General features: G+C 43.6%; 211 protein-coding genes and 7 pseudogenes (1 of these 218 cut by a window edge). 115 read left to right on the plus strand and 103 right to left on the minus strand.

Features of this window, described 5'->3' with window-relative positions; translation table 11 throughout:
• Positions 1-609: 609 nt before the first annotated feature.
• Complete coding sequence (locus F6K53_RS06510) at positions 610-1,665, plus strand: sulfotransferase (protein ID WP_293067605.1); 1,056 nt, start codon at positions 610-612, stop codon at positions 1,663-1,665.
• 161 nt (positions 1,666-1,826) lie between these two features.
• Here F6K53_RS06510 and F6K53_RS06515 read toward each other — a convergent pair whose 3' ends face one another.
• Positions 1,827-3,392, minus strand: coding sequence for an NAD(P)H-quinone oxidoreductase subunit N (locus F6K53_RS06515; RefSeq protein WP_293036863.1), 1,566 nt, complete (start codon positions 3,390-3,392; stop codon positions 1,827-1,829).
• Between the two features lie 689 nt (positions 3,393-4,081).
• Here F6K53_RS06515 and topA point away from each other — a divergent pair.
• Together topA and F6K53_RS06525 are read left to right on the plus strand one after the other, a co-directional pair.
• The gene (gene topA / locus F6K53_RS06520) at positions 4,082-6,760 is read left to right on the plus strand and encodes a type I DNA topoisomerase (protein WP_293080179.1); all 2,679 of its coding nucleotides are present in this window, start codon (positions 4,082-4,084) and stop codon (positions 6,758-6,760) included.
• 92 nt (positions 6,761-6,852) lie between these two features.
• Positions 6,853-8,343 carry a tetratricopeptide repeat protein gene (locus F6K53_RS06525; protein WP_293080182.1) on the plus strand — a complete coding sequence of 497 codons (1,491 nt, stop codon included), beginning with the start codon at positions 6,853-6,855 and terminating at the stop codon, positions 8,341-8,343.
• A gap of 66 nt (positions 8,344-8,409) precedes the next feature.
• Here F6K53_RS06525 and F6K53_RS06530 read toward each other — a convergent pair whose 3' ends face one another.
• The 3 genes from F6K53_RS06530 to F6K53_RS06540 all read right to left on the minus strand — a co-directional run bounded on the left by F6K53_RS06530 (position 8,410) and on the right by F6K53_RS06540 (position 9,686).
• On the minus strand, positions 8,410-8,535 hold the full coding sequence (locus tag F6K53_RS06530; RefSeq protein ID WP_293080185.1) for a hypothetical protein: 126 nt from the start codon (positions 8,533-8,535) through the stop codon (positions 8,410-8,412).
• A 48-nt stretch (positions 8,536-8,583) separates the two neighbouring features.
• Positions 8,584-9,027 (minus strand): DoxX family protein, encoded by a 444-nt coding sequence (locus F6K53_RS06535; RefSeq protein WP_293022242.1) that lies wholly within the window; start codon positions 9,025-9,027, stop codon positions 8,584-8,586.
• Between the two features lie 122 nt (positions 9,028-9,149).
• A complete protein-coding gene (locus tag F6K53_RS06540) occupies positions 9,150-9,686 on the minus strand; it encodes a hypothetical protein (RefSeq protein WP_293022244.1) in 537 nt (178 codons plus the stop codon).
• Positions 9,687-9,886: 200 nt separating this feature from the next.
• Here F6K53_RS06540 and F6K53_RS06545 point away from each other — a divergent pair, with 200 nt between their 5' ends.
• From F6K53_RS06545 to F6K53_RS06620, 16 genes are all read left to right on the plus strand, one after another.
• The gene (locus F6K53_RS06545; protein WP_293022246.1) at positions 9,887-10,843 is read left to right on the plus strand and encodes a YihY/virulence factor BrkB family protein; all 957 of its coding nucleotides are present in this window, start codon (positions 9,887-9,889) and stop codon (positions 10,841-10,843) included.
• 292 nt (positions 10,844-11,135) lie between these two features.
• A complete protein-coding gene (locus F6K53_RS06550; protein WP_293067587.1) occupies positions 11,136-11,612 on the plus strand; it encodes a DUF4112 domain-containing protein in 477 nt (158 codons plus the stop codon).
• Positions 11,613-11,658: 46 nt separating this feature from the next.
• The gene (locus tag F6K53_RS06555; protein ID WP_293067584.1) at positions 11,659-11,988 is read left to right on the plus strand and encodes a CU044_2847 family protein; all 330 of its coding nucleotides are present in this window, start codon (positions 11,659-11,661) and stop codon (positions 11,986-11,988) included.
• A 25-nt stretch (positions 11,989-12,013) separates the two neighbouring features.
• Positions 12,014-12,877 carry a trypsin-like peptidase domain-containing protein gene (locus tag F6K53_RS06560; RefSeq protein WP_293067581.1) on the plus strand — a complete coding sequence of 288 codons (864 nt, stop codon included), beginning with the start codon at positions 12,014-12,016 and terminating at the stop codon, positions 12,875-12,877.
• Positions 12,878-12,892: 15 nt separating this feature from the next.
• Complete coding sequence (locus F6K53_RS06565; protein ID WP_293067578.1) at positions 12,893-13,894, plus strand: hypothetical protein; 1,002 nt, start codon at positions 12,893-12,895, stop codon at positions 13,892-13,894.
• A gap of 3 nt (positions 13,895-13,897) precedes the next feature.
• On the plus strand, positions 13,898-14,863 hold the full coding sequence (locus F6K53_RS06570; protein WP_293022251.1) for a MoxR family ATPase: 966 nt from the start codon (positions 13,898-13,900) through the stop codon (positions 14,861-14,863).
• Between the two features lie 595 nt (positions 14,864-15,458).
• Positions 15,459-16,511, plus strand: coding sequence for a VWA containing CoxE family protein (locus F6K53_RS06575; RefSeq protein ID WP_293080188.1), 1,053 nt, complete (start codon positions 15,459-15,461; stop codon positions 16,509-16,511).
• A 5-nt stretch (positions 16,512-16,516) separates the two neighbouring features.
• On the plus strand, positions 16,517-18,199 hold the full coding sequence (locus F6K53_RS06580) for a formylglycine-generating enzyme family protein (RefSeq protein WP_293067572.1): 1,683 nt from the start codon (positions 16,517-16,519) through the stop codon (positions 18,197-18,199).
• Positions 18,200-18,281: 82 nt separating this feature from the next.
• Complete coding sequence (locus F6K53_RS06585) at positions 18,282-18,440, plus strand: hypothetical protein (RefSeq protein WP_198953946.1); 159 nt, start codon at positions 18,282-18,284, stop codon at positions 18,438-18,440.
• A 3-nt stretch (positions 18,441-18,443) separates the two neighbouring features.
• On the plus strand, positions 18,444-19,055 hold the full coding sequence (locus tag F6K53_RS06590) for a transposase (protein ID WP_229415184.1): 612 nt from the start codon (positions 18,444-18,446) through the stop codon (positions 19,053-19,055).
• 67 nt (positions 19,056-19,122) lie between these two features.
• Positions 19,123-19,698 carry a hypothetical protein gene (locus F6K53_RS06595; RefSeq protein ID WP_293080191.1) on the plus strand — a complete coding sequence of 192 codons (576 nt, stop codon included), beginning with the start codon at positions 19,123-19,125 and terminating at the stop codon, positions 19,696-19,698.
• 55 nt (positions 19,699-19,753) lie between these two features.
• Positions 19,754-19,933: a hypothetical protein gene (locus F6K53_RS06600; protein WP_293080194.1), complete on the plus strand. Its 180-nt coding sequence runs from the start codon at positions 19,754-19,756 to the stop codon at positions 19,931-19,933.
• Positions 19,917-20,804, plus strand: a complete 888-nt coding sequence (locus tag F6K53_RS06605) for a formylglycine-generating enzyme family protein (protein ID WP_293067562.1) — start codon at positions 19,917-19,919, stop codon at positions 20,802-20,804. Before F6K53_RS06600 ends, F6K53_RS06605 begins: the two co-directional genes overlap by 17 nt.
• 324 nt (positions 20,805-21,128) lie before the next feature.
• Complete coding sequence (locus tag F6K53_RS06610) at positions 21,129-22,235, plus strand: exostosin (RefSeq protein ID WP_293067559.1); 1,107 nt, start codon at positions 21,129-21,131, stop codon at positions 22,233-22,235.
• 369 nt (positions 22,236-22,604) lie between these two features.
• A complete protein-coding gene (locus tag F6K53_RS06615; RefSeq protein ID WP_293040798.1) occupies positions 22,605-22,778 on the plus strand; it encodes a helix-turn-helix transcriptional regulator in 174 nt (57 codons plus the stop codon).
• 65 nt (positions 22,779-22,843) lie between these two features.
• Complete coding sequence (locus F6K53_RS06620) at positions 22,844-23,044, plus strand: hypothetical protein (RefSeq protein ID WP_293061586.1); 201 nt, start codon at positions 22,844-22,846, stop codon at positions 23,042-23,044.
• Here F6K53_RS06620 and F6K53_RS06625 read toward each other — a convergent pair.
• The 4 genes from F6K53_RS06625 to F6K53_RS06640 all read right to left on the minus strand — a co-directional run bounded on the left by F6K53_RS06625 (position 23,006) and on the right by F6K53_RS06640 (position 27,366).
• Positions 23,006-23,419 carry a DUF433 domain-containing protein gene (locus F6K53_RS06625; protein WP_293080197.1) on the minus strand — a complete coding sequence of 138 codons (414 nt, stop codon included), beginning with the start codon at positions 23,417-23,419 and terminating at the stop codon, positions 23,006-23,008. The genes F6K53_RS06620 and F6K53_RS06625 overlap by 39 nt on opposite strands.
• A 268-nt stretch (positions 23,420-23,687) precedes the next feature.
• A complete protein-coding gene (locus F6K53_RS06630; RefSeq protein WP_293067553.1) occupies positions 23,688-25,505 on the minus strand; it encodes a DUF262 domain-containing protein in 1,818 nt (605 codons plus the stop codon).
• 173 nt (positions 25,506-25,678) lie between these two features.
• Positions 25,679-25,909, minus strand: coding sequence for an addiction module protein (locus tag F6K53_RS06635; protein ID WP_293067550.1), 231 nt, complete (start codon positions 25,907-25,909; stop codon positions 25,679-25,681).
• Between the two features lie 212 nt (positions 25,910-26,121).
• Positions 26,122-27,366: an ATP-binding protein gene (locus F6K53_RS06640; RefSeq protein ID WP_293067548.1), complete on the minus strand. Its 1,245-nt coding sequence runs from the start codon at positions 27,364-27,366 to the stop codon at positions 26,122-26,124.
• 202 nt (positions 27,367-27,568) lie between these two features.
• Between F6K53_RS06640 and F6K53_RS06645 the strand changes: the two genes are divergently transcribed.
• From F6K53_RS06645 to F6K53_RS06685, 9 genes are all read left to right on the plus strand, one after another.
• On the plus strand, positions 27,569-27,904 hold the full coding sequence (locus tag F6K53_RS06645; RefSeq protein WP_293067545.1) for a cation:proton antiporter subunit C: 336 nt from the start codon (positions 27,569-27,571) through the stop codon (positions 27,902-27,904).
• Positions 27,901-29,337 (plus strand): cation:proton antiporter, encoded by a 1,437-nt coding sequence (locus F6K53_RS06650; protein ID WP_293067543.1) that lies wholly within the window; start codon positions 27,901-27,903, stop codon positions 29,335-29,337. Before F6K53_RS06645 ends, F6K53_RS06650 begins: the two co-directional genes overlap by 4 nt.
• The gene (locus F6K53_RS06655; RefSeq protein WP_075900856.1) at positions 29,334-29,723 is read left to right on the plus strand and encodes a Na+/H+ antiporter subunit E; all 390 of its coding nucleotides are present in this window, start codon (positions 29,334-29,336) and stop codon (positions 29,721-29,723) included. Before F6K53_RS06650 ends, F6K53_RS06655 begins: the two co-directional genes overlap by 4 nt.
• Positions 29,720-29,971 (plus strand): hypothetical protein, encoded by a 252-nt coding sequence (locus F6K53_RS06660; RefSeq protein WP_293022291.1) that lies wholly within the window; start codon positions 29,720-29,722, stop codon positions 29,969-29,971. The genes F6K53_RS06655 and F6K53_RS06660 overlap by 4 nt, the downstream gene beginning before the upstream one ends.
• Positions 29,968-30,246 (plus strand): monovalent cation/H(+) antiporter subunit G, encoded by a 279-nt coding sequence (locus F6K53_RS06665; RefSeq protein ID WP_293022292.1) that lies wholly within the window; start codon positions 29,968-29,970, stop codon positions 30,244-30,246. Before F6K53_RS06660 ends, F6K53_RS06665 begins: the two co-directional genes overlap by 4 nt.
• On the plus strand, positions 30,239-30,910 hold the full coding sequence (locus F6K53_RS06670) for a DUF4040 domain-containing protein (protein WP_293067538.1): 672 nt from the start codon (positions 30,239-30,241) through the stop codon (positions 30,908-30,910). Before F6K53_RS06665 ends, F6K53_RS06670 begins: the two co-directional genes overlap by 8 nt.
• Positions 30,911-31,573: a Na(+)/H(+) antiporter subunit B gene (locus F6K53_RS06675; RefSeq protein WP_293040820.1), complete on the plus strand. Its 663-nt coding sequence runs from the start codon at positions 30,911-30,913 to the stop codon at positions 31,571-31,573.
• 955 nt (positions 31,574-32,528) lie between these two features.
• Entirely contained in the window at positions 32,529-33,893 is a 1,365-nt protein-coding gene (locus tag F6K53_RS06680; RefSeq protein ID WP_293067536.1) for a mucoidy inhibitor MuiA family protein, read from the plus strand.
• Positions 33,894-34,030: 137 nt separating this feature from the next.
• Positions 34,031-34,657, plus strand: a complete 627-nt coding sequence (locus F6K53_RS06685; RefSeq protein WP_293067533.1) for a DUF29 domain-containing protein — start codon at positions 34,031-34,033, stop codon at positions 34,655-34,657.
• 249 nt (positions 34,658-34,906) lie between these two features.
• Here the strand turns inward: F6K53_RS06685 and F6K53_RS06690 are convergent, their stop codons facing one another.
• Positions 34,907-35,050 carry a hypothetical protein gene (locus F6K53_RS06690; RefSeq protein ID WP_293067530.1) on the minus strand — a complete coding sequence of 48 codons (144 nt, stop codon included), beginning with the start codon at positions 35,048-35,050 and terminating at the stop codon, positions 34,907-34,909.
• On the opposite strand from F6K53_RS06690, the gene F6K53_RS06695 reads away from it, so the two are divergent.
• From F6K53_RS06695 to F6K53_RS06715, 5 genes are all read left to right on the plus strand, one after another.
• Positions 35,049-35,180, plus strand: a complete 132-nt coding sequence (locus tag F6K53_RS06695) for a hypothetical protein (RefSeq protein ID WP_293067528.1) — start codon at positions 35,049-35,051, stop codon at positions 35,178-35,180. The genes F6K53_RS06690 and F6K53_RS06695 overlap by 2 nt on opposite strands.
• A 283-nt stretch (positions 35,181-35,463) precedes the next feature.
• Positions 35,464-36,846, plus strand: a complete 1,383-nt coding sequence (locus tag F6K53_RS06700) for an ATP-binding protein (RefSeq protein WP_293022305.1) — start codon at positions 35,464-35,466, stop codon at positions 36,844-36,846.
• Between the two features lie 174 nt (positions 36,847-37,020).
• Positions 37,021-37,221 carry a hypothetical protein gene (locus F6K53_RS06705; RefSeq protein ID WP_293067525.1) on the plus strand — a complete coding sequence of 67 codons (201 nt, stop codon included), beginning with the start codon at positions 37,021-37,023 and terminating at the stop codon, positions 37,219-37,221.
• Between the two features lie 34 nt (positions 37,222-37,255).
• Positions 37,256-42,100: a sugar-binding protein gene (locus F6K53_RS06710; protein WP_293067522.1), complete on the plus strand. Its 4,845-nt coding sequence runs from the start codon at positions 37,256-37,258 to the stop codon at positions 42,098-42,100.
• Positions 42,084-42,218 carry a hypothetical protein gene (locus tag F6K53_RS06715; RefSeq protein WP_293022311.1) on the plus strand — a complete coding sequence of 45 codons (135 nt, stop codon included), beginning with the start codon at positions 42,084-42,086 and terminating at the stop codon, positions 42,216-42,218. Before F6K53_RS06710 ends, F6K53_RS06715 begins: the two co-directional genes overlap by 17 nt.
• Positions 42,219-42,257: 39 nt before the next feature.
• Here F6K53_RS06715 and F6K53_RS06720 read toward each other — a convergent pair whose 3' ends face one another.
• The 3 genes from F6K53_RS06720 to F6K53_RS06730 all read right to left on the minus strand — a co-directional run bounded on the left by F6K53_RS06720 (position 42,258) and on the right by F6K53_RS06730 (position 43,353).
• The gene (locus F6K53_RS06720; protein WP_293067519.1) at positions 42,258-42,509 is read right to left on the minus strand and encodes a hypothetical protein; all 252 of its coding nucleotides are present in this window, start codon (positions 42,507-42,509) and stop codon (positions 42,258-42,260) included.
• A gap of 231 nt (positions 42,510-42,740) precedes the next feature.
• The gene (locus F6K53_RS06725; RefSeq protein WP_293067516.1) at positions 42,741-42,878 is read right to left on the minus strand and encodes a hypothetical protein; all 138 of its coding nucleotides are present in this window, start codon (positions 42,876-42,878) and stop codon (positions 42,741-42,743) included.
• A gap of 64 nt (positions 42,879-42,942) precedes the next feature.
• Positions 42,943-43,353 (minus strand): hypothetical protein, encoded by a 411-nt coding sequence (locus F6K53_RS06730; RefSeq protein WP_364302369.1) that lies wholly within the window; start codon positions 43,351-43,353, stop codon positions 42,943-42,945.
• 678 nt (positions 43,354-44,031) lie between these two features.
• On the opposite strand from F6K53_RS06730, the gene F6K53_RS06735 reads away from it, so the two are divergent.
• Positions 44,032-44,751, plus strand: coding sequence for a hypothetical protein (locus tag F6K53_RS06735; protein ID WP_293080200.1), 720 nt, complete (start codon positions 44,032-44,034; stop codon positions 44,749-44,751).
• Between the two features lie 254 nt (positions 44,752-45,005).
• Positions 45,006-45,191 carry a hypothetical protein gene (locus F6K53_RS06740; RefSeq protein WP_293067513.1) on the plus strand — a complete coding sequence of 62 codons (186 nt, stop codon included), beginning with the start codon at positions 45,006-45,008 and terminating at the stop codon, positions 45,189-45,191.
• A 61-nt stretch (positions 45,192-45,252) separates the two neighbouring features.
• Here F6K53_RS06740 and F6K53_RS06745 read toward each other — a convergent pair.
• A pseudogene (locus F6K53_RS06745) lies at positions 45,253-46,396 on the minus strand (IS630 family transposase).
• Positions 46,397-46,543: 147 nt separating this feature from the next.
• On the opposite strand from F6K53_RS06745, the gene F6K53_RS06750 reads away from it, so the two are divergent.
• From F6K53_RS06750 to F6K53_RS06770, 5 genes and pseudogenes are all read left to right on the plus strand, one after another.
• Positions 46,544-47,428 (plus strand): hypothetical protein, encoded by an 885-nt coding sequence (locus F6K53_RS06750; RefSeq protein WP_293024372.1) that lies wholly within the window; start codon positions 46,544-46,546, stop codon positions 47,426-47,428.
• Positions 47,429-47,549: 121 nt separating this feature from the next.
• The gene (locus F6K53_RS06755) at positions 47,550-47,699 is read left to right on the plus strand and encodes a hypothetical protein (protein WP_293024374.1); all 150 of its coding nucleotides are present in this window, start codon (positions 47,550-47,552) and stop codon (positions 47,697-47,699) included.
• Positions 47,669-47,890 carry a hypothetical protein gene (locus F6K53_RS06760; RefSeq protein ID WP_293080203.1) on the plus strand — a complete coding sequence of 74 codons (222 nt, stop codon included), beginning with the start codon at positions 47,669-47,671 and terminating at the stop codon, positions 47,888-47,890. Before F6K53_RS06755 ends, F6K53_RS06760 begins: the two co-directional genes overlap by 31 nt.
• Positions 47,891-48,778: a hypothetical protein gene (locus F6K53_RS06765; protein WP_293024378.1), complete on the plus strand. Its 888-nt coding sequence runs from the start codon at positions 47,891-47,893 to the stop codon at positions 48,776-48,778.
• A gap of 317 nt (positions 48,779-49,095) precedes the next feature.
• Positions 49,096-49,374, plus strand: a pseudogene (locus F6K53_RS06770) (Uma2 family endonuclease); the annotation flags it as partial.
• Between the two features lie 345 nt (positions 49,375-49,719).
• On the opposite strand, the gene F6K53_RS06775 reads toward F6K53_RS06770, so the two are convergent.
• Complete coding sequence (locus F6K53_RS06775; RefSeq protein WP_293024380.1) at positions 49,720-50,772, minus strand: M42 family peptidase; 1,053 nt, start codon at positions 50,770-50,772, stop codon at positions 49,720-49,722.
• On the opposite strand from F6K53_RS06775, the gene F6K53_RS06780 reads away from it, so the two are divergent.
• Entirely contained in the window at positions 50,752-50,919 is a 168-nt protein-coding gene (locus F6K53_RS06780) for a hypothetical protein (protein WP_293024381.1), read from the plus strand. The genes F6K53_RS06775 and F6K53_RS06780 overlap by 21 nt on opposite strands.
• A 305-nt stretch (positions 50,920-51,224) precedes the next feature.
• On the opposite strand, the gene F6K53_RS06785 is transcribed toward F6K53_RS06780, so the two are convergent.
• Together F6K53_RS06785 and F6K53_RS06790 are read right to left on the minus strand one after the other, a co-directional pair.
• The gene (locus F6K53_RS06785; protein ID WP_293024382.1) at positions 51,225-52,325 is read right to left on the minus strand and encodes an SGNH/GDSL hydrolase family protein; all 1,101 of its coding nucleotides are present in this window, start codon (positions 52,323-52,325) and stop codon (positions 51,225-51,227) included.
• A gap of 425 nt (positions 52,326-52,750) precedes the next feature.
• Positions 52,751-54,250 carry an S-layer homology domain-containing protein gene (locus F6K53_RS06790; protein ID WP_293067506.1) on the minus strand — a complete coding sequence of 500 codons (1,500 nt, stop codon included), beginning with the start codon at positions 54,248-54,250 and terminating at the stop codon, positions 52,751-52,753.
• Between the two features lie 168 nt (positions 54,251-54,418).
• Between F6K53_RS06790 and lepB the strand changes: the two genes are divergently transcribed.
• Positions 54,419-55,051, plus strand: coding sequence for a signal peptidase I (lepB, locus tag F6K53_RS06795; protein WP_293024385.1), 633 nt, complete (start codon positions 54,419-54,421; stop codon positions 55,049-55,051).
• Between the two features lie 326 nt (positions 55,052-55,377).
• On the opposite strand, the gene F6K53_RS06800 is transcribed toward lepB, so the two are convergent.
• Entirely contained in the window at positions 55,378-58,089 is a 2,712-nt protein-coding gene (locus F6K53_RS06800) for a DUF3536 domain-containing protein (protein ID WP_293080205.1), read from the minus strand.
• Between the two features lie 715 nt (positions 58,090-58,804).
• On the opposite strand from F6K53_RS06800, the gene cax reads away from it, so the two are divergent.
• The gene (cax, locus tag F6K53_RS06805) at positions 58,805-59,923 is read left to right on the plus strand and encodes a calcium/proton exchanger (RefSeq protein ID WP_293024387.1); all 1,119 of its coding nucleotides are present in this window, start codon (positions 58,805-58,807) and stop codon (positions 59,921-59,923) included.
• A 295-nt stretch (positions 59,924-60,218) separates the two neighbouring features.
• Entirely contained in the window at positions 60,219-61,412 is a 1,194-nt protein-coding gene (locus F6K53_RS06810; RefSeq protein ID WP_293067499.1) for a serine/threonine-protein kinase, read from the plus strand.
• Positions 61,413-61,526: 114 nt separating this feature from the next.
• Here the strand turns inward: F6K53_RS06810 and F6K53_RS06815 are convergent, their stop codons facing one another.
• Positions 61,527-63,731, minus strand: coding sequence for a recombinase family protein (locus F6K53_RS06815; RefSeq protein WP_293067496.1), 2,205 nt, complete (start codon positions 63,729-63,731; stop codon positions 61,527-61,529).
• A 117-nt stretch (positions 63,732-63,848) separates the two neighbouring features.
• Between F6K53_RS06815 and F6K53_RS06820 the strand changes: the two genes are divergently transcribed.
• Positions 63,849-65,240, plus strand: coding sequence for a proton extrusion protein PcxA (locus tag F6K53_RS06820; RefSeq protein WP_293080208.1), 1,392 nt, complete (start codon positions 63,849-63,851; stop codon positions 65,238-65,240).
• A 104-nt stretch (positions 65,241-65,344) separates the two neighbouring features.
• On the opposite strand, the gene F6K53_RS06825 is transcribed toward F6K53_RS06820, so the two are convergent.
• The 3 genes from F6K53_RS06825 to F6K53_RS06835 all read right to left on the minus strand — a co-directional run bounded on the left by F6K53_RS06825 (position 65,345) and on the right by F6K53_RS06835 (position 68,278).
• Positions 65,345-65,902, minus strand: a complete 558-nt coding sequence (locus F6K53_RS06825; protein WP_293080211.1) for an ElyC/SanA/YdcF family protein — start codon at positions 65,900-65,902, stop codon at positions 65,345-65,347.
• A gap of 894 nt (positions 65,903-66,796) precedes the next feature.
• On the minus strand, positions 66,797-67,450 hold the full coding sequence (locus F6K53_RS06830; protein ID WP_293024395.1) for a DUF2301 domain-containing membrane protein: 654 nt from the start codon (positions 67,448-67,450) through the stop codon (positions 66,797-66,799).
• A gap of 36 nt (positions 67,451-67,486) precedes the next feature.
• Positions 67,487-68,278, minus strand: a complete 792-nt coding sequence (locus F6K53_RS06835; RefSeq protein WP_293067488.1) for an SAM-dependent chlorinase/fluorinase — start codon at positions 68,276-68,278, stop codon at positions 67,487-67,489.
• A gap of 284 nt (positions 68,279-68,562) precedes the next feature.
• On the opposite strand from F6K53_RS06835, the gene F6K53_RS06840 reads away from it, so the two are divergent.
• Positions 68,563-69,207 carry a DUF1361 domain-containing protein gene (locus F6K53_RS06840; RefSeq protein WP_364302353.1) on the plus strand — a complete coding sequence of 215 codons (645 nt, stop codon included), beginning with the start codon at positions 68,563-68,565 and terminating at the stop codon, positions 69,205-69,207.
• 143 nt (positions 69,208-69,350) lie between these two features.
• On the opposite strand, the gene F6K53_RS06845 is transcribed toward F6K53_RS06840, so the two are convergent.
• The 3 genes from F6K53_RS06845 to gmd form a co-directional block, all read right to left on the minus strand.
• Positions 69,351-71,534 carry a polysaccharide biosynthesis tyrosine autokinase gene (locus tag F6K53_RS06845; RefSeq protein ID WP_293067485.1) on the minus strand — a complete coding sequence of 728 codons (2,184 nt, stop codon included), beginning with the start codon at positions 71,532-71,534 and terminating at the stop codon, positions 69,351-69,353.
• Between the two features lie 492 nt (positions 71,535-72,026).
• Positions 72,027-72,971, minus strand: a complete 945-nt coding sequence (locus F6K53_RS06850) for a GDP-L-fucose synthase (RefSeq protein ID WP_293024400.1) — start codon at positions 72,969-72,971, stop codon at positions 72,027-72,029.
• Between the two features lie 177 nt (positions 72,972-73,148).
• Entirely contained in the window at positions 73,149-74,228 is a 1,080-nt protein-coding gene (gene gmd / locus F6K53_RS06855) for a GDP-mannose 4,6-dehydratase (protein WP_293067481.1), read from the minus strand.
• Between the two features lie 794 nt (positions 74,229-75,022).
• Here gmd and F6K53_RS06860 point away from each other — a divergent pair.
• Both F6K53_RS06860 and hpsE read left to right on the plus strand, forming a co-directional pair.
• On the plus strand, positions 75,023-75,256 hold the full coding sequence (locus F6K53_RS06860) for a hypothetical protein (RefSeq protein WP_293024404.1): 234 nt from the start codon (positions 75,023-75,025) through the stop codon (positions 75,254-75,256).
• A 314-nt stretch (positions 75,257-75,570) separates the two neighbouring features.
• The gene (gene hpsE / locus F6K53_RS06865; RefSeq protein WP_293080213.1) at positions 75,571-76,533 is read left to right on the plus strand and encodes a hormogonium polysaccharide biosynthesis glycosyltransferase HpsE; all 963 of its coding nucleotides are present in this window, start codon (positions 75,571-75,573) and stop codon (positions 76,531-76,533) included.
• Between the two features lie 244 nt (positions 76,534-76,777).
• Here hpsE and F6K53_RS06870 read toward each other — a convergent pair whose 3' ends face one another.
• Positions 76,778-77,125, minus strand: a complete 348-nt coding sequence (locus F6K53_RS06870; protein WP_229415186.1) for a hypothetical protein — start codon at positions 77,123-77,125, stop codon at positions 76,778-76,780.
• A gap of 210 nt (positions 77,126-77,335) precedes the next feature.
• Here F6K53_RS06870 and F6K53_RS06875 point away from each other — a divergent pair, with 210 nt between their 5' ends.
• The gene (locus F6K53_RS06875) at positions 77,336-78,694 is read left to right on the plus strand and encodes a DUF3370 domain-containing protein (RefSeq protein ID WP_293024410.1); all 1,359 of its coding nucleotides are present in this window, start codon (positions 77,336-77,338) and stop codon (positions 78,692-78,694) included.
• 245 nt (positions 78,695-78,939) lie between these two features.
• The gene (locus tag F6K53_RS06880; RefSeq protein ID WP_293024412.1) at positions 78,940-79,338 is read left to right on the plus strand and encodes a response regulator transcription factor; all 399 of its coding nucleotides are present in this window, start codon (positions 78,940-78,942) and stop codon (positions 79,336-79,338) included.
• Between the two features lie 137 nt (positions 79,339-79,475).
• Here F6K53_RS06880 and F6K53_RS06885 read toward each other — a convergent pair whose 3' ends face one another.
• The gene (locus tag F6K53_RS06885) at positions 79,476-79,697 is read right to left on the minus strand and encodes a hypothetical protein (protein WP_293072193.1); all 222 of its coding nucleotides are present in this window, start codon (positions 79,695-79,697) and stop codon (positions 79,476-79,478) included.
• 259 nt (positions 79,698-79,956) lie between these two features.
• Between F6K53_RS06885 and F6K53_RS06890 the strand changes: the two genes are divergently transcribed.
• The gene (locus F6K53_RS06890; protein WP_293024414.1) at positions 79,957-80,520 is read left to right on the plus strand and encodes a DUF2854 domain-containing protein; all 564 of its coding nucleotides are present in this window, start codon (positions 79,957-79,959) and stop codon (positions 80,518-80,520) included.
• Between the two features lie 147 nt (positions 80,521-80,667).
• Here the strand turns inward: F6K53_RS06890 and F6K53_RS06895 are convergent, their stop codons facing one another.
• Entirely contained in the window at positions 80,668-80,919 is a 252-nt protein-coding gene (locus F6K53_RS06895) for a chlororespiratory reduction protein 7 (RefSeq protein WP_044495296.1), read from the minus strand.
• 124 nt (positions 80,920-81,043) lie between these two features.
• On the opposite strand from F6K53_RS06895, the gene F6K53_RS06900 reads away from it, so the two are divergent.
• On the plus strand, positions 81,044-82,483 hold the full coding sequence (locus F6K53_RS06900) for a YdiU family protein (RefSeq protein ID WP_366511332.1): 1,440 nt from the start codon (positions 81,044-81,046) through the stop codon (positions 82,481-82,483).
• Positions 82,484-82,533: 50 nt separating this feature from the next.
• Here F6K53_RS06900 and F6K53_RS06905 read toward each other — a convergent pair whose 3' ends face one another.
• Positions 82,534-83,082 carry a Fis family transcriptional regulator gene (locus F6K53_RS06905; protein ID WP_293080216.1) on the minus strand — a complete coding sequence of 183 codons (549 nt, stop codon included), beginning with the start codon at positions 83,080-83,082 and terminating at the stop codon, positions 82,534-82,536.
• Positions 83,083-83,288: 206 nt separating this feature from the next.
• Positions 83,289-83,942 carry a sigma-70 family RNA polymerase sigma factor gene (locus F6K53_RS06910; protein ID WP_071107622.1) on the minus strand — a complete coding sequence of 218 codons (654 nt, stop codon included), beginning with the start codon at positions 83,940-83,942 and terminating at the stop codon, positions 83,289-83,291.
• 185 nt (positions 83,943-84,127) lie between these two features.
• On the opposite strand from F6K53_RS06910, the gene F6K53_RS06915 reads away from it, so the two are divergent.
• The gene (locus tag F6K53_RS06915; protein ID WP_293043862.1) at positions 84,128-84,853 is read left to right on the plus strand and encodes a L,D-transpeptidase; all 726 of its coding nucleotides are present in this window, start codon (positions 84,128-84,130) and stop codon (positions 84,851-84,853) included.
• 62 nt (positions 84,854-84,915) lie between these two features.
• On the opposite strand, the gene F6K53_RS06920 is transcribed toward F6K53_RS06915, so the two are convergent.
• Complete coding sequence (locus F6K53_RS06920; protein WP_293043864.1) at positions 84,916-85,473, minus strand: late competence development ComFB family protein; 558 nt, start codon at positions 85,471-85,473, stop codon at positions 84,916-84,918.
• Positions 85,474-86,615: 1,142 nt separating this feature from the next.
• Entirely contained in the window at positions 86,616-87,560 is a 945-nt protein-coding gene (locus tag F6K53_RS06925) for a M23 family metallopeptidase (RefSeq protein WP_293072432.1), read from the minus strand.
• A gap of 406 nt (positions 87,561-87,966) precedes the next feature.
• Here F6K53_RS06925 and F6K53_RS06930 point away from each other — a divergent pair, with 406 nt between their 5' ends.
• On the plus strand, positions 87,967-88,833 hold the full coding sequence (locus F6K53_RS06930) for a hypothetical protein (RefSeq protein ID WP_293080219.1): 867 nt from the start codon (positions 87,967-87,969) through the stop codon (positions 88,831-88,833).
• A 97-nt stretch (positions 88,834-88,930) separates the two neighbouring features.
• On the opposite strand, the gene F6K53_RS06935 is transcribed toward F6K53_RS06930, so the two are convergent.
• Positions 88,931-89,152 carry an RNA-binding protein hfq gene (locus F6K53_RS06935; protein ID WP_293019611.1) on the minus strand — a complete coding sequence of 74 codons (222 nt, stop codon included), beginning with the start codon at positions 89,150-89,152 and terminating at the stop codon, positions 88,931-88,933.
• Positions 89,153-89,359: 207 nt separating this feature from the next.
• Between F6K53_RS06935 and dapF the strand changes: the two are divergent.
• Positions 89,360-89,629: pseudogene (dapF, locus tag F6K53_RS06940) on the plus strand (diaminopimelate epimerase); the annotation flags it as partial.
• On the opposite strand, the gene dndD reads toward dapF, so the two are convergent.
• The 4 genes from dndD to dndC all read right to left on the minus strand — a co-directional run bounded on the left by dndD (position 89,618) and on the right by dndC (position 93,358).
• On the minus strand, positions 89,618-90,997 hold the full coding sequence (dndD, locus tag F6K53_RS06945; RefSeq protein WP_293080221.1) for a DNA sulfur modification protein DndD: 1,380 nt from the start codon (positions 90,995-90,997) through the stop codon (positions 89,618-89,620). The pseudogene dapF and the gene dndD sit on opposite strands and share 12 nt — an antisense overlap.
• The gene (locus tag F6K53_RS06950) at positions 90,984-91,124 is read right to left on the minus strand and encodes a hypothetical protein (RefSeq protein ID WP_293066090.1); all 141 of its coding nucleotides are present in this window, start codon (positions 91,122-91,124) and stop codon (positions 90,984-90,986) included. Before F6K53_RS06950 ends, dndD begins: the two co-directional genes overlap by 14 nt.
• A 74-nt stretch (positions 91,125-91,198) precedes the next feature.
• Positions 91,199-91,786 carry a DUF924 family protein gene (locus F6K53_RS06955; protein WP_293066093.1) on the minus strand — a complete coding sequence of 196 codons (588 nt, stop codon included), beginning with the start codon at positions 91,784-91,786 and terminating at the stop codon, positions 91,199-91,201.
• A 21-nt stretch (positions 91,787-91,807) separates the two neighbouring features.
• Positions 91,808-93,358 (minus strand): DNA phosphorothioation system sulfurtransferase DndC, encoded by a 1,551-nt coding sequence (dndC, locus tag F6K53_RS06960; protein WP_293066096.1) that lies wholly within the window; start codon positions 93,356-93,358, stop codon positions 91,808-91,810.
• A gap of 277 nt (positions 93,359-93,635) precedes the next feature.
• Here dndC and F6K53_RS06965 point away from each other — a divergent pair, with 277 nt between their 5' ends.
• Together F6K53_RS06965 and F6K53_RS06970 are read left to right on the plus strand one after the other, a co-directional pair.
• Entirely contained in the window at positions 93,636-93,809 is a 174-nt protein-coding gene (locus F6K53_RS06965; protein ID WP_293066099.1) for a hypothetical protein, read from the plus strand.
• Between the two features lie 106 nt (positions 93,810-93,915).
• Complete coding sequence (locus F6K53_RS06970; protein ID WP_293066102.1) at positions 93,916-95,517, plus strand: DGQHR domain-containing protein; 1,602 nt, start codon at positions 93,916-93,918, stop codon at positions 95,515-95,517.
• Positions 95,518-95,572: 55 nt separating this feature from the next.
• Here F6K53_RS06970 and F6K53_RS06975 read toward each other — a convergent pair whose 3' ends face one another.
• On the minus strand, positions 95,573-96,052 hold the full coding sequence (locus tag F6K53_RS06975; RefSeq protein WP_293023306.1) for a DNA phosphorothioation-associated protein 4: 480 nt from the start codon (positions 96,050-96,052) through the stop codon (positions 95,573-95,575).
• Positions 96,053-96,493: 441 nt separating this feature from the next.
• Here F6K53_RS06975 and F6K53_RS06980 point away from each other — a divergent pair, with 441 nt between their 5' ends.
• From F6K53_RS06980 to F6K53_RS45715, 4 genes are all read left to right on the plus strand, one after another.
• Positions 96,494-97,885, plus strand: coding sequence for a DUF2252 family protein (locus F6K53_RS06980; protein ID WP_293066107.1), 1,392 nt, complete (start codon positions 96,494-96,496; stop codon positions 97,883-97,885).
• A gap of 171 nt (positions 97,886-98,056) precedes the next feature.
• Positions 98,057-98,374, plus strand: coding sequence for a hypothetical protein (locus F6K53_RS06985; protein ID WP_075900184.1), 318 nt, complete (start codon positions 98,057-98,059; stop codon positions 98,372-98,374).
• 122 nt (positions 98,375-98,496) lie between these two features.
• Positions 98,497-99,342 (plus strand): YdcF family protein, encoded by an 846-nt coding sequence (locus F6K53_RS06990; protein ID WP_293066110.1) that lies wholly within the window; start codon positions 98,497-98,499, stop codon positions 99,340-99,342.
• Between the two features lie 151 nt (positions 99,343-99,493).
• Positions 99,494-99,967 (plus strand): hypothetical protein, encoded by a 474-nt coding sequence (locus F6K53_RS45715; protein ID WP_366511328.1) that lies wholly within the window; start codon positions 99,494-99,496, stop codon positions 99,965-99,967.
• Between the two features lie 177 nt (positions 99,968-100,144).
• Here F6K53_RS45715 and F6K53_RS07000 read toward each other — a convergent pair whose 3' ends face one another.
• A complete protein-coding gene (locus tag F6K53_RS07000) occupies positions 100,145-100,372 on the minus strand; it encodes a ferredoxin-thioredoxin reductase variable chain (protein WP_293023313.1) in 228 nt (75 codons plus the stop codon).
• 179 nt (positions 100,373-100,551) lie between these two features.
• The gene (locus F6K53_RS07005; protein ID WP_293080224.1) at positions 100,552-102,546 is read right to left on the minus strand and encodes a protein phosphatase 2C domain-containing protein; all 1,995 of its coding nucleotides are present in this window, start codon (positions 102,544-102,546) and stop codon (positions 100,552-100,554) included.
• A 229-nt stretch (positions 102,547-102,775) separates the two neighbouring features.
• Between F6K53_RS07005 and F6K53_RS07010 the strand changes: the two genes are divergently transcribed.
• The gene (locus F6K53_RS07010) at positions 102,776-103,207 is read left to right on the plus strand and encodes an NfeD family protein (protein WP_293023318.1); all 432 of its coding nucleotides are present in this window, start codon (positions 102,776-102,778) and stop codon (positions 103,205-103,207) included.
• A gap of 318 nt (positions 103,208-103,525) precedes the next feature.
• The gene (locus tag F6K53_RS07015) at positions 103,526-104,518 is read left to right on the plus strand and encodes an SPFH domain-containing protein (protein WP_293023320.1); all 993 of its coding nucleotides are present in this window, start codon (positions 103,526-103,528) and stop codon (positions 104,516-104,518) included.
• Positions 104,519-104,707: 189 nt separating this feature from the next.
• Here F6K53_RS07015 and F6K53_RS07020 read toward each other — a convergent pair whose 3' ends face one another.
• Together F6K53_RS07020 and F6K53_RS07025 are read right to left on the minus strand one after the other, a co-directional pair.
• A complete protein-coding gene (locus F6K53_RS07020; protein WP_293023322.1) occupies positions 104,708-104,920 on the minus strand; it encodes a hypothetical protein in 213 nt (70 codons plus the stop codon).
• Between the two features lie 251 nt (positions 104,921-105,171).
• Positions 105,172-105,579 (minus strand): transcriptional repressor, encoded by a 408-nt coding sequence (locus F6K53_RS07025; protein ID WP_293023325.1) that lies wholly within the window; start codon positions 105,577-105,579, stop codon positions 105,172-105,174.
• A 302-nt stretch (positions 105,580-105,881) separates the two neighbouring features.
• Here F6K53_RS07025 and purS point away from each other — a divergent pair, with 302 nt between their 5' ends.
• The 7 genes from purS (at position 105,882) to arsC (ending at position 110,440) form a co-directional block, all read left to right on the plus strand.
• Complete coding sequence (gene purS / locus F6K53_RS07030) at positions 105,882-106,163, plus strand: phosphoribosylformylglycinamidine synthase subunit PurS (RefSeq protein WP_293023328.1); 282 nt, start codon at positions 105,882-105,884, stop codon at positions 106,161-106,163.
• Complete coding sequence (purQ, locus tag F6K53_RS07035) at positions 106,160-106,855, plus strand: phosphoribosylformylglycinamidine synthase subunit PurQ (RefSeq protein WP_293023330.1); 696 nt, start codon at positions 106,160-106,162, stop codon at positions 106,853-106,855. Before purS ends, purQ begins: the two co-directional genes overlap by 4 nt.
• A 303-nt stretch (positions 106,856-107,158) precedes the next feature.
• A complete protein-coding gene (locus F6K53_RS07040) occupies positions 107,159-107,461 on the plus strand; it encodes an MSMEG_0570 family nitrogen starvation response protein (RefSeq protein ID WP_293023332.1) in 303 nt (100 codons plus the stop codon).
• Positions 107,462-107,475: 14 nt separating this feature from the next.
• Complete coding sequence (locus tag F6K53_RS07045) at positions 107,476-107,613, plus strand: hypothetical protein (RefSeq protein ID WP_293023334.1); 138 nt, start codon at positions 107,476-107,478, stop codon at positions 107,611-107,613.
• 175 nt (positions 107,614-107,788) lie between these two features.
• Positions 107,789-109,045 (plus strand): RNA-guided endonuclease IscB, encoded by a 1,257-nt coding sequence (gene iscB, locus F6K53_RS07050; RefSeq protein WP_293023337.1) that lies wholly within the window; start codon positions 107,789-107,791, stop codon positions 109,043-109,045.
• A gap of 85 nt (positions 109,046-109,130) precedes the next feature.
• A complete protein-coding gene (locus tag F6K53_RS07055) occupies positions 109,131-109,847 on the plus strand; it encodes an MIP/aquaporin family protein (RefSeq protein ID WP_293023339.1) in 717 nt (238 codons plus the stop codon).
• 197 nt (positions 109,848-110,044) lie between these two features.
• On the plus strand, positions 110,045-110,440 hold the full coding sequence (gene arsC / locus F6K53_RS07060; protein WP_293023341.1) for an arsenate reductase, glutathione/glutaredoxin type: 396 nt from the start codon (positions 110,045-110,047) through the stop codon (positions 110,438-110,440).
• Between the two features lie 44 nt (positions 110,441-110,484).
• On the opposite strand, the gene coaBC is transcribed toward arsC, so the two are convergent.
• The 4 genes from coaBC to F6K53_RS07080 all read right to left on the minus strand — a co-directional run bounded on the left by coaBC (position 110,485) and on the right by F6K53_RS07080 (position 120,130).
• Complete coding sequence (gene coaBC, locus F6K53_RS07065) at positions 110,485-111,729, minus strand: bifunctional phosphopantothenoylcysteine decarboxylase/phosphopantothenate--cysteine ligase CoaBC (RefSeq protein WP_293023343.1); 1,245 nt, start codon at positions 111,727-111,729, stop codon at positions 110,485-110,487.
• Positions 111,726-111,938 carry a DUF2555 domain-containing protein gene (locus tag F6K53_RS07070; RefSeq protein ID WP_075900150.1) on the minus strand — a complete coding sequence of 71 codons (213 nt, stop codon included), beginning with the start codon at positions 111,936-111,938 and terminating at the stop codon, positions 111,726-111,728. Before F6K53_RS07070 ends, coaBC begins: the two co-directional genes overlap by 4 nt.
• 861 nt (positions 111,939-112,799) lie before the next feature.
• Positions 112,800-114,095 (minus strand): carboxyl-terminal processing protease CtpC, encoded by a 1,296-nt coding sequence (ctpC, locus tag F6K53_RS07075; RefSeq protein WP_293023347.1) that lies wholly within the window; start codon positions 114,093-114,095, stop codon positions 112,800-112,802.
• A gap of 476 nt (positions 114,096-114,571) precedes the next feature.
• Complete coding sequence (locus tag F6K53_RS07080; protein ID WP_293080228.1) at positions 114,572-120,130, minus strand: Bax inhibitor-1 family protein; 5,559 nt, start codon at positions 120,128-120,130, stop codon at positions 114,572-114,574.
• Positions 120,131-121,090: 960 nt separating this feature from the next.
• On the opposite strand from F6K53_RS07080, the gene F6K53_RS07085 reads away from it, so the two are divergent.
• On the plus strand, positions 121,091-121,873 hold the full coding sequence (locus tag F6K53_RS07085; protein WP_293024862.1) for an RNA polymerase sigma factor SigF: 783 nt from the start codon (positions 121,091-121,093) through the stop codon (positions 121,871-121,873).
• A 55-nt stretch (positions 121,874-121,928) separates the two neighbouring features.
• Here F6K53_RS07085 and F6K53_RS07090 read toward each other — a convergent pair whose 3' ends face one another.
• Entirely contained in the window at positions 121,929-123,404 is a 1,476-nt protein-coding gene (locus F6K53_RS07090; protein WP_293024861.1) for a CIA30 family protein, read from the minus strand.
• Between the two features lie 209 nt (positions 123,405-123,613).
• On the opposite strand from F6K53_RS07090, the gene F6K53_RS07095 reads away from it, so the two are divergent.
• Positions 123,614-124,762, plus strand: coding sequence for a Fic family protein (locus F6K53_RS07095; protein ID WP_293024859.1), 1,149 nt, complete (start codon positions 123,614-123,616; stop codon positions 124,760-124,762).
• A gap of 162 nt (positions 124,763-124,924) precedes the next feature.
• Here F6K53_RS07095 and F6K53_RS07100 read toward each other — a convergent pair whose 3' ends face one another.
• From F6K53_RS07100 to F6K53_RS07110, 3 genes are all read right to left on the minus strand, one after another.
• On the minus strand, positions 124,925-125,752 hold the full coding sequence (locus tag F6K53_RS07100) for a hypothetical protein (RefSeq protein WP_293071323.1): 828 nt from the start codon (positions 125,750-125,752) through the stop codon (positions 124,925-124,927).
• Positions 125,737-126,579 carry a hypothetical protein gene (locus tag F6K53_RS07105; protein ID WP_293071324.1) on the minus strand — a complete coding sequence of 281 codons (843 nt, stop codon included), beginning with the start codon at positions 126,577-126,579 and terminating at the stop codon, positions 125,737-125,739. The genes F6K53_RS07100 and F6K53_RS07105 overlap by 16 nt, the downstream gene beginning before the upstream one ends.
• A 203-nt stretch (positions 126,580-126,782) precedes the next feature.
• Positions 126,783-126,944 carry a hypothetical protein gene (locus F6K53_RS07110; RefSeq protein WP_293024853.1) on the minus strand — a complete coding sequence of 54 codons (162 nt, stop codon included), beginning with the start codon at positions 126,942-126,944 and terminating at the stop codon, positions 126,783-126,785.
• Positions 126,945-127,131: 187 nt separating this feature from the next.
• Here F6K53_RS07110 and F6K53_RS07115 point away from each other — a divergent pair, with 187 nt between their 5' ends.
• Positions 127,132-127,644, plus strand: a complete 513-nt coding sequence (locus F6K53_RS07115) for a hypothetical protein (protein WP_293024851.1) — start codon at positions 127,132-127,134, stop codon at positions 127,642-127,644.
• Positions 127,645-127,877: 233 nt separating this feature from the next.
• Here F6K53_RS07115 and F6K53_RS07120 read toward each other — a convergent pair whose 3' ends face one another.
• The gene (locus tag F6K53_RS07120) at positions 127,878-128,726 is read right to left on the minus strand and encodes a class I SAM-dependent methyltransferase (protein WP_293072046.1); all 849 of its coding nucleotides are present in this window, start codon (positions 128,724-128,726) and stop codon (positions 127,878-127,880) included.
• A gap of 52 nt (positions 128,727-128,778) precedes the next feature.
• Entirely contained in the window at positions 128,779-128,976 is a 198-nt protein-coding gene (locus tag F6K53_RS07125; RefSeq protein ID WP_075905805.1) for a hypothetical protein, read from the minus strand.
• Between the two features lie 158 nt (positions 128,977-129,134).
• Between F6K53_RS07125 and F6K53_RS07130 the strand changes: the two genes are divergently transcribed.
• Complete coding sequence (locus tag F6K53_RS07130) at positions 129,135-129,314, plus strand: hypothetical protein (RefSeq protein ID WP_293072045.1); 180 nt, start codon at positions 129,135-129,137, stop codon at positions 129,312-129,314.
• A 39-nt stretch (positions 129,315-129,353) separates the two neighbouring features.
• Here F6K53_RS07130 and F6K53_RS07135 read toward each other — a convergent pair.
• The 3 genes and pseudogenes from F6K53_RS07135 to F6K53_RS07145 all read right to left on the minus strand — a co-directional run.
• A pseudogene (locus F6K53_RS07135) lies at positions 129,354-129,530 on the minus strand (Uma2 family endonuclease); the annotation flags it as partial.
• A gap of 93 nt (positions 129,531-129,623) precedes the next feature.
• A complete protein-coding gene (locus tag F6K53_RS07140) occupies positions 129,624-130,040 on the minus strand; it encodes a helix-turn-helix domain-containing protein (RefSeq protein ID WP_293024842.1) in 417 nt (138 codons plus the stop codon).
• Positions 130,041-130,592: 552 nt separating this feature from the next.
• Positions 130,593-130,850 (minus strand): hypothetical protein, encoded by a 258-nt coding sequence (locus F6K53_RS07145; RefSeq protein WP_293048106.1) that lies wholly within the window; start codon positions 130,848-130,850, stop codon positions 130,593-130,595.
• 696 nt (positions 130,851-131,546) lie between these two features.
• On the opposite strand from F6K53_RS07145, the gene F6K53_RS07150 reads away from it, so the two are divergent.
• Together F6K53_RS07150 and recQ are read left to right on the plus strand one after the other, a co-directional pair.
• Complete coding sequence (locus F6K53_RS07150; protein WP_293072044.1) at positions 131,547-134,918, plus strand: sister chromatid cohesion protein PDS5; 3,372 nt, start codon at positions 131,547-131,549, stop codon at positions 134,916-134,918.
• 81 nt (positions 134,919-134,999) lie between these two features.
• Positions 135,000-137,129 (plus strand): DNA helicase RecQ, encoded by a 2,130-nt coding sequence (gene recQ / locus F6K53_RS07155; RefSeq protein WP_293072043.1) that lies wholly within the window; start codon positions 135,000-135,002, stop codon positions 137,127-137,129.
• A gap of 251 nt (positions 137,130-137,380) precedes the next feature.
• Here recQ and F6K53_RS07160 read toward each other — a convergent pair whose 3' ends face one another.
• Positions 137,381-137,578: a helix-turn-helix transcriptional regulator gene (locus tag F6K53_RS07160; RefSeq protein WP_070391622.1), complete on the minus strand. Its 198-nt coding sequence runs from the start codon at positions 137,576-137,578 to the stop codon at positions 137,381-137,383.
• A gap of 411 nt (positions 137,579-137,989) precedes the next feature.
• On the opposite strand from F6K53_RS07160, the gene F6K53_RS07165 reads away from it, so the two are divergent.
• Positions 137,990-138,487: a DUF29 domain-containing protein gene (locus F6K53_RS07165; protein ID WP_293027363.1), complete on the plus strand. Its 498-nt coding sequence runs from the start codon at positions 137,990-137,992 to the stop codon at positions 138,485-138,487.
• 123 nt (positions 138,488-138,610) lie between these two features.
• Here F6K53_RS07165 and F6K53_RS07170 read toward each other — a convergent pair whose 3' ends face one another.
• Together F6K53_RS07170 and F6K53_RS07175 are read right to left on the minus strand one after the other, a co-directional pair.
• The gene (locus F6K53_RS07170) at positions 138,611-139,318 is read right to left on the minus strand and encodes a hypothetical protein (protein WP_293080232.1); all 708 of its coding nucleotides are present in this window, start codon (positions 139,316-139,318) and stop codon (positions 138,611-138,613) included.
• Positions 139,319-139,630: 312 nt separating this feature from the next.
• Positions 139,631-141,913, minus strand: a complete 2,283-nt coding sequence (locus F6K53_RS07175) for a CHASE2 domain-containing protein (protein WP_293072041.1) — start codon at positions 141,911-141,913, stop codon at positions 139,631-139,633.
• A 173-nt stretch (positions 141,914-142,086) separates the two neighbouring features.
• Between F6K53_RS07175 and F6K53_RS07180 the strand changes: the two genes are divergently transcribed.
• Both F6K53_RS07180 and F6K53_RS07185 read left to right on the plus strand, forming a co-directional pair.
• On the plus strand, positions 142,087-142,212 hold the full coding sequence (locus tag F6K53_RS07180; protein ID WP_293027354.1) for a hypothetical protein: 126 nt from the start codon (positions 142,087-142,089) through the stop codon (positions 142,210-142,212).
• The gene (locus tag F6K53_RS07185) at positions 142,190-142,369 is read left to right on the plus strand and encodes a hypothetical protein (protein WP_293027351.1); all 180 of its coding nucleotides are present in this window, start codon (positions 142,190-142,192) and stop codon (positions 142,367-142,369) included. The genes F6K53_RS07180 and F6K53_RS07185 overlap by 23 nt, the downstream gene beginning before the upstream one ends.
• A 12-nt stretch (positions 142,370-142,381) precedes the next feature.
• On the opposite strand, the gene F6K53_RS07190 is transcribed toward F6K53_RS07185, so the two are convergent.
• Together F6K53_RS07190 and F6K53_RS07195 are read right to left on the minus strand one after the other, a co-directional pair.
• Positions 142,382-143,296, minus strand: a complete 915-nt coding sequence (locus F6K53_RS07190) for a DUF1822 family protein (RefSeq protein WP_293027348.1) — start codon at positions 143,294-143,296, stop codon at positions 142,382-142,384.
• Entirely contained in the window at positions 143,293-143,997 is a 705-nt protein-coding gene (locus F6K53_RS07195) for a sigma-70 family RNA polymerase sigma factor (protein ID WP_293072040.1), read from the minus strand. Before F6K53_RS07195 ends, F6K53_RS07190 begins: the two co-directional genes overlap by 4 nt.
• Before the next feature lie 468 nt (positions 143,998-144,465).
• Here F6K53_RS07195 and F6K53_RS07200 point away from each other — a divergent pair, with 468 nt between their 5' ends.
• Entirely contained in the window at positions 144,466-145,062 is a 597-nt protein-coding gene (locus F6K53_RS07200) for a helix-turn-helix transcriptional regulator (RefSeq protein ID WP_293072039.1), read from the plus strand.
• Positions 145,063-145,659: 597 nt separating this feature from the next.
• Here F6K53_RS07200 and F6K53_RS07205 read toward each other — a convergent pair.
• The 5 genes and pseudogenes from F6K53_RS07205 to F6K53_RS07225 form a co-directional block, all read right to left on the minus strand.
• Positions 145,660-145,872 (minus strand): helix-turn-helix transcriptional regulator, encoded by a 213-nt coding sequence (locus tag F6K53_RS07205; RefSeq protein WP_293027339.1) that lies wholly within the window; start codon positions 145,870-145,872, stop codon positions 145,660-145,662.
• Between the two features lie 541 nt (positions 145,873-146,413).
• Positions 146,414-146,743, minus strand: a pseudogene (locus tag F6K53_RS07210) (IS4 family transposase); the annotation flags it as partial.
• Between the two features lie 67 nt (positions 146,744-146,810).
• Positions 146,811-147,050, minus strand: a complete 240-nt coding sequence (locus F6K53_RS07215; protein ID WP_293027336.1) for a hypothetical protein — start codon at positions 147,048-147,050, stop codon at positions 146,811-146,813.
• Positions 147,051-147,310: 260 nt separating this feature from the next.
• On the minus strand, positions 147,311-148,675 hold the full coding sequence (locus F6K53_RS07220) for a calcium-binding protein (RefSeq protein ID WP_293080234.1): 1,365 nt from the start codon (positions 148,673-148,675) through the stop codon (positions 147,311-147,313).
• 317 nt (positions 148,676-148,992) lie between these two features.
• Positions 148,993-149,136 carry a hypothetical protein gene (locus F6K53_RS07225; protein WP_293080237.1) on the minus strand — a complete coding sequence of 48 codons (144 nt, stop codon included), beginning with the start codon at positions 149,134-149,136 and terminating at the stop codon, positions 148,993-148,995.
• 364 nt (positions 149,137-149,500) lie between these two features.
• Between F6K53_RS07225 and F6K53_RS07230 the strand changes: the two genes are divergently transcribed.
• The gene (locus tag F6K53_RS07230) at positions 149,501-150,865 is read left to right on the plus strand and encodes an ATP-binding protein (protein WP_293080239.1); all 1,365 of its coding nucleotides are present in this window, start codon (positions 149,501-149,503) and stop codon (positions 150,863-150,865) included.
• Between the two features lie 434 nt (positions 150,866-151,299).
• Here the strand turns inward: F6K53_RS07230 and F6K53_RS07235 are convergent, their stop codons facing one another.
• From F6K53_RS07235 to F6K53_RS07250, 4 genes are all read right to left on the minus strand, one after another.
• Positions 151,300-151,977 (minus strand): ester cyclase, encoded by a 678-nt coding sequence (locus F6K53_RS07235; RefSeq protein ID WP_293080242.1) that lies wholly within the window; start codon positions 151,975-151,977, stop codon positions 151,300-151,302.
• 491 nt (positions 151,978-152,468) lie between these two features.
• Complete coding sequence (locus F6K53_RS07240; RefSeq protein ID WP_293080245.1) at positions 152,469-155,282, minus strand: TIGR02921 family PEP-CTERM protein; 2,814 nt, start codon at positions 155,280-155,282, stop codon at positions 152,469-152,471.
• Positions 155,283-155,308: 26 nt separating this feature from the next.
• Entirely contained in the window at positions 155,309-157,309 is a 2,001-nt protein-coding gene (gene xrtO, locus F6K53_RS07245; protein WP_293080247.1) for an exosortase O, read from the minus strand.
• Between the two features lie 87 nt (positions 157,310-157,396).
• Positions 157,397-157,573, minus strand: a complete 177-nt coding sequence (locus F6K53_RS07250) for a hypothetical protein (protein WP_293030166.1) — start codon at positions 157,571-157,573, stop codon at positions 157,397-157,399.
• A 332-nt stretch (positions 157,574-157,905) separates the two neighbouring features.
• Between F6K53_RS07250 and F6K53_RS07255 the strand changes: the two genes are divergently transcribed.
• The 4 genes from F6K53_RS07255 (at position 157,906) to F6K53_RS07270 (ending at position 159,900) form a co-directional block, all read left to right on the plus strand.
• Positions 157,906-158,706: a DUF3598 family protein gene (locus F6K53_RS07255; protein WP_293030163.1), complete on the plus strand. Its 801-nt coding sequence runs from the start codon at positions 157,906-157,908 to the stop codon at positions 158,704-158,706.
• Between the two features lie 44 nt (positions 158,707-158,750).
• Positions 158,751-158,903 carry a hypothetical protein gene (locus tag F6K53_RS07260; RefSeq protein ID WP_293071380.1) on the plus strand — a complete coding sequence of 51 codons (153 nt, stop codon included), beginning with the start codon at positions 158,751-158,753 and terminating at the stop codon, positions 158,901-158,903.
• A gap of 104 nt (positions 158,904-159,007) precedes the next feature.
• Complete coding sequence (locus F6K53_RS07265) at positions 159,008-159,271, plus strand: hypothetical protein (protein ID WP_293080250.1); 264 nt, start codon at positions 159,008-159,010, stop codon at positions 159,269-159,271.
• Complete coding sequence (locus F6K53_RS07270) at positions 159,172-159,900, plus strand: DUF3598 family protein (protein ID WP_293080252.1); 729 nt, start codon at positions 159,172-159,174, stop codon at positions 159,898-159,900. Before F6K53_RS07265 ends, F6K53_RS07270 begins: the two co-directional genes overlap by 100 nt.
• 245 nt (positions 159,901-160,145) lie before the next feature.
• On the opposite strand, the gene F6K53_RS07275 is transcribed toward F6K53_RS07270, so the two are convergent.
• The 3 genes from F6K53_RS07275 to F6K53_RS07285 all read right to left on the minus strand — a co-directional run bounded on the left by F6K53_RS07275 (position 160,146) and on the right by F6K53_RS07285 (position 163,787).
• Positions 160,146-161,030: a hypothetical protein gene (locus F6K53_RS07275; protein ID WP_293080255.1), complete on the minus strand. Its 885-nt coding sequence runs from the start codon at positions 161,028-161,030 to the stop codon at positions 160,146-160,148.
• 134 nt (positions 161,031-161,164) lie between these two features.
• Complete coding sequence (locus F6K53_RS07280) at positions 161,165-161,428, minus strand: hypothetical protein (protein ID WP_293029509.1); 264 nt, start codon at positions 161,426-161,428, stop codon at positions 161,165-161,167.
• Positions 161,429-161,738: 310 nt separating this feature from the next.
• Positions 161,739-163,787 (minus strand): AarF/ABC1/UbiB kinase family protein, encoded by a 2,049-nt coding sequence (locus F6K53_RS07285; RefSeq protein WP_293080256.1) that lies wholly within the window; start codon positions 163,785-163,787, stop codon positions 161,739-161,741.
• Between the two features lie 297 nt (positions 163,788-164,084).
• Here F6K53_RS07285 and recN point away from each other — a divergent pair, with 297 nt between their 5' ends.
• The 3 genes from recN to F6K53_RS07300 all read left to right on the plus strand — a co-directional run bounded on the left by recN (position 164,085) and on the right by F6K53_RS07300 (position 169,406).
• Positions 164,085-165,908, plus strand: coding sequence for a DNA repair protein RecN (gene recN / locus F6K53_RS07290; RefSeq protein ID WP_293029518.1), 1,824 nt, complete (start codon positions 164,085-164,087; stop codon positions 165,906-165,908).
• 474 nt (positions 165,909-166,382) lie between these two features.
• Positions 166,383-168,968: an adenylate/guanylate cyclase domain-containing protein gene (locus F6K53_RS07295; RefSeq protein ID WP_293080259.1), complete on the plus strand. Its 2,586-nt coding sequence runs from the start codon at positions 166,383-166,385 to the stop codon at positions 168,966-168,968.
• Positions 168,969-169,265: 297 nt separating this feature from the next.
• Positions 169,266-169,406 (plus strand): hypothetical protein, encoded by a 141-nt coding sequence (locus F6K53_RS07300; RefSeq protein WP_293019843.1) that lies wholly within the window; start codon positions 169,266-169,268, stop codon positions 169,404-169,406.
• Here the strand turns inward: F6K53_RS07300 and F6K53_RS07305 are convergent.
• A complete protein-coding gene (locus F6K53_RS07305) occupies positions 169,372-169,836 on the minus strand; it encodes a hypothetical protein (RefSeq protein ID WP_293019845.1) in 465 nt (154 codons plus the stop codon). The genes F6K53_RS07300 and F6K53_RS07305 overlap by 35 nt on opposite strands.
• Positions 169,837-170,237: 401 nt before the next feature.
• On the opposite strand from F6K53_RS07305, the gene F6K53_RS07310 reads away from it, so the two are divergent.
• Positions 170,238-170,519, plus strand: a complete 282-nt coding sequence (locus F6K53_RS07310) for a helix-turn-helix transcriptional regulator (RefSeq protein ID WP_293019847.1) — start codon at positions 170,238-170,240, stop codon at positions 170,517-170,519.
• 314 nt (positions 170,520-170,833) lie between these two features.
• Here F6K53_RS07310 and hisB read toward each other — a convergent pair whose 3' ends face one another.
• Both hisB and fabI read right to left on the minus strand, forming a co-directional pair.
• Positions 170,834-171,496, minus strand: coding sequence for an imidazoleglycerol-phosphate dehydratase HisB (gene hisB / locus F6K53_RS07315; RefSeq protein ID WP_293080263.1), 663 nt, complete (start codon positions 171,494-171,496; stop codon positions 170,834-170,836).
• Between the two features lie 300 nt (positions 171,497-171,796).
• Positions 171,797-172,573, minus strand: coding sequence for an enoyl-ACP reductase FabI (gene fabI, locus F6K53_RS07320; protein WP_071103035.1), 777 nt, complete (start codon positions 172,571-172,573; stop codon positions 171,797-171,799).
• 517 nt (positions 172,574-173,090) lie between these two features.
• Between fabI and F6K53_RS07325 the strand changes: the two genes are divergently transcribed.
• From F6K53_RS07325 to ntcA, 3 genes are all read left to right on the plus strand, one after another.
• Positions 173,091-173,297 carry a hypothetical protein gene (locus F6K53_RS07325; RefSeq protein ID WP_293080266.1) on the plus strand — a complete coding sequence of 69 codons (207 nt, stop codon included), beginning with the start codon at positions 173,091-173,093 and terminating at the stop codon, positions 173,295-173,297.
• A 553-nt stretch (positions 173,298-173,850) separates the two neighbouring features.
• Complete coding sequence (locus F6K53_RS07330; RefSeq protein ID WP_293080269.1) at positions 173,851-174,000, plus strand: hypothetical protein; 150 nt, start codon at positions 173,851-173,853, stop codon at positions 173,998-174,000.
• A 112-nt stretch (positions 174,001-174,112) separates the two neighbouring features.
• On the plus strand, positions 174,113-174,790 hold the full coding sequence (gene ntcA / locus F6K53_RS07335; RefSeq protein WP_293019853.1) for a global nitrogen regulator NtcA: 678 nt from the start codon (positions 174,113-174,115) through the stop codon (positions 174,788-174,790).
• A 3-nt stretch (positions 174,791-174,793) separates the two neighbouring features.
• On the opposite strand, the gene F6K53_RS07340 is transcribed toward ntcA, so the two are convergent.
• The 5 genes from F6K53_RS07340 to F6K53_RS07360 form a co-directional block, all read right to left on the minus strand.
• Positions 174,794-175,840, minus strand: a complete 1,047-nt coding sequence (locus F6K53_RS07340; protein WP_293019855.1) for a GGDEF domain-containing protein — start codon at positions 175,838-175,840, stop codon at positions 174,794-174,796.
• A gap of 1,285 nt (positions 175,841-177,125) precedes the next feature.
• A complete protein-coding gene (locus F6K53_RS07345; protein WP_293024932.1) occupies positions 177,126-177,260 on the minus strand; it encodes a hypothetical protein in 135 nt (44 codons plus the stop codon).
• A gap of 27 nt (positions 177,261-177,287) precedes the next feature.
• Entirely contained in the window at positions 177,288-177,485 is a 198-nt protein-coding gene (locus tag F6K53_RS07350; protein WP_293024934.1) for a heavy-metal-associated domain-containing protein, read from the minus strand.
• 824 nt (positions 177,486-178,309) lie between these two features.
• Positions 178,310-178,489, minus strand: coding sequence for a hypothetical protein (locus F6K53_RS07355; protein WP_293024936.1), 180 nt, complete (start codon positions 178,487-178,489; stop codon positions 178,310-178,312).
• 214 nt (positions 178,490-178,703) lie between these two features.
• Entirely contained in the window at positions 178,704-178,883 is a 180-nt protein-coding gene (locus F6K53_RS07360) for a hypothetical protein (RefSeq protein WP_293024938.1), read from the minus strand.
• Positions 178,884-179,075: 192 nt separating this feature from the next.
• Between F6K53_RS07360 and alaS the strand changes: the two genes are divergently transcribed.
• Positions 179,076-181,706: an alanine--tRNA ligase gene (alaS, locus tag F6K53_RS07365; RefSeq protein ID WP_293080273.1), complete on the plus strand. Its 2,631-nt coding sequence runs from the start codon at positions 179,076-179,078 to the stop codon at positions 181,704-181,706.
• 100 nt (positions 181,707-181,806) lie between these two features.
• Here alaS and F6K53_RS07370 read toward each other — a convergent pair whose 3' ends face one another.
• Together F6K53_RS07370 and F6K53_RS07375 are read right to left on the minus strand one after the other, a co-directional pair.
• A complete protein-coding gene (locus F6K53_RS07370; RefSeq protein ID WP_293080276.1) occupies positions 181,807-181,956 on the minus strand; it encodes a hypothetical protein in 150 nt (49 codons plus the stop codon).
• A 27-nt stretch (positions 181,957-181,983) separates the two neighbouring features.
• A complete protein-coding gene (locus tag F6K53_RS07375; protein ID WP_293080279.1) occupies positions 181,984-182,112 on the minus strand; it encodes a hypothetical protein in 129 nt (42 codons plus the stop codon).
• 372 nt (positions 182,113-182,484) lie between these two features.
• Here F6K53_RS07375 and F6K53_RS07380 point away from each other — a divergent pair, with 372 nt between their 5' ends.
• Both F6K53_RS07380 and F6K53_RS07385 read left to right on the plus strand, forming a co-directional pair.
• On the plus strand, positions 182,485-184,866 hold the full coding sequence (locus F6K53_RS07380; RefSeq protein ID WP_293080281.1) for an ABC transporter substrate-binding protein: 2,382 nt from the start codon (positions 182,485-182,487) through the stop codon (positions 184,864-184,866).
• Between the two features lie 21 nt (positions 184,867-184,887).
• The gene (locus F6K53_RS07385; protein WP_293080284.1) at positions 184,888-186,237 is read left to right on the plus strand and encodes a GTPase; all 1,350 of its coding nucleotides are present in this window, start codon (positions 184,888-184,890) and stop codon (positions 186,235-186,237) included.
• Positions 186,238-186,279: 42 nt separating this feature from the next.
• Here F6K53_RS07385 and F6K53_RS07390 read toward each other — a convergent pair whose 3' ends face one another.
• The 6 genes from F6K53_RS07390 to F6K53_RS07415 all read right to left on the minus strand — a co-directional run bounded on the left by F6K53_RS07390 (position 186,280) and on the right by F6K53_RS07415 (position 190,372).
• The gene (locus F6K53_RS07390) at positions 186,280-186,474 is read right to left on the minus strand and encodes a DUF433 domain-containing protein (protein WP_293080287.1); all 195 of its coding nucleotides are present in this window, start codon (positions 186,472-186,474) and stop codon (positions 186,280-186,282) included.
• A 90-nt stretch (positions 186,475-186,564) separates the two neighbouring features.
• On the minus strand, positions 186,565-187,596 hold the full coding sequence (locus F6K53_RS07395; RefSeq protein WP_293071638.1) for a restriction endonuclease: 1,032 nt from the start codon (positions 187,594-187,596) through the stop codon (positions 186,565-186,567).
• Positions 187,559-187,711 carry a hypothetical protein gene (locus F6K53_RS07400; RefSeq protein WP_293071639.1) on the minus strand — a complete coding sequence of 51 codons (153 nt, stop codon included), beginning with the start codon at positions 187,709-187,711 and terminating at the stop codon, positions 187,559-187,561. The genes F6K53_RS07395 and F6K53_RS07400 overlap by 38 nt, the downstream gene beginning before the upstream one ends.
• 29 nt (positions 187,712-187,740) lie before the next feature.
• Positions 187,741-189,027: a DNA cytosine methyltransferase gene (locus tag F6K53_RS07405; protein ID WP_293080290.1), complete on the minus strand. Its 1,287-nt coding sequence runs from the start codon at positions 189,025-189,027 to the stop codon at positions 187,741-187,743.
• 4 nt (positions 189,028-189,031) lie between these two features.
• Positions 189,032-189,181, minus strand: coding sequence for a hypothetical protein (locus F6K53_RS07410; RefSeq protein ID WP_293080292.1), 150 nt, complete (start codon positions 189,179-189,181; stop codon positions 189,032-189,034).
• A 162-nt stretch (positions 189,182-189,343) separates the two neighbouring features.
• Positions 189,344-190,372, minus strand: a complete 1,029-nt coding sequence (locus F6K53_RS07415) for an alpha/beta fold hydrolase (RefSeq protein ID WP_293080295.1) — start codon at positions 190,370-190,372, stop codon at positions 189,344-189,346.
• Between the two features lie 48 nt (positions 190,373-190,420).
• On the opposite strand from F6K53_RS07415, the gene F6K53_RS07420 reads away from it, so the two are divergent.
• Entirely contained in the window at positions 190,421-190,636 is a 216-nt protein-coding gene (locus F6K53_RS07420) for a hypothetical protein (RefSeq protein WP_293024948.1), read from the plus strand.
• A complete protein-coding gene (locus F6K53_RS07425; protein ID WP_293024950.1) occupies positions 190,633-191,025 on the plus strand; it encodes a hypothetical protein in 393 nt (130 codons plus the stop codon). Before F6K53_RS07420 ends, F6K53_RS07425 begins: the two co-directional genes overlap by 4 nt.
• Before the next feature lie 175 nt (positions 191,026-191,200).
• Here the strand turns inward: F6K53_RS07425 and F6K53_RS07430 are convergent.
• Together F6K53_RS07430 and F6K53_RS07435 are read right to left on the minus strand one after the other, a co-directional pair.
• Positions 191,201-191,365: pseudogene (locus F6K53_RS07430) on the minus strand (S-(hydroxymethyl)glutathione dehydrogenase); the annotation flags it as partial.
• A 33-nt stretch (positions 191,366-191,398) separates the two neighbouring features.
• Positions 191,399-191,599, minus strand: a complete 201-nt coding sequence (locus tag F6K53_RS07435; protein WP_293080298.1) for a hypothetical protein — start codon at positions 191,597-191,599, stop codon at positions 191,399-191,401.
• A gap of 115 nt (positions 191,600-191,714) precedes the next feature.
• On the opposite strand from F6K53_RS07435, the gene map reads away from it, so the two are divergent.
• From map to F6K53_RS07450, 3 genes are all read left to right on the plus strand, one after another.
• On the plus strand, positions 191,715-192,503 hold the full coding sequence (map, locus tag F6K53_RS07440) for a type I methionyl aminopeptidase (RefSeq protein WP_293024954.1): 789 nt from the start codon (positions 191,715-191,717) through the stop codon (positions 192,501-192,503).
• Positions 192,504-192,706: 203 nt separating this feature from the next.
• The gene (locus F6K53_RS07445) at positions 192,707-194,911 is read left to right on the plus strand and encodes an S-layer homology domain-containing protein (protein WP_293080302.1); all 2,205 of its coding nucleotides are present in this window, start codon (positions 192,707-192,709) and stop codon (positions 194,909-194,911) included.
• Positions 194,912-195,206: 295 nt separating this feature from the next.
• Complete coding sequence (locus tag F6K53_RS07450) at positions 195,207-195,335, plus strand: hypothetical protein (protein WP_293024958.1); 129 nt, start codon at positions 195,207-195,209, stop codon at positions 195,333-195,335.
• A 45-nt stretch (positions 195,336-195,380) separates the two neighbouring features.
• On the opposite strand, the gene F6K53_RS07455 is transcribed toward F6K53_RS07450, so the two are convergent.
• Both F6K53_RS07455 and F6K53_RS07460 read right to left on the minus strand, forming a co-directional pair.
• Positions 195,381-196,004: a type I restriction enzyme HsdR N-terminal domain-containing protein gene (locus F6K53_RS07455; RefSeq protein ID WP_293024960.1), complete on the minus strand. Its 624-nt coding sequence runs from the start codon at positions 196,002-196,004 to the stop codon at positions 195,381-195,383.
• Between the two features lie 86 nt (positions 196,005-196,090).
• Positions 196,091-196,285 carry a hypothetical protein gene (locus tag F6K53_RS07460; protein ID WP_293024962.1) on the minus strand — a complete coding sequence of 65 codons (195 nt, stop codon included), beginning with the start codon at positions 196,283-196,285 and terminating at the stop codon, positions 196,091-196,093.
• A gap of 64 nt (positions 196,286-196,349) precedes the next feature.
• On the opposite strand from F6K53_RS07460, the gene F6K53_RS07465 reads away from it, so the two are divergent.
• Positions 196,350-196,796, plus strand: coding sequence for a hypothetical protein (locus F6K53_RS07465; protein ID WP_366511330.1), 447 nt, complete (start codon positions 196,350-196,352; stop codon positions 196,794-196,796).
• A gap of 234 nt (positions 196,797-197,030) precedes the next feature.
• On the plus strand, positions 197,031-198,449 hold the full coding sequence (locus F6K53_RS07470) for an LCP family protein (protein WP_293080305.1): 1,419 nt from the start codon (positions 197,031-197,033) through the stop codon (positions 198,447-198,449).
• 38 nt (positions 198,450-198,487) lie between these two features.
• Here F6K53_RS07470 and F6K53_RS07475 read toward each other — a convergent pair whose 3' ends face one another.
• Complete coding sequence (locus F6K53_RS07475; RefSeq protein WP_293024966.1) at positions 198,488-199,168, minus strand: N-acetylmannosamine-6-phosphate 2-epimerase; 681 nt, start codon at positions 199,166-199,168, stop codon at positions 198,488-198,490.
• A gap of 1,272 nt (positions 199,169-200,440) precedes the next feature.
• Here F6K53_RS07475 and F6K53_RS07480 point away from each other — a divergent pair.
• The gene (locus F6K53_RS07480; protein ID WP_293067999.1) at positions 200,441-202,264 is read left to right on the plus strand and encodes a peroxidase family protein; all 1,824 of its coding nucleotides are present in this window, start codon (positions 200,441-200,443) and stop codon (positions 202,262-202,264) included.
• A gap of 2,510 nt (positions 202,265-204,774) precedes the next feature.
• On the plus strand, positions 204,775-206,622 hold the full coding sequence (locus F6K53_RS07485) for a peroxidase family protein (protein ID WP_293068003.1): 1,848 nt from the start codon (positions 204,775-204,777) through the stop codon (positions 206,620-206,622).
• Here F6K53_RS07485 and F6K53_RS07490 read toward each other — a convergent pair.
• The gene (locus F6K53_RS07490; protein ID WP_293068006.1) at positions 206,585-208,951 is read right to left on the minus strand and encodes an ATP-binding protein; all 2,367 of its coding nucleotides are present in this window, start codon (positions 208,949-208,951) and stop codon (positions 206,585-206,587) included. The two genes, F6K53_RS07485 and F6K53_RS07490, sit on opposite strands and share 38 nt — an antisense overlap.
• A 442-nt stretch (positions 208,952-209,393) precedes the next feature.
• Between F6K53_RS07490 and F6K53_RS07495 the strand changes: the two genes are divergently transcribed.
• Complete coding sequence (locus F6K53_RS07495; protein ID WP_293068009.1) at positions 209,394-209,654, plus strand: hypothetical protein; 261 nt, start codon at positions 209,394-209,396, stop codon at positions 209,652-209,654.
• 459 nt (positions 209,655-210,113) lie between these two features.
• Here the strand turns inward: F6K53_RS07495 and F6K53_RS07500 are convergent, their stop codons facing one another.
• A complete protein-coding gene (locus tag F6K53_RS07500; RefSeq protein ID WP_293026661.1) occupies positions 210,114-210,302 on the minus strand; it encodes a hypothetical protein in 189 nt (62 codons plus the stop codon).
• A gap of 477 nt (positions 210,303-210,779) precedes the next feature.
• On the opposite strand from F6K53_RS07500, the gene F6K53_RS07505 reads away from it, so the two are divergent.
• From F6K53_RS07505 to F6K53_RS07515, 3 genes are all read left to right on the plus strand, one after another.
• Entirely contained in the window at positions 210,780-211,223 is a 444-nt protein-coding gene (locus tag F6K53_RS07505) for an Hsp20/alpha crystallin family protein (protein WP_293068012.1), read from the plus strand.
• Between the two features lie 157 nt (positions 211,224-211,380).
• Positions 211,381-211,596, plus strand: a complete 216-nt coding sequence (locus F6K53_RS07510) for a hypothetical protein (protein ID WP_293026655.1) — start codon at positions 211,381-211,383, stop codon at positions 211,594-211,596.
• A 98-nt stretch (positions 211,597-211,694) separates the two neighbouring features.
• Positions 211,695-212,246 carry an outer membrane beta-barrel protein gene (locus F6K53_RS07515; protein ID WP_293068015.1) on the plus strand — a complete coding sequence of 184 codons (552 nt, stop codon included), beginning with the start codon at positions 211,695-211,697 and terminating at the stop codon, positions 212,244-212,246.
• 45 nt (positions 212,247-212,291) lie between these two features.
• Here F6K53_RS07515 and F6K53_RS07520 read toward each other — a convergent pair.
• Together F6K53_RS07520 and F6K53_RS07525 are read right to left on the minus strand one after the other, a co-directional pair.
• A pseudogene (locus F6K53_RS07520) lies at positions 212,292-212,834 on the minus strand (aldo/keto reductase); the annotation flags it as partial.
• Between the two features lie 240 nt (positions 212,835-213,074).
• Positions 213,075-213,644 carry an aldo/keto reductase gene (locus tag F6K53_RS07525; RefSeq protein WP_364302583.1) on the minus strand — a complete coding sequence of 190 codons (570 nt, stop codon included), beginning with the start codon at positions 213,642-213,644 and terminating at the stop codon, positions 213,075-213,077.
• 274 nt (positions 213,645-213,918) lie between these two features.
• Here F6K53_RS07525 and F6K53_RS07530 point away from each other — a divergent pair, with 274 nt between their 5' ends.
• Both F6K53_RS07530 and F6K53_RS07535 read left to right on the plus strand, forming a co-directional pair.
• Entirely contained in the window at positions 213,919-214,707 is a 789-nt protein-coding gene (locus F6K53_RS07530) for a hypothetical protein (RefSeq protein WP_293026647.1), read from the plus strand.
• 91 nt (positions 214,708-214,798) lie between these two features.
• On the plus strand, positions 214,799-215,194 hold the full coding sequence (locus tag F6K53_RS07535; protein WP_293026645.1) for a nuclear transport factor 2 family protein: 396 nt from the start codon (positions 214,799-214,801) through the stop codon (positions 215,192-215,194).
• A 112-nt stretch (positions 215,195-215,306) separates the two neighbouring features.
• On the opposite strand, the gene F6K53_RS07540 is transcribed toward F6K53_RS07535, so the two are convergent.
• Entirely contained in the window at positions 215,307-215,882 is a 576-nt protein-coding gene (locus F6K53_RS07540) for an EF-hand domain-containing protein (protein WP_293068020.1), read from the minus strand.
• Positions 215,883-217,187: 1,305 nt separating this feature from the next.
• Here F6K53_RS07540 and F6K53_RS07545 point away from each other — a divergent pair.
• From F6K53_RS07545 to F6K53_RS07555, 3 genes are all read left to right on the plus strand, one after another.
• Positions 217,188-218,492, plus strand: a complete 1,305-nt coding sequence (locus F6K53_RS07545; RefSeq protein WP_293026637.1) for a glutamate-5-semialdehyde dehydrogenase — start codon at positions 217,188-217,190, stop codon at positions 218,490-218,492.
• A gap of 2,735 nt (positions 218,493-221,227) precedes the next feature.
• Complete coding sequence (locus F6K53_RS07550; protein WP_293026635.1) at positions 221,228-221,503, plus strand: hypothetical protein; 276 nt, start codon at positions 221,228-221,230, stop codon at positions 221,501-221,503.
• A gap of 318 nt (positions 221,504-221,821) precedes the next feature.
• Positions 221,822-222,085, plus strand: coding sequence for a hypothetical protein (locus F6K53_RS07555; RefSeq protein WP_293026633.1), 264 nt, complete (start codon positions 221,822-221,824; stop codon positions 222,083-222,085).
• Here the strand turns inward: F6K53_RS07555 and F6K53_RS07560 are convergent.
• Both F6K53_RS07560 and F6K53_RS07565 read right to left on the minus strand, forming a co-directional pair.
• Complete coding sequence (locus F6K53_RS07560; protein WP_293026631.1) at positions 222,074-222,277, minus strand: hypothetical protein; 204 nt, start codon at positions 222,275-222,277, stop codon at positions 222,074-222,076. The two genes, F6K53_RS07555 and F6K53_RS07560, sit on opposite strands and share 12 nt — an antisense overlap.
• Before the next feature lie 273 nt (positions 222,278-222,550).
• Positions 222,551-222,754, minus strand: a complete 204-nt coding sequence (locus F6K53_RS07565) for a hypothetical protein (protein ID WP_293068025.1) — start codon at positions 222,752-222,754, stop codon at positions 222,551-222,553.
• A gap of 407 nt (positions 222,755-223,161) precedes the next feature.
• Here F6K53_RS07565 and F6K53_RS07570 point away from each other — a divergent pair, with 407 nt between their 5' ends.
• Together F6K53_RS07570 and F6K53_RS07575 are read left to right on the plus strand one after the other, a co-directional pair.
• A complete protein-coding gene (locus tag F6K53_RS07570; RefSeq protein WP_293026627.1) occupies positions 223,162-224,706 on the plus strand; it encodes a glycoside hydrolase family 9 protein in 1,545 nt (514 codons plus the stop codon).
• Positions 224,707-224,811: 105 nt separating this feature from the next.
• Positions 224,812-224,982, plus strand: coding sequence for a hypothetical protein (locus F6K53_RS07575; RefSeq protein ID WP_293026625.1), 171 nt, complete (start codon positions 224,812-224,814; stop codon positions 224,980-224,982).
• An 82-nt stretch (positions 224,983-225,064) separates the two neighbouring features.
• Here the strand turns inward: F6K53_RS07575 and F6K53_RS07580 are convergent, their stop codons facing one another.
• The 4 genes from F6K53_RS07580 to F6K53_RS07595 all read right to left on the minus strand — a co-directional run.
• Positions 225,065-227,101 carry a serine/threonine-protein kinase gene (locus F6K53_RS07580; protein WP_293026623.1) on the minus strand — a complete coding sequence of 679 codons (2,037 nt, stop codon included), beginning with the start codon at positions 227,099-227,101 and terminating at the stop codon, positions 225,065-225,067.
• 401 nt (positions 227,102-227,502) lie between these two features.
• The gene (iscB, locus tag F6K53_RS07585; protein WP_293026621.1) at positions 227,503-228,777 is read right to left on the minus strand and encodes an RNA-guided endonuclease IscB; all 1,275 of its coding nucleotides are present in this window, start codon (positions 228,775-228,777) and stop codon (positions 227,503-227,505) included.
• 239 nt (positions 228,778-229,016) lie between these two features.
• A complete protein-coding gene (locus F6K53_RS07590; protein WP_293068032.1) occupies positions 229,017-229,571 on the minus strand; it encodes a Rab family GTPase in 555 nt (184 codons plus the stop codon).
• Positions 229,572-229,858: 287 nt separating this feature from the next.
• A protein-coding gene (locus F6K53_RS07595) for an OmpA family protein (RefSeq protein WP_293024234.1) crosses the window boundary here: on the minus strand, positions 229,859-230,686 show its 3' end. 1,584 nt of this gene lie beyond the right edge of the window; the window shows 828 of its 2,412 coding nt (coding positions 1,585-2,412); its start codon lies off the right edge, out of view; the stop codon is at positions 229,859-229,861.

A 230,686-nucleotide genomic window follows, 5' to 3' on the forward strand; every position in this document is an offset into this window, starting at 1 on the left:
AGCGATTCGGGCAAAGCCCGACGCTACGCGAACACCAACGAATCCTAGTCCGAGTGCGGGCATAAGCTGAGCTTTTAAAGATCCCGTTCTTGTAGGCTTTCGAGAACTTCTGTCAGGCAGTCAGGATTCAACGACACAGAGAAACCCTAAAGGTTTGGCAAATAAACTAAAAATCCTGCAGTCCTGGTGCATGCTGTATCCTAAATCTACTGCTGTAATCCCTTTTTGGCTCACAGTTATAGCGCTACGCGCAAGTTAGAAGTCAGAAGTCAGAAGTCAGAAGTAAGCTAGGACTAGGTTTCGGAGTTTACAAATGTCCTAATCTTAATGGGTAGTGCTATACTAGACTAGGGCTATCTATTGGAGTGGGAATTAGATAGTCAAAAGCTGATAGTGAGTTCCGTTGCTACTTATCAGTATTGGGTGTTCATTAATTGAAAATAAAAATTTAAAATTGGCAATTAACAGTTTTAAATTAACTCAAGCTAATTAAGCATAGTATAAGTAATCAACTGAACTCCATAGGACAGATCAGCTAAGCAAGCTGAGACAAGTCAAGGTGCTATATTGATCAAGTTTAAAAATAAACTCTACCTTCATCGACACACTATGGAATCTTTGTCTCAACAAAATCAGCCACTTTTTATTTTTGGGATGGAACGTTCTGGAACAACGCTTTTGCGGTTAATGCTGACCGCTCATCCTGATTTTTGTATTCCTCCTGAAAGTCTGTTTTTTGTTAATCTGGAGCCAAAATACGGTTCATCCCAAGACTTAAGCCATCAAATCGATAACTTCTTGACAGATATCTACGCTGATCGAAGGTTTCGGGAGTGGAACATTGACCGACAGCAGTTGCGAGAAAATTTGACAGCTCAGAAACCACTGAATTATTCAACAGCAGTCGCCACAGTTTATCAAACCTATCTACAGCAGTTTGATGGTCAAGCAGGTTGTTGGGGAGATAAAAATCCTGAGAATATCTATCATATTCAGACCATTCTCAAGTATTTCCATAATTCCAAATTAATTCTAATTATCCGAGATCTCAGAGCAATCTATGCTTCCCTAAAACGAAAGGAGCTTAAATTTGCCAAGACTTGGAAAGAAAGCTGTATCGCCAATGTGGTAGCGACAACCCAACAATGGCAACATTTATTCCAGGTTATTAAACACTATCAAAATGACCAGCGGCTCTATATCCTCTTCTACGAAGACTTAGTGATCAATCCAGAAGAAGAACTCCAGGGAATTTGTGATTGGCTAGGGGTATCCTTTAGCGAATCCATGCTGGAGTTTAATCAAAAAAATGCTCAAAAAAACTTGGTAGCGACCGGTGAGTTAGGATGGCACGTCAAGACCTTTCAACCCGTTAGTAGCGATCGCATTCAGGCTTGGAAACAGGAACTTAGGGATTCAGAACTATCAGTCTTGGAGATTCTGAATTATAAAACCATGCTCAATCTAGGCTATGAATGTATTCCTAAAACGTGGCAATTTGACAGGTTACTCAAGTTCTACGCAGATTATTCTCAGTACATCTATTGGAAACTGTCTAAAGCTAATCTTCAACCAGTGATAGGGAAAATCCGTGAAGCTTTAGTAACTCTCAAGACATTGCAATTATCCATGACCAGAAATCTCTCCCAAAACTCGATCCAATGAGTAAAAGGGATGCAGCAAGGGAACAGGGGGTTTCTGGCACTAGTGTTTTAAATCAAGATAAAGCCTGACTTTCAAGTCAGGCTAACTCAGTCAATCTAAAATATTTTGTTAGCGCCCTATCCTACAGGAAGGGGCGCTTCGGGTCTATGGCTCTGAGCACTTCAATTATCAGCACTCATGAATGAAACCTGATCCCCTTGAGGCAGCTGAGTAGTAATCACCGCCTGTTGCAGTATGGGGGTTTTAACAACAGAATCATTGGCCAAAGAAAACAGCGGATTGGACAAAATCCCTGCCAGAGAGGTCGCAATTAACGACATCACTAAACCGACCTGTAACGGACGCATACCGGGTAAACTCCAGCGAATTTCGGGATAATTCTTCACCACATCCGACATTTCTTGAGGTTCCTTCACCACCATCATCTTGACCACACGGATGTAGTAGTAAATCGAAACCACACTAGTTAGCAAACCTATTAACACTAAAGTATACAATCCTGCTTGCCAACCAGCCCAGAATAAATAGATTTTACCAAAGAATCCAGCAAAGGGTGGAATCCCACCTAAAGACAGCAAACAAACACTTAAAACCAAAGTCAGCAGTGGGTCTTTGTGATAAAGACCAGCATACTCACTAATTTGGTCAGTACCAGTGCGTAGGGTAAACAGAATGACACAAGCGAAAGCCCCTAAGTTCATAAACAAGTACACCAGCATGTAGAAAATCATGCTAGCGTAACCGGCTTGGGTCCCAGCAATTAGACCAATCATCACAAACCCAGCCTGAGCAATAGAGGAATAGGCTAGCATCCGTTTCATGCTGGATTGAGTGAGGGCAACCACGTTACCCAAAATCATACTTAGGATAGTCAAAGCAGTGAACACAAAATGCCACTGATCGCTTAACAATGGGAAAGCAGTGATCAGTAGACGAATTGCTAGAGCAAAGCCAGCGGCTTTAGAACCAACTGAGAGAAACGCTACCACTGGGGTGGGAGAACCCTCGTAAACATCAGGAGTCCATTGGTGGAAAGGAACTGCTGAGATTTTAAAAGCAATACCAGCGATCGCAAACACCAAGGCAATCAGAAGACCTAGGGATTGACCGGATTCTAGGTCAGCAACTCCAACAGCGATCGCACTCAACTGTATTTCTCCCCCAGATAACCCATATAATAGGGAGACACCATACAAAAACACGGCTGAACTGGCTGCTCCAATCAGCAAATATTTCAACGCGGCCTCATTGGAACGGGGGTCACGCTTCATGTAACCCGTCATCAGGTAGGAGGAAATACTGAGGGTTTCAAGGGATATAAAAATCGTGACCAGCTCCGTCGCCCCGGACAGGAACATCCCTCCTAAAGTAGCCGTGAGCAAAATGCCAATAAATTCTGCCAAGGATGTACCCGACTGCTGCACATAACGAATTGACATCAAAATCGTTGACACAGTCGATAGGGCAATGATGCCACGAAATGCCACACTCAGGGTGTCACCATTAAATTCCCCAAAGAAGGCGATGGGATTTGCAGCATCCCATTGGAAGTACAGGGCAACTATGGCAGCAAGTAGACCCCCAATGGCTACATAGGAAATAGTTTGAGCAGACTTTTTCCCAGCAATCAGGTCAATGATTAACACTAGCAAGAGGGTAATAACTACAATTCCCTCTGGCAAAATTACCCCAGCATTCAACTGGGCGGCAAGATTGGCAAAATCCATAGGCTTTAATGATATGATCTATGGTTATTTCAGTATCCAGATTAACTTTCTTATCATATCGGTGATTGTAGCTAGTTGAGCAAAGGGCTTGTATGGCTTGGAGATTGGACAAAGGAGAATTCAGTATTTATGCCGTTTCACTGCCCTCTGTGCCACGGTAAGGTGAGACTAGCTATGTCGTACACCGGATCAATGTTACCGTTGAAGGCAACGAACGAATTGTTTACAAATCTTTGAGCAGCAGTTATAGGAATTGGGATCGGGGTGTACTTAGGGTGTTAACGGTGCTCTATTGGTTAGCCATCACTACATGAGCTGTTCGTGGTTTACCTCTAGATAAAGATTATTTCTGGCACAATCCGAAAAAGTAGGGTCTACTGCTGAAGCGCATATTAAGTAGCCCTTAAATCCCCGTACCTATGGTCGAGTTGCCTCACTCCCTTTCCCACACAGTTGCCCCTTGTTCGTGTTAGCCTGCGACACAAGTAGCGTACTGTAGAAATTAATAGGCAAGCTTATACTGCCATCAGGGGGTTCTACGTTAATGCTGGAAAACTATGCTGGAACACGATGCTGGAAAACCATACCCACACTCAGTAGGGGGGAAGTATACTGGCTTACTCCCTCGACCTTTGACAAATAGTATTTAAATTAGACTATTCAACACCGCCGCTATTGTTGAAACTCCGATGACAACCCTTGTAATTGTCGAATCTCCTACTAAAGCTCGCACCATTCGGAACTACTTACCTTCTGGTTACCAGGTCGAAGCCTCCATGGGTCACGTCCGTGATTTACCTCAATCAGCTAGTGAAATCCCCGAAAAATACAAGGGGGAAAAGTGGGCTAAGTTTGGGGTGAATGTGGACGCTGACTTTGAACCGCTTTACCTGGTCCCTAAAGACAAGAAACAGGTTGTCCAGCAGCTAAAAGCAGCTCTCAAAGATTCTGATGAACTGATTTTGGCTACGGATGAAGACCGAGAAGGGGAAAGTATTAGTTGGCATTTGTTACAAATCTTAAAGCCCAAAGTGCCAACTAAGCGGATGGTATTTCACGAAATCACTAAGGATGCTATTCAAAATGCCCTACAAAACTGCCGTGAGATTGATGATCAGGTGGTAAGAGCTCAGGAAACAAGGCGGATTCTTGACCGACTCGTGGGCTACACCCTCTCACCCCTGCTGTGGAAAAAAGTGGCTTGGGGCTTATCAGCTGGTCGGGTACAGTCTGTAGCAGTACGGGTGTTGGTAACTCGAGAACGGCGACGCCGTGCCTTCCGCAAGGGCACGTATTGGGATTTGAAAGGGATTCTAGAAGCAGGAAGTGCCTTTGACACTAAGCTAGTAACCCTGGATCAGGTTAAAATTGCTACCGGTAGTGATTTCGATGCCAATACAGGTGACATTATCCAAGGTAGGCAGGTCAAATTGTTGAGTGAAGTGGAGGCTAAAGCACTCAAAGACAACCTGTACGATAAAGTCTGGACGGTTACTAATTTACAAGAACGACCTGTTACTAGGAAACCCTCACCCCCCTTTACTACCTCCACCCTGCAACAGGAGGCCAACCGGAAACTGGGACTATCGGCTCGTGATACGATGCGGACTGCCCAGAGTCTGTATGAAAAGGGTTTCATTACCTATATGCGTACAGACTCAGTACATTTGTCTGAACAAGCGATCACAGCAGCCCGTAGCTGCGTTGAACAAAAATACGGGGCAGAGTACCTTAGCCCCAAGCCGAGAAAGTATACCACTAAGAGCAAAGGAGCTCAAGAAGCTCACGAAGCCATTCGTCCAGCAGGGAGTACATTCAAAACTTCTCAAGAAACGGGATTAAGCGATCGCGAATTTAAAGTCTATGACCTGATTTGGAAGCGTACCGTTGCTTGTCAAATGGCGGATGCTCGACAAACTCAAATTGTGGTTGATTTGCAAGTGGAAAATGCCGGATTTCGGGCTACCGGTAAGCGCATTGACTTCCCAGGTTATCTCAGGGCTTATGTGGAAGGGTCTGATGACCCCAACGCTGCTCTAGAAAACCAGGAAGTGATTCTGCCAGCTTTGAAAGTCGGAGATCATCCTAACTGTAGAGAACTAGAAGCTATCGGTCACGAAACCCAACCCCCAGCCCGTTACACGGAAGCGACTTTGGTCAAAACCTTGGAACAAGAGGGGATTGGTCGTCCCAGTACCTACGCGAGTATTATTGGTACTATCATTGACCGAGGCTATGCTCAGAAACTGAAAAATGCCCTTGCTCCCACCTTTACGGCGTTTGCGGTTACTAATTTGCTCGAACAAAACTTTCCCGACTTGGTGGACACGAGCTTCACGGCCAAAATGGAGCGTACCTTAGATGACATTGCCAATGGAGCAGCCCAATGGCTTCCTTACCTGCAGAAGTTTTATTTGGGGGAAAAGGGTCTGGACAACCAAGTCAAAGAACGGATTAATGAGATTGACCCGATTGTTGCCCGTACTGTTGAACTCGAAGACCTCGATGCTAGAGTCCGCATCGGGAAATTTGGTCCCTATGTCGAAGTGGACAATGGCAATGGTGTATTTACTGCTTCGATTCCCCAAGACCTCACCCCAGCTGAACTAAACATTGAGCAGGTTCAGGTACTGATTCAGCAGAAAATGGAGGGGCCAGAGAAATTGGGAATACACCCGGAAACTGGTGAACCAATTTATATCCTGAATGGCAATTATGGTCCCTATCTACAGCTAGGTGACGTAACAGAGGATAAGAAGAAAAAACCCAAACGTGTCTCCTTGCCTAAGGGGGTAAAGAAGGAAGATGTACACCTAGAAATGGCAGTCGGTCTCCTAGCACTCCCCCGCCTTCTCGGTCCTCATCCGGAAACAGGCAAACCGGTTAAAACCGCAATCGGACGCTTTGGTCCTTATGTTGTCCATGACCAAGGGAAGGAGGGCAAAGATTACCGCTCCCTCAAAGCTGAGGATAACGTCTTGACAATTACCCTAGACCGTGCATTAGAGCTCCTGGCACAACCTAAGAGGACAAAGGGCGGTTCTCGCAGCAAGACTAAAAAACCCTTACGGGAACTAGGGGTTCATCCTAAAGATGGCGAGCCAGTCAATATCTATCAGGGTCCCTATGGCATATATGTGAACCATGGCAAAGTTAATGCCTCTCTGCCAGAGGGAACATCCATGGAGGAGTTAACCTTAGAAACTGCCTTGGAAGTCATAGCAGCTAAGGCGTCATCGGGTAAATCTGGTCGCAAGTCCAGTAAATCCACTACTTCCACCAAAAAGAAAACCACTGGGAAATCCACCAAGAAGACTACTAAGAAAACAAAAGATGATGACCAACAGGGTAAGTCAGAGAGTGAATAAGTAATTTTACTTGCTGACAAACTGATTAAACTCGGGATATATATAATAAGGTGTGAAAACACAATTGTCAAGTGGAAACTAGGAAGTTTGAATTGAAGCAAAAACTCTTATCCTTTATTCATGTTCCTTCATCCTTCCTGCTGACCACTGCCTCTTTACTCATTTCTCTGACATTCCCCCTTTCGCCTATTCTTGCTCAAGACGAAACTAGCCTTGACCAAACTAGTCTTGACCAAACTAGTCTTGACCAAACTAGTCTTGACCAAGTCACTCCACCCCAGCAGCTCTATGTTAAAGGTCGCCAACAGTTAAGTACAGGTCAATTACAAGAGGCTTTAGAGAGCTTCCAGAAGTACCTAGAACTTAAACGAAACATTGGCGATCGCTATCAAGAAGGAGTAGCGCTATATTTTATTGGGTGGGTTCATGATGAACTTGGTCAATATCAGTTAGCACGGTCGTTCTTTGAGCAATCGTTAGCAATTGATCGAGAATTAGGCGATCGCACCGGGGAAGGGAGTACTCTTAATAATTTGGGGTTAACGTATTCCAACCTAGGGGACGATCAAAAGTCCCTAGAATTCTATCAACGAGCCTTAGCCATCTACCGAGAAGTGAGCAATCGTGGCTACGAAGGCAGGACTCTCCATAATTTGGGGAATATATACTATAAGCTGGGTCAGGACCACCAGTCCCTGGATTACTACCAGCAAGCTCTCGATATCTATCGAGAAATACTGGATAAATCGGAAAACAATTCTTTAGTGTCACAGGCAGACCAAGGAACACTGCTTAATAGCCTAGGGTTAGTTTACCACCGTCTAGGCAACCACGAACAGGAACAGTTGTCCTATCAGGAAGCCTTGACTATTGCCCAGGAAGTAAGCGATCGCATTTCAGAGGGAATGCTTCTGAATAATTTAGGTATCGCTTACCATCGCCTAGGAAAGTACGAACAAGCATTCTTAACCTACCAACAAGCCCTAGTGATTCATCGGGAAGTGGGTTCAAAAGCTGGGGAAGCATTTACCTTGAGGACTATTGGTGCTGTACTGGCGGCACAAAACCAGCCAGAACTAGCGATTATTTTTCATAAGCAAGCAGTCAATGTATATCAGTCCCTGGGGCAAGATGTCACTAAACTGTCTCAGGAGAAACTGTCTCAGGAGCAAAAGCAGTCCTATAAACTCAACTTGGATAATGCCTATCTAAGTTTATCTGAGTTGCTGCAGCAACAAAAACGGGTGCAGTCGGCGCAACTGGTGCTAAATTTATTCCCAGTGCCAGAACAAAAAGACGATTTGTCTAATCAGGACAAGACTCAAACTAGGGTTCACGAAAAAATACCATACTTACCTGAGGAGGAGCAAATCAAAGCAGGCTATGAGGATATTTTACAGCAGCAGCTTTCCCTGAGGAAACAACTCAATCAACTGATTACTATTCCGATAGCAGAAAGAACTCCTGTTCAGCAAGACCGTATTCTTGAGTTTAGGCAAAAGGAGCAGCAGCTGACCCAGGAATTTCTGCAATTCCTCAACAGTTCTGAGGTTAAAAAGCTAGTGACACAGTTGAGGAAATAGAGTGTGGGGAGAGGGGGTAGTGTGGAGAGAGAGGGGAGAGCACAAGAGTGTGGGGAGAGGGAAGAATTAGTTTGGGATTAATTTGGTATCTTTAAATACTTTTTTTCTCATTGTTTTGATGTAAAAGCTCATCTTACTTGCCATCTCCCCATCTCCCCATCTCCCCATCTCCCCATCTCCCCATCTCCCCACACCTCCCACACCTCCGACACTTCCCTATCTTTCCAGACTCCCGACTCCCTAAAACCGAGATCGACGTAAGATTCTCCGCCAGCCATTCTTTAATGACAAGGGGAACTGGATTCGATCCCAGACACTGCGGTTATCAAAGCTAACTGGTCCTGAACCAAAGGTTGCTACCATCAATAATCCACCGATTAGTCCTAGATTTTTCAGAAATTGAATTTCTTGCATTTGATTAGAGAAATCTGTGTGAAAAATCAAGGTGGTGGGAATTAAAAATCCAATTAGCGCTAATGCTCCCCAACGAGCTTTATAGCCTAGTAATACGGATAATCCACCCCCCAACAGTATAATGATGGTGGGAATAATCAGTATACCGGGAACCCCTTTGGATTCCATCAATTGTTGAGTATATGTTGGGTTAAATAGTTTATCGATACCAGATTTAATAAAAATAGCACAAAGGCATATCCGCCCTAGGAGTGGTATGTATTTTTTCATGATTTTCAGGTTTTTTTATCAGCGCTATAACGCTATATTATAGGAAATGGAAAAGCTGAAGCTAAGCTATCAGCTATCAGCTATCAGCTATCAGCTATCAGCTATCAGCTATCAGCATATGCTTACCAACTATCTTCATTGTCGAAGCTGGGGAGATCGGGAGATGGGGAAGACTCGCTCACGGTAACCTCCTCTACCTGGGACGGTTTACTCTTTCTTTCCTTAGCCAGTTGCTCAACAGTATCACTAATCACAACCGTTAAGTTTTCCCGGGTTTGAGCATGGTTGGCTTGCTCAGTCTTTAAGGCATCAATTAAGCGATCGCGTTCTGCCATGACCGACTTAAGGGTTGCCCTTAATTCCTCAACCGTTTGCAGTTGTTCCAGATTCTGCTCAATACTCGATACCTTCTCCAGTTGATCTGATTTGAGTTGAAATCCGTCTTGTTGTAATTTTTGCAGTTGAGCCTTGAGAGTTTCGATTTGCTCTTGAGCGAGTTGGCTTTCTATACGCCTTTGCTGAGCTTCAGTATTATATAACTGACGCCAATGAGCTGCACTTTTATCCGCAGCCTGGCACTCTTTAATGCTATCGGCCAGCTGCTGCTTCAGTTCCTTGATTTGGGCTAACCATTCGGTAAGCGACCCATTGTTGCTCATCAACAACTACTCCATCGGCTATGGCACTGATCAAATAAAATATAATCAAATTTAATCACGGTTGAGGGGGTGTGGTTAACGGTCAACTGTCAATAAAATAGTAAAGTGTGTCGATTGAACTACTGAACACTAGTAATGGGCAAACTATAGGTAAAATTGGCAAATTAATTCATAGCAAGCCCCTGTAGAAATCAGAACCTATGCTATCTAAGCGTTTTTTTCTTTTCTTCCGTTTCTTTGGTTACCTGAATCTGGTAACCCTCAGGGAGACTTTCACCCGTGCGATGGAACGTCGCTTAATGGGTCTATCTGCTGAAATGGCATATAACGCCATGTTAGCTCTGTTTCCAGCAATTTTGGCAATTCTGACAGCGATTGGCTTGTTTGAATATTCCTTACAATTAACCTGGTACCACCACCCTCCCGAGCTGAGTGAAGTGGCACAGAATGAAGCTCTGAGAATGATGAAGGAAGTGGGTCCGGCTCAGGCACTGGAGCCGATTGAGAAATTTACCGAGCAGATTCACCTCAGCACCAATAGCAGTCTATTTTCCCTGAGTTTTATCATAGCCATTTGGGTATCTTCTGGGGCACTGAGTGCAGCGATGAATGCCCTTGATCACATCCACAACATTCCCCGAGAGCAACAACGACCCTTTTGGAAAGCTAAGTTGATTTCTCTGGGCTTAACCATTGGTAGTATCATACTGCTGGTGATTGCCTCTTTTTTGGTATTTATCAGTCACTGGGTGCTAAAAACAGTCGTTGATACGAGTGGATATTCAATCTTGTTGACACTATGGAGTATGTTGACCTGGCCCGTAGCCTTGAGTATGGTGGCGGCATCCTTTGCCTTTATCTATCGCTACGGACCAAGCCGTTGGCAGATCGGAACACCGATATTGCCAGGAGCAGTTTTAGCAGCCATTTCCTGGGCAGTGGCTTCAGGGTTGTTTCGGCACTACGTTGGTGCCAATTTCACCAATTACAACAAAGTCTATGGTACTGTAACAGCTGTGATTATCTTACAGGTTTGGCTTTACATGACTTCTCTGGTACTGTTATTAGGGGACCAGTTGAATGTGATAGTAGGAGAAGCAATACAAGCATCCCATCGGAGACCTAGACCAAGAAAATTAGCCAAGGCAAAAAAATAATCATATGAGCTGAAACACTTTTGAGAATTAAGAATTGAGAATTGAGAATGAAGAATTGAGAATGAAGAATGAAGAATGAAGAATGAAGAATTAAGAATGAAGAATTAAGAATTAAGAATTGAGAATTAAGAATTAAGAATTAAGAATTAAGAATTAAGAATTTACCATTCTGCCTTATCCGTTCAACATTCAACATTCAACATTCAACCTTCAACATTCAACCTTCAACCTTCAACATTCAACCAAACAACCTTCAACATTCAACCAAACAACCTTCAACCTATTAAACCCCATGAGGAATGATCGCAAAACATCGACCTTAAGGCGTGTACGTCGGGTAAGCTACCTACTGGATAATGCTATTCCTATCCCTGGAACACGTTATCGGATTGGTTTAGATCCCATCATCGGTCTGTTACCAGGGGGTGGTGATTTTGTGGGAACTATCATTTCATCATACATTGTGGTAGAAGCAGCACGACTGGGAGTGTCTCGATCTACTTTGGTGGAGATGGTGCTAAATATCCTTCTTGAAACAGTTACTGGGTCTGTACCGGTCTTAGGGGATCTGGTGGATGCAGCGTGGAAGGCAAATGTAAAAAATGTTGAGCTGTTAGAGAAAGAATTAAATGTATCATCATCAGCACCACAAAAATCCGATTGGTTGTTTCTGATCTTACTGTTGTCAGGGTTGGCTGTAGTTTTGGTAGTTGCTGTGGGGATTAGTCTTGCGATCGCAGCCTGGGTGATCAGGACAATTACTAGCTGATCAACAATGTCTGGGGTTGCTGAATGGAAGTAAAAAGACACAAACTATGGCAGAAAAACAATTAGCGCAATTTTCCCTAGCGGATGGAACTACATTTTTGGTAGAAGTGGAAAAACCAGAAAGCCGTGGTATTGAGCGAGTCAGCCTGGGAGGAAAACAAGTCCTCAAGGCACGGCAGACCTTTGAAGAAGCTCTAGATCAAATCAAACCGGTTGCTTCTGCGGTGATCACCAAATTGCGCGACCTCAACCAACCCGCCGATGAAGTGGAAGTAAAATTTGGTTTGAAATTAACGGCGGATGCGGGAGCTGTGTTTGCCTCTGTGGGTGGCGAAGTGAGCTATGAAATTACCTTAAAATGGAGTAATAAGAATTAGGCCAAGTAGAGGATAAATTAAATCAATGGATATTAATGGCCATAAGACATCAATTATTCGGCTCTTTAATAAATACCAAGAACTAGTTGGTATGGGCTTTTTGGTATCGGAACACTATGCCTTAACCTGTGCTCATGTCGTAGCAGAGGCATTGTTAATTGATAGCACGACACAGAGCCGCCCTGAGGGAGAAATAAAGGTTAATTTTCCTTTACTTAATTCCAAAGATAAATTTCCGGCGAGGGTTGTTTGCTGGCATCCTGTATCCCCTTTAGAAGATTCCGAAGAAGCGATAGAAGATATTGCTGTTTTGAAGCTTGATAACCTTCCTGCTTCTGCTCACCCGACTCGCCTGCTGTTATCGGAAAATCTTGCAACTAATCCATTTACAGTATTTGGCTGTCCAGCAGGAGTTCCTAATGGGGGTTGGGCAAATGGGGTATTGTCAGAACAAAATGCTAAACAATGGATTCAACTGGAAGATACTAAGGTAAGTGGATACGCGATTGAACCAGGATTTAGTGGTTCTCCGGTTTGGGATGAAAAATTACAGGGAGTGGTGGGGATGGTAGTTGCCGCAGACCGCAAGCGAGAAACGGCAAAAGTTGCGTTTATGATTCCGACACAAATTTTATTCAAAGCTTGGTCACAGTTGGAGTCAATTGTGATCCGAACTCAGGAAATAGAAAAGCCAGTTAAGCCAGGTTTGTTACCTGCTAAGAAAAAGTTTCTCGAACAACGAAAGAGAGAGTTGGAAGAAAACGTCGAAGCGGTCAGAAAGCAAATGGGGTTTACGTCAGATTTAGATAAATCTCGAAATTTGGAACAAAAAATAACTTTCTATTTTGAAAAAATAGAAGAAATTGACAGAGAGCTTGGGGGTTTTTAGATAAAAATTTCAAAAATGACAACTAGCACAGAAATCGAAAATCTACAAAAAATTTGTAATCTATGGAATCAACGCATTGAAGATGTCATAAAAGAGATGAGTTTCACTTCAGAGCTGGATCAGCTGGAAAATTTAGATAGAAAGTTTCAGTACTACTCTGAACAACTCAAAAAGTTCGAGAATAAACTCAATTTATTAAAAACTAAGAGCGATTCCTCCGCTAGTCCTAATCCACAACATACTATTTCTAATAAAATATCTAAAATTAACTTCCATAACCAAAAAAAAATCGTCAATTATATTCTAGACAATTGTTTAGGTGAACAAGGAGGCTTGGCTTTATTTTTACTTGACAATACCTCCTTGATGCGAGGAGATTTATGTGTTGCAGAAATTCAATACTATCTTAGTAGCAAAAGTTATGGTAAACTTAAGTATTGTCCTATAGACCCCTTCTTAAGACCTGATATTTCCGATGAGCGAAGTTTGCTAAATGCGATCGCGGATTATTTTAAGCCAATTGAACCTCATCCCAATGATCAACAATACATCCATAAAATTATTGAGAAGATCGGTGACAGTGTACAGGGAGGAAGCATTGTTTTTTTTTATTTTACCAATTGGGATTCTCTTACCGAAAATGACGATAGACTTTTATCTTGGTTTATTGAGTATTTTTGGAAGTCTTTGAAGCAAAAACATCAAGATATTTCCCAGGATTACTCTTGGGTTAAGTTTTTGTTGTTTTGTTCTATAAGTTCAATCATCCCTGAATCTTATCAAAAGCTGAGTTATTGTTGTAATTACAACGATTTTGATAGTTTAAAAATAATCAAATTGCCTTTGAGTAAATGGAAAGAAAGTGATATTGATCATTGGCTTCAACAAGTCTATGGATTATCTAAACCAAAAAGCAAAAAAATAGCCAGAACAATTTATAAATCATCTAATCGTGGTATTCCTAGTACAGTTTGCTCAAAATTAGAACAATATTTAGCTAAATTAGTAAAGGAATAGTTAATGAATCCTCCTAAATACATCTTCCAGGGCAATCCAAAACATCGACCTAAACAATGTCATCCAGATTCTCCCACAGAATTAGAACCCTATATTGCAGACAGCGAATTAATTGAAGCCGTAAATTTGGCAATTTTCCTCCAAAGACCCCTGTTAATTGAAGGAGAAGCGGGATGTGGTAAAACCAGATTAGCAGTAGCAGTGGCTTATGAATTAGGGTTGCCCTTTTATCGCTGGGATATTCGCTCAACCACGAAAGTCCAAGAGGGATTATATGAATACGATGCGATTTTGCGCTTGCATGATGTCCAAACCCAAAACTTAACCCCGTCTATTAATCCGAAAACTGGACAACCGAGAAATCCTCAAGAACCAAAAGATTACCGTGAACTAGGTCCCCTGGGAAAAGCCTTTAAATCCCACGACTATCCGGCAGTGTTGCTAATTGATGAAATTGACAAGGCTGATGTAGATTTCCCCAATGATTTACTGTCGATATTGGATAAACCTTGGAAATTTTTTATTCGGGAAACAGGAGAAACGATAGAGGCTAATCAAGAGCAATTGCCAATTATCATTATTACCAGTAATAAAGAAAAAGGCAGTCTCCCCTCTCCCTTCTTACGCCGCTGTTTATATCACTATGTGCGTTTCCCTAGTCAACCGGAAGAGTTAGAGAAAATTGTCAAGGTTCACTATCAACAGAAACAGAAACCAGAGACCATGGCAATGCCCAAATCTGATTTAGTGACGACTGCGATCGCTAAATTTTTAAAGATACGAGAGGATAAAAGTCTTTTTAAACCTCCGGGGACCAGTGAGTTTCTGGATTGGCTGGCTGCCTTACATCACTTTAAATCGGAACCCTATGCTGTGACTAAACTCCAGCAAGACAATACAATTCCCTATCGAGATTTAGTCTTTAAATTGCGGCAAGATTGGCAAAATCCCAATTATGCAGGTTCATGATACCAATTTCCTTTAATGAGGCTACAGATCAGATCCCCCCTAGCCCCCCTTGAAAAAGGGGGGAACTGGAGTTAAAGTCCCTCTTTTTAAAAGGGTAAACTGAAGTTAAAGTCCCCCTTGTTAAGGAGAACTGGAGTTAAAGTCCCCCTTGTTAAGGAGAACTGGAGTTAAAATCCCCCTTGAAAAAGGGGGGAACTGGACTTAAAGTCCCTCTTGTTAAGGAGAACTGGAGTTAAAATCCCCCTTGTTAAGGAGAACTGGAGTTAAAATCCCCCTTGTTAAGGAGAACTGGACTTAAAGTCCCCCTTGTTAAGGAGAACTGGAGTTAAAATCCCCCTTTAAAAAGGGGGGAACTCGACTTAAAGTCCCTCTTGTTAAGGAGAACTGGAGTTAAAATCTCCCTTTAAAAAGGGGGAAAATCGACTTAAAGTCCCCCTTTAAAAAGGGTAAAACTCGACTTAAAGTCCCCCTTTAAAAAGGGGGGAACTCGAATTAAAGTCCCCCTTTAAAAAGGGGGGAACTCGACTTAAAGTCCCCCTTGTTAAGGGGGATTTAGGGGGATCTTCTACGTGTTACACTGTCTTATGAAATTGGTATGACTAACGTTAATCCCCACCCTCTGTTAACTCGCCTGTTTTACCGGTTGCGCCGGGATGGGTTTGCTTTGGGAATTAATGAATATTTAGCTGCCTTACAAGCTATGGAGGGCGGCTGGGGAGTGCAGGATGCTAATGCTCTCAAAAAACTGCTGCGATCGCTTTGGTGTCATTCCCTAGCCCAACAAGACCATTTAGACGTCATTTTTCGTTCCATTAGCGCAGAAGAAAGCCAAGAGAAGGCAAAACCAAGGGAAATTCCCTCAGAATCCCCCGAATCATCGTCCTCCCCTAAGAATCCTCCTCCTGTTTCCCCTGGGGAACAAGTTCCATCGATGGTAGACTCTCCGACTCCAGTTCCTGAATTATCCTTACTGCCGGTCAAATCATCAATCAATTTATTAGAACACACAGAAGACTGGGATTTCCAAGCTTATTATCCCATTTCTCGCAGGTATATGGTTTATAGCTGGCGTTATTTGCGGCGGATGGTGGCAGATGGTAGAGAAGATGTTCTGGATGTGGAAGGGACAATTGCCAAGGTCTGCCAACAGGGATTTTTTTTAAAGCCGAAATACAGCCGACGGGAGCAAAATCACGCTGATTTGCTCTTGTTGCTAGATCAGGAAGGCTCCATGACTCCCTTTCACCGCTTTACGCGAGATTTAGTCGAAACCGCCCAAGACGAAAGTAATATCCATCGGGTGCGAGTGGGCTATTTCCACAACGTTCCCGCAGAGTATGTTTATAAAGACCCTTATCTAACCGAAAAGGTAAAGTTTGAGTGGATTTTGGCAGAGTCTGATGGGGATACCAGTGTTTTAATTGTCAGCGATGGGGGAGCAGCTCGTGGCGATCGCCGTTCCGAAAGATTTTCAGCAACGGCTGAAGTTTTGTGGCACATTAGACAGCATACCAAGTTAATTGCCTGGTTGAATCCCGTTCCCTCTGAACGCTGGCAGGGAAGCACTGCCCAATTTATCGCTCATTTAGTACCAATGTACCCTCTGGATCCTCATGGGTTAAATCAAGCGATCGCACAGATTCGTTAAGATCTATGACAACTTCCTCATCTGACCAATTAACCGAAGAAATAGCCAAGCAACAAGTTGAACGGTTTGTGGCCAGGTTTGAACCCAACTATCGCTATCTAGCTTGTCATTGCGCTTTGCCCTTGGTCTTGACTCCGGAATTGGTCAACTATATCCGAGTGCAATTTTTACTCAACGAGGAAGTGCCTTGGATAGCAGAAGCGGATTTACTGTTGTCGGAGTTGTGCCGTCCAGTTGGTTATGAATTATATGCCATGACTCCGGCAGTACGGTCTCATTTATTGGCACAATTTGAAACAGAAGAATTTCAGCACAAATTTGGTACAAATCGCCTCAAATCCGTTGCCCAATTGCTGATGGACTACGTGACTTATTTAATGGGAACCCATCCCCCTAGCCGACAGGGAGAATTCCAGGCACAACAATGGGCAGCCATGGTGTATTTAGATCAACATCGCACTCAAGCAGAAGAAGAGATTGCTAAAGCCCTACAAGGATTGGTTAACCGAGGAAAAAATGGACAGGCAGAATTAGCCCGATTACAGCGTTTAATTCAAGAATTTAGACCCCAGTTGAGTCAATATGACTCCTTAATGAAATTTGCTGAATCCCTGGGAATCTGGCTCAACGGTAAAATTCCCCCTGATGCTAGTCAATCCTATGGTGTTCATGGGGTAAACCTTAGCCTTAATCAAGTCACTCAGCTTGAAGGTTTTCCACCCATGCAAACCTTTGAATGTGAGGTGGTAATCATTGGGCTGGGAGCAGAAACAGAGATATTCCCAGAGATTGAGCTAGAACCTTTTGAGTTTGAAGTGGCAACTATTGAGTTGAAACCAACACCCTGGTGGTTCACAACAAAAATAGAACCAATCATCAAGAGTCATCAGCAACAAGCTGATGGTTTTACCGAAGACTTAGGTAATGGAGTTGACCTAGAGATGGTAGCCATTCCTGAAGGGAGCTTTATAATGGGTTCCCCAGAAACCGAAGAGGGGCATAGAGACAGTGAAAGTCCCCAGCATCAAGTCGCGGTTAAATCCTTCTTTATGGGTAAATACCCAGTGACCCAAGCCCAATGGCAAGCCGTGGCCGCCCTAACCCAAGTCAACAGAGAACTTAAACCCAATCCATCCTATTTTAAAGGGGATGACCGACCTGTAGAGAGAGTCTCCTGGGATGATGCGGTGGAATTTTGTGAGCGGCTGTCTGAGTATACCAAACGCCCTTATCGCTTGCCCAGTGAAGCCCAGTGGGAGTATGCCTGTAGAGCCGGAACAACGACTCCGTTTCATTTTGGTGAGACAATTACAACCGACCTAGCTAACTATGATGGCAACTATACTTATGGCTCTGGTTCCAAAGGCAAATATGTTCAGGAAACAACCCCAGCGGGTAGTTTTGGGGTAGCCAATGACTTTGGACTCTACGATATGCATGGGAATGTGTGGGAGTGGTGTGCAGACCATTGGCACTCAAACTATAAAGGTGCGCCGACAGATGGCAGTGCCTGGGAAGATGAGTCTATAAATAATAACGATAATGATAATATATCCCGGCTGTTGCGGGGCGGTTCTTGGCGCAGCGACCCTGGATTCTGCCGTTCTGGGTCTCGCCCCTTCTATGATCCGGTCCTCAGGCGCAGCGGCAGCAAGTTTGGTTTTCGTGTGGTGTGTGGGTGTGCGTAGAACCACTGGCAAGATGCCAGTTCCACTTGTAGAATCACTGGCAAGATGCCAGTTCCACAATTAATCATATATCACTGGCAAGATGCCAGTTCGACAATGGATATGTGAAGAGAACTTAACCAAACCCAACCGAGCTTATGAAGCACCAATCAGCGGGAACAGGCTTCGAGGCTGTCTTAAGGCAACATTAATGATTATAACTAGCAAGATGCTGGCAGTAACATACTCTGTAGAAATGTAACTAATGACTACCCCCAACCCTCTATCCTCTGGGGCAAAGGCTTCCAGGCTGTCTCAACCGAATATTAATGATTATGACTGGCAAGATTATCGTTCAATGAATTATACCAGTTATACCAGTTTCAGAAAGTCTCCAAATATTAAAATTAGCAAAAGAAATCTTCCTCACTGGGAATTAGCAGGAGCAATTTACTTTGTGACTTTTAGTACTTGGCAAAAGCTAGAGTTGACCCCAGAAGCCAGACAGGTAGTTCTAGATTCCTGTTTATTCTTCAATAACCAAAGGTACAAAACCTATGCTGTTGTAATTATGCCAGATCATGTGCATTGGTTAATGCAGCCTTTACCAAAATCAGATCAGAAATATTGGACCTTAGGTAGTATTATCCACAGCATTAAAAGCTATAGTTCTAAACAAGTTGCTAAAGTAATGAATCATATCGGTATTGTTTGGCAAGACGAGCGATATGATCGCATTATGCGAGATGAAAGAGAATTTTTAGAGACATGGAACTATATCAGAGAAAATCCTGTAAAAGCTAATTTATCTGAGATTGCTGAAAGATATCCTTTCTTCTGGCAAATGGATAGTGTAGAGAAGTCTTCTGTAAAATAATCTATGGTGGAACAGGCTTCCAGCCTGTGTCAAGAACTGTGTGTGTGGTGGAACAGGCTTCCAGCCTGTGTCAAGAACTGTGTGTGTGGTGGAACAGGCTTCCAGCCTGTGTCAAGAACTGTGTGTGTGGTGGAACAGGCTTCCAGCCTGTGTCAAGAACTGTGTGTGTGGTGGAACAGGCTTCCAGCCTGTATCAAGAACTGTGTGTGTGGTGGAACAGGCTTCCAGCCTGTGTCAAGAACTGTGTGTGTGGTGGAACAGGCTTCCAGCCTGTGTCAAGAACTGTGTGTGTGGAACAGGCTTCCAGCCTGTATCAAGAACTGTGTGTGTGGAACAGGCTTCCAGCCTGTATCAAGAACTGTGTGTGTGGAACAGGCTTCCAGCCTGTGTCAATTGGTGGAACAGGCTTCCAGCCTGTGTCAATTGGTGGAACAGGCTTCCAGCCTGTGTCAAGAACTGTGTGGTGGAACAGGCTTCCAGCCTGTATCAATCTCCATCAAACAATAATCTTAGTCACTGGCAAGATGTAATCATCTTGGTCACTGGCAAGATGCCAGTTCCACAATTAATCATATATCACTGGCAAGATGCCAGTTCCACAATTAATCATATATCACTGGCAAGATGCCAGTTCCACAATTAATCATATATCACTGGCAAGATGCCAGTTCCACAATTAATCATATATCACTGGCAAGATGCCAGTTCCACAATTAATCATATATCACTGGCAAGATGCCAGTTCTACACAAGATGCCAGTTCTACACAAGATGCCAGTTCTACACAAGATGCCAGTTCTACACAAGATGCCAGTTCTACACAAGATGCCAGTTCTACATCAGTTAAACAAAACAATAGTGATGGCACAAACAAGTAAAGAACAACAGCAATCAAAACTTAATATAAAACGCCATCGGCGACAAATTCAGTACTTTGCTGAAGACTTGGGAAATGGTATCACCTTGGACATGGTTGCCATCCCCGGTGGTACTTTCCTCATGGGTTCCCCAGAAACAGAAGAGGGGCATACAGATAGTGAAAGTCCCCAGCATCAAGTCACCGTTAAATCCTTCTTTATAGGCAAATACCCAGTGACCCAAGCCCAATGGCAAGCGGTCGCTGCCCTAACCCAAGTCAACAGAGAACTTGAACCCGATCCATCCCATTTTAAAGGGGAAGACCGACCTGTTGAGGGAGTCTCTTGGGATGATGCGGTGGAGTTTTGTGAGCGGCTGTCCCAGTATACGAAACGCCCTTATTGCTTGCCCAGTGAAGCCGAGTGGGAGTATGCCTGTAGAGCCGGAACAAGTACTCCGTTTCATTTTGGCGAGACGATTACTACAGAGTTTGCTAATTACAATGGAACAGATGATCAAGAGGGTCGTTGGAAAGGATCTTATGGTAATGGGCCATTAGGGATTTATCGTAGAAAAACCACCCCAGTAGGAAGTTTTGGACTAGGCAATGACTTTGGACTCTACGATATGCATGGGAATGTTTGGGAGTGGTGTGCAGACCATTGGCATGATAACTATGAAGATGCACCGACAGATGGCACTGCCTGGCAAGATGAACCGGATAGTAATAATGAAAATGATAATAAACATCGGCTGTGGCGGGGTGGTTCCTGCTACACCTTGCCTAAAAACTGCCGTTCTGGGTCTCGCGGCGTCTTTAATCCGGGCTTGAGGCACCTCGTCGGCAATATTGGTTTTCGTGTGGTGTGTGCCCAGGAGTGGACTCAGTAACCCTATGCCCTTTTCCCTCTGTAGAACAGGCTTCCAGCCTGTGATAGGCAGGCAAATTTTTTGGTATGGCAGTTGAAGTAACGGTTAAGACATATTTCTGCTGCGAAGCTCCGTATTCCCTAAGAACTTTCAAGACTAAATAATTTGGCAAAAAGGCATGGATATAGCCTAAAAGTGTGATTTAATGACGTCTAAAGTGTTAGAGGGGTTTTTTAGCTATTAGGTGAGCTTGACCTTGGCGAATTAAATTCACCACGGGTCGCACCTGAGGTACACAGGATTTTTTCCCTGTTCCCTATTCCCTGTTCCCTAGAGCCTAAAATTATGACGTTGAAAATTTTCTGTGACCAGAACTATCTCCCAGAGGGCATGACCTATGAGGCAATTCTATATCCCTTTTGGGGCAAACCTCCAGAAAATCCTGAGGATCCCATTAGTAGTTGTTTTGACCACTATGTAGAGATTGGAAAGTCTCTATTTAAGATGTCGTCTCTGGAGGAAGCAGATATTGCTATTGTACCAGTTAATTGGGCACTATGGAATTCTGAATTGGAAGATAAAGCCAGACAATTAGCAGAAAACGTTAAATTAGCAGGCAAGCCCTTAATCAGCTTTTTTGGTGGGGCTTCTTCCCATCTTAACTTACCGATTGAAAGTGATTTTGTATTCCGTCACTCCCTCTATCGCTCCCTGAGAAAAAACACCGATTTTACCCTACCTCACTGGAGCGAAGACTTTGTTGAAAACTATCTTGACAACAAAATCAATATCCGCCAAAAACGCTTAAAACCTGTAGTTGGTTTCTGTGGATATGCCGTCAAACCAAATACCAAAACCAATTTAAACGTTTTCTGCTCTAGAGTCAAAAAGAATGTCTTGAACTCGAAAACTAGTATCCCTCCCTATAATTGGGGACATGTGTTAAGACGTCGAGCCCTAGATATCTTAGGCAAAGACCCTAACATAATCACAAACTTTTTGATTAGAGAAAGCCCAGTTTTCTTAAATCAACCGGATTTCAAGTTGAAGCAAAAGCATCGGCTGGAATTTGTGTATAACTTAATAGACAGTGACTATATCTTCTGTTGCCGTGGCTCAGGAAACAATTCCTTTCGTTTCTATGAAGCATTGTGCTGTGGCAGAATTCCAGTTCTTGTAGATACCGATTGTGTGCTTCCCTACGACTTTGACATTGATTGGAAGAAATACTGTGTTTGGATAAAGGAGAATGAACTTCATTTAATTGGCGATAAAATTGCTGAGTTTCACGACAATCTATCATCCCGGGAATTTGTAGATTTACAGTATGAGTGTCGCCGGATTTGGAAAGAACGAGTATCTCCAGAAGGGTTCTTTAGTAATTTCCACCGTCATCTGCCTATAGCAAAGGGAACAGGGAATAGGAAACAGGCAACAGTAGGGTGCATCTGATATAGCGCTACGCGCAAGTCAGAAGTTAGAAGTCAGAAGTCAGAAGTCAAAAGTAAGCTAGGACTATGTTTCGGAGTTTAGGAGCGATGCAGCGCGGTCTTGGGGGTTTCCCCGGAGACAAAACCTTAGATAGTGGAGCCTTTATAGTTAGCAGGTTATGCAGAAAAGGGTTAAATATTTTTTAATAAGGCGACCCTATCTTACGGTAAATTCAAACCACTCGCGCTTTGCATCAAGACAATGTCAAACATCTAAATGCGTAGTGCTATTTTTGTAAAAAAGAAGGGAAGTGTGGGGCGGGGGCGCGGGAATTTTATTATAATTTTTGCCTAATTTCATAAAAGAGAAACTACTAGGTAAGTTTGCACCATGAAAGTCACAACTAAACTAGCACAATTAAGAGCTAATTACGGAAATATCAGTTACGAAGAAATTTCTGAATCTACGGGAATCGATCGGCAACAATTAAGGGAACTAGAAAATGGAGAAGCGAATGCGATGAAGCGTTCGCAAAGCGTGGCCTACGGCCTCAGCTTCCGCTAAGAGCGAACGCTTTCACTACCCTCGCTCAACTCTGTGCTTTCTTTCACTGTAGTCCCAACGATTTATTGATAGTAGACTGGGAGGGGGAAGAAATAGCCCCACCTACTGCTGAAGAAATAGAGAAAGCTTCACAGATAATCAAACAGGCATTTGCCCGTGCTGAGGCGATGCCACCCCGTTCTCCGGAGGAAATTTGGGATAGTTTTGAAGGGACTATCGAGGGAATTTCATCGAGAAAATTGACGCTTGATTTTCCAGGCTTTTAATTTAGCGCGAACCGCTTCTTGTCCAGGTAAGGGAGGTTTTTTAGCAATCTGCTCAAAACGCTCCCGATTTTTTTCTTCCCAATAGTCTCGAATCTCTTGAGCTATCTTCAAAACGGTTTGATACTCCGCTTCTACTTCCCTACGGTGATTATCAATATAGGATAAGGCTGCATCAAGTTGCTCATCAGTTATAGAGAGCCAGTTTCCTATTAATTTGGGTGTCCATCCGGCCTCAAGATGGCCGATGATATCATAAATTGTAATGCGCGTACCTGCTATTGTCAGTCCCCGTTCTGTACGAATAATGGCGGCTTCGCAATTTTGGTGATCGGATACTGGAGTCATGCTCACTTCAGGTGTAGGTTTTGCTTTCATTGTATCTGACAAATAATGTTTAAACCTTGCTGAATCAAGATATGAATATGAGTGGGGTGGGCATCCTGCCCGCCCGGAAAATGAAACGGGCAAGATGCCCGTTCCACAGCAAGATGCCTATTCCAGAAAACTATTAAAATTATCCTGCATTTATGCAACACCCAATTAATTTTTTCCTTACTGAAGAAGGGAAGCGCAATCACAGACTGAACCTATGATAGAAATAGTATCTGTAATTTATAATGTTTAATTGAGATTGCAAGTACTCTCAAGCTTTGTGGAATCGTCTAAATAAATCTGGGAATTCTGTAGGCATAACCTCTTCAACGTTTGACCCAATTCGCTGATAGTATTTGTCGCCATATATAACAGGGTCTCTGCTTGCGCTTAGGCTGAATATGATTACGTCTTTCTCGTAATAACGCACTAGTTTAATATTTCTACCAATATTATTTTGTAAAGACTCTTCAATAGGTTGAGATTTAACTTTTTGTACTAACCATTTGAAAAAGTTATCAAGATTGTCTTTCAGCCTTTCAGCTTCATGACCTATGCCAGTAATTTTGAAGTTTTTATAGTTTCTACTTTCAATACCATATAGTTCCTCAATTCTTCTGGCATCCCTATCAGTATCGGCTACACCAACACACACATAACCAGTTGCCTTAGGTAAGGAATTAGCCATTGCAGTGAGGGTTTTTATAATCTTTTTAAAATTATCGTGATCAAATTCTCCTTTTCCATCTAACTTTGTAAAGCCTTGCTTAAAATCATACAAAGTCTGCTCAGTTTTAGATTGTGTGAGTAATGTCTCAAACTCGATAAGCCAATTATCAGTAGCAGGATCAATCTTTTCTCTCTTCCTGAAAGCATCTCTAATGATGCCTTGCACTGCTCTTATGTTATGAGTCTTGTTAATCGCACTCCACGTACCACCTCTAGTTATATCGATATGTTTTCCGATATTCTTTAGCTTTTTTGCTAGTTTTGCATAGTCGGCAACTTCCATCTTATCAATAAACATTAATTCATACAAACTTAGAAAAATAGTTTGAAAGTATCGAGGAGAGGTTTGAGGACTTGGATCTAATATAAGTTCATTAAATTTTAGACCACATTCATCTAATATTTTGCGAATTTGATCGTAGACTTTAAGAAATTGTTCTTTGATACGTTCAGGATTTTTTTTCTGAATTGTAGTTTCTATATCATCCTTTCTATAACTTGGCTTTAATCCATAATATTGATCTAAAACTTCAGAGCTGCTTTTTGAAACATCTTTATCTTTATCTTTAAATAAGGCTATATATGCAATAAGATCAGCTACTATCTCTTCATCTTTCGATTCTCTAACCATTTCTTTGTTAATAATATTGTTTCTTACCCAAAAAATATCGTCAACTTTTATTCCGTAATCTAAGTTTTTATTTGTAATACTTATATATTTCATGTCATTGAGAAGCAAGATATCTGAAGCAGATGTATCACTTCTTATTTCACTAGATAAAGTTCTCACTAAATCAGGAAAATAAGCAGTTGCTCCAGCAGCTCTTAGCTCCTGTCTAGAAAGATATCTTCCGTTTGAGTTAATTCTTCTAAATATTTCATCAACTTTTTCTTCATCATCAAATGAGTAAACAGAGATAGGCAGTATATAGCTAGCAATTATTTCACAAAAACTCCTCTCTAGAATAGGTTCCTTCTGGTTTAATAAACCTTTGTCGAGACGAGATTTAGACTCCACCATTGTTGCCAGGTCAAAGTACTTGTCATCAATATCGAACTCGCCTTCGATGAAAGAAGTAATCGCATTTAGCCTTTGCATGCCATCTATAATTTCAAAGACAGCAGATTGTTCTCTTTCAGTCTCGGCCAGCAAAATGATAGGTACTGGAAAGCCTTTGAGAATCGAATCTATAAACGCTCTTTTTTCCTCGATTGTCCAAACAAGCTTTCTCTGATATCTTCTATTTACATAGAAAATCTTGTTTATGTAAAAGTTGTAAACTCTTTGAATACTTTCACTTCTTATAGAAAGTTCTCTTTGAACAGAAGAAGCAGGAATATTAATTGGCGAATTAGACATAGCCTAAAGTCCTACCTTGAAACTTGATTAAGTATATATGGCACGTGGCACAGGAAATACCCAACTCTAGGTTAGCTAGGGTTGATGATCGAAAGGACTACTGTTGTTATTTAGCTTTCAGCACCCTTGAACTCTGTTATAGCACTACCAGGCTGCTGGGTGAAAGACATATTTCATGGCTCCAGAAGTCGCCTCACTCTAGCTAACCCTTCCTCTCCAGGAATAGGCTGAAGCATACCACTTCGGATTTCATCTCGACGCTTCTTAGCTTCACCTACCCAAAGTGTTTGCAGTTTCTCGTCTACATCAAACTCAAGACTTTCAACCAGCTTCTCTGCCAACAATGCTCTCCATGCACTGGGCAAAGATAAAGCTTCTTTGATTACTTGCTCAACAGAGACCATAATTTATATCAACTCCGGTTGAATACTGATCATAAAAGTGTGGGGAGATCGGGAGATGGGGAGATTTTTATTAAGGGGAATTATCCTGACATGATATTACTAGAGCATAGATAATACCCAGAGTGTAGCAAAAAAGTAGTAAATATAACACAGAATAAAAATGCTATTGGCCGTAGGCCACGCTACTTGAGGTGCGTCTACTGAATTTGAGATCAACTTAAACGCTGGCAAAGCCATAAAGCAAACAAAGGTAAAGCCAGTCGGTAGCCTTGCTCAGAGCCATAAATTAAACCTTTGTGCTGCAACCCAGCGATCGCTCCTTGGAGAGAACCCCCTCTTGATAGGTAATGCTTCTGAATATAATCTCGACTTTGTGGCTTGTCGGTAGGGTCTAGAGCCAGGGATTCTAAAAGATGGGCTTGATTAGCTGGAAGCAGCATCAGTAATGACTCGAAGACCATGGATAAGTCCGCTAGCAGTTCTTGGATGGCCTGCTGAACATGGCCATCACGAATTAGCCCATCAGACACTCGTACGGACTTGAGGCGTCGCACCAGTGCCGAAGCATCACCGAAGTGCCCTTGCACCGCATTGACAAAGATTTCCAGTGCTTGCGATCGCGGATCGAAGGTCAGCCGTTGGGTATGCAAAACTTCAGTTACCCAAGCCGCAACGACATCATCAGCTAAAGGAGCCAGCTGCACAATTTCCAAATTATTCCTCGGTTCATGGGGATAAATGCTGGTTTCTGCGATTGTTGCCACCAACACATAACTTACCTGAGTCTGACCCTCGATCTGTTTCCGCAAACATTTTTCCCACACCCCATGACGATCCCAAGAGCGAATGTGGGGGAAGCTTTCCAAAATCAACACTACCCGTTCCCCCTCAGATTCAGCTAACTTTTGCAGGAGATCGAGTAATACTTCAAATGCTTTCCGTTGCAGCTCTTTGCTCTGGATCCGAACTGGTTTAAGTTCCTCTGTGCCACTGCCTTCATCTTTCAGGACAAATAATTCCGCTGCCTTACCTTCAATCCAATCTGTCATTACAGCTTGAATCGTCGCCATTGGAAAGGTCTGGTTTATGCTCTCCCACAGCAGTTGCACAAAGCGCTGACCATCGGTAACCCGAATGCAGTCAACCTCCAGGATTTTAACTCCAACTTCCCGTGCCGCCCGCCTTACCAAAGTGCGCCGTCCGCTTCCGGGCACTCCCACAATCAGCAGATTGCCATCACGGGCTAAAACATGAGTGATGCGCTGGAATTGTGCTTGCCGCCCAACCAATTGAAATGGTACTGATAAATCCAAAAGATTCACGGCTAATGCATCCCGATCCCAAGTGTAGACATCCTTCGGCGGCACACCTTCAGTAGTTGGCAAGCCCCCAACTGTATCGCTGGCATCCTCAGGGCTGAGGTTAACCATTGATTTGCCATCAGTCGATTCTGTCATTTGCTATTGCCCGTGTTTTTCCCAATCCCAAGCTCAAAGCAAAACCTTGGTGTGGGATGAGTCTATGGTGTACCTTGGAACTTATCAATAGTGTCAATCGTTCCTAGCACTATTAAAACGTGCTATATATTTTATAGCACTGTTCGACAGTATCATTGTATAAAGATAATTACCACCAACCCTTACCCAATAGGCAATTCCCGTGTTAGAAGCATTCATATTTGCCACAATATTGTGCGGATTTTTCGGCATCATCCTTAAAAAGAACCTGGTTATGAAAATCATCTCTATGGATATCATGAGCACGGGGGTGATTGCCTATTACGTGTTGGTTGCATCCCGAGATGGTTTATTCACACCTATTCTTTCAAAGGTCGAAAATAGGGCTTACGCAGATCCAGTTCCCCAGGCAGTGATCTTAACAGCGATTGTGATCGGCTTTTCGATTCAAGCCTTAATGCTAGTAGGTGTTATGAAACTGGCACGGGACAATCCCACCCTGGAAAGCAACCAGATCGAGAAGAATAATACGCCATGAGTACCATTACCATTGCCTGGATTGCCCTACCGCTATTTGTGGGATTCAGCATTTATCTCCTCCCCAAACTTGACCGATACCTAGCCCTAGGGGTTGCCATTCTTTCGGTTGAATATGGGACACAGCTATTTCTCACAAAATCGCCATTAACCCTACAGCTGCTGGATAGTTTCGGTGTCACATTACTAGTTGATCAATTAAGCGCCTTTTTTATCTTGACCAATGGGCTAGTAACCGCAGCAGTAATCCTTTACTGTTGGCAAAGTGGTAAAACAGCTTTTTTTTATACCCAGACCATTATCTTACATGGCAGTGTCAATGCCGTATTTATCTGTGCAGATTTCATCAGTTTATACGTAGCATTAGAGGTCATCAGTATTGCTGCGTTTCTGTTGATTGCCTATCCCCGAACCGACCGATCAATTTGGGTAGCCTTGCGCTATCTTTTTGTCAGCAATACAGCCATGCTGTTTTATCTAGTTGGCGCGGTTCTAGTCTATCAGGCACATCATTCCTTTGCTTTTGAAGGGTTGCGCGGAGCACCTCCAGAAGCCCTTGCCCTGATCTTTGTGGCACTGTTAGTCAAGGGGGGAATATTTGTATCAGGATTGTGGTTACCCTTGACCCACTCCGAATCTGAGAGCCCAGTGTCGGCATTGCTATCGGGAGCTGTGGTCAAAACGGGAGTCTTTCCACTGTTGCGTTGTGCTCTAATTGTCGAGGAACTTGCTCCCATCGTCATGATATTTGGAGTGGGGACAGCACTTCTGGGAGTAGGCTATGCCGTCTTTGAAAAGGATACCAAGCGTATGCTGGCGTTTCATACCATTTCCCAGTTAGGCTTTATCCTTGCCGCACCTGAAGTCGGTGGCTTTTATGCCCTGACTCACGGCCTGGTGAAAGGGGCGCTTTTTTTAATCGCCGGTGTTTTGCCCAGCCGTAACCTCAAGGAATTGCAACATCAACCGATTAATACCCAAATCTGGATTGCTCTGGCTATCGCTAGCTTCTCAATTTCCGGCTTTCCCTTGTTGTCAGGCTTTGGGGCAAAGGTGTTGACCATGAAGAATCTAGTGCCCTGGCAAGTTATCGGTATGAATATTGCTGCCCTAGGAACAGCCATATCCTTTGCAAAATTCATCTTTCTGCCCCATGGGGATACCAGCCAAGGGAAGGTAAAGCTCGATTTTTGGTTAGCGATGATACTGTTGCTCGGTGGACTGATTGCTGCCAATGGTGTGTACTACCAGGCATACAACTTTGCCAATATTACTAAACCCCTGGTAACTATTGCCCTGGGATGGTTGGCATATTTTTTGATTTTCAAACGATCTGTAATCAAGCTGCCCCGTGTGCTTGAGGAATTTGATCATCTAATTGGGGTGATGAGTCTGATGTTAGTATTACTATTCTGGATGGTGTTTCAACCATGATTGGGCATCTAAATCTAATTTTACGACTGGTTATCTGGTTTTTGCTGACTGCTAATCTAAGTCTGCCAAATATCATCATTGGGATTGCGATCGCATTTTTATTACCAGGACGCCCCAAAACCCCAGAAGCCTTAAAGGATTGGCTGCGGGTGCTTGGTGAAGTGATAGTAGCGATTCCCCAGGCATATATTGAGGCATTTGAAATCATGCTTCGTCCCCATAAGCACGAAGATGTGATCATGGAAGGAGTCAAACCCCAACGGACCCCTGGGCTGATATTCCTAGATATATTCCTGATCACCTTTACACCAAAAACCATTGTGTTGAAATACCACCAAGATGGCAGGTACGAAGTACACCGGGTTAGACGGAGGAAACAACGATGACGCTGATCCTGATTGCCATGATTCTGGCTCTGCTCATCCCCATTTATGAGGCTTGGCAAGATGATGATATTTGGCAAAAAATGTTGGCATTTGCGAGTATTGCCACCAAGACATCCATCATGATCCTGATGGTATCTGTCTTGCGCGATGATTGGATGATTGGTGTTGTCGGAGTCATCATCCTGAGTGTGGGGAATGCTGGATTAATGTTACTGGCACACGTAATTAAACGAATGAGTGATGTATGATTAATGCACTGAGTTACACTTGCATAGGTGTCGGAATCGTCTTCTGGTTTTGGGGAACCATTCCCCTGATCGGTCACCGATCAGTATTATTCAAGCTGCATAGTCTTTCAGTGGCAGATACCCTCGGCTCGATGAGTATCATCGTCGGGCTGCTGCTGAAGATACCCAGTGAATGGCCGCTGCTGATTCTCGCCATTATCTCCTTGGCGATCTGGAATACAGTGCTGGGATATGTGTTGGCTTACTGTTCCAGTAGTGGGGGTGATAATGACTGATAACTATATCTATGTCATAACCGCTCTGCTGCCTTTGTCCGCGTGCATGCTGGTATTTCAGGTCAATCCATACCATGCTCTGGTGATCCGAGGCATACTGGGAGCGGTGGCGGCTTTGGTCTATGCAATGTTTGGGGCAGCCGATGTGGCTTTGACCGAAGCATTGGTGGGTACAATGCTAGCCATTACCCTCTATGCGGTTGCGGTGCGTTCATCCTTAACCATGCGTCTTGGAGTAATCCCAGACAGGCCAGTGGAGGCAGATGGAGAGTCTTTAGCAGACAGCAAGACCAAACCGGATTTTGGGGAACTGATGGATGACTTACGCACAATCCTGAGCAAACACTATATGCGCCTTGAGCTGGTAACCTACACAGATAGGCAGAGCTTGCACCGGGCGCTGTTGGCAAAAGAAGTCCATGGGACCTGTACCGAAGATGAGAGATGGCTCTTTGAGCAAGACCAGAGGGGATTAGCTCCAGGATCTACCCAGAAGGCATCACCACAGGATGATCAAGACCAGGTAGCGCAAGAGTATGAAACCCTACCTTATCACACCCAGACCAGGGTTCAACGCCTCTATGAAATCATGCAAAGTGAACTTTCATTATCGGCGACAAGCCTAACTTATGTAAATATACCAGAGGCAGGGAAAGATCATTAAATGAAATGGATTTACATTGCAGCAGGGATAGCGCTGTACGTCAAATTTATGGTTTTGCCGAATCCGGCGGCAGACTTATCAGATCTCTCTATCGTCGAATCCGTTGTCCAAGATACTGGGGTGCCCAATGCCGTTTCGGGTATCATTTTCCGGAATCGGCTTTATGACACCATCTTTGAAGTGGTGGTATTTACCATCGCGATCATGGGAGCTAAATTTCTACTGGCCGATGAAAAGCCCTTCTGCACGATCTATCAATTTACCGATAAACCATCCATTGTTCTAGCGCGTCTGGGAGCGACGATTGCTGCGTTGGTAGGTATCGAGCTGGCGATTCGGGGGCATCTGAGTCCAGGAGGTGGCTTTGCGGCTGGGGTGGCGGGGGGAACCGCAATCGGTCTGGTTGCCATTACCTCATCATTCCAGTGGATGCAGGCAGTCTACAAGCGCTGGCAAGCTGCTAGGTGGGAAAAGGTTTCAGTTCTGATTTTTATTGTACTGGCAGTTATAACGTTGACGGGAGTAGAATTACCCCACGGGGAGTTGCAGACACTTGTCAGCGCTGCCATCATCCCCATACTCAATATCCTGGTTGCAGTAAAAGTTGCTTTGGGTTCGTGGGCAGTTATTTTGGTTTTTATTCATCATCGGGGATTGCTGTGATCGATTATTTCTCCCTACACCCGTTCGGGCGTTGCTGAATCTTCTTTTGAATATAAGTAGAGTGGGCATCCTGCCCGCGCGAAAATATAGCAGAAGTCAGAAGTCAGAAGTCAGAAGTCAGAAGTCAAACTCTTGCGCTTACTTAGGTTTGAGACTTTTGTCATGTCCGCGCCTGCCCTGGCGACTGCTATATATTGAAACTGGCAAGATGCCAGTTCCACGCCTGATGCCCATTCTACAAAACTCTTACAATCATTCCATTATTAAGCAACCCCCCCCGTTCCCCCACACCCAGTAAGGCTAAGAATTCTGCTTGTCACCCCCTTAGGATCACTACTATAGTACATATGATCATGGTTAAAACTCCAATAGCTGAACCGCGAGAAGCCCCGCACTTTACCTTCATTGGGTAAGTGTCCTATGGGAAGCGCGGGGCAAGGGTCGGAACGTCGAAATGCCAATGTGATATATTAAGAATGGTAGGGAAAACAAATTAAGAGCTAATCGCCACCTACCAACTGAACCTTGAAAACCTGGAATATAAGGTTCCATTCAGAAAAAAACTTGATAGTTTGAGTTATCTGTGGATGGGTAAAATTCCAGCAGTACAAAGGAAATAGAACTTTTTTGTATTGTTCCGGCGCGGAGGGGCATCCCGGAGACGAAACCTTAGAATAGGGTTTGAAGTTACCGTAAGGAGAGGGTCGCCTTAATCAAACAGTTTTAACCCTTTACCCATAACCGACTAACCATAAAGGCGACCCTCTCCTAAGGTTTCGTCTCTGGCCTTAATCATAAAGTTTTAACCCTTTACGCATAACCGACTAACCATAAAGGCTGCCCTATTCTTGCGGTAACTTCTGACCGTGTCGTTAATAAAGCTTATCGAGTATCCAAAGCAGTAGCCGGAGTTGGTAAGAAGCCCGCGCTGTCCCGTTAGGGCAGCGTCGGGAATATGTCACAAAAACAAAAACGCCACCTCCAAGACCAGCTGGCGTCAAAGGAGCTAGCACAGAATTTTGTCAAGGCTTTGAGTGATAAAGCTGTCCAACACTTTTCCCGCAGTCTTGCCCAACAACAGATTGGCGTGCAGGAAACAGGTGAATTTCTGAACTTTCTGGAGCAGCGTTACCATGCAGATGCGAGCGCGATCGCTCAACAACAAGAACAACAGCAAGAGTTAGAAAAGCAATTAAATGCTCTTAAAGCTAAGCTACAACAGTTGAAAACTCCCCGTCCCCAGGAGAGTTTGAGCATTATTGTCACCTTAGCAGCAGAGGGGGCGGTGGATTTTGACCTAGAAGTATCCTATGTAGTGAATCGTGCCAGTTGGATACCACTTTACGACTTGCGCACCAACAGCAGTAGCGATCGCATAAATCTGAGCTACCTTGCACAAGTCAAACAAAGCACTGGGGAAGATTGGTCCAACGTTAGCCTTACTCTTTCCACTGCTAAGCCTGGACTGGGAACCCTACCCCCTAAGCTGGAACCATGGTACATTCAGGCACTAGACCAACAACCTATCCGAGCTTTGCGAAGGCTAAAGAGTAGGGCAATGTCTAACTCAATGTCAGAATTATCTCCAGATCAAGACTATGAGGATGAGTCGGAAGCATTGAAAACTCGTAGTGCTCCCCAAGCCATGTTAGCAACAGCAAAAGTTGCTGCCCAAACAGTGGTAGCAGTAGTATCGACAGAAGGAGGTGTGGTTACCTTTGAGTTAGATGGTAACAGCAATATTCCCAGTGATGGTTCCCCTCACAAAGTGACTATTTTTAGTGATGAATATCCTAGCAATCCTGAGTATCTTGCCATTCCTCGGCTAGTTAGTTTCGCCTACCTACAAACTGTTGTTACCAATCCGACTACTGGTGCAACCTTGTTACCAGGCAAAGCGAATATCTTTCGTGATCAAACCTTTGTTGGTACAACTAAGTTGGAGAATATTTCACCAGGACAAGAATTCAGGCTGAACTTAGGCATAGATGAGGGAGTGAAAATTGAGCGGGATTTAGTGGAGCGTCAAGTTGATAAGAAATTAATTGGCAATCAGCGCCGCACGACTTATGCCTATCGACTGGTAATTACTAATTTGCAAAGTGTGCAAAAGACTTTGGTAGTAAAAGAACAGTTGCCAGTGAGCCGTGATGAGAGAATCAAAGTGCGGCTGACTCAGACTAATCCCAAAATACAGACTGGTGAGATGGGATTGCTAGAATGGAAAATTGATTTATCACCCCAGGATAAGCAAGAGCTATATTATCAGTTTATCATTGAGCATTCCCCTGAGTTGAAAGTGATTGGTTTGGATATTTAGGGCTCTACGGTACTTGTTATGCTAAATAAACAGTTTGGAAGAGGGAACAGGGAACAGCGGATCTGGGAACAGGGAACAGTGGGAAGAGGCTGTCTTCAGAATTTTTGTTAGTTGAACATCCTCATTTTCCTGTCTTGATGATTTTTAACGACAATAATGGTAAATTTTCTTATACTCCACACCCCACACCCCACACCCCACACCCCACACCTGAGGTCTTTGTTAAAAACCTACCCTTATCAGCTACTCCCTACTCCCTACTCCCTACTCCCTACTCCCTACTCCCTACTCCCTACTCCCTATTCCCTTTGCTGATGAAATCTCAGATACGTGACTTAAAACAACTTTATGAAACTGAGTACGATCAGTGGTTAACTGAAACAGTTAAGCTACTGAAAAATCGTCAATTAGAAGAATTAGATTATGACAACTTAATCGAGGAATTAGAAGCCTTGGGACGCAGCGAACGAAATGCTGTTAAAAGTTTACTATTACAGATAATTATTCATCTACTGTTGTACCAATTTTGGGAAGCAGAGAGGGGGAGAAATGCTAATCACTGGGCGGGGGAAATTATTACCTTTCGAGTTCAACTAGAGGATAAACTTACCACTAATTTACGAAATTACTTAGCTGATGAATTACCCAAAATATACCAAAACGCTTTATTGATTGTCCAGAATAAAACTCAGCTTAAGTCTCTACCTGAACAATGTCCTTATTCCTTTGAGCAATTACTGGATAAGGATTGGTTTCCCAAGTGATATAGCATTTTTATTTGAGATGTAAACATAAAATTGATAAAAGAAGGGAACAGGGAACAGCTGATCTGGGAACAGGGAAGATTGTTAAGATATCCGAGGAGTTTTTGGTGTTTTGATAAAGCGATGCAGAGGTGCGACCCGTGGCGAATTTAATTACGGGTCAAGCGCACCTAAGCGGTCTTGGGGGTTCCCCCCACTCGCGCTTTGCATCAAGACACAGGATTGGTTTTCATGAGCTATTTAGAAATGCTATAGCAGTTTCCAATCTTGTTCCTCAACGACGGAAGTGACCAAATCCCCCAAAGTTCTACCTTTACCCGCAATCGACGCAGGGGGAGTCGGGCGCAATACTTTTGGTTCAGTATCGGAAAGATCGCGTTTTCTATCTATCATGAGGTACACAAGATTTTTTCTGTGTTCCCAGATCCGCTGTTCCCTGCTCCGCTGTTCCCTGCTCCGAAGTCCCTATTCCCTGTTCCCTAAAACCAAGGTACCCCATCGGGTACTGCTAAAGTCTGACTGAGGAGGCAGACTAGGAGTAGTAATTTTGAAGGGAGTATACCATTAGTGAGATTTCAGGCAACTTTCTGCGCAGCTACTGCATCATATACCATCAGGATTAGGAATAATGTTACGTTTTGTTGCAGTGAAGGGAAAATGTCAATTTCATAATGTGTAGCTATTAAGTCGATAAATTATATAGAGGCTGTATATCCTATAGAGCCTCAAGTTGTCAGCTATGTCGATCTGGCAGATATCGGGGTGCAATCTGAGAACAGTCAATTCGTCTACCGGGGGGAATTTTAATGACAGTCAATTTCGGCAGATTTTTTCGGGTCTGTAATCCTAGTAAAACCCTGAATCTGGGCAAGGCTGAAGACCAACAATATTACATTGATTTTTCCAAGGTGCGGGGCAGCAATATTATTCGAGAACTCAGACGCACCATTACCTTCTCAGAAGACGAACCCACCTGTCAGTTGTTTACGGGACACATGGGCTGTGGCAAGTCTACCGAGTTATCGCGATTGAAAAGGAAATTAGAAGAACAGGGATTTCATGTCGTTTATTTTGAGTCCTCTAATGACTTGGACCTGGCCGATGTAGAGATCAGTGATATTTTGCTGACCATTGCTCGTCAGGTGATTCAAAGTCTGGAGGAAGCTAAAATTAGACTCCAACCCACCCGCTTCCAAGGGTTAGTGCAAGGGGCGGCTAAGTTGTTAAACTCCGAGGTGACCGGGTTGAAATTCAAAGTTCCTGAGTTTCAGGCCGGTGGTGTAGGGGTTAACATACCTGATGAGATTGGCATCAGCTCAGAAGAGGGCGAGTATTCCCTAGCCTTTGGGATTGGAGAAATTACTACGAAAGCTAAGAATTCTAAGGACATTCGCTCCCTATTGCGACAACATCTAGAGCCACGGGTCAACAATATTTTAGAAGCAATTAATACAGAACTGATTGAACCAGCTCAACAGCAGCTGCAACAGCAGGGTAAAGCTGGACTAGTGGTGATTGTGGATAATCTTGACCGGATCCATAATAAACCTAAGTCAGGGCAACGGAATCAGCCAGAATATTTGTTTGTAGACCAGGGGGAGTATCTTAATCAACTCAAATGCCATGTGGTCTACACCATTCCCTTGATTTTGGCATTTTCCAATGACCAAGAAAACCTCAGGAATCGCTTTGGTTCTGAGTACCTACTGTTACCGATGGTACAGGTAAAAGAACCAGATGGTAGTCCCAGTGATGCCGGAATTGCTTTGCTGCGACAGATGATCTTAGCCAGAGCATTCCCAGATGTGGAGCTAGAGCAACGGCTCAGTTTAATTACAAAAGTGTTTGATAGCCCACAGACATTGGATCGGCTATGTCTAGTCAGTGGGGGTCATGTCAGGAACTTGCTGGTGCTGCTCCGTAACTGCCTCAGCAAAGATGAGCTGCCTTTATCTCGTAACTTGGTAGAAAGGGTGATTAGTCAGCGTCGCAATGAATTGAGCAGGGCAATTACACCGGATGAGTGGAAATTGCTCAGACATGTGGCTGAACACAAAACTGTCAGGGGTGAGGAGGAATACCAAATCCTGTTGAAGAGTTTGTTTGTGTTTGAGTATTGTAATGGTCAGGGATGCTGGTATGATATCAATCCGGTGTTAGCTGATGCCAAGGAGTTGAATGGAAACTAGACTTCTTGCAGAAGTAGGGAACAGGGAACAGCGGATCTGGGAACAGGGAACAGCGGATCTGGGAACAGAGAGTAGGGAACAGGGAGTAGGGAACAAGGAACAAAAATTCTCACAATTCCTACACGGATTGCTATATCAGCGATCAGCGAATGCGCTACGCGCACGCTACTTGAGGTGCTATCAGCCACTCCCTGTCCGGTTAAAGGGCGTGAATCAATTCATAAAAATTATCATGCTCATGAGGTACACATAGTTTTTTACCAATCCCTCCCTTACCCGCGCCCAGTTTACTCCCTAATCCCTGCTCCCTGCTCCCTGCTCCCTGCTCCCTGCTCCCTACTCCCTGCTCCCTACTCCCTGCTCCCTACTCCCTAAAATTTACCTCACCCAATTAAAAACCGCTATTATAATGCTAGAGACAACCGCAAATCACAACCAAGATTCCTTGAGAGAACTAATCCGACTGATTACTTTTTCTCAGGGAGAATTTTCTTTGATTTTGGCGGTTGGTAACTATGGGGTATTGAGGAGACAAATTATTGAGCAGTTGCAGGAGCAATGTTCTATTCCGATCAGGGAGCTGGTCTTAAAGCAATCGGTTAAAACTCTCTATACCACTATTGTGGAAGAGCTAGGTCCGGAACAGCCAGAGGCGTTGATGGTATCTGGGATAGACTCAGTAAGTTGCATTGAGGAAGTGCTGACAGCAACCAACCAGATCCGGGAAGAGTTTCGGAACTTTCGGTTTCCACTGGTGTTGTGGGTGACGGATAAGTTGCTGCAAATGCTAATTCGCTCAGTGCCAGATTTCCACAGTTGGTCAAGCTGTGTTGATTTTGTGATTAGCAGCGGTCAATTAATTCAGTTTATTGAGCAAACCACTGATCAGGTGTTTGCCAAGGTGGTAGCCTCCCGTGAAACTGAGTTTGTGCACAGTTGTACTCTGAATTTAAACAAAGACTCTGGATCCTATGTGGAATTACACTCAGCACGACAGGAGCTGGAAAAGCGGGGAGTGGCCTTAGCCCCAGAGTTAGAAGCCAGTTTGGAATTTGTGCTTGGTCGAGTGGCTGATAATTGTCAAGAAGAGTCTCGACAGCATTATGAGCGCAGTTTAGCTCTGTGGAAACAAACCGATAACCTGGAACGCCGTGGACATGTACTATTCTGTTTAGGCTTGTGGTGGGCTGGTTATGCACAGTGGCATCAAGCTGAGAAGGAGCAAGCTTGTGAACAAGCAAAAGTTTATTTTCAGGAATCGGTTGAGGTTCTTGAGCAGGCTAATCGCCCAGACTTAGCTGCCAAATTTATTAATTTTTGGGGAGAGGCACTTCAGCGACAGTCAGATTGGGAGCAGTTAGAGAAAGTGGCCAACAAAGCCTTGGCGCTCCATCAAACCTATTCTGATCCGTTCAGAATGGCACGAGGTTATGGCTTTTTGGCTGAAGTAGCCCTAGCAAAATCAGCCTTTAAGAAAGCACAAAAGTCTTCCAAAAAAGCGCTTTTTCTGCAATCAACGGCATCAGCTAAGATAGTCAATCCCTCACCAGAACAACAAGCTTTATTAGACTGGGAAAAGTCTTTTGTCAAGGGTTGGTATTTATTTTCCTTGGGGCGAGCACTGCTTGGGACTATGCGATCGCAAAAACATGTTCCTCAATTACAAGCAGCACTTTATAACTTGGAAACCGCTAGAGCAGAAACCAAACCCCACTATGATCCAGAACTTTATATTGGTATCCTGAGGGAATTACACCAGGCCTATTGCCAACAAGGGGACTATCTCACTGCCTTTGAGATTAAACAAGACCAACAGGGGATTGAGAGCCGGTTTGGGTTTCGGGCATTCATTGGTGCTGGTCGATTGCAGCCCAAGCAGCAGGTAACTAACCCAGTTTTAGCAACAGTTGAGTGTTCAGAAAGGATAGCGCCAGAAATTGCCGCTTCTGGCAGGGAACGCCATGTTAATCGCCTGATTGAGCGCATGGAACAGGTGGGCTCTAGACTAACTGTGATTCATGGACAGTCCGGGGCGGGGAAAAGTTCGATGATTGAGGCGGGATTAATACCAGCATTAGAACGCAAAACCATTAATACCCGTCGGGTATTACCGGTTTTGCAGCGAGTTTATAGTAATTGGATTCAAGAATTAGGCAAATCCTTAACAAACACGCTGGAGAAGAGAGTACATTTACCATCTGTGCCTGCTAAGCTTGATTCAACCGCCCTCATTCTTGAGCAGTTGCGCAAAAATGCTAGGCAAAATTTGCTTACTGTTTTAATTTTTGACCAGTTTGAAGAGTTTTTAGCAGTTTGCTCAGACCCCAAGCAGAGGCGAGGTTTTTATTATTTTTTGCGAGACTGTCTGAATATTCCTTTTGTGAAGGTAATCTTGTCTGTGCGCGAGGATTATTTACATTGCCTGTTGGAATTTAATAAGTTCAAAATCGATTTAGAGGTTATTAATAATAATATTTTAGATAAGAGGATTCTGTTTCACTTGGGGAATCTTACCCCAGCAGATGCCAAATTATATCTTCAACGGTTAACGGAGCAAGCTCAGTTTCCCTTAGAGCAAGCACTGATTGATAAATTAGTGGAGGATTTAGGGAAAGAATTAGGAGAGATTATACCAATTGAGTTGCAAGTGGTAGGGGCGCAACTGGAACGAAACAAAATTACCACCCTACAACAGTATCAACACCTAGGGCATAACCCAAAAGCTGAATTAGTCAACCAATACTTAGAAGAAGTAGTGGAAGCCTGTGGTGCTGATAACAAACGGGCGGCTGAATTAGTGTTGTACTTGCTAACGGATGAAAACAACACCCGCCCTCTCAAAACTCGTCATGATTTAGAAAAAGAATTAAAAGCCTTGGCCGCTGATGTAGACACAGAGCTAGAACGATTAGATGTAGTGTTGGAAATTTTTGTGAAATCTGGCTTAGTGCTGCTGTTGCCAGAGATTTATAGCGATCGCTATCAATTAGTCCATGATTATCTGGTAGATTTCATTCGACAACGACAAGGGGCTGACATGAGAGCAGAACTTGAAAAAGAGCGAGAGACACGACAACGGCTTCGGAAACGGTTGGTGATGGGGTTAGGGGGATTTAGCGTAGCCATGACTATACTAGCGGTGATTGCAATCGGGCTGTGGCAATCGGCAAAATTCCACGAAAGAGAGGCGATCCTTACTAAACTCAACGCTAAATATAAGCTTTCTTTTCTTGTAGATGAAAATCAGCTTGATGCCCTTTTAAGCATCATCAAGGCAGGGAAACGATTAAACTCTAAAATAGCAAAATCAGACCTTGAAAAAGAGACTGTATCTAACCTCTGGCAAGCAGTCAACTTAATCCAAGAACACCATCGTTTAGAGGGACATCAAGGTAATGTCTTGAGTGTCAGTGTCAGTCCTGATAATCAGCTAATTGCCTCAGCTAGCTCTGATCAAACCATCAAACTGTGGAGTCGTGATGGCAAATTGATTAAAGACTTAAAAGGACATCAGGAGACAGTGTGGTGCGTTAGTTTTAGCCCTGATAATCAAATCATTGCCTCTGCCAGTAAAGACAAAACCATTAAACTCTGGCATCGCGATGGCACCTTAATTAACACCTTAACAGGACATGGTAAGGGGGTGAAGTGGGTAAGTTTTAGCCCGGATGGTCAGACCATTGCGTCAGCCAGTAGTGATAAAACTATTAAACTCTGGAACCGTGATGGGACTTTGATCAAAACCTTGACAGGACATAAGGATGCTGTGTTGAGTGTTAGTTTTAGCAATGACGGAGAGTTAATTGCTTCCGCCAGTAAGGACAAAACGGTCAAACTCTGGAGTAGTGATGGTACATTCATCAAAACTCTAGAAGGGCATGACAAGGCTGTTTGGAGTGTAATTTTTAGCCCGGATAGTCAGACCATTGCTTCAGCTAGTGATGATCGGACCGTTAAACTTTGGAACCGTGATGGAACCTTAGCGAAAACCTTGCCAGGATATGATCATCCTATCAACAGCGTCAGCTTTAGTCCGGATGGTAAGTGGATTGCTTCAGGGAGTAGTGACGGAAAAATCCAACTCTGGACTGGTAAGGGTACACTAATTTCAACCCTTCCTGGTCATAAAGATATTGTCAATCAGGTTAGTTTCACTCCTGACAGTAAGATGCTAGCCTCAGCTAGTGTTGATTTCACTGTCAAACTTTGGAGTCTTGACCAAACCTGGCCTAAGGTTTTCCAACCTACCACCTATACAGTCTATGGTTATGGTGCTAGTTTTAGCCCGGATGGTGAGATAATTGCCTCTGGTAGTCGAGATGATAACACGGTCAAACTCTGGAACCCGGAGAAGCAGATTCGGGAACTCACCCTCCAGGGACATCAGGATTTTGTGAATGGGGTTGATTTCAGCCCCGATGGTCAGTTAATTGCCACCGCCAGTAATGACAGGACGGTCAAACTCTGGAATGGCCAGGGGAAACTGCTACATACTCTAGAGGGGCATAGCGCTCCAGTTTATAGCGTTAGTTTCAGTCCTGATAGCCAAATTATTGCCTCTGCTAGTGAGGATAGCACAGTAAAACTCTGGAGCAGGGAAGGGAAATTGCTACGTACTTTAGCGGGACATACAGATGCCATTAATCGGGTCACTTTCAGTCCCAATGGTCAGTTAATTGCCTCTGCTAGTAATGACAATACGGTGAAACTCTGGAACCAGAACGGAACTCTAATTACTACCCTGACTGGGGATAGGAAGTTGTCCTCCCTTAGTTTCAGCCCCGATGGTAAGCGGATTGTGGCAGGTGCGGCCCGTGGTTCTATAGTAATCTGGAGTCGTAAAGACATCTCCTGGCAGCAATTCGCATCTAAAAAAGGAGTAGGGCATACAAAAACTGTTTATGATGTTAGTTTCCACCCCAATCGAGACATTATTGCTTCTGCTAGTGCGGATGGAACAGTTAAACTATGGAACCCCAATGGACTTTTAATCGGAACGTTAAGCGAGGGTTCTGAACCTGTGGAGTCTGTGAATTTCAGTCCAGACGGTGAAACCCTAGTCTCGATTAACGCAGCGAATCGGGTGAGTATTTGGAATTTAGATTACAGTCAATATTTAGATTACAGTCAATCAAACGATGTGAATTACTTACTGAAGCGTGGTTGTGATCAGCTTGGTAATTATCTTAAAAATAATCTGAACGTCAAGAAAGAAGACAGAACACTCTGTGAGGGAATTGAGGAGCAAGAGTAAATTAGCTGGAATATATAGCAGTTCTCACAGTCATGAGATACAAAAGATTTTTTCCCGACTCCCGACTCCCGACTCCCGACTCCCATTAACCCACAACTTGTGTAACTCACCCAATTAAGAACTGCTATATATGATCAATCTCTAGCTGAAGCGGACTCTACTGAAGTCCCGATTGTGGAATGTCGTAGCGTGGCGGTCTAGGATCTGGATCTTGGGGCTCTCTTGCGCCAGCAGCGGTATCAAATATAGTGTATTTAAGGAATGAAACATCCTCCAATAGACTATTCTCACTAGAGTCAGGTTCGGTGGTTAAGTTCCAGGAAGCTGTCTCCATAGCCAAAACCTGAGTAGCAGTGATTGTAGATATTGCTGTCATCCCTAGTAGGGAAAGAATTTTATAACATTTCATAACTGGACTCCGTGGGTTCTCTGCTAATTCCAACTCTACTCATATATACATTTATCCCAGATTGATGGCTCAGATCAGGAAAGTCTCTGAGTGTAGAATATTGTAGCTTTAGCGGTTTAGACGAATCTGCCGAGGGAAAGTTCCCCATGAAGAATGTAGAATTAAGAATTAAGAAGGAAGAATTAAGAATTAAGAAGGAAGAATTGAGAATTAAGAATTAAGAATTGAGAATTAAGAATTAAGAAGGAAGAATTGAGAAGTCTGGCTGCTGGCTGCTGGCTGCTGGCTTTTGGCTTCTGGCTTTTGGCTTCTGGCTTCTGGCTTCTGGCTTCTGGCTTCTGGCTTCTGGCTTCTACCTCCTACATTCATTCTACATTATCCATTGTTAATTATCCATTGTTAATTCTACATTCTTAATTCTACATTCTTAATTCTAATAACCTTTAACCTTAGAGCAAAGCTGATTCAGTAACTCCTTTGGAATGACCTCAAAATTTTCTAACAGGAAATCCATTAAGGCCAGATGATACAAGGAATCGGAAGAGGGAGTTTTATAGCGAGGACCTTGGGCCAGCCAGCTGTTGACAGCGTAACTTGAGCGGCAGCAGATGTTACCGATGTCTTCTTGCTTCACTTGCCATTTTTGGTAAAACTCCTGGGGGGTCATGGATAGTCGGCAGTAGCTGTATAGGTAGATCAAGATTTCTTCTCGCTCGGTTATGGGACGAGGATAAGCATGTTCCCATGTGGATTGGCTCCTGGCAATTTGGGCAAGGCGGTTTAGGGCTCGCTGACAGTGAATCAGATGATTGAGATGATCATTAGATCGTTTATCTGGCATCATGGAATTACCTCACACATAGCTTGTGACTGAGGACATAAGCCGCGCTTCTTAGTTGACGTGGAAAGCGCGGCTTTTTGTCCATAAATATTATCGAAATATCGGACATTTTTATTATTACTAATATCTCGGTAAATGTCAAGGGGTATTTTTTAAATTTTAAACATTTTTTTACAAAGTTAAAAAAATGAGTAGTTTGGGGGTTTATCTAGAGATAAAATCAATTTGGTAATGTAATTTTACATTAGGTATCAGGGAGCATGGAGTAGGGAGTAGGGAGCAGGGAGCAGGTAAAATAAATATGTCCTAAGCTTTGCTTATACTGCTATATAGTAAACTTTTGAATGCATGACTTTTTCATAAAAACTTGTGTTTAAAACCCAGATATAAACGCGCTTATATGTGTCAACTGCATTGTCAACTGCATTGTCAACAAGCACAATTCACTCCAAGATTCCGGAATCCTGTTTTTTGTGGCTGTAGTATAAATCAAGCAGGATTTACCCGATTCAAGGAGCATTGCTGATTCGGGAAAGCTGAAGCTGCGCGAACGGTATAATATTAGACCAGTGGATGGAAATTATCCTTAGATCATAAATGGAGTAAATTCGGTTTTACCGAACCTACCTTATTTTTACTGCTGTTGTTTATAGTCAACCTTTTCTATGGAGCAAATATGTAATGAACAAGCTTAATACGATGAAATTTATACTTGCATTATTCACACTTATTGGGTTATTTACTACTCCCATAAATGCTCTGGAGCGTCGCCCGATTGAATCAATACCTACCGAAGAATTGGCCAAAGAGACAATGGGGATGAAAAGAAATGGTGATTCTCTCAACATAGCATGGTATTTATTACCGGAAGTCTATGGCTTACCTTCACAACCAGTAGTGCTAATTGCAGTTGTCAAAGGGAAGATTAGTCCTTTTGGTGTTCCTACATTTTCCTCTGAGATTGAAACCCAGAAAGTCCTAAAAGTTACCTATACTAATTCTAAGGGCATACCTAGAGAATTAGTGCCAGTCCCGAAAACGGCTGATATTAGTTATTTGGTAACGGTATTAAAACCATTATTATCGAAATTTGTGGGGCCATTTGGCGAAGGAATGTGGTTTTTTACCTATAAAAACGTTGATATCTTTGGGAATCAGATTGTGTCCCCTTATGAAACTGGAGAATTAAAAATTGATATGGATATTCCAGACGAACCGTCAAATTATGAAGCTGGAGAATTAAAAATTGACCTTGGTATTCCAGAAGAACCGTCAAATATTGCTTTGATAAACTTTCCCCTGAATTCCCTCTTTGTTCCAAGACTATGTCCTGGCGGTAAACCTGCCCATGTATCGTGGAAATATTGCCCATGGGATGGTACACTACTCCCAGAAGATTGATCCCGCCTCCCCGCCCCACACTTCCCGGGTGCATCTCAATGCATGCTGTTTGACGAGGTGGGTGGAATGGGCATCTTGCCCGTTACAATTGGACGGACTGTCCCAATACTGGCTACCGCGAAAATCAGGGCGAGTCCGTCCCGATGCTGCTGGCGAAATATAAGTTAACATCAGCCGTGGTGAGTATGCCGTTAATCGCGTTATACAACTAATGACATTTTCAGGGCTGATAACGGAATACCTTGTCAATAAGCATGTTTTGTCAAGTAACGCCTTTTGCTTCCGTTGCCTCAACCCAACCTACCCCATGTACTCAAGTCAGTCAACCAGGGCTATTTGCCTGTGCCACCTATTACCTATTACCTATTACCTATTACCTATTACCCATTACCTATTACAAGCGTGTTAAGAAATGTTTCGCCAGCCGCATCCGTCCCTAACGCACCCTACTGGAGTGACCACTCTTAAAAAGTGCATTATACAGAAAAATCTTGATCAGTCTCAAAAACAGCGGTTTTGGTGTTTGAGTTTGACTCGTGCATCTTCTGTGGTAAATTGCCACACTACTTTGGCACAGGCATTGTTCCGCTCCTGCTGCCAAGCCTCTATCTCATGCATGAAGTTCTTCGGCTGTAGCCAGGCGACGGTCAAGACATTGTTTGGACAGAACACACAACTCTGTTTCCGCCACATTGAGCCAACTGCCATTACGTGGGGTGTGAATCATCTCTAACCGCCGTGCTAAACGGTGAGCTTCGGGGGCGGGAAAAGTTTTGTACAAAGAGGTGATGGTGTGGGTGTTGAGATTATCTGAGAGTAAGCGAATTTTGGGGGCATCTGGATAGTCAACATCCAATAGATGCTTAATTTCATCGGCCCAGTCTTCACAGGTGCGATGGTCTCGACAACTCACCCGTCGCCAACCTCGATTGGGGTCAAAGAACATAAACAGGGCTTGGACTCCTTCGCGGGTGTAGTGATAGTCTTCCTTCACATCAAGCCCCGGCTGCATCGTATGGGGGTTCATATAGATGCCCATGCAGTTCTTTACTCGCTTCATCCATACAAATTAACGGCATCTCTGGATTGGCTGGACGGGTGTACTCGTCTAGAACCACTTCCATCTCGGCGACGAATCTGGGCAAGTCCCGCTCCCGGATGCAGAATCTCTCGGTTTTCCAAGGGCGCAATTGGTTTTTTTGAGTGTTTTTCTCACGGTTTCTCTGCCGATTTGCGTGACAATTCTGCGTTTTTTCAGTTCATTGGTTAACAAGCGAATGCTCCAGTTCCCTCTTCCTGCTGGTGGTTGTGAGCAGCACAGAGCAATAATTTGAGCTTCGGTCTCTCCATCCACGATTGGGTCTACCGGGGGCTTTCTTCTCGCTTTTCTTTCCAATGCTGGCGCTTCCCCTTTCTCTAGAAATCGCTGGCGGATTCGACCCACTGTGTTGCGATGCAGATTCAGAGCTTGAGCGATTTCGTTATCTGTCCATGTTCTCGTTGCCAGCTCTCCTTCATCGGACATCAACAAGATTTGTGCATGAAGGATTTTTTTGGCTGGTGCGTGTCCATTCCGGCTAATTGCTTCGAGTCTTTGCCTTTGCTCTGTACTCAGTGCAATCTTGTCCCGTCTTCCTCTACCCATGGTTCTCACCGCTCCCTGGCTTTATTACACTATTTTAACATGGTCACTCCACTACAGAACTTTTACAAAGATGAGCTGCACCCGATGGGGAGTGGTGGCGCGATCGCGTTTTTAATGGTGTTATCGAACTTATGGAGATAGTCAAGTATGCAATTTTTAAAGCCTAAGTCTAGCAGAAAAGATACAAATCAACTTATCTTTGACATTGCCGAGTATAACAGAGATAGGGACAGAAATGAAATCTATCGTAGATTAAGCTCTTTGAATTTGTATTCACCAGTTGTGAGTAGCAAGGTTGAGATGAAACCTGGTGAGAAGTACACTATTACTGAGGGCATGAACCTAGAGCTTCCTTCCGTAACTATTCAATCGCTTCAGTTAGTCCTGTTTTTTATCAATAAGAATGATAGGAGGCTTGGGGATCGTTTCATCATGGTGAGTGTTGCTGAAGCCTTCGACATGATTGAGAAAACCAATGACTTCCAAGGTCTTTTATTTTACAATGACCAAGAATCCTATTTTGGAATTTTGCGCCAATACTTTAATCGGATCAGAAGGGATTTTTTTCCGAAAGAGCCGGAAAAGTTCATGGTTCCTCCAGGTCATAAAATTGTAATGGTTGTTCCTGTAAAGCAGGCAACCATTCAGGCGTTGGAATCAGGCATTTACATTGTAGATTTTGGACAGTACTGCAATAGTGTTCAAGTTTTCGCGGAAATTGACAAACTTAATGAGTCCTCAAAACCTGTAAGTATTATTTGGATTATTCAATATGATTTCATTGCCTATTTGGAATCTACTGGAGGTATTGCCAGTTTTCTAGTAAATCTCAGTAAACTGATCAGTTATAACCCTCATTCCAGAACTATTGTTATTCCAAAAAACGCAATTTTTAAAGCATCTTTTCGGGATTCGCTTATTCAGTTAGGAGCGCACATATTTTCATCAGGATATAATGATAGTTGTTTCGTGGAAGTACATAAGCCTGATGGCTCAATTACAGTTGGGATGGGCGGAAAACCATTCAGTTAAATGAAAACCTATGGGTTTAGTCAGAGATAGGAAAGTTAAGTCAATTGTTATGGTCTTAAGTCGAATATGGATGGGGTGAGGCGGGGTGAGGAATGGAATGGAATTCTCCTAGGTCGCCGCTATGGGATTGACCGTTCGCGAAGCGTTGGGCTTTGCCCGAAAGGTCACGCTACGCGATCGCATTTCCCTAGGTTTAAATTCTCAATTGATTATAAATAGTCAGTTTACCGACCTGGGACTATGGCCTGTTGTCAAACTCGTTGTATCCTAAACAATAAGCGATGGCAGGGTGCATTAATGAATCGAGTCAACTTAAGTAATCAGCAATGGGAGAGGTTACCAGAACACTATCGAAAGTGGGTGCATCGTGGCAACATGGTTTTATCGGTGGCAAAAAGCCGGGATAGCGATCGCTCCAGCGTAACGCACCGAACCTGTAAAGACACCCACAGCAAAGGATAGATGACTGAATTCCAGATTCGCTTAGCTAAAATTTCAGATGTAGAACCTATCTTGGCTTTCTGCCAATATACGTGGGAAAATCAAAAAGATTACATGCACTTAGTATTGGAGAAACGGATTAACAATCCTGAAAATAAAGTTTTTGTAGTTACTCTTGATGATATCCCTGTGGCGATGCAGCAAGTCGTTATTTTGTCAAAACAGGAAGCTTGGCGAAGTTCTTTGAGAGTAGATCGTCGCTATCGACGGCGAGGTTTATCTAAATTATTAGATTCCCATACAAATAAGTATTTATCTAAAATAAATGTTCCTATATTACGTTACTGTGTCTTGTCTGAGAATGAACTAATGTTGAAAATTATCTCTCGCCGAGGAGATAAAAAACTAGATAGTTATAGTGTTTATAAAGCTGATGCTGATACTGTTACTTCATATACCAACCAATTAATTCAATTAGATCTGAAACATTTTGATGATATTTGGTCTTTAATGATTAGAAAAAAAATATTATATAAAAAAAAAAGTTTTTACACACAATTAATTCCTAAATGTCAAACTATTACTCCTGAGTTAGTAAAAGACTGTCTGCTTGGGGGAAAAGTTTTCGGATTAATACAAAATGAAAGATTACGAGGTATAGCTATTCAAAGTTACTCGGAACTTTCAGAGGAAGAGTTTTATATTGGTTATCTTCATGGAGAGCCAGAAATCTTGACAGTGCTTCTGTGTGAATTATGCAAATTAGCCTATTCTTTAGGTAAGTCAGTGGTTAGAGGTATTTTTCCGTTGAATGATATTTTCGGCGATGCTCTTTCCCAAGCTGCTTTTCAAAGAATAGATCAAGCTGAAGCAGGGATATATCGCTCTTCTTTAAAAATTAAGAATTAAGAATTAAGAATTAAGAATTAAGAATTAAGAATTAAGAATTAAGAATGCATCAGGGCTGTTTCATTCTAAATTGCCATATTTTATGCATTGACGAGGATAGGTCGTTTCAACATTCGATAATTCAGGTATGCGATGACTGAAAGCCTGTAAAATCCTTACCTATATCCAGAATAAAATAACCCTAGTGAATGCATAATTAAGAATTAATAATGTAGAAGGTAGAAGACAAAAGGTAGAATTAAATTATAAATTATAATTTATAAATTATTAATTAGTAGGATAGAATAGGGTTATCAGCTCTGGTAACAGTTTTTCCTATGGTTCAGCAGCTTCAGCCCACCACCGATGACATCTTCTATCCCGAAAGTGACGGCAAACCCTTGGCGGACAATACCCTTCAATTTGAACTAATTACCACCATTAAGTATGGCCTGGAAGCCCTATTCAAAGATGACCCTAATGTGTTCGTTGCCGGGGATTTGTTGTGGTATCCAGAACAAGGACAACCCAAAATCAACCAAGCCCCGGATGTGATGGTGGTTGTGGGTAGACCGAAAGGGCATCGGCGTTCCTACAAAACCTGGGTTGAAGATAACACTAAGAATGAAGAATGAAGAATGAAGAATGGTGAATGAAGAATGGTGAATGAAGAATGGTGAATGAAGAATGAAGAATGAAGAATGAAGAATGGTGAATGAAGAATGAAGAATGGTGAATGAAGAATGAAGAATGAAGAATGAAGAATGAAGAATGAAGAATGAAGAATGAAGAATGAAGAATGAAGAATGAAGAATGAAGAATGAAGAATGAAGAATGAAGAATGAAGAATGAAGAATGGTGAATGGTGAATGGTGAATGGTTAATGGTTAATGGTTAATGGTGAATGGTGAAGGCAGAATGGTGAATTCAATTCTCAATTCTTAATTCTCAATTCTTAATTCTTAATTCTTAATTCTTAATGAACTATAAGTCTCAAGAATCTCGATACAATTTGCGATCGCACCCAAATGAGCAATTTCATAACCATGGGTATTTTGAGTAGGAAAACTCAAGCAAGCAGCACGAGCAACATGACCAAACTTCATGGCGATCGAAGCATCAGAGCCAAAACCATCAATAACCGCCAACTGAATCGGTACCTCACAACTTTCTGCCGCTTGTTGCAATTCCCGATTTAACCCTTCATCGTACATGCCATAATTATCTTGAGAGAGCAACACTGGTGCTGGTCCATCTTCGATGGGATACTCCGCAGACAACGGACAAATTTCCAGAGCAATCAACGCATCTAGAGATTGATTTTGGGTAAAATACAAAGCCCCAATTGCCCCGACTTCCTCCTTTGCTGATGCCACCAAATAGGTATCAACTGCTGGAGTTTTCAACCGTTGGGCTAAGCTTAGCAAAATCGCCACGGATGCCTTATTATCCAGGGTATAGCTAGCAATATAATCCTTAAGGCGCACAGGTCTCTTACGATGTTTACCAACCACCATACGAGTGCCTGGACGCACCCCAGCCTCTGCCAATTCTGTAGCACTACATTTAGTTTCAATCCAGGCATCTTGCCAACGTAGAGGAGCATCATCCTGCAACGCTTTTTGGGGAGATTCATGGGAAACATGACGTGAGCCAAAGGAGAGAATACCGCTAATGGTATAGTTATCCCCCAACAGCTCCACCACACCCTCACCATAAACCCAAGGAAAAGAACCCCCCAACCGGCGCACTTCCACCCGTCCTGCGTCACCAATCCGTTTAACAATCGCACCAATTTCATCTTTATGAGCAGTAATCGCAATGGGACTGGCACCAGCATCCTTACCAGGGATTTTAGCAATTACATTTCCCGCCCGATCCTGCCAAGTTTCCACCCCTAAAGCTTGAAACCGATGCAGTAACAATTGGTCAATTTCCCCTTCCGCACCACTAGGGGAATGGTGCATAACTAACTCTTCTATGGTTTTGAACAGTTGGTTGTAATTGTTAGTCATTGTTGGGAAGAGGGAGTAGGGAGTAGGGAGTCGGGAGTAGGGAGTCGGGAGTCGGGAGTAGGGAGTCGGAACCCACCCCTAACCCCTCCCAGGAGGGGAACGGGAGTCGGGAATCGGGAGTCGGGAATAGTAGGAAAGAAAACCTAGGATTTTTTGATGTTATGATAACTCAGAATTGGGTTTCATGATCTAATTGAAAACGGTATCTAGAGGGAGCTTCGGAACAGGTAATAGTAGGAAAAAACTCCTAGTATTTTTTGATGATAGTGGTAAAGATGTAGTGATTTAGGCGTTGGTCTGGTCAAGGTTTCGGGAGCTAAAGTCAGGAATTGTATAGCACTACCAGGATTTTTACCGATTCCCGACTCCCGACTCCCGATTCCCGATTCCCAATTCCCGATTCCCGATTCCCGATTCCCGATTCCCGATTCGCGCATTCTAAATTCTAAATTCTAAATTCCCGATCCCCTCTTCCCTATTCTCTTAGAACCTATTCCTAAAGCCCCCAAAGCAAATAGACCTAAAGCCATTGCTGGTTCAGGAACATTAGTTGGGTGTGGATGGTTATTAGCTGGGTGTGGATGGTTATTATCTGGGTGTGGATCGTTCAATGCTGATAGGGCTAAATCCGCAATGATTCGATAAACACCAGTGGTTGGATGTTGTAAATCCCAGAATAAAAACTCTTCGGGATTCTCACATACAAATTGTGCTGGTATATTCAGACAAGGAGTAGTGACATTGGTGAAACCAAATTCCTTCGGCTGAGCCAGAATTTCCTTAAATATAGAATTAACATCAACCGGGATGATATTGACATCTGAGTCGGCAGTCTGACTGAATTGATCCAGTAGTTCAGACAAACCAGAATTATGGTCTTCTATCAAGGTGTTGAGGGCATCGGTAGTACCAGGAACACGTCCATCAACTCCCAGAGCAATGGGCGTATTGCCCAAATCTGGCAAGTTAACGACCATAATAGTCTTAGCCCCAACATCAGTCAGGTCTTGGAGTGCATCTGACAAATTTGCCAAGGTGGTGTCAGTTTCTGTAAATGGTTCAAAAGTGCCTTGGTTGGGTAGATAATCATTAGCACCAGCCCACACTATATACAGAGCATCTGGGTCAGCAGACTGACCGGCTTGTATTAGGGGAACAGTAAAGGCATCAATCTGCGGTTGCAATCCTGGTAAAACTTCCAATCCAGAGAAGGGAACAGGGGCAGTTTGTACAGTGCCTGTAGTAGAACCACCAAAAGCGAAGTTAATGCCTTCAGTAGGGATAGCACCTGAGCCAAGAGTGGTAAACAGAGTAGGGTTTAATTCCAAATCCCCTGCAAGATAATCCACCCAGTTGGGACCATTGGAAAAACGTCCCTCAAAATAGGGTGGACTGGGGGGAATTCGCTCTACGGTGGCATTAAACAGATTGCCTTGATCAGAGAGGCTGTCTCCAAAGATATACATCTTGCTAAACAACTCGACAGCATTTGCCCTCAGGGGCAACATTAAAGAGAAAAAGACTAATCCTGTAGCGGCAATTTGTGTCTTCATGATGTTATTTAACTTAATTGCAGATAATTATCTCAGCTCATGTCCGATTTAATACTTATCCTTCTTGGTTGATAGTAAATTGAACCTTGAAAATTAACTAACCATAAGCAATTAGCAATTCAAAATTCAAAATTCAAAATTCAAAATTCAAAATTCACAGGCATCAGATCAACCATTTTAGACGTGATTAACCGGACTTGATATAGCAGTCGCCAGGGCAGGCGCGGACATGACAAAAGTCTCAAACCTAAGTAAGCGCAAGAGTTTGACTTCTGACTTCTGACTTCTGACTTCTGACTTGTGCTATATCATGTCTGCCATTGACACACTTGACCAATCACCACTAATTACTAACCCATGACAATAGCTATTCGTAATTGTGCTTAAGCACAATTAAAAGCTGTTTTCAGCTGTTTTGTATGCACCTAATTCGATGGTTTAGCTTTTGGTGCCCCTGATGGCTGACTGGTTTGAGGTTTAAGAAACAGTGCTTCTTTTGCAGATTGCCCTTCACCCTGAGAACCGAAATACCAAAGCGCTGCTCCTGCTTCAGCACGGGTGACTGGTTTTTTAGGCTGAAACAATATTGTATAACCAAAGACTCGGCGAATATTTGCCAAATCGCCATTTCGGAAATCAGCTAAGACGGCTCGCAATGCTTTCGGGTCAATTTCGGCGGTATCTTTGAAGCCCCAAGTTTCTTTCACTGCTTCAATAGAGGCTTTGGGCAAGGCTTTACGAGTATCGAGAGGCACTTTCCACACCATCAGATTTTCCCTAGTCAATGGTGCATCTGGACGAAACAATACTGCCGTAGAATCGCCACTGAGGGGACTAGGAATTAATCCAGCATCAGCTAATCCCTGAATATAGGGAAAATCAGGATCCGTACGAGGCACATCCTGAAATGCAGGTTGAGTAGTTTTGGATGCTAAACGGATTTGCAATCCTGGACGATTGGCATAGATCCGATTATTCGCATCCATCAGCCAACGGGCATACTGACGGCGGCTTATGGTTTGATTGGGGGCAAACTGAGTACCTTGACTATCAGCATTGGTCTTTGGATTAGCTGTGCCTGGGGTTAAGACTCCCAATTTTGCCAAATCTGCCACATACTTACGCAAATCTCGGGGGACTTTATCCAAGTCAGTAAATTTCTCAGGTTCTCCTGACCTGACCTGAGCTGGCTTACTCGCAACCTCAGAGGGTTGTGTTGGTTTCTGGGGTTGTGTTGGTTTCTGAGGTTGTGTTGGTTTCTGAGGTTGTGTTGGTTTTTGAGCTTGTGTTGGTTTCTGGGATGGTTGTGGTTTCTCAGCTTGTGTTGGTTTCTCAGCTTTGGTATCCTTACCATCCCGGACGTACTGAATATCAAATGTGGTCACACTGCTGTTGGTAGCAACCGCTGGGGGCTTTGATGAGGAGGCAGCGCTCGATTTGCCAGTAGTGGCACGAGAAGGAATCGAAAGGGTAACATCCAAGTCATTACGACGGACGATGAATGTGCCACCATCTTGCTCTTCTGGCTGGTCGAGGACTTCCCAGCCTCCCGACTCAAAGGTCTTTTGGTAAAAGTTCTGAATTAAATTAATTGGGTCAGGGGATGACCAAATCGTCAGCTTACCTGGAGCAGCAGCATCTTTGAGGGGTTCCACTTGTTCCAAGGTTGCTTGTTGATAACGGGGAATCTCAGTGGGGAAGTCTTCTGGCAACGGTACTGACTTCTGTTTCTGGGGAGTACTTTGAGGCTTGTTCGGAGATGGCCGACCCAAGTTTTTGGGTGGGTTATCTTTCAGTGTGGGGTCTGCTCCCAAAGACCGCTGCAAAGCGTCACCTAGGTTAGTGTTGGCGCAGGCACTCAACACACCCAGAAGACAAACCGCTAAACTCGCACGTAGGACAGAGTGTGGAAACAGCACGGGCATTGTCCAACAACAGTACTCACTTCCTAAACTAACGCAAATTCACAAAAGGGCAATCAAGCGTGTTATCCTGGCTGAGTTGCCAAACTAGTAAAGATGTTTAGGGCTAGGGGGGCGGTCATACCCATAAATCTGCCTTACCGTCAATTTAAATGTCAATTTAAATCTTGTATGGATGCACAGAAAAAGAAATTAGCAGCACCGAGTGAATCTTCTGAATCTGTTCAGGAGCAGCAAGCAGATGCTCAGGGTCAACAACAGGCCAAGGGTGGCACGCCATTCTGGAAGCAAGTACAGGAAAATTTCCAAATTATTGCGATCGCACTAGCCTTAGCTCTATTGATTCGAGTATTTGTCGCAGAACCTCGCTACATTCCCTCGGATTCCATGTACCCGACTTTGGGAATAGGCGATCGCTTAGTGGTGGAAAAAATCTCTTACCGTTTCCATACCCCTAGAGTCGGTGACATTATAGTGTTTGAACTACCGCCACAATTACAAATTTTGGGTTACTCAAAAGACCAAGCTTTCATCAAGCGGGTGATTGGCACATCCGGTGATACGGTTCAAGTCAAAGATGGCAAAGTTTATCGCAACGGTACTCCTATAGACGAGGACTACATTGCCCAACCTCCCCATTATCAGATGGGACTGGTGCAGGTGCCAGAAGATCAGCTATTTGTCATGGGAGACAACCGCAACAATAGCAACGATTCCCATGTTTGGGGTTTTCTAGGTAAAGACAAAGTCATTGGTCGTGCCTGTTTCCGTTTTTGGCCACTTAGTGAACTTGGTTCGATCTGAACTATAGCAGTTTTCAATGAGGTTAGTAAACAGCTATAGAAAATGTCGCAGAGTCTACCAAAAACTCTTATTATTTGTTAAAATTAAATTAGGGTAACACCGACCGGGATTATTATGTAACTTAAATTAAAGCCGAAAACCAAGGGTTTAATAGTTGCGCTGTAATCCCGGTGTTATAACTTTTTTGAGATTTTTATGGTCAGTGGTCAGTGGTCAGTGGTCAGTGGTCAGTGGTCAGTGGTCAGCTTATTTTATTCAAAAGCTGATAGCTGATAGCTGATAGCTGATAGCTGATAGCTGATAGCTGATAGCTGATAGCTGAATGCTTACAGGTTGGTGACCCAACCACTGAGATCCACTGCTAAGGTTTGACCCAACTTGAGTAGGGGGCTTGGGGAAAGTGAAGCACTGAGGGCAGTGCTACAGGTACACATTTTACATAGCCAGGGATAGCTGCCATTGCTATCACTATCTTTGTTTTGACTATCTTTCTTTAAATCTTGGCTTTGGATCAGCTGAGGCAAAATTTGGTTATGGAAGTACTGCAAGTAAAGTTCTTGGCAACGATCTAAGGATAAGCTTAGATTGAGCTGATTCCCAACATCAATCATTTTGTCTAGCCGTTGAATATCGACTTCCACTTCCTCTGGGTTGCTATCGTAAAGAATTTGCCAGAGCGTACGCAAAATTAACTTTTCTAAGGTTTGCTTGACTTCTAGGGTATTCAACTGACAGTGGAGATGATTCGCTGCTGTTGCGATCGCTTCTAACTCTGCCAACCTACTCCATACCACCTGCTGATCACTGCTATCACTATCTAATGCCCTAATCACAGTAATACACTGATTGGATATAGCAATTTCTGCTGCTACTTGCAATTCCTTGGGAATAGATAACCCATCTCTCTGGAAAGCCATCAAGGCTCTATAGTTATCCCGATAAACCTGGGTATAGAGCTGATCCAAACGGGTCAAGGTTTCCTGGCTCAACAGCTGCATAATCCGGTGTCGCTCTTCAGGAAACAGATGCTGCAAATTAAAATTTTGCTGCCCAAACAGCTGATTCATTACCAAAATTGTGTGGGCTGCACTGGCTTGCTCGAGGGCATTAAATAATCTTTCCAACCGCTGGCGGTAGGCTCGACATTCAGCAAGGGGTTGAATACAGCAGTGGAAGTCCCAACCACCTAGGTATAGCAAGGCAAACACAAAATCACCACTTTCCCTAGTTATCTCAGAAACCAATTGTAACTGTCCCACAGCTAGGGTTAATGCCCCGATTCGTTTTAGCTGGTAATATTGCTGATGGGCATAGTAACAGTAGATTTTGTCTTCTTGGGAATAGTTTTTAAATAGGGAACTAATGGCATAGTCTGCTACTACTTGCTTGCAGCTAACCTGGGCTGACACCACTAGTTGCCGATAAATCTGGTCACCAGTTTTAAAGCATTCCACATTACTGGGTGCTAGAGCAAGGCGTTGGATAAATTCTTCTTCCAGTTGGACTTTAGCAACATTAGCAGCTAACTCCATAGCACGGGCAGCATAGCGTAAAATCTGAACCCCTTCTAGACGGGAGATTTCCTCAAAAAACCAACCACAACTGGTATACATCAGCAGAGCATGACGCTGCATTTCCAGCAGTCGTAAGCCATCCACGTGTTCGGCGGTCGTCAGTGGGTGAGTACTATGACGCTCCAGAAAACTGTCCACATTGGCTGGGGAACGGTTCCGAATCACTTCGATATACTCATCCCGCGCTAGCCAAGGGTCATGGAAGAATTGGCTACCAGTCTCTTGATATACCTCAATCAATTGATCCCGTAACCAATCCAGGGCATTCCGCAGGGGACGACGCCACATTTGGTGCCACTTCCCGTCACCACCACAGCCACAATCATCTTGCCAACGGTCAACCCCATGGGAGCAACTCCAGGCTGTTACTGGCTTCAGTACCACCTCCCAGGTGGGTGGATTAAAGCTAAGGTAGTGGGCAAAGTTGGTTACTGTCCAGTTGCGCTGGGGAAACTCATGGGTAAAAGCGTAGGCAATACACTTCTCAGTGCCTGTTTTGTGATGGCCAAAGGTTTCCCCATCCGTTGCCACAGCAATCAACTGGGCGCTGCGATGATCCCCACGTACTGCTTGACCCAAACGCTTGGCGAAGTGTTCAGTACTGGTGAGTAAATCATTGAAGCCCATATCTCTGGAGATTGGGCCGTCATAGAAAAAGATATCAATAAATTTGCCATTTTTGAGGAAGCAACGGTAAGGGCGAGTAGGGTCAATCTGAGCACCTCCCACTTCCTGCCATGGAGAATTACTATTGTGTTCACTGGTGAGTTCATTGGGAATTGGGCGGCAACGTTGAGCTTGGGAAGGGGCTAGGATAGTAAACCGAATATCTTCTGCTACCAATGCTTCCAAGGTGGGATAGTCTACTGCGGTTTCCGCCAGCCACATCCCTTCGGGTTCACGACCAAAGCGGGAACGGAAGTCCGCTTTTCCCCAACGGATTTGGGTGTATTTGTCCCGTTCATTGGCTAAGGGAAGGATGATGTGGTTGTACACTTGAGCGATCGCATTTCCGTGACCATTTAAGCGTACGCAACTCTTCTTGTCCGCTTCCAGAATCCGCTGATACACTTCGAGATCGTAATCTTCCAGCCATGACATTAAGGTTGGACCAATATTGAAGCTCAAATAGTCATAGTTGTTGACAATATCTATCACTTCCCCTTGGTCATTTAATACCCTAGCAAAGGCATTGGGGCGGTAGCACTCATAGTAAATCCGTTCGTTCCAGTCATGAAACGGAGCAGCAGTAGGCTGACGCTCAATAGTATCTAGATCAGGGTTTTCCCGAGGCGGTTGGTAGAAATGACCGTGGATAGTAATATAGACACCTGTGGCCGTATCTAGGGAGTCATTGTTGAGCGTCGAGTAGTGTTTGATCTTGGCAGTGGACTTAGCAGTGGACTTTATTTCCTCAGCTTGTAACACTAGCAGTTCAGCTACTGAAGTCATGGGAATATGCATTCAAAAAACAGCAACACAGCTCACCCAACCCGATAACTTCATGTTTGGGACTCGGAGCGCGAATACCCTTGAGCAAACTTATACTGGTTTGGCAGTAACGAACAAAAGTAGCGGATAGTTGGGACAGCGGATAGTTGGGACAAACGTTAAATGCTTAACACAATGATTAATTCAACCGCAAGGTTTAATTCAAGTAACTCCAATCAGTTTATGCAAATTGCGGTAATCTTATCAATCTTCACCAGATCATAGCAAATTTCTATGGTTAAAAAATATATCCTAAGACTGATGCGCTTGAGGAATGGTTGAGTATCCAAAAGCAATATTGCAGCACAACAGTTACAGAGTAAGGTACTTGACTATCTAATTTGGCTATCTAAGTTCAGGACTTACGCACAGACACCATGGGTAGGGTGGGCAAGGTTTTGCCCACCCTACAGGTAGCTTGACTATCTAATTGGCCTATCTAAGTTGATTAGCTAACACCAGTCTAAATTTAATCTGTTCATGTTATGAAACAAACCGTCAAACCATCCCCCCACCTCCCTATCTCCCCATCAGTCTCAACCCAAAAATTAACTGCGTGACAGCTTAGGGGCGTGACAGCTTAGGGAGACGGGGGGATGGGAAGAGGGATTGACCAAGTCCCTTTCGATACTGCCCTAGTCCCCGAGAGTAACTAGAATAGTAATTCTTTTGAGGTAAAGAAACCTAAATGCTCACCAAAAACCAAATTTTGTCAATTTTGCTACTGTTTATTCCCATTTCAGTAGCCGCTGAATTTCTAGAGTGGAACTCGGCAGTTATCTTCATTACCTCTTGCTTAGCAATTATTCCTTTAGCAGCATGGATGGGAACAGCCACAGAAGAAATTGCTGTGGTGCTCGGTCCAAACCTAGGAGGGTTATTAAATGCCACCTTTGGCAACGCTACAGAATTAATCATTGCCCTAATTGCCCTGAATGCTGGGTTAGTAGAAGTGGTTAAAGCCACCATCACTGGCTCCATCATCGGTAACCTACTCCTAGTGATGGGATTTGCGATGCTGCTGGGTGGATTGCGTTACAAAGAACAGGAGTTTCAGCCCATTGTGGCGCGGGTGAATGCCTCTTCAATGAACCTAGCGGTGATTGCCATGTTGCTACCGACAGCAATGGATACCACATCCATTGGTATTCCTCAATCTACATTACAACAGCTTTCGGTGGCAGTTGCCCTGGTTTTAATTCTGGTTTATGGGCTAACTCTATTATTTTCCATGAAAACCCACACCTATCTGTTTGATGTGGGAATGGCAGAAATGGAGTCAGAAGAAACAGGGGAGGGTGAAATTGCCAGTTCCGAATCTCAACATCTGCCTAATATCTGGTTGTGGGTAGGAGTCTTGGTAGTGGTTACCCTGCTGGTGGCACTAGAGTCAGAACTTTTGGTGGATAGCTTGGAATCTGCCACATCACAGTTAGGACTAACAGCGCTGTTTACCGGAGTAATTTTACTGCCCGTAATTGGTAATGCAGCAGAACACGCCACTGCGGTAACTGTGGCGATGAAGAATAAGATGGATCTCTCAGTTTCCGTAGCCGTGGGGTCTAGTCTGCAAATTGCCCTATTTGTTGCCCCAGTGTTAGTGCTGGCTGGGTGGTTTATGGGTCAGCCCATGGATTTGGATTTTAATCCCTTTGAATTGGTAGCAGTAGCCGTAGCTGTTTTGATTACTAATTCGATTAGTTCTGATGGTAAGTCAAACTGGCTCGAAGGGGTTTTGCTATTGGCAGCTTATGTGGTATTAGGACTAGCGTTTTACTTCCATCCAGTGGTTGAGGGATTGGGTTGATTTAACACCTAGTGTGTAGAGTCTGACAGATGAAGGTGATGATGAACAAAGAATTTCAAGTCAATAAACTGTCAACATCCCTGTCATCCCAAAAAAATCTGGCTATATTAGAGCTAGAGGGGTCAAATGTCAATGATAAATCGGTTTGATTCGTAAGACAAATTGATTGGTAAGAAAAATCATCATCTAATCCACCCCTTTAGCCTTTGCCCTTTGCCCTGTATCCACCCATCTAGCTTGAGATTAACCGAGCACGCTGATGGGATGGATGAGCCACTGAGGACATTAAGCCGAGATGCTGGAAGCCGAACAGATATTACATGAGCGCTATCAACTGAAGCAACAACTGGGACATAATGCTGGACGACAAACTTGGCTAGCTGAAGACATAAGAGTGTCACCTCCAGAATTGGTAGTTGTTAAACTGCTGGCATTTGGTGGTGACGTTAATTGGGACGATTTAAAACTCTTTGAGCGAGAAGCACAGGTGCTTAAACAGCTCAATCATCCCCGGATTCCCAAGTATCTTGATTATTTTAACATTGATGACCGAGTACTCTGGTTTTGCTTGGTACACAACTATATTCCTGGCTCCTCCCTCAAGGAAAAACTAAATCAAGGTAAACGATTTACAGAAGGGGAAGTGCGCCAAATAGCTGTGGATGTGCTGAAAATTCTTGAATTTCTCCATCAGCTGAATCCAGCCGTACTACACCGAGATATTAAGCCTAGCAATCTAATTTTAGGAGATGATGGGCAGATTTATGTCATCGATTTCGGGTCAGTACAGGATCGGGCTTCCCAAGAGGGCGCGACATTTACGGTAGTGGGAACCTATGGTTACGCGCCCATGGAACAGTTTGGTGGTAGGGCAGTACCAGCCTCGGATTTGTATGGCTTAGGAGCGACGTTGATTCATTTGCTCACCGGGACTGCACCTGCTGACTTGCCCCAGCGGAATTTGCGCATTTGCTTTAAAGACCAAGTCAACCTCAGTGCTAACCTGATTAGCTGGATTCAGAAGCTGACCGAACCGGCTCCAGAGCAACGCTTCAAAAGTGCGTCTGAAGCAATTCTAGCCCTAGAATTGGGCATGACACTAAATACTCGCAAAAGCAACAAACTGAGCAGACCCACCCGAGCCACCTTTGTGAATAATTCAGGTCAAGGGGGTTTAGGTGATCCTCGAATACCGATACCAGATGAAATCAAAGGCTGGAACTGGGGAGCTTTTTTGATACCTTGGTTTTGGCCTATGACAAATAATGTTTGGATTGGACTGATAGCATGGGTGCCTCAATTGGGTTGGTTAATGGCGATCGCGCTCGGTGCCAAGGGCAATGAATGGGCTTGGAAAAGTCGTCGCTGGCGGAGTATTGAACACTTCAAAGCTCACCAAAGAGGCTGGGCAATCGTGGGGATTCTCTTTGGCGCACCACTGAGCGTGATGTTGTGGATACTTGTCTTGGGCTTGGTCTCTGGTTTTTAATACGAAAAGGATCTAGCTTGCTGCTTCACCCTGGGCAAACTTCAACTCAAACATGCCAATACTTCTAACAGAAATATCCCAGGAACTTCCAGTAGAATTGTCAAGAAACAGTATTTACGCAGTATTTATCAAAGATAATAACGGACCATTCTGCTCTGTGCCACTAACCGCTAATTCGCTATGACACAAGTAAACCCGCTCTGTAACTCTACCGAATAAATCTCGCAAAATTCGCTCTAATCGCTGTTGATCAGCTTGGACTTTATCTTCCTCTGTCCAAGGACGTCCAGACCATTCCTTTAGAAATAGATGAGCTCCGAAAAGGGTAGCTGCACCACCACTGAGCCAGAGGGAAGAACCGGCATCTAACCAAAAGTGCCAACGGTGGCAGCGGCGAGCGGCACGGTATTGGAAAATAGTAGCGAGGGTGACGGCATTGGTAGCTGTGGGTAGGCGGCGGACGGGATAGGGATTAGCAGTAACGGTGCCACGACGTAGCATCAGAATGAATTGGGCGATAATTTGGGTGGAACGCTGACGGTTAGACGGTTGTTGCTTGGTTTGGCTGGAATCATCCACCTTCAACTCTTTCCCCAGGCGTCCATTCACTTCCCAGTAGTGTTGAGCGGTTTCCATCAGTTCCCGCAGTGCTGCTAGCTGTTCATAGGCGAGATTAGAACCATGCCACAAAAATTTCTGAATGGCGCGGTCGAAAACTACCAGGCACGAAGGAATCAAACCCTGTTGTTGTTGCTCCCGCTGTAGTTCTAACCATTGGAAAATCTCTGAGTAGGCAGTTGTTGCCTGATGCCCTAACCTATCCCAACGAGGAAACGACTCCACTGGTAATAGGCGAGGTTGCTCAGGATCAGGAGCATAACAGTGATCCGCTAATAAACCAGCACGGACAGGGTCAATTAGGGTTGCCGGTTGCAGATTTGAACTCTCAACCTTCAACCTTTCAACATTCAACCTTTCAACCTTCAACCTTTCACCCTTCAACTCCTGCACTTGTGGTTGGCTACTGAGTACTACCAGCATTTGTGCGATCGCATCTCGATTCACTAACCGTCCCAAGCCAGGATACACTAGCGCTAGTAGGGTTAGTAATCCCTGAACCATCGGTGAGCTAATTAATGGGCGCTGGTCATTGAGGGGTTCGACAGCAATGCCTTGGTTAGTCAGGATTTCCGTTAAGGTGTAGCGTGCGATCGCATCTAGACCTGGAGCAATGATTGCTATTTCACCAGGCTGCACTTGCCCAGACTTGACCGCTTGACTAATCACCCCAGCCGTTTGCTGCAACAGTTGAGCGCGGGAGGTGGTTTGAATCGATTGGATAGACTCAGGTATATCATCAATAAACATGGAATTAGTAATTAATTCCACTACTGTGTTTGCCAATTCAACCGGCATTGCATCGATCGATAAATCCGGTAAGATTTCCACCAAGCAACGGGATGCCAAATCCGCTAGATAATTGGGGTCAGCATTAAGGCCCAAGCGTACCTGTCCATTAGGATTAAAGCTAAAAGCTCCCACAGCCCCTTGATTGAGTAGAGTCTCAAATAAATCCCGAGCGATCGCAGGATAGTCATCCACATCATCCGCCAGCACTGCCTGATACCGCTGCTGCAAATACTGCTGATAAGTGGGGTCTGCCAACAAATACCGCCAATACAGTTCAGCAATAATCCCGTAGGTTAATAATCCCCTCTCTAGACACCAGCTTCGCCACTCTAGCAACAGCTTTCCCACCGTTGACCAAAGTTCCGGGTTTCCTTCCTCCTCTGGAATCCCGACCGTTAACATGTGGGGAATGTCTTCAACAGGTATCCCACTCACTGCTGCTAATTGTAACAAGTCCAGGAGCCGACGAACTCTAGTGTAATCATTCCCCCCTGGCAGTTGTAGTAGATCATTATCCAGGTCAGTACGCCAGTGCTGGGTGGCTAAGTCCTGCTCAGTCTCAGGACGCAATCGCAACGGAAACTGTGCCTTGATATCCAATCGCCCAATTAACAAGGGCCAAAATAGCATTACCTCATCTTGGAAAAAACCTAAAGGTGTCTTGGAAAGTACTGGATACCGTCCCCGGATCACCTCTGTGAGCCGATCCGCCAGCTCACGCCGATTATCGTCATTAGCCGCAAACACTAAAATTCCTGGGGCTTTTGAGGGAGTTCTTTGATATCTTGAACTCGAATTTGGGTTTGACCAATCCAGTCCTCCTTCAACCCATTGGTAAAACTGACTCACAAGGCGAGTTGTTTTGCCAGTGCGAGTTGAGCCAATGATCCACAGTGAATTTTGAGCCACAAAATTTTTCTTTAGGTAATTTGCTATTATAGCACAACTAGGATGTAAGAGTTCTAGGAATAATTAGGTGTAAGAATGCACCCCTTAGATGTTGAGAGTATGATCCTAGAGAATTGAATGAATCTTCAAACTATCTTACGCACAGCTAGACAATGGTTCTTCAATACACCAGAGAGAGCCTTGGATCAGGCATACAAAGCGGCACTAAAAATTAAAGCGATTGAAGATGAATATTTTGGAGGTAAAAAAATCTCCGCCGATACCAGTCAATATAGTAACAGCGTTATTGCCTATTTTGAGGCAGAAATTAATAAATATATCAAGACTATCAACGTTAGACTAGCAGAATTTAAAACCAGTCGTTCTGTTATAATAAATTCTGAATTAACTGGATCTAATCCTCTCGAAACTAGTCAACAACAAGCTAGGGAAAATTCTCGGTTATCTGAGTCAATCGACCTCAGCGATCAGCAGTCAATACTTATTGAAAAATTAAATTTTATTGATGAAATTATCAACAAGTATGCGGCCCCAAAACCGGAAAAATCCACCGCAGCATTGATTCCCATAGACCAAAAGCCAGATAATCAGATTACTAACTCCAGTCCAAGACAGGTTATCAACCAAAATTCCAATCTTCGAGAAGCCCCTTATTCGGAATCAGACAACAATTCATCGGTCAATAATCAAGGAGCTAACTCCAAGAAAGTAACGGATAAAACCGGTGTATTACCTAGGTCAATTGTAGGGACGGTCAAAAGAATTCAGCAGGAACTCGATCCACGAGCTGAAGATAAAGTTGTCAAAACCTTTCGTCGGTCTCAACGTAAAACCGTAATCTCTATTAAGTTTATCCTAATTTTAACTATTGTTCCTATTTTAACCCATCAAATTTCTAAAACGTTTCTAGTTAGTCCCATAGTTGAGCACTTTAGAAGTAACCATGAATCAGCTATTTTTTTAAATTATGAGATGGAAGAAGAAGCTCTGATAGAGTTAAAAAAATTTGAAGAAGAACTCCACTTTAAAAGCTTACTGGGGTTTACTCCTAAACTATCTGAGGAGGAGATGGAAGAAGAGATTAAGCATAAAGCTAACGAACTGGCAGAAGACTATTATAATCAAGGATCTAATGCCATTAAAAATATTTTTGCTGACATTATAGCTCTAGTTGCTTTTGCCTTAGTTATCATGAACAGCAAGCGAGATGTAATTATTTTAAAATCTTTTATGGATGATATTATCTATGGACTGAGTGATAGTGCCAAAGCCTTTATCATTATTTTGTTTACCGATATGTTTGTAGGATTCCACTCTCCCCACGGTTGGGAAGTAATCCTAGAAGCCGTATCCCGACATTTAGGAATACCAGAAAGTCGAGAGTTTATATTTTTGTTCATTGCCACATTTCCAGTTATCTTGGATTCGGTTATCAAATATTGGATTTTCCGCTATCTGAATCGGATATCTCCTTCAGCAGTAGCTACCTATCGCACGATGAATGAATAATAATATACCAGTCGAAGTAAAGGTTAAGACATGTTTCTGTTCCCTACTCCCTACTCCCTACTCCCTCACCCAATTAATAATTGCTATAGCAGTTTTGGCAATATTCAAACTTTCAAACTTACAACTTGAGCATAGAGATAAGCGATTGTTTCAGACATGATTGACCGCACTCCTTGACTAGAAACCCACCACTGTTTTGGTTCATAGTCAAGGGAATTAGCAGCTATTGCTCCAACTTTAATCTCAGGACCAAGAACTTGCTTAAATAGCATCCAACTTCTGCGAGTATGAACATCAAACGAATAAAGATTAATCGATTTTATTGATTCATCAGACGTTAATAGCCACTCCCGTAACGCCTGAACCGATGCTAAGGTACGATTGACAGTAACATCTGGTGCTGGAACAGCAACTAATTTATCTGGCTCAAAACCCAGTGCGATAAACGTTGCCGCAGTCAATTCAGCATAGCTTTTATACTCTGACAGATAATATCCTTTACGCAGAGGAAGGCCAGTGGTGATTATTTTTTGATAATTACCCCGATCAAATTCTTCCATGGCACCTTTTAAGGCATAGTCCGGTAGCCATCCTTCTACTACTAATGCATCAGCGTTAATGGGAGAAGTAATCGATAAAAATGGGTGGATATGAGTTAACATAAAGAGACTACAGGTAATAATCAAAAAAGTATTCACAAACCATCCTTGAACCGTTAAACCCCACTGTTTTCGCCTACATACTAAACGCATGATTGGGACTTTTAATGAAAAATTATCTCGTCAATAGTCACTAGTCATTAGTAACCACAAATAAATGATATTGTGGTCACTAATGTACGGTATAGTCTACGGTAGAGAAAACCGTGGTCACCTAATCACTGATGACTAATAATCACTGATGACTAATAAGGTCTATAGCGCTTTTTAAGCTAGTAAGGTACAATTTTTTGGGTTTATAGGGAGCAGGGACTGAGGCCGTGGGCCACGCGGGGCGCGTTCGGAGCAGGGAGCAGTAAAGTCAGAAGAAAGAAAAGGTAAAAAATCCGGTGTACCTCATTAGGCTAAAAACCGCTATAGAGCATCTCACTTTTCTAGTACTTACCAATCAAAGTCCCATCTGTCCGGATTATTTTAAAAAGGATGATCGTCAGTCCCCTTGCTTCCTTCGTTTATAGTCTTGTTTTTTGGTAATTCGTAAAATCACTAGCAGCTTATTAATTTCCTACACGTTTGTAAGCATTCAGCCGTCAGCTGTCAGCTATCATGCTTAAAATAAACCTCGTTCCCGTAGCGTGCCCATCGCGCAAACAGGAGATTTAATAGTTCGAGATTAATGAAAATTGGAGTAAGCATTCAGCAGTCAGCGGTCAGTGGTCAGCTTATTTGATGCAAAAGCACCGATTAGTAGCCTGAGCACAGACCTTTGGCTGATAACTGATAACTGATAGCTTATAGCTGATAACTGATAGCTGATAACTGATAGCTGATAACTGATAGCTAATAGCTGATAACTGATAGCTGATAGCTGATAGCTGATAGCTGATAGCTTATAGCTTACACACGCTTCTTTTTGAGATACTCAAAAACCGACTTATCACCAATATCATCTGGAATCGGTTGCAATACTTTACGCAGGGCAAACACCATAAACAAAACCGCCCAGAGTCCTAGCAGAATCATCTCCCAATCTGTAGACCAAAATCCAACTATATGTCCCAGTAACAGCATGGGTACTAGGGGAGTTAGGAATTTAGTTTCCAAGCGATTAAAGCAAAATGCTTCCTTGAAATAAATTCCGGTTAACGCTGCAAAGGTAAAACCAATTCCGAATAGAGAAATAGGATGGTTATAAATGTATAGAGCAAGGGGCTCATTGCTGGAAAATGCCAGTGCAATTGAGGCAATGCAACCGATGCCCCAAAAGATTTGTAGTAGGCGGTGCAGGGGAGCTAGATAAATATGAATGGTGACTAAGCTAACCCCTAGGGCAAGGCAGAATAAGCCATAAAGAGGAGTCAGGACATTTAAAATACTTGGGCTAGCTCCTCGCAATAGAATTAAATTACTGGCGATCGCAAAGCTCAAGGCTGCTACCACTAAGCCAGCGCGGTAGATAACTACGCCAATGCGATCGCTTTCGGTAATGGTAAATTCGCCAAACTGACCTTGGTAAACTACCGGTTCAGATGGTTGTAGTGATGTGGTCATAATATCCTGGAAAGGAACTCGGTACTAATTATTATTCTAATTTTTAATGCTTAATTCCACTTTATCTCCCCAATCCAGCTGTAATTGAGACTTAGCACTCCCACCGTTAACAGCGATTTCCACCCAACCATGACTACCAATTAGGGCAACGAACTCTCCAAGTTGGCAATTGCTATAGGTTTGAGTATGGGGGATAATGCGATCGCTTATCTTAACAGACCAAGTTTTGCCATCAACCTCAGCCCCTGGGATATTAGTGATTAAATTGCCAAAATGGTCAACATATTGGATAGAACCAATAATCCCATCATCGGTTAGTGTTTTTGTTAGTATATCTAGCGTTACCAAAGTGTTTGGCTCAATTACCTCTCCCAAGCTTTCGATTGGTAAGCCACTAGCCAAGTGAGCTCCAACACTAGCAAAGATATCTCGACCATGAAACGTAGTGCTAGGATTTATAGTGCGCCAGTAGGCTGAGTTGGTTAGCTCAACTGCTGCCATGACTGGGTATTGCTCCAAAATTCCACTGAATAGCCCATTATCTGGACCGACCAAGAAACCCTGTGAAAGTTGGATAGCGATCGCTCTTCGGTGACTGCCGACTCCTGGATCAACCACCGCCACATGAACTGTCCCCGCTGGAAAGTAGGGATAAGCATTGATCAAATTAAACCGAGCAGCGGCTAGGTTTTGAGGGGGGATGTGGTGAGTCAGGTCTACTATAGTCAAAGTTGGGTTAACTTGGGCAATGACACCCTTCATCACACCCACATAAACATCTTGTAAGCCAAAATCACTCAGCAGAGTAATAATCCGATTCTGAGGCATGGTTATCTCAAATCCAGTTGACTGATGATCATATCCCTTCTCGGGTAATCGGTAATGGGTAATGAGCCAGAATTGTTATGAGCTTCAAAGGCTTCCAACTTTAAACCTTAAACTTTCAACTTTCAACTTTCAACTTTCAACCGTCAACTTAAGGCTTAAGTATGAAGTATGACCTATGAAAGCTCAAGCTCAAAACTCAAAGCTGAACGGATGAGTTAGGATAAGGATTAAATTCAATACCACTTAACAAGGCTAATCTACCCTAGAGCAAAGGTTCACTAATCATGTCTATGGACACATTACTGACAGAGGTATGGAAAGCTTGGCATAGCCACAATGGCTGGATGGCTTGGAATTTGTTTCTAGCATCAATACCATTAGCTCTAAGTTTTTGGCTATTCCGGAGTAAATCTGGCTTACACTCCGGATTATGGTGGATAGGTTTAGCAGTTTTTATCCTATTTTTGCCCAATGCGCCCTATCTGCTCACCGATGTGATTCATCTAATTCAAGCCATTCGCAGGAATTACTCAGTATGGACAATTACTCTAGTTGTTATTCCCCAACATCTGCTAGTTATCCTAACCGGTTTTGAAGCTTACGTTCTATCTGTGATTAACCTAGGTGAGTATTTGCAGCAGCGAAGGTTAGGAAAGTTGATATTTTTAGCTGAGTTAATTACTCATGCTCTGTGCGCCTTTGGTATTTATTTAGGACGATTCCAACGGTTCAACAGCTGGGACTTAGTTGCTCAACCCAGTAGCTTAGCCAAGAGTATGATTCATGATTTAACCTCTAAAGGTCCACTACTAGTAATGGCCGTAACATTCGTGGTGCTGACAGTATTTTACTGGATGATGAAGCAAATAACCTTAGGAATTATGATCAGAATGCGCCACCAAAGTTCTGGCAGCGCAGCTTCTGGATAATAGATTCACAGCGTGCAAGGTTTTACGGCTGATTACATTCAGCCTTTTCCTGACTGATACCAAATCCGGTTCATATAGGTTACTTAACTAAATCATCAAATCAAGTCTAGGCAAGGACTTTGATTGTTTTGAATATAGTCTTATTAAACCGGATTTGGAATGACATCTGGCGTAGTATAGTTTTCCCTGTTGCGGTAGATATAGCCGTCAGGTTCGTTCTTGAAGATGACACCATTGGTAACTAACCCCAGAACATTTTGACCTGAGCTGTTGAGAATTTCCATAGCAGCATTAGCCCTGGCAGAATCTGTTTTTTCAGGTCGGGCTACCAGTAAAATGCCATCAGCCATTTTGCCCAAAATTGGGGCATCAGCCATACCAGCTAATGCTGGAGTATCTATGATAACGCAGTCATACTCTCGTGAGAACTTCTGCATCAGTAAAGCCATCTTCTGAGAGTCCAAAATAGCCACAGGATTTGGAGGAATTACCCCAGCCATCAGAACATCAAGACCAGTCATTACTTCCCGTTTAGCCTGATGAAATTGAGCCTCACCCACCAGAATATCACTTAAACCCAAGGAGTTAGTTAGTTCCCACAGATGATGTTGAGATGGATAACGCAGATCAGCATCGATTAGTAACACCCGGCGTCCTACTTGAGCCATAGCCGCAGCTAAATTAGCACAGACATGGGACTTGCCTTCCTTAGGAACAGAACTGGTTACTACAATCGATTGCAGTGGTCGATCAGAACTGATAAATTTCAGATTCGCTTGCAGAATTTGATAGGCTTCACCGACGACAGAGCGGGGCAAATCTCTTGGAAAAATGGGGAAAACATTCTGTTGAGACGATCCAGCAAAATAGCTGGTACTGACCAGCTTGCCGTAATCTGGAATCACCCCTAACAAGGTATATCTAAACAACTCTTTTAATTCTTTGAGAGTATGAACCGATTTGTCTAAGAGGTCGATCAAGAAAGCCGTAGCGATCGCAACTAAGATACCAGCAAAAGCTCCCCCTGCCAGGATCAGGTTGATGGGGATTTGAATCGGCTCTTCAGGAACGATCGCCTCTGAAATCACAAGGGCATTACCGACATTTTGATTTTCCGCAACTCTAGTTTCTTGTAGCTTGCTTAACAAAATTTGGTAAGTTGCTTGTGCAGCAGCTACCCGTCGCTCCAGTTCCCGCTGATTCTGCTCTAATTTCGGTAGGACTCTAGACCGCTCTTTGTAAGACGACTGAGTATTCCTCAGAACAGCTAGTTGGCTAGTCAGCCCTAAACGCTGTACCTCGGACTGAACCAGTTCTGCAGTCAGTTGTTGCTGGATTGGTCCAAACTCTAACAAACTCTTAACCGGTGGCGCTGATTGTTGGCTACCAATGACTTGTGCTATTCGCTCTTTTAGTAATTTTAATAGTGCAGCTTCCTGAAAAGCCAACTGAGCCACTGTTGGGTATTCATCGTTGAAGCGGGTGCGCTCCACTGCTAACTGAGCTTGTATCTCTTGGAGTTGTTTCAGTGCATCCTGCACCCCAGTAGATTGCCTTAAAGACGTAGCTGCCACAGCTTGCTGTGTATCCAGACCGATCTTATTGCGCAAGCCCTTAGACTCAGCATTTATCTGTGCTAACTGAGCCTGAAGTTGAGAAATTTCGTCCTCTAATTTGGCAATCGACTCGACTGCAATGTTAGCTTCTTGTTGCAGGTCTAGTACTTTATTAGCTTCTTTGAATTTACGTAAATCCGCTTCTGATTGGCTGACAGTAGCTTCAACTTTTGGGAGTTGTTTCTCAATAAAGTCACGAGCAGCGACAGCTTCCGCTCGGTTAGTTTGGAGATCATTCTCTATGTAAACCTTAATCAGTGTGTTAACGATCCTTTCTGCCCAAGTAGGATCAAAGGATTCATAGGAAATAGTTAAGATGTCTGTCCCCGGAATTGGTTTGACACTGAGTTCTTTTAAAATGAACTCAGGAGAGATAAATTCACCGTTTTTATCCCTGAGGTTGAGAGTTTTGATGGTTTTTTCTATAATTGGTCTGGAAATAATAATTTCTACTTCCGTAGATAAAGGGTCCCTCTTGCGAGCCACATTATCAATAGTGCCAGTTGAATTATCAACCCCGGTCAAAGAAGAATTATCTGTCTTTAACAACAGTTGAGCTGCTGCTAAATAAACAGTTTTTTGAGAGAATGCATACCATGCTGCAAGACCAAAAAAACCAGCAAAGGCTAGGGTTGCTGGCAAAAAACGCCGTTTGAAAACTAGCCAGTATTTATGAAAATCTATTTCTTCTGAATAATCTATAGCTTCCATAATAATTGCTCAGGAAAAAATTTTAATAGTCACCGACAAAAAATTAGTAGATTACTCACCCTTTTTTCACCGTTAGAAGCTAGGTATTTTTTTTATAAATCTATCTATAGTTAGATGCTCTATAAATTAAAATAAATTATAATATTGATTGATTATACTTGATTAAGTTATTGTTATTAACAATCATCAAAAAAATACTATCATGTATATTTAGTTTTAGTGTTAATTTACCAAGTTTTTTTCGGTAAGGGGTAATGGGTTGGGAGTAATCACAATTCATCGTTGCCCTTTACTAATTACTAAACCTTACACTCTTAATGCTTCCAGACAGGATATAAATTGTATTTTGATTACTATTCTACTAAAGTCTGTCTGGCTTTAGCCTTCGAGGGCGAAGCATTTGTATACAAACTGGAACTGTTAGAGCTACTGTTTAAGCTACATATCCAGGTACAAATACTTCGCCCCTACCGACAATGGGTTTGGGTAGATTTAGCTAGCGTGTTGTCGATACCAGTCGATAGTATTCTTCAACCCCTGCTTAAACTCCATCTCAGCAGTGAAGTTAAACTCCTGCTTGGCTCGTTCAATATCCAGACAACGGCGAGGCTGACCATTGGGTTGATCAGTTTCCCAGACAATTTCTCCCTTAAATTCCATCAATTCGCAAATCAACTCAACTAAATCGCGAATTGAGATTTCATAGCCTGTACCCAAATTAACTGGCTCTGGCTGATTGTAATCCGTGGTAGCCATCACAATACCCCGTGCTGCATCGGTTGAGTAGAGAAACTCACGGGTAGGACTGCCATCACCCCACGCAGGCAATGTCATTTCTCCCTTTTGTTGGGCTTCATAGACTTTACGGATTAGAGCAGGGATTACGTGGGAACTGCTGGGGTCGAAATTATCTTCCGGACCATACAAGTTCACCGGTAACAGATAGATGCCATTGAATCCGTACTGTTGCCGATAGGCTTGTAGCTGGACTAAAAGAGCTTTCTTAGCAACCCCATAAGGGGCATTGGTTTCTTCGGGATAACCATCCCACAGGTTATCCTCTTTAAAGGGTACTGGTGTGAATTTGGGATAGGCACAGATGGTACCAACACAGACAAATTTTTCCACACCAGCTTCATAGGCGGCATGAATTAGCTGAGTACCCATCATTAAATTGTCATAGAATAGCTCAGCTGGCTTTTCTCGATTAAGACCAATGCCACCAACGTGAGCAGCAAGATGAATGATGATATCCTGCTGATCCACAGCTCTTTGACAGTTCTCTAAAGAACGCAGGTCATAATCAAGCGATCGCGGAATAGTAATCTTCTGTGCATCCGCTCCAGCTTTACACAACTGATCTACTACCTGACGTCCTAGAAATCCAGCTCCACCAGTAACTAGAATCCTCTTATTACTAAGATCTAAACTTTCCATTTATTTGTCATCCTTGCCTAGCTTTTGGAGAACTATCACCGTCTGGTGCATCGCAATGCAAGCAGGAATATACTAAGTCATTATTCAACACAAATCCTATCGATCCGGATTTGTGGTTGCTGATGTATTCGCTTGCACCAACGATGCTACCTTCACAGTCAGTCATAGACTAACGGATTAGTCAACCATTGTAGCTACACCTTGACGGATATAGGCTTGATCATTCAACGGTTTAGTACTCTTGCCGTTAGCGCTCGACAGACCCAAAGCTTGTAAATCCGCTTCTACCATTAAGGCTACCAACTCCTCAAAGGTTACAGATGGCTCCCAACCTAGTGCCTTTTTTGCCTTGGTGGGGTCACCAATCAGTATATCTACCTCAGCAGGGCGCAAATAACGCTCGTCAAACTCCACATAATTATTCCAATCCAGATTTACATATTTGAAGGCAATCTCTAAAAACTCCTTAACTGAGTGGGTTTCACCAGTAGCTACCACATAATCATCTGGTTTGTCTTGCTGGAGCATCAGCCACATGGCCTTGACATAGTCCTTCGCGTAACCCCAGTCTCGCTTAGAATCAAGATTACCCAGGTAGAGTTTTTTCTGCTGACCTCCGACAATTCGGGCAATTGCTCGGGTAATCTTGCGGGTGACAAAGGTTTCCCCTCGACGGGGTGATTCGTGGTTAAACAGTATACCATTGCAGGCAAACATGCCGTAGGATTCACGATAGTTTATAGTTTGCCAGTGAGCATACACCTTAGCACAGGCATAGGGAGAGCGGGGATAAAATGGAGTGGTTTCCTTTTGGGGTATGTCCTGTACCTTGCCAAACATCTCAGAAGAACCAGCTTGATAGAAACGCACGTCGATACCGGTGCGCTGACGATAGTCCCGAATCGCTTCCAAAAGTCGGAGAGTACCCATTCCCACCGAGTCAACGGTATATTCTGGGGAGTCAAAACTGACCCGAACATGGGATTGAGCCCCTAAGTTATAAATTTCCGATGGCTTAACCGCCTCTAAGATCCGGCGTAGGGTCACACCATCAGTCAAATCACCGTAGTGTAAGAAGAACCGTGCGTTTTGATTGTGGGGGTCTACATAGATATGGTCAATGCGATCTGTGTTGAAGGTGGAGGTCCTTCGGATAATACCGTGAACCTCATAGCCCTTTTCTAGCAACAACTCACTCAAGTAGGAACCGTCTTGACCTGTAATTCCAGTGATTAGCGCTCTCTTTGGTTCCGTCATTTTTTACTTTTCCTGTAACGTAATGTGGGCAATTTTGGTAGATATTGCTTCCCCAGAAAATCTCCCATGCAAACTGGGAAGTTTGCATAGGAGTTAATCATCACCAGCTTAACTCAAAAAATCATTTGTGGCTGTAGTGAATTTACCGTAAATAAACTCTCATCAAAAATTTCACATATTCTCCACAGAAAGTTTAAAATTATATATTCATAGAATTATTGAAATACTAAAATAGTGTTGACATGAATAAATTGTTGGGTTAAAAATTTGCTATTGTGTTTTTGATTTTAAACGATCAGGATATTTTTGTTTTTTTTAAGTTAAATTATGTTTTTTTTCCATGATAAGTAGTCGGACAAAAGTTTTTGGTGCTGTATAAAGTTTTGTAAATAGATCCAAAACCTTTTGGGGTAAAGGTTACACTGATTTTACAGTTTTTGAAACACTACCGTTTATTTATGTCCGACTACTTATAGAGCATATTAGTTTAATAAACGCTTCGCAAATAAGGCAGTATTATTGCCTATATTTCAGTAAAAAATATACCATATATGATGGTATATTGAAGGTTTAAAATTGACAAAAATATCTTTTTTTTGCAGGTGATAAGTTCTAAGTTATTATGATTATGTTCAGGTTAATCATAAAGATATATAAGCTCGTAATGAAATAAAATATGGTGTATAGTTTTTTAAACAAAATTAATAATTGATCAAAAATATACCGTTATAGCCTAGATTAAATTCACAAAATACTTAACGTTATTTTTTAAAAAAAAAATTTATTTTAGATAATTGCCAATCATAGATGTCAATAAATTATCTGAACACCACTTTATACGTCATGCAGTTTTACCAGGAATAACGGGACTTTTGCAAGTGTCCGGTCGTTCCGATATTACGTCTTGTCTTGATGCAGTCGCTCATGGCGCATGGGTCTGTGTGCGGAACCTGCGTCCGCACCGCTGTTTGCCCCGTGGAAACCCCCTGTTCCCTTGCTGCATCGCTTTGAAGAAGTGGTACATCTAGATACTTTGTACATGTAAAATTGGTCATTATGGCTAGATTTGAAGATTTTAGTAAAAACTGCCATAGTACTTTTCCAAAAAAAAAGGCGCTGACTAGTAACATCAGTTCGATATAACTAACTTTGTCCAGGAGTCAGGAGTGGGTAAAGGGTAGCATGGGCGCGCCTAGTGGATAAGCACCGTTTAAAGTATCGGTTAAATTTCCTAAAACAATAACAATTTCTATCCTCAGAGAGAGATAATTTTGTTCAACACTTGGGAATATTCACAATAATAATTAGTTAGGGTTATTTTTCTACACTGGAAAAAAAAACTATGGTTATGGAGTTAACTGTTGCCATCCCAACATACAATGGTCAGAAGCGTTTACCAGAAGTCTTAGACCGACTGCGAGACTGTTGCCAGCAAGACCAACTGAACTGGGAAGTTATTGTTATTGACAACAACAGCACTGACGGGACTGCTAAGCTTGTTGAGGCTTATCAAGCCAATTGGCCAACGCAATATCCCTTGAGGTATTGTTTTGAACCGAAACAAGGGGCAGCTTATGCCAGATGCCGTGCCATTCAGGAAGCCAGAGGTGAACTAGTGGGCTTCCTAGACGATGACACGATTCCATCAATGTCTTGGATAGCTGCTGCTTACGCCTTTGGCAAATCTCACCCTACTTCTGGTGCTTATGGTAGTCAAATCCATGGTGTTTTTGAAGTCACTCCTCCAGCAAATTTTGATAAACTTGCGCCCTTTTTAGCAATCACTGAACGTGGCTGTGAGCCATTACTTTATGAACCTCACAAAAAATTACTACCGCCTTCAGCTGGGTTGGTTGTGCGAAAACAAGCTTGGTTAGAGAGTATGCCCTCTCGGCCTATTTTGACTGGGCGTACTAAGAGCAGTATGTTAACTGGGGAAGATTTAGAGATGTTGTCTCGTATCCAAGCTAAGGGCTGGGAAATCTGGTACAATCCTGCTATGGAAATTGAGCACAAAATCCCTAGCTGGCGTCTGAGACGTGAGTATTTAATTCCATTTTTCCGTGGGATTGGTTTAAGTCGTCATGTCACCCGGATGTTGAGTGTAAAACCTTGGCTAAGACCGTTGGCAACTCTGGCTTACATGACCAACGATTTGCGCAAAATTACCTTTCACTGGCTCAAACATGGTGGTGCTATCCAGTCTGATTTAATTGCAGCTTGCCAAATGGAGTTGTTTCTTAGTAGTCTATGGAGTCCTTTTTACCTCCTTAAACATGGGTATTTTGCTGACTATGATAACTAGTTAAAATAACTAGTTATTTTAACTTCAAAATGCTTAACAGGGGGAAGGAACTGGAAGAGGGAATTCATAAATTGCTCATAAATTGCTCATAAATTGTGATATCATACCGCAAATAGGCAATACCTAAAAATGCGATTATGGCCCGGTCGCTGCTACGCGATTGGCCGTAGGCCACGCTACGCGAACGCGAACGGAACATCGCGTTTTGCTGCTGACGTGGGATTTTCTTGAAATACTCACTGGTTTAAGCCGATTGTCTACTTATGACTAGCTCTGATAACTGATTTGAGTAGCGAGGGTGGAGCAACCCGAGTACCTCCTGTTTTTTGTAAGTGAGAGTCAAAGCATCCATAATCCCTTCCAGCCATCCTTCCCGATTTCTAAACAGCCAACGCTGTAGTTCTTTTAGGGGCATTCCAGCAACCGCCTCAGTGGGCAAAGCAGTTAGAATTTCCAGAGGGACAATAAAACCAAGAGACACTTCCCCATAGGTAACCATAGCTAATTCAGTTCCTGACTGCCAGCGTGTGCGATCAGAACGTGCCTTGGTGGAAAGTTGGGCAAGGGAAACTTGGTGGTAAAGAAAAGTCATAGTTATAGATTCAATATATTCCCATGCCATACTGGAAAATTCCAGCTGACATCACTAAAACTCAGAATTCCCAGTTAGCCAACACCTGTGACTAAAAACCTGTAACTAACAGAGTTTCTGAACTTAGCAGATGGCACCCTGATCCAAATCTTGGCCTCTTCGCGTCTTTGTGGTTTAACCAAGTTTGGTTTAATTAAAACCCCATTATCCATGCTGCCATTTTTACTAAATTTCACCCTGGCTCAAACGACCCCAGCACCAACACCTCAAGTAGAAATCGTGCAACTCCAAGAAATACGCCCTCTAGCAGGACAACTAGATAATGTACCCGTATTCAACAGCAACAGTCCCGAACTAGTACAGACTGAAGGAATTTTACTGTCCACATTTCCCCCTTCTGACAAAGCCAATCCAGGGGCTCACTTAAACTTTCCATTTCAGGGGCGCTTTGATATCTTTGCCCACCATGTTGCCAAAGCACCCACCCTAGATGATTTGCGCACCCTCTATCTAGGGATTATCCTCCACAATCCGGGCAAAGAAGCAGTAACAGTAGATATTATTGAGGCAGCTAGTTACCTGAGTCAGCCTGATGCACCATTTATCGAATTACCCTCCCAAGTAGATAATTCTTCCGGTAGAGTTTATGCTGGGCCTGGTAGCCGAGTGATGAGTGATATCCTCCGTGGAGGTAGGCAAGACGGATTTCCTGCCCAATTGGTGATTCAGGCTCAGCAAAGCCGCATGTTGCTGAATCTGCCAATTCCAGTGCGAACCTTGACACCACCGATTAATGGTCGCTCAACGTTGATGCGGTTATACAGTGATGGAAAGGTATACGCCGCCAGTCTTGCCAAGTATGCACCTTTAGATACTGATGGGAATGAACGCTCTCCTACTATAGCTCAATGGCAGGATTTATTAGAGCAAGGGGAGTTAGCTGGACCACGCGATCGCGCCCCGACTGATCCGATTGCTACTACTGGTTCAATTATCTACGGTCGAGTGGCAGGAGTAGCCCGAGGCTCTAGATGGCAAGCTCAGTTAGTGGATAATCCTACTGCTCAATCTCTAACTATTCCGCAACCGGGAAAAGCCTTTTCCTACGGACTGAGTACCCTCCATCACGGCAGGTTAGGTACTGGTCAAATTCAGAGTGCGCCGATGTTAGTCCGTTATCCAGATACCGCCTATTTTGCCCATGGTAACTATGGGGTGCAATACAGCCTGACCTTGCCACTGATTAATCCCACCCGGGATACTCAAACGGTCACTCTGGCTCTTGAGACACCGATTAAACAGGATCAAATCCAGGGAGGATTAAGGTTTTTAAAGGCACCAGCTAAGCAAATATTTTTCCGAGGGACAGTGCAATTGAGCTATAAGGATGATCAAGGTTTACCTCGGACGCGCTATGTGCATTTGGTACAACGGCGTGGTGAGCAGGGGGATACCCTAGTGAGGTTGCAGATGCCACCCCTTGAGCAACGGCTGGTGCAAGTCGATTTTCTCTATCCACCAGACTCGACACCCCCCCAAGTTTTAACGGTTCGGACACATCATCAATAGACCTCTTGCATAAGTCTCAACCCAAATGTAAAAAACCTAGCCCTGTGAGGATGGCAAGGTGGGGAGTATGTCACATCAGGTTATATGTATCAATGTAAATTGATATTGTAGTCAATGTAATAAATTCATGAAATGATCAGTTGATTATCTCGAAAGGTAGATAAAATGTTACAATCTAACTTATTAGACTGAAAAAGTCAAACAATGATCAGCGTCTTCCTATGTTGTCCTGTGAGCATCCTGCCTTGCGAGTTCTAGTAGTTGACGACCATGAATTAACTCGATATAGCCTTCAGTTAGCATTTTCGGCTCAGGAGAATATTGAGATAGTTGCTCTTGCTAGTAACGGGAAAGAAGCCATTGATATGGTAGAGTGCCATCGCCCGGATGTTATAGTACTTGATCTACAAATGCCTATGATGGATGGTCTAAGTGCAGCCACCCGGATCAAAAGTCTAGAGCCAGACACTAAAATTATTGCCTACTCTTCAGTAGAAGACCCCCAAATTGAGGTAATGAGCCAAACCGCTCCCGTTGATATCTTCTGTAGGAAAGATGTTGCCACTTCAGATCTAATTAATTTAGTTAGGAAAATGGGGAGTGATAAAGTTAACCGTCTACAACCACTAGCTAAAATCAGCTGAGAAACGAAAACTAGAATAAGGCGCTGCTAAACTAAGGAATTATGCAATTATAGTCGGCTAATTTCCCCATTACCTCATTACCCTCAATTATTCCATTAATCAGCAACGCCAATTTTTTGAGGCATCAGTTAGCCTTTCTATTCGGGGAAAGTACGCTTAAATTCATCGATTAGGTCATCGAGTTCTTCTAGAGCCTGATTAACATCAATTCTGAGGGTACCCAAATCGGGTTGCTCCAGAAGCCGTAGCAAGGATTCCCGTTTACTGGTGATTAAGGTAATTCGCTCCTTAATTTTTTCCAACTCCATTTTTGGCTGTCTCTTATCTACAACTTTATGATAACGATCAGATTTTATCATAAAAAGGGGGAATAAGGTATTTAAGAGAAAGACTTGGTGCAATTATTAATTCGTTCTTACTTGCCTGGAGTCGGGAATATCGGTCAAGCCAGTAATCAGAGTATTGGGTTGATGTAATGATGGGAAGATGGGGGATAGGGCAGATAGGAGTGGATAAAATTCACCCAAAACCATATATTGGTAATTTTGTCAACTTCTATGACTTGACCACCACTCTATGATAATAAAACTGGAGTTATTTCTGTTACATAGCTAAATAATGTTACCCCGAACTTCCCTAGGAACTGTAGGTCTAGTCATTGGTGGATTACTGACCGTAATCGGCTTTGTTGCCTACGCTACCGATAATGCCACCCTGAATCTAGTGGGATTCTTTTATGGAATTCCGATTCTACTAGGAGGTCTTGCCCTCAAAGCTGCCGAGTTAAAGCCTGTGGAATTAAGCCAACCAACAATTCCTGAAGTCCTGACGCTGCGAGAGCAAAGCGCCACCCCAATCCAAAACCAGATTCGCAAAGACGTAATGCGATATCGCTATGGTCAAGAAGCCCATCTAGATAGTTCCTTGGAAAGCCTTGGTTTATCTCCTACTGATGAAGAAAGACCTGTGTTGATGGGGTTACGAGAAACTTCGGTGGATGGTGCTTATGCCTTAATTCTCGAATTTGATTCCCCACTAATTCCTTTTGAGACTTGGCTCAAAAAGCAGGAAAAACTGGAAAACTTCTTTGGACCTGGTATTAGAGTAGATTTAACCGAACTTGAAGAAGACCAGGTGGATGTAGCACTAGTGGCAATACCCGAAGAAAGCACCAGCGTGTAAAGACCTTACCTTTAAAGCTCTCCGCTGTTACCTAGACGGGGATTCTCCGTTGAAACAGTCTGTCATATACCGCCCTGTGACGCTGAGCGCCGAGTTGTTGCCTAGACATCGGCGCTCAGCGTTGCTGTTCTGTTGTCGGTATAGTTTTTACAAGCGCACTACATACCATTGTAAATACTCTCCAGGTCCTACATCTAATTCACAGCTGGTCTCCATCAAATACTGTCCTTGCTCCTCCAAAGAAGTCAAATGCTGCAAATCCCTTGGCAAATCATCCTGACGATTTGCCAAGATTGCCATTAACTTTGACTTTAACTCCATTGGAGTCAGAATCACCTCTGGCTGATTAGTTTCTAGAACTACATACCCATCTTCCTGGAACATTATAGAATTAGGCATATCTTAGATCAAATCCACTTTCTTCCTTCGTTTATAATCTTAGGATGTTTGTGATTTTTTGGGTCTTTGTGGTAACTAAAAAACTATTCATTTGCAAACCTATTCCCGTGCCAGCTACAAAACCCTGATCGATATGTTTCTATCTCTCAACTACGAGCCAGCCTTAGAATCCCTCGGATATGACTATTTTGACGAAGTAGCAGCAGCAGAATTTCCTAGGCATATCCTGCGGTTTCGTAACGACCAATTGTTACCCCGTATTGGATTAAATCCCCAAGACACTAACGACCAAGACTTTATCCAAGCTTTCGGTAAATTTCAGGGAGTTCGACCCTTTTTAGCCCTGCGCTACCATGGCTATCAATTTGGTGAATATAACCCTAGACTAGGGGATGGCAGAGGTTTTCTCTATGGTCAAGTAAGAGGTATTGATGGGGAACTTTACGACTTCGGTACCAAAGGCTCTGGCACCACACCCTACTCCCGAACTGCTGATGGTAGACTGACCCTCAAAGGAGGGGTGCGGGAAGTACTTGCAGCTGAAGCGTTGCACCATCTTGGAGTTTTAACCTCCCGCTGTCTGAGCCTGATTGAAACTGGAGAGCAACTGTGGCGAGGTGATGAACCTTCTCCAACTCGCTCATCAGTTATAGTACGTTTTAGCCGTTCCCATATCCGGTTTGGTACCTTTGAGCGACTGCATTACTTTAAGCGTCCGGATTTAATCAAGAAGCTATTAGACCATGTGATTGAGCAGTACTACCCAAGCATAATCCCCCTAAAGGAGGATAAGAAACAGGAGCAGTATGCTCAGTTTTACGCTGAGTTGGTGGAACGAGTGGCTCGATTGGCAGCCCAGTGGATGGCAGCGGGTTTTTGTCACGCTGTCTTAAATACCGACAATATGTCGATTACTGGCGAAAGTTTTGATTATGGACCATTCGCCTTTATCCCCACCTATGACCCTAAGTTTACCGCTGCTTACTTTGACTATTACAGGCGCTACAGTTATGGCAATCAACCTGGAATTTGTCAGTTAAATTTAGAAATGCTTCAGCAACCGTTAGGGATGGTAATCCCAACATCGGAGATGGAAGCAGGTTTAGCCGAGTTTGGGAAACATTATTACCGCAATTATCGGCACTTGATGCTGAATAAACTGGGATTTGAACAGTTGCCAGAGTCGGAAGAGTCAGAGTTATTGAGGTTAACGATTCAGTTCCTGCAAGATACTCAGGTTGGTTATCACGCTTTCTTTGCTGAATTAGCCCAACAGTTTGATAAGAGTTGGCGAGATGATGTTACTCAGATAATGAGCCGAGAATCTTTTTGGGAGTCAGATGCTCAGTATTCCTCCCTAGCAGATTGGCGCAATTTATACCACCACCTTTTACAAAATTTATCAGTTGATCAGCTTAAGGATATGTCAACACTTTTGCGAGATAAGAATCCGCACACTGCTTTACTCAGACCTGTAATTGAGGCAGTTTGGGAGCCAATTACTCAAAAAGATAATTGGGAGCCGTTTTATGAGTTGATCAGCAAACTACAAGCTAAACAATGAAACAGTGATTAGTTCCAAGCCGAGGCAAGAACCATTTATCTGAATTTAATTTAATTCAAATTAAGATTGTTGACATTTCCATTAACTTCTGGTGTTAACCCTGACGGTCTAGGAGATGACACTGGAGCTAATGGTATCTCTAGCAGCGGTCGATTCAGAGCAATCCTGAGGGGTTCTGCTTTTGGCAATGGAGTTGGGTTAGTGGCCATCTGTGGCACTGGTGAGGGTCCATTAGGCACAATCATCGAAACCGCACCGACAAACATGGCAGCAAGGGCAGCACCACCCCAAACAAATTTTCGGCGATTCCGGCGGCGGTCAATTTTTGAGAAAACTTGCTGTGCCAGTTCTTGAGCTGGTTGCTCTGTTTGTGGGACGGGCATGGTTCGGAATGCCTGACGTAGCATCAGCAGTCGATTGTATAATCGTTTGGCCTCTGGGTCAGTTGCCAATAGCTGCTGCACATCAGAGCGCTGTGCTGATGTTACTTCCCCATCAACGTAGGCACTGATTAATTGAAAGCGATTGCGTTTGAGGGAATCCATATCTTTGGCAGATTCCTGCCCATAAGTGTTATCAGGGTTAAATTTAGAGGTCATTTTCTCATCACCAACGAGTCATCGTAAACTCCCCACACTAGATATCCCATATTTTTTATATTAAGGGAATAACCAATACAGGAAATCCGGCGCTTTAGATAAAGATTTGAACAAGCTTGTCTTCTCAAATTATGGGATTTAGATAAAGATCTGATTAAGCAAGCCTTGTAAAGATTTGATATATTATTAAGTAACTATACTGATGTTTAGGAATCTAGATAAGCTTGCAGGTGAGATTGCAATCTCGCTCTTGCTCTAGCAATTCTAGACTTAACGGTTCCGAGAGAAGCGCCAGTAATTTCGGCAATTTCTTCATAAGCCATACCTTCGATTTCCCTAAGGATGATGGTAGTACGAAACACTTCTGGCAACTCTGATATTGCCTTGTGCAGTTGCTCATAAAACTCTCTGGTCGTCATATCTTCTTCTGGACCAGGCTCTGCTGAAGCAATTTCCCAATCCATATCGCCATCATCCATATGACGTGGTGCATCCAGAGACAGGGGGTGGGCTACCCGCTTGCGTTTGCGGAGCTCATCATAGAACAGATTGGTGGCAATACGGCTTAACCAACCTTTGAACTTGACTGGTTCATTAAGTCGTTTAATATTACGGTAAACCCTAATCCACACCTCTTGGGCTAAATCGGAGCGATCTTGCCAGTCTGGTGCCAAGTGATACAAAATCTTATCCACGTGGGACTGATACCGACGTAGTAGCTCAGCAAAGGCTGTGCGGTCAGGACTCATCCCTTCCTGACAGCGTAAAACCAAATCATAGTTAGAGAGTTTCTCAGGTTGCACCGGCAGTTGAGGAAGTGTTACCTCTGTTGACCAGGATAGAGAAATTGGTTGACTCATGATTGGAATAGCTTCTAAAACTTTCTTCCTCTCATTGACTCCCAACTTCTGCGATTGGTTCCCGCTCATCGAGCACTAGTCTATCTTACATTTTCACGCTTGTAGTGGACTGAGCCAGCAAACAGCCAATTAACTATTAAATTAACTAGTCATTTCCAATTAATTAACTATTAAATAAATTAATTATGGCCATAAGCAACTCAATTAACACTAGCTTAATGATATTTTGCTTTGGGTCAGCAGGATTGTTAATCTCAGCTACACTACCACAGCTTAAGCTGAAGCAACTTACACCTGAGATTAGCCAGGTCTTGCCAGCAACCTCTCGGTTGACCATAGCACGACTCGATACAGATAAGACGCTGACAAAAACCTCTTCAGTATACCCAGAACTGGAACCGTTGTCATCCGAAAAAACAGCCTCAGATCTGATCAAACCTCAGGTAACGCTAAAGAGACTGAAATCAAAAATTCCCAAGGTTTTACCAGCCACCTCTTATTTTACTGATGCAATTGCTGCTATTACTTACCAGGTAGTTGTGGATTTGAGTGATACTACGGTCTACTTGTACTGGGGAGAACAATTGCTCCAGAGCCACCCAATTGCTATTGGTAAACCCGGTTGGGATACACCCACTGGCAGTTTCAAAATTATTCGCAAACAACCCAACCCTATTTGGAAAGAACCGATTACTGGTGAACTCATACCTCCTGGACCTGATAATCCTTTAGGAGAAAGGTGGATTGGTTTTTGGTCTGACGGGCACCATCAAATCGGGCTTCATGGCACTGATGAAGAAGAGCTAATCGGCACAGCGGTTTCCCACGGCTGCTTACGGATGCTCAACCAGGATATTAAACAGTTGTATGAGCAGGTAAGTCTAGGAACACCAGTCATTGTGAGAGATTAAACATCTCAACCGAAAAATTGCCATTGAAAAGGGATTTTTAACCATCACCTGTTAACACTGACTCAACGTAATCCATTTGAGCCCTGAGGCTTTGGCTCAAAGTGTGGTGCAAACTCCTCTAACATATTACTAATCTGTTCCATCAGATCGCTGTTTTTTTTGCCGATTGCTTGGCGATCACCGCCAAAATCAGGTCGCTCTAGATATTTGGCTATGGCATCCTTGACTTGATGGTTAATTAAATCCATTAGGTCTTGCTTTGCTCTTTTACGCTGGTATTGAGCACCTTTTTCGGTAGTGGCATAGAGAGGGGGCAGTCTATTGAGGGCATAGGCAGCAATATCTCCTAGCTCCAGAAAGTGATCGCTCTTGTCTTCTATCTTGGTAAATTGATCAATTGCTTCGCTTAATACCAACTCTTCCATGACATTGATAAACTGCTTGCGAGCAGCTGTAACCACCTCACCACATAGAAGCGCCCCCATCAGTCTGTCTAATGCCATATATTCTTCAATGGAGAGTTCCGAAGCTGTGTCACAAAGGCGACCGACCTCACTCTCCATCAGGGGAGTTAAGTAGCCATCTTTCAACGCTTTTTCTACAATTTGCTCAATTCTCATGAGTAGATTTAATAGCTATTGATTTAATGGTCAAAATAATTAATAGTATAATCTAGGAATTTAGCTTCGTCTTTATCTGATTAAGCTGATCCCGATGGGTGAATCTGGGGGATTTCGTGAAGCGGAGTCAGTGGTTAGTGGGATTTCCTAGTAAAATCAAAAAAAGAGTAGGAGTAAGTTAGCCATAGGGCTTTAGCCTATGACTAGCTACAAACACGAGGAATTTATGGAGTAGTGGTCAATAACCACTAAATCCTAAGGGAAGGACAAGTTAACAGCTAACCAATAGGGAAAGGGCAAGAGTAAAGAAAATTTTTCCCTCTTGCCGGTTACGTTTACCGATACTTTTTAGCTACCAAAATCTACTTTGCCGATTTTAGCCCACTAATGCAAGCTGCTTAAGCAGCCAGGGGGTATCTCCCAAGGCCAAGATAGGTTTTGTTCCGCTCTTGGCGCAATTATCTGTGTTTAATAGAAAACGCAACCACTATCATGGTTTGCTTTGGTTTTCGGCTTCAATTCAAGGAACCAGAATGTTTTCAATGACACTATAAAACTAATCATTGTCTAACCTATTTTTGTAGATACTGCAAGATATTTGGAGAAAATCGTCAACAGTGGCTAGCCCTTTACCCTTGATGTTTAGATTTATCTATGATAGCAAATGTGCTGGCTTAGTTATAGTATAGGTGATCCAGGTGACATACTCCCGACGCTGACAAGCGCGGTACAGCGTGGGCTTCTTACCAACACCATCCAACGATATCGGCTTTCGCCGACGCTGCGCGAACGGTTACACGGGTTACTTTATTAACGACACGGTCAGAAGTTACCGTAAGGATAGGGTCGCCTTTATGGTTGGTAGGCTTAGGGTAAAAAGGTTAAATCTTATTGATTAAGGCGACCCTATCTATCGGTTTCGTCTCCGGGATGCCCCTCCGCGCCGGAACAATACAACTCGTTCTATGTTTAGCTAGTAGGTGGCGGTTAGCTCTTAATTTGTTTCCCCTACTGTCCCTAGTATAGCCCATTGGCATTTCGACGTTCCGACCCTTGCCCCGCGCTTCCCATACGACACTTACCCAATGAAGGTAAAGTGCGGGGCTTCTCGCGGTTTAGCTAAGTGATGGGCTAGGGTCAGGTCAATTGATACCTTCCCATCTCCAGGGTACTGGGTCAACCGACTTACCGTGAACATAGAGACCCCAATGTAGATGAGGACCAGTGGAAGCACCTGTAGAACCAATGGTACCAATGACCTGGCCAGCTTGAACAAAATCCCCCTCTTTAACTTTAATTTCGCTCAAGTGCAGCATGATACTGAGTACCCCTTGACCATGGTTAATCCCTACGGTGTTCCCATGAACCCGGAAACCTTCAGACTCTCGTCCCACTAGTGCTATCCTTCCTGCTGCTGGTGCTACTACTGGTGAACCGAAGCGACCGGCATAGTCAACACCACGATGGTAGTAGTTTTTAGCATAGACACCGTTGTAGTAGCGACGAACACCGAAAACACTGGAGACACGAGCATTGTTGGGTCTATAGAATTTACCATTCCAGAATTTTTCTGGGGTCAATAATTTTTTAAACTGGGCAACCCGATTTAATTCAAATTGGGTTGCTGGGGCAGAGGCTTTGCCAGACAGCCAGATGCGTTGGACAGGGAAAGACCGATTCTGAAGTGGTACAGCTATGTTGTTGACTTTACCATCACCAGCCACTCGTAAAACCAATTTTCCTGGTTTATCTAATGGGGTAGTGGGTACTAAAGCGCGATAACGATTTGTCCCTGCTGCAAAAGTAGGATAGGTCTTTTGACCCATAGAAACGGTTGGTGGTGAACCAACTGTTTCCGTTTGAATTACCACTGACAAAGTATCGCCTAACTGGGGATTGTCTGGTTGAACTTGTACCTGTAAAGCTTGCACTGGTTGGCACAGGGCTACAAAACCCGATGCCAGGGCTATTGCTGTCGTTGTAATCAGGCGTTTGGCAAGGTGCTTTGCACTCAGAAGTGGGGTGGGACTAGAAGGAGAATAGTGCTCTAGCCCTGATAGTGAGCCATGAGAGGATAGTGATTTCACTGACTTATACAAAGCGCGACTATAGATTTTTATTCTTTAGCTACTGGGGCATAGACTATCATTTAGCCCAGTGTGTTTCCAATTCCATCTAGTTTGCAGATGAACGGGACCAAAGAAGATTGAGTCAGGTGCCATCATAAAAGGACATCTAACTAAGGTGGATAGTCTATCACACTAACGGTTAGGCTAACTCGGTGGATGGATTCTCTATATCAATCAATCCCAAACTATGAAATAGTTTTTTTTAAGGGTAACTCACGATTGCCAAACTAAGTCGAGGTTTAAATTAATGGACAGTTGGATCATCAAGCTCCATGACTTCATTGGTGAAATCCCCTTCCTGGTGATTTCTTTAATTACAGCCGTAACATTTTGCTTTTGGTTAATTCCCTACACCACTGACTTGATGGTCAGCTGTGCAGCGGGTCTTGCTGGTGACTATTTAGGGCGCGAGCAACGCACCTTGGTGATTAACTCAAGTACCAACAATCCTGAGTTACTTTTAATGCTTGTCTCACTGGGATTAGGTAGGCTAGGAGGGATAGCTACCCCACTAGGCTCAAATTTTGCAAACATTTATCTTATGTTTTTTGTTGCTCCATTCTTTGTTTTATTTAAGTGGTTTTTTAAGAGGGATTTCAATAAGATATTAAATCTCATGACTCTAATCAATCGTGAAAAAAAGTTGGTAATTTGGCATTCAATTATGTCCTTAAGTATGTTTGGATTTGCCAGTATAGCCTATTGGTGCCTAACCGGAGGCTTTCAGTTTAATTATTTATCAGAAGACATCCCATTAAGAACATGGCACTGGTTATTAATCGGAGTGTTGATCTGTATAATTGGGATTGGGATATTTGTGTATTTTGAAAATAACTTGAAAAAGAAGCGCCCAGGATTATTTGAAGATATCACTGAGGAAGATTTTGAGTCAAACTGGTGGAAGTTTTTTTTAGGGACTATATCCCTGACGGTATTATGTTATGTTTTAAATGCCTTATTCTTGGCCTATACTGAACTATATAGTTCAGTATTAAGTCAGTGGTTGGGCTCAGCAGTTTTTGTGGGATTACATTATTTTATCGGTAGTCTGATATCTTCTTTACCAGAAGCGAATGTGGCAATAAAAAACTATGAACGTCTAACTTCACCGGATCTAAATACAGCCCTAGCATCAGCAAGTCAATCAAATATGACTAATCTTGCCCTGGGATGCTTGGGCTGTATTATCGCAACTATCTTGTTACTGACTGGACTAAGCTATAAGTTGTAAATCAAAAATGAAGAATTCAGAATGAAGAATTCAGAATGCAGAATTCAGAATGCAGAATGCATTCAAAGAACAGTCTTGAGCCTTGAGCCTTAAAGCTTTAGCCTTGAGCTGCTTGTGGCTTTAGATAAGCGATCGCATGATGAGGGATCATGATGGTCTGCTGATCTTGAGTGATCAGACACAGGCAGTTTTGATCTTGCCAGCACAACTTCCCCCTGAAGGAATCCCCGGTAAGAAGTTTTAGCTCTAGGAGTTGTTGGTCTTTGATATAGCCTTGAATTTGACTAATACTGGGCAAGCCGGTATCGAATTGGGCCATAATCACAAAAAATCGTGGAATGCGTGGGAACCCTACCAATCATAACCAATCATACTTGGCCAGGAGGGTTTTTGGCGTTTTGGGCAGCATAATCAGAAAAAGTATTTTAATCAGTCGGTAGCTAAATCGAGGAAAATTCGCGAAACTTAAACAAAAGGCTGCAAAAGAATTACCATAGCACCAGAGCCGATTAATAGGGAGTTTACTATGGAGTTTACAAAGTACCATGGACTTGGGAATGACTTTATTCTGATTGATAATCGGGATGACCTGGAACCCAGAATAACCTCAGAGCAAGCACTGCAGCTATGCGATCGCAATTTTGGAATCGGTGCAGATGGTGTTATTTTTGCCCTGCCAGGACAAGACGGTACTGACTATACGATGCGGATTTTCAACTCTGATGGTTCTGAACCAGAGATGTGTGGTAATGGGATTCGCTGTTTAGGAAAGTTTCTGGCTGATTTAGAGGGGGATAATCACAAAACCCACTATCGCTGCTTGAGCTTGAGCCAATTCCGTTTGTGCCTGTTTTAGTGCATCTTCGAGTTCTTGATAGGATTCCGGAGGAGCAGCTGTTGCTAGTTGTCGTTTAGTAGCATTAATATCTGCTTCCAGATTTTTGCGCTTAGCTAATTGCTCTTCAGCTAATTGCTTTTGAGTTGGTTGGTAGTAAGTCAGGAGATTAGTTAGGGAATGAAACATTTCTTCCTCAGCTCCTAACCAAGGGTCTTTAACCTCCCCAGCCTCTTGCTCTATTTGTTGATTTTCTTTTCCCAAGAACGCTTTAATTTTATCAAATTTTTTAGCAGGCAACTTGAGGGCAGTCAATAAATCTACCAGACGTTGATCACGCTGTTGTAAAATATCTCTAGCTAGTTTAGCCTGTGATGCCCGCGATTCTTTTTCTGCTTGAGCTTGAGCTTGGGTGAGTAGGGGTTCAATTAACGATAGAGGCAAAATACCAGCTGCTAATTCCCTCATCTGTTCACGAATTTGTTCAACTTTAGTATTGTAGTAATTTAGCTGACTCTCTAGTTGGTTCCGTTGGGCTGCTATTTTACCACCATCACAGACAAATTTATCAAAAGCTTGTTGCTGTTTTTCCCTGGTTTGTTCTAGCTGTTCTTGAATACTACATAACTCTTGTTTAGCTAGCTCATAGTCTGATTGTTGAGAGGAAAGCTTTTTTTCGATATCTTCCAAATTAGCAAGTTGCTGTTGATTCGCCATAGATTTGCGTTTGCGCGTCACTAAAATATCAAGGTCAATGGCTAAGCGGTCAGCAAGTTCTAGACCAAGTAATGATCGAATCGCTTCCACAACAACCGGGGGTGGTGTTTCCACTTCTGCTAGTTCTTTAACCTGTTCCCCATCAAAAAGAAATAGGTTTGATATTCCTAAGGGCAACAGATTTTCAATGTACTCGTCCCAGGTATTGGTTAGGGCAGAATCCAGCCAGTCTCCCTCTAAAATACCTAAGTTATCCTTACCATCTTTCGGTTTTTTTGTCCAAGTGCGTACAATCCGATACTCCATCGGCTGGTCGTTCTCAATATGTTCAAAAACTAATTCCACTCGGGTGTTGTCAATAGGTAAGGCATTGCGATTGACTGACTGAGTTAGAAAGTCGCTATAACTCAAATTGCCACGGGTGGAACATTGAGCGCGGTGTCCATATAAAGCCAGACGAATCGCATCCATCATAGTGGTTTTGCCGCCACCATTCATACCACCGACTAGAATAATAGGTCGAGAGTTATCATCTCTTTTTGGACAGAGATTGATTACCTGACGCCCGAGATAGGGGCCAAAGTTTTCTAGGACAAGTTCAAGGAAAATCACAGGATTTATCAAGTATGAATTTTCTAGGGAACAGGGAACAGGGAACAGGGAATCGGGAATCGGGAATCGGGAATCGGGAATCGGGAATCGGGAACAGGGAAAAGAGAAAAAAGTATGTGTACCTCATAACTATGATAAACGCTATAGTTGGTGTTAATCGTTTACCGTTAAATCTCAACGATTAAGTCTAAATAATTAACGCTAAAAAGATGAACCGGGCAGCTTTATAAATTCCTCCTCTTCTGGAGTATTAACCCGACCAAGGATTTTATTGCGATGGGGAAAGCGACCAAAACGTTCAATCACTTCTAGATGACGATAGGCATAATTAATGGTACTGGCACTATCGGGATCATCTTTAAGAGTCGAGAATAATTCAACACAGTAGCGCTGATGTTCGATATTTTCGCTATGCTCAAATGGTAAGTAGATAAACCAGCGCTGGACTGGTAAGAGTTCTTTGTCAAAGCCTCGATCAACAGCATACTGGGCAGTAGACAAGGCTTTGGAATCAGTAGCAAAAGCTTGGGGTTGACCCCGAAACATATTGCGAGGAAACTGATCGAATAGGATAATTAGCGCTAGGCAGCTATAGGGTGATGTTTGCCAATTATCTAACTCCCCAGTCACGGCTTGTTGATAGATGTCGAGGAAACGCGATCGCATTTCTTGGTCAAAATCTGGGTTCTTAGTAAACCAGACTTTGCGGGATTTGCCATATTCGGGTTCGTCCGGCTTACCAAACCAGAAATTTAATATCTCATTAAATCTATCCAAAGCCTGTATCATAAGTTACTCCAGTTTTAAGGATTACGAATTTTGGACTGGAAATTTTAAATTTGCCCAAGCCAGCTGCTTGACAGTGTCAACATCCCCTTCATCAGCAGCTGTTTTTAAATCTCGTTTCAAGTGAGCATTAGCGATCGCATCTTCTTTAGACCGAGAACTAGTATCAAAGCACCGCTCCAAAGCCTCATAGATACCAATACGACGAGACCTAGTCACATACTGGCGTTCTGTGTCTAGCAGTTTTGCCATTAGTTCGAGATGCATAGCATCATTGTCACAGATTTCTTCTAAGACCTGCCACTCATCAACACCAAGCAGATGGTTTTCAGCGCCAGGACGGATGTCTTTGAAAGGTTCACCAGTAACTTCCTCATAGATGCGGGGCAAACTGTCGTCAAATTCGTGTTTTTCTTCTAGCCAGATGCGACGAATCTCACTAAGTTCCTCTTGACTAATCAAGGTGATGTCCCCCATATTGTCTGGACAATTCTGACGAATTTCAGTTTCAACAGTAAGCAATCGCCTCAGCCAATACTCCCGTGCTTCTTTGGTATAAGGACCAGGAATTGGCTCAACAGAGATTTGTCCATCTAAATTCCGTTCATACAGTTGGACATTACCATTGCTACGTCTAAAATCTCGTCGCTCACGGTTTTCTCCAGGCTCCAACTCCTTTCGCAAATCCAGTAGAGGTTCCAGCCATTCCTTCTCTTCGTCATTATCAATCATCGCTGTCAGGGATTTATCCTGACTCACCAGTGTACAAACCCAGCAACCAAAACGAGAGCTACCACAACTAGGAGTAGAGGTATCCACAACTAATGGACATTCGTTATCAGCACTAGCCCCTCGATACATAGCAAATAGATCTTTATTGCTGTATTCCCAAGGGTTTTCCCATTGCATGAGATAGAGCCAAACCTCATCATTTTGCCAATCTTCAATGGGGCTATAAACCAACGAGTTGGGTAAATTCATATTAGGAGTTAGACGATCACGTACTCGTTTAGCTTCCATTTTTTTCATCCGTCTTGCCCGTTGTTGGCTTTCAGCTTTGCGAGTGCCTAAAACAACAATAGCCTCTCCACTAGATCGGATAACATTCCGAATAAAACGGTTAGAGGGTTTAATTTTCAAACGTTCAGTACACCAGCGAAATTTCCCCCGTGGGGCTGGGTAACCTTTGCCAATTAAACTTACCCAGTAGGTTTCTTTAACCTCCGGTTGTAAGAGATGGGGTTCAAAGGGCAATCCTTGAGCTTCAGCTGCCAACTTAATCTGTTTTAGGGAATTGCGAACCCAAGCTGAAACAATCGGATTCTCTACTAAGGTGTCTGTAGTGATGACATAGATAGTCTTAGTTCGCTGTTCTGGTGGCAGAGCTGCGATCGCATTCCATACCAGCTGTAGAGTGGCGGTGCTATCCTTGCCACCACTATACCCTATAACCCAGGGAATTGCGTCTAAGCAGTACAACTGTTGAATTTCGGTGGTCAGAGCAGTAATCTCTTCCACCAGCTCAGCCACAGTGCGATTTTTTGGCTTATTTTCTGAGAGTTTTACCTGATTCATCAGTCTTCACGGCAGTGGGGAAACCCCCTCTGGGAAAGAGCGGGGTGCTTACTCTCTGCTAAGACAAGGCTTGGCAGATTGGTCCTTTTTTCGAGCTTATCCCAAGTTTTGAATAAAATTTCTTGACAGTGGATCTAACGTTTTTCTTCCTAAATTGGTATGATTAATAGTTTTACTCTATCGAACCTCGAGTATAGGGAAATCAGCTAATTTGATTGTTAAAAACTTGTGCTAGTCTTAAAAATATTTATCGTAAGCATATGCGCTACGCGCACGCGTGCGCGTTCAGCGGTCAGCGGTCAGCCGTCAGCTAAAGGCTCATGCTACGGGAACAGCTTATTTTATTCAAAAGCACCGATTGCGCTACGGGCATGCTGCGCGAACAGTAGCGTGGCACAGGCTTTGGCTTTTGGCCACGCTGTGCGAACGACGCTGTGAGGTAGCGCATTAGCTGAATGCTGAATGCTGAATGCTGAATGCTGAATGCTGAATGCTGAATGCTGAATGCTTACTATTTATCGATAGCTTCTACAACGCAGCATTATGGGTTTAAAACTATGGTGATCAAAACTGAAAATCATCCCAATGACCTCGCCAAGCAAATACTTGAACAAGAAAGCCGAGATCGACAAGCGCTGGCGTTATTGCTCGATAGACATCTGGCTAGAAACGATCAAATCTTGGTGCAGAAAACTCACATGGGCACTACAGAGGCATTTATTGGCTCAGTCACTCTGGAATGGTTAGCGATTCGCGTCCGCTACGCCTCCCAACTACCGCTATTTCAACAAAAGTTTGATCAACAAACGAACAATATCGTCAGGGATGCCGATACCATCGAAGCGCTTCAGCAGCGTCCCCTTGATTGGTCACGTCAAGCTGCTCTGGCTCAATATCTAGCAGCCCGCAAAACTCACAAGTTTCCCCCAGTCTTGGTAGTGCTTAGCTCTGGGTGGGTAGATAATGCCCAAGCTGCTCAGTGGGATAAGAATCAACGCGCTCGGCAGTCCGCAGCTGAGTTCACCAGTTTAGATAAAGATCGCACAGTCGGACTGCTTGATGTTTCAGACCATGTTTCAATTTTTGCCTTAGATGGTCAACATCGACTGATGGGAATCCAGGCTCTGATGGAATTGATTAAAATTGGTACGCTCCAGAAATATAGCAAAGGGAAAAAGCCAATCGGCTCCCTGATTACAGTGGATGACTTGATTGAGGAGTATCACATCTCGCCAGGTTATCTCCAAAGTCTAGCGACAGAAAAAATTGGTATTGAGTTTATTCCTGCTGTCGTTCAGGGAGAAACCCGTGAAGAAGCACGGCGACGCATCCGATCGATTTTTGCTCACGTTAACCTGATGGCAGTAAGGTTGAGCAAAGGACAACTAGCGTTGCTCAATGAAGACGATGGCTTCTCAATCGTTGCTAGAAAAATTGCCATGACTCATCCTCTACTGAGGGAGATGGAAAATCGTAATCCTCGGGTTAATTGGGATAGCGCTACGGTTTCTGCTAAGTCAACCGTCTTGACTACCCTACAAGCTCTCAAACATATATCTGAGCTCTATTTGGGCTACCAATTCTGTCACTGGAAACCCTGTGAGAAAGGTCTAATTCCCATGCGTCCTGAAGATGAAGAGCTAGAGATGGGAACTAAAACATTGACAGAGCTTTTCGACTATCTCGCTAGTTTACCCAGCTATCAAAAGCTCGACCATGGAAAAGAAACACCCCAGCTGCGTCGGTTTAACCATGAAAGGGGTGGAGGAGAAGGAAACATGCTATTCCGTCCAGTAGGACAAATCGCCCTCGTTCAAGCTTTGGGTATCCTAGTATGTAACAAGGATTTCTCCCTCAAAAGCATCTTCGAGAAACTTCAAAAATACGATGGTTCGGGTGGCTTTAGTCAGATCGATCACCCACAATCCCCTTGGTACGGGATTTTGTATGACCCAAATCGAAAGCGAGTGCTAGTTTCTGGACGAGAGTTAGCCTCCAAAGTGATGTTATATCTTTTGGGTGGTGTTACAGAGCGTATGGAACGTGCTCAACTGCGCATCGCTGTGGCTAATGCCAGGAGTGTTGGCAAAGATCAAGGGATCAGCTTTGAGGGCAAATTTGTGAAACTGAAGGAGGTAGGATTACCACCTCAGCTGTAACAGAAGTAGTGACAGCGCCTACACTTCCCTATCGCGTAAGTGTAGGCGCTAGCTCTCACAAAAATCGACTCAAATCAAACTCTTGTTGCTCATTTTCTTTATATTCTTTCTTCTTATACCTATCATTATTTAAAATTAACAAAAGTCGCTCGGAATAGTCTACTGCACCTCGCAACTCATTGCGCAAAATATCAAGCCCTCCATTGGCATACTCCTCAAAAATATAGATGCGTTTGTCCTCAGACTCTTTATCGATAGAAGAAAGAATTTTAGTATCTTTAATCTCAGCGATCGCAATTAATTTAATTACTACCTCATATCCCCTTGAGACAAAAATTTCCAGTCCAATCGGACCAGGCTCTCGTTTAGAAATTACCTTCAGGGGCGATCGCTTTTTACGCTTTACTCCTAAAGCAGCTGCAAACACCATCACATCAGCATAAGTCTGAAACGGTCCGGTTTTTCCATCGGAAGCGGTTAGGTCTTTCACCAAAGCCGCCTTATCTTTAGCAACCCTGATTCTGTTTCCAGCCATTGTCTTGGTGTCTAGTTTTAATAAATCTTATGCACAAGGCTAAGCGCAAAAACCGTAAAGTGCGGTAATCTATTTATTATACCATCAATAAAAAGAGTAAAGGAATAGCGTAAGCTATCAGCTATCAGCTATCAGCTATCAGCTATCAGCTATTAGCTATCAGCTATCAGCTAATGCCTCCCAGCGTCGAAGTCTGTGCCACGAGTCAATGGACTTTTCCCCAGACTTTCAATTTTCATTAATCTAGAACTATTAAATTATCTCGTTCTAGGTTGATTTTAAGCTGTTTGCGTAGCGTGAGCTTTGAGCTGACGGCTGACGGCTGACGGCTGACGGCTGACGGAATAGCCTCTTAGAGATCTATTGCTTGATGTTTCATAGATTAACGTAATTTTGAGTTTATTGAGTTGAATGATGAAGACTTGTAAGCAACTAGTTTATGTGAGTGCGTTTGCAATCCTACTTTTACTGACTAACCTATCCTGTGCCTCCCCCGACCGACCGGACCCCCAAATGAAAACCAGCGATCGCGCAACGGTAGTCGTGAAAACGATTCAGGAGGCAAACAGTGACATTTCTAAGCAAGATCGAGAAACTAAATATTGCAAAATGGCTTGTTCTGAATTTGTCTTCTACCGTGGCACTAACCAATTATTTTGGAAAGATTTTGCTGGCGATAATCGCCTCAAGGATTTTGGAAATGCCAAAACCAAGATTTGGTTATCCGGAGATATGCATGCCGAGAACTTTGGGGCATATGATAATAATCGAGGGGAAATCGTTTACCCACTCGATGACTTTGATGATGGGATTATTGCTGATTACCAATATGATGTCTGGCGCATGGGAGCTAGTTTAGCATTGGTCGGTCGTCAGAATGGTTTGTCTGCTGAGGAACAAAACAAGGGGATTGATGCCTTTAGTGAGTCCTATCTTGATACTATGGCTTCCTATCGCGGTAATGATCGTGAACTGGAGACTTACTTCACTAAAGACAATACTTATGGGAAGTTGGATGACTTCCTAGAAGGAGTGGAAGCTAGCGAAAGCCGCCAAAAAATCTTGAAAAAATGGACAGAACTGGACGGAAATCAGCGTCGCTTCGATTTATCCAAGGTTAAGTTAGGCAAAGCTACTGCTTCCGAGCGACAGGATATTCAGAATGCGATCGCAGATTATAAGAAAACGTTGACAAAAAAATTTAAATATGATAAAGATTACTTCCGAGTCAAAGATATTGCGCAACGTTTACTGGCTGGCACTGGTTCCTTAGGAGTGCCCCGGTATTATCTCCTAATTGAAGGCGAGACGTCTTCCCAGAAGGATGACCGGATCTTGGACATTAAATTCCAATCTTCCCCTACTGCCTATGATTACTTGAGTCAGGAGGAACGGGAAAAGTATGATAAAAATTTTAACAATGAGGGTCAACGTCACGCTTTAGCCTATCGAGCCTTAACCAAGTACACCGATAATCACCTGGGCTGGATGAAACTAGGGGATGGGTATTACTCAGTGCGAGAGCGATCGCCATTTAAGGAAACCTTTGATATCACTGAGCTAACCAAAGAGAAACGCTTTGTTAAGCTAGCTGAACAATGGGGTCAAGTGTTGGCAACAGCTCACGCACGAGCTGACAAAGATTTTGATGCCACCTTAGTGCCTTATTCCATAGACAAACAGGTGGATAAGTTGACTGACGGTCGCCACAAGGAGTTTCGGCAATTGGTAAGGGAATTGGCTTTGACTTATGCTGATCAAGTTAAGAAGGACTATGGTTACTTTGTGGACAAGCTGAAACCCAATAGCTGCTCTAGCGGCAGTTGTGACTAATCCTTTTAGTTTAATTGGCTTTGGTAGAATGTAATCCGTTGATATGGCAGAGGGGAAAGCTTCATTAACAGGATAAGCGGTAAAGGGAGGGTCGCGATCTAGTCCCTATAATCTATAACCTCTAACCTCTAACTTAGAAACAAAACAGCTACATACCTTATATTTAATCAGATGAACGGTAAGAAAGACGGTTTTTTAAGCGGGCTTCAAATTTTGGTGTTTTTTATCTTAGCCCTTGCCTTGCTGGGATACGACATCCAATTCAGCTTACTATTTGGTGGCATCGGCGCTTTAGCCGGTGGTTTGATAGTTGACTGGTGGCACCACCCAGACAAACCCAGGGACTTACAACCCCAGCAAGCAGAGTATCCCGAGGAAGGTACTTCTGACTTAACTGGCATCCGTTTAGCTGTACAGGAACGAAAAGTTAGAGAAAAGAGGCGCTCACAAGGGTTACTCAATCCTATTAGTAGATTTTTTAGACGTTAAGCAAGAGGAATTAGTTATTGCTATTGGTCAAAGGTAAATACCGAGATATTTAAGATAGATTAGTGGCAACTGCCACACCACTCTATGGAATAGATGTGGTTTGATCGTCACTAAAATCTAAAATGTTTATATTTATCTCAAAGCTATTGCCACTCTTTCTGTACCCCTTGGGCCTGGCTTGTGTGCTACTGGTAGTAGCTTTGGTAATGTCCTGGCGCAACCCTCGCTGGGTACCGATACCCGTGGCTTTGGCATTAATTGTGTTGTTGGTCTCAAGTAATACTTGGGTGACTAACAGCTTAATACGCTCCCTGGAGTGGCAATATCTTCCTACTTCAGAATTACCTGAGGCTGATGTGATCGTGATCTTGGGGGGAGCGACCAAACCGCCTTTTCCACCACGACCTACTCCAGAAGTGGATGAAGCAGGCGATCGCGTTCTCTATGGTGCTCAGCTATACCGTGAAGGGAAAGCTCCCTGGGTGATTCCTGCTGGTGGTCGGATTGTTTGGGGTTCCAGTAGTAATAACTCTAGCCAACGACTTTCTTCCCAAAGTGCTCAATCCTCACAACGGTTGGCCCCTGAATCAGAAGACATGGCACAGATTCTAGAAGACCTGGGTGTTCCAAGAGCCGCTATCATTCAAGAGTCTAGGTCTTTAAACACTCACCAAAATGCGGTCAATGTGCGGAAAATTTTGGATCAGCGGGATTTGCGCAAGGTATTATTAGTAACTTCGGCCATCCATATGCCTCGTTCTGTCCTGGTGTTCCGGCGTCAGGGTATTGATGTGATCCCAGCACCAACAGATTTTCTAGTGTCTCAATATGAACTGGATGAACCTAACAGTAGTAGTCAAGCTGCTTTGCTACATTCTCTGCCAAATGCTGATCAATTGTCTAGGATTACCCGTGCTATCAAGGAATACATTGGTATAGTCGCTTATCGCATTCGTGGTTGGGTATGACAAGATTATTATTGTTGCTGAAATATTAGGCTCTTCCGTACTTGTTATGCTAAATAAACACTTTGGCGAAGGGACTTCGGAGCAGGGAGCAGGGAGCAGGGGAAAGAGGCAGTATTTAGAAAATTTTGTTAATTAAATAGCCTCATAACCCTTGTACAGTAAGCTTTATGAGTTTTTTGAATTTAAATTTAGCATAGCAGGTAATGAAGAACCAAATATTATCCTTGATAATAGCTTTTATCATAGCTATGAGGTACACAGGATTTTTTCCCTCTTTCCTCTTCCCTTTTCCCTAATTTCTACTCCCTGTTCCCTGTTCCCTGTTCCCTGTTCCCTGCTCCCTAAAACCCATGAATTTGTACCTCATGAGTTTGAAAATAGCTATATTTTCCTAGTTACTATGCCAGAAGAATTCCAACGGATTGTCCCAGCACCACCACCAGCAGCCGATATGTTTGCCACTTACCAGCTAGCTTATGAGTTTAGCCAAGAAGTAGAGCATCGGCAAGAATTTGAAGACTATTGTCAGTGGTATTATTTGACAGCACAAAGCCATCGAGAGGAATTAGAAAAAATGCGTGGTGATATCAACCTTTTTGGTTGGTTCAGTCGCGGCAAGTCGTAGATTAGAATAAACGGATAGCTTATTATCTTAAAATATGGTTGAAAAAATTAAATTTAACACGGATAGTAATAGATATCAATAGATACAGTAATTATCTAACTTTTTCCTATCCGTGCCAACCTGTTTAAAAATCCCTATGATGGTTATTATGATTGCTATAGCTAATAATATAGCCGCCTAGGGGATAATTTCTAATTCATCTTCACGGAAGTGAACTTTTTTAAATTTTTTGTCAAACTTGACTTGTATTGGTAAATTGGCGCTCACGGGCCTACCTTGCCACTCAGAAATTATTCCGGTAACTTCCCCTTCGAGACCTTTAATATCAAAAGGTTTATTCTTGTGTTCGGGATGGGTATATACCACAACTGATTCTTTGACTCGGACGCGATCGCCAACTTTCATATAAGTAACTCTAACTATTATACGGACATCCCTTACCTAAGCTAGGGTTGGCTCAGGCAACCTAATTATTGTCTCACAGAGTGGGTTGTTTACATCTAGCTATCTGATGCCGATGATTCTTGCTTAAAATTATAATAGTGAATTATAATATTAAATTTATTCACGCGCTGGTTTCACCCTTAGTTATCTGGGAGCTCCTGCTCGGTAGGTGAAGACTCTGGTAGATTGGGATCCGGTGATGGTAAAAAGCGATCGCGCATTTTCTGGAAGCCCTCAGGAGCTAGTATCCATTGGGTAGTCAGTAAAATAGCACCAGCCCCAACAAGTATACCGACTACCCCCAGCAGCCCAAACACGGCTCTAATCCAATCCCGGTATGAGCGGGTGGTTTCGGGTTTATTGTCATTGGTTGTGGTTATTTCCGCTGGTACTGATGAAGTCAGAGCGGTTTGCTGCTCCAGATTAACCACCTGTAGTTCTTTTGAGCTAGACATGTCTCCCAAATTTAGCACTGTCGGATATTGGGGAGAGACAGCACAGTATGTTAGCACCACCGAAATGTCATCTTGACCATTATGTTGAAACGCCAGGTCAATTAAAGACTCAGCTGCCGATTCGACGGAAATTCGGTGGCTATTGACTTTTTGCGGTAAATCTCGACCAAATTTTTCAATCAAGTTGTTGTTGCTCAAGCCATCGGAACACAGCAGCAGCAAACCATCTTCTTCCACAATAAAGCGTCGCACAGTGGGACGAAGTAATTCAGCCTCCTTTGTCCCTAAGGCTTGAGTGAGTGCTTGTGCATCAGATCGCTGCAACGCTTGTCGATAAAGACTACGCCCAAGCTTCACCTCCCGAGTAGCCACATCATCATCTACAGTTAGCTGCTGGCAATAGTCGGGAGTAAGCCAGTAAGCACGACTATCTCCTACACTAGCGATATAGATTTCGTGACCATTGGTTTTCCCTTCTGGTGTATTCACCATTTGGGGAAGTTGTAGCGCTAAAGTTAAGGTAGTAGCCATGCGACGCCGGGATTCTCGTTCTTGTTGATCGTTGCGAGAAGAAATCATGTTATTAGCAACCCGGATAATTGCTGATAGATTCTCGGTTACGAGTTCTGGTGTCATCAGCTCCGGATCTTCGTTCAACTCAGCCAGTAATGCCCGAACCTGTAATTTAATCGACTGTAGTGCTAACTGGCTAGCAATTTCCCCCCCTTCGTGACCACCAATACCATCACAAATAATCGACAGGTGAGGAATCAAGGGGTCTTGGGGTTGCTCTGGGTCCTTAATCAAGTCAGCCTTAGTGGGATAGCAACTGTCTTCATTGTGGCTGTGACTTGAACCAGTTGCGGTGATACCAGCAATTTTTAACCGTAACGGCTGCTGAGCAGCTTGCTCAAGTAATAGGTGGTTAAGTTGGGATGCGATCGCACTTAAGGAGGGGTGTTCAGTTTGCAGGTGTTGGGCAATAGCTTGTAGCGGATCCGCTACAGACACTGAGGCTTTGCGACACCAAGCTTCCCAGCACTCTCCTAGCTGTTTAAGACTAGCATCCACAGAGGGTTCACTCACAGAAGTCGGTTCGGCAGGAGAGTCTCGGGAAACCAATGTATCAAATCCCCTATCCTCTAGACCATTAGACGGTACAACTGGTGATATACTCGTATCAGCCATGGTATCTTGATATAATTCCCGTAGTCGCAGCCGCCACCCTTCAACTCGCAAATTATTTGGTACTAACAGGCTAGAAGCCACACCCAATTCTGATAAGGGTATCCATAATTCCCAAATTTGCCAAAGCCAATAGACTTGACGCACTGCGGTAGCAGAAGTCCACATCGACTCCATTGAGGGATATAAGTTGCCATTGGCATCGATCGGGGCATTTTCTAGCAAAATGACCACATCTTGACCGGGTGTAGACAGGAAATTCCGTTGCTGTGGCAACTGGCATATCCCATAAACCTCTGGCACATGGAGGCAGTGGGGATACAAGCGTAGGTAAGGAAGAATATGGCCGTTGAGTTGTTCAGGAAAATCCGGTGGCAGTTCTGGCTGCATATCCTGCCAAATTTGCGGGGCAACTACCTGGTAGCGGTCTGCGACTTGTTCTCCAACTGGTAGCTCTACGGCAGCAGAACCCACTGCCCAAAGATAACGATCCACGGCTAATACCTATGAAGTTAATTTACGGCTATACGGTCAAATTCTAGACGGCTGAGATAAATTAGAAGAGGGGTTGTTTGAGCTTTTCAACATTTTCTATCAAAGTTGTCTAGTAAATTAAAGAAAATTAAAATAACTCAGCAACCTATATCTTTGTCTGACGTCAGACAAAATAAAGTAGAGTTACCTGCAACTACTCACCCCATACCCCGTATATTATGATGAGCCGATGGTAAGTTCCTCGATGCTTTGGCTAATTGCCGGGTCAATGCTGTGCTTAGTCGAGCTGTTTGTGCCAACAGCGTTTGTTGCTTTCATGATGGGCATCAGTGCTTTGGTGGTAGGATTTGTGATCTCGATTTTGCCCATACCTTATACCCTACAAGTGGGGTTATGGTTGCTGCTTTCCACTGCCTCAGTCTTTTTATCCCGTCGCCTGATGCCCCCTGCCAGAGTGGGCAAAAATTTGGATGCGATGGAAGCTCAAACCTTGACAGAAATTCTGCCAGGGCAAACTGGGCGGGTACTCTATGAAGGCAACTCATGGCGTGCCCGTTGTGAAGACTATGCAGATGCGATCGCATCCAACCAAAAGGTCTACGTAGTGCGCAGGGAAGGCACTACCCTGATTGTTGTGCCTCATCACCTATTGCATGACTGAAGCTGATCGACCATGGGTGCTCTACCAGGTTCAGGGGATAGTGATGGGTTAATGGGGTGATGGAGTAATAGAGTCAACGTTAGATCTATTAGTCCCCCTAGTTACTAGTTGTTGGGAGTCTCCCTGCTCACCGGGTCCAGTATTTTTTGACAAAAGATACGTGGAACAGTCAGGTTGGACAGAGGGTCATAAAGTCAGCTTCAAGCACTTGAGAATCAGACTAAATCAGTCTAAATTAAGTTTTCTGCCCTTCCCCACCCATCCGCTCCCCCTCTAACAACAAATTTGTAAAACACTACCCGAAAGGGAGGAAAGAGCGTGTCACAGTGGTTTTTGCTTGTCTTTTTAGCTTTGGGCGGTTCAGGTCTTCTCGGTTCCGTCAAGATTATTAATCAAGGAAACCAAGCCTTAGTGGAACGATTGGGAAAATATAGTGGCAAAAAACTCGAACCTGGGCTCAACTTTGTCATTCCCGTGATTGAGCAAGTGGTTTACCAGCAAACCATTCGGGAAAAAGTCCTTGATGTGCCACCTCAGCCTTGTATCACCTCCGACAATGTTTCCATTACCGTTGACGCTGTGGTTTACTGGCGGATCATGGATATGGAGAAAGCTTACTATAAGGTTGAAGACCTGCGCTCCGCCATGCAGAACTTGGTGCTAACCCAGATTCGAGCCGAAATGGGGAAACTGGAACTGGATCAAACCTTTACCGCTCGCTCTCAAATCAATGAAACCCTACTGCGGGAATTAGACATTTCCACTGATCCTTGGGGGGTTAAAGTCACGCGGGTGGAACTGCGGGACATTGTGCCGTCTCAGGCAGTGCAGGACTCAATGGAGTTGCAGATGTCAGCAGAACGCCGCAAACGGGCGGCAATTTTGACCTCTGAAGGGGAACGAGAATCTGCGGTTAACACTGCCAGAGGTAAGGCCGAGGCACTAGAGTTAGATGCTGGAGCCCGTAAAAAAGCTGCGATTATGGACGCTGAAGCTCAACAACAGGCAATAGTTCTCAAAGCTCAGGCAGAACGACAGCAGCAGGTTCTCAAGGCACAAGCCACTGCTGAGGCTCTGAAAATTGTGGCTAAGACTCTTGATAATGACCCCAATGCTCGTGATGCTCTCCAGTTTTTACTGGCTCAGAATTATATCGATATGGGTATGCAAGTTGGCACTAGCGAGAGTAGTAAAGTTATGTTTATGGATCCTCGCAGCATTCCGGCAACCATTGAAGGGATGCGTTCGATTGTCGGTGATGGCGACAAGGTTAACCCTAATTCCCTAGGTATGAATGTGAATCAAAGGTGAAGTTCAGCTTCAATTAGCCATACCTAGACGGGTATCACCGTTTAGGTGGGGCTTATGTCTTAAACTAAAAAATCTTCCCATCAAGCAAACCCAGAGCTGTTAAGACAGCCAAGGGATATAGGAATCTATTGAAAGCGGTTTTAGCCAAAGCAGTTTGAACCCGTTGGCAGTAGGATAACCAAAGGATACCTATATCCCTTGAGAAAGTTGCTTGGAACAGAACATCTCACGAGATTCTTGCTTAACATTACCATTCATCACAGCTAGCTGCAGTTTCATGAAGGCATTTAAGTCTTCCAGTGGATATTTTCTAGTTAGAAGCTGCCGTAGCTTATCTTCTTCTGTTACACTCAAATAGCCAGTTTTGAGCGCTTTTTGTACAACTTCCCTGATATTAGCCATAACACAAGCACCTATTAAAATTAGTTAGCACTTTGGAGGCTGAAAGCCGTGCAAAAGCCAATTGAGACTATCCCTCTAAAGTGCTTATCACCATTTTTTAACCTTTTTATGATGTAGACGACACTTAAGTTCTGTGCAATTTTCCATTGTACATTGTACTCGGATCGTGTCTTTGGCTAGCTAAGCCGCTAAGCCAGCATCACCAAGCTTCTGTTAGCACGGCTGTATTAGGTGATTGTGGTATTATATCATTATGGCTCTTGAGATTCTGTAGCCTTAGTTACAGAACACTGTTCACATAATCCGAAAAACTCCAAGGTATGGTAAAAAATCGTGAATTGATAAGAATCTTGCAACTTCTTCTGTAATTGAGGTATGGGACATTCTTCCATGGGAATAGACATGTCACAATTGAGACAAGTGAGGTGATGTTGATCATTTTGTACACCACTGTAGAGGGATTCTCCACTACCAAGAGTCCGGACTTGCACCATTCCTTCTAGTTTTAAAGCATCCAAAGCGCGGTAAACTGTAGCTAAACCCATAGATTGCTTACGTTTGCGCAGCTCTACATAAAGATCTTGGGCCGACATAGCCCGATTCAAGCTTGTGAGCAGTTTCAGAATTCGCTCTTGGGAGCGGGTGCGTTGGCCTTTCATTAATCTTTCTTTAATATCCTATTTTTTTGATGTTAATCGTGCTTGTTGGTTCAAACTGTAAAGAAGGATGAATGATCAACGGATCATCAGCAATAGTGAGCGCGGCTGTGCCCAAATCCCAGGATTAGGCTAGGGCTGGTTACACGCTGTGGCAGCTAAAAAAAATACTAGCTGAAAAAATACTAGCTCAAAAAATATTGCTCAGTAACCTATCAGTAACCTAATTGATAGAATTTTTTAATCCTTGATCGTTCATCCTTGATATTATATCCATTATCATTATATATTGAAAGGGGAGAGTTGTGATTAACAAATATCAGGCTTATATTTATGTTACACTTAGAAACTCGGTATTGGATCCAGCCGGTGTAGCTGTTGAGTCAGGACTGAAGCAGCTAGGCTACGAGAGTGTAGAACAGGTGCGTATTGGTAAATATATCGAACTTAGCCTGAGTGCTGCTAATGAAGATATGGCGCAAGAGCAATTGAATCAGATCTGTGACCAGCTGTTAGCCAACCCAGTTATTGAAAATTATCGCTTTGAATTGGTTGAGATGTCAGCACAACTAGGAGTGGAAGCATGAAATTTGGGGTGGTGGTCTTTCCTGGGTCAAACTGCGATCGCGATTTGGCCTATGTTACAACTAGCTTACTCCAATGTCCAACCAGGATGGTTTGGCATCAAGAAACCGATATTTCTGACTTAGATGTGGTGGTACTCCCTGGGGGCTTTAGCTATGGGGATTACCTGCGCTGTGGCGCAATTGCCCGGTTTTCTCCAGTCATGCCAATGGTGGTAGACCATGCTAAACAGGGTAAATTTGTCCTAGGCATTTGTAATGGTTTCCAGATGCTGACGGAAATGGGGCTGTTACCAGGGGCATTAGTCAGAAATCGGGACTTACATTTTATTTGCGATCGCGTTCCAGTTAAAGTAGAGCGCACTGATTTACATTGGACTACAGCTTATCACCCAGGAGAAATTATAAGTCTACCTATTGCCCATGGTGAAGGGCGCTACTACGCTGATGCTGAAACTCTCAAAGCTCTCGAAGATAATGGTCAGGTATTGTTTCGTTACGCTACTGTTTCAGGAGAGATAGAGACAACAGGTAATCCCAATGGTTCCCTGAATAACATTGCCGGAATTTGTGATACCACTGGCAAAATTTTGGGTATGATGCCCCATCCAGAACGAGCAGCTGATCCGATGTTAGGCAATATCGATGGGATGAGATTGTTTCAGAGTTTGTTAAAGACTTTTGAAGATTGCTAGTGTTATCGATACCACTAATTACCGATAATCGCGACCGCTACATGGGTTCCCTAAACCTTATCTGTCTGCAATAGATTGCAATTATACGGGATCTGGTTGACTGATAAATATTGCCATAAACTGAAGTTTATACTTTTTGTAAATCTGATTAAAATTAGTGGCTGTTAATGCTCGAAAGAGTATTTTAAAAAGTATAAAGAAGCAGAGGTTAGTCGTTGAGTGGACAGCGAGTGTTTGTTAAAATTTATCGTTATAATTAGTAAAATAAAAAAATATAAATATAAAATCGAATAAGATAAAAAAATGCCTGAAACTAACTTTCAAATTGAATGGCCTGATGGTAATCAAGAACTTTGCTATTCCCCTTCTCTAGTGGTCAAGAAATATTTTAATGCTGAGCAAGACTATTCCCTTTCGGAATTTGTGGCACTATCTCGGACTGCGCTTCAGGATGGTAGTGATCGCGTCAAAGCTCAATTTGGTTTCTCTTGTAGCAAAGCACTAGGACAACTGAAGATAATAGAAGACAAAGCGAAAAAGTATAGTAATCTATCTGAACCAAAAGTGCGATTACTTAAATTTATCGATGTCCAACCCACAGAATAATTCAATAAAAATTGATGCAAGCCACTTCTCCTCCAGACTCCACTACTATCCTCGCTGGCTTCCATGCTCTTTCCGATCCCCTGCGCCTGGCAGTGATTGAGCTACTCTTCGTTAAAGCCTGGCAATTCCCGGTAAACTCTGGGATTGCCTAGCGAAGATGCAGACTAAGGATTAGTTTCCTACGTTGGTCTGGTCAGGATACCCGAGGGTGACCTCCAGCTCCCGGCTCTATCGCTAACTATTAAGAAAAGGCAAAATGTGTGGTTAGCATGACAAGCCATTCCAACATTGTCGAGGAACACATTACCGAATTGAGTTGCACTAATCATGCAGAATTACGTATTCGTTATTGACACAAACAAGCAACCATTAAACCCTATTCCACCAAAGAAAGCTCGCCGGTTATTAAACAAAGGTAAGGCTGCCGTTTTTAGGATGTACCCGTTCACAATCATCTTAAAGACTGCGATCAATAATCCAACCATCTCACCTTGTCAAATAAAGATTGACCCTGGTAGTAAGGTAACTGGATTTGCCCTAGTCCAAAACAACCAAGTTATTTGGGGAATGGAATTAGAGCACAGAGGAGGATTAATTAAGAAAAAACTAGAGTCTAGAAGCGCTGTAAGGCGTAGGAGACGTAACCGCAACACCCGCTACAGGAAACCCAGATTCCTTAACCGTAAGCGTCCAGAGGGATGGCTTCCACCTAGTCTAGAACACAGGATTTTGACTATTCAGACTTGGGTAAAACGATTGATTAAATTCTGCCCAGTCAATGAGATTTGGGTCGAAAGGGTTAAGTTTGACACCCAAAAAATGCAAAATCCTGAAATCAGTGGCATTCAGTACCAGCAAGGAGAGTTAGCCGGATATGAGGTTAGAGAGTACTTACTTGAAAAATGGGGAAGAGAATGCACTTACTGTGGTAAGCAATCCGTTCCATTGCAAATCGAACACATTCACCCAAGGTCACTTGGTGGAAGCGATCGCGTAAGTAATCTTTGTTTGGCTTGTAAAAAGTGTAATCAACGCAAAGGTAACAAGCCTATAGAAGACTTCTTAAAAAAGAAGCCAAGTCTACTGCAAAAAATCAAATCTAAAGCTAAGCAGCCATTAAAAGATGCAACAGCAGTAAATGCAACTCGGAACAAGTTAGTTAAGGTACTTCAATTAATCAAGGTTGTGGTCACCGGAACGGGAGCGCAAACCAAATACAACCGGACTAGATTAGAACTACCTAAGCAGCACTGGATTGATGCCGCTTGTGTTGGGGATATTGAGACCTTAGTGTTGAGAACCTCTCAGCCGCTGTTAGTCACTTGCAAGGGACCCGGAGGGAGACAGAAAGCAGCACTTAACAAATACGGTTACCCCATCAGACACAATCCATTAAAACCAATCAAAGGCTGGGTTACTGGGGACATAGCCCAGCATCCTCTACTAGGAATAGGCAAAGTCACCCCTAGAAGCAAAGGAAGCTTTGGATTTACCCCGTTAGGAACCAAGGGCTACAAAAGTTGCAAACCTCAAGATATATCGGCAATATACCGAAAAGATGGATACACTTATAGCTTTTGCTAGTATCTGCCGAGATTTACCAGGGAATAGTTGTCCTGGAAGTTCCTGTTAAATCCTCCTGCTGTGGCTAAATTTAGATCACCATTAAATGAGAATCCGCAAACTGATACCCAAACAAACTCTCTGGTCCTTAATATCCCATTGCTGGCGAGAGGCAGTAACTGAGGGCATGGCTACATTTATCCTAGTCTTTGTTGGCACTGGTGCTGTCATGGTGAATCACATCACTAGGGGAGCCTTAACTCATCTGGGCGTCAGTTTTGTTTTTGGAGCAGTGGTCGCTGCTTTAATCTATGCCACAGGACATATTAGCGATGCCCATATTAACCCAGCTGTGACTCTTGCTTTTTGGGCTAGTGGCTTTTTTCCCGCTCGCAAGGTGTTACCTTATATCCTGGCTCAATGCATTGGTGCGATCGCTGCTTCAACATTACTGTTGCTGACACTGGGGTATGTTGCTGAGCTCGGGGCAACTCTGCCTCTACAAGGGAACTGGTTTCAATCCTTAGTGCTGGAAGTAGTACTCACCTTTATCTTAATGTTTGTGATCTTAGGCTCTGGTCTCGACCGCCGTGCTCCCATTGGCTTTGCTGGTTTGGCTATTGGCTTAACCGTAGCATTAGAAGCAGCTTGCTTCGGACCAATTACCGGTGCCAGCATGAATCCAGCCCGTTCATTAGGGCCAGCCTTAGTAGCTGGGATTTGGCAACATCAATGGATTTATTGGGTTGCCCCAATTGTAGGAGCGCAATTAGCCGTGATTGCTTATCGGCAACTTTCCCATGGATTTCGGGATATTCAGTAAAAGCATAGCTAAGCTAAAACGCATTTAAAATGGGTTTTAGCAAGGCAATAGGCAATAGGCAATAGGCAATAGGCAATAGGCAATAGGCAAAAGAGGAGTGGATTCTATTTTTTTTAGTTAATTTCAATAATATACAGTTTAAATGTATAAAATTTAAGCTAAAAACTAACAAATAACAACTAACAAAAAAAATAACTATGAAACAAATCATGTTTGTTTGTAAAAGAAATTCCTGCCGCTCTCAAATGGCAGAGGGGTTTGCTAGAACCTTAGGACAAGGAAAGATTTCTGTTACTAGTTCTGGACTAGAAGCAAGTCGAGTTCATCCTACGGCAATTCAAGTCATGGATGAAATTAATATAGATATTACTGACCAGACCTCTAATCCTTTAAACGATTTCAAGGCTGAAGACTATGATGCTGTATTTTCCTTGTGCGGCTGTGGTGTTAATTTACCAGAAGCCTGGGTATTACGAGATGTGTTTGAAGATTGGCAGCTCGATGATCCTGATGGGCAACCACTAGAGACGTTTCGCCGTGTCCGAGATGAAATTAAAGAACGAGTAGCTAAGTTAGTGGAAACCTTGAGCTAATTAGTTGGTTTACGGTTAATTTCAAGGACTTATAAACAGCCTATTTATCTAGTAATTATTTGATACTTTACATTACTATTACCTTCCGGAGGATTTTGGATAAAATCAAATAAATGGTGAGCTAACTCTAATTTAGTGCAGCGATTAATCTGTTGATGGCGTCCTCTGTTATCAATCAAAATTGCTTGGTTGGTATCACTGCCAAAACCAGCATTTGGTTTGTCAACTGGGTTAGCTACGATGGCATCCAATCGTTTCTTGTTTAATTTTTGTAACGCAGGCTTGATAATATCTCCAGTTTGTGCAGCAAATCCAACTAAGTACTGATTGGGCTGTTTCAGTCGTCCCAATTCAGCTAGGATATCTGGCACTGGTTTTAAAGGTAGAGCAGCAGGAAGTCCATGCTTCGGTATCTTCATCTCCTGGTAGATTCCAGGGGTTATATCTGCTACTGCTGCTGCCATCACAATCAAATCAGCATTGGCAAAATCTGCTAGCATCGCCCGATGCATCTCAGTAGCACTCACTACTGGAATTGTCCGGATACCCATCGGTGCTTCCCAAGTAGCTGGTCCATGAACTAGGGTGACAATTGCTCCCCTATTTCTGGCAGCTTGGGCTAGGGCTAGTCCCATCTTGCCTGTGGCAGGATTCCCGATAAAGCGTACTGGATCTATATATTCCCGAGTGCCACCAGTACTGATTAAGACTTGTTTACCGGTTAAGTCTCGTTTGCCACCAGTGTACAGCAGGGATTGGATAGAGGCGATTATCTCCTCTGGTTCTGCCATCCGTCCTGCACCAATGCGATCGCATGCTAACCGTCCTGCTGTTGGACCAACACTATGATACCTGGGGTCACTTAACAGCTGTTGCCAATTTCGTTGCACTGACTGCTGCTTCCACATATCTGTATTCATCGCTGGTGCCAACAAAATAGGGCAACTAGACGCTAGAACCGTATTGGTTAGTAAGTTATCGGCTAAACCATAAGCCAACTTACCTAGGGTATTAGCCGTCAGAGGAGCAATCACCAATACTTCTGCCCATTCCCCTAATTCAATATGCACCGGGCGTTCGTGCTTTGCTTGCCAGAATACGTTGTCCGTATAAGCTGGATAGCGAGAGAGGGTACTAAGAGTCAAAGGAGTGATAAATTTTTCAGCTCCCTGGGTTAGAATTACCCTTACTTCAGCAACCCCCTTAAATAGGGTAGAAACAACCTCACAAACTTTATAGGCAGCGATGCCCCCACATACACCAATTAAAACTTTTCTACCCTTATTCACGCCTCGTCGTAAGCTTCCATGTCCAGTAAGTAGATATAGGGTTCTGCTAACTCTGGACGCTGAAAGGCCAGTGCCCGCAGCAGATGCCAATCTTTGAGTCCTTCAAATGCGCCAGAGTAATCATCCAGCTCTAGACGTGCAGCCAACTTGGCAACGTCCTCTGCACTGAGAGCTGAAAGGTCACGTTGGGAAATGGTCGTAGTTGCCATTGCTCACGCCTCTCTTACTTAGCTTTTTTGTTAACAGTTGTACGTCTTCGACAACTTTACTTCTATTATCCCTATTTAGTGACACGACTGAGTATATATCATACCAGCTTTAGCGTGAAGTATTCGTAAATTTTTTATCAGTTTTTAGGGGTCATTTGTATGGAGGCTTACTATAGAAATATCACTTATTCATAAACGAACTATTATTAGTTGGTTATATTTATTCAGTTTAAAAGCCCTGGCTCTGATTAGGTGGCACAGATTTTTGGCAATAGCGATCGCTCTTCCCAAGTGCTCCGCAGTCTCCAGCAGTTGTATTCAACTCGACTAGTGCTGATCGTTGGTTCATTAGAGATTTAGCATGCTACGTCTCTACTTTTTCGTCACTAAGGAAATTTAAAGGAGATTTATCTGACGGGTAACCGGGCTAGGATCCTCATGATTTGGTAATTATTCTGACTTGTGGTACAAAAAAAACGGTCTCAATTATCAAAAAGACCGCTTAATCCAAAAAATGCTGACTCAATGTATAGTAAGTCCGGAATAGCAAAATTTTTATCGGGATAAACTACTTGGAAAGCCCGATCACTTACCAAGTCTATCACTACTACATGGACTTAGAACATCATACTTTGCTTGAAAGGGAAAGGGGAAGGTTAACCTCATATCAGTAAGATATCTTAACTTAATTACATTTTAACTTATAACCATATTGCGTTTGGCAATTACCAATTACTCGTTACCAATTACTCGTTACCAATTAACAATTATCAATTAGAAATAGTTGGGAGAATTGCTAACATAAAATCTCCCATCTCTTGCCACATTCGACCCACTCTCAATCAGTGAAAGGTTTAAGGCTTAACGAGCTTTACCTTCTGCCCTTGAGCCTTGTTTGGCAGCAATTTCCTGCATCAAAATCTGAAACGCTTTGGCATACTGAGCATCTTCCAAGGTGCCAACTTTTTCACGATTTTTCTGCAAGTCTTTACGCTGTTCATCCGAAAGCTCAAACACAATATCTGGTTCAATTCCGGACTTATTGATATCGCGACCACTAGGGGTAAGGTACTTAGCAATGGTTACTGCCAGACCTGAGCCATCTCCAAGCCCTCGCACGGATTGGACTAAGCCCTTACCAAAAGTCTTAGTTCCTACCAAGATGGCACGTTGATTGTCTTGTAAAGCACCCGAAAGAATTTCGCTAGCACTGGCTGAACCACCATCCACCAGTACCACTAATGGTTTATCGGTCAGAGAGCGATTAATTGCTTTCTGGTATTCGGCTTTGCCGATGCGGTTAACTGTTGAGACAATCGTACCGGAATCAAACCACATCCTAGCAATTTCAATGCTGGCATAAAGTAGCCCACCAGGGTTAGAGCGGAGATCTAAAACATAGCCACTCACCTTCTGATCTTCTAACTTTCGGATTGCTTCGCCCATCTCCTTGGCCGCGTTAGCACTAAATTGAGAAAGGCGAATGTAGCCGATGCCATAACCATCTGAAGTTTCCCGATAGCTATACTTTACAGGGTGGATTTCAATCCTAGCTCGTGTGATCGGATAGTCCACTACCTTTTGGCCTCGCTGAATGGTCAAAGTCACGGAAGTTCCTGGCTTGCCTCGAATCAGTTGAACTGCATCGTTGACATCCATACCTTCGGTACTCTTGCCATCAATTTTGATAATGATATCCTTTGCCAGGATTCCCGCTTTAAAAGCTGGGGTATCCTCAATTGGGGAAATCACCATCAACTTTTTTGTTTCCTCATCCAGGGCAATCTGAATACCTACACCAGTTAATTCCCCAGATGTATCAATCTGCATATTCTTGAACTCTTCTGGATCCATAAACCGGGTGTAAGGATCGTCCAAGGGCTCTAGCATTTCCCGGATTGCCTTGTAGGCTTGTTCCTTGCTGCTGTAAGAGCGATTCAGATAATCTTGGCGAACTTCTTCCCAATCAACCTGGTTGAAGGTAGCATCTACATACCTGCGGTTAATAATTTGCCAAACTTCATCAACTAGCTCCTTAGGACTCTCGCGAAAGAAAGCCTGACTTTGAGATAGATGAAGACCAGCTCCTGTAACTGCTACAGTTGTTAGGACTACTGCTGTCGCACCAAGAACCAGGCCACGTTTTGTAATTACCATAATCCTTTCGCTTAAGGTCGGGAAACTAATGCAAAGGAGCTAAGCTAAATCTAACGAACGGGGATGTCAGACAGCTCCTATGCAAATCAATCTGAGACTGACACCCCCTTGTTCAATTTTGGGTAGTATAACCCTGGTAATATACCCCTATGGCTATAGCCTTTTAGGGGTCATCTATGTTGTTGATTAGGGTCGTGAGGATATTATTTATCCATACTAACCTCATTAGCTAATCACGCCATCATACCACCACACCACACCACCATAATCCCATCTAGCTAGGATTTCAAGAAATAACCTATCCTGACTAAGGATAAGGAAGCTGGGGGTATCAGTCCCATATTATTAATTTTCCTCCCACCCAACTTCCCCTCCGGAAAATTATTGTGGTCATTGGTTTTCATCGTTAGTTGTTCAATGATTACCTATTCACTATTTCCCAGTCTAACATTACCGCAAAGGACTTACTGATTATTCTATTTCATATGGCTGTTTGTGATCAGCTGACAGAGTTGGCGATCGCTTTCTCTGACTTCTGGGTTGTTTTGGAGATAATTTCTGAGCCAGTGGCAGCTTTTATCTAGCAGATCGTCTAAATTCAAATTCCAAATTGCCACTGTAGCATCTTCACTAGCCACTGCCAAAGCTGTTCCATCATGGCTCCAGCTAAGATTTGTGACGCGATGCTCACCAGCTTTCAAGGTTTTGATCAGGGTGTCGTCGAAGCGCCATAGCTGAACCTGGTTGTCCCAGCTGCTGGTTGCCAAAATTTTGCCCTTGGGGCTAAAATGGACTTTCGCCACACTATCAGTATGGCCTTTGAGGGTTGATTGTAAGGTGCCATCTTTGCGCCAGAGTTTCACTGTGTTATCATAGCTTGCTGTTGCTAAGAACTTGTTGTCGGGTGAGAAGCTGAGATCCAAAACCCAATTGTGATGACCTGGTAGTGTTTTCAGAAGTTTCCCATCAGCACTCCACAGCTTTACAGTTTTATCATCACTGGCCGATGCCAATCGCTGACTATCCTGGCTAAACTTAACTGCATTAACCCGCTCACTATGACCAGTCAGGGTATTAATCAATTTACCAGTGCGATCCCAAATTTTTACTGTCCTGTCCCGACTGGCAGACGCGAGGCGCTTCGAGTCAGGACTAAAACTAACATTCAATACCCAGTCCTGATGTCCCTTTATTGTCTTAATCAAAGTACCGCTACGATGCCACAGTTTCACGGTGCCATCTCGACTACCGGAGGCAATTAGCTCACCATCAGGACTGAAACTGATGCTATAGACGAGATCATGATGCCCTTTCAAGGTGTGGAGCAGCTTACCGTTGCGATCCCAAAGCTTAACAGTTCTGTCATTACTAGCTGTCGCAATCTGTTGAGAGTCTGGAGAAAAGGTGACATCCTGTACATCATCCTGATGTCCTCTTAAAATTACGTGAGACTGATTAATACTACTCCAGAGCTTGATAGTTTTATCGTGGCTGGCTGAAGCCAGAATCAGTTGGTCAGTTTGAGGGTTGGATGGTTGTAGAGGAATATGGGACTTGCTGTAAGCTAGGTTGTTTTGAGAACTAAAAGGTTTAGTAGGACTGAAACTGACACCACTAACCCCATCGCTGTGTCCCTTAAACGTGTTTATTAAAGTGCCTTCACGGTTCCATAGCCGCACTGTATTATCATCACTGGCAGAGGCAATCAGTTGACCATCAGCACTGAAAGAAACACCATTAACCCATCGCTGGTGCTTGGGAAAGGTTTTGATTAGCTTGCCATTGGCACTCCACAACCTGACCGTTTGATCATCGCTAGCGGAGGCAATTAACTGACTATCTGGACTAAATACTACACAATTCACCTGAGCGCTATGTCCTCTAAGAGTATTTAGCAATTTTCCCGTTTGACTCCACAACTTAATGGTGTTATCCGCACTAGCAGAAGCAATGATCTTGCCATCTCCACTAAAGCTTACCGACCGCACTACACCCCGGTGACCGGAAAAGGTTTTAATTAATTTGCCATCAACGGTCCATAATCGAATTTTCTTATCTTTGCCAGCCGCAGCCATCATCTGGCCATCTCGACTAAAACTGACACTGTATATATGACCAGCATTAGTGGTAATTGTTCTGACTAGCTGGCCAGTTTGACGCCATAGTCTGACTGTGCCATCCCAGCTACTAGAGGCAATTAACTGACTATCTGGACTAAACGATACGCTGGTTACACTATCTTGATGACCTTCTAGGGTTTGGATTAACTTGCCATCAGGATGCCACAGTTTTACCGTTTTATCGCGGCTGGTGGAGGCAATAAACTGACCATCTGGGGAAAAACTGATGCTCGAAACAATATCACTATGTCCTTCCAGTCGATTGTGTTCGGAAACTGAATAAACTGCCTGGGACAGAGCTGTGATTACTTGTAGACGGGTATCTGCATCTACTGTTCGAGATGGTAGATATTGCTGCTCTTCCTGCTGTAGTTTTTTTGCGGCTCTTAACCCTTCGAGCAAAGCATCAAAGGTTTTATTAGACACGAAAAGAGCTTCTGAAGAGGCACTCAGCGCACTAAGCATAGCATTGATTCGTTGAGCTTCGGCTCGCCATCTCAAGCCACCATTGGTCACTGCTAAAAGTGCCATCACTGTGCTAATGGCAATGGCACGCAGTCGTTGTTTACGAACCCGCAACAGTTGACTCTCACTTTGTTTTAGCCGTACTCTAATATTAGATTGGGTACGTTGCTTATATTTTTGACGAATCGGTAGAACTAGATAATCATGAATTAGCTGATATCGGTTTTGTGGTGTTTCTGGCACTCGGAAGACTAAACCAGAACCTACCAAAATTTCCAAAATCAAGGGGATTTGAGTTAGTTTGGCGTTGTTACCATTGGAGACTGCTAACTCAGCTTGGGTTTTTAACGGACGGGTACCTCGTTGATCGGTTAAGGAAAATAAAACCTCCCAGACGGCATCTTCATTCTCTGGCCCACAATCATAGATAATTTGGGAAAGCGATCGCTCGATTAGAACTGTCTTGGGGTCATTTCCCAAAGCTCGGTATCCTTCAAGGGTAGTAATTTTTTCCGCTTGTAGCTGAGCACCCACGACTTGTAACTCAATTAAGCGCACCACTCCGGTATTGGTGACTAAATCCTTTACCAGTGCTTCGATTAGAGCAGGTTCTAACTTAAACTGAGATACTGCTGTTAAGGAGTGAATAACGTTTTTGGCATTCTCTGGGGACAGATCACCTAAGTGATAACGCAGCTTCTGATCTAGGATATTGTTGTTAATGACACTGAGATCCTTAAAGCGCTCAAACTCTAACAAGTAATGTAGATAATCTTCTCGCATAGACAAGATTATTTTTACAAAGGGGAGATTGAGAGCCTGGGCTAAAAAATTATAAAACTGATGTCGTTGCTCTAAGTCGGTGGCAAGGAAAAAAAATTCTTCAAACTGGTCAAAAATCAGGACGGTTAATAAGTTATGCTGGGAACACCGATACAACTTATCGAGAATTGGTTTAAGGATTAAAGGTTGTTCACCGCAGGCGTTGGAGTCGGGTAAGTTGTTAGCCGTAGGCGTTCCCTTCGGGTAGATTGTTCGCCGTAGGGGTTCCCTTCCGGTAGGTTGAACGGTTGAAGGTGAAAGGTTGGCATCTTTAAACTTGAAGACTACTGTACTTGCTAATTCAAGGTCTAGACGTTTTTCCAGCTCACCGAGCCAATTCCTGTAAACGGTTTGCACCACCGTCAAGGTTTGTCTAGCACCAATAATTCTGGAGCTAAGTGCAGGAACTAAACCAGCATTAATCAGGGAACTCTTGCCAACGCCGGAAGTCCCGTGAATCACGGTTAGTTTGTGGTCATTGCGGCTAATGCGTTCGAGCAGGCCGTTGACATCGGTTTGACGTCCAGCTGCTGCGATTTCTAGGGCTGATGGACAAAAACCTTTCTTGGTAATCGTTGCGTCAGTTTCTCGACTTGGCCCGACACTCTGTAAGGGAGCCATACCAGCAAAGGTAGAAAACCTAAACTGTTGTTCTATCAAGCGTTTTTGTTGCTTAAGTTCAAACCCTCGTTGGTATGCTTTTTGCTCGAAATAGAGCGATCGCAATTCCTCCAACAGCTCCATGAACAGTTGAGGCTGCTGCTGTAGAGGGTTGGGCTCGATAGTTTTGAGGTTTATAGCTTGTTCAAGATAATTAATGGCAGATTTTGGCTTGCCCAGCTGACGCACAGATCTAGCAGCTAGCAGCAGATAGGAACCTCGGTGGCAAAGGTTTTTAGCGTTGAGAGTTGGCTGAGATGTCTCCAGAGTGCGCACAGCTGTGAGGGCTAAGTCTATAGCATGGTTCCAATTCGATTGCTCATAGGCAACTGTTGCCAAAAAGCCATAGGCTCGAGAGAGCTGAACTGGATTATCTTGAGTGTGAGGTTGTGCCAGAAACGCTAGCGCTAAAGCTTCTAATTCTGTCCAATGTTCCAGGTGTTGTAGGACTTCTCCCAATTTTATGGTCAACTGAGCCACCAAGTCCAAGCGTCCTGTTTTAGTAAACAGGTCAATGGCAGTACAGAAGTTTTTCTGGGCTTGCTCCCACTGATGGCAACCGATGGAGCCTTGCAACTGGGCTTGACGGCAATAGCACAAGCCGATGTGATGGAACACTAAACCAAGCCGTTCTAAACCTGAAGGGGTGAGGGGGGGATCACATAAGGGGGGTATTGAGTGTTTAGTTTGTCCGAGAGGTTGATCAAAACATGTAGCTGTGTCCCTTGTGCCCTCTTTTCTCTTCCTAGAAGCTTTACCTTGGATAGTTGTACATACTTTTACCGGTTTAAGGTTTTTATAATAGTGTTGCTCTGAATGGGGAGCCTCACTGCCCAAGCAGCCGCCCCATTCTCCTATATCCTGCTGCCAACAATTTAGACTCTGCTGATAATGCTCCAAGGCCAGATTAATCTGGTCATTTTCAAAGGCATCTCGCCCTAGAATAAAATGCTTGGTAGCTAGTAGGACAGAATCTACGCTGATATCATGAGATTGCAAATCCTGTAATGCCGACTCAAATTCTTGGCGTCGGGGGCAATCGGGAGCCAAAGAAAGCACCTTGTTGGGCAAAAACTCTCCCAAGTCTCTAGCGAAAATATTGCCAAAGATTTCATCTGCCGTTCTGTAACATAAAGCGAGTAATTGGTCAATGGTAAGTTCAAACCGAATCGAGGTAGTAGCCCAATTTTTAAAATAAGGAGCAAGCCTGATCAACTTTTGAAGTCCCTGGTCAGTTACCCATACCACTAAAGGACAGGTTAAGCATTTGGGCAATTCATCTCGCACCTGGTTAGCCGAAAGTAGTACCTGGTTGATGGCATCAACTGACTCTAGACCCGATACCATTAGGGCAGATGTTGTCCCATACTGTTGGGTGCTAAAGATATTACTAAATAGAGTTTGACTAGACTTGTTAAGAACTAGCTCACCATAGGTGAGCTCTGTGATTTCTCGGACGTACTCCCATATTTGCTTCCTAAATAACTCGTAGTTGCATCGCACCAAAATCAGTGCAAATTCTCCTTGGGAGAACATTATTGCCCGGGATAGGGTTAATAGAGAGCGAGCACTGTATGGGGCTAGTGTTTCTGGGGGATTTTGCTGCTTCATGTCACTAACCTTTTGACCCCTACTGGTAGAAATTACNAATATTAAGCCACTGAGGGTGTAGCCGGACAAGAGACTGTAAGTAGCTAGAAGAGGCAAAGCTACAGTGTTGTTTCCGTTCTCAGCCACACCACGGGCAACGAAGAAAAGAATAAGTTCGGCAATTAGGGCAAGCCAGATGGTGGTCATAAATAGCCCTGGGTTGCTTGAAATCACTCCCAGACCACCATAGACACCTAGTGCAGTTAAGACTAGTCCACCACCCAGGAAGGGCAGGGCGTTAGCAATAACATTCGGACCAACTAGGGCTCGACCTTGAGATTCACGAATTGCTTGACGAAAGTTACTGGTACTACTCATGAGATTTTAGTCAAGAATTTTCTGGATAAAGTATCAGGATTGATTGATAACTACTCCTATTTTGAACCATATCCGCAATCTTGTGGCAGGACGGAAAACCGACTTGCCTAGTACTCCGTCCAAATTTAATTGAGGGGTAAACTATACTTTTTCCGAATACCTAATACCTAACAGCGTAAGCATTCAGCCGTCAGCGGTCAGCCGTGAGGTAAAAGCTCACGCTACTTGAGGTGCTTATTTTATTCAAAGATAGCGTAAGCATTCAGCCGTCAGCGGTCAGCGGTCAGCGGTCAGCCGTCAGCCTTGGCCACGCTACGCGAATGGCTGATACTTGAGGTGCTGATAGCAGCTTGTCGGGTGGGCAAAAACAGTTTGGTTCTTTTGAGTATTCGAGATTATACTACTTTGCCCACCCTACTTTAATTGGTCTGATAGCTTGTAGGGTGGGCAAAAACAGTTTGCTTGTTTTGAGTATTCGAGATTATACTACTTTGCCCACCCTACTTTAATTGGTCTGATAGCTGATAGCTGATAGCTGATAGCTGATAGCTGATAGCTGATAGCTGAATGCTTACCTAACACCTAATACCTAACACCTAATACCTAACACCTAATACCTAATATCTAATACCATTAACCTTGCCCTAACCCTCAAAACTAAATTGACAGAGTACTAGTTGCCACTTTTTGCTAGTTGCCACTTTTTGCTAGTTGCCACTTGCGCGTCATTAGGTTATATATTATACCAAATTGAAGACGGTATAGGAATTTATCACTATCTTGGCCTTGGCGTTTAAATTTGCGTGATTGTACAGAGAAAACAAAAACGGTAGTTTGTTTTTTCAGTAAAAAGACCATAGTAGCAAAGATAATCTCTACAGACAATGAGTTGAAGAAGATTAATTGCTTAGGCTAAGCCTCGTGTCGTAAATAGGTTTCCACTTCTGGGATATTTTGAGAATGGCTATTGGGTCTGTTGGTTTTCAAGGAATGGAACTTCTGATTGCGTACTACCGAAATCCATCAATTCAACTTCGCAATCAGATAGTAAGATTAAATGCTGGGTTAGTGAGGAAGATTGCTCATATAGTCAGCCAGAAGTGTGCTGAACCTTATGAAGACCTCGAGCAAATGGGTTACATCGGCTTGATTCGTGCTATTGAGCGGTTCGACCCCCATCAAGGTTGTGCATTCAGTTCCTTAGCAGTGCCTTACATTCGCGGTGAGATGCTACATTTCTTGCGCGACAGGGGTTCTCTGGTCAAGATTCCTCGCCGATGGCAGGAACTGCAGCAGGCAGGGAAAAGAGTCAGCAAAAACTTAGCAACTAACTTGGGACGCTTCCCCAGAGATGAAGAAATTGCTAAGGCTTTGGATGTATCACTGCAAGAGTGGCAGGAAAGTAAGTTGGCAGTTCAAAATCGTTTGCCTTTAAGTTTGGATGCCACGGTTTCTCAGAAGGTCGATCAACCCATGACTTTAGGAGAGACTCTACCGGATTACTATGAAGAAAATTTACACTATTGGGAAGAAGACCGACAACAGCTCCACGGTGCCTTGAGTCAGCTAGAAGATAAAACTCAGGCAGCTATAGAGTTTGTTTTCTTACGAGAACTCCCCCGCAAGGAGGCAGCTAAACGAATTGGAGTGAGTCCGATGACAGTGACGCGGCATGTCAAAAGAGGACTTCAAGAGTTGGTTACCCTGATGAAATCTCAAGCATCGGAGCGTCTGGCAAGTTAGGAAGAATTAATTCTTAATTCTTAATTCTTAATTCTCAATTCGAATTTCCTTATACTTAATTGCTGTCGGTATTGATATCGCAAAAGAGAGTTTGCCAGTCTCGCAAACCATCAGTTGCTTCTTTGACTTCAAAGGTGACATTACAAGCCTTGGGTTGCTCTAGTACCTGAACACAAAGTTCAGCAATATCTTCCCGACTTACTTTACCTCGGATATTGTCTCCTTGAGCAAACACTAAGGCTTGACCTCCCGGCTCTTCTGTCAAAGCACAAGGTCTGATGATGGTATAGGAAACACCACTGTCGCGAACGGCTTCTTCTCCCCGGAGTTTCCAGGTTAGAATTCCCCCCAGTTGGTCGTTCATTCGTACCGCTGGTGGTTCTTCCTCGAGGTTAATTCCTGGACGACCTGGACGAGTTACCCCGGCTGAGCTAATCATAATGAATTGGGGCTTGGTGATACCCCCATAGGCTTTAATAGTTTCCAGCTGTAGGACAAAAGAACCTGGAGCAAATTTTGGGTTGAGCGCGCCATCATATTCAAATTTACTCAGCATTAGCTGTATAGCACAGATGCGACTGGGGTTGAAGGGAGCAGCATCTTTCAAGGTTTTGGCTCGAAATACCGGAATCAAATCAGCAAAGGGAATCGAAACATTCATCCACTGATCTTTCTGGGTGTCGAAGGAATAGCAGTAGGCAATTCCATCCCATTTCGATTCATTACGCAATATAAATTTATACCGTTGACCATCCCCTTTAACTCGCAGTTCTAGTCCTTCGTACTCAGCTAAGTTGAGGGGAGTTGGGAGATTGCGGGTGCGTACTGACACAAAGCCCCCAGAATTTGCCGTTGAGACATTGCCAGTAAACAGGGCAGCCTTGTCGATGAGGCGAATTGAACTCTCGCTGACACCACCCATTACTACATCATCCACAGCACCCCAGGTTTCTTGTAAGTCATCGGAAGGGTTTTGGAAGTCAAATAGGAGTTGTTTGCCTGGTTCGAGAGACTCGGCTGCGGCTTGTACTAAGTTCTTGATACCCTGATACTCCACTAGTTCAGGGCTATCGACCACTTCTGGCCTATAGAACTTGATGCCCTGATCGTATTTTTCCTGGTTCGGGGTGTCTCCTTCTATGGATTGCACCTGCGCTCCCGTACAACACACTACAGCAGTAATGTTCTTGTACAGTGCTGGAGTCAAGGTGTCTGGATTAGTGATATCTGCCTCAAATAGTTCCAGGTTATCCCCAAGGATTTCCCTAGCTTTCTCGGCATTTATAACTAGGGCACGTACAGGATAATTCTGCTCAAGCAGACGGCGAACCACTCGCTTACCTACACCGCCAGTTGCCCCAGCTACCAGTATTACTCCCATATCTTTGTCTTTACCTTGGCTCGATTTTTGATTATTGGCACGACCTGTGAATAATCGCTGTAGGCAGCTCAGGAAAGGGATAACCTCAAAGTAGCTTAGGGTTTGTATGAATCTGCCAGCATCCCATGGGGAGCGATTGTTTTGGGTCATAATCGCCTCAAGTGCATTTTTTATTCAGTTTATCGAAATCTGAGTTACCCTGAAGCTGACCTTTAGCATAGTACTGGATCCCTTGAGTGGATTTTTTCGATCTGGTAATTATATCATAGAAATTTTGATTTATACGCTTATTAACGAAAAGCCATGCTTTTCGTTAATATAGAGCTGAAAGTTATTCAGTATTAACGAAACTGATAATAATGGTTAGCGCTAACAGAGCAGGTCAGTATGTGGATCAGCTTAGTGGATATAAAGCTTTCATACCGAATCTGTTGCCGCCTGTGCCTGACATCATTATGGATGACGAGATGTGGCAGCTTCTATCTCAGGCGGATCGTGCACTGGGTAGGCTAGATGGATCAACAGATGCTCTGCCTAACCCTGACCTATTTGTGTTTATGTATGTTCGCAAAGAAGCGGTTTTGTCGAGTCAGATTGAGGGAACACAGGCATCTTTGATAGATGTTCTGGAATTTGAATTCCAAACACTCGAACCAGATAATCCTCAAGAAGTGGCTGAGGTGGTTAACTATATCGCTGCTATTAACCACGGTCTTGAGCGCTTGAAGGATTTACCTGTGTGTTTGCGCCTGATTCGGGAAATACACCAGAAGTTAATGCAAGGAGTGCGAGGTTCTGAGCGAGCTCCAGGTGAGTTTCGTCGTACCCAGAATTGGATTGGTTCTAAAGGATGTTCCCTCAAAGACGCTACTTACGTTCCACCTCCACCCCATGAAATGGCACAAGCTTTAGATAATCTAGAAAAGTTTTTGTATGATTCAAAACCAATGCCCGCTTTGCTCAAAATTGGATTGGCTCATGCTCAGTTCGAGACAGTTCACCCTTTTCTTGATGGCAATGGCAGAACGGGGCGTCTACTAATTACATTTCTTCTATGTGAGCAGAATATACTCAAGCGCCCACTTTTATATCTCTCTTACTATTTCAAGAAATATCGCTCTGAATACTATGACCGACTTCAAGCTGTCAGAGATAGTGGCAATTGGGAAGGCTGGCTAAAGTTCTTTCTGCGTGGTGTTTACGAAGTCGCTCAAGAAGCGTCCGCTACTGCCCGCAACATAGTCACCATGAAGGAAGAACATCATCAACTACTCCTCAATACCATGGGTAATCGAGCCGGACAGGCTATAGTACTGCTAGATAGCCTTTATTTTAGACCAATTATCACTGTTGAACAGGTTCAAGAAATTATTAAACGCACATATCCTAATGCCAACAAATTAGTGAATGATCTGTGTGATGTTGGTCTTTTAGAAGAAATTACCGGGCAAAAACGTAATCGCGCTTTTGCTTACGCTCCATACTTAGATATTTTTAAGGAATCTTAGCAACTTCACCCTAAGTATTGATTCAACCCATCAATTGGATAGATTGCTAAATTATTCGCCTTGAAATTAATCACTAGTTTAATCCCTAGTTGAATGAATAATTTATAATTTAGAACTTAGAATTTATTCATTCTGCATTCTTCATTCTTAATTCTTCAGTTTTCAATTACTCTTTCTCAGTAAGCGCTGGAAAATCTGCAAGTTCTGATCGAGCCAATCGAGCCATTTCAGACTACTCGATAAAGATTTCGGTGGGTCGGAAATCAAGGTATCTAGAGCAATCAGGCGCTGGAAATTGATCTTGACTGGATCATGACGCTCTGTGGGACCGTCTTTGCGATAAAACTTGACACCAGCTTGTTGCTGCATAATGGTGATCAATTCTTGAGCAACGATACCGTAGCCAATGGTAGTGGGGTGAATGCCATCTAGGGTGAAGAAACCACCGCTGGTGCGACCAGTAGCATCGGATCTAAAAAAGCGAGTATCCGGTACTGGTGAAAGAGCTTCCAGTTCGGGTGGTAGCTGATAGGGAGTCCACCAATCTGGTCTGGCGTCGGGGTCTTCAATATAACGTCGATAAGCTAAGCAATCCAGTAATCCTGCTAATTCAAATAAATACCAATCTCGACCTTCTTTTCGAGCCTGACGTACAGCATCAGCAATATATTCGTTGTACTGGTCAATGACGCTATCAATTGCTCGGGCTTGTTGTGCGGTAATGTGCGGGTCACGGTTGGGGTCGAAATCTTCGTCGCTAATCCAAGGACGGGTGTAGTAGGGGAAGTATCGCGAGCCAGTAGCCATCTTATGTCCTACTCCACGACCAATGGGCGCAATGGTGACATGGGGAACTGTAGCCCAAATGACATGGCGAGCTTTAATTTGCTTGATTTGCTCCACTACTTGATCCAATTCAGCTTTGAAATCTTCCGGACACCAGACCGTAGGTCGCTGATTGGGCTGGGGTGCGTTCAATCGCGATCGCAACTCCATCTGACCTGTAGTTGAGCAATGCTGCCCATGGCATTATTCGCCCCAATCATGACCATGAGGGTTTCAATACCATCTCCCTGACCGTTTTCTAAACTTCCTTCTTGCCCTAGTGCTACCGCAGCTTGGACTGGGGTCAGTGCTTTACCCTCTGAATCCCGTGCGGAGTCCAAAACCCTCAATGCCCCATGTTCGTTAGCATTCTCAACGATTTGCCGCAATAGATCATCCGTTGGTGCCTGGATTGCGTTTCTGAGAGTATCTGCATCATTAGAGATAATGTCTGTGAGATTCCACCCATAAATAGCAAGATTATGGTTAATCCCTTTGTCCATAGCAACAGTAGAGCCAACGCCCCCTTGCCAACCAGGACCCCGTTCCCAATAATCTTCTATGTCATCCATCCATGCGCGGATTGAAAACAGAGCCGGTCCTAATTCCCACCACTGTATCTGGTCACCAAACTGTGCCTCTAACCGCCTAACTAAATACTCCAGATTCAGGGGCAATCCACCAAATTCACCATATTGGCTGGGACGACGCAGGTGTTCTTCCCAACCCATTTCTTGAGCAATCATCATGGGATAGGACAGATCAGTTTTAAAAATTGCTCCATTCTGGACGCCCTGGCTGAGGGAATCACCAATCGTGACCAGTCGATGTCGGGGAGTGCCTGGCTGTTGGTTGACTTCACTACTTAATTCCGGACGGATACCCAGAGTAGGGTCTGTTTCCGGTGGACGCCCTTCAGGTTGGATAACTTCCTTGACTTGATCTGGAGCGTCAAAGTCGAGCATGTCTTTGGTAAGCAAACGTTTGACCATAGTTGCCTGTTTATGAAAAAGAGTGATGATTAGTTATTATATAATTCACTGATGCTGAGGTTAATTCCAGAAAAGTAAGCATATGCGCTACGCGCACGCGTGCGCGTTCAGCTTCAGAGGTATGGCAATGTGATAAGCCCGTTTTTATCTGGGTTGTAAACACAGGTATTGCTTTAAAAGGCAAAAGGCAAGAGGCATGCATGCTAGACTGGAGTTTTATTGGATAATAAAAAAAGACCTCCTAGGTTTACATCTGATTTAGAAACACGCTTATCAGTTTTGAATTGGTTGAGGTACCTTGTCCTAGGTTTTAGGGAGGGAGTAGAGAGTAGGGAGTAGGGAGTAGGGAGTAGAGAACTTCGCAAGTGGAAAAAAATCCTGTTTACCTCATTACTATGATCAGCCCTATAATTTGCTGACAGCCTGGTAAGCAAAGAAACTAGAGACGTTAGATCTCGTTAATAAAGATTTGGTAGTTTCATATAAGATTAGGTTAAAACGGTAAAGAAGTGATTAATTCCCTGGATAATTCCAATATATACCCTACAAACTATGAATGCAAAACCTAGCATTAAACTCCCATGGATATTTATCCGTCATTTAAATAAGACTGTCTGGGTGATTTCTAGTCTTGCCCTACTGACAGTAGCTGCCGAATCGTCTTTAGGAGAACCCTCACCCCCTACCCCGACAACACTAACCCTAGAATCCCCTGCTCCTGAACTCCCAGTTACCCCTTCAGCCACCTCTTTATCTGATCATTTGAACAAAATTGGTGCTAAAATGTATGGGGCTTACTGGTGTCCCTATTGCACAAAGCAGAAGCAAATGTTTGGTGAGGCATTTAAGCAAATTAATTATATTGAATGTGACCGAAGGGCTGAAATCTCCCAAACTAACCTCTGTATTGAAGCGAAGATCAGAGCCTTTCCAACTTGGGAAATTAATGGTCGGTTTTACCCAGGTATGCTGTCCTTAGAGCAATTGGCTAAATTTTCAGGCTACTCAGCAGAAGGTGCTACAGAATCAATACCAGTGGTGGAGGAAGAACAAACAGAAAAATAAATAATAGCAATAGTGCAATGTTTTACCTTTAAAAACCTAAGGTAAGCAGTCAGCAGTCAGCAGTCAGCAGTCAGCTTATTTTATTCACAAGCTGTTCGGATCTCAAGTAGGGTGGCACAGGCTTCTAGCCTGTGAATTAGCGCATTAGCTGATAGCTGATAGCTGATAGCACCTCAAGTAGGGTGGCACAGGCTTCTAGCCTGTGAATTAGCGCTTAAGCTAACGTCTAGGGATTATTTAATAATAGAAAATGTTACCGATTTCCTGGCGAAAACAAAAAACGTTGTAATATCTATCCAAATGCCTTTTGCTGTGGCTAATCGCTCAACGGCTGCAAAGAATTCATTTTTGAATTGTGCTAATTTATCTGGAGAAAGCTGGAAAATTTCCGCGCCAAAGGCACTCTTTGAGTTTCCCCGCCAAGAGTTTGCTGCTACTGTTTGAGTATCACTGCTGTAGTAACCAAGTTGATCGGTTTTGACGTTGATGTCTTGAAAACCTGCTTCGGTGAGTAGCTGGTGACATTTCTCGGGACTACCAAGGGGTCCATTGGGATTAGGAATTACAATGCCATAGTCTCGTGCTTTTTCTCGAAACAGACCCCCTGTGGGGAAGGCGTTTGCGGCAAAACAGGAAAATCCGACTAATCCTCCTGGTTTTAGGAAGCGATACCACTGGCGTAAAGCAGCAGGGATATCTGTTAAGTATACAATGGCTGAAGAACATAGAATCCTATCGAAACTATTATCTTGGAAGTTGAAATTTTCTGCATCTGCTTCTATAAATTCGATGTTGTTGAGACCTTCGGCTTTAACTTTTTGTTGGGCTAGATTGAGCATGCCTGAGGAAATATCTACACCGACAACAGCTCCAGAAGCACCGACAATTTTGGCGGCAAGAATTGCTACTAAACCTGTGCCGGTAGCAATATCTAGAATTCGTTGTCCAGTTTTCAGGTGGGATAGTTCTACTAGACCCTTGGCTAGGCGAGGGTGAAAGCTTCCTTGATCATAGTTTGGTCTGGTGTTAAAGTCAGCTTTAACGTTTTCTTTGAACTCATTTATACTTATCTGGTGTTTCATGCTTGGTGGAAATGGAAAATCTGATAACTAGAAAATATAATAACTAGCTTAACTACAATGAAGGAGGCTTTATCACTTCAAAGTCTGACTCATCTAGAGATAGTATAAATGGTTGATCATTCTGCTCAAATGGATTTTCCTCTAATCTGACTATCCAACGACCGGATTCTTCCTGTGCTTCAATACGACCCGAAAGACCCGCAACATAATCAGGATAAATCACTCGAACTAAGGTTCCTACTTTGAGCATCTCAATCACTATCTATACTCCCAATGTCCACCTGATTTTACCTTTAATTAACCAAATCTTAAATTTAAATTGTTACAATACCAGATTAGGTTATTCCAAATCAGCTCACTATTTTCCCCCAAGCCAGTCAGGAGGATTGATCCTCACCGGGGAAGAGTGTGGGTAGTGTGGGTAGTGTGGGTAGTGTGGGTAGTGTGGGGGGGAGAGTTCAAGGATGCCTAGACACAACGGTTAATGATAATGCGATCGCACAAAAGTTAATGCCAATGGTTAATGCTAATGGGATGCTCAGCAAAGAGCCGCTATGCCATCGCACCATAGCATCTCTTTTATACTGATCCGAACTTTCCTAGTTCCTATTCCTTTTATAGTAACTACTACTGATAACTGACCGCTTGAAAAACCTGTTCAGCATTTAACCTTAACTCTGGAAAGGTTGAGGATAAAATACGGTTAGCTCCTCGGAACTGATTAACGTTATATTCGCCATCTATCAATTGGTAAACCGATAAAGTAGGTTGTTTGGGATTGCCAATAAATCGCCTACCACCTAAGAGGTTGTCTGAGAAGTCTCTCGACCATGCTTGACTCATCGCTATTCCCAATTCCCAGGGCGTAGCGCTATCACTAAATAACTTAGACCTTGCTCAGCTAACTTTAAAATCAGAAATCGTCTCAATCCATACCCGTGCTCCACAATTTAGGGGATCATCTGGGCGATACATTACCCGACAAGGACCATTGACTTCAACCGTATGACCGTAAATGTTTTTAGATCCGCGTTTTACGGTAATCACGGGATTGCGTTCGCCGGTGTTGTGATTTTGGCGAATCACTTTTTGATTCACGTGGATCACAGCTTTAGTGTACTGTGTACGCTTTGACCAATTCCGCTTTGGTCCACGAGTACCAGGGGTGACCACTGGCATACCGTCAAATAAGGGAATCACCCAAGTTCTACCAACCTTATACGCTCCTTTGACTCTGCCCTTGCTCAAAAGGAAACGGACGCGAGTGGCAGAGATACCTAGTAATTCAGCGGCTTGTGCGGTAGAAATCATCATGGCGAAAAACCATTGTTTTAACGATATTGTTACTTTAACACAATTTTTGAAAAGATGCAATGGGTTATATAGGTGATGTGGGTGTTTGAAAAAAAACTATTGCATTGTCGCAAGGTGCAGTAAGTGTGGTAAGGGTGGTTAGAAAAAACTATTGCACTATCACAAGGGGTGATAAGGGTGTTAAGCGTGGAAACTTTAAAAAAACTATTGCACTGTCGCAATTAAGTCTTGATTTGAGAATGACAGGACTTACGCACTCAGATATATAAAATCTCCCGATTCCCGATTCCCGATTCCCGATTCCCGATTCCCGATTCCCGATTCCCGATTCCCTGTTCCCTGTTCCCTGTTCCCTCAACAAAAAAAAATTCGGTCAAGTCCTGGTTAATTCCAATGCTTGACCGAATTATTTCTTTTAATAGTCAAGAGCCCTAGGGTTTTTGACTATGTGTTCACCAAATCAACAACATACCAACTTAGGTTTCAGACTTCGTACTTTCTCCTGAGTTTTGACCTGTCGCCAGGGATTGGCATCCCTGGCAAGTTGCTATCTTAATCTACCAACAGATGTCGAATCAATATACTGATCACCTCACCAGAATTTCCGGTAGGTTGAGGAGTGCTCCACTCATGAACTTGTGCGTAGCCACGGCTATAAAGATTATAGATTGTGACCCGCACGGTTTTGGGCGAACCGATCAATATATGTTTGATTTGCTCCCGTCCTGGCTGGGCTTGGCCAGATAATTCAGGGAGATTAGGATTGTTGGGATTATACTCAAAAGTTGGGAGAAAGTTTTCGATGTCCATAAGGTTTTTTGTGTTGTTTTTGGGGACAATTTTATTTTAAAAAATCATTGTTATTTTGTCAACTATTTTTACAACTTTTAAATTAGCGGTAAAAATTATTTTTATGGTTATTTAAAAAAAAGCGATCGCTTTTAGCGTGGCCTACGGCCAATCGCGTAGCGTCATATTCGATTAATTTATTAGTTTTAAACTTAAAATAAGCTGTTTAAGCATCATTTATTACTTAGTCAACATCATATTTTTTTAAATTAATACGGTAATTATGGTATAGTATTTGAGTTAGAGTTTAATTCTGGTATAGCATTTAATTTGATAGAATAATTATGTGTTCGAGTAGGAGATATTTCAGAGTATCGAACTTTCTATCGCATTTACTAGATTGATCCCCCCCAGCCCCCCTTAGCTAAGGGGAGCCTGGAAATCTATCTGGAAACTCCCCCTTATTAAGGGGGATAATGGGGTATCCAAACCCACGCAAAAAACCCGAATACCTGCTCCCTAATCCCTACTCACTGCTTCCTAAGAGGAGCCCGGAAATCTATCTGAAAAGTCCCCGTTATTAAGGGAAACGGGGGATCCAAACCCACGCAAAAAACCCGATTCCCTGTTCCCTGTTCCCTACTCCCTACTCCCTACTCCCTACTCCCTACTCCCTAAATTGCTATAATTAATATAATTAACGATAACTAGAGATCAATGATAGAACCCTTGTCAGTATTAGCCGGTTGGGCAATCCCGAAAATAGGGGAATCGTTGTTAGAGATTGTTTCGGGACAAGGATGGGATAGCTTAAGTCAAGCTCTGAGTAAAAGCGATGTAGACAAGGCAATCAAAGCGGGAGAAGCGGCAGTAAAAGAATGGGAAAAACAACTGGCTCCGAGCCAGCGCTTATTTTTTCAGGCTAGACCGGATGGCTGGAATGGAGTTAATAATTTTTTGCGGGACTATTTTACACATTCAGCAGTTTTGGCGGAATTACAAAAACCCTTACTTAATCAAGGGAAGCCTGATCGGGAGATTTTAATCACGGTATTTCAACAGCAGGCTGAAGGGCATAATATTAAACTGAATCACGATAGTCTCAAGCTTTGGGTGGAGACATTTATTAATGCTTATTTTCAGCAGACGGATACTTATCTAAAATTTCAGGTAGCTAAACAGGATTATTGTGAGCAGCTAGCTAACTGGTTTGATGATGTTAAATTTGCTGGCATTGCTGTGCCTGGGCAAGAGGTAGAAAAATCGGAGAAGTTAGCCCAAATTTTTGTAATGCCAGATGTGGTGGAAGACCTATCAACTGCTGGCGCTTGGGAACGGGATTGGTTAGCAGCTGGTAGTGGGGAAATGTCAGAAACAACACTATTGGCAAAGACAACTGGCCGGAAATTCTTGGCGGAGCAGTTATTGAGCCAAAGTCAGTCGAGACGAGTAGTGATATTGGGTGCGCCAGGCTCGGGAAAAACTACCTTGATGAGTTATTTTGCAGTAATGTTGGCTCAGCAAAATCCTGAGATTTTAGGATTAGATGGTGATACGGACTGGCTACCGATTTTAATTAGGATGCGAGATTTTGCGATAAATCTCGATAAAAGCCTGATCGACTATGCTCGGGTATTTGCTGAAAACACCATGTCAGTGAAACCCTTACCAGTGGGATTTTTTGAGCATTGGTTGTATGATGGTAGAGCGTTGATATTGCTAGATGGTTTGGATGAAGTCGCAGAAGACGCTAAACGGAATGATGTAGTCAGGCGCATCGAGAATTTTTTGGGACAGTTTGACAGAAATCGCGCTATTATTACATCTAGACCGGCTGGCTATCGGCGCGACTTTTTCCGCACTGAGGAATTTCCCCACTATCAAATTGAACCCTTTGATGATCAGAAGATTTCAGCGTTTATTGATAACTGGTATAACAGCAGGTTTCAAGACCAAGCAGAAGCTGAAAGGCGCAAGCAAAGTTTACGAAAAGCACTAGATGATAATGACCGGATTAAGCTATTGGCACGAAATCCGTTATTGTTGACAATCATTGCATTAATTCATCGGTATCAAGCGGTATTGCCCAAAGAACGGTTTGAGCTTTATAATTGTGCTGTCAAGACGTTGTTAACGTCTTGGGATGCTAACAAAGAAATCAGCAGTCATGGAATATTTAAGTATCTAGATTTATATGATTTGCGCCGATTGATGGAATTGTTGGCGTATTGGATTCATACCCAGGTAAATGTTGAAGATAACGACAGTGGTACGCTTCTTGATGCAGTCGCTCATGGGGGAAACCCCCAAGACCGCGCTGCATCGCTGATAGACCGGGATGAGTTGATTGATCAGTTGAGTCAGCAGATTAAAACCTTGAAGCAGGTGCAGTTATACCAAGCTAAAGAAGAAGCAGAAGCATTTGTCACCTTGATTCGCGATCGCACCGGTTTATTGAATGAGCAAGGGCAAAATTGTTATGGTTTTGTCCATAAGACGTTTCAGGAATATTTGTGTGCTGAAGAGATTGACTATCAAGCGGATAATGAGGGAGATTTTGAGATTGTTTTGAGTCAGATTCGGGAGCATTTGCATGACTCCCACTGGCGCGAGGTGTTACTATTGCTGATAGCACAACAAAAACCGAAAAAGGCGGCGAGGGCGATTCGGGCAGTTTTGACTAATAAGAGTAACTACGAGCAGTGGTTGCATCGTGATTTGTTGTTTGCTGGTAGTTGTTTGGCAGAAGACCCAAAAAATTTTATTGGTGCTGATCGTGGATTGGTGCAAGAGATTTTGCAGCAGTTGTTTGAGTTAGAAGTCAGTAGTAAAGAGCGGGTTGGTGAGAAGATTCGCGAGCAGGTTTTTCAGATAATTTGTAGTTTCTATGAAACAGATTTTAAATCACAGGTATTGGAATTGTTAGAACAGCAATCCCATCGAATTGATGACTGGCGATTGCTGAACTATCGAGCCGAGTTAGGGGAAAAGGATCAGGTAATTACAATATTGCTAGCACAGCTAAAGGATCAGAATTCTGATGTCCGTGTGAGTGCAGCCGATGCCTTGGATAAATTGAGCAATAGCTCAGAAACTGTAATAAACGCCCTCCTAGCAAAGCTCCAGGATGAGAATTCTGATGTGCGTTGGAGGGCAGCCAGATCCTTGGGTAAATTGGGCAACAGCTCAGAAACCGTAGTCAGCATTCTCCTAGCACGGCTTCAGGATCCCGATCCTGATGTGCGTGGGTGGGTAGCCGATGCCTTGAGCAGATTGGGCAACAGCTCAGAAACCGTAGTCAGCACCCTCCTAGCACGGCTTCAGGATCCCGATCCTGATGTGCGTGTGAGTGCAGCCGAAGCCTTGGGCAAATTGTACAACAGCTCAGAAACTGTAGTCAGCACCCTACTAGCACGGCTTCAGGATGATGATTATTTTGTGCGTTGGAGGGCAGCCAGAGCCTTGGGCAACTTGGGCAACAGCTCACAAACAGTAGTCAGCGCCCTAATACCAAGGCTTCAAGATGATAATTATTTTGTGCGCGGTCAGGCAGCCAGAGGGTTGGGTAAATTGGGTAACAGCTCAGAAACCGTAGTCAGCGCCCTTCTAGCAAGGCTTCAGGATGATCAGTCTAATGTGCGTGGGCAGGTAGCCAGAGCCTTGGGCAACTTGGGCAATAGCTCAGAAACCGTAGTCAATGCCCTAATATCAAGACTTCAGGATGATCACTATTATGTGCGTGGCAAGGCAGCCTTAGCCTTGGGCAACTTGGGCAACAGCTCAGAAACCGTAGTCAACGCCCTACTAGCTCTGCTTCAGGATGATCAGTCTTATGTGCGTCAGGGGACAGCCTTAGCCTTGGGCAATTCGGGCAACAGCTCAGAAGCTGTAGTCAACGCCCTACTAGCTCTGCTTCAAGATAATGATTCTTTTGTGCGTAGTAGCGCAGCGGAAGCCTTGGGCAAATTGGGCAAAACATCCAATCATGTTCTGCCTACTGTGATTAAATGGATTGAACAACACCAAGATTCCGACTATGTGGGCAGAGGTATTGATGCCCTGTGGGATTTGGTTGTAGGTGAGGAGTAGGAAATAGCGCGTCTATGTTACAGTTTTTAGGCATAATAATCTTATCCCCAACACTGAAGCGATCGCAATCCCCTCACGACCATGGAAGAGTCGCCATCCCTGGAGCATGCCCTTAAACATTTCTTTGGCCACGACTGTTTCCGTCCAGGACAGCGACAGATTATTGAAGAAGCGCTGGAAAATCAGGACTTACTGATTATCATGCCCACTGGCGGTGGTAAATCCTTGTGTTATCAACTGCCAGCGCTACTGAAACCGGGCTTAACGGTTGTGGTATCTCCTCTGATTGCCTTGATGCAAGACCAAGTGACGTCTTTGGAAGATAATGGCATTGGGGCTACCTTTATCAATAGCACCTTGAGCTTCCAACAAATGCGATCGCGCGAAGCTGCTATCCTTCAGGGTCAGATAAAATTACTCTACGTATCACCGGAACGGTTACTAGCAGAACAGTTTATCCCATTTTTGGATAGAGTGCGATCGCAAATCGGTATTCCCACCTTTGCCATTGATGAAGCTCACTGCGTCTCACAATGGGGGCATGATTTTCGCCCAGAATATCGGCAACTAAAACTATTACGTAACCGCTATCCTAATAGCTCAGTGCTGGCTCTGACCGCTACTGCTACTAATCGAGTCCAACAGGACATTATCCAACAACTGGAACTGCGACAGCCGAAGGTTCACATCGCCAGTTTCAACCGTCCTAACCTTTACTACGACGTTCAACCAAAACAACGGCAAAGCTATAAACAGTTATTAAAACAGATCCGTTCTCACCAAGGTTCCGGTATTGTGTACTGTACGAGCCGCCGTTCTGTAGACGAAGTTGCTTTCCGGTTACAGAATGATGGCATTTCTGCCTTACCTTACCATGGCGGAATGACGGATAAAGCTAGGACAACTAATCAAAATCGGTTTATTCGGGATGATGTGCGGATAATCGTAGCTACGGTAGCCTTTGGCATGGGAATTAATAAGCCCGATGTACGGTTTGTGATTCACTACGATTTACCCCGTAACCTGGAAAGTTATTACCAGGAATCGGGACGAGCAGGACGGGATGGGGAACCAGCCACATGTACCGTTTTATATAGCGCTAGTGATATCTCCAAACTTCATTATCTCATTGATCAAAAGCCCGATCCCAACGAACAACGGATTGCCTATCAACAGTTAAATCAGATTGTTGACTACGCAGAAGGCACAGATTGTCGCCGCCGGATTTTGCTGGGCTACTTTGGTGAGCGGTTTCCAGGGAATTGTGACAAATGTGATAACTGTTGCTATCCTAAGCCAGTAGAAGATTGGACAATTGAAGCTCAAAAATTCCTCTCTTGTGTAGCCCGGTGTCGGGAACGGTTTGGGATGAACCACATTATTCAAGTGTTGCGGGGCTCAAAAAGTAAGAAAATTGAGCAATATGGCCATCACTTACTCTCTACTTATGGTATTGGTAAAGATAAAACTGCAGAGGCTTGGAAAATTCTAGTGCGATCGCTTTTGCACCAGGGATTGGTAGACCAAACCACCGATGGCTACTCAGTGCTGAAGCTCAATAAACTAAGTTGGGAAATCCTGCGCAAACAACGTTCTGTTTATGTTGCTATTCCCCAGTCATCTGTAGAAAAAGCCTTAGGAGAAATTAACCCCAGAGCAGTTGAAGCAGAGCTTCTGCTAGAGAAACTGCGGAAACTAAGGAAACAGCTAGCTGACCGGCAATCGATTCCGCCCTATGTAGTGTTTGCCGATTCCACACTGAAACTGATGGCACAGATGAAACCCAAAACCTTAGAGCAATTTGCCAAACTTTCCGGTGTTACTCAGTATAAAGTCACCCAGTATGGCGAGCAATTTATTTCAGAAATTCGGGCATTTTGTCAAGAGCAAAAACTACCAGAACCCCTGCCCTCCAGTACTTATATGAAAACGCTGCAATTCTATCAACAAGGGTTAAGTGTAGAGGAAATTGCTAAACAACGAGGGTATACTACCAGAACTATAATAGATCATTTGAGCCAATTAATTGAAATGAATCAGCCAGTGGATTTAAAACGACTGGTACCATTGGAACGCCATGAGCCAATTATTACAGCCATTGAAAAAGTGGGTGATCAGTATCTGAAACAATTACGGGAATACTTAGGAGAACGTTACTCCTATGACGACATTAAACTAGTCCGTGCTTGGTGGCGACGGCAGGATAATTGATATATAGCATTTCTCCCACTTACGAGGTACAGTCTTCTGTGATTAGTGATCCCCCCTAACCCCCCTTATCAAGGGGGGAATCTGATGTTAAAACTATCTTAAATATTGCATGTATGGCTATTGCCTTAAAAAGATAAGCTTTGTAACTCACCAAAATAAGAATTGCCATATTTATTGCTATCCGCAGCACTAGAGATGATTATGAAATGATCGCACAATGCCATCCTGTGCTTTGGGTATACCCTTACATGTTACTGGATCAGATCCTCAATTTTGAAGTCTAAAATATCACACAAGGCTTTAGTCTGTTCTGGATAAAGCTTAGGCTTGTGCCGATCCGCCTCCCAGTTAATCACTGTAGACTCTACTACATCACAGGCTCTGGCAACTTGTATGCGAGTTAAACCTAGACTTTCACGGCGTTCTCGTAGTTTTTTTCCTAGGGACATTACCTTCTCCGGTTGTCTTGTAGCAGTCGTTTACCTAAATGTATTTGACTATTTATAGTTTATCTTATAGGATAGGGTTTTGTGCAATAGGGCAGGTAAATTAATATCAATGATTTAAATTAAGACCATAGATATAGGTGGGAAGGCGTAGGGTGCGTTAGGGAAGGGCTCGCCCTCATCTTCCACCTCGTAGCCAGGGTTGATATAGCCCGCCCCGTAACGCACCACTAAAGGTATTGAGCTAAAGGCTGACCACTGACCACTGACAGCTGACCACTGATTTCTTAGCATGAAATTAGTGTGTAGCGGTGTGATGCTTAAGAATTGGGATCACCAAACAAATCAAATCCCCGTCTAGGTCAGAGCGGGGAGTCTCAACATGCTAGCATCAATTAATTGGGGAAATGAGTAATGACAACAGCCCACAACCTTTATCAGCAAGACTTTTACTTGTGGACCGAGGCGACTGCGCAACAGTTACGGCAGGGTAAGTTTGCCCAAGTTGATGTAGCGAATCTGATTGAAGAAGTCGAAAGCATGGGTAAACGGGAAAAGCGCGAGTTAAAAAGTCGTTTGATTGTGTTGCTGATGCATTTACTGAAGTGGATGTATCAACCAGGGAAAAGGAGCGACAGTTGCCTCAATACTATCACTGAACAGCGTATCGGTTTGGAAGAACTGCTGGAGGATAGTCCTAGTTTAAAAACGTTTTTGCCAGAGGTCTTTGACCAATGTTATCAGAAGGCTCGGATTAAGGCAGCCCAGGAAACTGGGATTAAGTTGAACACTTTTCCTTGTCAGTGTTCTTTTGCTCAGGAGCAGGTTTTGGAAGCTGGTTTTTTCCCAGAAGTGTTGAATCGGGAATGGGGAATCGGGAATCGGGAATCGGGAATCGGGAATCGGGAATAGGCAATAGACAATAGTTAATAGGGAATAGGAAGCAGCGATGTAGTCGCTACTCCCTATTTTTTAAAACCCAGGAAAAAAGTACTTTAAGGAATTTAAAACTGGTATACTTCAACTCAGTAACTACTATCTGCGGAAGGAACTGCCTCCATCTTTGCTGTCACCTACCGGTCCCTTGCCATCATTCGGTGGATTGTAATTGTTTAATGTATTCATACTCATGAAGGAACTGCCTCCATCTTTGCTATCACCTACCGGTCCCTTGCCATCATTCGGTGGATTGTAATTGTTTAATGTATTCATACTCATGAAGGAACTGCCTCCATCTTTGCTGTCACCTACCGGTCCCTTGCCATCATTCGGTGGATTGTAATTGTTTAATGTATTCATACTCATGAAGGAACTGCCTCCATTTTTGCTATCACCTACCGGTCCCTTGCCATCATTCGGTGGTGTGAAAGCATTTACCATCGGTAGTTGTGATAGTTGTAGTTGTTTTGATGCTGATATTGGTAACAGTTGTGGGTTACTAAACTCAGGATTTTCATGGATTAGCTGGTACAATTTCCAGAGTGATCCGCCATTTTTGCTGTCACCAACAGGCCCCTTGCCATCATTCGGTGGTGTGTAATTCATTACTATCTGTATTTGTGATGATTCTGATAGTTGTTGGGAGTCTTGAGATGATGATTGCTGGTCAATCGGCTCAGAATTACTATGATTTGCTTGCTCGAATCCCTTCACTATTGTTGCTGCTAATTGTTGCAAGCGCTGTCTTATGTTGATAGTGAAGGAAACTAGTGTTGTCCAAAGCTGCTTTAGCCAATTATTCATTTGAGAATACACCTTTTCTAGAAATTCACCAAACACCGACCCAGGCGGCGTTTTTTCATTGATACTTGTTACAGCGCCTCTCAAGCCAACTTTTCGCAGATGATCAGAAAAATTTTTTTTTGAAGCAAAATTTGCTTAGCTATTCTAGTTTCCTTGGTGTTTGAGATCAGATCCGGATCCATTTGAGTTGTGAACGATTCCCCTTAAGAAAAGGCAAGAGGCAAGAAGCAAGAAGCAAGAGATAATCAGGTATATAGGGATTTTTGCTAAGGTCAAAAACTGTAATTATTGTTTCCAACTCAAATGGAAATGCTAGAGAATTCCTTCGATAGCTAACGGAGTGATTGCTCCAAGTGGTTTGCGGTAAACCACTACAATTACACTAGTGCCTACCAATGCTAAGGCTGATGGCAGCAGAGGTACCCATACTCCTAGAGTAAATAGACCAAAGCATAGGAGATATAAACCCCCTGTCGCTGTGATGGTAGCGAGTCCCCAATACAGTATTCGACCACAGCGCCAGGCAATGGTACCACCAATGATTGACCAACCCCAAACCCAGAACAGGTCTCCCCAGGGCGACCACACCGATAATAATGGACGCTCACCAAGAGCAGCACTGATCATCTGACTGACCATCTGGGCGTGAATAATTACCCCTGGCATTTCTTGGTATGGCCACTGGAGGGCACTGTAGGGGGTAGGATGGTAATCCTTGTGAATCTTTGCAGTTATTCCGATCAGAACTATTTTGTCTTTGACCCACTCTGGTTTGACCTTACCCTCTAGCAGCTCTGTGACAGTGACTCGTCGGGCGACAGTTTCCCGGTAATTGAGTAACACCTGGAACCCCCGATAATCACGATTGTGATAACCCCCAGCATTAGCTGACAAATCTCTTAATACAGTCTTACCCAAGCCTATTTTATTGATAGCAATGATTTTTGCCTTGATTCCCTCTTGGGCTAAGTAATGTAATGCGACCCTAGCACTGAAGGAGTGGTGGGTGGCACAGGGGTCATCGTGGTAGGGATGCATAAATACAAGATGCCTACGGATAATGCCATCAGGGTCAACCATGATATTGCTATAACCAAGGCGGGATTCTGGCACCCCAGAGGGAGGTTTGATGCCTGAGTTTTCGGGGTTGTTAGCTACCCTAGCGCTACAAAGGGCAATTAATTTATGATTTTGCTGTAACTGACGGCTCAATGCCTGGTGACCAGGTTCTCTAGGACGTTCGCGAAAGATGTCTAAGCCAATCACTCGCGGTTGATCAGACTCTAGCTTGTTTAGCACTTGGGCTAGGGTTTGATCCGGGAGGGGATAGCCATAGCGCATGATCTCAGCATCTGTGGCTTCAACTACCAGCAAACGGGAGTCTACCCCTGGATTAGGTCGCAGCCGCATCAGCTGGTCAAATGCCTTTAGTTCCCAAAGCTGAAGCATTCCCAGCTGCCGGATTACCATAACTAAAATGGTAACAACTACACTGACGATCAGGGCGGATGGGAGCAGTTGGTTTTGGTGATTGCCACGCAACTGTTGCCAGGTTGGGGGTATGGCGGCGGGATTTTGACAAATCACTGGCAACCAACTGGCACAGGGACATTGATCTTCTAAACCTTGCAGTTTTTTCCGGGCTTCTTGCACTGCTAGATACAAGGACTTACCACTGGCAAAGGCTTTGAGAAAATATTGTAAAAACTGCTGTGCTACAAGATCCGGTACGGGCTCCCGCATAATAATCATGTGCGGAATGTGCAGCTGTTCTAGCTCATTGGCTAATCCTAAGCCATCACAGGAATTAAAAATTGCTAGGGACAATCCCCTTTCTATGGCTTTTTTGAGGGCTTCTCTGAGTTCGTCAATGCTTAAGCTATCGGTCTGATTGATATGAATCCGACCCCTTCCTGCTTCGGTTTCACTATGACCTGCAAAAAACAGAATATCCCAAGGTTGCTCCCACAGGGCTTCGTTGAGCTTCTGCCGTGGTTCTTCTACGAGGAAGGTAACCTCTGCAAAGGGTAAATTCTCTAGTAATTGTCGGTCTTGTTGGATATTAATTCCTTCGCTATTGCCCAGAATTGCTAGAATTCTAACCTTGTGTCGATCACGGCTCTGGTGCGATTTGCTTGGTTGTTGATACTCTGGAGTACTTAGGGCAATTTCTGCTTGGTGGTAACGCTCTAAAAATTCCCACTGATGCCAAGGAAGCTGCCTGAGCTGGGGATTTTTGGTACGAATCAGCACCCGGACTTCTTCGGTAGTGCCGACTTTTTCCAACCACTTTTCCCGCAGTGGACTAAATAACTCTGACTTGAGCCACCGATTTAAGCGATCGCATAATCCCTGACTCTGGTTGTTGATGGAACCACCGATTGCCACTCGTTTGATTTTGATTGCTCGCAAAGAGTTGCCCAGACTGCGATAGGTTGAGCGCCACTCACGATAGTGGTTAACGATGTTGGGGGCTGGAGGCAATCTGCCAGTAAGTTCTGTTTCGGGACGTTCGCTTTCTGAGCCAATTTCGAGAGTGACCCGAAAACCTTCCTCAAAATCCCCATCCAGCTTAAGAGTTACTAGCTTTGCCATTGGTTAGTTTTTTAACAGTTGACGGTTGACGGTTTACTATCAACCGTCAAAAATCAGCATTTTGTCTGATGTTATTTTCAGTTATAGCGCGTATGGAATAGGGAACAGGGAATAGGGCAAGACAGGGAGGGTGGCAGGTGTGGGGAGGGTAGGGAGGGTGGGGAGATGGGGAGATGGGGAGATGGGGAGATAGGGAGATGGGGAGATGGGGAGATGGAGAGATGAAATTGATGTTTAGTGCTAATTTCCAGAATTGGTATAGGGTTGATCATACTTATGAGCTACAGTCAATTTTCTGAGCGCTATTCCCTACTCCCTACTCCCAGGGAGTGCGCGTTCACGCTTAGCTTTGAAAAAGCGCGGGGTCGCACAGCTCCCTACTCCCTACTGGAGTCAGAGCTGCATCGCTCTTTCCTACTGATCCGAAGTTCCTTTATCCGCTGTTGCCTGTTTTGATCAATCCTAGTTTCACATTACAAACTCTTCGATCACACTGGCATTATCCAGAGCAACCTTGACACTGAAACGGTCTCCGGGTTCGCAACTAAAATCCAATTGAATGGCTTGATCCTGGTTTCTGGCTTGGGCATTGATCAGCATTTCTTGCTCCTCATCTAGCAAGAGCAACTGCAGATTGGGGGGTAGATAGGTTTGACCATTGATGGGATTGAGTTGTAGGAAAACATTCAGCTTTGTTTCGGATTCTGGGGTGAGCGCCACCACCAGAGCTACCCCTTGATTAGCTCCCCATTCAATCTGTTTACATCGCCTAATGGTCTGATCAGACTTGGTTCTAAAGGCGAAAGCTGCCTCAGCACCTTGGTTACCTAAAAGGGTTTCCAAACTCTGCCAACCTGCTTCAAACATATGCTCCAACCATTGACTGAGTTGTGTCATAGGTTGGAATTGATCGAGGTAGGCTGGTAAATCTTTTAGCGATCGCAATTGGTGGATGACTAATTGACTAGTTTCCGAGGTTGGGGAAAATCCCAACAGCGTCGCTTCAGTATGCTCTTGATCAATCTCAACGACTACATAGCCAATCCGGTTAAATCTAACCTCTTGGGGAATGGGACAAGTCAAATCACCGGGTTTGACAGGCCGACATTCCAAGCGCCCCAAACCGGTTACCCTCAGGTCAGCCACATTTTCAGCCAAGCGGACTACTGAATTCCAGCTATCCCCTGCAGTTAGGTCAGTCGGAATACCCAGGATCCGTAAATAGTTATTCACAGCACACACCGCCAGGGTGTTGAGATAGACTTGTTCAGCCTTTTGCTGGTTGGGTTGGTAGTGAGCGAATTGCTCAGCTATCTCTAGCGCCGACAGGGTAATCGGCATTGGGATTGACCAATCTGCTAGCATGTTGGCGTTGTGTATCATGATTTTTTCCTAGGTTGGGGTTTTGTGGTGCCTTTCGAGCTACCAGTCTTTGGCTTTTCTTCTATATATCCCTCGCATACACCAAATTTTCGCAACAGGGGTAAGCATTTACGGTTATAGAATTTGGGCAAATCTTTAGCTTCTGGTGGGGTTAGCTTAAATTCTGCTGCAATGGCTTTCCAAGGCTGATCAGGAGGGAGTCGAAGCTGGATTAGCACTTGGGCATTAATCTCAGGGCGTTTCCTAAAGCAAGTCTGACGTAACACTCCGTCTGGGTCTGTCTTTACCCAATCCAAGGTTTTTTGCCAAATTTTCATAACTGGTTGTAGATCAGGAGCAGCTGGTACCCTATCTACAGGGTCAATAGTTTTACCTTCCTCTTTGCTTAGGCCAGTAATTTGCCGCTTCTGTTGCCTATAGCCAGCATCTCGAAATCGTCTCAGTCGTTTTTTTAGTTCATCGTCGAGCCAAGTAATCACACCTTTGATAGTCGGGTCATACTCTTCAGGATGGCCACAGCAATATTCCCACATCTCTTGGAGAGCGTCATTATAATATGAGGTATATTCTTTCCAAAGTTTGCCGGATTTCATCACTAGTAAATGTATCTCGCTCAGTTTTTGCCGACGTTCCAGACTTAATGGTGGATGATTACATGCTTCAGCTATCAGCTGACGGAGTATTCGATCTAGATTTTTCATCGGTTATGTCCCTGTTTTAAATGCGATCGCGTAGCGTGACCTACGGTCAATCGTGTTTAGTACGCATTAGTCTATCGATAGCGGTTCTCAAGTTAATTGTTAGTAGTTTGTTGTTTATGTTGGTAGATGCTTACACTAACTACTAACCTCTACTCCTGATCAGAAGCGCTACAAAGGGCAGCCCGAAGACTGGACTCAGTATTGACCATCCCTAGACATCTTAGGCATCAATCTTGGGGAATGGCAAAAGTCACCCAGTATTTATTTACACGAGTGATCGGGGGGTTTTTCGCAAAAAAGCCCAAAAAAATTTTTTGTCTGATTTTTTTGCGAAAACCCTGGTTGAGAGGTGCTGTAACAAATGGCTAAGCCAATTGTGATTCAACAGGTGCGACCCGTGGCGAATTTAATTCTTAATGGGTCAAAAGCACCATTAAATTTCAAATCCAGTTAGTGGGTCAACAGACCATGTATACTCTCACCAACACTCTAGAAAAATCCGCTCCTCAGGTGCAACAGTTAGACAATGGTCTACTGCAAGGAGTACTAGAAGGTTTTATTGACGGTGTTTTAATTCTGAATACACAAGGAGAGTTGCTTCATAGCAATGAAATCGCTCGTGTTCTTTGTGAGCAACTTACTCCGAACAGCAAACATTTTACGGTGGTGCCTCAAGAAATCTGGCGTGTCTGCCAAGCCTTGAAAGACAGTGATGAATTCTATCGCGATCAATCTGTAATTATAGATTCAGAGATTACTACGAGTCACTCCACAACGTTTCGGATTCGGGCTCGATGGCTCAACCTGAGGATATCTGAGCAGCCTTATATTTTAGTTACCCTCGAAGACCAACGTCAATCCATTCATAGTATAGCCCTAGCTGAAGTTCACAAATATGGCTTAACTGCCCGTGAGGCAGAAGTCTGGTTACTGCGTCGAGTCAATTACTCCTACAAAGAGATTGCTGCGGAACTGTTTGTTACCCTCAATACCGTGAAGAAGCACATGAAAAACATTCGTGCCAAGCAGCAAATGGCGATGATGATGGAAGAAATGGCTGCTTAGGCGCATAATTAGCCATTTGGAAGACAGATATTCAATGCCCTACACAGGGCATTTTTTTGTATAGCGCGATCGCGTAGCGTGGCCAACGGCCAATCGCGCTATAGGGTTTCCAAATGAGATGTAAACCTAATCAGGTATTTTTTCATTGTCAAATAACACTCCGAATCTCTTTACCATCTTGCCTTTTGCCTCTTTTATGCAAGCCAATTCCTGCAATACGTCTGTTTACAAATCATATAAAAACACGCTTATTCCGGTTGTCATACTAATCGGTTAAACAAAATTGTTTCCCGATTCCCGATTCCCTACTCCCTACTCCCTACTCCCTACTCCCTACTCCCTACTCCCTACTCCCTACTCCCTACTCCCTACTCCCTACTCCCTATTCCCTATTCCCTAAAGATTTTGCCCCAAAAAATTTTTTCTGATTTTGTTGCGAAAAGTTTAGTTCACAGGCGCTGTAACAAGTAGCCAAGAAAATGGCGATAATCCTCTCCTGTTTTAGTTTTTTGATTAACTGTTGGGAAACTGTCCCAGGTTAATAGGAAACGGTTACGCCCCATATGGGGCGTTTTTTTTTAGCTGAACCCCAACAGTTCAATCAGTTACCCACTTTGCCAATTCATCTAGGGTAACTTTCAGCAGGTCACACAATACCTTGAGCTGATTTGGGTAGAGTTTGGGGATATGCCTGCCCGCTTCCCAATTTTGCACCGTGGTAACGGTTACGCCCAATTCATGAGCGATTTCCCGCTGGGTGATATTTAGGGATTCTCGTCTTTTTTTAAGGTTGTCCCCTAAAGTAGTCATTACTGTCCTATTTAAAAGTTAACATAATTAAGTTTACTGAGTTATATGTTACCGCTAATCTCACTAGAGATTCTGAGGGGGCGACGAAATGAGCTAAAACGCAGATTCTATAAGCGACCTAGCCCTTAAACCGCGTTGATAATACTTTCGTTGTCTTGATGCAAAGCGCGAGTGGGGGAAACCACGGCAAAGCGCGAGTGGGGGAAACCCCGATGAGCGACTGCATCAAGAAGCGGGATAACTTTTGACAATATTATTTGTTGTTCTGTTAGATTACTACTCCCTAACTTTGGCAACAAAGTAAAATATACTGGAAACGCCCTGTCAGCCATGCAAAGCGCGAGTGGTTTGTTCGCGTTCGCCTTTGGCGTGGCCTACGGCCAAGCGCGCCTTTGGCGATAGTTACCGTAAGACAGGCTCGCCTTAATCAATAAGTTTTAACCATGCATCTGCATAGCCTACCAACCATAAAGGCTCAACGTAATCAGGTTTCGTCTCCGGGGGGAACCCCCTGTTCCCTTGCTGCATCGCTTTTATCCTAAATGAGGCTAACCATGAATAAATTAATGCGACCCCAACTTGTTCGATCTATTGCTATATAAATTAGTTTCTCCGAGGTAAAGTATGTTTTCAAAACTTCTTCAACTATTGGAAACCAAACTTTTTCAATGATGAGATTTGGCAGCGATAAAAATCTTTGTATTATTTGTATTTTGCTTTAAACTTTAATGGGGAAAGGTAGAGCATTTGCTAACTTTTATAAACTGACTTTATTGAGGAATTGTAAAAGATTAATCAGGATTTTTAAAAAAATATAATCGGCTAGACTTAATTGACTTTTTAGGTGGTTTTGGTAGAATGTTGGGAACATTGTCAATACGTAGGTCTTGTTGCAAATTTAGAGACCTACTTTTTTTTACCACAAAATGCTACTAGCTTTACATACCAAGCATTTCAGCCTGTTTCGTCGCCCCTTCAGCTAGACAACAAAATTTAACGCCTAAATAAAAATCTTGATACCTTTGTTCAACCTCATAGCGCCATTGGTCTACTTGACTGGGGGTGATTATAGAGTCATGAGGGAGAAAATTATCTTTATAAAACCATAAACTAGGAGGGTAATAGGAAAAAGGTCTTCCCTTTTTCCGGCGTTTTTTATTTTTACTGCGCTTGTTCATGATCTTTCTGTTTATAGTAAGGGAACGTGAACAATATAGAAACAACAATTACCCCCAGTTACGACTTTTGTCAATAACTGGGGGTAGGGAGTGAATCAGATCAGTGAATCAGGCAATTGGTGAAAACGCGATGTTCCGAAGGAACATCGCATTCCCCAAATCCCCTGTCCCACTGAAGTTTATGTAGGGTGGGCAGTGAACCAGACCGATTCACCAAGAAGCGCGATCGCATTGCTTGGCACTGCCCACCAAACTAATCGTTATACAAAGATCAGATCCCCTTGGTTATAGCCACCAGACACAATAGCAATAATGTCAAAGCTAAAATTAGGCACGATCTTAACAGAGTCCAAACTATCCCCTGTGGTGAGCTGAGATTGAACACCATTACTCTTACCTCCAGCAATATCCTGAGCAATCTGTTCAGCTGAAGCAAGACTTTTCTCAGAAGAAGAGAAGCCGTTATTGACAGCGATAAAGTTTGATCCAAAGATATAGTTAGCTTTTTTGAGTTGAATTTTATCCGTACCGGATTGGAAATCCTTAAGTAGAGCGTAATCATTCAGACCCAAAAATCCTTTTCCACCGACATAGTAAGGATTATTGCTATCTCCAATCACAAATTTATCAGCACCAGCTCCTCCGGTTAAGACATCAATTTCATTAACACCTGGCTTTTTACTGTTGGGATCGACACCTACAATGGTATCATTACCACCGGCACCAGTAATCTCATCACTTCCGGCACCACCAGTAAGTTGATTACTGTTGTTATCACCAATAATGGTATCGTTGCGACCAGCACCCTTGACATTCACAAAGTTTTGGACAGTGCGATTAAGAACGGGACCATTAACAACATTAATCTGTAAACTGTTCTGTTGTAGATTTACGTTCACAGAGGCACCACTACCAGCAGAAGAGGCATCAATTGTATTAGCTTGACCGGCATCCCCAATAATCGTCTCCACTCGGATCAGCTCATCCTGACCAAGACCACTTTTGTTAACGATTCCCGTGGGTAAAAGAGTAATAGCTCGACCGAGACCAGTGTAATCGACAGTATCGTTGCCTTCCTCTCCATCCAGGACATCATTACCACTACTGCCAATGAAATGGTTTTTGCCAGTTCCGCCGAATAGGGAGTCATTACCAGAGCCACCATCCAAAATATCATTACCAGAACTGCCAAACACAAAGTCATTACCTGAGCCGCCAGACACAAAATCGTTACCTGAGCCAGCGATAACAATGTCATTTCCCTCTTCACCAAACACAAGGTCATTGCCACCGAGTGCTATAATAATGTCATTTCCGCCACGTCCTAAAATTAAATCGTTCTTGTTACTACCCACTAAAAAGTCAGGATTGGGAGTACCAATAATAAAGTTAAAAGGCCCTGAGATTATAGATTTCGATGATAAGCTTTGTACGCCTGATTCATTGGGGACTAACTGTTGTATCTGGGTCAAATTTAACTGAATCGGTGTACCAGCAGACTTAGATAAATCGGGGCTAGGAACTACCTGGTCCTGAATAGATTGTGGCAGTGACTTGATTAAATTTAGTTCTGATTCGGGAATTAGGTTGGATAATTTCTGAGTTTCAGTTACTAACGTAGCCATGGTTAATTTTCTCTTTTTTTTGGTATGAATCCACCTTAGCGATCGCAGCAGCTATAAAATACCTAATGGTGATTAGCAGTTGATTAGGTTTTAGGATTAGGTCAAGGAGTATAGCCTTAGCAAAGGGAACAGCGGAACAGGGAATAGGGAAAGGGAATAGGGAATAGGGAACAGCGGAACAGGGAATAGGGAAAAAATAGGTGTGTGTAGCTAATTACTATGAGAATCGCTATAGTTATTAATAATTAATAATTGTTAATTGTGACTTGTTACTTGGCAGCACCAGCTCGAATAAAAACAAATAGATAGCGTTAATCCTACTTATGAGGTAAATTTAATTTTCTTACCCCTACTCCCGACTCCCGACTCCCGACTCCCGACTCCCGACTCCCTAAAACCCCAAGGGTGAGGTACCTCAACCAATTGAGAACTGCTATGGTACCCATAACGGGTACTGTCAAATTTTCTCAAATAAAGTAAACTAGACTTATCAGTCAATCGGTTATCGGGGGTGTTTAGTTTAGGAATTAAATTAAATTCAACCTAAATCAAACCGAATTTACCTGATAATTACCGATATCGAAGGGTAAGATTAACTTAGCTAAAAAAAAATCCCAATTTAGATTTAGGGATAGTAATCAGGGTAATTTGCTTACGTAGAGATGTAACAAAAACTGATTTTTTCAAACAGTATAGTTATCAGCATCGGGGACATCTACGTTTGGCAAATCTATCTAGTAAACGCTCCCAATAGCTACCTTATTGATTAGTTTATTTATTAGTTGATAGGTAGCTATTTCGTGAGCTTGATTAGGATTCCCTACTATGAAATCTAACACCAATCGATTTGAAGATGAACTGTTTATCAAAGCAGCCAAGCTGTGGAATTTAGAGAAGTTGTATACAGAACTAGCTCATAAAAAAAACATTGCTACAAATAGGGAAATCAAATTGACCCCAGTGGAAAAAGCATGCTTAAGAGGTTTGCTGTGCGGCTATCCTCCCAAAAAAATTGCTGGTGCTCTCCATTGGAGTTGTGGCTCACTTAGCGTTCAACTCACTAAAGGTTTGTATCGGTATGTGGAAACCTTAACTAATCGGAAATCCAACACCCTAAAAAGTTGGAGAGATATCTCTATATGGCTGGAAGCGGCTGGATACAAAACTCCCCAGCAGTGCCAAGATTGGGGTGAAGCACCACAGATTTCTGCATTCTATGGACGCACTAGGGAACTGAACACCCTCAAGCAATGGATTAATCTCAAGCGAAGCCAATTGGTAGCAATACTTGGGATAGTAGGCGTTGGCAAAACATCGTTAGCTGCTAAGCTAGCACGAGAGATGCAGGAGGAGTTTGATTATATTATTTGGCGATCGCTATCCTCTGCCCAACCCCTGAAGCAACTGCTGACACAACTGATTCCATTCCTGTCTCACCACCAGTCATCGGAGTTACCAGAAGACATCAACCTGCTGATGTCTCACTTTCTAGAGTGTTTACGAGAGCATCGCTGTTTAGTAATACTCGATGATACTGAACAGATTTTAAGCCGTGGCACTTTAGTTGGACAGTATCAAGCCGGATATGAGGATTATGGTCAACTTTTTAGAAGAGTAGCACAAGAAAGACACCAAAGTTGTTTGCTCTTAATCAGTTGGGAACCACCGCTACAAATGGAGTTACTTGAGAAAAAAAACTATTCCACTCGTTCATTAACCCTAAACGGTTTACCAACAGAAGATGCTCGGAAACTATTAGCAGCTAATGGTTTGTCTGAACAAGAGCAAGAAATGGAACTCATTAAACGTTATCGAGGCAATCCCTTAGGATTAAAGCTGGCTGTGACAACGATTAAAGACTTTTTTTTTGGTAGTGTATCGGAATTTTTTAGTTGGGAGGAAATGATTGTTCCTGAGCCAATGAGAGCAATGTTAATCGAGCAATTGAATCGGTTAGATGAGTCAGAGAAGAAGGTGATCGCCTATCTAGCTAGAAATCCTACTCCCATTTCTATTAAACAATTGCGCGATAGTATTACCTTAGACTATAATTCACGACTTATTTCAGTTTTACAGTCCTTGGAAAGGCGTTCACTAATAGAAAAAAAATCCCACATTAATCGAACATTTTTTACTATAATTCCTGTAATTAGGACGGTGATTAATCAGCATGAAGGTTGTTTGCCGTAGGGGTTCGGTGTAGGGTAGGTTTGATGTTGAAGGTTTAAGGTTGAAGGTTTGATGTTAAAGGTTTGATGTTAAAGGTTTGATGTTGAAGGTTTGATGTTGAAGGTTTGATGTTGAAGGTTTAATGTTGAAGGTTTAATGTTGACTTTAAACAAAAAACCTTCAACTTTAAACGACTATAGCGTTTATCGTAGCTATGAGGTACACATTATTTTTTACCTCTTCCCTCACTTCCCCTCCTGGGAGGGGTTAGGGGTGGGTTACTCTTACCTGCTCCCTGCTCCGAAGTCCCTGCTCCCTAAAAACCAGAAATTTGTACCTCACAAGTCGTAGAATTGCTATAGCATTTGGTAAGCATATGCGCTACTTGAGGTGCTACTTGAGGTGCCGTCAGCTGACAGCTGACAGCTGATAGCTGACGGCTCATAGCTGATAGCTTACGAATTATTTGAATTTTGAGAGTGGAAGGGACAGCCTGATGTTAATTGCTTGAGAAACAAACTGTTATCGAAGAAATGCTCCAAGGAGACAATCTTCAAGTCTTCAGTAACCCGAGCAATACTGATGCCAAAAACTTCTATAGTTTCTCCTGTGGGTTCATGACCTTTAAAGGAACCGCTAAACGTCCCCCAATGCCGCCACTTAAAGGTGACATTAGGAGGTCCGGAAAGCACTTCCATCAGTTCCCAGAGAAAGCCATTGGGAAAAGCCTTATGGAAAATTTCTATTGATGATTCAAAGGTTTCCTCTGTGGAGCGATAGTGTTCCGTATCCCCAAGAAATACGTTGTATGTTCCAATATCAGCAACAGTCTGGGCATTGTATTCTGGTCCACCGTTAGTCGTCATCCGAAACTGGTCGGCAACAATAGACAACCACTGCTCAGGATTAGCTTTATAGGAGGCTTCCATCTCGAAGGTTCTAACTAAGTTTTGAGCGATCGCTTCCAAAGACCCCTCTGGATGATTAAATTTACTACCTTTCTTAAGAAATTCATTAGTTTCGGCATAATCAGGGCGTTTGCCCTCTCGCCATTCAACCCCAGCATCATTGGCGATAACTGTATCTCTTTCTTGTACCCAAACAGGCAATCCTGTGGACTGACTATTACTCATTGAAGTGTCTCAGTTCAATTGATTAGAATTCCTCAACAATTTTGCTAAATTGTCTTCTTGTTACCATGGCAAGTACATAAAAATTAAACTATGTGAAAAGATTGTAATAGTAAACAAGAAAATGAAATATTAAAATAATAAAATAATGTAATAATCACTACAAACTAATGACGCGGTGGTGCGTTACGGGGCTAGGTTTTTCAACACTGGGAACCGATAAAATCAGGCCGATCCCGCCCCTAACGCACCCTACCAAAACTAATGACTCGGATCCCATCTCCTGGTATAGAATCAGTTTTGGAATCAGCTGAGCGAGTTGCTGGAGAGATTTTGACTCGTGTTGTCTGAAACAGTAAAAAGGGCAAAGAGGCGGTGGTGCGTTACGGGGCTCGGTTTTTCAACACTGGGAACCGATAAAATCATGCCGATTCCGCCCCTAACGCACCCTACGCCACTTGCTAATTGATGATATAATTGACAACTATTGAGGATTAACCGTCAACAGTAATTTTTGGTCGTCTACTAATAATCAAAAGTGCGATCGGACTGATCAAGATCAACATCCATACCTCCGGTTCAGGAACACTGGAAACATTAAACGGATTAGACGGCTGATTCAAGTCTTCTTCCCCAGTTTCCACCTCTCGGTCAAAGCGATCGCTCGACGCTTCTGCTTTTTTGAGCATCCTTCGTTGCTCATCATTCACCAGCACAATCATTGATGAATAGGGACTGACAATGTCATAGGTCTTGGCTATGCCATGAATCCGATCCAGTTCTTCTACAGAGCCATTCAGGTTTCCACTCAACCCTAGGATAAGTTGCCTGGCCGCCAGTGGTTCAAATCCAGTTTCAGTAGTACTTTCAGCAGTTCCTGATTCCATAAACCAAGCATAGCCATCCGCCACACTTACCACCGATGACCCCAAGGCTTCTTGAGTCGCTATCCGCTGGATCACCCCTTGGATATCGCTAGAGACACCACCACCACTATTTTGAATCAATTTTAGAATCCTATCATTGTAGGCTGAGGGTAATTGATTACCTAAATGAACCATCCACAGGGGTGCAGCCACCACCGCCACATTTTTATTATCCTCAGATAACTCATAACTACCCTGATCAGTCACCAGTAATATCCCGTCATAAGGGGTATTGCCACGCAACTGTTCAAACTGTTGCAGCATCTGTTCAGGTTGGATAGAGCCATAAAAGGTGATCTGAGCAGGATTAAAATCACTGATATCATCAATGCGTTTGGCTTGATGATCGATCTTGTTATCTATTGCGTCAGTGATGTACAAATCCGCATCATTGTTAGTCAAGCTCTGATCAGCAAAACCCTGTTGTTGCAGCCAAGTGAATGTCTTTTTGACCTGGGATTTGTGAGCAGCCATACTCCTGGAACTATCGAGAATGACAGCAAACCGCTTACCCTCTAATTTCGTGAGGTTAGTGTTTCTTATTGCGGATTTCTGCAACAGGTCTAACGGTTTAGCCGAAATGCGGTAGCCATCCCCTAAATTCACCTGATGAACCATGGGTTGCTGGGGTTGATCTACTGGCAAAAATGCTTCTAACCACCTATCAGAAAAACCCCGTTTTACTTTACCATTGCGGATGCGCTTGGTGCGATTTGTCCAAAAGATATTGCGTTGTTCGTTTAACTGAGGTAACGGCCAACCCTTCTCTTGTCGCATCACCTTGTAGGTCAGCCACAGATGCATTTCCGTTGCGCGATCGCTACCATTTCTCCTCTCCCATGAGGATAACGGACGAGGAATGGGAAATGCTCTGAGACGATAATTCCGGGGTCCGACTTGCTCAAGCAGCGCTGGGTCAACAGGACGCGATCGCCTGACTTGGGAATTGTAAACCTGTTGTGCAGCACCCCGTGGGGAAACTTTAAATGGAAAGCGCTGATTGCGGTCATCCGTTTCACCTAGCCACAAGCCAGTAATAGCTGCCCCTTCTGGTAAGGAAAAATAGTAGAGTACTTCCTCAACATCAGTAGTTTTATTCTCATACACCTCGTAGATTTCCACATCTGCCCAATCCCCATGGGCATCTAAGGTTACCTCTTGCTTTCGCAGCCACACCCGTTCTTGATCGATATTCAACAAACCCGCCTTAGCTTGGTCAATAATCGCTGTAGATTGTAGAGCATGTTGAACAGCTTTTCGTTCTGCTTTCTGAAGTGGTGTATCAAAGAATTCTCCGTAAAGCTGTTGAGCTTTTTCGACATCGTCTCGGGATCCCTTATACAAAAACGGTGACATAACCAGATTGTAGCTATTTTGTAATAATTGACATAGGGAATCTGGCAGGTCAAAGACATCTTTGTACATGGCGTAGATATGGTTATTATCTTGTCGGGTACTCAGATACCGATAGGGGAACAAATTTGCATTAACTAACCCAGTGCGAATTATATCAGACTTAGCTATCAAGGCTTGGCGATCGCTATTCGTTTTTGGATAATTTTCTAGGAGCTTAAACGCCTCCACTTGAGCTTGTACATTCAAGGAAAAGAACAGAATTATCCAGACAGTAACCACAGCTAGTGCCCCTTTAATCGCCCGATTGCGCCCATACTTTCTGGCAAAAGCCCTTAATATCCGGTATCCAGAATGAAGATAAAGAGCTGTAAATACTGAGGGCATTCCTAGAAATAGGGTACAGCTAAAGCCATATAGGAGTAATATTAATAAACCGATTATATTAATATAGCTCCATGATAACCACAGATTTTCTAGCCATTGGAATTTGAAAAAATTTTGTATCAAAACACCAGCAGCAGGAACAACATAAAACAACAGCAACACTCCGACATAAATACTAGTCAAAAGCATCAAGGTGTGAGCGATTAGTTGTAGCCATGCTACTGGTTTACGATTAGGAGCATATCCCCATACAACTTCTGCAGCAAATGCCAGGATACACAGCAAAACTGTACCCAATACTAAGGTGCTAACACTGGTAAATTCCCGGATCAAGAATAAACGAATCAGGCACCAAGCAAACAAGGGTGCTTCCACACCATAAAACAAGCGCATTAACTCCCTTGGTTGCTTACTAAGACGCCAAGCACCAATGACAGTACAGACTGTTGGTACTGCAATTAATGCTACAAACGTAACGAAGAAATCAACCGGAACAGCACCATCAAAGGTCGCCCGGATTAAGGGAATACCAATAAATGGTAAGATGCCAATATAGACAACTGTGATAAACATCAGATTCCACAGCAAAAAAATACTGTAAAAACTGATATCAAGGATTTGTTTCAGAGATTTTTGTTTCATTGTATTGCTCTATCAGCTATCAGTTATCAGCTATCAGCTATCAGCTTAAGCGCTACGCGCACGCTGCGCGAACAGCTTTTGAATAAAACAGGTAAACATTGGTTTAATCTGAGTGAAGTCACAGCGGTTGTGGCCTGTGCTACAAAGCTGACGGCTGACGGCTGACGGCTGACCACTGACCACTGACGGCTGACCGCTGACCACTGACCACTTACCGCTGACGGCTGACCACTGACCGCTGACGTTAAGCTTTGGTGAATAGCATCATGGATAGCGCTAGCAAAATTATCAATTTCAGCACTATCGGGATTGTGCTCACTATCGAAAAGGACAGAAACTAGCACCCAAGTCTTGTTGCGGTGGGCGATATAATCCCAGATTCGGGATAGGAAATCATCTGTAGTGCCCTGGGGTGATTGAAACCAGTAGGTTGCTGAACGTTTGCCGTCTTGCAGAGATAGCCACCGTGCCTTTACTGACTGATTGAGCAAGGTTGGCTTAATCGAGTCTACCTTGAAACCATTGCCCACCAAACATAATTCTGGTGGATGGTGAGCTTGCCAAGCGCTACTGGCCACCAATAGCATTGAACCAGAGAGATTGCCATATACAAACCGTTGCTTTTGAGCAATAGGTAAGCCATGATTATCAAAAAATCGTTGTTCAGCTTCCGTTAGAGGTAGGGGTTCAGATACCAGTTGCTGGGGTAATTGAATCGATGCAATCGCATTTACCTTCTCTTGAATTGCTTGAATTTGACCTACCAGCCCTAGAGCTATAACTACAATCAGCAGCCAAGTGATACTCTTAGACTTTTGCTGAAACTTATAGCTGACACCAGTCTTACAGCCGTTTTCAGATGGATTGACCTCACTAGCTTTAGCTGTAAGCCCCCTAAATCCCCCAATTCTGGGGGACTTTAACTCAATTTCCCCCCAAAGTTGGGGGGTTAGGGGGGCGAAACTTGCTGTAACTTCAGCAGTAGCCTGGGGATGCCCGCTTTGTTTGTGTAGCCGCCACTGACTATCCTTTAGTGCCAGACCGGAATTCGACCCATATCCTAAATTTCCCCTTCGATTAGGGTTTCCTTTTTCCAAACTCCCTTGTTTCTTATCCTTACCCAGCAATGACAAATCACTAAACACAGAAGTGGCCAACATCAAACCCCCGGAATTCTGAGGAACCGTTTGCAGCAGCATCCAACTGAAGGCACAAGCTAAGATAAAACCAATCAGTCCGAGAGGGACATGTAGCACTTCAGCAATTTGTTGCTGTTGCCAGACTTCTATAATCATCACTAACAGCAGCACCCGGATTGTATTAGCGATCGCTAGCAGCACAAGATTTGCAGTACAAACCAGTAACCAACGTATTCCCAGCTGACGACGTTCTAACCAAGTAGCTGCGAGTAAAAACAAAGTCCCTGTCCACAAACTTTTCAGACCACTGCAGGGCAAATCTACCTGAGCAATGCCGTTTTCCATGACAATAATGTCGTGGGAGGAGATAGCTACAATGTGCCAAGCTGATAGCATCTGTTCCACAGCATGAGCAGTGATCACCCTTACTGGAAAACCCAAACCACTGTTAAACTCAGTGCTGAAAGGGACAACACAGGCAACTAAAATTGCAGCAGGTAACCCTTTACGCCAAAGGGATGGTGGGATAAACAAGCCCCATAACCCATAGCTACCCAGTAGGAATAGGAGTAAGTTGAGTTGTGGGATATACACCAACCACCTGAATGCGATCGCACTAATCCCAGACCCTAACATTAGCAACAGGGGATAGAGTCTTAAGGTCGGAGTTGCTGACACAGTTATAATTAAGCGATCGCGCCATAGCTGTACCAAACAAGCCATGAGCACAATACCGATTAGCATCAGATTTAGCAGTGATGCGTACTTAAATGACTCAAATAGCCATTGCAGTGCCCAGATATTCCCCAAAAGCCAAGCCACTACCAGCACGATGGTGCTGGCGAGGTTTTGACCTCTGGGGGGATCTGAATTCATCCCAGCTGTCATAACAAGTTTCTCCTTCAGAGAAATAAAGTGTGCTAAAAAGGACTATCTATCGGGAGCTATCACTTATGCAGAGCATTTCTAAAAAAGCTATAGCCCCTTCATGGGTTTTAGCTTGCTCTGATAATACATATAGCAATTATCATAGTCATGAGGTACTTTCGTTCTGGCTTTTAGGGAGCAGGGAGCAGGGAGCAGGGAGCAGGTAAGAGGCAAGAGGTAAAAAATCCTGTGTACCTCATAGCTATAATAAAGGCTATAGTTCATAGGTTATGCAAATTTGACCTGATCCCTATCTACCTGATCGAACACAGTTATTTATTGGTAATTTGTAGTTAGTAATTGCTAATTGCTAAAGGCTTTCACAATTATCCATAACTCTTTTATAATTACCGTTTTCCCTACGCTAATCTGTCCAGATTTACGTTAGTAGCCCTTCAAATTACCTACCATTATAGGACAGATTTAAAAAAACAGTATAAAAACCGGATATCTAGGGCTCCTAAATAAATTGTGAGAATTTTTGCTCCCTGTTCCCTGTTCCCTGTTCCCTGTTCCCTGTTCCCTTTTGTTTTTGTCATAAAACTTCACAAAATTCCATGAATCAGACATTTGAACAGTTAAAGCAGCATAACTGGACTAATTTTATCACCCATCATTTACGGAATTGGTATGGGTCTTGGACAATTTATTCTCCTGAAGGTGAAGTGATAGAATCCTTTGTAGGTAGTCGATGCTCTATTATTGATGCTGAACAAACTCACATTATCCAAACTAACGTATATATGTATGACAATGGAACTGAAGAGGAGAAGGTTTACCAGAATACTCCCAATAGTTTAATCAATGGTTTAGCTGAGAAAACCGCTCAAGCCTCCTTTATGTATATGTTTGAGCAAGGGTCGGCTATTTGGACAGTAAATCGATTTGAACCAGGAGAGTTATTTGCAGTAGAGTTCTGGTTTAGATATCAAGAATTACGCCATAGTCTGCTAGTAGTCTATAACTCAGATGGGGAATTAACTAAAACAGTAAGTGTCCGAGAGGAGGATTTGCAAAATCCCTGTGATCATTGGACACTTAACCCAGAGTTAATCCCCCATCGAGATATACTTAATGGGGAAGAAGGATTAGCAATTACTCTTACCCCAGTCACCCAACTATCTCAGCCAACACCAACTCATTTAGCTTGGGAATATCCAGACCATCAAACCTTTTATTATCCAGATGGGATATCATTAAGTTACCCGCCCAAACTGAAACCAGGAATGTCTTTCGTTGTGATTGGAGATTGGCAAGTTAATCCTGACATTAGACAACAACTGCTCGTTGATTATAATTCATCTGGTGAGTTATCCGGCTTAACGTTAAAGAGTAATCAACCAGAGATGGGGAGATAGGGAGATGGGGAGATGGGGAGATGGGGTGATGGGGTGATGGGGTGATGGGGAGATGGGGAGATGGGGAGATGGGGAGATGGGGAGATGGGGAGATGGGGAGATGGGGAGATGGGGAGATGGGGAGATGGGGTGATGGGGAGATGGGACATAGTTTTCTTAAAGGTAATTATCCAGACACTGACCTAAGACATTACTAATCTAGAAAAATCTACCTATGATGCCGATAAAATTTTTTAAACTAAAATAAAAAAAATAAATTAAAAATTTTAATTTATCTATATAAAAAATAAAACTATATACAGTGTTTTTAATAACTATAATATACACTGTTTTAGCATTTTATACTTCCCGATTCCCGATTCCCGATTCCCGATTCCCGATTCCCGATTTCCGATTCCCGATTCCCGATTCCCGATTCCCGATTCCCGATTCCCGATTCCCTATTGTATTTTATAGAATAAACCTATGGATCGAAAACTCCAAAATTGGAATAAATTCTGTCGATATTATTCAGGAGACTTGTATGGGATTTGGACTAGATACTCGAGGGCAGGAGACGTCATAGAATCTTGGCGCTGTATTAGAAGCTTTCGTCCGACAGCAGAAGGCAGTGAAATACATCAACAAAATCACTATACTTATGCTAATGGCAAGACGGAGACAAAAACCTTTGGGCCCTACAAGCAACCTATAACAACTGGCTTGTTTTTAGACAACGGCTTTTCCTGGGGTTCCACCAAAGTAAAATCCGGCTCCACGTTTTTTTCTGATATATGTTTAAGGTATGAAAATAGTCGTGCTACTGCGATTGCCAAATACGATGAAAGTGGCAGCTTGAAACGCTTTACTGTGTTTCCGGAACACCTAGGACATTTCGTGAATGTGGCTACTCTACCTCCCGCCCATCAAATTAGTAGCGACTGGCAAGGAACAGTCCAAACAATAACCCCGGACTGGCAAATTTCAGCCCCAATAGTAACCTCATGGCAACCCTTAGACGATTTACCTGAAGATTACCTGAGGTTACACTTTACTAACGGTATTTCAATCAGTTGTCCGGCACAGGTAGAGAGTGGAAAAGCGTTTTTTGTGGCAGTGGATTGGCTGGTTAACCAGACTTTATTGCAACGAGGCACTCGCCACTATGATCAATCGGGCTTTAGCAGTTTTACCCTAGAAGTATTTAGAATTTAGTCAAACTATGATAAAAAATATATTTAAAAATACTCTTAATCCCCAAAAATACTTCTTATATCATGTCGCTATAATTACCCTTAATAAAAATTTCCCCCATCTCCCCATCTCCCCATCTCCCCATCTCCCCATCTCCCCACACTTCCCACCCTCCCTGTAATTATGGGTATTCGACCTGACTTGATATTCCCGATTCCCGATTCCCGATTCCCGATTCCCGATTTAACACTAATGAACTAGTTAAGTCAGCCAGTTACTCTAACTTCATAGTTCACGGTTCCTAGCCAAGACATCCCAGGTATTTGGTATGGCTTGAATAGTAAACTATCTAAGTTGCCATACTTTACTATATGCTTGATAAAATGTTGGGAACCTTTAAAAATATCCACACTATTAGGTATAGAGTTATCTTCTGATCCTAAATTTAGAGGTAATTTAGCTAAATCCTTAATAGACTTTAACGACTCATAGGCTGAAGAAAACTGGATATAGGTAGAAATAGCGCTACGCATTTTTGAATCAAGTCCAGCCGGATTCTTAAGTTTATCTTCTTCAATAACTGCACCAAAGCGCTTTTTAATAAACGTCCTAACGTTTTCTGAGTAGGACTTGGAATTATACTGATAAATCGCCTGAGTAATAGAAGATTGCTTACCAGAGTTAATCATCTTCCCTACCACGTAAGCTGCAATATCCGCAGTATAATCAGAATCTCTGGCTAACCTATCCAAAGCTTCTTCGACACTGTTAACATCTATGTTGTCATTGGGGTCTCGATAGGCCACAATAGCCGAACCAATATCTCCAGCCCATGAGGTATGGTCACCAGTCCAACTAGTGAAATCTGACCATTGGAATCCAGGCTGATCAATTTGATCAGAAAGGGAACCGATAAAATGACCAAAGTCAGTAATTTCACCACTTAATACTAATTCATTGATATTGAGTTTTCCCTCAAATTCATCTCGAATATACTCTTGGTGATACCCCGTAGCTGTACTCCATAACCGACTAGTATATTCCTTCTTAGTGTACCCACGCAAATGATTAACAATTTCATAAGCGGATTTACCAGGGTTCTCACTTTCAATTTTCTCGATGAATTCCAATGCTTCTTGTAGTTTAGACATAGGTTTAAACTAGATGAATCCCTCTTAGTCATACTGTAACCTACGTCCTGAAGTTGCCAGATTCCGGATTTGTTGGCCAGATTTAGGTTGTCAGGTTGTCAGGTTGGATGGTTGAAGGTTGAATGGTTGAAGGTTTAAGGTTGGATGGTTGAAGGTTGGATGGTTGAAGGTTGTTCGCGTAGCGTGGCCAATAGGCCAAGGTTGGATGGTTTAAGGTTGTTTGGTTGTTTGGTTGTTTGGTTGTTTGGTTGAACGCGATGGACTTCGTCCCGCAGTCGAGCGATCGCGTGGCCAATAGGCCAAGGTTGTTTGGTTGAAGGTTGTTTGGTTGAAGGTTGTTTGGTTGTCAGGTTGAACGCGATGGACTTCGTCCCGCAGTCGAGCGATCGCGTGGCCAATAGGCCAAGGTTGTTTGGTTGAAAGTTTTAAAGTTTAATAACCTGTAACCTGTAACCTGTAACCGCGTCACCTGTAACCTGTAACCTTTAACCTTCAACCGGTTAACCTTTAACCTTCAACCTTCAACCTTCAACCTTCAACCTTCAACCTTCAACCTTCAACCTTCAACCTTCAACCTTTAACCTTCAACCTTCAACCTTCAACCTTCAACCTTCAACCTTCAACCTTCAACCTTCAACCTTCAACCTTCAACCTTTAACCTTGGCCTTTGGCCACGCTACGCGAACAACCAAATAATATTGCTGTAATCTATCGCATCGCAGCAGCAGGGGGCAAAACCAAGTTAGGGTTTGACCCCTGCCCATGACCGTTAAGGGTGCCATTATCAGGATTATCCTGGAGTAAAGCCTCCCGAATCATCCGAGCAATCACTCGCTGTGCCAAACCACCAGCAATTTTTTGTCCCATTTCCTGGGTCTCCTGTTTTAGGAACACTTGAGGAATAACTGGCAACAATTGCATTAGGTCAAAACCAGGAGTGTCTTGTAAAATTTGCCAAATCCGTTGGATATTCTCAGTACTTTCGGGTTTATCTTCTGGCTTCTTGTCTTGATTATCTTGATTATTTATTTCTAAGCCTAGACGTTCCTGCAAGGCATAACTGACGTTATCCAATGTCCGCCTTCCAAAGCTATCGATAGCCTTGACAATCTCATTGACCAAGTGCTCCCGAATGAAAGCTCCTCGCTCTGAAAAAATAAAGTCTAGGGTCTGATCTAAGACTTGGTTGATATCATAATCTGGAGAATTTCCAGCATTACGCAACAGGTTTTCCAGACGGTTCCAACGGAAACCCTCATCCTTGAACAGTAAATCCCTTAAGGATGCCCGTAATTCTGGTGATGAATCCGTCAATAGGCGCTTGGCTACATAAGGATAGGCTTTACTGAGTACTTTGAAATCTGGCTCAACATTAATGGCAATCCCTTCTAAGGTGACTAGGGAGCGAATAATCAGAGCATAGTAAGCGGGTACCCGGAAGGGATACTCATACATCAAAGCTGATAACTGGTCAGTGATACTCTTGAAGTTTAGTTCTGCCACACTAGCTCCTAAGGCGTTGTTAAAAACCTTGGCTAGGGCAGGAATAATTGGTGTCAAGTCTGTATCTGGGGTCAGAAACTCCAGCTTCACGTAGTCATTGGCCAAACCAGGGAAGTCACGATTGACCAGATGAACAACAGCTTCAATCAAACCATAGCGCTGATACGTCTTGACTTGGCTCATCATCCCAAAGTCAATATAAGCCAGCTTGCCGTCAGAGGTAGCTAACAGGTTTCCAGGGTGAGGGTCAGCGTGAAAGAATCCGTATTCCAGTAGCTGTCGCAAGGAACAGTTTACCCCAACTTCAATCAAGTGCTTGGCATCAATGCCTTGAGCCTTGATTTTCTCCATATCCGTCAGCTTACTACCCGTTATCCATTCCATAGTCAGGACACGACGCCCAGTGTAGTCCCAGTAAATTCGGGGAACATAAATTTCCGGTAGTTTGCCGTAAAGCTTGGCAAAGCGTTCAGCATTGCGCCCTTCATGCTGATAGTCCATCTCTTCAAAGATACGGGCACCAAACTCATCCATGATGGCAACCAAGTCACTGCGCACCCGCTTGACATTGGTTTGTACCCACTGTGCAACAAGGCGTATAATGTATAGATCAAGCGTAATTTTATGTGCCAATCCTGGTCGTTGTACCTTGACCGCAACAGTTTCGCCAGTTTTAAGTTTGCCCTTATAGACCTGTCCTAAGGAAGCCGCTGCCACAGGCTTTTCAGTCAGTTCAGCGAAAATATTTTCCGGGCGATCGCCTAATTCTTCCTCGATAAATTTATAAGCCACCTCATTCTCAAAAGGTGGGAGTTGGTCTTGTAGCAGCGTCAACTCATCCAAGAAAACTTGTGGGACTAAATCCGGTCGTGTGGAAAGAGCTTGTCCGATTTTAATGTAAGCTGGTCCTAGATCGGTTAAAATTTCCCGCAGTTGAATCGCTCTGGCTCGGTTCTCGGTAACATCCCGACCGCGAAACCGATCCCACCACAGACCGAGAGCAAACGATATGAATGACCAGATAATGCTGAAAGACCGCCGTAGAATTAGCAGGTATGCCCTCTGGTACTGGGCTGCGATCGCCGACGGGTCGTAGCGTGGTTTGTCTGTTTCCAAGACAGAGGATCCCGTTGTCGAGCTCAACTCTTCCTCAACTGAGCTATTGCTGCCCGACACTGGCACCAATGACTTGTCCGCATCAGCCTCTGAGTCTAGTGCTTGATGAGAAGTTGGGGAAACTGTTTTAGGATTCATAAGAAGATATTTCCGACGGACCAACAGAAGCGATTCTGTAAACTATTGTAACAAAAGGGGGATATCATTAAAACTTAATAAAGGTTCGGCAATCTTCATACCACAATGGTGGAATAACCCATTCCTGGGTAAGAATACTGATTTTTAGTGGACAATTGACGATATGGTTAATGGTGAACGGTCAACGATTACTAGAGTTAACCCTTAGACTTCAATTGGGTATTAGGGTGTGACTTTTCCTAAATTGTTACCAAATGTGTTTAAGATCACAATTTTCCCAACAGTGAATTTTGCTCAATGTTACTTTATTTGCGAATTCACAACTTTGCCTTAATTGACCACCTAGAAGTGGAATTCGGTGCTGGTCTAAATGTATTGACTGGGGAAACCGGTGCGGGTAAGTCCATTATTTTGGATGCCATTGACATTGCCCTGGGGGGAAAAGTCACCAATCGGCTTCGCACAGGGACTAAACGGGCTTTGGTAGAAGCAACATTCTCGGTAGATAACCCCTTGATTGCTTGGTTGAGTGAGCAAGAGATTGACTTACTTGATGAAGCGGATTTGGTCTGTAGCCGGGAGATTACCGCAACAGAAAAAGGCATGCGATCGCGTTCTCGGGTCAATGGCACGATAGTCAATCGGCAACTGATGGAGGGACTGCGTGAGCGCTTGGTAGAAATTACTGCTCAGGGTCAAACAATACAGCTTATTATGCCAGCACGCCAACGAGGGCTACTCGACCTTTACGGCGGTTCCTCTGTGATCCAGCAGCGAGATCGAGTGGCATCTGCCTACATGGCTTGTCAAGAGGCCAAGAAAGCTCTAGAAACACAGCAAAAGTCTCAGCAAGAACTCCTACAACGTCTAGATTGGTTGGAGTATCAAATTCAAGACCTCAGTGGTGCCAACCTTACCGCTCCTGACGAACTCGAACAGCTAGAACTTGAACACCAGCGTCTGAACCATGTGGTGGAACTCCAGCAGAGGAGTTACCAAGTCTATCAAGCACTTTACCATAATGATCACGGGACAAAAGCAAGTGCTGACTTATTGGGTCAAGCGGAAAGTACCTTGCAGGATATGGTAGACTATGATAGTCAATTGCAACCTCTGCTAGACCTAGTCAGTGGAGCATTGGCTCAAGTGGCGGAAGCTGCCCATCAGATTAATGCCTATGGAGATGGACTAGAGACTGATCCGGAACGTCTTCAAGTGGTGGAGGAAAGAATTGGGGTTCTCAAACAAATTTGCCGCAAATATGGACCAACCCTTGCTAAGGCAATCGCTCACTATGAGACCCTACAGGCAGAACTAGAAGAATTAGGCAGTGAAGGTGCATCTCTAGAAGAGTTAGAGAGAAATTATGCCTTGAGGAAGTCAAACGTGACCGATGAATGTGATCAACTGACCAAATTGCGGTATAGGGCTGGGTCAGAACTGGAAAAACAGCTGGTTAACCAGTTAAAGCCCTTGGCTATGGAGAAGGTAAAATTTACAGTGGAAATCAGCCCCATTGTCCCCACGGCAGCTGGTGCCGATCAAGTCACCTTTTACTTCTCTCCCAACCCCGGAGAACCCTTGCAACCTCTTGCTAAGACGGCTTCCGGTGGAGAGATGAGTCGATTTTTACTGGCACTGAAAGCCTGTTTTTCCAGCAGTAACCAGCCAGGAACAACCTTAATTTTTGATGAAATTGATGCTGGGGTGTCTGGTCGGGTAGCAGGAGCGATCGCAGAACGACTCTACCAACTCAGTCAACGCCACCAAGTTCTTTGTGTGACTCACCAACCGTTAATTGCTGCGATGGCAGACCAACATTTTAGGGTGGATAAACAGGTGATTGCTCAACCGATTTCTAGCATTTTGAAACAACCATCTTCCCCTCAAGGTAACCGGTCTGGCAGTACTCAAGTAGTTACCCAAATCCCGGAATCTGGAATGCCCGAGCTTCGAACTGTAGTAAGGATTAGCCTCCTGAATCATCCCCAAAAGCGGCAGGAAGAAATCGCTCAGTTAGCTGGTGGACAGTCGGCTCAAGACGCTATGAATTTTGCGGCTTCCTTGTTGTCCCAAGCTGCTAGCTGGCGTAAGACATGCACAGTGGGAAGACAGGACTAAGGCCAAAGGCGTTGCGTCAGTCTTTGAATGAATAGGAGTAGAGTGGGCATCCTGCCCGCCCCAAAAGATCGCCGAACAGGCAAGATGCCTATTCTACAAAACTCTTAAAATCATTCCATTATTAAGCAACGCCAGGCCAAACAGCTAAATGTTAAAACTTGTGAGGTTGTGATGCATTAGTTTAATAGTTGGATCGCAATTGATTAATTAAGCTACTGACAAATTAATCTAGAATGCACTATAATAATCCAGTCAGGCCATATTTAACTCTCAATCAGACAGAAAAAATCTACTCTCCGGGCCAGCAGAGAAGGTGCTATCTAGGTAATCAACAGATTAGCCTTAAACCCAGATCAATTCGGTTAACTGGCTCTGACGAGTCAATAAGTATCAATCTAAGAGTCAATAAGTATCAAAAAGACGCCATCATTAGATCGCTTCAGCCAAACAAAAGCTTTAGCGCAGGATAATTCTATGGTAGCTGCATCTGTTTATCAACACAATTCAAATCAGGTGGAAAAGGGGAGCATATCTGAGGCAAATTCCTCAGCAGCAGGTTCGCTAGTTGCGGCGGGACAAATGATATCTAACTTCCTGGCACTTTTAAACCGGGAAAGTTTAAAACAAGTAGTCCCAGATGTAGAAAGCTCACTCCACATCGTCAATCAAACCCTGTCGATGCTGGAAGCTCTACTGGAAAACCAAGATTTTGAGAAGGTTCTCCTGGAGATTTTGACTGCGATTACTATCAAGACGGCAGAGTTAATGAAGGCCGACCGAGTAACAATATTTTTTCTGGATGAAGACAAGAAGGAACTTTGGTCGGTAGTGGCAAAGGGAGAGGGAAACAACACCTTAGGAGAACTGCGATTTCCAGCTGATCAGGGCATTGTTGGTGAAGTAGCTACTTTCAAACGGGTGGTTAACGTTCCCTACGATTTTTATGATGACCCTCGTTCTAACACTGCCAAAAAGTCTGACAAAAAAACTGGATATCGCACCTATACCCTGCTAGCATTGCCCCTGTTGAATCGACAGGGAGATTTAGTTGCCGTAGTCCAATTACTCAATAAGGTCAAAAATTCCTATACACAGAACGCTTCCTTAAACGATAAAATTGACCGACAGGGCTTTACTGAGGAAGATCAAAAACTGTTTAAGAATTTTGCCCCTTCGATGCGGCTGGTTCTAGAATCTTCCAAGTCGTTGTACGGAGCTACCCAGAGACAAAGAGCAGCAACAGCACTGATCAAAGCTACAGAATCCCTCAATCTCAGCAGTTTGGATCTAGAAGAAACCCTCACGCGGGTGATGGATGAGGCGAAAACGCTGATGAAAGCCGACCGTAGTACCCTGTGGCTAATTGACCGAGAGCGTAATGAACTGTGGGCGCAAATTCCCCAAGCGGATGGTTCCTCCCAAGAAATCCGGATCCTAATGGGGGTTGGCTTTGCCGGCAAGGTAGCTCAAAGCGGTGAAGCTCTAAATATTCCTTTTGACCTATATGATCATCCCAATTCTGACAATTCTAAAAAAGTTGATCAGGAATCTGGTTATCGCACCTGTAGCCTGTTGTGTATGCCAGTGTATAACTCCAATCAAGAGTTAATAGGTGTAACCCAGCTAGTCAACAAGAAAAAGACCGGTGATAATGATCCTTACAATCCGAATGATTGGCCTGAAGCTCCGGAATGCTGGCAAGCAAGTTTTAATCGGATTGATGAAGAATACATGAAAGCCTTCAATATTCAAGCTGGGGTAGCCATACAGCGAGCGAAACTGTTTGCCACCATCAAACAGCAGGAACAAATTCAGCGGGATATGCTGCGCAGCCTCAGTAATGGGGTTATTTCCACCGATAAAACCGGTAAGATTATCGCTACCAATGAAAGTGCCAAGAAATTGCTGGGGTATGACCATGGAGACAGCTTGGAGGGGTTATCGGTTAGTCAGTTTATTAACATCAAAGGGGGAAATTTTGCTCAATGGCTCCAGAACGCTTTAACTGCCAAGACAGCAAAAGACAGCCGTCAGTACTACCCCGACCAAACCCTGATCTCCCAGGGGTTAGAATCAAGCAAGCATTGTGTGAATCTTTCGATTAACTCTATTGCTGATGCCAGCGATCAAACCCATGTCTATGCTGCATTGGTAGTCATGGATGACATTAGTGATGAAAAACGCCTCAAGACTACCATGTATCGCTATATGACCCAGGAGTTAGCAGAGGAATTACTTAAGCTTGATGACCATAAATTAGGAGGCGATCGCAAAGAGGTATCCGTTCTGTTCTCCGATATTCGTGGCTATACTGCCTTGACCGAAAGTTTAAAGGCAGAAGAGGTCGTGCGTATGCTCAACGACTATTTTGAGTCGATGGTGGATGCAATTTTTGAATATAAAGGTACCCTCGACAAATACATTGGCGATGCGATTATGGCTGTTTTTGGTTCGCCCTTGCCCCAAGAGGATCATGCTTGGAGAGCAGTGCAAACAGCTTTAGAGATGCGCCGCCGTCTCAAAGAGTTTAATCAGCAACGTGTTGAAACTAATCGAAAACCTTTAAAGATCGGCATTGGGATCAACTCCGATAGCGTCATTAGTGGTAATATCGGTTCAACTAAACGAATGGAGTTTACCTCTATTGGTGATGGAGTCAATTTAGGTGCTCGCTTGGAAACAGCTAGCAAGCAGTACGGTTGTGACATCCTAATTAGTGAAAATACTTACAGAGCCTGTCCTGAACAGATCTTGGCCAGGGAATTGGACAAGGTAATTGTTAAGGGCAAGACCAAGCCAGTATCCATTTATGAATTGGTGGGTCTAAAATCTGAACCGATTTCGGAGTACAAAGAACGAATCATTGAACATTACGATAAAGGCCGTCAGTATTACCTCCAGCGACAGTTCGCCCAAGCCATGGGTGAGTTTGGCACCATTATAGAAAAATATGACAAAGATGACCAAGCCTCTTTATTGCACCTGAGCCGTTGTCAGCGTTTTCTTCAAGAACCTCCTAAGGATGACTGGGATGGTGGCTGGAAGTTGTTAGAGAAATAGTCGTTAGTCCTTAGTAATTGGTAAAAGGATAATTGCGGGTTATAGCAATTATCAGCAGCGTTTGAGCAACATTGCTTATCCTTTTAAGGCAAAAGGCAAAAGGCAAAAGGCAAAAGGCAAAAGGCAAAAGGCAAAAGGCAAAAGGTAATACTAAAGAGGGTTTTAAGCGATGCAGCGCCGACCTGAAGGGAGCCAGTGCCTTCATGATGGGCTCCCCCCCATGAGCAACGGTTGTAGTTTCCACGGGGCTTACAGGGATGTAGGGCGGACGCAGGTGACCCAAACAGAACCCAAACCATGAGCGACTGCATCCCTGTTCCCTGTTCCCTGTTCCCTGTTCCCTGTTCCCTGTTCCCTGTTCCCTGTTCCCTGTTCCCTGTTCCCTGGACTAATCGATTAACGATTAGAGAACCTTGTGAGTGTACTCGTGCTGTTTGACATTATCTTCCTTAGTAACAACTCGCTGCATATTTAGCAACCGCTTGCGTTCTGTGGAAAAGTTGAAGTTATCAAACGTTGTGCCGAGGGGAATATGAGCGATCGCTTCTGGACAACTCTTATAAGTGCGTGCAGCGGCGAGAGCTCGGTTAGTAAAATCATCGCAAAACTGAGCATCTTCTGGGAACTCAGCGGGTTTGAGAAGGCTATCCCCTGAGATTACTTTACCTAGAGTCGTACCACAAGCCACTGAGTAAGATGTAGGAACGCTTTTAAGCAATGCTTCTAGGGAGGCTGAGGGGATGGGTTCAATAATTTGAACTTGATGGACTTCCCCCTCTTCTTTGATAAAGCAGGTGGCTAAGCCCACCACCAGGTAGTTATCGGTAGATAAATCGGGAGCATTAGCTAAGGGAGTTACAGCGGTCATAAGACGATTTCAGTAAACGATTTCAAACCAAGATATATCACGCGCCAAGATATATCAAATCAATAGCTTTGGTGGCATTCTATCAGCAGAGCAGGTCAGCTGATACCGATTAATCCAACAGCCGGTCACCTAACTCTTTTCTAAGTCTTTTATTAGAGTGATGGCTTTTTGGGATTAAAGCAACCGTAATATTACCCAACCAGGAACCATATTTGACTGGAGGTGGATGACTTATAACGGATTGAGCTGTTATTTGTAGATTTAAGGATGGCTGGGGTAAACAACCTGGAAGCGTTATGATTAGGTTTCAAAAAGCAAAAGCAGCTTTTGGCTACCTGCCATTATGTGTTTTTGTTTATACCGTTGATGATATGGCGTTGGAAAATATATAGTAAAGTATAATGCTACGTGAACATCATGACATAACACTACTAAAGTTGCGCCAGCAAGTTGGCTTAACTCAGCGAGAACTTGCTGAGGCTCTTGGAGTAACCCAAAAAACCATTTCCATTTGGGAAAGGGGTAAAATGCAGCCTAAGCTCTCCTTTTGGCAGACTAAGTTAATGATGGAAAAGCTCAACTGCACCCTTGATCAGCTAATCATTGCCACTGAGCTGAAACACCAGAATGAAAATGAAATTAAATCACCCCCAGTGGTACCACATAATCCCAGATTTTTCTAAAACTCAAGGGTGGAATCTTGGCCTTTGGCTAGGTCTGAATGATGTCCCTTGGGGGGCTGACTGCATATAATGGGTTGACTAGCGTCAGCACTAGGGCGCTAGTCGTTTGAATCTATGAGGATTAGCACAATGCTGGTGCCCTTTGGACAATCGTCCTTTGGAATATAGCTGAGTAAAAACCATGTCGTTACCAAAACTGTTACGAGCACTATGCCCAAGGTTAGCGTACTCTACGATCAAATGTAGTTAATGCTCCTTAGACCAGTCTAAAAGCTGTGGAACTCTTAGTCCCATGGCTTTTTGTTTGTTCTCAACTACAAAACCCCCTTAGAGCTTGGAATCATCCCTGCACGACGAGGATCAATTTCCACAGCCATGCGCATTGCTCTGGCAAATGCCTTGAATGTCGCTTCAATAATATGATGTGAATTGATCCCATCTAGTTGGCGGATATGTAGGGTGAGCTGACTATGGTTAACCAGTGCGACAAAAAACTCCCGCACCAGCTGGGTATCATAGGTTCCGACACGCTGGGTAGGAATTTCTAAGCCATAGCTTAAGTGAGGACGCCCAGAAAAATCTAGAGATACCAGAATCAATGCCTCATCTAGGGGAGCCAGGAAATTCCCGAAGCGGAAAATTCCTTTGCGATCGCTTAATGCTTTTGCCAAGGCTTGCCCTAGGGTAATCCCAACATCTTCGTTAGTGTGGTGATCATCAATTTCTAGGTCCCCATTTGCCTGCACCTCCAAGTCAATCAGTCCATGGTAAGAGATTTGATGCAGCATATGGTCTAAAAATGGGATGCCTGTATTAGCGGTGCAGATACCTGTACCATCTAAATTCAGTGACACTTGTACATCAGTTTCCCCAGTAGTACGCCTGACTGAGGCTGTTCGCGCCTTTAACTTAGACTCTTGGGTGTTGAGAATTATCGCTCCGCTCTCGATCTGCGTCGGGTTATCGCTTACTTGCATTACATCTGTGCTCCTGTCTAACTTAGCTTCATCCGCTCAATTGCCTCACAACGAACATGCGCAGCATGAGTGTGAGATCAATTGCGGACAGGGTTTATATCGTTTATACTAGATATAGTAGGGAATATAAATTAAGAGCTAACCGCCACCTACGTGCTTAAAAATAGAACTTATTGTATTGTTCCGGCGGGTCGGGGCATCCTGTGTCATTAATAAAGTAACCCGTGTATCCGTGCGCCATAGCTGGAGTTGGTAAAAAGCCCACACTGAACCGTGCTTGTCAGTGTGGGAGTATGTCACCTACATCCCCATTATTTCGTAACCAGCGTCTACATATAAAACCTGACCAGTGATGCCACTGGCTAAATCACTACACAAGAAGGCAGCTGCTTTACCCACTTCTTCCTGAGTAACAGTGCGGCGCAGTGGTGCTACTTTCTCTACATGATGAATCATATCCATTATCCCCCCAACTGCTGAAGAGGCTAAGGTCCGGATTGGTCCTGCGGAGATAGCATTGACCCGAATCGTTTGGGGTCCGAGTTCTGCTGCCAGGTAACGAACACTCATTTCCAGTGCTGCTTTGGCAACACCCATCACATTATAATTGGGAATTACTTTAACCCCGCCAAGATAGCTGAGGGTGACAATGCTACCCCCATCAGTCATCAAGTGTTTCCAAGCTGCTGTTAGTCGATTGAGGGAGTAACTGCTAATGTCTAAGGCTAGGGAAAACCCCTCACGGGATGTCTGACTAAATTCTCCCGATAGATCTTCTTTATTGGCAAAGGCTAAACAGTGAATCAGGATGTCCAGTTTGCCCCATTGTTTTGCGATCGCATCCGCAATCGCTTCAATTTGGGCATCGTTTCGGACATCACAGGGCATGATAATGCTAGGCTCGAGCGGCTCTACCAGGTCTCGAACTTTTTTCTCATAGCGACCTTTTTCGTCAGGCAAAAAGTTCACACCTAAATTTGCCCCCGCGTTGTGCAACTGTTGGGCGATCCCCCAAGCAATGGAGCGGTTGTTGGCGATGCCAGTGACAAAAGCATTTTTTCCGTTGAGATCGAGCATGGTTTTGAGGTTGAGTCGCGCTATGAGTCAGGGTTGAAGGTTAGTTAGCCATCTATGACAGCCCAGTTATTATATCCCTGAATGCAGCAACGTTGAGTTTTTCAGCTCCATCTCAACTAGTAATAGGTAATTGTGAGCCCAAGTCTGGTCAAGTATTAAATTGTTATAATTTTTATTATAAATTTTCAGTATAAACGTTTATTATCGTTTATAAGCAAGCGTGCCAGGTAATAAAACTACCTCTATCGGCGATCTGCAATCACCCGGAAGCGAAATAGCGACTAACTCCCCAAGTTAATAGGGATGGGTTATGGCAAGTTTGGTGAGGTTACTCACCCGACTAGAACCAGGGAAATGGCTATTGTGCACCCCATACCCGTTCGCTCCACACCCCAAACCGGGTCTCCTGTTTACCCTTCAGGCTTACCCCCTGAGGTCAGCACCAATCATGACCCCTGAGGTTTTTAGTGTTTGGTAGCAATTTTTACAAAAAATTAGCTCAGATTGATATTAAGTAGTGGGAATTGACACTCACCGGCCTGTTCGCGTAGCGTGGCCAAAGGCCAAACGCGAACGGCTTTGCCAAAAGGCGCGGGGATTCCTAGATCTACGAGCCGCCGTAAACCGCCGAGTTCCTATTTTTGACGCCGCCAAAAACAAGACAATACAAAACCCGCAAATCCGTGAAAACACCAAATTCCCAGTCAATTCACGACCGACCTAGAGGGCAGTTCTCCTTAGGCGTTCAAGTACTTGTTGGAAGTGCCTTAAAAGTCCGTTTCCCTTCCTTTTCCTCAAGTTCCGGTGTGCCCCACCGTACTTTGTTTTATCTCAAAGGTTATTCTTCTAGGTTCACACGCCAACTGTTGATTGACGATTGGGTTTTTAAAGAGGACTTTCCCAGAGACGAAACCTTAGTAGAGTGGAGCCTTACTACAAAACCTTTTCCCTATGCTGCATAACCTGCCGACTATAAAGGCTCCACTCTACTTACGGTAACTTCAAGCCCTCTAGGCATTACTTCTTTATGGGCAATCAATTGCGGATCTCTCTTCCGGTTGAGCCAACGGTTTCTCAGCCTGTACCTATCTAGATTATACACCAAACAGACGTGGATTTTCAGAAAGCCGTCCTAGAAGGACGGGGTTTTAAACCCAATATTTTTGATAAATTTGTCGATTCCACGATGATTGGTACTAATCGCCGCTTCTCCCCCCAGGGGTTAAGTAAGAATCAAGCCAAGAGCTTGCTAAAATATAGACTAGCAGTTAATACTGTTGGCCTGTTGGCAAATTAGCTCAAAACTTGCCCGGTGCGGTTACAGTCGTCGAATTAAATTCGCCACGGGTCGCACCGCCGAAATTGATGGGCAAGGGGAATTGGAAACGGTTGTAGCAGTTCAGAACAAACTAAATAAAACTGTTTAAAATCCGCTAAAATAGCCTAAATATACCAGATTAATGAGCTAATCCGTGGCTTAACATCCCCGGAAGTCTCTTAAATGTAAATAGATAGGGGCATTTGTACAAAGAAATAGATATGGATAGGGTTGTGACGCAGGATACACCACTAGCGGCTGTGTTTCGTCAGATTGGTAGAGGAGCGTTTCCACCAGTCGTAGAAACCTATGAGCGAAGTAAGACGATTTTCTTTCCAGGAGATCCAGCTGAACGGGTTTACTTTTTGCTAAAAGGTGCTGTAAAACTTTCTAGAGTATACGAAGTAGGGGAAGAAATTACTGTAGCACTGCTGCGAGAAAATACGGTTTTCGGTGTTCTATCCCTGATTACTGGTCACCAATCTGATCGGTTCTACCATGCAGTTGCCTTTACAACTGTAGAGTTACTCTCTTCCCCGATTGACCAGGTCGAAAAAGCACTGAAGGAAAACCCGGAATTATCAATGTTGATGTTACGGGGGCTATCGTCTCGGATATTACAGACGGAAATGATGATCGAAACCCTAGCTCATCGGGATATGGAGTCTCGATTGGTGAGTTTTCTATTAATTCTCTGCCGTGACTTTGGGATACCCTGTGGCGATGGCATTACCATTGAACTGAAGTTGTCCCATCAAGCGATCGCAGAAGCTATCGGTTCGACTCGGGTGACTGTCACCCGTCTACTGGGAGACCTACGGGAAAAAGAAATGATTTCGATTCACAAGAAAAAAATTACTGTCCACAAGCCAGTGGTTTTGAGTCAGCAATTTACTTGAAAATTAGTGATTGCAACAACAATAAACCTGATTGCGACCATTAGATTTAGCAATCCGTAGGTTCTCGTCAGCAGATCGCAGTAGGCTTTCCCCTCTATGGTCGTCCGTATGGTTAAGGGAAGCAACACCCAAGCTAATGGTAATTCCGAGCACCAATCTTCCATCAATCTGAAACGGTTGATCGCTAATAATATGTCGCACTCGATTAGCCACTGCTAGGGCTTCTTCACAGTCAGTGTGACTAAGAATGATCACAAACTCTTCTCCACCATAGCGAAAGAGGGAATCTTGAATTCGTAGGTTATGTTTGAGACGACTTGCCAGTAGCTTGAGAGCGCGATCGCCTACCGGATGTCCGTAGTTGTCGTTGATGGACTTGAAATAGTCTACATCTAGGATAATCAGACTCAGGGGCGTTGATTGACTAAAGGCATTTTCGACTTGTCGGGGTAACTCCCATTCCATTGCCCGACGATTGCTCAATTCTGTCAAGGGATCAACCAATGCTATCCTAGATAGGAAATCATTAGTGTGCATTGCTTGCCGGTATAGTCGCACTCCTCGTAACCCTGCCTGAATTTGTGCCTTAAGCAACCGATTTTCTGCTACAGCTATGGCTGAGTCTTGATTACTGATTGAACTGATCCGTAAGTAGGCATCTGCACCGTTTTCTAGGGCTTGAGCACATTCTCTTAACTCCCAGTTTGGGTCTCGGCCCATTTTTGTAATCGCTATTTCGGGCAAGTCATTGATCAAAATGCAGTATATCCAACCGAGCAGCTTTTGTTCTTTAATATGACGACATATTTGTAAACTAGCCACCTGGGTTGCCTGCAAAATTAAAATAGCGGGTTGTCTAGTCTTGATGAGTTGTATGACATCATCAAGTTCCCAAGATACCTCGACAGTGCTAGACCTTATATAGCAAGTCCGCTTCACAAATGCAGTGATAAACTGTTTATTTCCTACTACTAATATAGAAGTATCGTTTTTATTTATAGTTAGCTCTACAGAGCTAATACATTCACCAGCAATTAATAATCTTAACACTGCTACTTCTTCAAGAAAGTATTAGCTAATACGTTTGGCTCTAAATTCACCAGTCTATGGGATTGGCTATGGGATAGATAGATTCTAGATAACTAGATAAATTTCTCCTATTGCTGACTATCGTTTGGGAGCTCAAGTACAGTTGGATCAGTTACCAATTTCCCATTGCCGATTCCCGATTCCCCGATATGGATTGTGAATCACGAGCTGTGGAACTCTTGATAAATTAGGTAATTTGATATTATAACAATCATTTTTAAACTATCTTATTGTATATAGCAATTATAAATAGGTTGTGAAATATCAAGCGGCCAGGATGCCAATAATACCATGATTTTGGGTTTATAGATTTTCACAACTCGTTTACAATTGTTAGATCGTTTTTAGTTTAACTAGTTTTATTGAACATAAACCTGAATAACAATAAAAATTAGTTTAATCCCCGATGAATCCAAAGCCAACTTAGGCACAACTTAGGCACAACTTAGGCACAACTTAGGCACATCTTAGGCACATAGTTAATTAGGGGTTACTCAGCCGAAGCTGAGCACAGGGATTATTCTATTTATACTTTCCTCTAATACTCTCTTGTTTTTATCACAAGTGGCAGTAGCAATTTCCTGGTATCCAGGTAATTTTTCTAAATCTTTATCGAAGATGGTGAAAACACCTAACTGTTCAACTGAGTGAGAGCATTATTATTCCCACTAACCTCTAATATCAAGTCAGGTTGAATACCCATAATTAGAGGGAGGGTGGGGAGATGGGGAGATGGGGACCCACCCCTAACCCCTCCCAGGAGGGGGAGATGGGGAGATGGGGAGATGGGGAGATTTTTATTAAGGGTAATTATTTCGACATGATCTAAAAAATTTCTTGCAGCCGGAGAGCCTGTGGTCTGCTGCTTAATTAGGATGAAAACTAGCTACAGAATTTATCCCTGTATTTCCTTGAACTCAATGACCATCTTTGTTCCCACCTAAGATAGACTACATTCCCTACATCGTTAACCAACACCTAAGCTGGTATTCATTTAAATTCCATTGTTCTGACAGCAGGTGAGCAAGGGAGCAGGTTTTTTTATAACTGAATAATATCCAATTTAAATGCGCAACACCTAGTTAACCAACACCTAGTTAACCAAAATAATATAACTTACTGATGTATTGTCGTTCGCGTAGCGTCGGCTTTGCCGAAAGGTTAATGTTTGAAGGTTGATAGTCAAAGGTTAACCATTAGCCGTTCGGCAATTTTGATTAAGCTGTCACCCATCTAATTTGCATACTTAGAACGAGGGGGAGAGTGGCAGAGGGATTGACGACTTTTTCCGTTCGCGTAGCGTGGCCATTCGCACCTCAAGCAGCGTGGCAAAAGGCCAAGCGTGGCCAACGGCCAAGGCCTTAAGTAGCAAATCGGCCAATCAAATCACACTAGCTTACTTGGTAGCTTACTCCACGGTGTGACCGACAGTCGTTATGATCTGTCTAATTGAATCTTCAGAGGCTTCGGTTTCAACTCTAACTGTCTTTGATGTTACATCCACTGCGACTTTAGAATCTGGCTCCTGTTGGAGTATACCTTCGGTAATGGTCTTAGCACAGACATCACACGCAATACTGGGAACTTTTAACTGTACTACTGCCATAGTCAATACTCAATCAGTTTTTCTGACACCGGTTAATCAGCTTCCCCTTAAAGCTCGCAGCCCAAGCTAGCAAGGTTAATGCTTACCAATAACTTAGCTCGATTGACGATAATACTCAATGGGCCTAGCCAGGATTGACTAGACCCATTCGAGTGGAAAAAGACAAATTTTCAACGAGTTAACTTTCTGACTACCAGTTTTGAATCACTACTATGGTTGGCAAACTACACAGATACACCTAATACTACATCTCACACAGTCGTGTCTTTCCGGACTTTGGTTTGGCTTACTCCAACTTCTGTTGGTTTTTGGCCACTTGATGCTATGTTCGATTGGTGCCTACTGTGGCTGGGTCATAGACCGCTAGAAATCATCTTATCTATGCCCATTTAGGTTTTGGCTTCAGGTTTTTCTCTGAAGGATGACTTCCACTCTTTAAATCTAACACGACCTTCTGGAGATTCCGAATACTTGTTGTTAAAGTTAAGGAGTCTTTACAAACTGCAACGATTAGATGAAAAATTATGAAGGGTCTGGGATTTCCCCAATAGGTTGCACCAATACTCAAAGGGCCTAGCCAGGATTGACTAGACCCATCTGAGTGGAAAAAGACAAATTTTCAACGAGTTAACTTTCTGACTACCAGTTTTGATCACTATGGTTGGCAAACTACACAGATACACCTAATACTACATCTCACACAGTCGTGTCTTTCCGGACTTTGGTTTGGCTTACTCCAACTTCTGTTGGTTTTTGGCCACTTGATGCTATGTTCGATTGGTGCCTACTGTGGCTGGGTCATAGACCGGTAGAAATCATCTTATCTATGCCCATTTGGTTCTTAGCTTCAGGTTTTTTTCTGAAGGATGACTTCCACTCTTTAAAGCTAACACGGCTTTCTGGAGATTACGAATACTTGTTGTTAAAGTTAAGGAGTCTTTACAAACTGCAACGATTAGATTAAGAAGGTTGAAGGTTGTTCGCGTAGCGTGGCCAAAGGCCAAGGTTACAGGTTGAAGGTTACAGGTTGAAGGTTACAGGTTACAGGTTGAAGGTTACAGGTTGAAGGTTGCAGGTTGAAGGTTACAGGTTGCAGGTTACAGGTTGAAGGTTACAGGTTGAAGGTTACAGGTTGCAGGTTACAGGTTGCAGGTTATATGTAACAGGTTTAACGTTACAGATTGCTAGTTATACATCCGGCTTTCAGTTGTTAAGCCTCTAATCTTCAACCATCCAACCTTCAACCATCAAACCTCCAACCAACCAACCTCCAACCATCCAACCTTCAACCATCCAACCTTCAACCATCCAACCTTCAACCAACCAACCTCCAACCAACCAACCTCCAACCATCCAACCTTCAACCATCCAACCTTCAACCATCCAACCTTCAACCATCCAACCTTCAACCTATCAACCTTCAAGCTATCAACCTTCAACCTCCAAGCATCACAATGGTTTGCTCTCCTATAAAGGGTGGGCTTTCACCTTCGGTTCTATGTCACAATAGATCATAGGTAAATTAATAAATATAGCGATAGGGGTTTACTTCCCATAAGCCCATAGCCTAAAGCTGACTTGTAGAGAACCATGCCCGATATCCCTAATTATTTGCGCGGTAACGAAATCCGGCAAACTTTCCTCGATTTCTACTCCCAACGGCAACACAATGTATTGCCAAGTGCTTCGTTAGTACCGGAAGACCCGACGGTGTTGCTGACAATTGCGGGAATGTTGCCGTTTAAACCGATTTTTCTAGGACAACGTCAGTCGGAATTCCCTCGCGCCACCACCTCCCAAAAATGTATCCGCAACAATGATATAGAGAATGTGGGACGCACGGCACGGCATCATACTTTTTTTGAGATGCTGGGGAATTTTAGTTTTGGGGATTATTTTAAGGAACAAGCGATCGCATGGGCATGGGAACTCTCTACAGAGGTATTCGGTTTGCCACCAGAACGCTTAGTAGTCAGTGTGTTTCGGGATGATGACGAAGCGTTTGCTATCTGGCGGGATAAAATTGGCATCCCAGCCCATCGCATCCAGCGCTTGGGTGAGGAGGATAATTATTGGAAATCCGGTCCAACCGGTCCGTGTGGTCCGTGTTCGGAAATTTACTACGATTTTCACCCAGAACTCGGAGACGAGAGCATTGACTTGGAAGATGATACTAGGTTTATTGAGTTCTATAACCTGGTATTCATGGAATACAACCAGAATGCGGAAGGTAACCGCACCCCGTTAGAGAAACAAAATATTGATACGGGGATGGGACTGGAGAGGATGGCGCAAATCCTCCAGCAAGTGCCGAATAATTATGAAACTGATTTAATTTTCCCGATTGTAAAAACGGCAGCGGAAATTGCTGGGGTTAACTATAGCAAGAGTGATGAGAAGACGAAGGTTTCTCTGAAGGTTATTGGTGACCATATCCGGGCAATCGTTCATATGATCGCGGATGGGATTACGGCTTCTAACACCGGACGGGGTTATGTGTTGCGCCGTTTGCTCCGTCGAGTGGTGCGTCATGGCCGTTTGATTGGGATTGATGGGGAATTTACCTGGGAAGTAGCTCAAACAGCGATCGCATTATCTGAATCAGCTTATCCTAATGTGCGGGAACGGGAAAAAACTATCCAAGCGGAAATGCAGCGGGAAGAGTCTCAATTCCTGAAAACCTTGGAACGGGGTGAGAAGCTGCTGGCTGAGATTTTGGCCAAGAAGCCTAAGCAGATTTCTGGCACAGATGCGTTTACCCTCTATGATACCTATGGTTTCCCAGTGGAATTAACTGAGGAAATTGCTGAAGAACAGGGCTTAACGGTAGACCTCGATGGCTTCGAGGTGGAAATGGAACGCCAGCGGGAACGGGCTAGAGTTGCCCATGAAACGATTGATTTAACAGTACAGGGTAGCTTAGATCAGCTAGGGGAACAGATCGATAGCACAGCATTCCTGGGTTACACTGAACCCAAGTCTATGGCTAAGGTAGAGGCTTTGCTAGTTGATGGGAAGTCTGTGGAATCCGCTGCGGCTGGGAGTAAGGTCCAGGTGATTTTGGATCAGACCCCATTCTATGCGGAATCTGGGGGACAAATAGGCGATCGCGGTTATCTGTCTGGGGATGCGCTATTGGTTCGCATCGAAGATGTTCAGAAGGAATCGGATTTCTTTGTCCACTTCGGTACTGTCGAACGGGGAAATCTAACGGTAGGCACAACAGTAACGGCTCAAATTGACCGGGCTTGTCGCCGTCGAGTTCAAGCTAACCATAGTGCGACCCATTTACTGCAAGCGGCTCTGAAAAAAATTGTTGACCCAAGCATCTCTCAGGCAGGCTCTTTGGTGGCTTTTGACCGCTTGCGCTTTGACTTCAATTGCCCTCGCGCTCTGACATCGGAAGAGTTAGAGCAAATTGAGGCACAAATTAATACTTGGATTAGTGAAGCCCATACTGCTGATGTGGAGGTGATGCCTTTGACAAAAGCTAAGGCTAAGGGCGCAACCGCTATGTTTGGGGAAAAGTATGGCGATGAGGTCAGGGTGATTGATTTCCCTGGTGTCTCGATGGAATTGTGTGGTGGTACCCATGTCAACAATACTGCTGAGATTGGCGTGTTTAAGATTATCTCTTCCGCAGGGGTGGCTTCTGGGATTAGGCGGATAGAAGCAGTGGCTGGACCGGCGGTGCTGGATTATCTGAATGTGCGGGATAAGGTGGTTAAGGATTTATGCGATCGCTTTAAGGCACAACCGGAAGAGTTACCTGAGCGGATTAGTAATTTACAACAGGAACTCAAGGCTACTAATAAACAGTTAGATGCCCTGAAGCAACAACTGGCTTTGGCAAAATCTGACCAGTTATTAGCACAAGCTAAGTCAGTAGGTGAGTTTAAGGTTCTGGTAGCCAAGATGGAGGGAGTAGAACCAGAGGGCTTAAAAAGTGTTGCGCAACAGCTACAGCAGAAGCTGGGAGAAAGTGCAGTAGTGTTGGGTTCAGTGCCTAGCCCCGACAAGGTGAGTTTAGTGGCAGCCTTTAGTAAGGGTGTTAATCAGAAAGGCTTGCAGGCTGGGAAGTTTATTGGTGCGATCGCTAAAATATGTGGTGGTGGTGGCGGTGGACGACCTAACTTGGCTCAAGCTGGTGGAAAAGATGGCAGTAAGTTAGGGCAAGCTCTTGATAGGGCGTTGCAACAGTTGTTGGAAGGGTTGCAGTGATTTTGGAGTGGGGGATCCCCCCTAACCCCCCTTAACAAGGGGGGGATTTGAGGAAATAGTTGTATTTGTGCGATCGCGTAGCGATTGGCCGTAAGCCACGCTACGCGATCGCGTAGCGGCTCTGTAAGAGCATCGCTCTTTTGTGTGCTGGTGAACAATTTAGTGCGTCAGTGCAATAGTTTTGTTTGAGCCACTGACCGACCCATCGTAATTGGTGAGTTAGTGCAATAGTTTTTTTTAGCGCTTGCATGTTAATCCAATTTCGGTTATAATACTATCACCGCTGACGCAATGGTTTTCCAGCCATGATGATTTCCACCGCATAAGGGGCTGATTTAGTAAGTGTTTCTGCCACTCGCCTCCGTTTCCTGATGAACAAGGGCAGAGTTACAGGTAGGCTTGGCACCACACTCGAAACGATGCTTCAAGAGAAGATATCGAGTGTAATGTATTGTTGTACATTTTTATAAAAATTGCATTTTTCCCCTACAAGCTTTGCTTAGCAAAAATTGTAGCAATAACCCTATAATAGTTTATCATACCTATACCCTAAATAGCCTAAATTTTGATACTCTCAACAGTATCTTGCTTGAGGTAATGCTGAGGCTAATCTTAATCTTTACAATTCACTATATTCATGGAATAATACCGAGAAAATTGAATAATCTGAGTAGGTCTACCTCGATTAAGGCTGTAGATTTACATCATAATATCTGTAAGTACGATTGTCTAAATCCGGCACTAAATTAAACGCTTATTGTTTATTTATAATTATCTAATGGCTGATCATTATATATCACATAGCTATCGTATTCTTCAAGAATATAAAACTTCAATATACTCTAGAACCTATAAGGTAAATGATGAGAGTGCAGCAGCACAACCTTGTCACTATATAGCCAAAGAATATAAGCCTCTGTCTGAAGAACCAGAGGTAATGGAAGAAGCTCAAAAGCTCTTCAGACAACGTGTCCAAGAGATAAGGGCTTTGAAAATTAACGGTATAGCAAATATTAAGTATCAGTTTCGCCAAGGCAATAGTTTCTATATACTTCGAGATTATATAGAAGATAATACTATTGAGGTAGAGATTAAAAATGGCAAGTATTTCCAAGAGAAAACAGTTAAGAAAATTCTCAAAAAATCTCTAGAAATTTTAGATAAATTACATCAAGCTAAAATAGCTCAGGGTAATATTAGGGCTTCTAACCTAATATATTTAGGAGACGATCAACTAACTCTTCTTGATATTGGAGATTTAAACGAAATCGGTGGGCTACAGCTAGTTTCCGGCAAGGTGTCTATTGCTCTAGACAAATATAATGATCGTTACAAACCACCCAAAGGGAATAAAGAGAGGTATCGAGACGATCTATATGCTTTGGGAGTTGTTTGTATTGAGATGATCAGATCTCAGATTAATCCTCAGCTTATTAGTCACCAATCTACTAAAGAAACTATATGGCGTTATCACGTTCCTGGGAAAAGCCCTTTACAGATTAGCGATGCATTTGCAAAGATCATAGACAAAATGATTCTTTATGAACCCCAAGCTCGCTATCAGTCAGCTAAAGAAATATTGAATGACTTAGACCAACTCCTTGATTCTAAGTCTAAAATCCCTGCATATGACAAGACTCAGCTTAAGATAAGTATTATTAGATTTAGGAGAAAACTATTTTCCAATCCACTATATGCTCTATTGATTGTAGTTTCTTTAATTGGTTTTGCTTATCTATTACTAGGAGTAATTCAAAGAATTGTTTTTAAGCCTGAAACTTGTCCAATTAAGATTGATGATAACATAAGTTGTGGTGAAGAGAGTCTATTGTTTGGTTATCAACCAAACAATAAAGCTGATGGCCTTAAAGCCTTTCGTAACCAAGACTACCAAAAAGCTTCAGAGTTTTTTAAAGTTTCCTGGGAAATAGAAGATAGAGATCCAGAAACTCTAATTTACTGGAATAATGCTAAACTTAAAATAGATACCAATATAAAGCCCTATACTATTGCGGTTGGAATTCCTATCAGAGTAGACGAAAAGACAGCCAAAGAGATACTTCGAGGAATTGCTCAAGCTCAAGACTATATCAATAACTCCGAAGCTAAGATCAATGGTAGACCGCTGAGGATCTTGATTGCCGATGATCATAATGATGTCGCTCACGCTAAGGATAGGGCAAATCAAATAGCTTCTCAAAGTGAGATCATAGCTGTAGTTGGTCATTATGCTAGTGGAATTACCCTTAAAACCTTGGAAGTTTATCAAAAACATAAAATAGTTATAGTTGCTCCAATCAGTAGCTCAGAGTCTTTGACAGATTTCTGTACTAAGCAGAAACAGTGTTTCTTTTTTAGAATTGTTTCTAATCATAATCATTCAGCTCCATACTTAGTTGATTTATTACTTGATGAGTTGGATAAGAATGGTCTTGAAAAAACAGCTGGGGTTGTTTATAGCCACCCTGATAATTATAGCAATTCGTTTAAAACCGTTATTGAAAAGCGTGTGCGAGAAAAAGGTACGTTGATTGATTTAGAGCAAAACGATCTCTCAACTCCATCGTTTGATGCAGGACAAATAATTGATTACGCTCAACAAAATAAAGTAAATGCAATTTTTGTCGTTCCTGACGGGAGAACTACAAGTTATGCAATTCCTAACGCAATAGATTTGATAAAATCTAATCAGGGTCGGGTATGGATTGGAGGATCGTCCTCAATATACGATCCTCAGACTTTAGAAGGCCTATCTAAAGAGAATGAAAGTGTACTATCAAAGTTTATAGCTTATTCTGATTGGAATCGCTTGGAAGGGTGCGTAGATACTCCTGAGGGAGAAGCCTTTTGCCAGCAAGCTTCAAAACTATGGAAAACAACTCAGGTAAGCTTGAGAACAGCCACTGTATACGATGCCATCATGACCATCGCTAAGGCTCTGGAGACTTTACCAAACCCCAATCGAGTCAAGTTACAACAAGCCTTAAGGAAAAATAATTTTAGTTACTCAGGTGTAACTGGGACAGTCAAATTCAAACCAGATGGTAACCGCACAGAGCCACCAGGAGGGGCAGTTAAAGTTATACGATCAACATGTGATTCAGCTTACCACGGATTAGAATTTCTTCCCATTGAGTATGTGGATGAAAGAGAATGTTAGTTGATTGAATAGGAAAACCTTATGAATAATACAGAAAAAACTGTTATTGCAGTAACTGGTCATACCAATTCCGGTAAAACAACTTTGATCAGAACGTTAACCAAGAGCAATGTCGGTCTAGTTGCTGACCAAGCACATGCAACAAAAAAGACTGAAACGATTCCATATGAGACTATGCAAGCCTGGTTCCTTGATTGTCCAGGTTTTGAGGTTCCAGATTCTTGTTTAGCCTATATGAGAGCTAAAAAACAAGGGCTTTCTCCAGAGATATTAGCAAACATATTTCCAAATGTTGATAGGATGAAATATGACCTAATAGCAATAGAAGGAGTAGAGCAAGAAGCAGATGTGGTAATATACGTTGTCGATACGTTAAATGATGTGCCGGAAACAGGACATGATCAAGAAATTGAACTTTTAAAGGAATTAAATAAGCCGATTATTGGCATTGGAAATAAAAGCATAAAAAGAAATGAACAGCATGTCGAACGAATAACTCAGTGGGAAGATTTTTTTAAACGAAACCATATCACTAATTACATTATGTTTGATGGTTGGTGGGATGATCCTGCCAAAGTTACTCAGATTTATAGCTATGTTGAAAATTTATTGTCTGGTCACAAGAAAGAAAGATATCGCATAGACCTTGCAAATTTCATAAATAGACAACTGGAAATTTTAAGGGAAGCTTCATATTTAATGTATGACTGTATCCAAGCATGCAGCAAAGCAAAAAGACAAAAGGGTATTGATAACACTTCACCAGAAAAGAATCTCATTGATGAAATACGTAATGAAGTTAAACAGTTGTTAGAAGATTTTAATGAAAACGTGTCAAACCTTTATGACTTAGCAGCAGACGATCCACTCAAAGGAGTTAATGACCTTAACTTTCATAAAAAAAACTTTTCAAAGCCTAAAGATGTAGTTGATGGTGCAGCTGCTGGTACAGGCATTGGGACTGGAATCGGTGGTGTTATAGGTGGGATAATCGGTTTTCTGATTGGATTGCCTGTTGGTGGTTTTACTGCTGGAGGAGCAGCGCTAGCTGGTATACAGGTAGGGGCTACTGTTGTTGGTTTATTGGGAGGAAGTATTTGGGCTGTATTATCTGTAAATAACAATATAGAAGTTTATCTCGACCAAAATGGTAAAAACTTTATAGCTACTACTTGCCTAGCCATTATATGGGGAGTGTCTTACCACGGTTACGGAAACAGCCCAACCATAGGAGAGAAAGAAATTGTTGGGCTTTTAGAAACAATTAAAAATTTCCAAGACAACAGATTTATTGTTTGGGATAAACTAAGGAAAAAACAGGTGTTTGAAGAATGTAAACAGTTTTTTGATAAAATAGAAGGTAGATTGTAAGGTGAAATGTGTAGCAAAGCTGACGGGGCGCTTGTCGTCTCCTCAGGAGCCATAGAGAAGTGCTGCCTGCAAATCATTTGCTTCTAAATCAGGCATTTCTGCTAAGATTTGCTCAGCAGTAAGTCCAGCTGCAAATAAATCGAGTATATCCGATACTCTAATTCTCATACCGCGAATGCAAGGGCGACCACCGCACTGTCTTGGATTAATCGTAATTCTTTTAAGCAAATCGGACATCTAGCGTTACTCCAGAATGGATTTTAATCTCGCTATATAGGGTTTATTATAGCTGGTAATATTGGTCGTAGTGCAGTGCTTTGTTAGCACTTATAGTCGATTGATAACATAAGAACTACTGTCATCTGATATCTCAATCACTTGATCTGACCATCGCAAATTTATTGACTTAGGATATTCAATTTCGATCTCTTCTATGCCCTGTATTGCTGGCTTTATGTATCTTTCAATAAAAACAGAAACCACCTCTCCGGCTTCCTGCTCCATGTGCCTCCACGCTTCTTCTCCGTGATAAAAAGCGCCACCACAGGCCAGATATTTCTCTGATAACTCAGTTAACCTATTCGAGGGTGTTGGATCTAAAACCAGAAGAACTGGTATAAAACCAGCAGCTTGGCTTTCTTCAGGAAATGAAAGCTCTTCACCAAATCTCCCCTGACCACTTGCAGCAATTGTTACTCTAAGTTTAAGTTCATAGGTTCTATTATTACTTGGAACTAAACAGTCTATTTGTCGCCCTTGGTTAGTAGGATTTCCATTTGCATCAAGTCTCTTAACTGGCGAGTTTTTCGCTCCAACAGGCTTGCCACCTAAGCAACTCGCTAATAGAGGTTGAAATAAATAGCCAGTTTCCTGGGCTGACCGATTGTCGATATCATAAATCCACTTCCTCCAAACCATCCAATTCGCCAGAAGAGTGGTATTGCATCCACCATACTCTAGAAGTGATCTAGGACCAATTTGATCCATGTTGGACATAGGCTGTGATGACAGAATTCTTTGATATTTAACTCTGCGCCGATGAAGAGCAGAGAGGTTTTCTATAAATAACGCAAAATCGTTATCCTGATTGAAGCAGGCTGTCAGTGCTGAGATCACATCTTCGGCACTGATATCAGATTCTGCTATGCTATCAAACCAGCTTATTGGAATATTGTAGTAGTCATCATCTGGTACATTGACTTTAATAATCTGAAGGTCATCGTGAGACCATCCAAGGTTATCAATAGCAATAGATAGTAGTGACGATAACTCCCCATCAGATATTATAACCTGAGCTTCACCTGAACCATGCATTTTGCATTTAGAATACAAGTTTTTTATGAAAGCAGTATTTTTCATAGATTATCCAAACAATGTGTATTGATTGGTTTGATATCATGTCGGGATAATTACCCTTAATAAAAATCTCCCCATCTCCCCATCTCCCCATCTCCCCATCTCCCCATCTCCCCATCTCCCCACCCTCCCTCTAATTATGGGTATTCAACCTGACTTGATATTATTGGTTTCCATCAGGCTATTAAGCAAAATTTCTGTATTTTTTAACGCTGGGCTCATAGCTCCTGCCTTTGTAAGCAAAAAGCCAAGCATGCGACCTTCATTGTATTGATCGCCCTCGAAGCCATAATTATCACGGATATGTTCAGCAAATACACGAGCCAAAATTGGTGGAATTGCATTGCCTATTTGCTGGATTTTATGAGAGGCATTCCCACAAAATACAAAATCATCTGGAAACGTTTGAATTCGCGCTGCCTCTCTTATCGTTAAAGGTCTGTTTTCCACTGGGTGTATTAACTCTCTTGTGGCAGCACCAGTGATGGTTAAGCTCGGCTCATTTCCCATCAGTCTTTTAAGTCCCGATGGCGCTCCACCTCGCTTTTCTGTGGGCATACCATCAGCAACGCGCCTATTTGCTCTCTTCTTAAATGACTGATGCTGTAGTTCCTCTGGCAAATCCTTCATGGTTTGACCTGGCTTTAAGGCAGTAATTCTTTTTAGCTGGATGCCGTTAATAATTGGGTAGTAATGGTCGGATATTTGTGTGGCATTTCCACGAATAAAAGAATCAAAATCATCTTGAGGAGGCGAGGTTAAAGGTATTAGTAGAGTGCCCTTATCTTTTGTTGCTGGCGGCAAACTGTTTATTGCGTGAGAAATAGTAATGTCAGAGTTACGGAATAGTTGACCGGAAACTTGAAATTTTGGTGCTGGCATTCTAAACTCATGCCCCAACCTATTCCCGATGATTAAAACTCGCTTTCGTCTTTGTGGTACACCGTATTCTTGAGAATAAATTTTCTCAATTATAATCCAATAACCGAGCTCAATGAACGCCTTAGCGGCTTCGTATACATATTTTCCTTTGTTGGAGGTAAGTAGCCCTTCAACATTTTCCATAATAAACCATTTTGGCTTCAAAATAGTTAGTGCTTTAACGTATTGTTTAAGCAAATTATTTCTTGGATCATCCCAGAACCTTGAGCCCGCTGTGGAGAAGCCTTGACATGGAGGTCCCCCTATCAATATGTCGAGTTCCCCTGGTTTCATTACTATTTCAGAAAGAACCTGCCCAAAATCTACGTTATCGATATCCTCATTGCTACATAACGACTCTGGAAAATTTCTTCTATATGTTTCAACTGCTGCCGCATCTTTATCATTTGCATAAAGAATTGAATATCCAGCTTGTTTAAACCCAAGAGAACATCCACCTGCACCGCAAAATAGACTAATAGCCGTGTGTTTCATTAATTGAACAACTTCCAATACATCATGTCAAGCATATAGCAATTCTACGACTTGTGAGGTACAAATTTCGGGTTTTTAGGGAGCAGGGAGCAGGGAGCAGGGAGCAGGGAGCAGGGAGCAGGGAATCGGGAATCGGGAATCGGGAATCGGGAAAAAAATGGTTGTACCTCACTAGGCTATAATAGGCTATATTAAACAGCTGAGAGCTGAGAGCTGAGAGCTGAGAGCTGTTCGCGTAGCGTGCGCGTAGCGCTTAAGCTGAATGCTTACCTGCTCCCTAAACCCAGGACTAAAGTAGCAAAAAAGTCGCTGATAACTGGGATAAAAGCGATCGCTAAATAAAATCCTGAATCACTGCTGTTACCGCTTCATAATACTCTTCAGAAATACCTAACGTTCCAGCTAATCGAACGGTTTGCACCTGTTCTAACTCCGCCATTGCTATCATTTCAGCTTTTGACTTAGGTGGTGCATTTTTCGCTAATATAATTAATACGGGCATGGGAACAGAATCTAAAAGCTGCAAAAATTCCTCCCGATTAGCTACAGGATCGATTGCGCCAGTAACAAACGCAGCAGGGGCATATCTGCCGCCATCTTTGGAAGTAATTTGATGTTTTTGGGCGATAAATTCCGGAGTTAGTTTGGTTTCATCCACATAGACGTGGCGTTTATACATCAAGCGCAGAAACGAAGGAGTAGTGTTGAGATAGTATAGAGTCTGACCTAACCAAGGCGATCGCACTAGGTTTTTTACTCCGTTTCTCACTCCATCGGGTAAACCCATTACTCTTAACGGTCCTTTCCAAGTGGGAGCCACTAAAATTAGTTTAGAAATACTATCTGGATTATCTTGGGCAAACTTTAAAGCGTATCCCGAAGCATGACCGGCAGCCATTACAGCAAGTTTCGCCCCCCTAGCCCCCCAACTTTGGGGGGAAATTGAGTTAAAGTCCCCCAGAATTGGGTGATTTAGGGGGCTTGTAGCTCTCGGTAGTGAGGTCAATTCATCTGAAAACAGCTGTAAGCTAATTGAGTTATTATTAAAAACAGAGTTAACAAAATCTGCTAATAACTGCTGAAATAATACGGGATTGTAATCCACAGGAGGGCATTGAGACTCGCCAAATCCCAACCAATCTAGAACCGTAACGTGATAGTTGGTAGCGAGTAGATTGGCAATACCTTTCATTTCTGTGCGACTAGAAACCGTACTAAAAGCAGGAAGTAACAGTACCGGGTTTCCTGCGCCAATGGTTTCGTAGACCACTTGATAGTGTTTGTCTTGCCAATTCCAGTTGTAGAAATTTTTGGTACCGCCAATACCAGAGTTAAGCTCAGTGGGATTAGTTGTTGTAGTCATAGTGATAGGGCTGCATCTGATATTTGTAAATCTATAACTAAAAGAAGTGTGGTGATATCGGGATATCGAGAGATAGGGGATATTTTTAGTAATGAAACAAGGGGTTCAGCAGGGAACCTAAAGATTGAAGCTAATTCCATCTTCCTTAACAACGAGGGAATCATCGCAGCAGAAACAGCAGGAGACCAAGGCAATATTAGGCTGCAAGCTGTTGATATCCGACTGCGTAACCAAGTTTACCACCGACTCGAGAGGATCCAGTGATTAATGCCCACAGAACAGTGAGGTGGCGAACTCGTCCTGGGTTAGCCAGCAGCAGACAACAATTACGGCAATTACAGCAGCAACAATCATCAGTGATATCCCCTCAACCTCCCCAAGACAAAAAAGTGATTATTGAAGCCCAAGGCTGGGTCAGAGCAAAGGATGGCACGATTATTCTGACTGCGCAACCGTTTAGGGGTACTCCTGTTGATCAGATATTTTCTAATCTTGATTGCCATTCGGGAGTCGGGAGTCGGGAGTCGGGAGTCGGGAATAGAAATTGTCTTAACCTTTACTTCGACTGCTATAACCTGCTTCGACTGCTTAAGGAACTGGAGCTGACAACGGTAACGAGAATTGTATTAGTTGAATTTGATGCGATCGCGTAGCGGCTCTAAAAGAGCATCGCTAACTGATTGCGATCGCGTAGCGGCTCTAAAAGAGCATCGCTAACTGATTGCGATCGCGTAGCGGCTCTAAAAGAGCATTGCTATAGCGCTACGCGCAAGGCAGAAAGCAGAAGGCAGAAGTTGGCTCTAACAAAGTTTTAGAGGTAAGAGCCTAACCTTCTGGATCTGCGCCAGACATGGTATAGGCATCAGTATGGCATACTCCGGTTGCTTTAATTTCCACCATCACCTCACCCGCCTTAGGTTCGGCTACCTGAACCGTTTCAATGGATAAAGGCTTGCCTGCTTCAAAAGCTACTGCGGCTTTGACCTCCAAAATCAACTCCTACTTGCTCTGATCAACTGACCTATTTTATTGAAATATTCTGGCTTTGGATAGCAAGCAAAAGAGGAGGTAAACAGGATTTTTACCTGATCCGAGTTCCCGATTCCCGATTCCCGATTCCCGATTCCCGATTCCCGATTTCCGATTCCCGATTCCCGATTCCCGATTCCCGATTCCCGATTCCCGATTCCCGATTCCCGATTCCCTAAAATCCACAATATACTTCATTTATTGCTCTCATGCCAACCCGCGTTAATTAGGGATCCTATTATTGTACAATTAAAAAAACCACAAATAGTATAATTTTTCCCTGGTTTTGGGGTAATTGACGGAATAAAAACTCATGGCAGCTGAAAGAATTGTGCTCTTATCCAGTAGAGAAATAGCTAAAATGCGTCTTGCTGGACGCTTAGCCACTGCACTCTTAGACCATTTAGAACCCATGGTTAAGCCAGGGGTAAGCACCCTAGAGATTAATGATGAAGCTGAGCGTTGGACAAAAGAGCATGGAGCAATCAGTGCTCCCTTAGGCTACCAGGGCTTTCCTAAATCTATCTGTACCAGTATCAATGAAGTTGTTTGTCACGGTATCCCTAACGGTAAGCAAATCCTTAAAGATGGGGACATCATTAATATTGACGTAACACCAAAGCTGGATGGATATCACGGGGATACCTCTAGAACCTTTTTTGTTGGTACCCCCTCACCCCTAGCAAAAAAGCTGGTGGAAGTTACTGAAGAATGTATGATGCGGGGCATTGCTGAGGTCAAGCCAGGAGCAAGGGTTGGTGATATTGGTGCTGCTATCCAAGAGTATGCCGAGTCCAACGGCTTTTCCGTAGTGCGAGACTTTGTTGGACACGGGATTAGCAAGATTTTCCATACAGCTCCCCAAATTCCTCACTATGGCACCCGAGGGAAAGGAAAACGCCTCCGGGCTGGGATGGTTTTCACTATCGAGCCCATGATTAACGAAGGTACCCACGAAGTGGAGATATTAGCTGATAAGTGGACAGCTGTAACACGCGATCGCAAACTTTCTGCCCAATTTGAACACACTATAGTTGTCACCCCTGACGGTGTAGAGATTCTCACCTTGCCAGAACAAGAAATCCAGAGTAAATCTGCTTAAGTCTTAATGGACATTTACTGAAAATCGAGCTTAAACTGTGAGATATAAGCAATAAAAGCAGGCACACTATCTGGGTAACAATTCTTAAGAGTATTTCTAAAGAAAGTTAGCCTCCTGCTCAGGAAATTAGCAAGTGGTGAACCCTATGATGGGTGACACCGCAGTTTTGCTGTGTTCTTAAGCGTTTTGGGTAATCCTAAATTATGGCAACTCTATACGTCAATCCAGCTACTGGAAGTGATAGCGCTGATGGTAGCGAATCTACGCCCTTTAAAACTATTACCAAAGCCTTCGAGTCAGCTGGTTCAGGTGACGAGATTCAACTAAAACCTGGTACTTATAATACAGCCAGTGGTGAAACCTTTCCGCTGAAAGCTCCCTCCGGTGTACAAATTATAGGTGATGAAGCAAACAAAGGCAAGGACATCTTAATTGAAGGCAATGGGTTGTTCAACACCCGTTTCGGTGGTGGTCAAAACGTGACCCTTATCCTAGCTAAGGATACCGAACTCAGGGGAGTAACAATGACCAATCGGGAGCGCCGAGGCACTGGTGCCTGGATTGAGTCTGGTAGTCCTGTTGTTGCTAATTGTACCTTCAAAGAGTGCAATCGTGAAGGGGTTAATGTGACAGGTGAGGCCACACCAGAAGTTAAAGATAATAATTTCATTGGTAGTGGTATAGAGGGTCAAGGGATATCGATTACCAGGGATGCCAAAGGGAACATCCAAGGGAATACCTGTAAAAAAATGGGTAATGGCATTGCTGTTGATAGTAATGCAGCGCCAAGGCTGGTCGAGAACCAAACCTCTGAAAACATCTTTGGGATAGTGGTTTCTGGGGACGCTCGACCGATACTGCGTAAGAATCGGATGGAAAACAACGACAGATTTGGTCTGTCAGTTTCGGGCAAGGGTTTGCCAGATTTGGGAACCACAGGAGACCCAGGGGAAAACGTACTGCGTAACAACGGTGAGTTTGATTTAAAAAATTACACCACGGTTAAGCTGATTTCAGTGGGCAATTTTTTAGTTGCCTCAAAAGTCAGTGGTCCGGTTCAAATTGATGACGCGATCACTAAGGTGCCTGATGATACCGATAAAGACACTGATACCGATAAAGACACTGATACCGATAAAGACACTGATACCGATAAAGACACTGATACCGATAAAGACACTGATACCGATAAAGACACTGATACCGATAAAGACACTGATGGAGAAAAGAAAAAGTTAACCGATATTGCCGGTCATTGGGCAGAGGATTTCATCAAGGGATTGTACAGTAAAGGATACATTAGTGGCTTCCCTGATGGCACCTTTCAGCCAGAAAAAACAATGACCCGTGCTGAATATGCGGCCTTGTTGGTCAACGCTTTCAATCCTTCAGCTGAAAGGGATGCCAAGGATTTCAGTGATGTTGCTTCCAATTATTGGGCTTACGAAAAGATTAAACAAGCCTATCGTGGTGGATTCCTGTCTGGCTACCCTGGGGGGACATTCAAACCCGCAGACAAGGTCCAACGTGCCCAAATAATTGTTTCACTAGTGAATGGGTTAGACTTAACGGCTGCTAGTCCCAATGCCTTACAAGCCTACGATGACAGCGGTTCCATTCCTACCTACGCCATTGAGGCTGTCAAAACCGCAACCAAAAAAGAAATTATCGTAAATCACAGCAATCTCAGGCAACTCAACCCCACTCGCAATGCTACCCGTGCTGAAGTAGCTGCGATGGTTTATCAAGCCTTGGTGGATGCTGGAACAGTCAGCGCCATTACTAATCAATATATTGTCAAATTTGACGACGACGGGATACCCACATTCGCAGACATTCAAAACCACTGGGCGAAAGAGTTTATTCAAGGATTGTTGGCAGAAGGTATGATTTCAGGTGTTGACAACAGTAACTTTAAACCTAACGATAAGATCAACCGTGCTCAATATGCTGCCTTGATTAGCAAAGCCTTCAACCCTGCACCGAAAGCGGAAAGGCCAGCCAAGCAATTCAAAGATGTCAGTGATAAGTCTTGGGCTAAGGATGCAATTCAAAAAGCCTATCGCGGTGGATTCCTCTCTGGTTACGCTAATGGCAACTTCGGACAAGCCGATAATGTTAAGCGAGCGGATGTGATTGTTTCCTTAGTAAATGGTTTGGGTTTAAACGAATCAGATCCCAATGCTTTGGATCTCTATGATGACAAAGGAGATATTCCCAGCTATGCCACAGATCAAGTAATAACCGCTACTAAAAAACTGATTGTGGTCAATTCCCCTGACCAGAGGAAACTCAATCCGGTGCGTGAGGCCACTCGTGGTGAGGTAGCTGCGATGGTTTATCAGGCTTTGCTGGATCAGGGCACACTAACCGCTGCTGTGAATAGTGAGTACATTGTGGTTGGTTGATTTATAGTTTCGATCTCACGGGAGTTAGATCAACTAAATCTTTCTGAAAACATCGGTAGCCTGCTGAGTGCAGGCTTTTTTTTGTATAGCGCCATAGCTGTAAGCGATTGACCGTAGGTCACGCTACGCGATGGTCCAATGGAGCCGCTACGCGAACGCATTTCGATTTAGCTATCAGCTATCAGCTATCAGCTAAAGGCTGAATGCTTATGACGGCTGAATGCTTATGACGGCTGAATGCTTACCAGAGAACAGGGAACAATGATTTTCCAAGAACCGATCAGAGGTACAAATCATGCATAACAATCGTAGAGCGATGCTCTTAAGGCCAAAGGCCACGCGGGGCGCGTTCAGAGCCGCTACGCGATCGCTTACAGTCAATTTTATTCCCCCTACTCCCTACTCCCTACTCCCTACTCCCTAAAACCTAGGAATAAAGTACCTCACAGCACTTGAGAACTCCTATAGTTCACATCACTACCAATTCAGCAATGCGCTTAAGGATCCTAAGCACATTATACCAGTCATTGCCACGATAGAGGGTAAACTCATCGGAAAGAGCATACATCGGTCTACCGGATTTGGTTAGTTTCAAAAACCGGAAATTAGTACCATTAGTCACCAAGCCAAAACTAGGGCGCAACTGATTAGGATTAGCCATCATGTAGGTCAATGCCTGAGGAATTGCTGACTTGAGAGAGAATCCAGCTTGTTTTGACTCAATCACTAATACCCAAAACTGGTCTTGTAGCACCAGCACATCAATACGCCCTCGCAGGATTTCGTGCTCCTCAACAGCGGAAATCTCTATTGCAGCCTCTGTCTTGAGGTGAAAGGGAGAACCATAAAAGCCCGCTAGTCCTAACAAGGGAGACAGCACTACCATTTTGACAATGTCTTCCACCATCGGATACTGTTCCAGGTATAGCATGTGAGCCTTAATTTGCTCTAAGGACTGCCGTTCAGTGTCGCTAAGTTCTGGTAACTCGTCCTGCCACTCTCGGAAAAATTGGTCATCCTCTGCTGGGGTGAGGTCAAATTTGACCTTCACATCATGCAAGGTAAGTTCTGTTACTTGAATCGTCTTCACCATCAGGATTGAGCCAAGGTCTGTCTTAACTTCTTGGAAAACCTATGATCGCCGACCGCGAAAGCTAGTTAGGGCTTACCACTAGTTTGTCAGTTAGACTTCCCATAGCTCCAGGCTCGACCTACTAATGCGATCGCTAAAATCACCGTTGGAGCCAGGATACCAATCAACCCATTAACGGATGTAGCGGGAATGGGTACACTGGGAGCAACGTATTTAATAATAACAGCTATTATCGTGGATAGGATTACGAGTTTGATAATGAAGGTTAGCTGATTATCCATGTTGCCATTGCCCTATTGCTATTACTATATTATTGCCATTGGTGAATAACCACTAGGTAATGTCATGATAAGAGGTAAAACTACCAAGTCATGGGGTTTGAGCGATTATCAAGGCAAGCTACGGATGAAACAGCATGTGAAAAACACTAATTCTACCGAAAATCAAGATATTCAGCGCCTACAGCTATTTATTTACCTTGTCCCCATCTTTGGCTTGTTTCCAGCACTGTGGACATTGTACCACTCTCAGGGAACCAGAGAGGAAAAAACGGTGAGTCGCTTGTCGGTCACCTTGGCCTTTGGTTGGTTGCTAGGGTACAGTTTATTATCAGCAGGAGCACAATTGTCGGAATTTTGGACATTACGCTTGCTGTTTCTCAATGCTATGCTGACATCTGGCTATTTTCTGGTCAGTTTCGCTGTGATGGTGCGCTTATGGCAGCGCCAGTCACCACGCTTGCCTGGGATTAGCCGGATCTCTGAAGGAATCCTGGGCAAGTATTTGTCCTAGTTTAGGGGTTTACTAAAAGAAATAATGTACTCTAATGATGGTTTTGACTGACGGATTGGGCAAGGTTGATCGAAAATTTACCTGATCAGGCAGCAACCTGTTATAAAACCTGCTATAGAGTATTAATACTAAACCTTAAGATGGAAGATCCAGGTCAACCATGTGAAACCGGTCAGGAGTGAATAGTCTTCTTCTGTCAATACCATCCCTATTGCCTGTGTGTGAGGAAGCCCAGTGCCAGTTCAAAGAACTTATCGAAAACGCCGTGTAGTGAGAAGACCTACTCGCCCCGTTCGCAGAAAAAAGGTAAAAGTCAAGCGAGGGAATTTGCTCTGGCTTTGGCTAGGTTTTACCGCAGTGGCAATGTCATCTGCGGCAGCAGGTGCAATGCTAGCTGTATCCCTGGCAAGTACCCCTTTGCTGCAAAGTGAACTGACTCCGGACGAGAAATCTGTATTTAACCAAGAGGAAACCATCTCCAGCAACACCATGCACTTGCCGGAGTTGACTCGACCAGTTAATATCTTATTTCTTGGTATCAAAGTCCTAACCTCTGATCTAGATAAACCCCCAGAAGTAGACCTGGGATACCACGCTCTGGTCAATTCCTTAGAGGGTTTGTCAGATACCATGCTCCTGCTACGGTTTGACCCAGAGGGGGAAAAAGTCAAAGTTCTTTCCATGCCTCGTGATACAAAAACTCGTATTGAGAAACATGGTAACATTAAGCTCAATGCTGCCAATTATTTCGGTGGACCTGCACTCACAGCGAAGGCGGTCAGTGATCTTCTCGATGATGTGGCCATTGACCGTTATATCCGAGTAAACGTTCAGGGTGTGGAAAAACTGGTGGATGCCTTGGGAGGAGTTACGGTCTATATTCCCAAGGACATGAAGTACACTGACCACTCTCAACACCTTTATATCAACCTCAAAAAAGGTAGACAGCACCTGAATGGTGAGAAGGCGATGCAGTTCCTGCGGTTTCGCTATGACAAATATGGGGATATAGGTCGAGTTCAGCGGCAACAAATGCTGATGAGGGCATTGGTAGAACAGGCACTAAAACCTAGCACTATCGCACGAATCCCACAAATACTCTCAGTTATTCAGTCCCACATTGACACCAACTTAAGTATAGAAGAGCTAGTGGCATTAGGGGGTTTTGCCACCAAGACGAAACGAGCCAATGTCCAAATGCTAATGCTGCCTGGTCGGTTTAGCAACGATGGCAAGAAACAAGCCAGTTACTGGTTGCCAAACCACCGCCGCATCCAGGAGATGGTGGCTCAGCACTTTGGTCAAGGCTATGGCTACTACTCCAATGCCAACTCCACATCCCTGCGGATTGCGATTCAATACACTACAGATTCTTCTCAAGTCGCTAAGGCTATGCTCCGCAACCTCAACCGAGGTGGCTACCAGAATGTTCGTATTGATCAGAAATTGTCTAGGGAACCATTGCGCACCACTCGCATTATTGCCCAACAGGGAGACGATGAAAGTGCTGGCACTATCCGTAACTATTTGGGATTTGGGGAAGTGCGGGTAGAAAGCACTGGCGCTCTTTCCTCAGATATTACTATTCAGTTGGGTCAAGACTGGCTACAGAAACTGGATTCTCAAGAAAAAGATAGGTTTTCCAGCTTCTAGCAAGGCTAATTATAGGGCTAGTGGACAGTTAATCCTACTTATAATAACTCGACAAAAGCCTTAACTTGCAAATCAATGCCAGTAATGGCAGTGCCGACAACAACCGCATAGGCTCCCAATTCTAGAGCAGTTTGAGCCATCTTGGGGGTGGCAATACCTCCTTCGCAAATGGCTGGGATATCTAAATGCTTCACCAACTGGCTGAGTAGGCCAAAGCCGGGAGGAGAGAGATGGCTGGTTTGAGCAGTGTAACCATAGAGGGTGGTACCAACTAAATCCACACCGGCGGCTTGTGCTGCGATCGCACTCTCAAGGGTATCCACATCTGCCATCACCGGTTTACCCAGTGTATCGTGAATCTGCTTAATTAAATCTTGAACTGTTTCCCCTCCAGGACGTTCCCGTAATGTGGCATCAATGGCAATAATATCAGCACCAGCGGATGCGATCGCTTTAGCATGGTGAAACTGGGGAGTAATATAAACCTCAGACTCCGGTAACTGTTGCTTCCACAAGCCAATAATTGGAGCAGTGGGACATTGACTACGGACAGCTGCCACATGGTCAGGTGTATCAATACGCACACCCGATGCCCCCTGATTTATCGAAGCTTGTGCCATAGCGGCAATCACTAGGGGGTGGTGCAGGGGTGAGTCACGGGGTGCCTGACAAGAAACAATTAGACTATGACGAATTGAATTGAGATAATTAGCTGCCATGTTGTTGGTGGTTACAGTAAGTGATGATCGATATATAGAGGTTTCACAGCATTTATAAAATAGGTAAGCTACAGAAGTTTTGGATTTTAGGGAATCGGGAATCGGGAATCGGGAATCGGGAATCGGGAATCGGGAATCGGGAATCGGGAATCGGGGAAAAATTATGTGTAGCTCATAAATCTAATAACCGTTATATAGTAATTGGTTTAAGCACTGGGTTTATTGTATTATATTACCTCCAGATAATTACCCTTAATAAAAATATTACCATCTCCCGATCTCCCTATTTACCCATCTCTCCATCTACCAGCGCCACGGACTCTTACGGAGATCTGCTTGGTAGTTGTATGTGTTTTGTTTTGACTTTATCGCTTTTTAAAATCAGGTCATTTTAAGGGTAATTATCATGTCATTGAGTCTAATTTTATGCTGAATTTCAGTCTTTATATTTCCAGTTATAGCTGATTAATCAAGCTTTGTTGCCCAAGCAGAATTTCCACCAGTTTTTCGTTGATAAACTGGCGCGATTCCTCAGCCAAAAGACGTAGAGTGGCTTTACTCATCAATGGCTACTTTAAATTTTATGCTTTTGTCAACCCCTATACCTAAATCCTTACACTATATTTATCTACAATCAAGATTTATTGGCTTGACAAGATATTGATTTATTGTGCGTCTGTAAGCATTCAGCCGTCAGCTATCAGCGTGTCGCGTATCAGCTAATGGGCTACGCCCACGCTACACCGAACAGCTAAAGGTCTGTGGCCACGCTACACCGAACAGTTTATGCCCATAGCTTAGGCTACTAATGGTGCTTGTGAATAAAATAAGCTGACGGCTGACGGCTGATAGCTGAATGCTTACGTGCGTATCTATCCAGATAATCTTTAATTAAAGAATTAAAGATTCTGTAAAAATTTTTTTTTTTTGCGGTAGATATACGAAATCCAGCTATCTTAAAATTAGCGGCAATTAGCAGTAATTTTTAATCTTGACTATGGGGAAGTTACGGAAAAAATATGTAGCTAAAATAAATAATTAATCGCTCTTATAGCCCGTTTTAAAAATTATTTACTGGCGATAAATGAGGGAATTACTTGAGGAATTACTTTAGACGAAAACCTCTGAATCTTGGGGATAACTAAAGTAAACTACCCGCATTTACCAAACCATGTAGCTACTTTTCAAACACCTTCTTAGAACAGATAGAGTATTTTACTGCATCTACCACATTAGCGGTTGGGATGCAATCTTAACCTAAGTACTAACCTTATGAAAAATCATTTATCTAACTTAAAAGTGGTTAGAAATCTCAAGCCTCGTCAGCTTGGTCTAGCAGTAACCACTTTCGCTGCCCTAGGATTTACCATGTCTGTGCCTGCTGCAGCAGGAGAATTTCGCACCATTAACGGATTTGGTAACAACCTAAATGATGCCACATTGGGTCAAGCGGAAACAGAACTGCTTCGCCTTCTAACTCCTGCTTACGAGGATGGCTTCAATGCACCAAGAATAACCGGTAGCACCGGCAATCTTCTGCCTAACCCCCGTGACATTAGTAATACGATTGTGCCCCAGAAGGAATTAGTACCTAATTTCCTGAACGCCAGTGACTGGATCTGGCAGTGGGGGCAGTTCATAGATCACGACTTGGATTTGAATGAGGGAGGCTTAGATCGCTCACCAGAAGATTTCACCCCCATCCCAATTAACCCTATTGACATTGCTACTGGTCTTCCGGATCCACTCGCGCCATTGATACCCTTGATCAGGGTTCCTGCAGCTCCAGGCACTGGCACTGGACCTGGCAATCCGCGCCAGCAGATCAACCAGCTAACTTCTTTTATTGATGGTTCACAGGTCTACGGATCTGATTCAGTGCGGGCGGAATTTTTGCGTACTAATGACGGTAGTGGAAAGCTCAAGAGCCAGAGTATCAATGGCCAAGAGCTACTGCCTTTCAACACTGGCGGATTTCCTAATGCCAACACTACCCCTCCTATATCAGGAGAAGAGTTGTTCATCGCTGGCGATGTTCGTGCCAACGAACAAATTGGCTTAACCGCAGCTCACACTTTGTTCGTACGGGAGCACAATCGTCTGGCTGAAGAACTTGCTGAAAAAATTGACGCTGGCGACCCGGTCATTTTGGAGAAGTTACATCAGTCAGGACTTGATCAAGGCGACTTTATCTACGAATCAGTCCGTAAGGTCGTTGGTGCTCAGATTCAGGTAATCACATACAATGAATTCCTACCGCTGCTCATGGGGGATAGCCTTTTGGAGGATTACTCTGGCTACGATCCCACAGTTGACCCACGTATCAGTGTGGAATTTGCCAATGCTAACTTCCGCGTTGGCCACACTCTTCTCTCCCCAGAGCTTCAGCGCATTAACAATAACGGCACTTCCCTCGGAAGTATCTCCCTTGCCGATGCCTTCTTCAATCCCCAAGAAGTGATTGATAATGGCGTCGATTCACTGTTTTTAGGTTTAGCTTCCCAGGTGGCTCAAGAGGTTGACAATCAGATAGTGGACGAGGTGCGGAACTTCCTTGCCCCGATTGCCACCGGTGGCTTTGACCTTGCTTCAATCAATATTGCGCGGGCAAGGGAAGTTGGCCTTCCCGGCTACAATCAGGCTCGTGTGGAACTCGGTCTGGATCCGGTCACTGCCTTCTTGACCACCGATACCGAACTTGGCATTACTTCTAACCCAGAAGTAGCAGCTCTATTTGAAAAAATCTACGAGTCTGTAGAGGATGTGGATTTCTGGATTGGAGGAATATCTGAGGACTCCTTCAACGGTGGCTTGGTCGGTGAACTATTCAATACGGTCATCTCAGACCAGTTCAGGCGGGCACGGGATGGTGACCGGTTCTTTTTCCTCAACGATCTTGAGCATCTGCTGGCCTTGGCTCCAGATCTAGAAAGCACTCGCCTCTCGGACATTATTCGCCGAAACTCAACGATTACCAACATCCAGGCTAATGCTTTCGTTGTCCCAGAAGACGTGCCCGAACCTAGCACGATCATTGGCTTAGTTACACTCCTAGGTTTAGCAGCTATAGGGCAGCGCTCAGGAAATAGGAAATAGGGAATAGGGAATAGGAAAACAGAGGGGTCTGATCAGGGTAGGTTTTTAACAAAAAGGTGAGTGTGGGGTCTAGGGGGTGGGGAGTGGGGAAAATAGAAGGGAATTCCGAGTTACCCGAGCAAAAACGTTCCTTCCGCAACCTGATTAAACCGTGCCTTCTTGATGCAAAGCGCGAGTGGGGAAAACCCCCGTCAGGCCACTGGATCGCTACCAACGTTTCAAGCTCCTGATGTTTACCAACACCCTATACCCCACACCCCACACTCAGTAAGGCGCTCAATGCTATTTGTCACCCCGTCATCTCCCTATCCCCCCACAGGGCAAACGCATCTTATTTTTGTACATGCTGGCGGGGCAAGGATTTCAGATATCGAGTGCTGTTTTTAATCAGTTGGTAAAATCCTTACTGGATAAGGGTTTTGGAATTTAGATGGGTTTGCCCTGTATCCCCCCAGGGTAAGCTCATCTAATTTGGTATAAAATGTACTTGACACAAACTATAGTGTATTTTATAATAATCCATCGAAGTCAATCAAGGGGGGTAAAATTCAAGCTACAATCCTTACCGGGTAATAGTTCCAGCCTATCAGTTACAAAAAGATAGATGGTGTTTTGAGCACGACCATAGAGGTAGTTATAAGGGTTTGAGCTTCCATAACATCATTCGTAGGGTCAACTTGGAAGTTGATCTTCCCTGAGATAATTGGCATCAAAGCCTTAAACTATCTTTAATATAGCGCATAGTCTGCCATCTTTGGAATAAAACGACTCGTGAAGTTCAATTTTATCTAACTTCTATGTTAGGGGATTAGTAAGTTCTTTGTTGTGCTATTCGTCAACATTGGGGTATTGAGGATCAACTCCATTGGAGTTTAGATACTATTTGGAATGAAGATCAATGTCAGATCCTTTCCTTTCATAGTCCTCGGAATTTTGCTCTACAAGGAGCGGGCGGATAGCACTTAATGCTCTTAATCAGGAGAAAACCTTCAATAGCAGTCAACACCTTAAAAGCAAACAGGCTCTTATGAGCAATGATTATATCATGACTGTTATCAGTGTTAACTTATAAGATTTTGAAACAGCCCTGTTTAGTAAGGGGGGAAGGCAGGGTAAGCGCAAGAATCAATAAGCCTAGGCTTATTGATAAAAAAACCGCGCCATTCTCAACAAATTAATTCTATTGCGAGTACAGTTCTACGAGATTATAGGGGTTTCGAGCCACGATCAACCGATATCCACCCAATGCACATTATGGGCCTTTTTTTCTTGCGCTTACCCTGGGGGGGAAGGGAGCACCGGAGCACCGGAGCACCGCAACAGGGCACAGGGCACAGGAAAAAAATCCTGTGTCCCTCATTAGAGTGGAAAAAGCTATAATTATCTACAATCAAGACGTAAGCATTCAGCTATTAGCTATTAGCTTATGGGTTAGGTTCGATGCCTCGAAGCCTGAGCCACAGTACTTTTGAATAAAATAAGCTGAGGTTAAGTCACAGGCTGGAAGCCTGAGCCACAGTACTTTTGAATAAAATAAGCTGACCACTGACAGCTGACAGCTTACTGGTATTGAAAATTTCCTGCATAATCCTTGGTAGTTCCCCCGATAAGTTTATAGATACTCAGAAATCAGCTATTGGCACTAAGCATTCAGCCGCTAGTGCCTTAGCTACTGAATGCTTGCATCAAGACTTATTAGTTTAACAAGATCTTGATTGTTTTGCCGTGTTTATCCTGACATTTTTTCATTAAATAATTAAAGTTTCTATAAAGTTTTTTTATTTTTTGGTCGCAGATAACTGTATTTCAGATATCTTTAATGTAGGAGGACATAGCAGTAATCTTTGATCTTGAATATGGGGTAATTACGGAATCAATAATTTCTGTAGCTAAAAGAAATACGTAGAAATACGTAATCTTTCTTATAGCACGTTTGGAAAATTATTTACTGGCGCGAAATGAGGGAATTACTTCAAGTTTTTATTTATATAAAAACTCGTAAAGTAAAACCATTTAATATTGGGGATAACTAAAGTAAACTACCCGCATTTACCAAACCATGTAGCTACTTTTAAAACACCTTCTTAGAAGAGATAGAGTATTGTAAGCATTCAGCTATCAGCTATTAGCTATTAGCTTATGGGTTAGATCCGATGGGTCGAAGCCTGTGCCACACTACTGTTCGCGCAGCGTGCGCGTAGGGCAATTGGTGCTTTTAGGTGCGACCCGTGGCGAATTTAATTCTTAATACGGAAAGTGCACCTTTGAATAAAATAAGCTGACCGCTGATGGCTGAGCACTCATGGCTGACCGCTGAATCGTTACTCGTATTGAAAGTTTCTTTCATAATTGTTGCGGCTTCGCCCGATAAGTATATAGAGACTTAGAAATCAGCTATTAGCACTCAGGATTCAGCATCTAGTGCCTTAGCTGCTGAATGCTTACAGAGTCTCTTACTGCATCTACCACATTAGCGGTTGGGATGCAATCTTAACCTAAGTACTAACCTTATGAAAAATCATTTATCTAACTTAAAAGTGGTTAGAAATCTCAAGCCTCGTCAGCTTGGTCTAGCAGTAACCACTTTCGCTGCCCTAGGATTTACCATGTCTGTGCCTGCTGCAGCAGGAGAATTTCGTACCATTAACGGATTTGGTAACAACCTAAATGATCCGACATTGGGTGAAGCCGAAACAGAACTACTTCGGCTCCTGAGTCCTGAGTACGAAGATGGCTTCAACGCACCAAGAATAACCGGTCCGACTGGCAATGTTCTGCCTAACCCCCGTGACATTAGCAATACGATTGTGCGCCAGAGTAAATCCGTGCCTAATTTCCTCCGGGCCAGCGACTGGATCTGGCAGTGGGGGCAGTTGATTGATCACGACTTAGGTCTGAATGAGCCAGGGCCAAATAGCCCACCAGAGGATTTCATCCCCATCCCGATTAACCCGATTGACATTGCTACTGGTCAGCCAGATCCACTGGCCGGATCTTCTGGTTTTATACCCTTTGTCAGGGTTCCTGCCGCTGAAGGCACTGGCACTGGCCCTGGCAATCCGCGCGAACACATCAACGAACTGACTTCTTTTATTGATGGTTCACAGGTCTACGGATCTGATCAAGTGCGGGCGGAATTTCTACGTACTAATGACGGTACTGGAAAGCTCAAGAGCCAGATTATCAATGGTGAAGAGCTACTACCTTTCAACACTGCCGGATTGCCTAATAGTAACACTAACCGGTCTGGAGCATTACCACCAGAAGAGTTGTTCATCGCTGGGGATATTCGTACCAACGAACAAATTGGCTTAACTGCAGCTCACACCTTGATGGTGCGAGAGCACAATCGTCTGGCTGAAGAACTTGCTGAAAAAATTGACGCTGGCGACCCGGTGATTTTGGAGAAGTTAAAAGAGTCAGGACTTGATAAAGGTGACTTTATCTACGAATCAGCTCGTAAGGTCGTTGGCGCTCAGATTCAGGTAATCACATACAATGAATTCCTACCGCTATTCATTGGCGATAGCCTTTTGGACGATTACTCTGGCTACGATCCTACAGTTGACCCAAGTGTCAGTCAGGAATTTACCAATGCTAACTTCCGTGTTGGCCACACTCTTCTCTCCGAAGAGCTTCAGCGCATTAACAATAACGGCGATTCCGTCGGAAGTATCTCCCTTGCTGATGCCTTCTTCAATCCCCAAGAAGTGATTGATAACGGCGTCGATTCACTGTTTTTGGGTTTAGCGTCCCAGGTCGCTGAAGAGGTTGACAATCAGATAGTGGACGGGGTGCGGGACTTCCTTATCCCGAATGGTATCGGTCAAGGCTTTGACCTCGCTTCACTCAATATTGCCCGGGGAAGGGAAGTTGGCCTTCCCGGCTACAATCAGGCTCGTGTGGAACTCGGTTTGGCTCCGGTCACTGGCTTCTTGACCACCGACAGCGAACTTGGCATTACTTCTGACCCAGAAATAGCAGCTCTATTTGAAAAAATCTACCAGTCTGTAGACGATGTGGATTGGTGGATTGGAGGAATATCTGAGGACTCCTTCAACGGTGGATTGCTCGGTGAACTATTCAATACAGTGATCTCAGACCAGTTCAGGCGGGCACGGGATGGTGACCGGTTCTTTTTCCTCAACGATCTCGATCATCTGCTGGCCTTGGCTCCAGATCTAGAAAGCACTCGCCTCTCGGACATTATTCGCCGAAACTCAAGCATTAGCAAGATCCAAGATAATGCTTTCGTTGTCCCAGAAGACGTGCCGGAACCTAGCAGCATCCTTGGTTTAGTTACACTCCTTGGTTTAGCAGCTATAGCGCAGCGCTATAACTTTCCACCAAAGCCATAACCCTGTACAATAAATCCATGGGTTCGATCGGTTTATATAAGTAATCATCCACTACCTCCATCATTTCTTGTTGCTCTACTTTTGGCAGGCTCGGAATCGTTAAAGCCAGAATTTTTACCCCACCGGTTGTGGAGGATTGACGCAGCCATTGAGTCATTTCGTAACCCTCCCTAGTCGGTAACTGCCAATCAATAATGATCGTCTGGGGCTTAAGCAATGCAATTTGTTTGATGGCAGTGGAACCATCAATCAACCAAATTACTTTATAGCCTGCTGCGGTCAAAATTTCGCAAATTAGGGTAGCCATCTCTTCTTGGTTTTCCACTAAGGCCACAGTGCCTTGAGCTTTGAGAGTTAGGTTGGACTTAGGCATAGCTTTTCCTGAAGTCGCTGGTACCATGGGTTGAGTGGGCAACCAAACTGTAAAACAAGACCCCTCTCCCACTACCGATTCCACCTCAATTTTGCCCCTATGGAGTTCGATCAGCTGTTTGGTTAAGGCTAACCCCAAGCCAGTTCCTTCATACTTGCGACGGTAGGGCGTTTCTAGCTGCTGAAACTTTTGAAACAGTAATGGTAACTGGTCTTGGGCAATACCAATGCCTGTATCTTCCACTTGAAACACTACTAACTGATTTTCTGGCCAGACCCGTAGGATTACTTTACCCCCCTCTGGGGTAAATTTAATCCCATTGCTTAAAAGGTTAAACAAAATCTGTTTAACCCGCCGTTGGTCTGCAGAAAAACAGTCCCTTTCTGGTGGCACTCGCCAATCTAGCTGTAGAGTCACCTGCTGTTGGTAGGCTTGTTCGTTTAGGCTACTCAATACCTGATTGGCTAGCTTACTTAAGGAAAATTTGCTGATAGTCAGGACTAACTTTCCTGCTTCAACCTGAGACAAATCCAGAATATCGTTGATCAGTTCTAGCAGGTGTTGCCCATTGTCCTGGATAGTTTTTAAATAGCGCTGTTGCTTGTCCACAGGTAATCTGTGGGAACTGTCCTGACCAAAACACCAGCGCAAGAGTGTAGCTGCCATCCCAATTACGCAGGTTAGAGGGGTGCGCAATTCATGACTCATGGTAGCTAGAAACTCACTCTTAGCAAGATTGGCTGCTTGAGCAGCTTGCAAAGCATCCCGGAGTGCTTGGGTGCGCTCAATTACCCGTTGTTCAAGGGTGTTGTTTTGGTGCTGCACTTGGGCGTATAACTTAGCTTGATAGATGGCAACGGCTAGGTGTTCTGCAATTGCCTGGAGAAAGTTTTTTTCACTGTCCTGCCATCGCCTTGGCTCGAAACACTGATGGGCAATTAGTAGGCCCCACAGGTTGTTTTGGACAATAATTGGTGCTACTAACTTGGCTCGTACTTGATGTCGGTGCAACAGGTCAAGTAAGCAATTATGGGTATTATAGGTTCGATCAACATCATCAACAGCAACCGTTGACCCTCGCTGATATTTATGTGTACAGTTCGGTACATGGGTTAAGCATTCCTCCTGCTCAATCACATTCAGCACTGATGGGATAGCATCGGAGACTTTAGCTTCGTAGGTAATACAACCCCAGCCTAATTCAGTGGCAGCAGGTGCTGGCTCTAGTGCTGTGGGACTAGAGGTGTAAGGGAAGTCAAATTGATAGATTACTAATCGGTCTACTTCTAGGAAGTGTCGTACCCGTTCAACTGCTGTGGTCAGGATCAGCGGTAACTCTTGGCTTTGACGGATTTGACTGGTCACCTGATTGAGCAATCGCTCCTGCTCAACCTGCTGGTGCAGTGCTTCGGCTACGGGTTGACAAATGGACCCATAGGGATAATCTGGCTCTGCTAATGGTGGAGCATCGGTGTTGTAGTTATCCGTGTTGTAGTTATCCGTGTTGTAGTTATCCGTGTTGTAGTCACACAGAATATCGATTAATGATAGGGTAAATTCGCTCTGGATAGCTGGATTATTGGGTTTGAGGGAGGCTTGAGCCCTCTTGATTAGGTTGAGAACATCCTGAGAGGTTTCAAATTCTGATGGTGAGGTTAGGTAGGAGTCTTTGAGATGGGTAAGAAAGTTTGCGATCGCATCCGGAGCGAAAGTTAATCCCACTTGGTACAGTCTCATCAGAGATTCATACCCAGTTAAGGTCTCCGGTTGGGCTTCCCCCCACAGCAGACAACTGAACTGTTCTGATCCGATCAGGGTAAATCTCTGGCTCTGAGTCTGATTAATCACCCTCTGATTCAACAACAGATCAGACTTTAGGAGTATTGCCTCTTCGCCCAAAGTTGACTTTATCTGGTCTAATCGCTGATCCAGACGCTCGAACACAGCCAAGGGCAAAATTCTGAGGAATTTTGGATTACTAAATAATTTGGTAGGTGGAATTAAGGATAACACCTGCTGCCTGGTCCGCTAAATTGCCTGAATGGTGTGGATAGTAGCTTATTTGATAGTAGTTGATTTTTGTCCACCTGCTGATAAGTATTCCCCTATTTTACCAGATTTTAGCGTTGCGTGCAGTGTAGTAAATGTGGTAAATGTTGTAAATGTGATAAATGTAGTAAATGGGCGCAGGGAGAGGGTAGAAGTAATTGGTTTGGTAGGTTAATAACACACCAAACTAAATTGCGATGCTCCTTTGGAGCCGCTACGCGATCGCACTAGATTTAATGAAGGGTTGACATCAAGAATAAGGAGTAAAAATGGAATAGAATAGATGAATATATCAGATTAATAGTCATCAAACATGACACCATAAGAAAGATTAACTCAAGTAGAGAACTTGTTAGAGACAGCAGCACGATACATTAATCGTCACTCTCAGACCATCGAGCAAAATCAAGCAGAAATTACTCAATTACGAGTTTCTCTGAATGAGACCTTAAAATTGTTTTCGGATTTGGCAACCTATCAACGTCAAAGTCAAGAGGAGATTATTCAAAATCAAGAGGAGATTCGTCAAAGTCAAGCAGAGATTCGCCAAAATCAAGAAGAAATACGACGGATTTGGGAATATTTATTAAATCAAAGCGGTAATGAATGAAACGGGCAAGATGCCCGTTCCACGGAGGGAATTAAACCTCTAGCGGTTTGGGAGTGTAAACATAAAATTGATGGATAAAGGGCACCATCCCCCTGTCGTGATTGGCCTTTGGGCCACGCTACGCGATGCTCGGTACGAGCCGCTACGCGAACAGAAAACGTGAATTTTTTTTGCATTCGAGAGCAATAGTGTGATCACCTAGATAGAATTTAGACTGGAAAACGTGCTGGCTACTCGACCTGGGTAGCCGGAAAAAGTCAATCAGGGAATCTCCATCTCATTTCTTTGTTGACGTTCGAGTAGAAACCTCGATGATAAACAACAGCTGTTCTGTGCTTGATTCCCTTTGCAATCTACAACCAAATCCAAACCAAGGACACCAAACTGGTGCTACTAGTCAACGCCTAATACCTAGTGCTTCATACCTAGTGCTTAGAGTCTAATCGAGAAAAGTGCGGGTCAACTTTCTCTAAAATACTGGGTTAGGTTGTTGAGCGCCTCTGTCGCACTTTCAATCGCTGAAGCTAATTCTTCAATGCGGTCAGAGTGAGCTTTACCTTCAATTTCTTTTTTCAGCAGTTCCTGTAATTTCAGAATCAATTCTTTTTGGTAGCTGACTGAATGGGTAAAATCTGTGGATTCCATCATTGGACTTAAATTAATTATATTACCTGATAGCTGATAGCTTAAGCTGACCACTGAATTCGAGTTTACCGAACCCAATTGTGTTCAGTTTACCGTAATTTAGCTCAAGGTTTACTATAGCAGTTCTAAATAGTTCATGAAACCCAAAGCTGATTTCTGATCACACCAAAAAATCCTCGGATCTCTTTCTTACTATTCCCTGCTGCCTGCTCCCTGCTGCCTGCTCCCTGCTCCCTGCTCCCTGCTGCCTGCTGCCTGCTCCCTGCTGCCTGCTCCCTGCTCCCTATTCCCTATTCCCTATTCCCTATTCCCTATTCCCTATTCCCTATTCCCTATCCAACAGTTTTTCATAACGGCAATCCCTATAAAGTTAGTGATAAAAACCGAATGGTCACTGCTATTTTGAAGTACTACCATAATAATCAAAGGCAAAAAAACAAGGCTAAATCAATTAAAAAAATACAACTTGGAGGAAGAGCTATGACTCTAGTTCGTTGGAACCCCTGGAAAGACATCAACACCCTACAACGGGAACTTGACCAGCTATTTGACCATAGTTTTGTGCCCACTACTTTGCGAGAGTTTGGTCATTTAAAAAATGTTCCTGCTGCTGAACTAACCCAAACGGAAGATGCTATCACTCTGAAATTGGAAGTTCCAGGAATGGAAGCCAAAGAATTGAATGTAGAAGTCACAGATACTGTTGTTGCTATCAGTGGAGAACGGAAAGAAGAAACCAATACTGACGAAAAAGGCGTCAAGCGTTCTGAATTCCGTTATGGTAAATTCCAGCGGGTAATTCCTTTACCAGTTCGGATTCAAAATACCAAAGTTCAGGCTGAGTACAAAGACGGTATCTTGAATCTGACCTTGCCCAAAGCTGAAGAGGAAAAAAACAAAGTTGTCAAGGTTAACTTGAACTAACTCCCTGGTTAGCTCAGTGGCTGGTTAACTCAGTGGCTGGCTAACTAGACTTGGGACAATTAGTTAGCTACTGGCGTTTAGACTAAATCGTGACCTCAAAAAGCGATCGCTATCTCAACAAGCGATCGCTTTTTGTTTACATATATAGAAATCCTAAATGAAGCGATGCAGCGCGGTCTTGGGGGTTTCCCCCACTCGCTATTGCATCAAGACATTGTGGGAATTTTTGTTGCCTGCTCCCTGTTCCCTGTTCCCTGTTCCCTGTTCCCTTTCCTATACCAGTTCTCAATGGGGTGGCGACAAAATCATCCTATCATTCAGCAACGCCATCACTGGAGTCAATCGGATCTTTTTCTGTAACTTATCCGGATAACTCAACTCGGCTGAGAAATAGAAAAATAGTAGATGCACCTTGATAGCCATCCCCCTGCAATCAAAGCGGGGGGTTTTTTAATTATAACCATGAAACCTATGAAACCCATACTCAAATCTGCCGCAACTTACCTAATCTTAATGATTGCGATGGTTCTATCTGCTAGCCCTGCCTCTGCTCAACCTGAAGGATTAAAGGGTAGCTACGTGGGAATTAGTAACGATGGCAGCAAAATCAGTAATGATATCCTCAATCCCTTTGAGAATTTGCTGGGAATTGGCTCAAACTCAAGCGATGAAAGGATTGGTAGCATGTATCAAGGTCGTATTGATCTGCCCAATTTACCGATTTCAGTGCGTGGTGCAGCGTTTCTCTCTGGCAAAGGTCGTGCGATCGAACCAACAATTACCTATGATGTACCGGTTGCCAGCAATACTAACATTTACGTTGGTGGAGGCTATACCTTTGTGAACAACCAGGAGATCACCACTCCTTTAGGTAATCAAAATTCAGCCGTATTGACTGCTGGTGTAGAAGCAGCAGTCAATGACTACACCATAATCTACGGCAGCGGCAGATTAAGCCTTAGTGATGAAAACAACGATACTTCCCCAGTTAAATTGCAATTTGGTGCAGGCTATCGTTTCTAAAATCTATTGCTCAATCGTAATGGTAGGGGCGCTTCCCTTGGGCATTTATTTTAACCAAAGACGAGTCACTTGTTCCAACTGAGTAACATCCTCCTGACTCAAAGCCCAACCCAAAGCCCCTGCATTGTCTTGCACCTGTTGTGCGGTCTTAGCACCGGGAATCGGGATTACTCCATCTTGAGCAATCAGCCAGTTAAGGGCAACTTGAGCTGGTTTTCGCTCATACTTTTCCCCTAACTGACTCAGTAGCTTTAGCACAGGGGCAATTTTTTCTAAACCACTTTTGCTAAAGCGGGGGTCAATAGCCCTAGCTCCAGTGGGTTTGATATAGCTCTCTACCGTATACTTGCCAGTGAGTAATCCTTGAGCTAAGGGACTGTAAGCCAGAATAGTCACACCTAACTGACGCGCTTTATCAAGAATACCGTTGCTCTCAATTTTCCGATGCAACAGAGAATATTGCACCTGATTCACCGCTAGGGGTATGCCACGGGCTGCCAAGTAACTGTGAGCTTCTGCCATTTGCTTAGCGGAATAGTTACTGACACCAACTGCTCCAATCCGACCACGCTTCACTTCATCAGAAATTTTGGGTTTGAAACCCCGTCCTTCTAGGACGGCAAAACATGTTAGAATGGAAATGGTCAACGACCCACCCGAGACGATGGATTGACCAAAGGTCACGCTTCGCGAACAGACAGCCTACACGAGCGAAGTCCAGTAACCTGGCGGCGCAGAAAAATCGGTAGACCGGGAAAAGAAGACGGGGCAATGGAAGTCCAACCCCTGAATCAACAAAGTACATCAAGATTTTTCTTGTTTGGAATTTCAACACATAAGAACCGCAGGGCTTGCGGGGATAGTCTGTGGAGCGACCATAAGACCTGAAGAGAGTAAATCTCGGAGGGCTGGTGCTATGAAGCAGAAACCTAAATCGTGAGGTTTAGGAATCACCGCACTTCGGCAGGCGGTGAGGATGTCAACAGCTAGAGCATTCATCAACGTCTGTTGGCTGATCAAGAAACTAAAAGGCATATGTACTTGGTACAGTTCCACTTGCTCGACTTGCAGACGTTTCAAACTGTCGCTCAACGCATCAGAAACTGACTGAGCGCTAAATCGCCAGGGTAAGGGGAAATACTTAGTAGCAATCTGGGCTTTCCGTCCCACCTGCTTCATAAACCGTCCGATCAGGGATTCTGATTCTCCTAGTCCATACACCTCAGCGGTGTCAAAAAAGTTAATTCCAGCATCCAAGGTTGCCTCGAAGGCTTCTTTTACCTGAGTAGTGCCGTAGTCACTGCCATAGTTCCAAAACAGCTTGTCTCCCCATGACCACGTCCCAATTCCCAAGGCTGTGACCATCGGACCATTCTGACCTAACCTGATCGTCTGCATGATAAAAACTCCTGCTCTTAACATTTCTTAATATTATTTCAGTTTATCGTGGCTCAGTCAGCTATCAGCTTGGTTGAAAGTTGAAAGTTGAAAGTTGAAAGTTGAAAGTTAAAAGTTGAAAGTTGAAAGTTGACGGTTTATAACTTAAGTTTAAAAATTAACGATAAACTAGACTGAGCACTGACTCCCTGACCCATTCAGCTATTAATAAAACTAAGCTAGGAAGAAATTGCTGCTGAAGAAGGCTTGATTTGGGAGCCTGAAAACCTTTATTGTGCTGTGGTGGTGTAATCTGGTTACTCCTGTGTGGCGTCAATCCCAACAGCACTCTCAAACCCTTGACCAGGGGCAAGGTATGAATATAGACTCATACATCAACATTGAGCAAGAACAAATTACACGCTCCCGCGTGCTGTTTCATAGCATTCGCTTTGATTTAAATCAAGATATTCTTACAAAAATTAAACAAGCACAACAGACTGGTCACGGCCTTGATATTTCCGGAGAGTTGCTTAGTGATTTACGCCATTTAGCTCTGCTGGATTGGGAAAACCGCCTCCAGTCTGGATTGACGTTTTCTACGTACTATCTACCAGTTGATCGGGCACAGGCACTGATGCGGAGTGTGATTGCCCTTGATGGAGAAATCGTTCACCAGATCAAGAGAGACTGTTTGGAGAATCCCGACTTTTGTTGTCAAATTGCTGACGCTCATTACTGGCTGATCACTCAAATCTTGGCTCAGCTACGCCTGAAACCATCACCCAACTTCCCTAAGCTGGCTTGGGGACTATCAGCGCTGATGATAATCCTGGTGATTGTGGCAGTGCTGGTAATTCCTGGTGTATTACAGCTAATACTTGCTCAACCCTGGAGATGGTTGATTATTATAGTGGGCATAGTCAGCTGTGGTCTACTTCTAGTAATAGTACAATGGCTGCTACGTTCATGTTTAATCAGGATTGCGCCTTGGATGTTGCGTCAGCTATTGTCAGGTTTGCTCTCGGCCAAGCCTGGTCCTAAGAAAATTGCTAAACGTATTCTGGCATGGTTATTGCCGTGATTAGTGATCAGTCTGTGATCTGCCTTTTGCCTTTTGGCTGGGATTATTCGTTCAAGGCAGAATTTAACAGATAATAGAAAGGTTAAGTTAGATGGAAACTATGTCAACAGAAGCGATCGCATCAGTCATCAATGTCTATTTTGCTAACATGGCGGCCATGAATCCAGGAGGCTGGGTAGAGATTTTTGCTGAAGATGCAGTGATTTATGACCCAGTGGGAAAGCCACCAATCAACGTCTCTGAGGACTCGGAGAAGTTCTTTGGACTACTGTCTAGCTTCTTTAACAGCTTTGACATCTCACAAGAGCAAATTTTTATTGCTGGCAATGGAGCAGCGGTAAAGTGGAGGATGCAGGTGTCTGCTAAGAATGGTCGTGAGGCTACTGCTGAAGGCATCAGTGTTTTTGAAATCAATGATGACGGTAAGATTCAACAGGTTTTGTCCTACTGGAATGAAGCAGAAATGATGGCTAAACTTAAGGGCTAATTCCTAAGTGGTGTTGGCGGTTAGCAAGGACAAAAGCTGCTGAACCAGCACCGACAATAATCTAATAGTTATAGAGCATCTTAGATTTAGGAGCGATCAGCAATAGGCTTACCTATGCATCGATCAACGATCCATAAGGAAGCGGACCGTCCGTTTGGTCCCTGGGAAGTGTAAACCAGTATCCCATATGACCTTCTATGAACTCGGCCCGGGTGATGGAACCATTACCATCAGTGTCAAGACTGTTGAAAGCCTTGTCAGCACTTTCGGGCTGGTCTTCACCGGAGTATATTGCCAAATACTTCCGGTACTCTTCACGGGAAATCTGACCGGAATGATCGGTGTCGATGAGATCAAAAAAGACTTCGTTCTTTTGCCGACCCACTTCTAGTGACGATTCGATTACCGTGACAGCCTTTGCGGCATTGGTAATAAACTCTTCTTCCCCGATCATGGTGTTGGCATCGACCGCACCCCCTCCAGCGATTATATACTGAAATAGGTCGTGAAACAGAGTCCGGATTACTTCGTAATTCGACGAATTACCTTGAAGTTTGACAAACCGATCCGCAATTGTTTCGTAGTCCGAGAGCGACAAAACCCCATCTCCGTTGACATCCATAAGCTTGAAGTAAGTCTTCATCCGAACAATCCAAGCACTCGATGACAAAAAGTCTTCTGGTGTCATTTTTAATTCGATAATAAAATCCCAATGTATGATATCAGTTTCTATCCATTGGTGACAAAATTAAGTATCGTACGCGACTTCGTGCAACCGTTATGTTCCTGTCCCATTAGCTATTACTGTTCCCAAAAAAATAACCCCTGAGTATCGTGCTGTTAGATCACAGCTCGACCAACTAAGGGGTATCGATGACTGAATTGCGTAAGCTATTTACTACTATCCACAGCAGCTGTATGCGTACGGGTTTTCCCAACGTTAACCAAACAGTTAACCAATGGTATAACTTCAGGGTAAGACCAGTTGCTCAGACCTCAGACAAATAGTATGTAGCGGGGAAACGCTTTTGAGCTGTTAGACAAAAAAATACCCCTGTCTGGCTATTAGATCACAGACAGAGGAATTAAGGGGTATCGATGACTGAATTGCGTAAGCTATTTACTACTATCCACAGCGGCTGTATGCGTACGGGTTTTCCCAACGTTAACCAATGGTATAACTTCAGGGTAAGACCAGTTGCTCAGACCTTAGACAACTAGTATTTAGCTGGGAGAAGCCTTTGAGCTGTTCCAAAAAAAATACCCTCTGAGTGTCTTGCTGTTAGATCACAGCTCGACCAACTAAGGGGTGTCCATGGCTGAATTGCGTAAGCTATTTACTACTATCCACAGCGGCTGTATGCGATCGCGTTTACCCAACGTTAACCTTATAGTTAACCAATGGTATAACTTGACGATAAGACGAGCTGGTAACAGGTCAGACAACTAGTATGTAGCCGGGAAACGCTTTTGAGCTGTTACACAAAAAAAATACCCCTGTCTTGCTCTTAGATCACAGCTCGACTAACTAAGGGGTATCGATGACTGAATTGGGTAAGCTATTTACTACTATCAACAGCGGCTGTATGCGATCGCGTTTTCCCAAAGTTAACCTTATAGTTAACCAATGGTATAACTTCAGGGTAAGGGGAGCTGGTCAGAGGTGAGGCAACTAGTATGTAGCCGGGAAACGCTTTTGAGTTCCAAAAAAATAACCCCTGAGTGTCTTGCTGTTAGATCACAGCTCGACTAACTAAGGGGTATCGATGGCTGAATTGGGTAAGCTATTTACTACTATCAACAGCGGCTGTATGCGATCGCGTTTTCCCAACGTTAACCTTATAGTTAACCTGATGTATAAGTGATGGTTTAGCCGATGATGGGGGTTTGGGGCAAGCAATAATCCCCGACAATAGCAGTGCCTGCACCCTGTGGGAGCGTCAATTTGCTACACTTCTGATCACGTATTGGTATTGCCTCCAAAATCACAACCATGACAGCTACACCACTTGCATCCATACCCCTAAGTGCGATCGCTCAAAAAACCCGTCAAGCTGCACAGAACTTAGCCGTTCTCTCAACAAAGGCTAAAAATGAAGCTATTGAGGCAATAGCCCAAGCCTTGGAAGCTGCAGCACCGGAAATCCTAGCGGCGAATGCTGCAGACTGCCAAGCGGCTGAGGCAGATAACATTCCTAAAGCCCTTTATAATCGCCTGAAGTTCAACGAAACAAAGCTCAAGGGGGCTATTCAGGGGGTGCGAGATGTGGGCAACCTTGGTGATCCTGTGGGCAATGTCCAAATTCATCGAGAACTGGATCAAGGACTAATCCTCAAACGAGTCACTTGTTCCTTAGGAGTTTTAGGGGTTATCTTTGAAGCTCGTCCCGATGCCTTAATTCAAATTACCTCTCTTGCGATTAAATCCGGTAATGGTGTTATCCTCAAAGGCGGTAAAGAAGCAATTCGCTCCTGTGAAACCCTAGTCAAAGCAATTCATAAAGGATTATCTACGACAGCAGTTGACCCAGCAACGGTACAGTTGTTAACCACTAGAGAAGAAATCAAAGAGCTGTTACAACTAGACAACTATGTGGATTTGATTATTCCCAGAGGGTCGAACGCTTTTGTTCGGTTTGTGCAGGAGAATACTCGTATTCCAGTACTTGGTCATGCTGATGGGATTTGCCACCTCTATATTGATGCAGCAGCTGACTTGGAGAAAGCGGTAACTATCACCGTTGATGCCAAAACTCAATATCCAGCTGTTTGTAATGCGATTGAAACCCTGCTGGTGCATTCAGCAATTGCTCCTCGTTTTTTGCCCCTAGCAGCAGAAGCTTTGAAAAAGGGTAATGTAGAATTGCGAGGGGATGAAGCTAGCCGTGAGATTATCCCAATCTCTGTAGCAACCGATGAGGATTGGTCTACAGAATATAATGATTTAATTCTTTCTATCAAAGTAGTAGATTCTGTGGAAGAAGCGATTAACCATATCAATACTTATGGTTCCAGACATACGGATGCAATTGTTACTGAAGACCAGGAGGTAGCAGATAGCTTCGGAAATCAAGTTGATGCAGCTAATGTTTTCCACAACTGTTCTACTCGCTTTGCCGATGGTTTCCGCTATGGTTTTGGAGCAGAAGTAGGAATTAGCACTCAACAAATGCCCCCCCGAGGTCCAGTGGGCTTAGAGGGATTGGTGACTTACAAATACAAGGTTACAGGTAATGGTCACATTGCCGCTACTTATGTTGGTGAGAATGCTAAGCCTTTTACCCATCGGGATATCTAATATTCTTCGGTAAATTTATAATGCTTACGGAAACTAACAGGTTTTAAATTCCGAAAGTATTGTCCAGTAATGCTTTGAGTATAATTATACTGGCAGGCGCTCCTAGTAAGTGCTCAAGAGCGATATTTTTGGACTTTTGCAAGAGGTCTATTAAAAAAACCTCAGCGGATAGCTGAGGAATTAGTCACGTTGCATCTACTATTTCTTAATCCTTGATTCGTCTATCTAGATCCGGAACAATTTAGAAATGCTTACGCCAAGGAAACAGGCAAGATGGCTATCCCACATAGAACTAATAGATTGTTTGAAACAAGATTAAACAAAAAAAATCCCCAGCGGGTAGCTGAGGAAGGAGTCAGGGTGCATCTACTATTTCTTATTCCTTGATTGCTCTCTCTAGATCCGGAACAATTTAGAAATGCCTAAGCCAAATAGAACTGATAGATTGGTTGAGACAAAATTCAAAAAAAAAAATCCCCAGCGGGTAGCTGAGGGATGAGTCAGGGTGCATCTACTATTTCTTATTCCTTCATGGCTCTCTCTAGATCCGGAACAATTTAGAAATGCCTAAGCCAAATAGAACTGATAGATTGGTTGAGACAAAATTCAACAAAAAAAATCCCCAGCGGGTAGCTGAGGGATGAGTCAGGGTGCATCTACTATTTCTTAATCCTTCATGGCTCTCTCTAGATCCGGAACAATTTAGAAATGCCTAAGCCAAATAGAACTGATAGATTAGTTGAGACAAAATTGAACAAAAAAAATCCCCAGCGGCTAGCTGAGGGATGAGTCAGGGTGCATCTACTATTTCTTATTCCTTGATTGCTATCTCTAGATCCGGAACAATTTAGAAATGCCTAAGCCAAATAGAACTGATAGATTAGTTGAGACAAAATTCAACAAAAAAAAATCCCCAGCGGGTAGCTGAGGGATTAGTCAGGGTGCATCTACTATTTCTTAATCCTTGATTGCTCTATCTAGATCCGGAAGAAATTAGAAATGGGTAAGCCCAATAGAACTGATAGATTAGTTAAAACAAAATTGAACAAAAAAAAATCCCCAGCGGGTAGCTGAGGGATGAGTCAGGGTGCATCTACTATTTCTTAATCCTTGATTGCTCTCTCTCGATCCGGAAGAAATTAGAAACACACTAGCTAAATAGAACTGATAGATTAGTTGAGACAAAATTGAACAAAAAAAAATCCCCAGCGGGTAGCTGAGGGATGAGTCAGGGTGCATCTACTATTTTTTAATCCTTGATTGCTCTATCTAGATCCGGAAGAAATTAGAAATGGGTAAGCCCAATAGAACTGATAGATTAGTTGAGACAAAATTGAACAAAAAAAAATCCCCAGCGGGTAGCTGAGGGATGAGTCAGGGTGCATCTACTATTTCTTAATCCTTGATTGCTCTCTCTCGATCCGGAAGAAATTAGAAATGGGTAAGCCCAATAGAACTGATAGATTAGTTAAAACAAAATTGAACAAAAAAAAATCCCCAGCGGGTAGCTGAGGGATGAGTCAGGGTGCATCTACTATTTCTTAATCCTTGATTGCTCTCTCTCGATCCGGAAGAAATTAGAAACACACTAGCTAAATAGAACTGATAGATTAGTTGAGACAAAATTAAACAAAAAAAATCCCCAGCGGCTAGCTGAGGGATGAGTCAGGGTGCATCTACTATTTCTTAATCCTTCATGGCTCTCTCTCGATCCGGAAGAAATTAGAACTGATAGATTAGTTGAGACAAAATTAAACAAAAAAAATCCCCAGCGGCTAGCTGAGGGATCAGTCAGGGTGCATCTACTATTTCTTAATCCTTCATGGCTCTGTCTCGATCCGGAAGAAATTAGAACTGATAGATTAGTTGAGACAAAATTAAACAAAAAAAATCCCCAGCGGCTAGCTGAGGGATCAGTCAGGGTGCATCTACTATTTCTTATTCCTTGATTGCTCTCTCTCGATCCGGAATAAATTAGAACTGATAGATTAGTTGAGACAAAATTGAACAAAAAAAAATCCCCAGCGGCTAGCTGAGGGATCAGTCAGGGTGCATCTACTATTTCTTATTCCTTCATTGCTCTCTCTCGATCCGGAAGAAATTAGAACTGATAGATTAGTTGAGACAAAATTGAACAAAAAAAAATCCCCAGCGGCTAGCTGAGGGATGAGTCAGGGTGCATCTACTATTTCTTAATCCTTCATTGCTCTGTCTCGATCCGGAAGAAATTAGAAACGCTTACCCATTGATAACGAGTGATAGATTAGTTGAGACAAAATTAAACAAAAAAAATCCCCAGCGGCTAGCTGAGAGCTGATTCGTAAAGTAAATCTTAAGAAGTCTGAAAGCCTTGCTATGATTGTCTTTTGGTTATTAAATAGTTCAAATGTTCTATTTTAGCGCAAGCCTTATCTTACAAGGATTACAGCGAGTTTACGAATCAGCTCTTAATGCTGTTGATGATTACGCCAATTAAGGGGGTGCATCTCATATTTGTAAAAAAGATGGGAAGTGTGGGAAGTGTGGGGCGGGGGCGCGGGGCGGGGGCGCCTTTCAGGTGTATGATTTTAACAAAAGAGGAAAAAAGAACTAAAAACCTTAGTACACCATTGGACTGTCATCGATGATCACACAGATTCCGAAAGGGTATCAAGAATGGTTCTCAGTTGTGATGAGGAAGATGCCTCATCTGAGCAAATCTCAGGCAGTGGGATTAGCAATGGGTCGTTTTGGTATTGCCATCACTCTTTCGTTGTGGATTATCAACAGTAGCAGTGTTTTTAGCAGAAATCCAACATCGATCTCAAAACAATGTCAGAGAGCAGTTAAGGCAATGGTACAAGGAAAAAAGTCACAAATATGGCAGAAAGCGACAGGAAATAGAAGTCAGTGAAAGCAAAGCCTTCTTATTGTTGTGGATATTAAGTTGGTGGTCATCCGATCAAAAAAGCCTGGTGCTGGCTGCAGATGCATCCACATTGGGTAAGCGTATTGAGCGTCTTGGTAATTAGTGTGGTCTACCGTGGCTGTGGAATACCTGTAGCGAGCGAAAATTGTGGGTGCAACCGAAAAAGCGATGCAGCAAGGGAACAGGGGGTTTCCCCCGGAGACCAAACCGTAAGACAGTTGAGCCTTTATGGTTGGTCGGCTATGCAGAAAAGGGGTAAAACTTATTGATTAAGGCTCAACTGTCTTACGGTAAATTCAAACCACTCGCTATTGCATCAAGACAGGGAGTTGGCAACCTTACTGGCATCAGCTGTTAAATCAGGTCAAACAGGGGATCCCGGATGATTGGTTTGTGATAGTCACCACAGACAATCGGTTGTATGCTAAATGGTTTTATCAAGGGATTGTGGCTAATGGCTGGCATCCTAGCCATGCGGATTAATGCTCTTCGATATTACCAACCATCCCAGGTTTTGGGTGACCAACCCCCATCGAAATTACCTCTGTCTGGGCTAATCACGCTCGGTTGGTCAGCATTGGAGTGGTCGAGTCAGATGTTTGAGAAGCAACTGTGTCGATGGCACTCTCAATGCTCGCACCGGATCACGGTTATGCTGACCCATGGGTTTTTGTTAACGGTATGACGTCCACAACAGGCTCAAATCTACTGGTATAGTATGCGTAGCTGGATTGAATGCAAGTTCTACGACATTAAGCGTGGTGGATAGGGTTTGCATCACACCAAAATGACTGACCCCAAACGTGCCTGCATACAATGGTAACGCTATTGCTGTGGCGACTATTTGGTTGGTTGGCGTCGGAGGATTAACTGACACTAGTTTATCTGCTAGTAGTTTATCGGTTAAAACTGACGACGATGGCCTCGACGCCGATCCGTTGCAATTTTCGACCCACTCTCAACAACCATATTCTTTAAGTTGTAAAGGGCGAGGTTTTTTACGTATTCTGGCATCTGTCATTCAACAAATGCCTTTACCTATGGGTTGAAATTCTCCCTCATTTTCTCTATCTTCTGCATAAATCTTAAAATCATACACCTAAAAGGGGGAGTGTGGGGGGCGCGGGAAGTTAGATGAGCAACTGGCTCCTCAAGACGGCGCTACCTTCCAGCCCCGAAGTCCCAGATCCGCTGTTCCGGTGATCCGCTGTTCCGGTGATCCGCTGTTCTTTAAGAGTAGGGCAAGAGGCAAGAGGCAAGAGTTAATAAAGTATAGCGCTGCATCACTACTCCCTGTTCCGGTGATCCGCTGTTCCCTGTTCCCTAAAATCCCAAAATTTTGTACCTCACCCAATTTAAAACTGATTAGTTCAAGATACAGTGTGTTAGGGATTTTAATTCTTTACCCAAAATTAACAATAACTTATAGCTTTCTTTAAAAGAAATATCCTGACAGTTGTAAACTAATATTAGCTATCGTTACAAAACAAAACTATTTCGGTGTAACCATTGAGAGTAGTATTACTAAAACTTAAAGTGCTTTTGTAAATCAAAGATGATGCCCTATTATCTCCTTTATTGACGGGTACTTAGAGGCTAGTTCATTGTCCCTGTATTAAACAGGGGTAATTTAACTTGTTTGGTTTTTTTTATCTTCATAAACAACAAAAAATTGTAATTTGAACGGTTTCGTTTTCCCAGTATTAAACAGGGGTAATTTGACTAGCTTTGTTATCAAATATTACTAATTTTTAATGACTAATGAATGAATCTACTCCTGTTCAACTCGACTCATCCAATGGAAATGGTGAGACTGTACCCAGTATCATCAACACCAATGTTTCACCACAGTTCAACTATGCTGACGCTGTCGAAAAGTCCTTCTTATTTTATGAAGCTCAGCGCTCCGGTAAACTTCCTGAGGACAATCGCATCCCATGGCGCGGGGATTCTGCCCTCAACGATGGTGCTGATGTAGGAGTTGACCTCACTGGCGGTTATTACGATGCTGGGGACCACGTCAAGTTCGGCTTCCCCATGGCTGCTGCCATGACTATGCTTGCTTGGGGGGCAATCGAATATCAAGATTCCTACCAGCAAATGGGTCAATGGGATGAGGCGTTGGATGCCATTAAGTGGGGTACAGATTACATACTCAAATCCCACATCACAGACAGTAACGGTCAAACCGAAGAGTTTTGGGGACAGGTTGGATCCGGTGAAATCGACCACAGCGTCTGGGCACCGCCGGAAACCATGACCATGGTGCGACCAGCGTTCAAAATTGATCCTTTAAATCCCGGTTCTGACCTAGCTGGTGAATCCGCTGCTGCCTTAGCTGCTGCCTCAATTGCCTTCCAATCCACAAACAGCAGCTACGCTAATCAACTACTGACGAACGCCAAAGCCCTATTTGACTTTGCCGAGACCTATCAGGGTAACTACTCTGACTCTATCCCCGATGCTGCTATTTTCTACAATTCTTGGAGTGGCTACGAAGACGAACTAGCCTGGTCTGCAACTTGGCTGTACAAAGCAACCGGTGACCAGACCTACTTGGATAAAGCCGAAAGTTACTATCTAGGTATTGATCCGACTCAGACTCAATCCTGGGATCAAAAAGTCCATGGTACTGGCATCCTCCTTGCTCAAGAAACTGACCAGGATAAGTACCGTATTGAAGTAGAACGCTGGCTAGACTACTGGAGTGACGATAGTGGTGAAGGTATCGAATATACTGAGGGCGGACTAGCTTGGTTAGATGACTGGGGTTCCCTACGATATGCTGCCAATACAGCTTTCCTTGCTGGTATTTATAGCGATACCGTTAATGATGGTAATGGTCGTTACTCCGATTTCGCCGCTGATCAAATTGACTACATTCTTGGGGATAATCCCAACAATCGCAGTTATGTCGTCGGTTTTGGCCACAATTCTCCCAAGAATCCCCACCATCGTGGAGCCCATGGTTCCACCACCAATGACATCGAATCACCGACGGACAACCTCAACATTCTCTATGGTGCACTGGTGGGTGGTCCCTCTGAACCAGACGATAATGCCTATGTCGATGTTCGAACTAACTATGCCATTAATGAAGTCGCTCTTGACTACAACGCTGGCTTCACTGGTGCTCTTGCCCGTATGTACCGTGAACAGATGGAACTAAGTCTGGGTTCTAACGTTGAACCATTACTGTCTACAGTAGATCCGATCCAAGTTGAACCATTACTGTCTACAGTAGATCCGATCCAAGTTGAACCATTACTGTCTACAGTAGATCCGATCACTAACTCAATAATTTAACTCTCCCCCGCCGGGGAATTCTAAACGGTATAGCACTACGCATTAAGGTGTTTGACATTGATACAAGCAGCAAAAGCTGTTTTAGTGAACTTTTAGGTGCGACCCGTGGCGAATTTAATAATTAGATGCGGAAAGCGCACCTTTGCATGCATGCCTCTTGCCTCTTGCCTTGTGCGTAGCGCTATAGAACCCACATTCCGCACCTTCAAGTTTGACACTACGGATTTATCGCTACTCCCTGCTCCGAAGTCAGAAGAGGTAAGAGCTAAGAGCTAAGATGGTAAAAATCCTGTGTACCTCATTAGACTAAAAACCGCTATAGCTCACCCAATTGAGAACTGCTATAAATTACCAATCACTAATCTTCAACCCTCAAGTTAAGTCGATAATTAATCGGTTCAGAGGCTTGAGAAACTACCACAAACTCATAGAAACCAGATGCTGGCAGATCCCCGATCCAGTAGCGTTCGTTTGAGTCTTCTAATAGGGTGGTCTTACGGCTCGGACCATAAACTGAAAACAAGGCATTCACATCGGTAGCCAGTCTCACTTCCATGACTTGACCACCAGAAAGTTTAGCCGTAAACGCTTTCCCGTCTCCTGGCTCAAGGGTACCACTGACTTGCTGAATCACTGCGCCAGGGGCAAACTCGATGCGCTGTAGGGCTTTGCCCGATTTCAACGCTTCGATGGTATCCCCAACAATCCCTTGCCACACCTGACCAATAGACTTATCGATAAACTTCTCACCGCGCTGATCGGGAAACTTATGAAAGAATTTAGAATCTGCAATATCATAAGCTGCACGGCTAGAAAGACGCAACTGATTCACTTGCTGCTTCCAGCTAGTCAGATCTGCTGTCCCATAGCTTCCCAACCTTCCCCGTGCCGTCCGACTCAAATTGAGCAACTCAATCCGGGTCAATAGCTCAAATGCCAGCTTATCCCACTCTTCTCTTAACGGAGCATCCTTTGATCCAGTGCCTAGCTGTCGTTTTTCTTGATTGGGGTACTTGTTCCAAAAGGCCTCATTGACTAACTGAACGTAGAACTTCTCGTCAATCTCCAAATTGGCACGACGCTGATCTAGCAATTCCTTGCGCTTTGCCTCGTTGCTGGGAAACCACGAGGGTGGCTTTATGTCCGGTTGATCGATGGGTGATTCCTTTGGAGAGGGTTCCGGCTGAGATCCTCTGAATTTGAACCACCAATTGGTTGCCCAGAAGGTAAAACCAAATACAGCAGCAGCTAAAACAGATACCAAAACCACCTTGCCCAGCCAGTCTAAAACGGTATTGTTTGTAAAAGTGCTTAATGGTGTTCTGGTAGCTGGGGTTGCTGGCTGGTTAACCGCTACTGGCTTGGAACCAGGGGCAACTGCTAAGGTCGGTTTAGTCTGAGGGGGTGATGGAGCTGATTGCGGGTCACTGGCAAATTGAAGGTGAGTGGTGAGGTCTCGCAGCACTTCTTTGGCATTTTGGTACCGTTCCCCTGGTCTAGGTTGAAGCATTTTATCGAGGATACGACCTAGGGTTGAGCTAAGGCTGATCTCTCGCCGCCAGTTCCAGGTCAGGGTATTGGGGTCAATTATCTGCTGGGGTTCCTGACCAGTCACTAATACTAATATAGTTGCCCCTAGAGCATAGAGGTCACTGTGGGGAAAAACACTTCCTCCTTGCATCTGCTCTGGGGGAGCATAGCCAACTTTACCCAACCGAGTTATGATCGGCTTATTTTGACCAGCCACCTTTGACCCTAGGAACTTCGATGCCACATTCGCTGCTACCTCCTTGACACCGCCAAAGTCAATCAGCACTGGTAAACCATCGGTACTGCGCAAAATCAGATTATCGGGAGAGATATCCCGATGAATCACCCTCATAAAATGGATATATTCCAACACTGGCAGGATTTGGATCAGCAGTTGAGTCACTTCTGCTTCACTAAACCGGAGTCCCTGAGGTCGGCGAGCCTCCAGTAGAGCGCGGTAGGTTTGCCCCTCCACATAGTCCTGAACCAACAATAGGGTGCCTTTGTCCTGTTGTTGTACCTGAAACAACTCACGAAATTGAGGGATTTGAGGGTGTTGCAATCGATAAAGAACTCCCGCTTCCCGCTCAAATAATTCTTCTGCTTTTTGTAAGGCGTGGTTACCTTGAACTTGGGGGGCAAATTCTTTTAGCACACACAGTTCATTAAAGCGGTTAAGGTCTTGAGCTAAATAGGTGCGTCCAAAGCCTCCGTGTCCCAACTCCCGGAGGATGCGGTAGCGACCACCCAGAATCTTCCCAGTGTCAAAGGTTTTGGCTAGGGACGGCAGCATCTCGCCACAAACCCGGCAAAACTTATTGCCATTGGGATTCTCATGTCCTTTACTACAATAGAGGGGCGTCATTCGATTTTGAATGTTGGATGTTGGATTTTGGATGTTAGATTTTTTCCCAGGGCTTGCTCCCGGAGACTTGACACAGTGCGTGGGATTCTGTGACCTGTTGACTCAGTAGTTGACTAAGCATAGGTAGACCAGCTACTGTGCTATATATATTAAAGATATATAGCATTTCTAAAATAGGTGAGGTAGATTTTGGATTTTAGGGAATAGGCAACAGGCAACAGGCAACAGGGAAAAAATCTTGTGTACCTCATTACTATGATAAACGCTATATATCACTATATATATAACTAATCATCAAAAATGGGGGTTGGTAAGGGGAGAAACGGATACCCCTGTCATTTATGCGTGGGGAGGAGTTTCTCCCCTTACACAAACAGCAGCTAGACAGTACTTCTTTTGAACTAGAAGCTATAAGCATATCCGTCTTTCCTATGTACAATGCTGCAATATTGGTGACTGATTCCTTGTACCAGTCCGTGTTTAGTGGAGATATTGAATGAACCGGTTTTTCGAGTAGCTATTCTACCTGTGTATGTTCCCACTTTCTTACCTTTGGTTACAACGGCTTTGGCAATATCTCCAGTCTGAAACCCTTTGACAAACTTCAACCTTGGTACATAACGAGTGGGAAAGCCAAACTTGTTCGTTCTGCACATCTGACGAGTACCATGTCCTTTAGCTGAAATCAACAATGGCTGATAAACTTCGATGTACAAAGTATCGACTTTTCCAACATTGGCGGCATCTAACCAGTGTGTTTTTGGAAGGTTCTGCCGACATCGATTGTACTTAGTTAATCCACCTGACCCTGTTTCAATCGGCAAACCCAAGGCTTTTAATTCGTTATACAACTTCCATCTAGTTGAGTTGACGGCTGCCCCATCGACTAAAGGTCGTTTGGCTTGAGAAAGAATACGCTTTATAACATCAGGTTTACCAGATAAAAACTGTTCGATTTCCTGATTACCTTTGGTTTGATTGCACTTCCTACAAGCAATTGCTAGGTTACTTACTCGGTCAGAACCGCCCTTTGATTTAGGTTTGATGTGTTCGACCTCTAGTGGAGTATCAGTCACACCACAGTAAGCACATTTACGATTCCATTTGGAAAGTAGATATTCTCTAACTTCATATCCGTAGAGTGTGCCCTGCTGATACTCTGTGCCAGAAATCTCAGGGTTTTCCATCTTCTGAGTATCGAACCTAACTAATTCCTGAGAAATGCCAGTTATCGGACAAAATCGAGTAAGTTTTTTTACCCATGTGATAATATTATAGACTCTCGACATTAGACTGGGAGCTAACCAGCCATCAGGACGTTTACGGTTAAGAAACCGTGGCTGTCGATAACGAGTTTTGCGGTTTCTACGAGAACGTCTCAACTGTCTACGTGAGGTTAAACCATCTCGAATTTGAAGACCTCTGTGGGTTAGTTCGGCACCCCAAACAACTACCTTTTCTTGAACAATTGCTAAACCTGTCGTTTGAGAACCAGGGTCAAGTTTGATCTGATGATTATGTGTCACACATTCCAATTCCTCCAAATCGCGCATGATGATTGTGAACGGGTATCTCCTAAAGACCTTAGCCCTTCCTTGTTTGAGCAAGATTCTAGCTCTAGCAGGCTTGCATGGATCTAAAGGTTTTTTGTTTTTATCAAGTACAAAAACTCGCATAATGTGAGTATTCTCCTATTGCTAGGGTAAAGTTCGCTGCGCCAATGTTATCAGTCGGTACTTCCCAGATTGCACTTCCTTAACCTGATAAAGATGTTTAACAATCCGGTTCTAGAGCTTGAAACTAGCGTCGCATTTCAAGGTAGGAACTTTAACTCTTGCTGATAACGTAGTCCCTGACGGGACTTAGGCTGGTCAGGTAATGATTCACAAGCCCCCGGATTTATCCGTGGGGTTTGCTACTCCCAGGCTCCTGAATCCTGTTGAAGCGTTCCGCCACCTAATTGGTAAAATATATCATCGACGTATAACCCGGTTTTCGCTGAGGTATAATAACTTGCTATGACTTGGTCTTGCTGGGCAGTTTTTTTCTGTAACATCTGTGTCAATTCCTCCAGTTTTGCTTGATAAACTAAGTCGGATTTATTTAAGGCAGTAATAATCAACCCTTTGGGATTGATGGATAAAAACAGATCGATATGATGAACAATGTGCTCAATGGTTTCCATGCGAGTTACATCAGCAACAATAATTGCACCCTGAGCTCCTTTTAAATAAGTTGGTGAAATTCCCTTAAATTTAGTATGACCTTCTAAATCCCAAATCATCAATTTTATATCCAGCAGTTCTGATCGGGTTTCATCCTTAAATTTTATGATTTTGCGGGAAATTTTCACTCCGACTGTTGAAAGATATTGGTCACTAAACACACCCTCCACAAATCGGCGGATTAGGCTAGTTTTGCCTACACCAAAGTCTCCAACTAGGCAAATTTTTCGATCAATAGTGGACATTGTTACTGGTTGCTGACAACTGGTTTGAACTCTCGGGGATTGTAAACAGTTGTTAAGAGATGGGCGTGGCTCCACATCTGAACAAGTTTACGATATGATTTCTTCAGCGGACTTGAACACCTAATTGCTCACCGACCGTATGTTCCCAGACAGCACTATGGTTTTAGTGTTAGTGATCTATTGCAGTAGTTGGATCACCTCCTGATTTGAGATTTAATACACATTTAATATACAAGGGACTAAAGTCCATAACTTGTTGTGATCTCCTAGCTAAACCAAAGGGGCTTTCAACTGGATTTCTTGGTAAACGGATCAAATACGACACATCGATTTAACCACAGCGGTTGACTAGCATCAACATCTGGGGGGCGTTTGCCAACCCCACGCACTTGCAGCCGCTTGGGATCAATGCCTTGCTGAACAAGCACATCTTTTACCATTTGGGCTCGTTGTTGTGCCAATCCCTGATTTTCGGTAAGTTGACCCCTAGGATCGGCGTAGCCGATTATCCTCAGGTGCTTTTGAGGATACCGCTCCAGAAATTCCTTAATTGATCGGATTTTAGTGCCTATATCCTCTGGTTTCAACTGGGCTGAACCAAGATCAAAGTAGATCCGGCTGGTAAGGTCTGATCCGTGGAGTTGTAAATTGTTCTCGACCGACTTGACACCAGGAATGTTCTCAAAGGCTTCGGTAATCTTAGGGAAATCTTTAGCATAGAGTATCGCTCCTTTTACGGTCACCCTGCCTTCTGTATAAGATGCTACAATTACCACTCCATCCATTTGATTCAAGGTGTTTCTCACCCGTTGGACTTGAGCTTTGGTTAACTCATCAGTATAAGGGAGTTCGATCACCTCAATTCGATTATCCAACGCTAAGTTAGGGGCCGCAGCTTTGGCAATTTGCTCGACGTTTGAGCGCAGAGCCTGATTCGGTAGCTGTCCAGCTAGCTTTAGTCTCTGGCGATTGGCTTTAACTGTTAAACCATAATCAGACACTTCTGGGGCATAATAGGCGAGGGCAAGTTGAGTTTTTTGCTCAATGCGACGGTTTATTTTAGCCCTATGCTGATAAATTCCCCCAAATACAGCGATTAAACCCAGAAGCCCCAA

It is taken from the genome of Moorena sp. SIO4A1 (genome assembly GCF_010672065.1).
GTDB lineage: Bacteria > Cyanobacteriota > Cyanobacteriia > Cyanobacteriales > Coleofasciculaceae > Moorena.

Excerpts from the sequence above, each read along its gene's own strand:
- F6K53_RS06510 (WP_293067605.1), top strand. The coding sequence starts at position 610 with ATGGAATCTTTGTCTCAACAAAATCAGCCACTTTTTATTTTTGGGATG.
- F6K53_RS06515 (WP_293036863.1), bottom strand. The coding sequence starts at position 3,392 with ATGGATTTTGCCAATCTTGCCGCCCAGTTGAATGCTGGGGTAATTTTG.
- topA (WP_293080179.1), top strand. The coding sequence starts at position 4,082 with ATGACAACCCTTGTAATTGTCGAATCTCCTACTAAAGCTCGCACCATT.
- F6K53_RS06535 (WP_293022242.1), bottom strand. The coding sequence starts at position 9,027 with ATGAAAAAATACATACCACTCCTAGGGCGGATATGCCTTTGTGCTATT.
- F6K53_RS06540 (WP_293022244.1), bottom strand. The coding sequence starts at position 9,686 with ATGAGCAACAATGGGTCGCTTACCGAATGGTTAGCCCAAATCAAGGAA.
- F6K53_RS06545 (WP_293022246.1), top strand. The coding sequence starts at position 9,887 with ATGCTATCTAAGCGTTTTTTTCTTTTCTTCCGTTTCTTTGGTTACCTG.
- F6K53_RS06550 (WP_293067587.1), top strand. The coding sequence starts at position 11,136 with ATGAGGAATGATCGCAAAACATCGACCTTAAGGCGTGTACGTCGGGTA.
- F6K53_RS06555 (WP_293067584.1), top strand. The coding sequence starts at position 11,659 with ATGGCAGAAAAACAATTAGCGCAATTTTCCCTAGCGGATGGAACTACA.
- F6K53_RS06560 (WP_293067581.1), top strand. The coding sequence starts at position 12,014 with ATGGATATTAATGGCCATAAGACATCAATTATTCGGCTCTTTAATAAA.
- F6K53_RS06565 (WP_293067578.1), top strand. The coding sequence starts at position 12,893 with ATGACAACTAGCACAGAAATCGAAAATCTACAAAAAATTTGTAATCTA.
- F6K53_RS06570 (WP_293022251.1), top strand. The coding sequence starts at position 13,898 with ATGAATCCTCCTAAATACATCTTCCAGGGCAATCCAAAACATCGACCT.
- F6K53_RS06575 (WP_293080188.1), top strand. The coding sequence starts at position 15,459 with ATGACTAACGTTAATCCCCACCCTCTGTTAACTCGCCTGTTTTACCGG.
- F6K53_RS06580 (WP_293067572.1), top strand. The coding sequence starts at position 16,517 with ATGACAACTTCCTCATCTGACCAATTAACCGAAGAAATAGCCAAGCAA.
- F6K53_RS06585 (WP_198953946.1), top strand. The coding sequence starts at position 18,282 with ATGCCAGTTCGACAATGGATATGTGAAGAGAACTTAACCAAACCCAAC.
- F6K53_RS06590 (WP_229415184.1), top strand. The coding sequence starts at position 18,444 with ATGACTACCCCCAACCCTCTATCCTCTGGGGCAAAGGCTTCCAGGCTG.
- F6K53_RS06600 (WP_293080194.1), top strand. The coding sequence starts at position 19,754 with ATGCCAGTTCCACAATTAATCATATATCACTGGCAAGATGCCAGTTCT.
- F6K53_RS06605 (WP_293067562.1), top strand. The coding sequence starts at position 19,917 with ATGGCACAAACAAGTAAAGAACAACAGCAATCAAAACTTAATATAAAA.
- F6K53_RS06610 (WP_293067559.1), top strand. The coding sequence starts at position 21,129 with ATGACGTTGAAAATTTTCTGTGACCAGAACTATCTCCCAGAGGGCATG.
- F6K53_RS06615 (WP_293040798.1), top strand. The coding sequence starts at position 22,605 with ATGAAAGTCACAACTAAACTAGCACAATTAAGAGCTAATTACGGAAAT.
- F6K53_RS06625 (WP_293080197.1), bottom strand. The coding sequence starts at position 23,419 with ATGAAAGCAAAACCTACACCTGAAGTGAGCATGACTCCAGTATCCGAT.
- F6K53_RS06630 (WP_293067553.1), bottom strand. The coding sequence starts at position 25,505 with ATGTCTAATTCGCCAATTAATATTCCTGCTTCTTCTGTTCAAAGAGAA.
- F6K53_RS06635 (WP_293067550.1), bottom strand. The coding sequence starts at position 25,909 with ATGGTCTCTGTTGAGCAAGTAATCAAAGAAGCTTTATCTTTGCCCAGT.
- F6K53_RS06640 (WP_293067548.1), bottom strand. The coding sequence starts at position 27,366 with ATGACAGAATCGACTGATGGCAAATCAATGGTTAACCTCAGCCCTGAG.
- F6K53_RS06650 (WP_293067543.1), top strand. The coding sequence starts at position 27,901 with ATGAGTACCATTACCATTGCCTGGATTGCCCTACCGCTATTTGTGGGA.
- F6K53_RS06655 (WP_075900856.1), top strand. The coding sequence starts at position 29,334 with ATGATTGGGCATCTAAATCTAATTTTACGACTGGTTATCTGGTTTTTG.
- F6K53_RS06660 (WP_293022291.1), top strand. The coding sequence starts at position 29,720 with ATGACGCTGATCCTGATTGCCATGATTCTGGCTCTGCTCATCCCCATT.
- F6K53_RS06665 (WP_293022292.1), top strand. The coding sequence starts at position 29,968 with ATGATTAATGCACTGAGTTACACTTGCATAGGTGTCGGAATCGTCTTC.
- F6K53_RS06670 (WP_293067538.1), top strand. The coding sequence starts at position 30,239 with ATGACTGATAACTATATCTATGTCATAACCGCTCTGCTGCCTTTGTCC.
- F6K53_RS06675 (WP_293040820.1), top strand. The coding sequence starts at position 30,911 with ATGAAATGGATTTACATTGCAGCAGGGATAGCGCTGTACGTCAAATTT.
- F6K53_RS06680 (WP_293067536.1), top strand. The coding sequence starts at position 32,529 with ATGTCACAAAAACAAAAACGCCACCTCCAAGACCAGCTGGCGTCAAAG.
- F6K53_RS06685 (WP_293067533.1), top strand. The coding sequence starts at position 34,031 with ATGATTTTTAACGACAATAATGGTAAATTTTCTTATACTCCACACCCC.
- F6K53_RS06695 (WP_293067528.1), top strand. The coding sequence starts at position 35,049 with ATGAGGTACACAAGATTTTTTCTGTGTTCCCAGATCCGCTGTTCCCTG.
- F6K53_RS06690 (WP_293067530.1), bottom strand. The coding sequence starts at position 35,050 with ATGATAGATAGAAAACGCGATCTTTCCGATACTGAACCAAAAGTATTG.
- F6K53_RS06700 (WP_293022305.1), top strand. The coding sequence starts at position 35,464 with ATGACAGTCAATTTCGGCAGATTTTTTCGGGTCTGTAATCCTAGTAAA.
- F6K53_RS06710 (WP_293067522.1), top strand. The coding sequence starts at position 37,256 with ATGCTAGAGACAACCGCAAATCACAACCAAGATTCCTTGAGAGAACTA.
- F6K53_RS06720 (WP_293067519.1), bottom strand. The coding sequence starts at position 42,509 with ATGAAATGTTATAAAATTCTTTCCCTACTAGGGATGACAGCAATATCT.
- F6K53_RS06725 (WP_293067516.1), bottom strand. The coding sequence starts at position 42,878 with ATGAATGTAGGAGGTAGAAGCCAGAAGCCAGAAGCCAGAAGCCAGAAG.
- F6K53_RS06730 (WP_364302369.1), bottom strand. The coding sequence starts at position 43,353 with ATGATGCCAGATAAACGATCTAATGATCATCTCAATCATCTGATTCAC.
- F6K53_RS06735 (WP_293080200.1), top strand. The coding sequence starts at position 44,032 with ATGAACAAGCTTAATACGATGAAATTTATACTTGCATTATTCACACTT.
- F6K53_RS06740 (WP_293067513.1), top strand. The coding sequence starts at position 45,006 with ATGTTTTGTCAAGTAACGCCTTTTGCTTCCGTTGCCTCAACCCAACCT.
- F6K53_RS06750 (WP_293024372.1), top strand. The coding sequence starts at position 46,544 with ATGCAATTTTTAAAGCCTAAGTCTAGCAGAAAAGATACAAATCAACTT.
- F6K53_RS06755 (WP_293024374.1), top strand. The coding sequence starts at position 47,550 with ATGGGATTGACCGTTCGCGAAGCGTTGGGCTTTGCCCGAAAGGTCACG.
- F6K53_RS06760 (WP_293080203.1), top strand. The coding sequence starts at position 47,669 with ATGGCCTGTTGTCAAACTCGTTGTATCCTAAACAATAAGCGATGGCAG.
- F6K53_RS06765 (WP_293024378.1), top strand. The coding sequence starts at position 47,891 with ATGACTGAATTCCAGATTCGCTTAGCTAAAATTTCAGATGTAGAACCT.
- F6K53_RS06775 (WP_293024380.1), bottom strand. The coding sequence starts at position 50,772 with ATGACTAACAATTACAACCAACTGTTCAAAACCATAGAAGAGTTAGTT.
- F6K53_RS06785 (WP_293024382.1), bottom strand. The coding sequence starts at position 52,325 with ATGAAGACACAAATTGCCGCTACAGGATTAGTCTTTTTCTCTTTAATG.
- F6K53_RS06790 (WP_293067506.1), bottom strand. The coding sequence starts at position 54,250 with ATGCCCGTGCTGTTTCCACACTCTGTCCTACGTGCGAGTTTAGCGGTT.
- lepB (WP_293024385.1), top strand. The coding sequence starts at position 54,419 with ATGGATGCACAGAAAAAGAAATTAGCAGCACCGAGTGAATCTTCTGAA.
- F6K53_RS06800 (WP_293080205.1), bottom strand. The coding sequence starts at position 58,089 with ATGCATATTCCCATGACTTCAGTAGCTGAACTGCTAGTGTTACAAGCT.
- cax (WP_293024387.1), top strand. The coding sequence starts at position 58,805 with ATGCTCACCAAAAACCAAATTTTGTCAATTTTGCTACTGTTTATTCCC.
- F6K53_RS06810 (WP_293067499.1), top strand. The coding sequence starts at position 60,219 with ATGCTGGAAGCCGAACAGATATTACATGAGCGCTATCAACTGAAGCAA.
- F6K53_RS06820 (WP_293080208.1), top strand. The coding sequence starts at position 63,849 with ATGAATCTTCAAACTATCTTACGCACAGCTAGACAATGGTTCTTCAAT.
- F6K53_RS06825 (WP_293080211.1), bottom strand. The coding sequence starts at position 65,902 with ATGTTAACTCATATCCACCCATTTTTATCGATTACTTCTCCCATTAAC.
- F6K53_RS06830 (WP_293024395.1), bottom strand. The coding sequence starts at position 67,450 with ATGACCACATCACTACAACCATCTGAACCGGTAGTTTACCAAGGTCAG.
- F6K53_RS06835 (WP_293067488.1), bottom strand. The coding sequence starts at position 68,278 with ATGCCTCAGAATCGGATTATTACTCTGCTGAGTGATTTTGGCTTACAA.
- F6K53_RS06840 (WP_364302353.1), top strand. The coding sequence starts at position 68,563 with ATGTCTATGGACACATTACTGACAGAGGTATGGAAAGCTTGGCATAGC.
- F6K53_RS06845 (WP_293067485.1), bottom strand. The coding sequence starts at position 71,534 with ATGGAAGCTATAGATTATTCAGAAGAAATAGATTTTCATAAATACTGG.
- F6K53_RS06850 (WP_293024400.1), bottom strand. The coding sequence starts at position 72,971 with ATGGAAAGTTTAGATCTTAGTAATAAGAGGATTCTAGTTACTGGTGGA.
- gmd (WP_293067481.1), bottom strand. The coding sequence starts at position 74,228 with ATGACGGAACCAAAGAGAGCGCTAATCACTGGAATTACAGGTCAAGAC.
- hpsE (WP_293080213.1), top strand. The coding sequence starts at position 75,571 with ATGGTTATGGAGTTAACTGTTGCCATCCCAACATACAATGGTCAGAAG.
- F6K53_RS06870 (WP_229415186.1), bottom strand. The coding sequence starts at position 77,125 with ATGACTTTTCTTTACCACCAAGTTTCCCTTGCCCAACTTTCCACCAAG.
- F6K53_RS06875 (WP_293024410.1), top strand. The coding sequence starts at position 77,336 with ATGCTGCCATTTTTACTAAATTTCACCCTGGCTCAAACGACCCCAGCA.
- F6K53_RS06885 (WP_293072193.1), bottom strand. The coding sequence starts at position 79,697 with ATGATAAAATCTGATCGTTATCATAAAGTTGTAGATAAGAGACAGCCA.
- F6K53_RS06890 (WP_293024414.1), top strand. The coding sequence starts at position 79,957 with ATGTTACCCCGAACTTCCCTAGGAACTGTAGGTCTAGTCATTGGTGGA.
- F6K53_RS06895 (WP_044495296.1), bottom strand. The coding sequence starts at position 80,919 with ATGCCTAATTCTATAATGTTCCAGGAAGATGGGTATGTAGTTCTAGAA.
- F6K53_RS06905 (WP_293080216.1), bottom strand. The coding sequence starts at position 83,082 with ATGACCTCTAAATTTAACCCTGATAACACTTATGGGCAGGAATCTGCC.
- F6K53_RS06910 (WP_071107622.1), bottom strand. The coding sequence starts at position 83,942 with ATGAGTCAACCAATTTCTCTATCCTGGTCAACAGAGGTAACACTTCCT.
- F6K53_RS06915 (WP_293043862.1), top strand. The coding sequence starts at position 84,128 with ATGGCCATAAGCAACTCAATTAACACTAGCTTAATGATATTTTGCTTT.
- F6K53_RS06920 (WP_293043864.1), bottom strand. The coding sequence starts at position 85,473 with ATGAGAATTGAGCAAATTGTAGAAAAAGCGTTGAAAGATGGCTACTTA.
- F6K53_RS06930 (WP_293080219.1), top strand. The coding sequence starts at position 87,967 with ATGGTCAGCTGTGCAGCGGGTCTTGCTGGTGACTATTTAGGGCGCGAG.
- F6K53_RS06935 (WP_293019611.1), bottom strand. The coding sequence starts at position 89,152 with ATGGCCCAATTCGATACCGGCTTGCCCAGTATTAGTCAAATTCAAGGC.
- F6K53_RS06950 (WP_293066090.1), bottom strand. The coding sequence starts at position 91,124 with ATGAGGTACACATACTTTTTTCTCTTTTCCCTGTTCCCGATTCCCGAT.
- F6K53_RS06955 (WP_293066093.1), bottom strand. The coding sequence starts at position 91,786 with ATGATACAGGCTTTGGATAGATTTAATGAGATATTAAATTTCTGGTTT.
- dndC (WP_293066096.1), bottom strand. The coding sequence starts at position 93,358 with ATGAATCAGGTAAAACTCTCAGAAAATAAGCCAAAAAATCGCACTGTG.
- F6K53_RS06970 (WP_293066102.1), top strand. The coding sequence starts at position 93,916 with ATGGTGATCAAAACTGAAAATCATCCCAATGACCTCGCCAAGCAAATA.
- F6K53_RS06975 (WP_293023306.1), bottom strand. The coding sequence starts at position 96,052 with ATGGCTGGAAACAGAATCAGGGTTGCTAAAGATAAGGCGGCTTTGGTG.
- F6K53_RS06985 (WP_075900184.1), top strand. The coding sequence starts at position 98,057 with ATGAACGGTAAGAAAGACGGTTTTTTAAGCGGGCTTCAAATTTTGGTG.
- F6K53_RS06990 (WP_293066110.1), top strand. The coding sequence starts at position 98,497 with ATGTTTATATTTATCTCAAAGCTATTGCCACTCTTTCTGTACCCCTTG.
- F6K53_RS07000 (WP_293023313.1), bottom strand. The coding sequence starts at position 100,372 with ATGAAAGTTGGCGATCGCGTCCGAGTCAAAGAATCAGTTGTGGTATAT.
- F6K53_RS07010 (WP_293023318.1), top strand. The coding sequence starts at position 102,776 with ATGGTAAGTTCCTCGATGCTTTGGCTAATTGCCGGGTCAATGCTGTGC.
- F6K53_RS07020 (WP_293023322.1), bottom strand. The coding sequence starts at position 104,920 with ATGGCTAATATCAGGGAAGTTGTACAAAAAGCGCTCAAAACTGGCTAT.
- F6K53_RS07025 (WP_293023325.1), bottom strand. The coding sequence starts at position 105,579 with ATGAAAGGCCAACGCACCCGCTCCCAAGAGCGAATTCTGAAACTGCTC.
- purQ (WP_293023330.1), top strand. The coding sequence starts at position 106,160 with ATGAAATTTGGGGTGGTGGTCTTTCCTGGGTCAAACTGCGATCGCGAT.
- F6K53_RS07040 (WP_293023332.1), top strand. The coding sequence starts at position 107,159 with ATGCCTGAAACTAACTTTCAAATTGAATGGCCTGATGGTAATCAAGAA.
- F6K53_RS07045 (WP_293023334.1), top strand. The coding sequence starts at position 107,476 with ATGCAAGCCACTTCTCCTCCAGACTCCACTACTATCCTCGCTGGCTTC.
- iscB (WP_293023337.1), top strand. The coding sequence starts at position 107,789 with ATGCAGAATTACGTATTCGTTATTGACACAAACAAGCAACCATTAAAC.
- F6K53_RS07055 (WP_293023339.1), top strand. The coding sequence starts at position 109,131 with ATGAGAATCCGCAAACTGATACCCAAACAAACTCTCTGGTCCTTAATA.
- arsC (WP_293023341.1), top strand. The coding sequence starts at position 110,045 with ATGAAACAAATCATGTTTGTTTGTAAAAGAAATTCCTGCCGCTCTCAA.
- F6K53_RS07070 (WP_075900150.1), bottom strand. The coding sequence starts at position 111,938 with ATGGCAACTACGACCATTTCCCAACGTGACCTTTCAGCTCTCAGTGCA.
- ctpC (WP_293023347.1), bottom strand. The coding sequence starts at position 114,095 with ATGGTAATTACAAAACGTGGCCTGGTTCTTGGTGCGACAGCAGTAGTC.
- F6K53_RS07085 (WP_293024862.1), top strand. The coding sequence starts at position 121,091 with ATGGCTATTGGGTCTGTTGGTTTTCAAGGAATGGAACTTCTGATTGCG.
- F6K53_RS07090 (WP_293024861.1), bottom strand. The coding sequence starts at position 123,404 with ATGACCCAAAACAATCGCTCCCCATGGGATGCTGGCAGATTCATACAA.
- F6K53_RS07095 (WP_293024859.1), top strand. The coding sequence starts at position 123,614 with ATGGTTAGCGCTAACAGAGCAGGTCAGTATGTGGATCAGCTTAGTGGA.
- F6K53_RS07105 (WP_293071324.1), bottom strand. The coding sequence starts at position 126,579 with ATGGTCAAACGTTTGCTTACCAAAGACATGCTCGACTTTGACGCTCCA.
- F6K53_RS07115 (WP_293024851.1), top strand. The coding sequence starts at position 127,132 with ATGAATGCAAAACCTAGCATTAAACTCCCATGGATATTTATCCGTCAT.
- F6K53_RS07120 (WP_293072046.1), bottom strand. The coding sequence starts at position 128,726 with ATGAAACACCAGATAAGTATAAATGAGTTCAAAGAAAACGTTAAAGCT.
- F6K53_RS07125 (WP_075905805.1), bottom strand. The coding sequence starts at position 128,976 with ATGCTCAAAGTAGGAACCTTAGTTCGAGTGATTTATCCTGATTATGTT.
- F6K53_RS07140 (WP_293024842.1), bottom strand. The coding sequence starts at position 130,040 with ATGATGATTTCTACCGCACAAGCCGCTGAATTACTAGGTATCTCTGCC.
- F6K53_RS07145 (WP_293048106.1), bottom strand. The coding sequence starts at position 130,850 with ATGGACATCGAAAACTTTCTCCCAACTTTTGAGTATAATCCCAACAAT.
- F6K53_RS07150 (WP_293072044.1), top strand. The coding sequence starts at position 131,547 with ATGATAGAACCCTTGTCAGTATTAGCCGGTTGGGCAATCCCGAAAATA.
- recQ (WP_293072043.1), top strand. The coding sequence starts at position 135,000 with ATGGAAGAGTCGCCATCCCTGGAGCATGCCCTTAAACATTTCTTTGGC.
- F6K53_RS07160 (WP_070391622.1), bottom strand. The coding sequence starts at position 137,578 with ATGTCCCTAGGAAAAAAACTACGAGAACGCCGTGAAAGTCTAGGTTTA.
- F6K53_RS07165 (WP_293027363.1), top strand. The coding sequence starts at position 137,990 with ATGACAACAGCCCACAACCTTTATCAGCAAGACTTTTACTTGTGGACC.
- F6K53_RS07170 (WP_293080232.1), bottom strand. The coding sequence starts at position 139,318 with ATGAATAATTGGCTAAAGCAGCTTTGGACAACACTAGTTTCCTTCACT.
- F6K53_RS07175 (WP_293072041.1), bottom strand. The coding sequence starts at position 141,913 with ATGGCAAAGCTAGTAACTCTTAAGCTGGATGGGGATTTTGAGGAAGGT.
- F6K53_RS07180 (WP_293027354.1), top strand. The coding sequence starts at position 142,087 with ATGGGGAGATGGGGAGATAGGGAGATGGGGAGATGGGGAGATGGAGAG.
- F6K53_RS07185 (WP_293027351.1), top strand. The coding sequence starts at position 142,190 with ATGAGCTACAGTCAATTTTCTGAGCGCTATTCCCTACTCCCTACTCCC.
- F6K53_RS07190 (WP_293027348.1), bottom strand. The coding sequence starts at position 143,296 with ATGATACACAACGCCAACATGCTAGCAGATTGGTCAATCCCAATGCCG.
- F6K53_RS07195 (WP_293072040.1), bottom strand. The coding sequence starts at position 143,997 with ATGAAAAATCTAGATCGAATACTCCGTCAGCTGATAGCTGAAGCATGT.
- F6K53_RS07200 (WP_293072039.1), top strand. The coding sequence starts at position 144,466 with ATGTATACTCTCACCAACACTCTAGAAAAATCCGCTCCTCAGGTGCAA.
- F6K53_RS07205 (WP_293027339.1), bottom strand. The coding sequence starts at position 145,872 with ATGACTACTTTAGGGGACAACCTTAAAAAAAGACGAGAATCCCTAAAT.
- F6K53_RS07215 (WP_293027336.1), bottom strand. The coding sequence starts at position 147,050 with ATGAACAAGCGCAGTAAAAATAAAAAACGCCGGAAAAAGGGAAGACCT.
- F6K53_RS07220 (WP_293080234.1), bottom strand. The coding sequence starts at position 148,675 with ATGGCTACGTTAGTAACTGAAACTCAGAAATTATCCAACCTAATTCCC.
- F6K53_RS07230 (WP_293080239.1), top strand. The coding sequence starts at position 149,501 with ATGAAATCTAACACCAATCGATTTGAAGATGAACTGTTTATCAAAGCA.
- F6K53_RS07235 (WP_293080242.1), bottom strand. The coding sequence starts at position 151,977 with ATGAGTAATAGTCAGTCCACAGGATTGCCTGTTTGGGTACAAGAAAGA.
- F6K53_RS07240 (WP_293080245.1), bottom strand. The coding sequence starts at position 155,282 with ATGAAACAAAAATCTCTGAAACAAATCCTTGATATCAGTTTTTACAGT.
- xrtO (WP_293080247.1), bottom strand. The coding sequence starts at position 157,309 with ATGACAGCTGGGATGAATTCAGATCCCCCCAGAGGTCAAAACCTCGCC.
- F6K53_RS07250 (WP_293030166.1), bottom strand. The coding sequence starts at position 157,573 with ATGAACTATAGCCTTTATTATAGCTATGAGGTACACAGGATTTTTTAC.
- F6K53_RS07255 (WP_293030163.1), top strand. The coding sequence starts at position 157,906 with ATGAATCAGACATTTGAACAGTTAAAGCAGCATAACTGGACTAATTTT.
- F6K53_RS07260 (WP_293071380.1), top strand. The coding sequence starts at position 158,751 with ATGGGGAGATGGGGAGATGGGGAGATGGGGAGATGGGGAGATGGGGAG.
- F6K53_RS07270 (WP_293080252.1), top strand. The coding sequence starts at position 159,172 with ATGGATCGAAAACTCCAAAATTGGAATAAATTCTGTCGATATTATTCA.
- F6K53_RS07275 (WP_293080255.1), bottom strand. The coding sequence starts at position 161,030 with ATGTCTAAACTACAAGAAGCATTGGAATTCATCGAGAAAATTGAAAGT.
- F6K53_RS07285 (WP_293080256.1), bottom strand. The coding sequence starts at position 163,787 with ATGAATCCTAAAACAGTTTCCCCAACTTCTCATCAAGCACTAGACTCA.
- recN (WP_293029518.1), top strand. The coding sequence starts at position 164,085 with ATGTTACTTTATTTGCGAATTCACAACTTTGCCTTAATTGACCACCTA.
- F6K53_RS07295 (WP_293080259.1), top strand. The coding sequence starts at position 166,383 with ATGGTAGCTGCATCTGTTTATCAACACAATTCAAATCAGGTGGAAAAG.
- F6K53_RS07300 (WP_293019843.1), top strand. The coding sequence starts at position 169,266 with ATGAGCGACTGCATCCCTGTTCCCTGTTCCCTGTTCCCTGTTCCCTGT.
- F6K53_RS07305 (WP_293019845.1), bottom strand. The coding sequence starts at position 169,836 with ATGACCGCTGTAACTCCCTTAGCTAATGCTCCCGATTTATCTACCGAT.
- F6K53_RS07310 (WP_293019847.1), top strand. The coding sequence starts at position 170,238 with ATGCTACGTGAACATCATGACATAACACTACTAAAGTTGCGCCAGCAA.
- hisB (WP_293080263.1), bottom strand. The coding sequence starts at position 171,496 with ATGCAAGTAAGCGATAACCCGACGCAGATCGAGAGCGGAGCGATAATT.
- fabI (WP_071103035.1), bottom strand. The coding sequence starts at position 172,573 with ATGCTCGATCTCAACGGAAAAAATGCTTTTGTCACTGGCATCGCCAAC.
- ntcA (WP_293019853.1), top strand. The coding sequence starts at position 174,113 with ATGGATAGGGTTGTGACGCAGGATACACCACTAGCGGCTGTGTTTCGT.
- F6K53_RS07350 (WP_293024934.1), bottom strand. The coding sequence starts at position 177,485 with ATGGCAGTAGTACAGTTAAAAGTTCCCAGTATTGCGTGTGATGTCTGT.
- F6K53_RS07360 (WP_293024938.1), bottom strand. The coding sequence starts at position 178,883 with ATGGTTGAAGGTTGGATGGTTGAAGGTTGGATGGTTGAAGGTTGGATG.
- alaS (WP_293080273.1), top strand. The coding sequence starts at position 179,076 with ATGCCCGATATCCCTAATTATTTGCGCGGTAACGAAATCCGGCAAACT.
- F6K53_RS07370 (WP_293080276.1), bottom strand. The coding sequence starts at position 181,956 with ATGCAAGCGCTAAAAAAAACTATTGCACTAACTCACCAATTACGATGG.
- F6K53_RS07380 (WP_293080281.1), top strand. The coding sequence starts at position 182,485 with ATGGCTGATCATTATATATCACATAGCTATCGTATTCTTCAAGAATAT.
- F6K53_RS07385 (WP_293080284.1), top strand. The coding sequence starts at position 184,888 with ATGAATAATACAGAAAAAACTGTTATTGCAGTAACTGGTCATACCAAT.
- F6K53_RS07390 (WP_293080287.1), bottom strand. The coding sequence starts at position 186,474 with ATGTCCGATTTGCTTAAAAGAATTACGATTAATCCAAGACAGTGCGGT.
- F6K53_RS07395 (WP_293071638.1), bottom strand. The coding sequence starts at position 187,596 with ATGAAAAATACTGCTTTCATAAAAAACTTGTATTCTAAATGCAAAATG.
- F6K53_RS07400 (WP_293071639.1), bottom strand. The coding sequence starts at position 187,711 with ATGGGGAGATGGGGAGATGGGGAGATGGGGAGATGGGGAGATGGGGAG.
- F6K53_RS07415 (WP_293080295.1), bottom strand. The coding sequence starts at position 190,372 with ATGACTACAACAACTAATCCCACTGAGCTTAACTCTGGTATTGGCGGT.
- F6K53_RS07435 (WP_293080298.1), bottom strand. The coding sequence starts at position 191,599 with ATGAAGTATATTGTGGATTTTAGGGAATCGGGAATCGGGAATCGGGAA.
- map (WP_293024954.1), top strand. The coding sequence starts at position 191,715 with ATGGCAGCTGAAAGAATTGTGCTCTTATCCAGTAGAGAAATAGCTAAA.
- F6K53_RS07445 (WP_293080302.1), top strand. The coding sequence starts at position 192,707 with ATGGCAACTCTATACGTCAATCCAGCTACTGGAAGTGATAGCGCTGAT.
- F6K53_RS07450 (WP_293024958.1), top strand. The coding sequence starts at position 195,207 with ATGCATAACAATCGTAGAGCGATGCTCTTAAGGCCAAAGGCCACGCGG.
- F6K53_RS07455 (WP_293024960.1), bottom strand. The coding sequence starts at position 196,004 with ATGGTGAAGACGATTCAAGTAACAGAACTTACCTTGCATGATGTGAAG.
- F6K53_RS07460 (WP_293024962.1), bottom strand. The coding sequence starts at position 196,285 with ATGGATAATCAGCTAACCTTCATTATCAAACTCGTAATCCTATCCACG.
- F6K53_RS07465 (WP_366511330.1), top strand. The coding sequence starts at position 196,350 with ATGATAAGAGGTAAAACTACCAAGTCATGGGGTTTGAGCGATTATCAA.
- F6K53_RS07475 (WP_293024966.1), bottom strand. The coding sequence starts at position 199,168 with ATGGCAGCTAATTATCTCAATTCAATTCGTCATAGTCTAATTGTTTCT.
- F6K53_RS07480 (WP_293067999.1), top strand. The coding sequence starts at position 200,441 with ATGAAAAATCATTTATCTAACTTAAAAGTGGTTAGAAATCTCAAGCCT.
- F6K53_RS07485 (WP_293068003.1), top strand. The coding sequence starts at position 204,775 with ATGAAAAATCATTTATCTAACTTAAAAGTGGTTAGAAATCTCAAGCCT.
- F6K53_RS07500 (WP_293026661.1), bottom strand. The coding sequence starts at position 210,302 with ATGATGGAATCCACAGATTTTACCCATTCAGTCAGCTACCAAAAAGAA.
- F6K53_RS07505 (WP_293068012.1), top strand. The coding sequence starts at position 210,780 with ATGACTCTAGTTCGTTGGAACCCCTGGAAAGACATCAACACCCTACAA.
- F6K53_RS07510 (WP_293026655.1), top strand. The coding sequence starts at position 211,381 with ATGAAGCGATGCAGCGCGGTCTTGGGGGTTTCCCCCACTCGCTATTGC.
- F6K53_RS07515 (WP_293068015.1), top strand. The coding sequence starts at position 211,695 with ATGAAACCCATACTCAAATCTGCCGCAACTTACCTAATCTTAATGATT.
- F6K53_RS07525 (WP_364302583.1), bottom strand. The coding sequence starts at position 213,644 with ATGCAGACGATCAGGTTAGGTCAGAATGGTCCGATGGTCACAGCCTTG.
- F6K53_RS07535 (WP_293026645.1), top strand. The coding sequence starts at position 214,799 with ATGGAAACTATGTCAACAGAAGCGATCGCATCAGTCATCAATGTCTAT.
- F6K53_RS07540 (WP_293068020.1), bottom strand. The coding sequence starts at position 215,882 with ATGACACCAGAAGACTTTTTGTCATCGAGTGCTTGGATTGTTCGGATG.
- F6K53_RS07545 (WP_293026637.1), top strand. The coding sequence starts at position 217,188 with ATGACAGCTACACCACTTGCATCCATACCCCTAAGTGCGATCGCTCAA.
- F6K53_RS07555 (WP_293026633.1), top strand. The coding sequence starts at position 221,822 with ATGCTAAATGGTTTTATCAAGGGATTGTGGCTAATGGCTGGCATCCTA.
- F6K53_RS07570 (WP_293026627.1), top strand. The coding sequence starts at position 223,162 with ATGAATGAATCTACTCCTGTTCAACTCGACTCATCCAATGGAAATGGT.
- F6K53_RS07580 (WP_293026623.1), bottom strand. The coding sequence starts at position 227,101 with ATGACGCCCCTCTATTGTAGTAAAGGACATGAGAATCCCAATGGCAAT.
- iscB (WP_293026621.1), bottom strand. The coding sequence starts at position 228,777 with ATGCGAGTTTTTGTACTTGATAAAAACAAAAAACCTTTAGATCCATGC.
- F6K53_RS07590 (WP_293068032.1), bottom strand. The coding sequence starts at position 229,571 with ATGTCCACTATTGATCGAAAAATTTGCCTAGTTGGAGACTTTGGTGTA.